Origin of the sequence: Pengzhenrongella phosphoraccumulans (assembly GCF_045689905.1) — a bacterium.
Classification (GTDB): domain Bacteria; phylum Actinomycetota; class Actinomycetes; order Actinomycetales; family Cellulomonadaceae; genus Pengzhenrongella; species Pengzhenrongella phosphoraccumulans.
This window is the reverse complement of the sequence record NZ_CP144210.1, coordinates 1765938-1996623: the sequence shown is the minus strand read 5'-3', so window position 1 is coordinate 1996623 and position 230686 is coordinate 1765938. Positions and strand designations below refer to the sequence as shown.

At 70.2% G+C, this 230686-nt stretch carries 205 protein-coding genes, 3 tRNA genes, 4 pseudogenes and 2 riboswitches (2 of these 214 only partly in view); of the genes and pseudogenes, 129 read left to right on the top strand and 83 right to left on the bottom strand.

What is annotated here, in order from left to right:
- The 4 genes in view from yidC to rpmH are tightly spaced (at most 56 nt apart) and all read right to left on the bottom strand, a layout consistent with a single transcriptional unit that may run on beyond the window.
- Positions 1-1167, bottom strand: the 5' portion of a protein-coding gene (gene yidC / locus VTA80_RS09260; protein ID WP_407345146.1) for a membrane protein insertase YidC. 111 nt of this gene lie to the left of the window's left edge; the window shows 1167 of its 1278 coding nt (coding positions 1-1167); the start codon lies at positions 1165-1167; the stop codon falls past the left edge of the window.
- Positions 1168-1223: 56 nt separating this feature from the next.
- Positions 1224-1493 carry a membrane protein insertion efficiency factor YidD gene (yidD, locus tag VTA80_RS09255; RefSeq protein ID WP_407345144.1) on the bottom strand — a complete coding sequence of 90 codons (270 nt, stop codon included), beginning with the start codon at positions 1491-1493 and terminating at the stop codon, positions 1224-1226.
- A 47-nt stretch (positions 1494-1540) separates the two neighbouring features.
- Positions 1541-1906, bottom strand: coding sequence for a ribonuclease P protein component (gene rnpA / locus VTA80_RS09250; RefSeq protein ID WP_407345142.1), 366 nt, complete (start codon positions 1904-1906; stop codon positions 1541-1543).
- Positions 1907-1916: 10 nt separating this feature from the next.
- Positions 1917-2054 carry a 50S ribosomal protein L34 gene (gene rpmH, locus VTA80_RS09245; protein ID WP_130101797.1) on the bottom strand — a complete coding sequence of 46 codons (138 nt, stop codon included), beginning with the start codon at positions 2052-2054 and terminating at the stop codon, positions 1917-1919.
- Between the two features lie 359 nt (positions 2055-2413).
- Between rpmH and dnaA the strand changes: the two genes are divergently transcribed.
- From dnaA to gyrA, 7 genes are all read left to right on the top strand, one after another.
- Positions 2414-3877 (top strand): chromosomal replication initiator protein DnaA, encoded by a 1464-nt coding sequence (dnaA, locus tag VTA80_RS09240; RefSeq protein WP_407345140.1) that lies wholly within the window; start codon positions 2414-2416, stop codon positions 3875-3877.
- A 491-nt stretch (positions 3878-4368) separates the two neighbouring features.
- On the top strand, positions 4369-5499 hold the full coding sequence (dnaN, locus tag VTA80_RS09235) for a DNA polymerase III subunit beta (RefSeq protein WP_407345138.1): 1131 nt from the start codon (positions 4369-4371) through the stop codon (positions 5497-5499).
- 17 nt (positions 5500-5516) lie between these two features.
- On the top strand, positions 5517-6413 hold the full coding sequence (gene gnd / locus VTA80_RS09230; RefSeq protein WP_407345136.1) for a phosphogluconate dehydrogenase (NAD(+)-dependent, decarboxylating): 897 nt from the start codon (positions 5517-5519) through the stop codon (positions 6411-6413).
- 57 nt (positions 6414-6470) lie between these two features.
- Entirely contained in the window at positions 6471-7730 is a 1260-nt protein-coding gene (gene recF, locus VTA80_RS09225; protein WP_407345134.1) for a DNA replication/repair protein RecF, read from the top strand.
- Complete coding sequence (locus tag VTA80_RS09220; RefSeq protein WP_407345133.1) at positions 7720-8418, top strand: DUF721 domain-containing protein; 699 nt, start codon at positions 7720-7722, stop codon at positions 8416-8418. The genes recF and VTA80_RS09220 overlap by 11 nt, the downstream gene beginning before the upstream one ends.
- Positions 8419-8571: 153 nt before the next feature.
- Positions 8572-10605: a DNA topoisomerase (ATP-hydrolyzing) subunit B gene (gene gyrB, locus VTA80_RS09215; protein ID WP_407345131.1), complete on the top strand. Its 2034-nt coding sequence runs from the start codon at positions 8572-8574 to the stop codon at positions 10603-10605.
- A 116-nt stretch (positions 10606-10721) separates the two neighbouring features.
- Positions 10722-13379, top strand: a complete 2658-nt coding sequence (gene gyrA / locus VTA80_RS09210; RefSeq protein ID WP_407345129.1) for a DNA gyrase subunit A — start codon at positions 10722-10724, stop codon at positions 13377-13379.
- On the opposite strand, the gene VTA80_RS09205 is transcribed toward gyrA, so the two are convergent.
- Positions 13357-14157 carry a hypothetical protein gene (locus VTA80_RS09205; RefSeq protein WP_407345128.1) on the bottom strand — a complete coding sequence of 267 codons (801 nt, stop codon included), beginning with the start codon at positions 14155-14157 and terminating at the stop codon, positions 13357-13359. The two genes, gyrA and VTA80_RS09205, sit on opposite strands and share 23 nt — an antisense overlap.
- Between VTA80_RS09205 and VTA80_RS09200 the strand changes: the two genes are divergently transcribed.
- The 5 genes from VTA80_RS09200 (at position 14156) to VTA80_RS09180 (ending at position 15318) form a co-directional block, all read left to right on the top strand.
- Positions 14156-14467, top strand: coding sequence for a DUF3566 domain-containing protein (locus VTA80_RS09200; protein ID WP_407345126.1), 312 nt, complete (start codon positions 14156-14158; stop codon positions 14465-14467). The genes VTA80_RS09205 and VTA80_RS09200 overlap by 2 nt on opposite strands.
- Positions 14468-14567: 100 nt before the next feature.
- Positions 14568-14641 (top strand) — tRNA-Ile (locus VTA80_RS09195).
- Positions 14642-14669: 28 nt separating this feature from the next.
- The gene (locus tag VTA80_RS09190; protein ID WP_407345124.1) at positions 14670-14789 is read left to right on the top strand and encodes a DLW-39 family protein; all 120 of its coding nucleotides are present in this window, start codon (positions 14670-14672) and stop codon (positions 14787-14789) included.
- A 35-nt stretch (positions 14790-14824) separates the two neighbouring features.
- Positions 14825-14895: transfer RNA gene (locus tag VTA80_RS09185), tRNA-Ala, on the top strand.
- A gap of 99 nt (positions 14896-14994) precedes the next feature.
- A complete protein-coding gene (locus VTA80_RS09180; protein WP_407345123.1) occupies positions 14995-15318 on the top strand; it encodes a hypothetical protein in 324 nt (107 codons plus the stop codon).
- 101 nt (positions 15319-15419) lie between these two features.
- Here VTA80_RS09180 and VTA80_RS09175 read toward each other — a convergent pair whose 3' ends face one another.
- Positions 15420-16427, bottom strand: a complete 1008-nt coding sequence (locus VTA80_RS09175) for a hypothetical protein (RefSeq protein ID WP_407345121.1) — start codon at positions 16425-16427, stop codon at positions 15420-15422.
- Between the two features lie 183 nt (positions 16428-16610).
- Here VTA80_RS09175 and VTA80_RS09170 point away from each other — a divergent pair, with 183 nt between their 5' ends.
- Positions 16611-17150, top strand: coding sequence for a peptidylprolyl isomerase (locus VTA80_RS09170; RefSeq protein ID WP_407345119.1), 540 nt, complete (start codon positions 16611-16613; stop codon positions 17148-17150).
- An 86-nt stretch (positions 17151-17236) separates the two neighbouring features.
- Positions 17237-18031: a rhomboid family intramembrane serine protease gene (locus VTA80_RS09165; protein ID WP_407345117.1), complete on the top strand. Its 795-nt coding sequence runs from the start codon at positions 17237-17239 to the stop codon at positions 18029-18031.
- 162 nt (positions 18032-18193) lie between these two features.
- Here VTA80_RS09165 and VTA80_RS09160 read toward each other — a convergent pair whose 3' ends face one another.
- A complete protein-coding gene (locus tag VTA80_RS09160) occupies positions 18194-18439 on the bottom strand; it encodes a cell division protein CrgA (protein ID WP_407345115.1) in 246 nt (81 codons plus the stop codon).
- A gap of 100 nt (positions 18440-18539) precedes the next feature.
- Between VTA80_RS09160 and VTA80_RS09155 the strand changes: the two genes are divergently transcribed.
- The 4 genes from VTA80_RS09155 to VTA80_RS09140 are packed head-to-tail and all read left to right on the top strand — an operon-like array spanning position 18540 to position 20855.
- The gene (locus VTA80_RS09155; RefSeq protein WP_407345113.1) at positions 18540-19295 is read left to right on the top strand and encodes a DUF881 domain-containing protein; all 756 of its coding nucleotides are present in this window, start codon (positions 18540-18542) and stop codon (positions 19293-19295) included.
- Positions 19292-20059, top strand: coding sequence for a class E sortase (locus tag VTA80_RS09150; protein WP_407345111.1), 768 nt, complete (start codon positions 19292-19294; stop codon positions 20057-20059). The genes VTA80_RS09155 and VTA80_RS09150 overlap by 4 nt, the downstream gene beginning before the upstream one ends.
- Positions 20059-20223: a hypothetical protein gene (locus tag VTA80_RS09145; protein ID WP_407345110.1), complete on the top strand. Its 165-nt coding sequence runs from the start codon at positions 20059-20061 to the stop codon at positions 20221-20223. The genes VTA80_RS09150 and VTA80_RS09145 overlap by 1 nt, the downstream gene beginning before the upstream one ends.
- Complete coding sequence (locus VTA80_RS09140) at positions 20220-20855, top strand: aminodeoxychorismate/anthranilate synthase component II (protein WP_407345108.1); 636 nt, start codon at positions 20220-20222, stop codon at positions 20853-20855. Before VTA80_RS09145 ends, VTA80_RS09140 begins: the two co-directional genes overlap by 4 nt.
- Positions 20856-20916: 61 nt before the next feature.
- Here VTA80_RS09140 and pknB read toward each other — a convergent pair whose 3' ends face one another.
- The 8 genes from pknB to VTA80_RS09100 are packed head-to-tail and all read right to left on the bottom strand — an operon-like array spanning position 20917 to position 29656.
- Positions 20917-22896: a Stk1 family PASTA domain-containing Ser/Thr kinase gene (gene pknB / locus VTA80_RS09135; RefSeq protein ID WP_407345106.1), complete on the bottom strand. Its 1980-nt coding sequence runs from the start codon at positions 22894-22896 to the stop codon at positions 20917-20919.
- Positions 22896-23378 carry a hypothetical protein gene (locus VTA80_RS09130; protein ID WP_407345104.1) on the bottom strand — a complete coding sequence of 161 codons (483 nt, stop codon included), beginning with the start codon at positions 23376-23378 and terminating at the stop codon, positions 22896-22898. The genes pknB and VTA80_RS09130 overlap by 1 nt, the downstream gene beginning before the upstream one ends.
- Complete coding sequence (locus VTA80_RS09125; protein WP_407345102.1) at positions 23375-24181, bottom strand: protein kinase domain-containing protein; 807 nt, start codon at positions 24179-24181, stop codon at positions 23375-23377. The genes VTA80_RS09130 and VTA80_RS09125 overlap by 4 nt, the downstream gene beginning before the upstream one ends.
- A complete protein-coding gene (locus VTA80_RS09120; RefSeq protein WP_407345100.1) occupies positions 24178-25632 on the bottom strand; it encodes a peptidoglycan D,D-transpeptidase FtsI family protein in 1455 nt (484 codons plus the stop codon). Before VTA80_RS09120 ends, VTA80_RS09125 begins: the two co-directional genes overlap by 4 nt.
- Entirely contained in the window at positions 25629-27056 is a 1428-nt protein-coding gene (locus tag VTA80_RS09115) for an FtsW/RodA/SpoVE family cell cycle protein (protein ID WP_407345098.1), read from the bottom strand. Before VTA80_RS09115 ends, VTA80_RS09120 begins: the two co-directional genes overlap by 4 nt.
- Before the next feature lie 25 nt (positions 27057-27081).
- On the bottom strand, positions 27082-28407 hold the full coding sequence (locus VTA80_RS09110) for a Stp1/IreP family PP2C-type Ser/Thr phosphatase (RefSeq protein WP_407345096.1): 1326 nt from the start codon (positions 28405-28407) through the stop codon (positions 27082-27084).
- Between the two features lie 16 nt (positions 28408-28423).
- Positions 28424-28930 carry an FHA domain-containing protein gene (locus VTA80_RS09105; protein WP_407345094.1) on the bottom strand — a complete coding sequence of 169 codons (507 nt, stop codon included), beginning with the start codon at positions 28928-28930 and terminating at the stop codon, positions 28424-28426.
- A 9-nt stretch (positions 28931-28939) separates the two neighbouring features.
- A complete protein-coding gene (locus VTA80_RS09100; protein WP_407345093.1) occupies positions 28940-29656 on the bottom strand; it encodes an FhaA domain-containing protein in 717 nt (238 codons plus the stop codon).
- Positions 29657-29890: 234 nt separating this feature from the next.
- On the opposite strand from VTA80_RS09100, the gene VTA80_RS09095 reads away from it, so the two are divergent.
- Both VTA80_RS09095 and VTA80_RS09090 read left to right on the top strand, forming a co-directional pair.
- Positions 29891-29973: transfer RNA gene (locus VTA80_RS09095), tRNA-Leu, on the top strand.
- A 106-nt stretch (positions 29974-30079) separates the two neighbouring features.
- Positions 30080-31381 carry a tyrosine-type recombinase/integrase gene (locus VTA80_RS09090; RefSeq protein WP_407345091.1) on the top strand — a complete coding sequence of 434 codons (1302 nt, stop codon included), beginning with the start codon at positions 30080-30082 and terminating at the stop codon, positions 31379-31381.
- Here VTA80_RS09090 and VTA80_RS09085 read toward each other — a convergent pair.
- The 11 genes from VTA80_RS09085 to VTA80_RS09035 form a co-directional block, all read right to left on the bottom strand.
- Positions 31378-31611 carry a helix-turn-helix domain-containing protein gene (locus tag VTA80_RS09085; protein WP_407345089.1) on the bottom strand — a complete coding sequence of 78 codons (234 nt, stop codon included), beginning with the start codon at positions 31609-31611 and terminating at the stop codon, positions 31378-31380. The genes VTA80_RS09090 and VTA80_RS09085 overlap by 4 nt on opposite strands.
- Positions 31612-31983: 372 nt before the next feature.
- Positions 31984-32337, bottom strand: coding sequence for a hypothetical protein (locus VTA80_RS09080; RefSeq protein ID WP_407345087.1), 354 nt, complete (start codon positions 32335-32337; stop codon positions 31984-31986).
- A gap of 568 nt (positions 32338-32905) precedes the next feature.
- A complete protein-coding gene (locus VTA80_RS09075) occupies positions 32906-33445 on the bottom strand; it encodes a DUF2127 domain-containing protein (protein WP_407345085.1) in 540 nt (179 codons plus the stop codon).
- Positions 33439-33654, bottom strand: coding sequence for a hypothetical protein (locus tag VTA80_RS09070; RefSeq protein WP_407345083.1), 216 nt, complete (start codon positions 33652-33654; stop codon positions 33439-33441). Before VTA80_RS09070 ends, VTA80_RS09075 begins: the two co-directional genes overlap by 7 nt.
- A gap of 147 nt (positions 33655-33801) precedes the next feature.
- Positions 33802-34800: a sensor histidine kinase gene (locus VTA80_RS09065; protein WP_407345082.1), complete on the bottom strand. Its 999-nt coding sequence runs from the start codon at positions 34798-34800 to the stop codon at positions 33802-33804.
- Positions 34797-35477, bottom strand: a complete 681-nt coding sequence (locus VTA80_RS09060) for a response regulator transcription factor (RefSeq protein ID WP_407345080.1) — start codon at positions 35475-35477, stop codon at positions 34797-34799. The genes VTA80_RS09065 and VTA80_RS09060 overlap by 4 nt, the downstream gene beginning before the upstream one ends.
- A 50-nt stretch (positions 35478-35527) precedes the next feature.
- On the bottom strand, positions 35528-36103 hold the full coding sequence (locus tag VTA80_RS09055) for a hypothetical protein (protein WP_407345078.1): 576 nt from the start codon (positions 36101-36103) through the stop codon (positions 35528-35530).
- Complete coding sequence (locus VTA80_RS09050; RefSeq protein WP_407345076.1) at positions 36100-37071, bottom strand: ABC transporter permease; 972 nt, start codon at positions 37069-37071, stop codon at positions 36100-36102. The genes VTA80_RS09055 and VTA80_RS09050 overlap by 4 nt, the downstream gene beginning before the upstream one ends.
- Positions 37064-37963: an ABC transporter permease gene (locus VTA80_RS09045; protein ID WP_407345075.1), complete on the bottom strand. Its 900-nt coding sequence runs from the start codon at positions 37961-37963 to the stop codon at positions 37064-37066. Before VTA80_RS09045 ends, VTA80_RS09050 begins: the two co-directional genes overlap by 8 nt.
- Positions 37960-38697 carry an ABC transporter ATP-binding protein gene (locus VTA80_RS09040; protein ID WP_407345073.1) on the bottom strand — a complete coding sequence of 246 codons (738 nt, stop codon included), beginning with the start codon at positions 38695-38697 and terminating at the stop codon, positions 37960-37962. Before VTA80_RS09040 ends, VTA80_RS09045 begins: the two co-directional genes overlap by 4 nt.
- 64 nt (positions 38698-38761) lie before the next feature.
- A complete protein-coding gene (locus tag VTA80_RS09035) occupies positions 38762-39544 on the bottom strand; it encodes a phosphatase PAP2 family protein (RefSeq protein WP_407345071.1) in 783 nt (260 codons plus the stop codon).
- Between the two features lie 91 nt (positions 39545-39635).
- Between VTA80_RS09035 and VTA80_RS09030 the strand changes: the two genes are divergently transcribed.
- The 7 genes from VTA80_RS09030 to VTA80_RS09000 all read left to right on the top strand — a co-directional run bounded on the left by VTA80_RS09030 (position 39636) and on the right by VTA80_RS09000 (position 46810).
- On the top strand, positions 39636-40310 hold the full coding sequence (locus VTA80_RS09030; RefSeq protein WP_407345069.1) for a response regulator transcription factor: 675 nt from the start codon (positions 39636-39638) through the stop codon (positions 40308-40310).
- Positions 40310-41620: a sensor histidine kinase gene (locus VTA80_RS09025; RefSeq protein WP_407345067.1), complete on the top strand. Its 1311-nt coding sequence runs from the start codon at positions 40310-40312 to the stop codon at positions 41618-41620. Before VTA80_RS09030 ends, VTA80_RS09025 begins: the two co-directional genes overlap by 1 nt.
- Before the next feature lie 86 nt (positions 41621-41706).
- Positions 41707-42558: a hypothetical protein gene (locus tag VTA80_RS09020; protein WP_407345065.1), complete on the top strand. Its 852-nt coding sequence runs from the start codon at positions 41707-41709 to the stop codon at positions 42556-42558.
- Between the two features lie 94 nt (positions 42559-42652).
- Positions 42653-43489, top strand: a complete 837-nt coding sequence (locus VTA80_RS09015) for an undecaprenyl-diphosphate phosphatase (RefSeq protein ID WP_407345063.1) — start codon at positions 42653-42655, stop codon at positions 43487-43489.
- Positions 43490-43680: 191 nt separating this feature from the next.
- Positions 43681-44982, top strand: a complete 1302-nt coding sequence (locus VTA80_RS09010) for an MFS transporter (RefSeq protein WP_407345061.1) — start codon at positions 43681-43683, stop codon at positions 44980-44982.
- 548 nt (positions 44983-45530) lie between these two features.
- Complete coding sequence (locus VTA80_RS09005) at positions 45531-45767, top strand: hypothetical protein (RefSeq protein ID WP_407345059.1); 237 nt, start codon at positions 45531-45533, stop codon at positions 45765-45767.
- Positions 45764-46810, top strand: coding sequence for an NAD-dependent epimerase/dehydratase family protein (locus tag VTA80_RS09000; RefSeq protein ID WP_407345057.1), 1047 nt, complete (start codon positions 45764-45766; stop codon positions 46808-46810). The genes VTA80_RS09005 and VTA80_RS09000 overlap by 4 nt, the downstream gene beginning before the upstream one ends.
- A gap of 3 nt (positions 46811-46813) precedes the next feature.
- Here the strand turns inward: VTA80_RS09000 and VTA80_RS08995 are convergent, their stop codons facing one another.
- Positions 46814-48130, bottom strand: coding sequence for a hypothetical protein (locus VTA80_RS08995; protein WP_407345055.1), 1317 nt, complete (start codon positions 48128-48130; stop codon positions 46814-46816).
- Between the two features lie 108 nt (positions 48131-48238).
- On the opposite strand from VTA80_RS08995, the gene VTA80_RS08990 reads away from it, so the two are divergent.
- From VTA80_RS08990 to VTA80_RS08950, 9 genes are all read left to right on the top strand, one after another.
- Positions 48239-48847 carry a glycosyltransferase family 2 protein gene (locus tag VTA80_RS08990; RefSeq protein ID WP_407345053.1) on the top strand — a complete coding sequence of 203 codons (609 nt, stop codon included), beginning with the start codon at positions 48239-48241 and terminating at the stop codon, positions 48845-48847.
- Positions 48848-48849: 2 nt separating this feature from the next.
- Positions 48850-49512, top strand: a complete 663-nt coding sequence (locus tag VTA80_RS08985) for a DUF2064 domain-containing protein (RefSeq protein ID WP_407345740.1) — start codon at positions 48850-48852, stop codon at positions 49510-49512.
- A gap of 486 nt (positions 49513-49998) precedes the next feature.
- Entirely contained in the window at positions 49999-51228 is a 1230-nt protein-coding gene (gene mtnK / locus VTA80_RS08980; protein ID WP_407345051.1) for an S-methyl-5-thioribose kinase, read from the top strand.
- A gap of 461 nt (positions 51229-51689) precedes the next feature.
- Positions 51690-52619, top strand: coding sequence for a hypothetical protein (locus VTA80_RS08975; protein ID WP_407345049.1), 930 nt, complete (start codon positions 51690-51692; stop codon positions 52617-52619).
- Positions 52612-52989 (top strand): sulfurtransferase TusA family protein, encoded by a 378-nt coding sequence (locus tag VTA80_RS08970; RefSeq protein ID WP_407345047.1) that lies wholly within the window; start codon positions 52612-52614, stop codon positions 52987-52989. Before VTA80_RS08975 ends, VTA80_RS08970 begins: the two co-directional genes overlap by 8 nt.
- On the top strand, positions 52986-53345 hold the full coding sequence (locus VTA80_RS08965) for a DsrE family protein (protein ID WP_407345045.1): 360 nt from the start codon (positions 52986-52988) through the stop codon (positions 53343-53345). Before VTA80_RS08970 ends, VTA80_RS08965 begins: the two co-directional genes overlap by 4 nt.
- Before the next feature lie 4 nt (positions 53346-53349).
- Positions 53350-54462, top strand: a complete 1113-nt coding sequence (locus VTA80_RS08960) for a radical SAM protein (RefSeq protein ID WP_407345043.1) — start codon at positions 53350-53352, stop codon at positions 54460-54462.
- Positions 54463-54894: 432 nt separating this feature from the next.
- Positions 54895-55257, top strand: a complete 363-nt coding sequence (locus VTA80_RS08955; protein WP_407345041.1) for a YciI family protein — start codon at positions 54895-54897, stop codon at positions 55255-55257.
- Between the two features lie 32 nt (positions 55258-55289).
- Positions 55290-56540, top strand: coding sequence for an RNA polymerase sigma factor (locus tag VTA80_RS08950; protein WP_407345039.1), 1251 nt, complete (start codon positions 55290-55292; stop codon positions 56538-56540).
- Here VTA80_RS08950 and VTA80_RS08945 read toward each other — a convergent pair.
- A protein-coding gene (locus VTA80_RS08945; RefSeq protein WP_407341942.1) for an IS5 family transposase occupies positions 56537-57440 on the bottom strand; the annotation gives its coding sequence in 2 pieces (ribosomal slippage) (positions 56537-57082 and positions 57084-57440; 903 coding nt in all). The genes VTA80_RS08950 and VTA80_RS08945 overlap by 4 nt on opposite strands.
- 652 nt (positions 57441-58092) lie before the next feature.
- Between VTA80_RS08945 and VTA80_RS08940 the strand changes: the two genes are divergently transcribed.
- The 3 genes from VTA80_RS08940 (at position 58093) to VTA80_RS08930 (ending at position 60945) form a co-directional block, all read left to right on the top strand.
- Entirely contained in the window at positions 58093-58866 is a 774-nt protein-coding gene (locus tag VTA80_RS08940; protein ID WP_407345037.1) for a DUF427 domain-containing protein, read from the top strand.
- 452 nt (positions 58867-59318) lie between these two features.
- Entirely contained in the window at positions 59319-60512 is a 1194-nt protein-coding gene (locus VTA80_RS08935) for a molybdopterin-dependent oxidoreductase (RefSeq protein WP_407345035.1), read from the top strand.
- 1 nt (position 60513) lies between these two features.
- Positions 60514-60945, top strand: a complete 432-nt coding sequence (locus VTA80_RS08930) for a hypothetical protein (protein ID WP_407345033.1) — start codon at positions 60514-60516, stop codon at positions 60943-60945.
- Between the two features lie 47 nt (positions 60946-60992).
- Here VTA80_RS08930 and VTA80_RS08925 read toward each other — a convergent pair whose 3' ends face one another.
- A complete protein-coding gene (locus VTA80_RS08925) occupies positions 60993-61235 on the bottom strand; it encodes an ATP-binding protein (RefSeq protein ID WP_407345032.1) in 243 nt (80 codons plus the stop codon).
- 258 nt (positions 61236-61493) lie between these two features.
- Here VTA80_RS08925 and VTA80_RS08920 point away from each other — a divergent pair, with 258 nt between their 5' ends.
- The 14 genes from VTA80_RS08920 (at position 61494) to VTA80_RS08855 (ending at position 75315) form a co-directional block, all read left to right on the top strand.
- Positions 61494-61916, top strand: coding sequence for a helix-turn-helix domain-containing protein (locus VTA80_RS08920; RefSeq protein ID WP_407345030.1), 423 nt, complete (start codon positions 61494-61496; stop codon positions 61914-61916).
- Between the two features lie 442 nt (positions 61917-62358).
- The gene (locus tag VTA80_RS08915) at positions 62359-62787 is read left to right on the top strand and encodes a hypothetical protein (protein ID WP_130101726.1); all 429 of its coding nucleotides are present in this window, start codon (positions 62359-62361) and stop codon (positions 62785-62787) included.
- The gene (locus VTA80_RS08910; RefSeq protein ID WP_407345028.1) at positions 62775-63659 is read left to right on the top strand and encodes a hypothetical protein; all 885 of its coding nucleotides are present in this window, start codon (positions 62775-62777) and stop codon (positions 63657-63659) included. The genes VTA80_RS08915 and VTA80_RS08910 overlap by 13 nt, the downstream gene beginning before the upstream one ends.
- Positions 63660-63681: 22 nt before the next feature.
- On the top strand, positions 63682-64398 hold the full coding sequence (locus tag VTA80_RS08905; protein WP_407345026.1) for an SAF domain-containing protein: 717 nt from the start codon (positions 63682-63684) through the stop codon (positions 64396-64398).
- A 4-nt stretch (positions 64399-64402) separates the two neighbouring features.
- Complete coding sequence (locus tag VTA80_RS08900; protein WP_407345025.1) at positions 64403-65227, top strand: hypothetical protein; 825 nt, start codon at positions 64403-64405, stop codon at positions 65225-65227.
- Entirely contained in the window at positions 65224-66834 is a 1611-nt protein-coding gene (locus tag VTA80_RS08895; protein ID WP_407345024.1) for a CpaF family protein, read from the top strand. The genes VTA80_RS08900 and VTA80_RS08895 overlap by 4 nt, the downstream gene beginning before the upstream one ends.
- Positions 66831-67700: a type II secretion system F family protein gene (locus VTA80_RS08890; protein ID WP_407345023.1), complete on the top strand. Its 870-nt coding sequence runs from the start codon at positions 66831-66833 to the stop codon at positions 67698-67700. Before VTA80_RS08895 ends, VTA80_RS08890 begins: the two co-directional genes overlap by 4 nt.
- Positions 67697-68599, top strand: a complete 903-nt coding sequence (locus tag VTA80_RS08885) for a hypothetical protein (RefSeq protein WP_407345022.1) — start codon at positions 67697-67699, stop codon at positions 68597-68599. Before VTA80_RS08890 ends, VTA80_RS08885 begins: the two co-directional genes overlap by 4 nt.
- Positions 68600-68633: 34 nt before the next feature.
- Entirely contained in the window at positions 68634-68837 is a 204-nt protein-coding gene (locus tag VTA80_RS08880) for a hypothetical protein (protein WP_407345021.1), read from the top strand.
- Between the two features lie 89 nt (positions 68838-68926).
- A complete protein-coding gene (locus VTA80_RS08875; protein ID WP_407345020.1) occupies positions 68927-69268 on the top strand; it encodes a TadE family protein in 342 nt (113 codons plus the stop codon).
- Positions 69265-69720, top strand: coding sequence for a TadE/TadG family type IV pilus assembly protein (locus VTA80_RS08870; protein ID WP_407345019.1), 456 nt, complete (start codon positions 69265-69267; stop codon positions 69718-69720). The genes VTA80_RS08875 and VTA80_RS08870 overlap by 4 nt, the downstream gene beginning before the upstream one ends.
- Before the next feature lie 62 nt (positions 69721-69782).
- The gene (locus VTA80_RS08865; RefSeq protein WP_407345018.1) at positions 69783-70175 is read left to right on the top strand and encodes a pilus assembly protein; all 393 of its coding nucleotides are present in this window, start codon (positions 69783-69785) and stop codon (positions 70173-70175) included.
- On the top strand, positions 70172-73378 hold the full coding sequence (locus tag VTA80_RS08860) for a LysM peptidoglycan-binding domain-containing protein (RefSeq protein ID WP_407345017.1): 3207 nt from the start codon (positions 70172-70174) through the stop codon (positions 73376-73378). Before VTA80_RS08865 ends, VTA80_RS08860 begins: the two co-directional genes overlap by 4 nt.
- Before the next feature lie 434 nt (positions 73379-73812).
- Entirely contained in the window at positions 73813-75315 is a 1503-nt protein-coding gene (locus VTA80_RS08855) for a protein kinase domain-containing protein (RefSeq protein ID WP_407345016.1), read from the top strand.
- 20 nt (positions 75316-75335) lie between these two features.
- On the opposite strand, the gene VTA80_RS08850 is transcribed toward VTA80_RS08855, so the two are convergent.
- Complete coding sequence (locus VTA80_RS08850; RefSeq protein ID WP_407345015.1) at positions 75336-76088, bottom strand: hypothetical protein; 753 nt, start codon at positions 76086-76088, stop codon at positions 75336-75338.
- Positions 76089-76239: 151 nt separating this feature from the next.
- Here VTA80_RS08850 and VTA80_RS08845 point away from each other — a divergent pair, with 151 nt between their 5' ends.
- The 5 genes and pseudogenes from VTA80_RS08845 to VTA80_RS08825 all read left to right on the top strand — a co-directional run.
- The gene (locus VTA80_RS08845) at positions 76240-77115 is read left to right on the top strand and encodes an FhaA domain-containing protein (RefSeq protein ID WP_407345738.1); all 876 of its coding nucleotides are present in this window, start codon (positions 76240-76242) and stop codon (positions 77113-77115) included.
- A 5-nt stretch (positions 77116-77120) separates the two neighbouring features.
- Positions 77121-77804, top strand: a complete 684-nt coding sequence (locus tag VTA80_RS08840; protein ID WP_407345014.1) for a protein phosphatase 2C domain-containing protein — start codon at positions 77121-77123, stop codon at positions 77802-77804.
- 169 nt (positions 77805-77973) lie between these two features.
- Positions 77974-79749 (top strand): protein kinase domain-containing protein, encoded by a 1776-nt coding sequence (locus tag VTA80_RS08835; RefSeq protein WP_407345013.1) that lies wholly within the window; start codon positions 77974-77976, stop codon positions 79747-79749.
- Positions 79750-80175: 426 nt separating this feature from the next.
- Complete coding sequence (locus tag VTA80_RS08830) at positions 80176-81873, top strand: protein kinase domain-containing protein (RefSeq protein ID WP_407345012.1); 1698 nt, start codon at positions 80176-80178, stop codon at positions 81871-81873.
- A gap of 338 nt (positions 81874-82211) precedes the next feature.
- Positions 82212-83239 (top strand): annotated as a pseudogene (locus VTA80_RS08825) (DDE-type integrase/transposase/recombinase); the annotation flags it as partial.
- A gap of 35 nt (positions 83240-83274) precedes the next feature.
- On the opposite strand, the gene VTA80_RS08820 reads toward VTA80_RS08825, so the two are convergent.
- Positions 83275-84665 (bottom strand): IS3 family transposase gene (locus tag VTA80_RS08820; RefSeq protein WP_407345011.1). Its coding sequence is split into 2 segments (ribosomal slippage): positions 83275-84314 and positions 84314-84665, totalling 1392 coding nucleotides; the frame shifts between segments, so codons are not numbered across the junction.
- 119 nt (positions 84666-84784) lie between these two features.
- Here VTA80_RS08820 and VTA80_RS08815 point away from each other — a divergent pair.
- The 10 genes and pseudogenes from VTA80_RS08815 to VTA80_RS08770 all read left to right on the top strand — a co-directional run.
- Positions 84785-85150: pseudogene (locus VTA80_RS08815) on the top strand (integrase core domain-containing protein); the annotation flags it as partial.
- A gap of 428 nt (positions 85151-85578) precedes the next feature.
- Positions 85579-86391, top strand: coding sequence for a hypothetical protein (locus VTA80_RS08810; RefSeq protein WP_407345010.1), 813 nt, complete (start codon positions 85579-85581; stop codon positions 86389-86391).
- Positions 86392-86395: 4 nt separating this feature from the next.
- On the top strand, positions 86396-86641 hold the full coding sequence (locus VTA80_RS08805) for a hypothetical protein (RefSeq protein WP_407345009.1): 246 nt from the start codon (positions 86396-86398) through the stop codon (positions 86639-86641).
- Complete coding sequence (locus VTA80_RS08800; RefSeq protein ID WP_407345008.1) at positions 86638-87474, top strand: hypothetical protein; 837 nt, start codon at positions 86638-86640, stop codon at positions 87472-87474. Before VTA80_RS08805 ends, VTA80_RS08800 begins: the two co-directional genes overlap by 4 nt.
- On the top strand, positions 87471-87770 hold the full coding sequence (locus tag VTA80_RS08795; protein WP_407345007.1) for a hypothetical protein: 300 nt from the start codon (positions 87471-87473) through the stop codon (positions 87768-87770). Before VTA80_RS08800 ends, VTA80_RS08795 begins: the two co-directional genes overlap by 4 nt.
- Positions 87770-88582, top strand: a complete 813-nt coding sequence (locus VTA80_RS08790; protein ID WP_407345006.1) for a hypothetical protein — start codon at positions 87770-87772, stop codon at positions 88580-88582. The genes VTA80_RS08795 and VTA80_RS08790 overlap by 1 nt, the downstream gene beginning before the upstream one ends.
- Before the next feature lies 1 nt (position 88583).
- Positions 88584-89999 carry a hypothetical protein gene (locus VTA80_RS08785; RefSeq protein WP_407345005.1) on the top strand — a complete coding sequence of 472 codons (1416 nt, stop codon included), beginning with the start codon at positions 88584-88586 and terminating at the stop codon, positions 89997-89999.
- Between the two features lie 16 nt (positions 90000-90015).
- Complete coding sequence (locus VTA80_RS08780; protein ID WP_407345004.1) at positions 90016-91527, top strand: SCO6880 family protein; 1512 nt, start codon at positions 90016-90018, stop codon at positions 91525-91527.
- Positions 91524-93050 (top strand): ATP-binding protein, encoded by a 1527-nt coding sequence (locus tag VTA80_RS08775; protein ID WP_407345003.1) that lies wholly within the window; start codon positions 91524-91526, stop codon positions 93048-93050. The genes VTA80_RS08780 and VTA80_RS08775 overlap by 4 nt, the downstream gene beginning before the upstream one ends.
- A 3-nt stretch (positions 93051-93053) precedes the next feature.
- On the top strand, positions 93054-94145 hold the full coding sequence (locus tag VTA80_RS08770) for a lytic murein transglycosylase (protein WP_407345002.1): 1092 nt from the start codon (positions 93054-93056) through the stop codon (positions 94143-94145).
- A gap of 135 nt (positions 94146-94280) precedes the next feature.
- On the opposite strand, the gene VTA80_RS08765 is transcribed toward VTA80_RS08770, so the two are convergent.
- The 7 genes from VTA80_RS08765 to VTA80_RS08735 form a co-directional block, all read right to left on the bottom strand.
- Positions 94281-94451, bottom strand: a complete 171-nt coding sequence (locus VTA80_RS08765) for a hypothetical protein (RefSeq protein ID WP_407345001.1) — start codon at positions 94449-94451, stop codon at positions 94281-94283.
- A gap of 41 nt (positions 94452-94492) precedes the next feature.
- Complete coding sequence (locus VTA80_RS08760) at positions 94493-95068, bottom strand: ISAs1 family transposase (RefSeq protein ID WP_407345737.1); 576 nt, start codon at positions 95066-95068, stop codon at positions 94493-94495.
- A gap of 13 nt (positions 95069-95081) precedes the next feature.
- Positions 95082-95243 carry a hypothetical protein gene (locus VTA80_RS08755; protein WP_407344997.1) on the bottom strand — a complete coding sequence of 54 codons (162 nt, stop codon included), beginning with the start codon at positions 95241-95243 and terminating at the stop codon, positions 95082-95084.
- 320 nt (positions 95244-95563) lie between these two features.
- Positions 95564-95842, bottom strand: coding sequence for an AAA family ATPase (locus VTA80_RS08750; RefSeq protein ID WP_407345736.1), 279 nt, complete (start codon positions 95840-95842; stop codon positions 95564-95566).
- Positions 95839-98820: a DEAD/DEAH box helicase family protein gene (locus VTA80_RS08745; RefSeq protein WP_407345000.1), complete on the bottom strand. Its 2982-nt coding sequence runs from the start codon at positions 98818-98820 to the stop codon at positions 95839-95841. Before VTA80_RS08745 ends, VTA80_RS08750 begins: the two co-directional genes overlap by 4 nt.
- Positions 98821-98823: 3 nt before the next feature.
- Entirely contained in the window at positions 98824-100746 is a 1923-nt protein-coding gene (locus VTA80_RS08740; RefSeq protein WP_407344999.1) for a site-specific DNA-methyltransferase, read from the bottom strand.
- A 67-nt stretch (positions 100747-100813) separates the two neighbouring features.
- Entirely contained in the window at positions 100814-103705 is a 2892-nt protein-coding gene (locus tag VTA80_RS08735; RefSeq protein WP_407344998.1) for an SNF2-related protein, read from the bottom strand.
- A gap of 463 nt (positions 103706-104168) precedes the next feature.
- On the opposite strand from VTA80_RS08735, the gene VTA80_RS08730 reads away from it, so the two are divergent.
- From VTA80_RS08730 to VTA80_RS08710, 5 genes are all read left to right on the top strand, one after another.
- Positions 104169-104330, top strand: a complete 162-nt coding sequence (locus VTA80_RS08730) for a hypothetical protein (protein WP_407344997.1) — start codon at positions 104169-104171, stop codon at positions 104328-104330.
- A 28-nt stretch (positions 104331-104358) separates the two neighbouring features.
- Positions 104359-104640 carry a hypothetical protein gene (locus tag VTA80_RS08725; protein ID WP_407344996.1) on the top strand — a complete coding sequence of 94 codons (282 nt, stop codon included), beginning with the start codon at positions 104359-104361 and terminating at the stop codon, positions 104638-104640.
- A gap of 931 nt (positions 104641-105571) precedes the next feature.
- Entirely contained in the window at positions 105572-106030 is a 459-nt protein-coding gene (locus VTA80_RS08720) for a hypothetical protein (protein WP_407344995.1), read from the top strand.
- Positions 106027-107493, top strand: coding sequence for a type IV secretory system conjugative DNA transfer family protein (locus tag VTA80_RS08715; protein ID WP_407344994.1), 1467 nt, complete (start codon positions 106027-106029; stop codon positions 107491-107493). The genes VTA80_RS08720 and VTA80_RS08715 overlap by 4 nt, the downstream gene beginning before the upstream one ends.
- Positions 107490-108188 (top strand): hypothetical protein, encoded by a 699-nt coding sequence (locus VTA80_RS08710; RefSeq protein WP_407344993.1) that lies wholly within the window; start codon positions 107490-107492, stop codon positions 108186-108188. Before VTA80_RS08715 ends, VTA80_RS08710 begins: the two co-directional genes overlap by 4 nt.
- A 114-nt stretch (positions 108189-108302) precedes the next feature.
- On the opposite strand, the gene VTA80_RS08705 is transcribed toward VTA80_RS08710, so the two are convergent.
- Positions 108303-108914: a hypothetical protein gene (locus tag VTA80_RS08705; protein WP_407344992.1), complete on the bottom strand. Its 612-nt coding sequence runs from the start codon at positions 108912-108914 to the stop codon at positions 108303-108305.
- Between the two features lie 63 nt (positions 108915-108977).
- Positions 108978-114530 carry a MobF family relaxase gene (gene mobF / locus VTA80_RS08700; RefSeq protein WP_407344991.1) on the bottom strand — a complete coding sequence of 1851 codons (5553 nt, stop codon included), beginning with the start codon at positions 114528-114530 and terminating at the stop codon, positions 108978-108980.
- Between the two features lie 253 nt (positions 114531-114783).
- Between mobF and VTA80_RS08695 the strand changes: the two genes are divergently transcribed.
- Positions 114784-115200 (top strand): hypothetical protein, encoded by a 417-nt coding sequence (locus tag VTA80_RS08695; protein WP_407344990.1) that lies wholly within the window; start codon positions 114784-114786, stop codon positions 115198-115200.
- A complete protein-coding gene (locus tag VTA80_RS08690) occupies positions 115181-115678 on the top strand; it encodes a hypothetical protein (protein WP_407344989.1) in 498 nt (165 codons plus the stop codon). Before VTA80_RS08695 ends, VTA80_RS08690 begins: the two co-directional genes overlap by 20 nt.
- 52 nt (positions 115679-115730) lie before the next feature.
- Here VTA80_RS08690 and VTA80_RS08685 read toward each other — a convergent pair whose 3' ends face one another.
- Both VTA80_RS08685 and VTA80_RS08680 read right to left on the bottom strand, forming a co-directional pair.
- Positions 115731-116735 (bottom strand): DUF932 domain-containing protein, encoded by a 1005-nt coding sequence (locus VTA80_RS08685; protein ID WP_407344988.1) that lies wholly within the window; start codon positions 116733-116735, stop codon positions 115731-115733.
- Positions 116736-116851: 116 nt separating this feature from the next.
- Positions 116852-117706, bottom strand: coding sequence for a hypothetical protein (locus VTA80_RS08680; RefSeq protein WP_407344987.1), 855 nt, complete (start codon positions 117704-117706; stop codon positions 116852-116854).
- 175 nt (positions 117707-117881) lie between these two features.
- Here VTA80_RS08680 and VTA80_RS08675 point away from each other — a divergent pair, with 175 nt between their 5' ends.
- Positions 117882-119588: a transposase gene (locus tag VTA80_RS08675; protein ID WP_407344986.1), complete on the top strand. Its 1707-nt coding sequence runs from the start codon at positions 117882-117884 to the stop codon at positions 119586-119588.
- 166 nt (positions 119589-119754) lie between these two features.
- Here the strand turns inward: VTA80_RS08675 and VTA80_RS08670 are convergent, their stop codons facing one another.
- Positions 119755-120477, bottom strand: a complete 723-nt coding sequence (locus VTA80_RS08670; protein WP_407344985.1) for a ParB/RepB/Spo0J family partition protein — start codon at positions 120475-120477, stop codon at positions 119755-119757.
- 207 nt (positions 120478-120684) lie between these two features.
- Between VTA80_RS08670 and VTA80_RS08665 the strand changes: the two genes are divergently transcribed.
- On the top strand, positions 120685-121122 hold the full coding sequence (locus VTA80_RS08665) for a hypothetical protein (protein WP_407344984.1): 438 nt from the start codon (positions 120685-120687) through the stop codon (positions 121120-121122).
- Between the two features lie 239 nt (positions 121123-121361).
- Here the strand turns inward: VTA80_RS08665 and VTA80_RS08660 are convergent, their stop codons facing one another.
- A complete protein-coding gene (locus VTA80_RS08660; protein WP_407344983.1) occupies positions 121362-122030 on the bottom strand; it encodes a GAP family protein in 669 nt (222 codons plus the stop codon).
- A gap of 55 nt (positions 122031-122085) precedes the next feature.
- Between VTA80_RS08660 and VTA80_RS08655 the strand changes: the two genes are divergently transcribed.
- The 9 genes and pseudogenes from VTA80_RS08655 to VTA80_RS08615 all read left to right on the top strand — a co-directional run bounded on the left by VTA80_RS08655 (position 122086) and on the right by VTA80_RS08615 (position 132092).
- Positions 122086-122709: a TetR/AcrR family transcriptional regulator gene (locus VTA80_RS08655; protein ID WP_407344982.1), complete on the top strand. Its 624-nt coding sequence runs from the start codon at positions 122086-122088 to the stop codon at positions 122707-122709.
- A 1089-nt stretch (positions 122710-123798) separates the two neighbouring features.
- Positions 123799-124086: pseudogene (locus tag VTA80_RS08650) on the top strand (transposase); the annotation flags it as partial.
- A 576-nt stretch (positions 124087-124662) separates the two neighbouring features.
- Positions 124663-125709: a LacI family DNA-binding transcriptional regulator gene (locus tag VTA80_RS08645; protein ID WP_407344981.1), complete on the top strand. Its 1047-nt coding sequence runs from the start codon at positions 124663-124665 to the stop codon at positions 125707-125709.
- Positions 125710-125718: 9 nt separating this feature from the next.
- Positions 125719-127017, top strand: coding sequence for an ADP-ribosylglycohydrolase family protein (locus VTA80_RS08640; protein WP_407344980.1), 1299 nt, complete (start codon positions 125719-125721; stop codon positions 127015-127017).
- Positions 127014-128009 carry a nucleoside hydrolase gene (locus tag VTA80_RS08635; RefSeq protein ID WP_407344979.1) on the top strand — a complete coding sequence of 332 codons (996 nt, stop codon included), beginning with the start codon at positions 127014-127016 and terminating at the stop codon, positions 128007-128009. Before VTA80_RS08640 ends, VTA80_RS08635 begins: the two co-directional genes overlap by 4 nt.
- 31 nt (positions 128010-128040) lie before the next feature.
- A complete protein-coding gene (locus tag VTA80_RS08630; RefSeq protein ID WP_407344978.1) occupies positions 128041-129396 on the top strand; it encodes an ABC transporter substrate-binding protein in 1356 nt (451 codons plus the stop codon).
- A 158-nt stretch (positions 129397-129554) separates the two neighbouring features.
- A complete protein-coding gene (locus VTA80_RS08625; protein ID WP_407344977.1) occupies positions 129555-130400 on the top strand; it encodes a carbohydrate ABC transporter permease in 846 nt (281 codons plus the stop codon).
- A 1-nt stretch (position 130401) separates the two neighbouring features.
- Entirely contained in the window at positions 130402-131238 is an 837-nt protein-coding gene (locus VTA80_RS08620; protein WP_407344976.1) for a carbohydrate ABC transporter permease, read from the top strand.
- A complete protein-coding gene (locus tag VTA80_RS08615; RefSeq protein ID WP_407344975.1) occupies positions 131235-132092 on the top strand; it encodes a PfkB family carbohydrate kinase in 858 nt (285 codons plus the stop codon). The genes VTA80_RS08620 and VTA80_RS08615 overlap by 4 nt, the downstream gene beginning before the upstream one ends.
- Positions 132093-132432: 340 nt before the next feature.
- Here the strand turns inward: VTA80_RS08615 and VTA80_RS08610 are convergent, their stop codons facing one another.
- Positions 132433-133215, bottom strand: coding sequence for a hypothetical protein (locus VTA80_RS08610; RefSeq protein ID WP_407344974.1), 783 nt, complete (start codon positions 133213-133215; stop codon positions 132433-132435).
- A 282-nt stretch (positions 133216-133497) separates the two neighbouring features.
- Here VTA80_RS08610 and VTA80_RS08605 point away from each other — a divergent pair, with 282 nt between their 5' ends.
- The 4 genes from VTA80_RS08605 (at position 133498) to VTA80_RS08590 (ending at position 136388) form a co-directional block, all read left to right on the top strand.
- On the top strand, positions 133498-133851 hold the full coding sequence (locus VTA80_RS08605; RefSeq protein ID WP_407344973.1) for a hypothetical protein: 354 nt from the start codon (positions 133498-133500) through the stop codon (positions 133849-133851).
- A gap of 29 nt (positions 133852-133880) precedes the next feature.
- The gene (locus tag VTA80_RS08600) at positions 133881-135293 is read left to right on the top strand and encodes a hypothetical protein (RefSeq protein ID WP_407344972.1); all 1413 of its coding nucleotides are present in this window, start codon (positions 133881-133883) and stop codon (positions 135291-135293) included.
- Between the two features lie 34 nt (positions 135294-135327).
- Entirely contained in the window at positions 135328-135750 is a 423-nt protein-coding gene (locus VTA80_RS08595; protein WP_407344971.1) for a hypothetical protein, read from the top strand.
- A gap of 206 nt (positions 135751-135956) precedes the next feature.
- Positions 135957-136388 carry a hypothetical protein gene (locus VTA80_RS08590; RefSeq protein ID WP_407344970.1) on the top strand — a complete coding sequence of 144 codons (432 nt, stop codon included), beginning with the start codon at positions 135957-135959 and terminating at the stop codon, positions 136386-136388.
- Positions 136389-136814: 426 nt separating this feature from the next.
- On the opposite strand, the gene VTA80_RS08585 is transcribed toward VTA80_RS08590, so the two are convergent.
- The 4 genes from VTA80_RS08585 to VTA80_RS08570 form a co-directional block, all read right to left on the bottom strand.
- Positions 136815-137612 carry a C1 family peptidase gene (locus tag VTA80_RS08585; RefSeq protein WP_407344969.1) on the bottom strand — a complete coding sequence of 266 codons (798 nt, stop codon included), beginning with the start codon at positions 137610-137612 and terminating at the stop codon, positions 136815-136817.
- A 21-nt stretch (positions 137613-137633) separates the two neighbouring features.
- Positions 137634-137942: a protease inhibitor I42 family protein gene (locus VTA80_RS08580; protein ID WP_407344968.1), complete on the bottom strand. Its 309-nt coding sequence runs from the start codon at positions 137940-137942 to the stop codon at positions 137634-137636.
- Between the two features lie 104 nt (positions 137943-138046).
- Positions 138047-140338 (bottom strand): putative bifunctional diguanylate cyclase/phosphodiesterase, encoded by a 2292-nt coding sequence (locus VTA80_RS08575; RefSeq protein ID WP_407344967.1) that lies wholly within the window; start codon positions 140336-140338, stop codon positions 138047-138049.
- 151 nt (positions 140339-140489) lie between these two features.
- Positions 140490-141011, bottom strand: a complete 522-nt coding sequence (locus tag VTA80_RS08570; protein WP_407344966.1) for a hypothetical protein — start codon at positions 141009-141011, stop codon at positions 140490-140492.
- A gap of 258 nt (positions 141012-141269) precedes the next feature.
- On the opposite strand from VTA80_RS08570, the gene VTA80_RS08565 reads away from it, so the two are divergent.
- From VTA80_RS08565 to VTA80_RS08555, 3 genes are all read left to right on the top strand, one after another.
- Entirely contained in the window at positions 141270-142964 is a 1695-nt protein-coding gene (locus VTA80_RS08565) for an HAD hydrolase family protein (protein ID WP_407344965.1), read from the top strand.
- Positions 142965-143059: 95 nt separating this feature from the next.
- Entirely contained in the window at positions 143060-143350 is a 291-nt protein-coding gene (locus tag VTA80_RS08560) for a hypothetical protein (protein WP_407344964.1), read from the top strand.
- Positions 143347-143949 (top strand): hypothetical protein, encoded by a 603-nt coding sequence (locus VTA80_RS08555; protein ID WP_407344963.1) that lies wholly within the window; start codon positions 143347-143349, stop codon positions 143947-143949. The genes VTA80_RS08560 and VTA80_RS08555 overlap by 4 nt, the downstream gene beginning before the upstream one ends.
- Before the next feature lie 52 nt (positions 143950-144001).
- Here VTA80_RS08555 and VTA80_RS08550 read toward each other — a convergent pair whose 3' ends face one another.
- Together VTA80_RS08550 and VTA80_RS08545 are read right to left on the bottom strand one after the other, a co-directional pair.
- On the bottom strand, positions 144002-144652 hold the full coding sequence (locus VTA80_RS08550) for an NADPH-dependent F420 reductase (RefSeq protein WP_407344962.1): 651 nt from the start codon (positions 144650-144652) through the stop codon (positions 144002-144004).
- A 71-nt stretch (positions 144653-144723) separates the two neighbouring features.
- Positions 144724-146205, bottom strand: a complete 1482-nt coding sequence (locus VTA80_RS08545; protein WP_407344961.1) for a helix-turn-helix domain-containing protein — start codon at positions 146203-146205, stop codon at positions 144724-144726.
- Between the two features lie 149 nt (positions 146206-146354).
- Between VTA80_RS08545 and aceA the strand changes: the two genes are divergently transcribed.
- The 3 genes from aceA (at position 146355) to map (ending at position 150692) form a co-directional block, all read left to right on the top strand.
- Entirely contained in the window at positions 146355-147674 is a 1320-nt protein-coding gene (gene aceA, locus VTA80_RS08540; RefSeq protein ID WP_407344960.1) for an isocitrate lyase, read from the top strand.
- Positions 147675-147753: 79 nt separating this feature from the next.
- Entirely contained in the window at positions 147754-149442 is a 1689-nt protein-coding gene (aceB, locus tag VTA80_RS08535) for a malate synthase A (protein ID WP_407345734.1), read from the top strand.
- 470 nt (positions 149443-149912) lie between these two features.
- The gene (gene map / locus VTA80_RS08530; protein WP_407344959.1) at positions 149913-150692 is read left to right on the top strand and encodes a type I methionyl aminopeptidase; all 780 of its coding nucleotides are present in this window, start codon (positions 149913-149915) and stop codon (positions 150690-150692) included.
- A gap of 21 nt (positions 150693-150713) precedes the next feature.
- Here map and VTA80_RS08525 read toward each other — a convergent pair whose 3' ends face one another.
- The 3 genes from VTA80_RS08525 to VTA80_RS08515 form a co-directional block, all read right to left on the bottom strand.
- Entirely contained in the window at positions 150714-152189 is a 1476-nt protein-coding gene (locus VTA80_RS08525; RefSeq protein WP_407344958.1) for a DUF222 domain-containing protein, read from the bottom strand.
- Positions 152190-152371: 182 nt separating this feature from the next.
- The gene (locus VTA80_RS08520; protein WP_407344957.1) at positions 152372-153391 is read right to left on the bottom strand and encodes an ImmA/IrrE family metallo-endopeptidase; all 1020 of its coding nucleotides are present in this window, start codon (positions 153389-153391) and stop codon (positions 152372-152374) included.
- A gap of 34 nt (positions 153392-153425) precedes the next feature.
- Entirely contained in the window at positions 153426-154304 is an 879-nt protein-coding gene (locus VTA80_RS08515) for an SDR family oxidoreductase (RefSeq protein ID WP_407344956.1), read from the bottom strand.
- Between the two features lie 29 nt (positions 154305-154333).
- Here VTA80_RS08515 and VTA80_RS08510 point away from each other — a divergent pair, with 29 nt between their 5' ends.
- Entirely contained in the window at positions 154334-154867 is a 534-nt protein-coding gene (locus VTA80_RS08510; RefSeq protein WP_407344955.1) for a low molecular weight protein-tyrosine-phosphatase, read from the top strand.
- Between the two features lie 61 nt (positions 154868-154928).
- Here the strand turns inward: VTA80_RS08510 and VTA80_RS08505 are convergent, their stop codons facing one another.
- Positions 154929-155921, bottom strand: coding sequence for a magnesium and cobalt transport protein CorA (locus tag VTA80_RS08505; RefSeq protein WP_407344954.1), 993 nt, complete (start codon positions 155919-155921; stop codon positions 154929-154931).
- 40 nt (positions 155922-155961) lie between these two features.
- Here VTA80_RS08505 and VTA80_RS08500 point away from each other — a divergent pair, with 40 nt between their 5' ends.
- The 7 genes from VTA80_RS08500 (at position 155962) to VTA80_RS08470 (ending at position 163933) form a co-directional block, all read left to right on the top strand.
- Complete coding sequence (locus VTA80_RS08500) at positions 155962-157173, top strand: pyridoxal phosphate-dependent aminotransferase (RefSeq protein ID WP_407344953.1); 1212 nt, start codon at positions 155962-155964, stop codon at positions 157171-157173.
- Between the two features lie 156 nt (positions 157174-157329).
- A complete protein-coding gene (locus VTA80_RS08495) occupies positions 157330-157731 on the top strand; it encodes a zf-TFIIB domain-containing protein (protein ID WP_407344952.1) in 402 nt (133 codons plus the stop codon).
- A gap of 84 nt (positions 157732-157815) precedes the next feature.
- Positions 157816-157951, top strand: a riboswitch (glycine riboswitch).
- A 317-nt stretch (positions 157952-158268) separates the two neighbouring features.
- A complete protein-coding gene (gcvP, locus tag VTA80_RS08490; RefSeq protein WP_407345733.1) occupies positions 158269-161121 on the top strand; it encodes an aminomethyl-transferring glycine dehydrogenase in 2853 nt (950 codons plus the stop codon).
- A gap of 136 nt (positions 161122-161257) precedes the next feature.
- On the top strand, positions 161258-162397 hold the full coding sequence (gene gcvT, locus VTA80_RS08485; RefSeq protein ID WP_407344951.1) for a glycine cleavage system aminomethyltransferase GcvT: 1140 nt from the start codon (positions 161258-161260) through the stop codon (positions 162395-162397).
- A 60-nt stretch (positions 162398-162457) separates the two neighbouring features.
- Positions 162458-162829: a glycine cleavage system protein GcvH gene (gcvH, locus tag VTA80_RS08480; protein ID WP_407344950.1), complete on the top strand. Its 372-nt coding sequence runs from the start codon at positions 162458-162460 to the stop codon at positions 162827-162829.
- Positions 162830-163056: 227 nt separating this feature from the next.
- Complete coding sequence (locus VTA80_RS08475; RefSeq protein ID WP_407344949.1) at positions 163057-163326, top strand: LuxR C-terminal-related transcriptional regulator; 270 nt, start codon at positions 163057-163059, stop codon at positions 163324-163326.
- 166 nt (positions 163327-163492) lie between these two features.
- Positions 163493-163933 (top strand): (deoxy)nucleoside triphosphate pyrophosphohydrolase, encoded by a 441-nt coding sequence (locus VTA80_RS08470; RefSeq protein ID WP_407344948.1) that lies wholly within the window; start codon positions 163493-163495, stop codon positions 163931-163933.
- A gap of 96 nt (positions 163934-164029) precedes the next feature.
- Here VTA80_RS08470 and metE read toward each other — a convergent pair whose 3' ends face one another.
- Positions 164030-166390, bottom strand: a complete 2361-nt coding sequence (metE, locus tag VTA80_RS08465; protein ID WP_407344947.1) for a 5-methyltetrahydropteroyltriglutamate--homocysteine S-methyltransferase — start codon at positions 166388-166390, stop codon at positions 164030-164032.
- Positions 166391-166401: 11 nt separating this feature from the next.
- Positions 166402-167451, bottom strand: coding sequence for a methylenetetrahydrofolate reductase (locus VTA80_RS08460; protein ID WP_407344946.1), 1050 nt, complete (start codon positions 167449-167451; stop codon positions 166402-166404).
- A 4-nt stretch (positions 167452-167455) separates the two neighbouring features.
- A riboswitch (SAM riboswitch) is annotated at positions 167456-167548 on the bottom strand.
- Positions 167549-167712: 164 nt separating this feature from the next.
- On the opposite strand from VTA80_RS08460, the gene VTA80_RS08455 reads away from it, so the two are divergent.
- Positions 167713-170022 carry a heavy metal translocating P-type ATPase gene (locus tag VTA80_RS08455; protein WP_407344945.1) on the top strand — a complete coding sequence of 770 codons (2310 nt, stop codon included), beginning with the start codon at positions 167713-167715 and terminating at the stop codon, positions 170020-170022.
- On the opposite strand, the gene VTA80_RS08450 is transcribed toward VTA80_RS08455, so the two are convergent.
- The 4 genes from VTA80_RS08450 to VTA80_RS08435 all read right to left on the bottom strand — a co-directional run bounded on the left by VTA80_RS08450 (position 169982) and on the right by VTA80_RS08435 (position 176683).
- The gene (locus VTA80_RS08450) at positions 169982-170590 is read right to left on the bottom strand and encodes a DNA-3-methyladenine glycosylase I (protein WP_407344944.1); all 609 of its coding nucleotides are present in this window, start codon (positions 170588-170590) and stop codon (positions 169982-169984) included. The two genes, VTA80_RS08455 and VTA80_RS08450, sit on opposite strands and share 41 nt — an antisense overlap.
- Before the next feature lie 112 nt (positions 170591-170702).
- Positions 170703-170942, bottom strand: a complete 240-nt coding sequence (locus VTA80_RS08445; RefSeq protein ID WP_407344943.1) for a hypothetical protein — start codon at positions 170940-170942, stop codon at positions 170703-170705.
- Positions 170943-171148: 206 nt separating this feature from the next.
- Complete coding sequence (locus VTA80_RS08440) at positions 171149-176122, bottom strand: DUF3418 domain-containing protein (RefSeq protein ID WP_407344942.1); 4974 nt, start codon at positions 176120-176122, stop codon at positions 171149-171151.
- Positions 176123-176251: 129 nt separating this feature from the next.
- Entirely contained in the window at positions 176252-176683 is a 432-nt protein-coding gene (locus VTA80_RS08435) for a MarR family winged helix-turn-helix transcriptional regulator (protein WP_407344941.1), read from the bottom strand.
- Between the two features lie 160 nt (positions 176684-176843).
- Between VTA80_RS08435 and VTA80_RS08430 the strand changes: the two genes are divergently transcribed.
- Both VTA80_RS08430 and VTA80_RS08425 read left to right on the top strand, forming a co-directional pair.
- The gene (locus VTA80_RS08430; protein ID WP_407344940.1) at positions 176844-178046 is read left to right on the top strand and encodes an exonuclease SbcCD subunit D; all 1203 of its coding nucleotides are present in this window, start codon (positions 176844-176846) and stop codon (positions 178044-178046) included.
- Positions 178046-181180, top strand: coding sequence for an AAA family ATPase (locus VTA80_RS08425; RefSeq protein WP_407344939.1), 3135 nt, complete (start codon positions 178046-178048; stop codon positions 181178-181180). The genes VTA80_RS08430 and VTA80_RS08425 overlap by 1 nt, the downstream gene beginning before the upstream one ends.
- 41 nt (positions 181181-181221) lie before the next feature.
- On the opposite strand, the gene VTA80_RS08420 is transcribed toward VTA80_RS08425, so the two are convergent.
- Positions 181222-181926, bottom strand: coding sequence for an exonuclease domain-containing protein (locus VTA80_RS08420; RefSeq protein ID WP_407344938.1), 705 nt, complete (start codon positions 181924-181926; stop codon positions 181222-181224).
- 165 nt (positions 181927-182091) lie between these two features.
- Complete coding sequence (locus VTA80_RS08415) at positions 182092-182526, bottom strand: hypothetical protein (protein WP_407344937.1); 435 nt, start codon at positions 182524-182526, stop codon at positions 182092-182094.
- Positions 182527-182705: 179 nt separating this feature from the next.
- Between VTA80_RS08415 and VTA80_RS08410 the strand changes: the two genes are divergently transcribed.
- Together VTA80_RS08410 and VTA80_RS08405 are read left to right on the top strand one after the other, a co-directional pair.
- Positions 182706-183407 carry a DUF2993 domain-containing protein gene (locus VTA80_RS08410; protein WP_407344936.1) on the top strand — a complete coding sequence of 234 codons (702 nt, stop codon included), beginning with the start codon at positions 182706-182708 and terminating at the stop codon, positions 183405-183407.
- Between the two features lie 39 nt (positions 183408-183446).
- A complete protein-coding gene (locus VTA80_RS08405) occupies positions 183447-183824 on the top strand; it encodes a VOC family protein (RefSeq protein WP_407344935.1) in 378 nt (125 codons plus the stop codon).
- Between the two features lie 92 nt (positions 183825-183916).
- Here VTA80_RS08405 and VTA80_RS08400 read toward each other — a convergent pair whose 3' ends face one another.
- Complete coding sequence (locus VTA80_RS08400; protein WP_407344934.1) at positions 183917-184714, bottom strand: HNH endonuclease family protein; 798 nt, start codon at positions 184712-184714, stop codon at positions 183917-183919.
- 114 nt (positions 184715-184828) lie between these two features.
- Between VTA80_RS08400 and VTA80_RS08395 the strand changes: the two genes are divergently transcribed.
- The 4 genes from VTA80_RS08395 to VTA80_RS08380 all read left to right on the top strand — a co-directional run bounded on the left by VTA80_RS08395 (position 184829) and on the right by VTA80_RS08380 (position 188730).
- Complete coding sequence (locus VTA80_RS08395) at positions 184829-185551, top strand: purine-nucleoside phosphorylase (RefSeq protein ID WP_407344933.1); 723 nt, start codon at positions 184829-184831, stop codon at positions 185549-185551.
- A 40-nt stretch (positions 185552-185591) separates the two neighbouring features.
- On the top strand, positions 185592-186803 hold the full coding sequence (locus VTA80_RS08390; RefSeq protein WP_407344932.1) for an NAD(P)/FAD-dependent oxidoreductase: 1212 nt from the start codon (positions 185592-185594) through the stop codon (positions 186801-186803).
- Positions 186804-186991: 188 nt separating this feature from the next.
- Entirely contained in the window at positions 186992-188578 is a 1587-nt protein-coding gene (locus VTA80_RS08385) for a sodium-dependent transporter (protein ID WP_407344931.1), read from the top strand.
- Positions 188575-188730 (top strand): methionine/alanine import family NSS transporter small subunit, encoded by a 156-nt coding sequence (locus tag VTA80_RS08380; RefSeq protein WP_407344930.1) that lies wholly within the window; start codon positions 188575-188577, stop codon positions 188728-188730. The genes VTA80_RS08385 and VTA80_RS08380 overlap by 4 nt, the downstream gene beginning before the upstream one ends.
- On the opposite strand, the gene VTA80_RS08375 is transcribed toward VTA80_RS08380, so the two are convergent.
- Entirely contained in the window at positions 188699-189457 is a 759-nt protein-coding gene (locus VTA80_RS08375) for a TetR/AcrR family transcriptional regulator (protein ID WP_407344929.1), read from the bottom strand. The genes VTA80_RS08380 and VTA80_RS08375 overlap by 32 nt on opposite strands.
- A 165-nt stretch (positions 189458-189622) precedes the next feature.
- Here VTA80_RS08375 and VTA80_RS08370 point away from each other — a divergent pair, with 165 nt between their 5' ends.
- Positions 189623-190546: an NAD-dependent epimerase/dehydratase family protein gene (locus tag VTA80_RS08370; RefSeq protein WP_407344928.1), complete on the top strand. Its 924-nt coding sequence runs from the start codon at positions 189623-189625 to the stop codon at positions 190544-190546.
- 31 nt (positions 190547-190577) lie between these two features.
- Here the strand turns inward: VTA80_RS08370 and VTA80_RS08365 are convergent, their stop codons facing one another.
- Together VTA80_RS08365 and VTA80_RS08360 are read right to left on the bottom strand one after the other, a co-directional pair.
- Positions 190578-191192 (bottom strand): GyrI-like domain-containing protein, encoded by a 615-nt coding sequence (locus VTA80_RS08365; RefSeq protein WP_407344927.1) that lies wholly within the window; start codon positions 191190-191192, stop codon positions 190578-190580.
- Positions 191189-194887: a TM0106 family RecB-like putative nuclease gene (locus tag VTA80_RS08360; protein WP_407344926.1), complete on the bottom strand. Its 3699-nt coding sequence runs from the start codon at positions 194885-194887 to the stop codon at positions 191189-191191. The genes VTA80_RS08365 and VTA80_RS08360 overlap by 4 nt, the downstream gene beginning before the upstream one ends.
- 149 nt (positions 194888-195036) lie before the next feature.
- Between VTA80_RS08360 and VTA80_RS08355 the strand changes: the two genes are divergently transcribed.
- The 3 genes from VTA80_RS08355 (at position 195037) to VTA80_RS08345 (ending at position 198710) form a co-directional block, all read left to right on the top strand.
- Positions 195037-195735 carry a hypothetical protein gene (locus tag VTA80_RS08355; RefSeq protein WP_407344925.1) on the top strand — a complete coding sequence of 233 codons (699 nt, stop codon included), beginning with the start codon at positions 195037-195039 and terminating at the stop codon, positions 195733-195735.
- A 194-nt stretch (positions 195736-195929) separates the two neighbouring features.
- Positions 195930-197126 carry a methyl-accepting chemotaxis protein gene (locus VTA80_RS08350; RefSeq protein WP_407344924.1) on the top strand — a complete coding sequence of 399 codons (1197 nt, stop codon included), beginning with the start codon at positions 195930-195932 and terminating at the stop codon, positions 197124-197126.
- Between the two features lie 93 nt (positions 197127-197219).
- Complete coding sequence (locus VTA80_RS08345; RefSeq protein ID WP_407344923.1) at positions 197220-198710, top strand: plasmid pRiA4b ORF-3 family protein; 1491 nt, start codon at positions 197220-197222, stop codon at positions 198708-198710.
- Positions 198711-198755: 45 nt separating this feature from the next.
- Here VTA80_RS08345 and VTA80_RS08340 read toward each other — a convergent pair whose 3' ends face one another.
- The 5 genes from VTA80_RS08340 to VTA80_RS08320 form a co-directional block, all read right to left on the bottom strand.
- Positions 198756-199367, bottom strand: coding sequence for a class I SAM-dependent methyltransferase (locus VTA80_RS08340; protein WP_407344922.1), 612 nt, complete (start codon positions 199365-199367; stop codon positions 198756-198758).
- A gap of 15 nt (positions 199368-199382) precedes the next feature.
- On the bottom strand, positions 199383-201215 hold the full coding sequence (locus VTA80_RS08335) for an AAA family ATPase (protein WP_407344921.1): 1833 nt from the start codon (positions 201213-201215) through the stop codon (positions 199383-199385).
- Between the two features lie 136 nt (positions 201216-201351).
- Positions 201352-202785, bottom strand: a complete 1434-nt coding sequence (locus VTA80_RS08330; protein ID WP_407344920.1) for a TIGR02679 family protein — start codon at positions 202783-202785, stop codon at positions 201352-201354.
- 28 nt (positions 202786-202813) lie between these two features.
- The gene (locus VTA80_RS08325) at positions 202814-204262 is read right to left on the bottom strand and encodes a flotillin family protein (RefSeq protein ID WP_407344919.1); all 1449 of its coding nucleotides are present in this window, start codon (positions 204260-204262) and stop codon (positions 202814-202816) included.
- Positions 204263-204316: 54 nt separating this feature from the next.
- Positions 204317-204820 carry a hypothetical protein gene (locus VTA80_RS08320; RefSeq protein WP_407344918.1) on the bottom strand — a complete coding sequence of 168 codons (504 nt, stop codon included), beginning with the start codon at positions 204818-204820 and terminating at the stop codon, positions 204317-204319.
- A gap of 360 nt (positions 204821-205180) precedes the next feature.
- Here VTA80_RS08320 and VTA80_RS08315 point away from each other — a divergent pair, with 360 nt between their 5' ends.
- Both VTA80_RS08315 and VTA80_RS08310 read left to right on the top strand, forming a co-directional pair.
- Positions 205181-205918: a hypothetical protein gene (locus VTA80_RS08315; RefSeq protein ID WP_407344917.1), complete on the top strand. Its 738-nt coding sequence runs from the start codon at positions 205181-205183 to the stop codon at positions 205916-205918.
- A gap of 272 nt (positions 205919-206190) precedes the next feature.
- Entirely contained in the window at positions 206191-207744 is a 1554-nt protein-coding gene (locus VTA80_RS08310; protein ID WP_407344916.1) for a DUF222 domain-containing protein, read from the top strand.
- 111 nt (positions 207745-207855) lie between these two features.
- Here the strand turns inward: VTA80_RS08310 and VTA80_RS08305 are convergent.
- Positions 207856-208553, bottom strand: a pseudogene (locus VTA80_RS08305) (uracil-DNA glycosylase).
- A gap of 109 nt (positions 208554-208662) precedes the next feature.
- Positions 208663-209283 (bottom strand): L-threonylcarbamoyladenylate synthase, encoded by a 621-nt coding sequence (locus tag VTA80_RS08300; protein WP_407344915.1) that lies wholly within the window; start codon positions 209281-209283, stop codon positions 208663-208665.
- Between the two features lie 83 nt (positions 209284-209366).
- Here VTA80_RS08300 and VTA80_RS08295 point away from each other — a divergent pair, with 83 nt between their 5' ends.
- Positions 209367-210395 (top strand): aldo/keto reductase, encoded by a 1029-nt coding sequence (locus VTA80_RS08295; RefSeq protein ID WP_407344914.1) that lies wholly within the window; start codon positions 209367-209369, stop codon positions 210393-210395.
- Positions 210396-210424: 29 nt separating this feature from the next.
- Here VTA80_RS08295 and VTA80_RS08290 read toward each other — a convergent pair whose 3' ends face one another.
- The 6 genes from VTA80_RS08290 to VTA80_RS08265 form a co-directional block, all read right to left on the bottom strand.
- On the bottom strand, positions 210425-211360 hold the full coding sequence (locus VTA80_RS08290; protein ID WP_407344913.1) for a hypothetical protein: 936 nt from the start codon (positions 211358-211360) through the stop codon (positions 210425-210427).
- Positions 211361-211476: 116 nt separating this feature from the next.
- Complete coding sequence (locus VTA80_RS08285; RefSeq protein WP_407345731.1) at positions 211477-213471, bottom strand: elongation factor G; 1995 nt, start codon at positions 213469-213471, stop codon at positions 211477-211479.
- A gap of 186 nt (positions 213472-213657) precedes the next feature.
- On the bottom strand, positions 213658-215343 hold the full coding sequence (locus tag VTA80_RS08280; RefSeq protein WP_407344912.1) for a S8 family peptidase: 1686 nt from the start codon (positions 215341-215343) through the stop codon (positions 213658-213660).
- 218 nt (positions 215344-215561) lie between these two features.
- Positions 215562-216236 (bottom strand): nucleoside/nucleotide kinase family protein, encoded by a 675-nt coding sequence (locus VTA80_RS08275; RefSeq protein ID WP_407344911.1) that lies wholly within the window; start codon positions 216234-216236, stop codon positions 215562-215564.
- Positions 216233-217153: a PfkB family carbohydrate kinase gene (locus VTA80_RS08270; protein ID WP_407344910.1), complete on the bottom strand. Its 921-nt coding sequence runs from the start codon at positions 217151-217153 to the stop codon at positions 216233-216235. Before VTA80_RS08270 ends, VTA80_RS08275 begins: the two co-directional genes overlap by 4 nt.
- A 150-nt stretch (positions 217154-217303) precedes the next feature.
- Positions 217304-218269 (bottom strand): FKBP-type peptidyl-prolyl cis-trans isomerase, encoded by a 966-nt coding sequence (locus VTA80_RS08265; protein WP_407344909.1) that lies wholly within the window; start codon positions 218267-218269, stop codon positions 217304-217306.
- Between the two features lie 145 nt (positions 218270-218414).
- Here VTA80_RS08265 and VTA80_RS08260 point away from each other — a divergent pair, with 145 nt between their 5' ends.
- From VTA80_RS08260 to VTA80_RS08250, 3 genes are all read left to right on the top strand, one after another.
- Positions 218415-219791 carry an amino acid permease gene (locus VTA80_RS08260; protein WP_407344908.1) on the top strand — a complete coding sequence of 459 codons (1377 nt, stop codon included), beginning with the start codon at positions 218415-218417 and terminating at the stop codon, positions 219789-219791.
- A gap of 55 nt (positions 219792-219846) precedes the next feature.
- Positions 219847-220152 (top strand): hypothetical protein, encoded by a 306-nt coding sequence (locus VTA80_RS08255; protein WP_407344907.1) that lies wholly within the window; start codon positions 219847-219849, stop codon positions 220150-220152.
- A 160-nt stretch (positions 220153-220312) separates the two neighbouring features.
- Positions 220313-221008, top strand: coding sequence for a FadR/GntR family transcriptional regulator (locus VTA80_RS08250; RefSeq protein ID WP_407344906.1), 696 nt, complete (start codon positions 220313-220315; stop codon positions 221006-221008).
- Here VTA80_RS08250 and VTA80_RS08245 read toward each other — a convergent pair.
- The gene (locus tag VTA80_RS08245) at positions 221005-222285 is read right to left on the bottom strand and encodes an MFS transporter (RefSeq protein ID WP_407344905.1); all 1281 of its coding nucleotides are present in this window, start codon (positions 222283-222285) and stop codon (positions 221005-221007) included. The two genes, VTA80_RS08250 and VTA80_RS08245, sit on opposite strands and share 4 nt — an antisense overlap.
- 78 nt (positions 222286-222363) lie before the next feature.
- Entirely contained in the window at positions 222364-224049 is a 1686-nt protein-coding gene (gene pgm / locus VTA80_RS08240; RefSeq protein ID WP_407345730.1) for a phosphoglucomutase (alpha-D-glucose-1,6-bisphosphate-dependent), read from the bottom strand.
- 62 nt (positions 224050-224111) lie between these two features.
- Here pgm and VTA80_RS08235 point away from each other — a divergent pair, with 62 nt between their 5' ends.
- The 5 genes from VTA80_RS08235 (at position 224112) to VTA80_RS08215 (ending at position 227411) form a co-directional block, all read left to right on the top strand.
- Positions 224112-224429: a rhodanese-like domain-containing protein gene (locus tag VTA80_RS08235; RefSeq protein ID WP_407344904.1), complete on the top strand. Its 318-nt coding sequence runs from the start codon at positions 224112-224114 to the stop codon at positions 224427-224429.
- A 54-nt stretch (positions 224430-224483) separates the two neighbouring features.
- Positions 224484-225311, top strand: coding sequence for a DUF5926 family protein (locus VTA80_RS08230; RefSeq protein WP_407344903.1), 828 nt, complete (start codon positions 224484-224486; stop codon positions 225309-225311).
- Between the two features lie 342 nt (positions 225312-225653).
- On the top strand, positions 225654-226442 hold the full coding sequence (locus tag VTA80_RS08225; RefSeq protein WP_407345728.1) for a glycosyltransferase family 2 protein: 789 nt from the start codon (positions 225654-225656) through the stop codon (positions 226440-226442).
- Between the two features lie 191 nt (positions 226443-226633).
- Positions 226634-226870 carry a helix-turn-helix domain-containing protein gene (locus VTA80_RS08220; RefSeq protein ID WP_407344902.1) on the top strand — a complete coding sequence of 79 codons (237 nt, stop codon included), beginning with the start codon at positions 226634-226636 and terminating at the stop codon, positions 226868-226870.
- The gene (locus VTA80_RS08215; protein ID WP_407344901.1) at positions 226863-227411 is read left to right on the top strand and encodes a Clp protease N-terminal domain-containing protein; all 549 of its coding nucleotides are present in this window, start codon (positions 226863-226865) and stop codon (positions 227409-227411) included. The genes VTA80_RS08220 and VTA80_RS08215 overlap by 8 nt, the downstream gene beginning before the upstream one ends.
- 48 nt (positions 227412-227459) lie before the next feature.
- On the opposite strand, the gene VTA80_RS08210 is transcribed toward VTA80_RS08215, so the two are convergent.
- The gene (locus VTA80_RS08210; protein WP_407344900.1) at positions 227460-229907 is read right to left on the bottom strand and encodes a hypothetical protein; all 2448 of its coding nucleotides are present in this window, start codon (positions 229905-229907) and stop codon (positions 227460-227462) included.
- Between the two features lie 105 nt (positions 229908-230012).
- On the opposite strand from VTA80_RS08210, the gene pheA reads away from it, so the two are divergent.
- Positions 230013-230686: the 5' portion of a prephenate dehydratase gene (pheA, locus tag VTA80_RS08205; RefSeq protein WP_407344899.1), read on the top strand. The gene runs 280 nt beyond the window's last position; only the first 674 of its 954 coding nucleotides appear in the window; the start codon lies at positions 230013-230015; its stop codon lies off the right edge, out of view.

The following is a 230686-nucleotide window of genomic DNA, read 5'->3' as shown; positions in this document are numbered from 1 at the left end:
GGTCCCCGTCTTGGCGGTCCCTGTTTTCGGGGTGCCCGTCTTCGGGGTGCCCGACGGCGGCTTGGAGGTGCCGGTCGTCCGCGGTGCCCCAGGAGTACGCGCGGCCCCGGACGTCCGGGGTGCACCGGCGGCCTTCCCGCTGCCCGCGGCCCGCGGGGCGCGGTCCTTCGGGGTGTCGACCGCGGCGGCCGTGCCGTCCGTCAGGCTCGGCTTGGCCCGGGCGCGATCCTTGCGGACCGGCTGCACCCGCTGACCCTTGACCGGCCCGTCGATCACGTCGGTACCGCCACCACCCTCGGGACCCGAGTCGCTGACGATGCCCTTGCGCGCCTGGCGAGCCTTCATGGCGCGTTCCGCCTGGGACCCCGGTGCCGGCATCCGGCGGATCGTGTAGAACTGCTGGCCCATGGACCAGATGTTCGTGGTGGTCCAGTAGATCAGCACACCGATCGGGAAGTTCACGCCCGAGAAGGCGAAGACAAGCGGAAGGACGTAGAGAAGCACCTTCTGCTGCTGAGCCATCTGGCCCTGAAGTGCCGCGGGGGGCATGTTCTTCATCGTCAGCTGTCGCTGCGTGAGGAAGGTCGTCGCAGACATCGCCACGATGAGCGCGATGGTCACGATGCGCGTCGCCATCGGGTCGGCCGACGTCGCGGCCGTCATGAACGTCGAGGACAGCGGCGCGCCGAAGATCGTCGACTGCTCCGCCTGTGCGGCCACCGCGGGGGTCATCGGGCCGATGGGTGCCTGCGTGCCCGCCGCAATGTTGTCCAGGGAGTTGAGCACCCGGAAGAGCGCGAAGAAGATCGGCGACTGAGCCAAGATGGGCAGGCAGGACGAGAACGGGTTCGTCCCGTGCTTCTTGTACAGCGCCATGGTCTCGCGACTCATGGCCTCACGAGATGCCGCGTCGCCCTTGCCCTTGTACTTCTTCTGGATCGCCTGCATCTCGGGCGCCAGCATCTGCATACCGCGCGAAGCCCTGATCTGCTTGAAGAACAGCGGGATCAAGATGATCCGCATCACGATCACGAGAGCGACGATCGACAATCCCCAGGCCAGCCCGGAGGCCGGGTTCAGCCCGATCCAGGTGAGGGCCTGGTGTGCCAGGTACATGAGCCAGGCAACCACCCACTCGATCGGGTAGAGGATTTTGAAGAAGTCCATCGAAGCTGTCCCTCGCGTCGGTCAAAAAATCGTGGCGCCCACTGGCGGGCAGAACCTCAGTGGTCGTGGGCGGCGTGCGGTGATTCCTTGCCCGGCGGAACATCATCGACGCCGCCCGGGTTCCACGGGTTGCAGCGCAGCAACCTCCACGCGGCCAACCTGGCCCCGCGAATAACACCGTGCCGCTGCACCGAGAGCAACGCGTACTGCGAGCACGACGGGTAGAACCTGCAGGTGGAGCCGTACAGCGGCGACACGACGAGTTGATACAGCCGCAACAACGCCACAACGGCGCGGGACGGCAGGGTGATCAGTAGTCGCGACACCTGCGAGAGCCTCGTCGAGGCGCTCGAATTCATGGGATGAATCGCACTCATGCGCGTGCTCGTTGCCGGTCAAGCCTGCGCCGTGCGCCCAACAGAGCCGACTCGAAGTCGCGCGCCAGACCCTCGGAGTCGAGCTCCGACGACCGCGGCAACGCACGAACGACCAGCTGCCCACCCTCGGGAAGCTGGTCGATCCGATGACTCACCACGGCGCGCAGCCTCCGCTTGACGCGGTTTCGCACGACGGCGTTACCTACCGCCTTCGACACGACGAAGCCGACCACGACGGGGCTGTGATCGAACCGGTCGCCTGCGAGGTGCACGACGAGCGAGTCCTTCCCGCTCCGTGCACCACGACGCACCGCCCGCTCGAAATCGGCGGGACGGCGCATCCGGTACGCGGCGGGAAGCACCCGCGCCGGGTCAGGCAGACAGCTCGGCGCGGCCCTTGCGGCGGCGACCCGCAAGGATCGCCCGTCCCGCACGGGTACGCATCCGCAGCCGAAAGCCGTGGGTCTTCGCTCGGCGCCGCACGTTCGGCTGGAAGGTCCGCTTGGTCACGATGTTCTCCAACTAATTCGGGGAAGCGCACCGTCCGAAACGAACGATGCAGGTCTGCTGCCGACCGAGACGACTCGGTGCACACACCGGGCACCTGCGCGACGTGGGGGCACGACGCAGGAGCCGTCAACAGCGGCCGTGCCACGTTACGCCGGACGCGGCCGGTCGGTCAAACCCGCCCGAACGTCGTTCCGAGTCCTCATCCTTCCACTTTCCTGGTCAGCCCTGTGGACATCGGACCGGTTCAGCCCCACGACCTGCTCCTCGCCTGTCACGACCTGTGGAGAAGTATGTGGATCAGATCGAATCGTGGGAGACTGCGGGCCGAACGCGAGATCATCGTCAGCGAGGAAACCACCGTGTCAGGACCAGACGAGAGCGTCACCCAAGTCTGGGACCGGACGGTCGCGGAGATCGAGCAGAGCCCCGACGTCACCCCCCGTCAGTTCGCCTTCGTCAAGCTGGCCCGCCCGCTGGGACTGCTCAACGACACGCTGCTGCTCGCGGTCGGCAACGACCTCACCAAGGACTACCTCGAGTCGCGCGTGCGCACCGAGGTGACCGAGGCCCTGTCCCACGCGCTGGGGCGTGAGGCGCGGTTCGCGATCACGGTCGACTCCGACCTGGAGACCGCGGAGCACACGAGCCTGCGGCCGGCCGCCACGGTGAGCGCGCCGGTCGGCGAGACGACCCACTCCGACGAGGACGACGACGACTACGACGACGAGCCGCTGCAGCCGGCCTACACGCGGCAGCGGTCCAACCACGGCAAGAAGGCGCCCGTCGAGCCGGTCCGCCTCAACCCGAAGTACCTGTTCGAGACCTTTGTCATCGGGGCATCCAACCGCTTCGCTCACGCCGCGGCGGTCGCGGTGGCCGAGGCTCCGGCCAAGGCGTACAACCCGCTTTTCATCTACGGCGACTCGGGGCTCGGCAAGACCCACCTGCTGCACGCCATCGGCCACTACGCGCACAACCTCTACCCGAGCGTGCGCGTGCGGTACGTGAACTCCGAGGAGTTCACCAACGACTTCATCAACTCGATCCGGGACGACAAGGCCGGGGCCTTCCAGCGCCGGTACCGGGACGTCGACGTGCTCCTGGTCGACGATATTCAGTTCCTGCAGGGCAAGGAACAGACGATGGAGGAGTTCTTCCATACGTTCAACACCCTGCACAACGCGAACAAGCAGGTCGTGATCACCTCCGACCTCCCCCCCAAGCAGCTCAACGGGTTTGAGGACCGGATGCGGTCCCGGTTCGAGTGGGGCCTGATCACCGACGTCCAGCCGCCCGACCTCGAGACCCGCATCGCGATCCTGCGCAAGAAGGCCGGCAGCGAACGGCTCCAGGCCCCGGACGACGTGCTCGAGTACATCGCCACCAAGATCTCCGCCAACATCCGCGAGCTCGAGGGCGCGCTGATCCGGGTCACCGCGTTCGCGAACCTCAACCGGCAGCAGGTCGACCGGTCGCTCGCAGAGATCGTGCTCAAGGACCTCATCAGCGACGAGAACGCCGAACAGATCACCTCGTCCACCGTGATAGGTCAGACCGCCTCCTACTTCGGGCTCGCCATCGAGGATCTCTGCGGCCCGTCCCGGTCGAGGGTGCTCGTCACCGCACGCCAGATCGCGATGTACCTGTGCCGCGAGCTCACCGACATGTCTCTGCCGAAGATCGGCCAGGCATTCGGGAACCGCGACCACACGACCGTCATGCACGCCAACCGCAAGATCCGCGAGCAGATGGCTGAGCGTCGATCGACCTACAACCAAGTCACCGAGCTCACCAGCAGGATCAAGCAGCAGCGCCGCGGCTGAGGCCGCCCAGACCGCCTTCCAGCTCGTGGGACCCGACCTGTGCGCGGGTCCGCAGTCATGCCCAAATCCCTCGCCTGAGGCGATTTTGCACACCTGTGCATATCTCTGTGGACGACGGTGGACGACACCCCAGAACCATGTGGACGAACAACAAGAATCCGTGGACGCCCGTCAGTGCCTCCGCCGTCATCCACCGGACCGAACGACAAGACCCCCGCCGGTCCCCCGTGACTTCCACATCCTTCAACCGGCGGTGACCTGCAATTTTGTAGTTCGTCCACACAGTGCACAGAGGCGATGACAACGACGAACTTGTTCTTCAGCAGCAATCCACAACGCCTTCATCACGCCAAACGACAGCCTCGACCCTCTGACCTCCTGGCTCCGAACTATCGGTACCCGACGACCGGAACACTCGCGTACTGTTCACACGAAACTCACGAAATCTCAACGAGGCATGACGTCGCGAGACGCGACAAAAGGGGCGAGTGATGAAGTTCAGGGTCGAACGTGATGTCCTGGCAGAGGCCGTCACCTGGACTGCACGGTCCCTGCCGACCAGACCGCCCGTGCCGGTACTTGCCGGTGTGCGGATCGAGGCGGACGCCAGCGGCGTGCTGCACCTGTCGAGCTTCGACTACGAGGTCTCGGCCCGCTCTGAGATCCCCGCGGACGTGTCCGAGCCCGGGGTCGTGCTCGTCTCGGGTCGTCTGCTCGCCGAGATCTCCCGGGCCTTGCCCGCCAAGCCCGTCGATGTCGTCCTCGAGGGCACCAAAGTGACCGTGACCTGCGGCGCGAGCCGCTTCACGCTGCTCACGATGCCGGTTGAGGACTACCCCGCGCTCCCCGTCATGCCCGAGATCACGGGCTCGATCGACGGCGACCAGCTCACGCAGGCCGTCGCCCAGGTCACCGTCGCGGCGAGCCGTGACGACACGCTTCCGCTGCTCACCGCGGTGCGGATGGAGATCGAGGGCGAGAAGATCACGCTCCTCGCGACCGACCGCTACCGGCTCGCCCTGCGGGAGCTCACCTGGAAGCCGGCATCCCCGGACGTCTCGACGGTCGCGCTCGTTCGCGCCAAGACCCTCTCTGACGCTGCCAAGTCGCTCGGCGGAGCGGCTCAGGTCAACGTCGCACTGGCCACCGGCGTCGGGGTCGATCTCATCGGGTTCGAGGCCGGCGGACGCCACACGACCTCGCTCCTGGTCGACGGCGACTACCCGGCCGTGCGTCGGCTCTTCCCGGACGAGACGCCCATCCACGCCGTCGTCGAGACCCAGGCCCTGTCCGACGCCGCCAAGCGCGTCGCCCTCGTGGCAGAGCGCAACACGCCCATCCGGTTGTCGTTCTCGGCCGGTCAGGTCGTCCTGGACGCTGGTCAGGGTGATGACGCTCAGGCGTCCGAGGCCCTCGAGGCCGCCCTGGTGGGCGATGACATCTCTGTCGCGTTCAACCCTCAGTTCCTGCTCGACGGTCTCGGGGCGCTCAACACGCCGTTCGTGCGCCTGTCGTTCACGCATCCGAACAAGCCGGTCGAGTTCACCGGTCAGCGCGCGCTGGATGGTGACGACAGCCGGGAGTATCGGTACCTGCTCGTCCCGATCCGTTTTGCCAGCTGACGAAGGAGCACCGCACCATGCAGATCGGGCTCGTAGGGCTGGGCAAGATGGGCGCGAACATGGGGTTGCGCCTGCGCACCGCGGGGATCGCCGTCACGGGGTACGACCGCAACCCGGCCGTCTCCGACGTCCCGTCCCTCGCCGGGCTGGTCGACGCGCTCCCCGCGGGCGAGCGGATCGTCTGGGTCATGGTCCCCGCCGGCGCGGTGACGCACGCGGTGGTCGAGGAGCTGGCCGGGCTGCTCGTCGCCGGTGACATCGTCATCGACGGCGGCAACTCGCACTTCACCGACGACGCCGGCCATGCCGAGACCCTCGCGGCGCACGGCATCGGCTACCTCGACGTCGGCGTCTCCGGCGGGGTGTGGGGGTTGGCGAACGGGTACGGCCTGATGGTCGGCGGCGACGTCGCGCACGTCGAGGCCGTCATGCCCGTGTTCGACGCCCTCCGGCCGCCCGGTCCGCGGGACGAGGGCTTCGTGCATGCGGGGGGCGTCGGCGCCGGGCACTACGCGAAGATGGTCCACAACGGCATCGAGTACGGGCTGATGCAGGCCTACGCCGAGGGCTACGAGCTTCTCGGCGCGAATGGCCTGGTCACGGATGTGACCGGCACCCTCAAGGCATGGACCCGCGGCACCGTGGTGCGGTCCTGGCTGCTCGACCTGCTCGTCAAGGCGCTCGAGGAAGACCCGGCCCTCGGGGACATCAGCGACTGGGTCGAGGACTCGGGTGAGGGTCGCTGGACCGTGGACGCGGCCATCGACGCCGCCGTCCCGCTCCCGGTGATCTCCGCCGCGTTGTTCGCGCGATTCGCCTCCCGCCAGGACGACTCCCCCGCGATGAAGGTCGTGGCTGCCCTGCGTCAGCAGTTCGGTGGTCACGCGGTGAAGTCGTCCACGCAGCCTTCCTGAGCTGCGTCCTTCCGCTCTTGGTCTGATCGACCGCGATCCCAGAGAGGGGCCGAGCACATGTACGTCTCGCACCTCTCCCTCACGGATTTCCGGTCGTATGAGTCGGTTGACCTCGAGCTCGACCGGGGAGTGACCGCACTCGTCGGACCGAACGGCCAGGGCAAGACCAACCTGGCCGAGGCGCTCAACTACGTCGCCACCCTGGGCAGCCACCGCGTCCCGTCCGACGTGGCGCTGATCCGGTCCGGTGCAGCGCGGGCGGTCGTCCGGGCCCGCGTGGTGCGCGACGACCGGGCGCGGCTCGTCGAGATCGAGATCACCACGGGCAAGGCGAACCGCGCCCGGATCAACCGCTCCCCCGTCCCTCGGGTGCGCGACGTGCTCGGGATCCTGCGCACCGTGATGTTCGCGCCGGAGGACCTCGCCCTGGTCAAGGGCGATCCCGATGGCCGACGGCGTTTTCTCGACGAGCTCGCGGTGCTCGTCACCCCGCGGATGGCGGGCGTCCTGAGCGACTACGACCGTGTCCTGCGGCAACGCAGCGCGCTGCTCAAGACCGCCGGCGCGGCCATGCGCGGGTCCCGTGGCGGAGCCGACCTGCGGACGTTGGACATCTGGGACGCCAAGCTCGCGGAGGCCGGTGCGCAGATCATGGCCACCCGCCAGGCGCTGGTCGGGGCGTTGCACCCGCACGTCTGTCAGGCATACGAGCAGGTCAGCGGTGGTCAGGGTGCCGCTCGCGTCACCTACCGCTCCTCGCTCGACGCGGCCTTCCCGGTCGAGACCGACGGGATCGGCTCGGGCAAGGACGGTGCCGGAACCGGGGACGTCACCGCGGGGGATGATACCGCGGGCGCGGCGGGCAGGGCGGTCATGCCGGGTGTCCACCTGCTCGAGGCGCGGCTCGTGGATGCGATGGGACGGCTGCGCAGCAAGGAGATCGAGCGCGGGGTCTGCCTGGTCGGGCCGCACAGGGACGACCTCGTGCTCGAGCTCGGCGACCTGCCGGCGAAGGGGTACGCGAGCCACGGCGAGTCGTGGTCGCTCGCGCTGGCGCTGCGGCTCGCGTCCTACCGCCTGCTCACCGAGGCCGACGGCCCCGACTGGGTGACCGACTGGGGCGCCGACGGCGAGCCCGTCCTCGTGCTCGACGACGTCTTCGCCGAGCTGGACGGCCGCCGTCGCGATCGGCTCGCCACCCTCGTGTCCGGGGCAGGTCAGGTGATCGTGACGGCCGCCGTCCCCAGCGACGTCCCCGAACAGCTCGCGGGGGCGCGGATCGACGTGCTGGGTGGGCAGGTGACCCGTGTCCGCTGAGAAGCACGCTCCGCGGAAGAGGTCGGTCGCGAAGAAGTCCGCCGACAAGCGGTCCACGGAGCAGCAGCACGCGCCCGGGGCACCGGACGGGTCCGAGACGAACTCCGCACCGGGCGAGGTTCCCGCGGTGGAGACGGCCGCCGGCACGCCGGCCACCCCGCCGGAAGGCGCCCCCGTCGGTGATCGGGTCGCTCTCACGCCGCCGGCCGAGATGGCCCGCGCCGCACTCAACCGGGCCAAGGCAGGCGCGGCTGCGCGCGGTATCCGCCCAGGTCAGCAGCCTCGCCGACGCTCGCCGATCGAACCGCTGCGCGGCGCTCCGGGCAAGGACGGCCGCGACCCGCGCCTCGTCGCGGACACGCTGGCGGCGCTCGTGCGCGACCGCGGCTGGTCGCAGGACGTGTCCGTCGGCGGAGTGATCGGCCGGTGGCGGGACGTCGTCGGCGACCAGGTGGCGGACCACTGCACCCCCGAGACGTTCGAGGACGGCGTCCTGCTGGTCCGGACGGACTCGACGAGCTGGGCGACGAACCTCAAGATGCTCGCGCCGCAGCTGCTCCGTCGCCTGGCCGACGACGTCGGCGACGACGTCGTGCGTGAGGTCCGGGTCCTGGGACCGGCCGGGCCGGGGTTCAAACGAGGTCCGCGATCGGTTCCTGGGCGCGGTCCGCGAGACACCTTCGGCTGAGCCGGCTAGAAGCGGGGTCTCGGCATGCGGCACAGGTAGACTGGGAAGGTCATTCCTGGTGCGCCTGTGCCTGGAACTTCAGCACCCGGGAGTGATCCGGCCCATCGGCTCGGTCCGTCCGCGTGTGCGAGAACTTGAGGAGTACCCCCGCCCGTGGCCGACCAGAGCCCCACCAACGGTGCCAGCGCGACGACGGATGGTAGCTACAACGCCAGTGCCATCACCGTGCTCGAAGGTCTCGAGGCCGTTCGCAAGCGTCCCGGAATGTACATCGGTTCGACCGGCGAGCGGGGCCTGCACCACCTGGTGTACGAGGTCGTCGACAACTCCGTCGACGAGGCGCTGGCCGGCTACTGCGACCACATCGAGGTGACCCTGCTCGCCGACGGTGGCGTGCGGGTCGTCGACAACGGCCGCGGGATCCCCGTCGGCATCGTCGCGAGCGAGGGCAAGTCGGCCGTCGAGGTCGTGCTCACCGTGCTGCACGCGGGCGGGAAGTTCGGCGGGACCGGCTACGCGGTGTCGGGTGGGCTGCACGGCGTCGGCGTCTCGGTCGTCAACGCGCTCAGCTCCACCCTCGAGGTCGAGGTGCGCCGGCAGGGTTCGGTCTGGCGCCAAGCCTTCGCCGACGGCGTCCCGCAGGCGTCGCTCGCGCAGGGTGAGGACTCGGACGACACCGGCACGACCGTGACGTTCTGGGCCAGCGACGTGATCTTCGAGACCACGACCTATGACTTCGAGACGCTCCGCACGCGCTTCCAGCAGATGGCCTTCCTCAACAAGGGCCTGCAGATCTCCCTCACGGACGAGCGTCCGAGCCACACGGGCACCGATGATGAGGTCGTCGGGGCGACCGAGGCCGACGCCGCCGAGCCGGTGGCCTACCGCACGGTGACCTACAAGTACGACGGCGGCCTCGTCGACTACGTGCGGCACCTCAACTCGGCGAAGAAGGTCGAGCTGATCCACCCGGAGATCATCGACTTCGAGTCGGAGGACACCGAGCGCCGGCTGTCGCTCGAGATCGCGCTGCAGTGGACGGGTGCGTACACCGAGTCGGTGCACACGTACGCGAACACGATCGCCACGACCGAGGGCGGCACGCACGAAGAGGGCTTCCGTGCCGCGATGACCTCCCTGATCAACCGCTACGCGCGCGAGAAGGGCATCATCAAGGACAAGGACGACAACCTCACCGGGGACGACATCCGGGAGGGCCTGACCGCCGTCATCTCGATCAAGCTCGGCGAGCCGCAGTTCGAGGGCCAGACCAAGACGAAGCTCGGCAACACCGAGGCCAAGACGTTCGTCCAGCGGGTCGTCAACGACCAGCTCGGCGACTGGCTCGGCAGCCACCCGAACGAGGCGCGCGACGTCATCCGCAAGTCGATCCAGGCCTCGCAGGCTCGGATGGCAGCCCGCAAGGCGCGCGAGGCGACCCGACGCAAGGGCCTGCTCGAGTCCGGCGGCATGCCCGGCAAGCTGCGGGACTGCCAGTCGAACAAGCCCGAAGAGTGCGAGGTCTTCATCGTCGAGGGTGACTCAGCCGGTGGTTCCGCGGTCCGCGGGCGCAACCCGCGCACGCAGGCGATCCTCCCCATCCGCGGGAAGATCCTCAACGTCGAGCGCGCCCGGCTCGACCGCGCGCTGGGCAACCAGGAGGTCCAGGCGCTGATCACGGCGTTCGGTACCGGCATCGGCGAGGACTTCGACCTGGCCAAGCTGCGCTACCACAAGATCGTGCTGATGGCCGATGCGGACGTCGACGGCCAGCACATCTGCACGCTGCTGCTCACGCTGCTCTTCCGGTACATGCGCCCGCTGATCGAGCACGGTCACGTGTTCCTCGCGCAGCCCCCGCTGTACCGGATCAAGTGGACCAACGCCGAGGACGACTACGTCTACTCGGACCGCGAGAAGGAAGCCTTCCTCGTCGCGGGCCAGGCAGCCGGCAAGCGCATCCCCAAGGACGCCGGCATCCAGCGGTACAAGGGCCTCGGTGAGATGGACTACTCCGAGCTGTGGTCCACGACCATGGACCCCGAGCAGCGCACGCTGCTCCAGGTCACCATGGACGACGCCGCGGCCGCCGACGAGATCTTCGCGATCCTCATGGGCGAGGACGTCGAGTCCCGCCGGTCGTTCATCCAGCGCAACGCCAAGGATGTGCGGTTCCTCGACATCTGACCCAGCTGCAGGGCGCTTTCACACCTGCAGATCAGCACGGAAACACCCCAGCGGTGGCACGCCGGCGGCGCGAGAGCGTCGTCCATGCGGGTCCCGCCCGAAAGACGAGGTAGACGGTGACCGATCAGACTCCCGAGCACGACGCGGCCGAGATTGCGGCAGACGAGGCCGAGGTGGCCGCGGCCCTCGCCATGCACGGCCGCATCGAGCAGGTGGACCTGCAGCTCGAGATGCAGCGGTCCTACCTCGACTACGCGATGAGCGTGATCGTCGGGCGCGCGCTGCCCGACGTGCGCGACGGGCTCAAGCCCGTGCACAAGCGCGTGCTCTACGCGATGTACGACGGCGGCTACCGCCCCGACCGCGGTTTCAACAAGTGCTCGCGCGTCGTCGGCGACGTCATGGGCAAGTACCACCCCCACGGTGACTCCTCGATCTACGACGCCCTCGTCCGGCTCGTCCAGGACTGGTCGATGCGCTACCCGCTGGTGGCGGGCCAGGGCAACTTCGGCTCCCCCGGCAACGACCCGGCCGCCGCGCCGCGGTACACCGAGTGCCGCATGGCCCCGCTCGCCATGGAGATGGTGCGTGACATCGACGAGGGCACCGTCGACTTCCGCGACAACTACGACGGCAAGAACCAGGAGCCGGTCGTCCTGCCGTCGCGCTTCCCCAACCTGCTCGCGAACGGCAGCGCCGGGATCGCCGTCGGCATGGCCACGAACATCCCGCCGCACAACCTCCGCGAGATCGCCGAGGGTGTGATGTGGCACCTCGAGAACCCGGACGCGACCAAGGAGGAGCTGCTCACCGCCCTCATCGCGCGGATCAAGGGCCCTGACTTCCCCACCGGCGCGACGATCCTCGGCCACCAAGGCATCGAGGACGCGTACCGCACGGGCCGCGGCTCGATCACGATGCGCGCCGTCGTCAACGTCGAGGAGATCCAGAACCGGATCTGCCTGGTCATCACCGAGCTGCCGTACCAGGTCAACCCCGACAACCTCGCGCTGAAGATCGCCGAGCTGGTCAAGGACGGCCGCATGCAGGGCATCGCGGACATCCGCGACGAGACGTCGGGCCGCACCGGCCAGCGGCTCGTGATCGTGCTCAAGCGCGACGCCGTCGCCAAGGTCGTGCTGAACAACCTCTACAAGCACACCCAGCTGCAGGACAACTTCTCGGCGAACATGCTGGCCCTCGTCGACGACGTCCCCCGCACACTCAGCCTCGACGCGTTCATCCGGCACTGGGTCACCCACCAGCTCGACGTCATCGTGCGCCGCACGAAGTTCCGGCTGCGCAAGGCGCAGGAGCAGGCGCACATCCTGCTCGGCTACCTCAAGGCCCTCGACCAGCTCGACGCAGTGATCGCGCTGATCCGGAGCTCGCCGAACGTGGATGCGGCCCGCATCGGCCTGATGGGGCTGCTCGACGTCGACGAGGACCAGGCCACGGCCATCCTCAACCTCCAGCTGCGTCGCCTCGCGGCGATGGAGCGCCAGAAGATCACCGACGACTACGACGAGCTGCAGCGCAAGATCACCGACTACGAGTCGATCCTCGCCTCACCCCAGCGGCAGCGGGACATCGTCGGCTCGGAGCTCATGGAGATCGTCGACAAGCACGGCGACGACCGCCGCACCGTCATCCTGCCGTTCGGCGGCGAGGTCTCCATGGAGGACCTCATCGCCGAGGAGGAGATGGTCGTCACCATCACCCGCGGCGGGTACGCCAAGCGCACCCGGAGCGACAACTACCGCCAGCAGAAGCGCGGCGGCAAGGGCGTGCGTGGGGCGCAGCTGCGCGAGGACGACATCGTCGACCACTTCTTCGTCACCACGACGCACCACTGGCTGTTGTTCTTCACGAACCTCGGCCGGGTCTACCGCGCCAAGGCGTACGAGCTGCCCGAGGCCGGCCGCGACGCCAAGGGTCAGCACGTGGCGAACTTGCTCGCGTTCCAGCCGGACGAGAAGATCGCCCAGGTGCTCGACCTGCGCGACTACGACCACGCCGAGTACCTGGTGCTGGCCACCCGGCGCGGGTTGGTCAAGAAGACGCGCCTGAGCGAGTACGACTCGAACCGCACGGGCGGGGTCATCGCGATCAACCTGCGCGAGAACGACGAGGGGGTCCATGACGAGCTCGTGTCGGCCCGTCTCGTGGACTCGACGGACGACCTGATCCTCGTCTCGCGCAAGGGGCAGTCGATCCGGTTCACCGCGAGCGACGAGGCGATGCGCCCGCTCGGTCGGGCGACGTCGGGCGTCACGGGCATGAAGTTCCGTGCCCACGACGAGCTGCTGTCGATGGACGTCGTCCGTCCGGGGTCCGACCTGTTCGTGGTCACCGAGGGTGGCTTCGCCAAGCGCACCTCGGTCGACGAGTACCGGGTGCAGGGCCGCGGTGGGCTCGGGATCAAGGTCGCCAACCTGGTCGAGGCGCGCGGTGACCTGGTCGGCGCGTTGATCTCTGACGAGGACGACGAGGTGCTGGTGATCATGGAGCGGGGCAAGATCGTTCGCTCCGCCGTGAACGAGGTCACATCGACGGGTCGCAACACCCAGGGTGTGACCTTCGCGAGGCCCGACAAGGGTGACCGCATCATCGGGATCGCCCGCAACAACGAGCGACAGTTGAGCGATGATGCCGCTACCGTGGTCGGCGAGCAGGGAACGGCCGACGATGACCTCGACGCTGATGGTGTCAGCGACATCTCCGAGGTGACCGCAGGCGAGTCGGCAGCCGTCACGAGCGAGGGAGAGGAATGAGCAGCGATCGACCGATCCCGCCCTCGATCCCCCCGCGCAAGGGTCCGGGCCGGTCTGGCCCGCGGCCCTCGACGGCGCCCCCGCGCGTCGTGACGCCGTCGCAGCACGAGCCGTCCCAGTTCGAGCCGTCTCGGCACGAGCCCTCGACGTCGACGCCCGCGTCGGTTCCCGTGGTGGAGTCGGCAGCGGTCTTCGAGCCGCGGCCGGCCGAGCCGCGGCCGGTTGCCCCTAAGCCGGCGTCCTCGACGCCGACGCCTCCGAAGGCGTCGCCCTCGAAGCCGGCCCCCGGGACGCAGGCGGAGCCGAAGCGTGACTCCGGGAGGCCGACGGTCGCGCCGTCACCAGGTCCCGTGGTGCCACCCGCCCTGGCGCACCTGGCAGCCCCCACAGCGCCCGCGGCCCCCCTCCCGGTCGACGGGGAGGCGTCCGCGGTTCCGGTCGCCTCAGTGGTCACGGAGGCCTTGTCGAAGGCTTTCCGGCGTGCCTCGACGGCTGTGGCGGGTGCCACCGCCGCCGTGGGCGCCGAGTTCACCCGCATCACCAAGCCCAGCACGGACACCGACGGTTCACCGTCGCTCTCACCGAAGGCGGATCCGACCATCGCTGCTACCGAAACCCACGCCGCGGCGGGTTCCCCCCGAACGTCCGCGGCGTCGTCCCCGACCCCCTCGGTCCGGACCACCGCGAGCTCAGGGATGCCGACGCCGTCGGCCGCGCGGGACGGTGCGCCGCGTCGGGTTCGGCTCGCGGTCTCCCGGATCGACCCGTGGTCCGTCATGAAGCTGGCGTTCCTGCTCTCGGTCGCGATCGGCATCATGATCGTGGTCGCGGCCGCGGTGGTGTGGTTCATCCTGGACGGCCTCGCCGTGTTCACCAAGGCGAACGACATGATCACCGAGATCGCCGGGGCGGAGTCGTCCCTCAACATCCTCAAGTACGTCGAGTTCAGCCGGGTCGTCTCCGGCGCGACCGTGATCGCCGTGGTCGACGTCGTCCTGCTCACGGCCCTGTCGACGATCGGCGCGTTCCTGTACAACATCACGGCCGCGCTCGTCGGTGGCGTGAACCTCACGCTCACCGACGACTGACAACACGCACGGCCACGGCGTGGTGCGGCGAGGGTTTGGGTGCCGCGCCACGCTGGGGTAGTCTCAACGGCGCCTCGGGTACCACCCGAGACACGAGTGCGGGCCTATAGCTCAGACGGTTAGAGCGCTTCCCTGATAAGGAAGAGGTCAGAGGTTCAAGTCCTCTTAGGCCCACTCCTTGCAGTTCGACGTAGGGGGTTCGATGAAGAAGTTGCTGCTGCTGCTCGGTGTCGCGACCGCGAGCTACCTGGTGTGGCGTCGGTTCGACGAGGACCGCGACGAGCGCGACCTCTGGGCAGAGGTCACCGACACCTTCGAATGATCGTCGTGGTGGAGTTCTCCGCCGCGAGTAGTAATGGGGCGGTAGTCCAACGGTAGAACAGGGCCTTTGCAAGGCTCAGATCGGGGTTCGATTCCCCGTCGCTCCACCCATTCCAGCCTGACCCGGTCGATCGGTCGAGCCGTCTGCGGGCGTCGACCCCGCCGGTGGACGCGAGGCAGGTCCTCGGGCATTTATGCCCGTGCGCGTGGGATCGCGCAGCGCGACGATGGAAGCGGAAGCGTCGTTGGACGCGGGCCTCGGCCCGTTGACGATCGGACTGCCACCCGAGACCAACCCGGGCGCCGCGATGATCGTCCACCACCCCGACGAGTGCGCCGGCCTGAGTGACATCAACGGGCGAGGGCCGGGCCGGTGGGTCGCGACCTACCCGCCGTTCGTGGACGCCGAGGGCAACGCGCACCCGCAGTTCTGGGTCGACGCCAACGACGTCGACCATGTCCAGGGTCCCGGCACGAACCCCGACTGGACGTCCGCCAACACGGACCTCGTGGCCGGCGGCTGCTTGTGATCCGCACCGGGTGAAACAACGACGTGAGCTGGCCGACCCCTCGGGGCCGGCCAGCTCACGTCGGTTCGGTCAGGCTGTTCGGTCAGGCCTGTTCGGTCGGGTCAGTCGTTGTCCGTGGCCTTCTCGACTGCGTCCTTGGCTTCGTCCACGGCGTCGCCGACTGCGTCCTTGGCCTCGTCGGCCGCGTCGCCGACGGCGTCCTTGGCGTCCTCGATCGCGGCGTCTGCCGTGCTCGATGCGGACCGGCGGCGGGTGGTGACCTTCTTGGTCGCCTCCCGGGCCTCTGCCATCCGTTCGGTGACGTCCTCGCGGACCTCGGCGACCTTGTCGGCTGCCTTCTTCGAGGCCTCCCGGCTCTTGGCAACCGTGACCCCGGCCGCCTCGCCGACGGCCTCGGCCGCGTCGCCGACGGCACCTTGCAGGTCGTGCCGGGGGTCGTGACCCGTCTCGGGGCTCCGGCTCGGCATGCTGGCCGGCTCCCACGGGTCGGCCCACGGGTCGGTGGTCGGCTTCGTCCGGCGCCACGCCACGAAGGCGCCGGCGATCGCGGAGAGGCCGGCGAACAGCCAGAAGTACTTGGCGCCAGTGTGCTTCTTGGCAGGCTTGTTCACCTGGGCCGCGGCGGCGGCCACGATGGCCGGTGCGTCGGCGGCACGGTCGGCTGCCTGCTCGATCGCCGCGCCGGCCCGCTCGGCGGCGTCGTTCACCGCGGCGACGATCCGGGGGAGCAGCTCGTCGACGAGCTTGTCGTGCGCGGTGCCGATCACCGGCGCGGCCTTCTCTGCGGCGAGCTCGACCTTGGGTGCGGCGGCCTTCACTCCTTCGGCCCAGGCGTGCTCGATGCGCGGCGTGAGCCAGTCCTTGGTCGCCTCGAGCCGAGGAGCCGACCAGTCCTTGGCCAGGACGGCGGCCTCTTTGGCCTGGATGGCGGCCTCGGTCGCCGCCACACGGGCGTGCCCGGCAGCCACCTTCGCCTGCTCGGCGAGGTGCGCGGCGGTCTGGCTCGCGTGCCCGTCGGAGTCGACGAAAGAAGCGCCGGCGTCCCGCAGGCGGCTGACGTCGATGCCCTCGATGGTCGAGTTGGCTGAACGGCGGATCCGGTCGAACATGTCCACTCCCCTACGGTTGGCAAATTCCTGTCGATGAACCCACTCTGCCACCCGCGGACTCGGCATGCCGTGCCACTGACGTTCCCACTACGCGCACTTGGAGCCGCTCGGCCGCTGCCGGGAGTGGTTTCGTCGTGGTCCGAGGTGACCCCGATGTCCGTTCGGCCATGGAATAGTGGCCTCATGTTCGCGACCATGCACACCACGTCCGGCGACATCCGCATCGAGCTCTACCCGAATCACGCGCCCAAGACGGTGAAGAACTTCACCGGGCTCGCGACGGGTACCCAGACCTGGACCGACCCCCGCACGGGTGCAGAGCGCACCGATCCGCTGTACGCGGGTGTGGTGTTCCACCGGGTCATCAAGGGCTTCATGATCCAGGGTGGCGACCCCCTGGGCACCGGTACCGGTGGCCCCGGCTACTCGTTCAACGACGAGATCCACCCCGAGCTCGCCTTCACCGAGCCCTACCTCCTCGCGATGGCCAACTCGGGCCAGCGGCGCGACCCGGTCACGGGCAAGAACGGTGGCACCAACGGGTCGCAGTTCTTCATCTCGGTCGCCCCCACCGCCTGGCTCACCGGCAAGCACACGATCTTCGGCAAGGTGGCCGACGACGCCAGCCGCGCCGTCGTCGACGCGATCGCGAACGCGACCACGCGCCCGGGGGACCGTCCCGTCGAGGACATCGTCCTGACGTCCATCACGGTCGAGGACTGAGCTCGACCGACACGATGTCGACCGAGCCCGCGGGGGGCCCCGCAGCCCCCGAGCAGCCACCGGTGTGCCCGCGCCACCCTGACCGCGTGTCCTACGTGCGCTGTCAGCGGTGCGGGCGTCCGGTGTGCCCGGAGTGCCAGCGTCCCGCCGCCGTCGGCGTCCACTGCGTCGACTGCGTGCGCAACGCCGCACGCGCCGTGCCGGCGACGCGCACGGCGCTCGGCGGGCGCGTGCGTGACGGTCGGCCGGTCGTCACCCTGACGATCATCGGGCTGTGCGTCGCGAGCTTCATCGCGCAGCAGGTGCTCCCGGGGTGGACCGCGCAGTGGGCCTTCTCACCGGCGGCCGGTCGGACGGAGCCCGTGCGGTTCCTCACCACGGCCTTCCTGCACTCCAGCAGCATCTTCCACATCCTGTTCAACATGTACGCGCTCTGGCTGGTGGGGCCGTACCTCGAGGCGACCCTGGGCCGGTGGCGGTTCGCGTCGCTGTACCTGCTCTCGGCCCTCGGTGGGTCGGTCGGGGTGCTGCTCATGGCGTCACCGGTCGTCTCCGTGACGGACGTGTCCTGGATCCAGCTCGTCGTCGGTGCCTCGGGTGCGGTGTTCGGCCTGTTCGGCGCGATCCTCGTGGTGCTGCGGCGGCTCGGCCGCGACGCCCGCCAGATCCTCGTCTTCATCGCGATCAACGCCGTGATCGGCTTCGTCGTCCCGAACATCGCCTGGCAGGCGCACCTGGGTGGGCTGGTCACCGGCGTCGCGCTCGGGGCTGCCTACGCCTACGCGCCACGCGACCGTCGGCTGCTCGTCTCGGTCGCCGCCACCGTCGGGATCGGGGTCCTGCTCGTGGTCCTCGCGATGGCCAAGTACGCCTCCGCGTGAGCCTTGCCGGGCCTCGCCCGGGACGTGAGAGGGGCGAGGACCAGCAGAGTTGTCCCCAGAGTTGCTCACACCTGTGGAACTACAACGGTGTAGTTATCCACAGGTTTCGCAGGTCCCTGGGGACGGCGCTGGGCACGACCCGGCGCCTCGAACGGCGTGGGCTCAGCGCCAGCGCGTCGTGAGACCGAACCCGGTGATGATCAGCACGAATCCGATGAGCAGGTTCCACTGGCTGATGCCGGGGATCGGGAACTTCGACTGCGTGATGTAGGTGATGACGATCCACGCCAGGCCCAGCACCATGAGGGTGAGCATGACCGGGACCAGCCAGACGGGGTTCGTCTGGGGCGCAGCCTTCGCTGGCGGCGGTATGTACGCGGGCTTCTTCCGCGACCTCGACTCGGGCACGTCGGCTGGCTCCCATCTGAGCGGACAGTCGGGCGGGAACGAAGTTCTCCCGCCACACGTGAACTAGCGTAGTGCCGACAGCCACCGGGGAGGAGCGCTCGTGACGGACCGCATGCGTCATCGGACGCTGCGCGCCCTGCGGGGGCCCGCCGCGGTGGGCATGGTGCTGGCCCTGGCGGGGCTGCTCTTCACCGCGAACGCGCGCCTGGCCCGCGGCCAGGAGGAGCGCCACCCGCAGAACCTGGGCGAGCTCGCCCAGGTCGAGTCGACCAGGGTCGAATCCCTCACCGGCGATGTCGAGAACCTGCGCGCCGAGGTCGACAAGCTCACCAAGGACCAGGTGAGCACCATCGACGTGGGCGACCCCGCAGCGGCCGAGCTGGTGAGCGTGGTCTCCGGCCAGACCGCCATGAGCGGCCCGGGCGTCACCGTCGAGATGACCGATGCGCCGGCCGGCCGGACCCAGCCCGAGCTGGCCAAGCCGGACGACCTCGTCGTCCACCAGCAGGACCTCCAGGCGGTCATCAATGCGCTCTGGGCGGGAGGTGCCGAGGCCATGACGCTGCAGGACCAGCGCGTCGTCGCGACGACCGTCGTCCTGTGCAACGGGAACGTGCTCCAGCTGGGTGGCCGGCTGTACTCGCCGCCCTACGTGATCCGCGCGATCGGGGACCCGAAGGCCCTCAAGGCGGCTTTGTTCCACTCCGACGCGATCCTCACCTTCCTCGACTACGTCGACTGGGTCGGGCTCGGCTGGTCGCTCACCACGGAGGACAACCTCGACCTCCCCGCCGCCGCAGGAACCACCGAGCTGAAGTACGCGACCGTCCCGCGCGGGACGAAGGTCTTCCCGTGACCGGCACGGTGGGGACCACGCACGGCCACGTTGCTTCTGGGTCTGGCGACCCGGGTGGGCGCCGGCTCGGGCTGACCATCACCGGCGTCGTGGGCGAGCTCATGATCACCCTCGGCGTCTTCCTGCTCGCGTTCGTCGTGTGGCAGCTCTGGTGGACCGACGTCGAGGGCAACCGCGCCCAGGCCGCCATCGTGGGCGAGCTCGGTTGGGCTCCGATGCCCGCGCCGACGGCGGCTCCCGTCGCGCAGCCGCGCCGGGACGCGTCCCCCGCCATGACCGAACCTGACCACGCGGTGACCTTCGCGACGCTGTACGTGCCGCGCTGGGGCGCCGAGTACGTGCGCCCAGTGAGCCAGGGGGTCGACCGCGCGGGCGTGCTCGACCCGCTCGGGATCGGGCACTACCCCGGCACGGCGATGCCGGGCGACGTCGGCAACTTCGCGATCTCCGGGCACCGCACCACCTACGGCAAGCCGTTCAACCGGGTTGCGGAGCTCGTGGTGGGCGACCCGATCGTCGTGCGGACCGCCGACAACTGGTTCGTCTACCGCGTGACCAGCACCGAGATCGTCAAGCCCAGCCACGTCGAGGTCATCGCGCCCGTGCCGGGAGACCCCGCCGCGGTGCCGACCGAGCGGATGATCACGCTGACCACGTGCAACCCGATGTACTCGGCGCGCGAGCGGTTCGTCGTGCACGGGGTGCTCGACTACTGGCTCGCGGGCCAGGACAGCTTCCCGACCGAGATCACCGGAGGCGTGTGATGTACGGCTGGCTCTGGCGCCACCTTCCGGGCCCCGCAGCGGTGCGGGTGGCCCTGCTGGTCATCGGTGCGCTCGTCGTCCTCGCAGCGTGCTTCCTGTGGGTGTTCCCGGCCATCGCGCCGCTGATGCCGTTCAACAACACCACCGTCGGAGGAAATGCGTGAGCCGGATCCTCGTGGTCGACAACTACGACTCGTTCGTCTACACGATCGTGGGGTACCTCAACCAGCTCGGGGCCCAGACGGTCGTGGTGCGCAACGACGCCGTCCCGCCGGCCGCCGACCGCGGCGGCTTCGACGGCGTGCTCGTCTCGCCGGGCCCCGGGACCCCGGCCGACGCCGGCGCGAGCATCCAGGTGATCCGGGACTGCGCGTCGTCGGGCACCCCGATGCTCGGGGTCTGCCTCGGGCACCAGGCGCTCGGCGAGGTGTACGGCGGGACCGTCACCCACGCACCGGAGCTCATGCACGGCAAGACCAGCCAGATCGTGCATGACGGCGCGGGGGTGCTCGCCGGGCTGCCCGATCCGTTCACCGCGACGCGCTACCACTCGCTCGCGGTGGTGACCGGGACGGTGTCCGACGAGCTCGAGGTCACCGCGCATGTCGAAAGCGCGTTCGGGCCGATCATCATGGGCCTGCAGCACCGCACGCTCCCGCTGTACGGCGTGCAGTTCCACCCGGAGTCGGTGCTCACCGAGGGTGGCCACCGCCTGCTGGCCAACTGGCTCGAGATCTGCGGAGATCCGGGCGCGGTCGCGCGGTCAGCAGGGCTGCACCCGCTGGTGCGGACCTAGCGCCACCCGGACCTGTTGCCCGATTGAATCAGCGTCCCTGAACCCGCGTCCCGAACCAGCGTCAGGGGGCGGCCGTCGTCGGTTCGACGAAAGTGGGTCCCCCGGACACGTTGAGCGTCACGGTCGAGCCGATCGCCACCGTCGCGCCCTTGTTCGGGTCGGAGTACAGGACCACGTCGACGGCCTTCGTGCTCGTCCGCTGGACCTTGGCCGGCACCAGGCCGAGCGCGGTCAGCTGGGCGGACGCGTCGGCGTAGGTCTTGTCGACGAGGTCGGACGGAACGACCACGTTCGTCGGCGCCACCGCGATGTCCAGCGTGACAGTGGTGCCCTGGGCGACCAGCCCTGAACGGTCCTGGGAGAGCACGGTGTCGGGGGCCTTGTCGGCGATCTCGACCGGGTTCGTGCTCGAGTTCAGCTTGAGCGACGCGAGGATGTCGGTCGCCTCCTGCCTCGTCTTGCCGGTGAGATCGGGCAGGTCGACCTGACCTGAGGCGACGAAGATCGCCACGGTGCTTCCCTTGGCCACCGGGGTCTTGCCGACCGGTTCGGTCTTGGTGACCTTGTCGGCATCGACCGGGACGTTCTCCCGCTGGACGTTGCCCGGGACGAGCCCGGCGGCGGTGATCGCCGCACGGGCCTGATCCTGGGTGAGACCCACGACGTCGGGCACGGCGACCTGGTTGGGTCCGGTGGAGACGTACACCTTGACGGTCGAGCCGGGCGCGACCATCGCGTCGGCGGCCGGATCGGAGTGCGTCACGAGGTCGGCCTCCACGGTGTCGCTCGGCTCCGCCTGTCGCTCCGGCTTGAGCCCGAGCTCGGTGAGGATCGTCAAGGCGGCGTCGTAGGTCTGGCCCGTCAGGCTGGGCACCTTGACCTGGGTGTCTGCCTTGTCGGCGTTGTCGCCGTTCGAGAGCAGCAGCCAGGCGATGCCCGCCACCGCGGCGACCGCGATGGCGATGAGGGTCCAGAGCAGCCACTTGCGCGGCCCCGGCTCGTCCTCGCCGGGGGCGACCGGTGCGGAGTGCTTGCCCGCCTCGGTCGGCGCCCAACCGGAACCGGGGGGAACGATCGCGGTCTGCGACGTCATCGGCGGGAGGATCTGGGTCGGGTCTGCGGCGGCGGACTCCGCGATCGCGGCGGCGGCGAGCACGCCCACGGCCGGAGCGGACACGTGCCCACCACGGATCGCAGCCTCGAGGTCCGCGCGGAACTCCGCGGCGGTCGAGTACCGGGAGTCGCGCTCCTTGGCGAGCGCCTTGAGTGTGATGCGGTCGAGGGCCTCGGGCACGTCGGACGCGAACGTGCTCGGCGCGGGGGCCGGCTCGCGGACGTGCTGGTATGCGACGGCGACCGGCGAGTCACCCGTGAACGGGGGCCGGCCGGTGAGGAGTTCGAACAGCAGGCAGCCGGTGGAGTACAGGTCGCTGCGGGCGTCGACCTGCTCGCCGCGCGCCTGCTCGGGGGAGAGGTACTGCGCGGTGCCGATGACGGCCTGGGTCTGGGTCATCGTGGCGGCGGAGTCGGCCAGGGCCCGGGCGATCCCGAAGTCCATGACCTTGACGGCACCGGTCGGTGTGAGCATCACGTTCGCGGGCTTGATGTCGCGGTGCACGATGCCGGCGTGGTGCGAGTAGCCGAGCGCCGAGAGGACGCCCGCCGTGATCTCGACGGCCTCCTCGATCGGCACGGCCTGGCCGTCGCGCAGGATGTCGCGGACCGTGTGGCCCTCGACGTACTCCATCACGATGAACGGCGCGTGCGAGACGGTGCCGTTCGCGTCCGTGATGAGGTCCTCGCCGGTGTCGTACACCGCGACGATCGACGGGTGGTTGAGCGAGGCCGAGGCCTGGGCCTCACGCCGGAACCGGGCCTGGAAGGACGGGTCGCGCGCCAGGTCGGAGCGCAGGATCTTGATCGCCACGGTTCGACCGAGGCGGGTGTCGTGACCGATGTGAACCTCGGCCATGCCACCACGCCCGATGAGATCGCCGACCTCGTAACGGTTCGCGAGGATCCGGGGTGCGTCGTCCGCCACTACGCGTCCTTAGCTGTCGTTGAGAGCGCACCGGCCGTCAGAGCGGCTGGCGCGCGTTGGGAGATCATCCCACCGATTGGTGCAGGTCCGGGTTCGCCGGCTTGGGCGTGCGGGCTCGTCGCGTGAGTCGCGGGGGCGGCCGCGCCCGGGTCCGACCCCCACAGGCTATCGGCCAACGCGGCCCCCAACAGTGCAAGCACGAGGATCCCGAGCGCGAGGAGGGGCCAGGTCAGGGATCCGATGCGGCGGCCGGTCGTCGTCGAGGTCCGGGTCGGGAGGGCGCCGGTGTCGCGCAGCTCGCGCCGCGGCGGGTACGACGGCGGCCCGGTGGGTCTGGGTGCAGGGCGTTCGAACGACACCGGCGGGACCGACGGCGGCACTGCCGACGGAGGCACGGTCAACGGAGGCACGGTCAACGGCGGGACCGACGGTGGCGCGACCGCGGCGGGACCCGCACCGCGAGCCGGGGTCCGGGCGATCATGTCGTCGAGCGTCCGGGCGGCCGCGCTCGCCGTCCGCGGCCGGTCGGCCGGCTCCTTGGACAGCAGCTGCAGGACGAAGGCCGCGAGCCCCGGGTCGACCGTGGCGGGCAGCGGGGGACCGGGGTGTTGACGTGCGCCACGGCGATGTCGACCGCCGTCGGCCCGGTGAAGGGGCGGTGCCCGACGAGCGCCTCGTAGGCGATGATCCCGAGCGAGTACAGGTCCGAGGCGGCGGTCGCGGGGCGGCCCACGGCCTGCTCGGGGGAGAGGTACTGGGCGGTGCCCATGACCATCCCGGTCGCGGTCATCGGCGCCTGGTTCACCGCGCGCGACACCCCGAAGTCCGTGATCTTCACGCGCCCGGAGTGCCCGAGCAGGATGTTGCCGGGCTTCACGTCGCGGTGCACGACGCCGGCGACGTGCGCCGCGTGCAGCGCGCGCGCCGTCTGGGCCAGGATCGGCAGCAGCTGCCGCGCCGACAGAACGGGCTGACGCTCGAGCAGGTCGCTCATCGGCTCACCGACCACGAGCTCCATCACGAGGTAGGCGGAGCCGTCCTGCTCGCCGTAGTCGTAGACCGCCGCGATGTTCGGGTGCTGCAGGGACGCGGAGTTGCGGGCCTCGGTGCGGAACCGTTCGAGGAAGCCGGCGTCGCCGGCGAACTCGTCGCGCAGCACCTTGACCGCCACGTCGCGTGCGAGCGCGACGTCGTGCGCCGACCAGACCTCGCCCATGCCGCCGACGGCGATCCGGTGGTCGAGGCGGTAGCGCTCGCCGAGGGCGAGGCCGGTGACGGGCTTCATCGGGCCAGCACCGCCTCGATGACGGCGCGCGCGATCGGCGCGGCGACCTGACCACCTGTCGCCTCGTTGCCGAGGCTCCCGCCGTTCTCGACGACGACGGCGACCGCGACGCGCGGCGCGTCGGCCGGGGCGAACGCGGTGAACCAGGCGTGCGGGGCCGCGTCGGTGGTCGTCTGGGCGGTGCCGGTCTTGCCGGCGACCTGCACGCCGGAGATCCTGGCGCTCTTGCCCGACCCGTTCTCGACGACGCCGATCATCATGTCGCGCAGGGCGGCGGCCGTCGTTGCCGAGACCGACGTGCGCAGCTCGCGCGGCGACGCCTCCTCGACGACCTCGAGGTCGGGGTTACGGACCGTCTGGACGAGGTACGGCGCCATCTGCTTGCCGCCGTTGGCGATCGCCGCCGACACGAGGGCCATCTGCAACGGGGTGGCGCGCACGTCGTACTGGCCGATGGCCGACAGTGCGGTCTGAGCCGCGTCCGGCCCGGGGGGTGCGGGGAACCGGCTGGGCGTGACCGTGAGCGGGATCTGGAGCGGGTCGTCGAAGCCGAACGCCTCGGCCTGGCTGCGCAGCGTGTCGGCCCCCAGGTCCATCCCGAGCTGGGCGAACGCGGTGTTGCAGGAGACCCGCAGCGCCTCGGCGAGCGAGACGGTGGCGCCGGGGCCGCACGACTCGCCGCCGAAGTTCGAGATGGACTTGCTCGAGCCGGGCAGCGGCAGGGTCAGCGGGGCGGCGAGCTGGGTCTCCGGGGTCATGCCGCCCTCGAGCGCGGCGGCCGCGTCGATCAGCTTGAACGTGGAGCCCGGGGGATAGGTCTCGTTGATCGCCCGGTTGAGCAGCGGCGCGGCCGGGTCGTCGTTGAGCACGCGGTAGGCCTCGTTGACGGCCGAGGTCGAGTGCCCGGCGAGGACGTTCGGATCGAACGTCGGCTTGGACACCATGGCGAGGATCGCCCCGGTTGCCGGGTCGATCGCGACCACGGCGCCGCGCTGGTCGCCCAGCGCGTCCCACGCGGCCTGCTGCACGGCGGGGTCGATCGTCAGCTCGACCGACGACCCCTGCGGCTGGCGGCCGGTGAACAGGTCCTGGACCCGGGACAGGAACAGCGAGTCCGCGGTACCGGTCAGGACGTCGTTCTCGGCGCGCTCGATCCCCGTGCGGCTGTAGACGACCGAGTAGAAGCCGGTGACCGGGGCGAACAGCGGGCCGTTGGTGTAGGTGCGCTGGTACTTGAACGCGTCGTCGACCTTGGTCGAGGACGCGACCTGCTCGCCCGCGATGATGATCGGCCCGCGCGAGTTGTTGAACTCGCGGTACAGCGTGCGCACGTTGCGGGGGTCGTCGTTGAGCTTGGCGGCCTGGACGAACTGGACCGACGTCGCCGCGGCCATGAGGGACACGAACATCGCGACGACGACGATCGCGAGCCGGCGCAGGGGGGTGTTCACGCGCGATCCTCCCCCAGTCCGGTCAGCATCTGGGTGTCCTGCCGGTCCGCCGGGGTGGGCGGCGGCTGGACGAACCCGGTGATGAGCGGGGCGGGGCGGCGCGCGCTGTCCGAGATGCGCAGGAGGAGCGCGACGACGACCCAGTTGGCGAGCAGGGACGAGCCGCCGTAGGCCATGAACGGCATCGTCAGGCCGGTCAGCGGGATCAGTCGGGTCACCCCGCCGGCGACGACGAAGCACTGGAACGCCACCACGAAAGCGAGCCCGCCGGCGAGCAGCTTGCCGAACCCGTCCCGGACGCCGATCGCGGTCCGGAGGCCACGTTCGGTCAGCACGAGGTAGGCCACGAGGATGGCGAGCAGGCCGGTGAGCCCGAGCTCCTCCCCGAGCGAGGCCACGATGAAGTCCGACTCGGCGTACGGCACGAGGTCCGGGCGACCCGCACCCCAGCCGGTACCGAAGAGCCCGCCGCTGGCCATGCCGTACAGGCCGCGCACCAGCTGCCCGGACCCGCCCGGAGACTGCGTGAAGACGTCGTTGTCGAACGCGTTCAACCAGGCGTCGAAACGGGCCCCGACGTGGGAGAACGTCGTGGCAGCAAGGGCCGCTCCGCCGAGGAAGAGGAGCAGGCCCAGGAAGATCCAGCTCTTGCGCTCGGTCGCGAGGTAGAGCATCGCGACGAACAGGCCGAAGAAGAGCAGGGACGTGCCGAGGTCGCGCTCGAGGACCAGGACCGCGAGCGACACGGCCCACACGAGGATGATCGGACCGAGGTCACGGACCCGCGGGAGCTGCATCCCGAGGACCTTGTTGCCGGCCAGCGCGAGCGTGTCCCGGTTGGTCACGAGGTATCCGGCGAAGAAGATCGCGAGGGCGATCTTCGCGAACTCGGCGGGCTGAAGCGACTGGCTGCCCACGTGGATCCAGATGCGCGCGCCGTTGATCGTGGTGCCCAGCCCGGGCACGAGCGGCAGCAGGACGAGTCCGAGACCGACGACCATCGCCGTGTAGGTGTACCGCCGTAGCGTGCGGTGGTCGCGGAGCACGACGAGCACCACGGCCGCAAGGATGATGCCGATCGCGGTCCAGCCGAGCTGCCGCGTCGCGAACGAGGTCGGGTTCTCCCGGGCCGCGTGCGCGAGGTCGATCCGGTAGATCATCGCGAGCCCGATGCCGTTCAGCGCGATGGCCACCGGCAGGATCACCTGGTCCGCATACGGCGCGCGCAGGCGCAGCACGATGTGGAGCCCGACCCCGAGCACGATCATCCCTGCGCTGTAGCCCCAGATGTTCGCGGGCAGCGCACCGGTGACGTTCAGGCCGACGAGCGCGTACGCGGCCACGCCGAGCGAGAGGGCGAGGCCGAGCAGGCCCAGCTCGACGCTGCGGCCGGGGCGCACCCGATGGGGAGTGACCGTCGCCATCAGCGGGCGACCTTCCGCACAGCCATCAGGCCGTGACCGCCGGGGCGGCAGGCACGACGGCGGCTGTCGGCGTGGGGGTGGGAGCGGGGCTGGGCGACTCGGGCGTCGTCGGCCCGGCGGCGTCCCGGGAGAGCCGGGTGACGCGCTCGCGCGCATCGCCGAGCGAGGTGGCGGGGATGGTCTCGGTAAGGCGTGCACGCACATAGCCAGGCAGCTCGGCGGAGGTCACGGTCGTCCGCTCCACCACGGTCGAGAGCACGAGCGGTCCGAGGGTCTGCGGGATGCCGCGGAAGATCGCGACGTCGCCGTCCGCCACCCCGACGTAGTACTGCGTCTGGGTCCAGCGGTAGGCCGACACCCCGGCGAACCCGATCGCGGCGACCAGCACGAGGGCCCCGGCGAGGGCCGCGAGGCGCCGGCGTCGTCGATGGCGGCGGGTGTCGTCGTCCTCCGCGTCGTCCTCGGCGGCGGTCGCCTCGTCGGACTGGGCCGGGACGGTCTGCGCGAGGGTCGCGGCGCGCGCCGCCGGGCCGTCCGCGGCCGAGCTCGGGCGGTGGCGCGAGGTGGCAGCCGACCCGACGATCGTCGACGTCGTGGCCGGGGCCGCGCCGTCGGGCAGGGTGTCGAGGTCGACGACGTCGGCGACGATGACCGTGATGTTGTCGGGACCGCCGGCCCGCAGCGCGAGCTGGATGAGGCGCTCGGCGCACTCGTCGACATCAGCGAGGCCGCGCAGCGTGTCGGCGAGCGTGTCGGCGCTCACGACGCCGGACAGGCCGTCCGAGCAGAGCAGCCAGCGGTCGCCCGCACGGGCCTCCCGGACCGACAGGTCGGGCACGATCTCCATGTCGAAGTCGCCGAGCACGCGCATCACGACCGAGCGCTGGGGGTGGTGCTCCGCCTCCTCGGCGGTGATCTTGCCGGTGTTGACCAGGTACTGCACGAAGGTGTGGTCGGCGGTGACCTGGGTCATCTCGCCGTCGCGCAGCAGGTACGCGCGGGAGTCGCCGATGTGGGCCATCGCCAGCTTGCTGCCGGCGCGCAGCAGCGCGGTGACGGTCGTGCCGAGGCCGGCGAGCGCCGGGTCCTGGCTCGCGCGGGCGAGGAGCTCCTCCTGCGCGGCGTGCAGCGCGCGGTCGAGCTGCTCGAGCGCGTCGTCCGGACCGTGGGCCTCGTCGTCGAGCGGGGCGAGCGTGGCCACGGCGAGCGAGGAGGCGACGTCGCCGCCCGCGTGCCCGCCCATGCCGTCCGCGACGACGAGCAGGTGGGGGCCCGCATAGGCCGAGTCCTGGTTGTTGGCACGAACCAGCCCGACGTCGGAGCGGGCGGCGTACCGCAGCGCGATGGTCACAGTGTTGATCCGGCCCTTACTTCTGCAGCTCGACGACGCTCTGGCCGATGCGCACGTGGGCGCCCGGGGGGATGAGGGTGGGCCGCTCCACCTTGGCGGCGTCGAGGAAGGTGCCGTTGGTCGACCCGAGGTCCTCGACGAACCACTGCGCCCCTTGCGGGAAGATCCGCGCGTGCCGCGACGACGAGTAGTCGTCGTCGAGCACGAGCGTGCAGGACGGGGCGCGGCCGATGAGGATCGCGGAGGTCGTCAGTGGCAGGGTCGTGCCGCGCAGGGGACCCTCGGTCACCACGAGCCGGGTCGGTCCGGAGTCCCGCCGGGCGGCGGGCGGGTTCGGCGCGAGCGCGGCCGTGCCGCCGCTGGGCGTCGGGGTGGACCCGCGGCGCGTCTTCGCGGCTCCGCCGCGGGGGGTGATCTTGGTGCCGTACAGATCGCGGCGCAGCACGCCGATCGTGGACAGGACGAAGACCCACAGCAGCACGAGGTACCCGAGCCGGAGCAGGGTGATCGCAAGTTCACTCATTCGGGTGCGTCACTGGTCGTCCTCGGCCGCGCTGTCCTGGCCGGTCCAGAACATGATGCGCGTACGCCCGATGGTCAGGGTGTTGCCGTCGAGGAGGGTGGCGGCCGGCACCTGGTGCCCCTCGACGAACAGCCCGTTGGTCGAGCCGAGGTCGGAGGCGACCACGCCGTCGGGCGTCACGCGGATCTCCAGGTGGCGCCGGGAGACGCCCGGGTCGTCGACGATGATGTCGGCCTCGGAGCCGCGCCCGATCACCGTGACCGGGCCCGTGAGCAGGTAGCGCTGGCCGTCGATGTCGACCAGCGGGTGGCGAGCGCTGGGGATCGCGGCCGCGGTCGCCGGTGCGACGGCACCACGCAGGGTGGCGCTGCGCACCCGGAACCGGCCGGTCTCGAGGTCTTCGTGCTCGGCGAAGGTGACCGTGACAGGCCCGACGAACGCGTAGCGCTGCGTCGAGGCGTGCTCGGTGACGTTCGCCGCCAGCTCGTCGGCCAGGGGTTCGGCGCCCCAGCTGGCCACCTGCTCGTAGTCGGCCGGGGAGAGCTCGATGGTGAACTCGTTGGGGACCACGGTGCGCTCGCGGTCGACGACGGCGGCCCGGTCGTCGACCTCACGGCGCAGGGCACTGGCGAGCTCGACGGGTTTGACCTCGCTGCGGAACGCCTTGGCGAAGGCGGTGTTGACGGCGCGTTCCACGCCCTGCTCGAACTTGTCGAGGATGCCCATGACCACCTCCTTGCGTCTCGTCGTGCGACCGTGGGGACCGGATCCCGGGCAGCGCCGCATGACGGGAGCGCGCCCATTCATCCCTGATCGTAACGATCGAAGGTGAGGGTTGACGCTCATCTCGGCGCTCGGCGCCCCGTGGCGTGCTCTCGGGGGCTTCGGTGGGGCTTCCGTGAGGCCCTCGAACCGGTGATGCGAGGTGCCCGGTCACCCCGTGTTAATGTGCTCCGGCGCGCGCGAGTGGCGGAATGGCAGACGCGCTGGCTTCAGGTGCCAGTGTCCGAAAGGGCGTGGGGGTTCAAGTCCCCCCTCGCGCACAAATGTGAAGGGCCTCTGAACTGCGAAGGTGGCAGATCAGAGGCCCTTTGCTTTACCCTGTGGGATCACCTGTGGGATCACAGCGGGCTGTGAGGGGGAGCAGCGATGCCCAAACCGCTCGAGCGACGACGTGGCGATGGGGGCGCGTCGTGGCAGGTCAAGTGGCGTTTGGGAGGCCGCCGAGGCGCCCCGTGGGCCGGTGAAACGTTCAGTCTCGAGGCGACCGCGCAGAGTTTCTGCGACGACGTCGACGCCGCCGGTGGCTACTGGCCCGAGGGTTGGGTCAAGGGCGTTGGCTTCGTCGATGCCGAGCCCGAGCCCGAGCCGGTGCCCGTGGTGACCGTAACCGACGTCTACGAGGCGTATCTAGAGGTGGTCCGCCGTCGCATGCGACGCAGCAAGCTTCAGGCGGACCAGCTTCAGCGCTACGAGGGCTACTGGCGAAACCGTCTGAGCCCGAGTTTCGCCGAGCTCGCGTTTGTCGACGTCGACGACACCCATGTTGAGGAGTGGGTCGACGACATGCTCGATGAGGGCTGGGCACCCAAGAGCGTCCTCAACTGGCATGGGTTCCTGTTCTCGGTTATGGACCACGGCCGCGGCCGGATGAAGCTGCGCCCCGACAACCCCTGCACATTGACTGACCTGCCCGAGCCTGATGCAGGCACCGAGGTCCGGCAGGTGAGGTTCTTCACGCATGGTGAGTGGAGCCTGCTTCGGGCCTGCATGAAGTCGGACGTCCATCTACTGGTAGACGTGATGCTCGCGAGTGGCGTCCGGTGGGGCGAAGCGTCGGCGCTGCGCCGGGACGTGATCGACTTCCGAGGTACGGACGAAGCCGTCGTGCGCATCGTGCGAGCGTGGCGGCAGCGCGGAAAAGATGATCAGTCGAAGATCATCACGGACCAGGGTGAGACGAAGCGCTGGAAGCTCGGCCCACCGAAGTCGAAGCGGGCGCGCTCAGTCGTGCTGAGTGGCGACGTCGTCCATCGCCTCCGGGTCGCAGTGGAGGATCTGCCACCTGACGCGTACGTGTTCCGCACCAAGCACGACCACCCGTGGCGGTACCCGGACTTCCACTACCACCGGTGGTCCCCCGCAGTTAAGCGGGCGCAGGCGTGCGGGCTAACGAAAGCGGCCCGGCCCCACATGCTGCGGCACTCGACTGTTGTGTGGGCGCTTGCCGAGGGAGTGCCGATTCACGCGATCTCCGAGATGCTCGGGCATGCGAGCATCCAGATCACGTTCGACATCTACGGCGGGCTGCTCGACCTGACGGACCCCGGCGCCGCACGGTCGATGGCGAAGGCGATGCTTGATGCGACGACAGTCATCATCGGAACGCCGCCGCCCCGCGACGTGGTCGACGCGTATCGGCGCCCAGCCCGGAAACCGGTTGAGCCCTAAAGCTTCGTCCGCGCGGTGCTGCGCTTCGTTGTCGGCACCCTGGAAGCCGCGGGACGTCGCTCACCGGCGAGGATGATTTCGCCGAGGTGTCCTGGCGTGAACTTGGGGTGCTTCCCGAGCCAGATGCACGGGACTTCCCCGGACCTGACCCAGTTCTTGACCGTCGTGATCGGGATACCAAGGATGCGCGCCATCTCCTCGGCGCCAAGAAGCGCACTGCGCACGACCATGCCAGGGACGCCCCGGGACGGGGACCACCGGCAGGTCGGCCTCAGCGAGCAGCGGGACTCGGTTCGTGACGCGGGCGGGTGCTGACTCAGAGGCAGGCAGGTGAGGCAGGGTATGGGCAGCCGACGACGCAGGCAGACGCCCGTCTTTCGCTCCCCGCCGCCCGTGGTCCACAGATTCAATGATCCGGACTGGATATACGCCCTTTTCGTCGACCACCTCACCCCACGAACGCGCCGTCGCCTTGGCCGTGTCCGGCGGTGCGTCCCACAGCAGTTCGCGCGCGGCAATGTCCGCGTCCAGCAGCAGATCCCCGACGGTCCGCCCGCCGACAGGCTCCGGCGGTCCCGAGGCGTTCGAGCCCGGCATCGCCGTCACGAGTGGGCCTCGGCCTCGGTGACCAAGTCGTCGAGTTCGGCGATCACCGCGGTGGCACCGGCGGGGAACGCCTCGACTGGGTGCCGGCGCACGGCGCGTCCGGCCGCCCGGATGGCGTCAACCACAGTCAAGGACGCGCCGAGTTCCAGGGCGAGGTCTTCGAGCTCGCCGTCGACGTCGACGGGCAGCAGCGCAAGGGCCCTCGATGCGACGATTCGTGCGCCCAGGGCCAGGGAGAGCAGGTCGGCCTCGACCGCGCCTCTCGTCTGCGGGCTGCTGGCTGCGGCCGACAGGATCGCGACGATCTGCATCCACGTGGTCGTCGGACCGGTGGCCTTCAGCTCGTTCATCGTCCTGCTCCCTTCCTCTGGTTGGGTCTCTTCCCATGGGGCGGCGCGCGGCCGTACGTGCGGGGGCGACGGTGACTGGTTGTGGATGACGCGGTCGATTGGGTGGCTCGGTGAACAGTTCCTTCAAGGCCGAAGGCAAGCCGAAGGCGCCTGGGTGGTCACCTGGATCGACGGGCGTCGTCTCGCACCACTGCGGATGGAGGTGGCGACGATGCCGGTGTGGACGGTGAAGGCCCAACACCCAAGAGCGTCCTCAACTGGTACGGGTTCCTCTACCCCGTCATGGATCACGGCCGCGATGGGATTCGAACCCACGAGAACGGGGTTACCCGTGGTCCTGGCAACCGTGCGTACTCGACTCCGCGCAGGAACACCGAGCCCCGTCTCATGCGCGTCATCGCCGCCGTCGGGCAGGCCGCCGAAGACTCGCCGCTAAGCGACAGGTAGCGCGCGGGTCGGGCGGACCCAGCACTTGGCGCCAACTATGCCGCGATACGACTATTTAGTGAAAGTAACTGAAGACACAGGTGTCAGCGCCACGCGTCGGCCTGACATCGACTGGTCGCAGTCAGATGCGGTCAGCCGCCAGGGGTGGCTGCCGACGATCTCTGACCTTCGAGTATTCGCGCCAGATCAGACCAAGGATCAGCCCGTCGAACACGGTCAGCAGCAGCATCCCGGCCGAGAACTTCACCGCGATGCTGTAGATCTGAAAGATCATCAGCAGGCCGAGTGTGATGAGGGAGAACGGGTAGGCCCAGAGCTGGTTTCGTAGGATGCCGATCACGGCGATCAGCTTGACTGCCGCATGGACCCAGAGGTAGGCGACGGCGTAGGTCTTGGCGCCGGAGTTGAAGTGATCGGCCGAATGGAGAATGAAGGACGCGAGCTTGTCGTGCGGGTCTTCGGCAATCTCGCGTTGGGTGATGAACGCAAGGAAGCCATTGATCGCTGCCGGGCTGGCGAGTAGGAGAAGCAGGCCAGCCACGAATTCTGATGCACCGGACATCCCTTTCAGGATGATGCCGCCTTCGAAGATCCTGTCGAGGAGCGAGGTGGGATGAAACCACGGCTCAAGTGGCCTCTCGGTGGGTGCGCGACCTAGCACGTCACGTCCTTCTGCTGAGCTGACGCAGACCAGACTGCGGCGCCCTGGTCCTTGTCCTCGGGGTTGAAGAACCCTTCCGGCACATGGGTGTTGAGGAGGGTCAGGAAGCGGGTCGTGCGAAGCCGATCGACGTCATGGTCGGTCGGGGTCCGATCGCTGATCAGCATCGAGTCATCGAGCCGCCGGTCTTGCAACTGCGCGCCAGTCACGCCTCCGATCATCTCAGCGGAACGCCATCACGCGGGCCCAGTCGGGGCGCGACATGTCCGGGCGAGCATTCCCGCCCACACCCCGCGCAACCCAGCGACAGCCAAGAGGCGTCGGGCCATGGCCGGGTGATTGCCTGGGGTGCGAGATCATTGGGCAGGGTCGGTGCTCGCAGTGTGCCGGGACCTGCTGGAAGCGAGCGGGAATGTGAGGGTGAGGGTCGTGCCGCGCCCTTCACGTGAGGCGACGGTTGCTTTGCCCTGGTGCGCGAGGCAGATCTGCTGGACCAGGGCCAAACCGAGTCCGTGCCCGCCTTGGGTGCGTGCGTTGTCGCCGCGCCAGAACCGGTCGAACGCGTGGCTGATCGCGTTGGCGCTCATGCCGGTGCCGGTGTCGGTGACTTGGATGGTGGCGCGGGAGGAATCAGCCCGGACGCTGACAGTGATCGTCTCGTCGGGCGGGGTGAACTTCAGGGCGTTGTCCAGGACGTTGAGCAGCGCCCGGCTGATCAGCTCGGGTGATCCCACGATCACGGCGCCGACGCCGACGCCGACGCTGGCGTCGACGGTGATGGTGGGCGCAGGCCCGTCGGGGGTGCGTTGGGCGGCGCAGGTACGAGCGATCTCGGCGAGGTCGACGTCTTCGAAGGTGTCGGCGAGGTCGGTCGCGGTGCCGCGCGCGAGTAGCAGGAGCGCGTCGGTGAGGCTGGTCAGGCCCTCGACGACATCGAGGGACCCGCCCAGGACGCGCTCGTACTCGGCTGGGGTGCGTTGCCGGCTCAGGGCGAGCTCGATCTCGCCCTGCAGGATGGCCAGCGGGGTGCGGAACTCGTGGGAGGCATCGTCGACGAATCGTTGCTGGGCTTCGTAGCTGATCTTGACCGGGCGCAGGGTCGCGCGGGCCATCAGGTATCCGGTCAGGGGTGCGATGAGCATCAGGGCGCCGTAGCACCACAGCAGTCCCGTGCGCAGGGTGTCGAAGCCGCGTTCGGCGGCGTTGATCGCCGGTTCGCCGTCGCTGGCGATCGCGTCGAAGTCGAAGGTGCGGCTCACGAACGTGTAAATGCCCAGGGCGAACGCGCCGAGGAGCAGCAGTTGGATGAGGGTGTAGGTCAACGTCAGGCGTCGGGTCGCGTGGGTGAAGATCATTGGTCGGCGGCGATCAGGTAGCCGTGGCCGCGGCGGGTCTGGATGACGTCGGGCAGTCCGGGTTGGGTGAGCTTGGCGCGTAGGTAGCGGATGTAGGTCGGTACGACGTTGGAGTAGCCCTCGAAGTTGGAGTCCCAGGCGTGGTCGATGAGCTGACTGGTGGTCACCACGGTCCCGGCGTTGCGCAACAGGTACTCCAGCACGGCGTACTCCTTGGCGGTCAGACCGATCGCGTGGCCGGCGCGTTCGGCGGTGCGGGTTGCGGGGTCAAGGGTGACGCCTTGGGCGTGGAGCAGGGGCGGGTCGGCGTGCGGGGCGCGCCGCAGCAGCGCGCGCACGCGGGCGAGGAGTTCGGTGAGGTGGAACGGTTTGACGAGGTAGTCGTCGGCGCCGGCGTCCAGGCCGTCGACCTTGCGCCGGGGGGAGTCCAGTGCGGTGAGCATCAAGATGGGCACGTCGGAGTTCGTGGCGCGCATGCGCCGGCACACGTCCATGCCGCCGCCGGGCAGGCCGGGCAGCAGCAGGTCCAGGATCACCAGGTCGTAGGTCTCGATGTCGAATGCGTACAGCGCGGCGGTGGTGTCGTGGGCGACGTCCACCGCGTAGCCGGCTTCGGCCAACGAGGCGCGCACCACCTCAGCGATGCGCACCTCGTCCTCGACGACCAGAACCTTCACGTCACAACCCTTGTCCCGAGATCAGATCCGCGTGCGGGACGCGCGCCGTCTCAGTCTGCCTTCTCGCCGGTGGCGGAGCCCTTCTTCGCGGTCGCGGTGGCGATCTTCGCGCCGGGCGCGCTGACCTGGATCGTCATGTTCACTTCGTTGGCCGAGCTGCGGTACAGGCTGAACGTGTTCTCGGGGTAGTGCCCTGGGCCGGTCTCGTTGTCGAAGTAGATCGTGGACTCGGCGCCGGCCGCGACGTTGAGGCCGTCGAGGGTGGAGTAGTACGCCTCTGTGGCGTGGGTGGTGACGTCGGTCATCTCGTAGTAGATCTCGAACCCGGTCAGCGCCGTCGTGCCGGTGTTCTTCAGCGTCACCTCGAGGCGGTCCTTGATGGCCTTGTTGGTGGCCGGGTCGACGTTGTCCTCGAGCGCGGCGTAGGTGACCTCCAGGATGGGTGCGGTGGCAGTGTTGGTGATCGGGTTGGTGTCCACGGGCAGCACCGGCCCGGACGCGCTCGTGGACTGCCCGCTGGTCGCGGCGCCCGCGCTGGCGGTGCCTCCGGCTGACTGGCACCCGGTCAGGGCGATGGCCGCCAGGATCGCGGCGATGGCTGCGGTGGTGATCTTGGTGGGTTTCATGATTGCCTCCTGAGCAAGGTCTTTCGGGTGGTGGAGCCGATGGCGAAGGTCACGGCTGCGAGGGTTCCCGCCGCCAGGGCGAGGGAGTTGTTGAGGGTCTTGGCCCAGACCAGGGCGATGGGTGCCTGGTTGAAGGCGTCCTTGATGCCCAGGAACGCGAAGGTCGCGCGTTCGAAGTGCTTGGTGATCGAGGACAGCTCGAACAGGTTGCGCACGGTGTCGAAACCGGCGAAGTTCGCCAGGACCGCTTTTTCGTCGGGCTTGGCGATCGCGAGGGTTTTGAACAACCCGCCGGGAACCTGGTTGTCGGGGTCCATGGTGTCGCCGATCTGGGGGACGATCAGGACGATCACGAGCCAGGCCACCAGGGCGACGATCAGCCCGGTGCTGAGCTTTTTGCTCATCGAGGCCAGGCCCATCGCGAGCGTGCTCCAGAACAGCAGGAATGCCCACGCCAGGAAGGCGCTGATGAGCAGTCGCCCGTAGTCGACGCCGGTCAGGGGTGCGTTGCCGACCAGGAGCAGGGTCGCGGTGGCGGCGGTGAAGATGACGCCGACGGCGATCAGCCAGGTGATCGCCAGGGCGCCGACCTTGCCGGCCGCCAGGGAGTACCGGCTCAGGGGGCGGCTGAACAGCAGCTCGATGGTGGCGCGTTGGCGTTCCTTGGCGACCATGCCGTACCCGGTGATGATCGCGAACAGGGCCCCGATCAGCTCGACGTACTCGATCCCGCTACGCAGCAGCTGCAGCGGGAACAGCTGGGGCCTGGTGGGGGTGGTGGTGGAGCCGCTGGCCTGCAGGGCTTGGACGTAGGTGTTGTAGGCGTCGAGCTTGACCCGGAAGTCGGTGGAGGCCACCACGACCGACAACGTCACCGCGACGACCACAAAGCCGAGCAGCAGGAGCAGGAACTTGTTGCGGCGAAGGTCGAGGAGCTCCTTGCGGGCGACAACCAGGGCGCTATTCATCGAGGTCCTTCCTGACCTGGTCGCGCCTGGTGCCCAGAAGCACCGCGATCCCAACCGTGATGGCTGCGAGGATCCACAGCAGGCTCGCGGTGAGGTTGCCGGTGATCTGGTCGTCGCGCAGCAGGATCCCGCTGGCGGTCTTGAACTGCTCGCTGATCGACAAGGGTCCGACGATCGACTGGATCAGCGGGAAGCTGCCGCCCTGGTTCGCGATCGCTGGTACGGGGTTGAGCAGGGACACGGGGTGCGCCGCGGTGCCCAGCTGCGGCAGGACGAACGTCACCACCGACCACACCACGATCGGCACCAGCAGGGCCGTGGTCTCGCGGCGGGCGTACAAGGCGCTGACCATGCCCAGGAGCACGAACGCGACCACGAACGCCCACGCCAGGGCGAAGAACCCGACCAGCCGCGCCGAGTCCGACCACGCGGGGGGGTGGCGGGCGATGATCGTCAGGCTGATCCAGCTGATCACCCCGGCCACGGCCACCACGGCCGCCAACCAGGTCGCCATCCCAGTCAGACGGGCCGCGAGGTAGGTGCGCGTGCTGATCGGCCGGCTCAGGATCAGGTCCACGGTGTGCGAGGCGCGCCCGCGCAGCACCGAGCTGACGCCGAGCACGATCGCGAGCAGCGACCCGATCATCACGATGTAGATGACGGTGTTGCGCGCGTAGTACAGCGCGGAAACGTCCGTGAACGGGTTCGGGGCAGTGGTGAGGCCCGCCGCGCGGGTCTTCTCCCAGACCCCGGTCACGGTGTGGTTGGTGATCCATCCGATGCCGGCTGAGACGCTCACCATCGCCAGGAACACCACGAGCAGCACCTGGGGTAGGCGTTCGCGGCGCGAGCTGAGGAGCTCGTGGCGCACCGTGGTGACGAAGCCCGTCATCGGGCCGGCTCGGATTCGATCTGCAGGTAGATGTCCTCCAAGGACCCCTCATCGGGGAACGCGGCCAGGGTCGCGGCCAAGGAATCCTGGTAGGCGAGCTCACCACCGCGCAGGATCCCGATGCTGGTGCACGTCTTGGTGACCTCGGACAGCAGGTGGGTGTTCATGAAGATCGTCATGCCCAGGTCCCGATTCAGGCCCACGATGATCTCGCGCAGCTTGCGCACCCCTTGGGGGTCCAAGCCCGACGTCGGCTCGTCCAAGAACAAGATCTCCGGCTCGTGCAAGATCGCCTGCGCGATCCCCACACGCTGGCGCATCCCCTTGCTGAACGTGCCCACCCGCTCATGGTCATGCCCGGTGAAGTCCAGGTACGCGAGCACGTCCGCGATCCGTTTGTCCGGCTTGCGCAACCCGGACAGGCGACCGAAGAACCGCAGGTTCTCCATCGTGGTGAGGTTGTCGTAGAACGCGACATTCTCCGGCAGATACCCGATCCGCCGTCGGACCAGATCCGGGTACGTCAAGCTGTCCAGACCCCCGATCACCATTCGCCCGGCGGTCGGGCGAAGCAGGGTCGTGAGCAAGTTCACCGTCGTCGTCTTCCCCGCGCCGTTGTGGCCCAGAAGCCCGAAGATCTCCCCGGTCCGCACAGAGAGATTCAGATTCCTCAGCGCGGGCTTGTCGCCGTACGACTTCGACAGATTGGTGGTGTGGATCGCGACATCGTTCATGTTCCAGACGTTAGAGACGGGTACGTGGGAACAACGTGAGACAGCGAGAACCTCGCTCAGACGGTCAGGGTCCTGCGCACGCGGCACCCGGGCTCAACGGGTTCACAGGGTGGTCGTCGCTGTGGGCAACCGGTCCCGGCACCGGTGGGCCGAACAGTGGTTGTCGGGCCCGTTCGGGCAGCAGCGGGTCGACCAGGATCACGATCCCGAGGATCGCTACCGCCAGAGTCATCGACGCGGTGACGTCGGTGAACCAGTGGTAGCCCAGATACAGCCGGCTCGTCGCGACGGCCACCGTCCCGAATCCGCTCACGACGACCCCCACCAGGGCGACCGGCAGGGTCGGGCGCCAGGTCCAGCACAGGTAGGTGCCCACGAGCAGGAACACCGCGGCCCCGAGCGTATGCCCGGACGGGAACGCGAAGTTGAGTTCCGCCGGGGTGATCATCTCGGCCACCGGGGGACGCGGCCGCGCGACGAGCACCTTGATCGTCGACGACGTCGCCAGCGCGAGTCCCATCGCAGCGCCGAGGAGAAGCCCGGGCCTGGCCAGGCGGGTTCGCCACACCAGCACGAGCACGATGGCGGCGACCACGGTGGCGAGCACCGGCGGGTCGGCGAGCCAGGAGATGCGGGCGAAGGCGGCTGTGGCGACGGGTGTGCGGTGCGCCAGGAGCCAGCTGAGCAGTGGGGAGTCCCACGCACTGAGGTCCGCCTGCTCGCGCACCCCGTCGAGCAGCACCGCGAACAACGCAAGACCGGCAAGGGCCAGCCCTGCGCCCACGACGGCCAAGAGCCGTCGAGGGGTTCGGATGCCCCACCAGGAGGTGATGGGGGTCGCGGACATCCATTAATCATCCCCCCAGAACCTGACGATGACCTGAACAGCGCCTCCTCCCGGCGTCGTCGGACGGGCCGGGTCACCTACGCTGACGGCCGTGGTGACAACGGTGGCGATCGTCGAGGACGACGCCCGGCTGCGCGACCTCCTGCGACGCGGCCTGACCGACGCAGGATTCACGGTCGTGCTGTCCGTCGGGACCGGCAGGGAGTTGCTCGCGGGCCTGGCTGGCTCGGGCGCGAGGTTGCTCGTGGCCGACATCGGCCTGCCGGACGCGGACGGGCGCGACGTCGTGGCCGCGCTGCGGGCGGCCGGGTCGGGGGTCGGGGTCCTCATGCTCACCGCGCGCGAGGGTCTGACCGACCGGTTGTCGGGGTTTCATGCCGGGGTTGATGACTACCTCGCCAAGCCGTTCGCGTTCGCTGAGCTCGTGGTCCGACTCCAGGCGCTGGCTCGGCGCGCGAGCGACCTCCGCCCTGTGGCGCCGACGGTCGACGGTCTGCGCCTGGACCCGGGCGTCCACGCGGCCGCGTTCGGCGAACGCCGCGTGGCGCTGACCCCGACCGAGTTCCGGCTCCTGGCCCGGCTCGTGGGCGACCCAGGGCAGGTCGTGCGCCGCCACGCCCTGATCGCAGCCGGGTGGCCCGACGGTGCGATCGTGCAGGACAACACCCTGGACGCCTACGTCGCGCGGTTGCGCCGCAAGCTGGCCGAGCTGGACGCCGGGATCGAGCTGGCCACCGTGCGCGGCGTCGGGTACCAGGTCCGCTGATGCGCCGCCGCCTGACGCTCACCATGGTCGTGGCGCTACTTGTGGCGCTGCTGGTGGTCACGGTCGGGTTCTACCTGCTGCTGTCGTCCTCGCTCGAACGGGATGCCGACGCGGCCCTACGGGCACGAGCCGACGCGGCGGTCGCCACGGTCGAGGTCACCGGCGCCAAGGTTAGTGTCGCCGAGAGCGCCGGCGACGTCACCCTGGACGCCATCACCTGGGTGCTCGGCCCGGGCGGCGAGGTCATCCTCGCCCCCCAGGCCACCAACATCGCGGTGGCGGACGTCGTGGCGCTCGCCGGGGTCGCCGCCCCCACGTTCGCCAACGTCTCCCCCCAGACCCGACTGCTCGCCACGCCCCTGAGCGCTACGGCTCCCGCGGACGCAACCGTCGTGGTCTCACTGTCCCTGACTCCGTACGAGCGCAGCGAGCGAATCGCGCTGGGCTCGGCGATCGCCCTGGACGTGGCGATCATTGTGGTCCTGGCGGCCGTGACGCGCTGGCTCATCGGCGCCGCGTTGCGCCCGGTCGACCAGATGACCCGTCAAGCCCAGGACTGGGTCGCCCACGACGTCGATCGCCGTTTCGACATCACGACCCCTGCGCCCGACGAGATCGGCCGGCTCGGGTCGACCCTCAACGACCTCCTGGCGCGCCTGGGCTCGAGCCTGCGCCACGAACGACGCCTGACCGACGAGATCGCCCACGAGCTACGCACCCCGCTGGCCCGCGCACGCGCCGAGGCCGAGGTGTCCGCGACCGGCACCGACCCCGCCGAGCTCCGCGCGGCCCTGGCCGCGATCGTCGTGGACATCGACGAGCTCAGCGCCACCGTGGACACCCTGCTGCGCTCGACCCGGGCGCCCGCCACCCAAGGCGCTCGCGCCCGCGTGTCAGACGCCGTGCGGGCCGCGGCCGGATCGGTCGATCCGCCGGTCCCGATCCTGATCGCCGACGCCGGGCCGGCGTCAGGCGACCTCATCGTGGCGTGCGAGGAGTCCCTGCTCTGCCGCATCCTGGCCCCGCAGCTCGAGAACGCCGCACGCCACGCCGCAACCCAGATCCGCGTGTCCTGGCACCTGGCCGGGGAGCGGGTCGCCATCGACGTGGACGACGACGGCCCGGGCCTGGACCCCGACGAGACCGGACGCGTCTTCGAACCCGGCGTGCGCGGTCGCGCGGCGACCGGATCTGCCGGCTTCGGCCTCGGCCTGGCGCTCGCACGCCGACTGGCCTTGTCGTGCGGCGGGGACGTGACCGCGCAACCCGGGCCAGGAGGGCACTTCACCACCTGGCTGCCCCTCATCTGAAGGTCCGCCCGGCGCCGTGGCGGCGAGCGGCAGTGGCGCACACGTGGTCAGGTTGAATTCAGGTGGCCCGTGTCAAGGTCGCGCCCATGACAATCGACGCGCGCAAGCAGACCCCGCCTACGGTGGCCACGACCGGGCGAACCCTGGGGCCCCGTGAGCTGCTCAACAAGGTCCCCGAAGTCACCGTGTACTTCTGGGTCATCAAGGTCCTGGCCACCACCGTCGGGGAGACGGCCGCGGACTTCCTCGGCGTGAACCTCAACCTGGGCCTGACGACCACGACCTGGATCATGGGCGCCCTGCTCGTCGTCGCCCTCGTCTTCCAGCTGCGAACCCGCCGCTACGTAGCGGGGATCTACTGGCTCACGGTCGTCCTGATCAGCATCGTGGGCACCCTGATCACCGACAACCTCGTGGACAACCTCGGGGTCGCCCTGCAGACCACCACGATCGTGTTCGCCGTCGCCCTCGCGGCGACCTTCGCCGCCTGGTTCGCCAGCGAGAAGACCCTGTCCATCCACTCCATCGTCACCACCCGCCGCGAAGGCTTCTACTGGGCCGCGATCTTGTTCACCTTCGCCCTGGGCACCGCCGCCGGCGACCTCGCCGCCGAGGGCCTGGACATCGGCTACTGGCGCTCGGCGCTGCTGTTCGCCGGCCTCATCGCCGCGATCGCCGTCGCGCACTACCGGTTCGGGCTCAACGCGGTCCTGGCGTTCTGGATGGCCTACATCCTCACCCGCCCCCTGGGCGCTTCCCTCGGAGACTTCCTGTCCCAGCCGCGCCCCGACGGCGGCCTGGGCCTGGGCACCGTCGCCACCAGCGCACTGTTCCTGGTGACGATCCTCGCGCTCGTGGTCTACCTCACCCTGACCCGCAAAGACGCCACACCCGAGCCGTCGCCGGACAAGAGCTCGGTCGTCGTGCCGGGCCGTTGACCCCGGGGCGTGAAGGTGCACTCATCGCCGCCCGAAACAGCGTGAGAATGCACCGACGAGCTGAGCACCGCACCGACGACAGGAGCATCAGGACGTGGACCTAGTTCAAGCGGTGATCCTCGGGCTGGTCGAAGGGATCACCGAGTTCCTGCCGATCTCCAGCACTGGCCACCTCACAATCGCGGAGAAGATGCTCGGCCTGCAGGTCGACGATCCCGGGGTCACCGCGTTCACCGCGATCATCCAGGTCGGCGCGATCATCGCCGTGATCATCTACTTCCGCACCGACATCGCCCGCCTGGCCGTGGCCTGGGGTCGCGGTCTGGTGAGCCCGGCCGCCCGCCAGGACTTCGACTACCGGTTCGCCTGGTACATCATCGCCGGGTCCATCCCGATCGGAATCGTAGGCTTCGCGTTAAAAGACGTCATCTCGGGACCGCTGCGCAACCTGTGGGTCGTGGCCGGCGCCCTGATCGTGTGGAGCGCGGTGATGTACCTGGCCGAGCGGACCGCGACCCAGCAGCGCGCAGAACGTGACCTCACCCTGCAGGACGCCCTATGGGTCGGCCTGATCCAATGCGTCGCCCTCATCCCCGGCGTGTCGCGCTCGGGCGCGACCATCAGCGGCGGACTGTTCCGCGGCCTGGACCGGGTGACCGCGACCCGGTTGTCATTCTTCCTGTCGATCCCGGCGCTCGTCGCTGCCGGCACGTACGAGGCCCTGTCCGCCGCGGGCGACATCTCCGCGACCGTCGGGTGGGTGCCCACGATCGTCGCCACCGCCGTCTCGCTCGTCGTGGCCTACGCGACGATCGCCTGGCTGCTTCACCTCGTCGCGCACCACCCCATCACCGTGTTCATTCCCTACCGCATCGGCCTGGGCGTCGTCATCATCGGCGCCCTCGCCTCCGGCGCCCTCGCCGCCACGTGACACAACCCCCTCTTTATCGACAGTCCAAGTGCGCCAGCCCGGTGAACCAACCACGCCGACAGGCCGCTCGCGGTCTGCTCGCGGCCGGCCTGGTCCAGCAAGCCCATCGCTCACTCGTTAGTGGTGGCCTGCTGGGACGGGACGGGACGGGGACGGGAGGGTCGCGGCGCACCTGAGTAGAGTCCGGCATCGTGCCTGACCCCCGAGTGTCGCCAGAGAAAACCCCTGAGAAGTGGCTCACCCGCGGGGTCGCCAGCATCGGAGCGGCGTCCTTCTTCAGCGATGCGGGCCACGAGATCACGACCAGCGTGCTACCAACCTTCCTCAGCACGACCCTGCACACCGGACCCGGCGTTCTCGGCGCGATCGAGGGCGTCTCAAACGGGCTGATCGGGCTGAGCAAACTCGCCGGCGGGCCACTGTCCAACGACCCGACCCGCCGGGCCCGCCTGGCCTCGGGCGGGTACCTGGTCACCGCGCTGGCGACCGGGGCCATCGGCTTAGCCACCGCGGTCTGGCAGGTGGCAGGGCTGCGCGCCCTGGCGTGGATGTCCCGCGGGATCCGGTCCCCGGCGCGCGACACCCTGCTGATGTCCCTGGTGCCCCGGGCCGCATACGGGCGAGCGTCCGGCGTCGAGCGCGCCGGCGACAACGCCGGTGCCATCCTCGGCCCTCTACTCGCCGCCGCGCTGGTCGGGGTGGTCGGGATCCGGCACACCATGCTGCTCGCGTCCATCCCCGGCATGTTCGCCGCGGCCGCGATCACCATCGCGGCACGTGAGGCCCGCCGCACAGTGCTGCCCGCCGAGGGACGCCGCACCCTGTCGTTCAACCTGCGCGAGCTGCGCGAGGCCGGGATGGTCCGGGCGTTCGCACCGGTGGCGCTGTTCGAGGTCGGCAACATCGCCACGACCCTGCTGATCTTGCGCGCCACCGACCTGCTGACCGTCGACGGCCGCAGCCTCGCCGCGGCAACCAGCATCGCGATCCTGCTCTATGCGACTCACAACGTGGCCGCGACCATCGCAGCGATCGCCGGCGGACACCTGGCAGACCGGTTCAACCCACGAATGGTCTTCGCCGCCGGGTGCGCGGCCTACGTAGCGGGGTACGCAGTGTTCGCGCTCGACCAGCACTCCTGGCCGGTGCTCCTGATCGGATTCCTCCTCGCGGGGATGGGGATCGGGTTCGCCGAGACCGCCGAGTCCACCGTGGTGGCCCTGATGCTCCCCGACCACCTGCGCGGCAACGGGTACGGCGTCCTAGGTCTGGTCCAATCCATGGGTGCGCTCGCCGCGTCCCTGATCGTGGGGCTGCTCTGGGCCACGTCCACCCCCACGATCGCGTTCGGGTACGCCGCGGCGTGGATGCTCGCCGCGGCGCTGGCTGCACGACTGATCACCACCACCGCGACGCCAACGCCCGCGGAAAGTGATCACGCGGACGACCGAGGCGCCAACGACGAACGGCCCCCCAGCACCCCGGCCCAGTAGGCGAAGGCCGCTGGTCAGCAGCGGACTCCAACCAAACCCTCGGGCGCCAACGGCCTCCCGGGCTCCATGCCGGCGCCGCACGAGCGGTACGTGGTGGCATATCCAGCCTTCACAACCCGTGGCGCCAACTGGCGCCAACCAAGCGATGTTCTGTCCAGCTGATCTCCCTGCCAAGAAGGAGTGTTCCGGTCGACTGTCTCGCAATCAGGACACTGTGCATGCTGGCAGGTGTCAGACTCCAGACGTGTCCCCCTCCCTGAGGCCGTCCCTGGCCGTCATCGGCAGTCCCGGTTTCGATTCCTTTCTCGACGGCGTCGAGCAGGTCGAGGTGACCACGCCGTATGGACCGCCGCCCGCACCCGTTGCGATCGGATCGGTCGGAGAGCGGACGGTTGCGTTCTTGCCCCGGCGCGGGCTGCAGCACGAGCTCCCGCCGCATCTGATCAACTCCCGGGCGGACATCTGGGCGTCGTGCCCCCTAGGGGTGCGGCGCATCTTGGCTCCGTGCGCGGTCGGTGCCCTGTCCGCAGTCCTCACCCCGAGGAGGCATGGTCGTGCCTGATCAGCTTGTCGACCGGACCACCTTGCGTATGCGGAACGACCTGGATGCCGGGGTCAACGCCCACGGTGCGGTGCACCAGGGCGCGGTGCTCGCGCCGTTCTCGCAGCACATCGGCCCTACGACGGAGTTGCCCTCCGGTGTGATCGTCGACTTTGACGATCAATTGGACTGCTCGTGCTCTGCCTGGCTGCGAGACGTCACTGTCCCGTTGGTGCTGCCGTGAGGGTTCTCTTGACGGGCGCCGCCGGTTTCATCGGATCGGCGATCTGGACCGAGCTGGCCGCTCGCGGGCATGAGGTGATCGCAGTGGATGCCTTGATCCCGCAGGCGCACCCGATCGACGCGGACGCGGGGCCGGAGGTGCACCGGCTCGATGTCCGTCGTGCCATGGAGTGGGTGGATCTCTTGCGGGGCGTCGATGTGGTGTGCCACCAGGCCGCCATGGTGGGTGCGGGCGTGACGGTCTCGGACCTGCCCGCCTATGCAGGTCACAACGATCTCGGGACCGCGGCTTTGTTGGCGGCGATGCACGCGGCGGGCGTGGGCCGGATCGTCCTCGCGTCGTCGATGGTGGTCTACGGCGAGGGGCGCTACGTCTGTCCGACGCACGGCGTACAGCGGCCACCGCCACGAAGTCTCGCCGCGCTCGACGCCGGGGACTTCGAGAACCACTGCCCGGGGTGCGGGGGAGCGCTGGCGTGGGAGACGGTCCCGGAGTCGGCCCGGCTCGATCCGCGTAGCAGTTACGCGGCCAGCAAGCTCGCCCAGGAGCACTACGTGGCAGCCTGGACGCGCCAGGCGCCGGGCGCCGCGATCGCGCTGCGCTACCACAACGTGTACGGCCCCGGGATGCCGCGCAACACCCCATATTCGGGGGTTGCGGCCCTGTTCAGGTCGGCGATCGAGGCCGGGCGTGTCCCTGAGGTGTATGAGGACGGTGCGCAGATGCGCGACTTCGTGCACGTGGCCGACGTCGCTCGAGGCAACGCGATCGCGGTCGAGGCCGTCGCGGTGGCGCAGCCGGGACATGGTGGCGTCTATAACGTGTGCTCGGGTCAGCCGGTCTCGATCCTGGACGTCGCGCGCAGCGTCGCGTCGGGGGCCGGATCGGGTCGCGAGCCGGCGGTGACGGGTCGCTACCGCGTCGGAGACGTGCGCCACATCGTGGCGTCGCCGGATCGGGCCGCACGCGAGCTCGGGTTCACCGCCGAGGTCGGGCCAAGCGACGGCCTGCCACGGTTCGCCACGGAGCCGCTGCGGGCGTGATGGTCACCAGGGGGTCTTCAGAAGGTGCTGGGCGACGATCGCGAACCCCACCTGGAGGGCGAGGCCGCCGCGCCGCCAGCGTTCGGGTAGGAACGCGCAGGACAGCATCAGCCAGGGCACAAACGGAAGCCAGATCCGCTCGACCTCGGCCTTGCTCATCAGCGTGAGGTTGGCGACGGCGACCATGATCACGCCTGCCGCAGCCAACGCACCGAGGACGTGGCGGCTTGGGCGTCTGATCGCCGCAACCATTTCTTTCCCCGCGGACGCGAGCGCCGCTGCCAGCAGGGGACCCGCGCTGAACAGCAGCGCGGCGATGTTGCCCCAGAGCCAGTAGCTCGCCGGGCGGCGGCTGGCGAGGCCGCTCCAGTACCTGTCCTGGAGCACCGGGAAGGCCTCCCACCACACGAATCCGAGGGCAGCGAAGATCAGTACGACGGCGATCGCGGCCGTGAGGGCGAAGGGCAGCGGAAACCAGGACCGGGCCACCAGCAGGACCGTAAGCGCGAGCACGCCCAGCAGCGGAAGGCCGTACGACATCAGGGTGCAGTACCCCAGGAGCGCTCCTGCGAGCAGCGACCATGCCATCGATCGGCGGGTGGCTCCGAGCGCCAGCGCGGCCACCCCCCAGGCGGCCACGGCGGCGAACAGCGCGTCGGCGGACACCGCCTGCCAGATCGCGACGGGTCCCAGGACCAGGAAGGGCAGTGCGCGGCGTGCGGGCAGTTCGCCTCCGAGCGCGCGAGCGGTCACGAGCACGGCCACCGGTGTCGTCGCGGCCACCACGGTGACGATCAGTGCGGCTGCCAGGCCCGAGCCGAGCCCGAGTCGGACGAGCAGGATGAAGAACAGCAACGCGCCGGGCGGGTGCCCCGCAACATGGACCGGCCAACCGTTCGGACCGTCCGGGATCCGGGTGACGAACTCTTGTAGCAGGGCCGGCACATCGGTGGTGGCGCGGGCGGTGTTGAGGTATTCGTACCGGCCGTCAAGGACGTTCCAGATTCCGGGCACGCCGTCGACGAGCGCGAGCGCGAGCATCCATGCCCAGCCCGTCAACCACGTGACGGCGAGCAGCGTCCGCCAGGGCAGGAATCGGGCGGCGTCGAGCGCTACGAGGACCCCTGCGACGCCGATCACGAGAGCTGGCACCGTTCCTGGGCCCACGCGCGGTGACCAGGAGGCGATGACGGGATGGAAGGACGCGGGGTCCACCTTCCAGCCCGTGACGATCGGCACCGTCATCGCGAGCACCATGACGAGTGCGGCCGCCGCGAGACCCCGCGCGGGCACGGATGCCTGGCGAAGGCGGTTGGTCACGGCTCGATGATAGGCAGTCGGCCACAACTGAGGAGGACATTGTCTATCGTCGGGCTCATGGTCTTACGGTGCGATGTGATCTTTCCCTGCAAGGACGAAGCGGCCGCCTTGCCCGCTTTGCTCGCCCTGGTCCCTGCGGGTTTCGGCGTCATCGTGGTGGACAACGGTTCGGTCGACGACACGGCCGAGGTCGCGAGGAGCTGCGGGGCCCGGGTCGTGTACGAGTCCGTGGCTGGCTACGGCGCTGCCGTGCAGGCCGGTGTCGAGGCGTCGGGGGCCGACTACATCGCCATCCTGGACGGAGACGGGTCGATGGATCCGCGTGAGATCACCGGGTTGCTCGCCGCCGTCGTCGGGGGTGGGGCCACGATGGCGACGGGCCGCCGGCGACCGGTCCGGGCGGGGGTCTGGCCGTGGCACGCCCGGGCGGGCAACGCGCTCGTGCTTTGGTGGTTGCGCCGTCGAACCGGGCTGATGGTGCGGGACATCGCCCCGATGCGCGTGTGCAGCCGGGAGGACCTGCTCGCCCTGGACGTGCGCGACCGTCGGTTCGGCTACCCCGTGGAGCTGCTCGTCAAGGCGCAGGCGGCGGGCTGGGTGCTGGCCGAGCTCGACATCAGCTACCACCCGCGGGCCAGCGGGACTAGGTCGAAGGTGTCTGGCACCGTCCGGGGCACGGTTCGCACCGCCCGCGACTTCGCCCGCGTGCTGCCGTGAGCATGCCCGTGGTGCTCGTGATGGCGAAGGTCCCGATTCCCGGTCAGGTGAAGACGCGCCTCGCAGCAACGCAGGGGGCTGTGCGGGCTGCGCAGCTGGCGACCGCGGCCCTGCTCGACACCTTCGACGTGTGCGAGCGAACCTTCGGTCTCGGCCGGTGCCACGTGTCCCTCGGAGGGGACCTGGGTCAGCTGGACGACGTGGAGCTGCTGTCCCGTCTGCGCAGCTGGACCGTCCATCCGCAGTGGGGCGCCGGGTTGGGTGAGCGGATCGCGAACGCCCACCGTGAGCTGTGTCCGACCTCCCGCGCGCCCGTCGTCCAGATCGGCATCGACACCCCTCAGGTCACGTCGGCGGTGCTTCGGTCGGTCGCCGCGATGGCGGTGCACCAACCGGTGCTGGGGCTCGCGGACGACGGCGGGTGGTGGGTGCTGGCGACGAACGACCCCGCGCAGGTCGACGGTCTCGAGGATGTCCCCATGTCGACCGCGAGGACAGGTCAGATGACCTGGGAGCTCCTGCGGTCGCGAGGATCGAGCGTGGGCGTCGCGCCGGTGATGCGCGACGTGGACGAAGCGGCCGACGCCGAACTCGTGGCAACCCTCGCGCCGACGACCCGGTTCGCGCGGGCATGGCGTTCTGGCCGTGCCGGAACTGGCGGCTGAACTGGGCTGCGGTACCAGCCTCTGCACGCAATACTCGCCTCATGCTTCGGTACCTTCTGGGCGCCGAAGAGCCCGACCGTCGCGTCGTCGGGCGGGCGCTGGCCGGTGTGCGGATCGTCGCGGGTCTCCTGCGGCACTTCAACGGGGACTGGAAGCGACCGCCCGCCTTCCGCCGCGGGCGAGCGGCTCTTCGATGGCTACGTCCAGGCAGCCATCGACCACCCCGTGTTCTCACCGTTCAATTGGGTCATCGAGAACGTGGCCCAGCCGGCGTTCAGCTCACTTTTGGGGCCGAACGATGTACACGATCGGGTCCAGCCCGGGGGCGTCTTGCGTGGCGGGTGTGCGCGTTGGTTCCTACCCGGGCCAGGCCTATGTCACGTGCGGTGCCTTCGCCTCGATCGGCGGGCTCATCTTGGCCACGAGGATCGGGCACGTAGCAGCCTCATCACCGAAGAATCCACGACAAATTGAAGGGCGTGTGGCGTGTTCAAGAAGTATGAGTTCCTCACCGTGGAGTCGATTCCGAGCTACATCCAGTCCAAACCCATGCTCGCTTCCCGCGTCGATGCCCACCACATCGTCTCGGTCGAGGAGATCGGTGACGGCAACCTCAACCTGGTGTTCATCGCGCGGGACGAGGCCGGGCGCGGCCTCGTGCTGAAGCAGGCCCTGCCGTACGTGCGCATGGTGGGCGAGGGCTGGCCCCTGACGCCCGAACGGGCGCGCTCGGAGGCCACGTCGCTTCTCGCGCATCGCGCGCTCGTACCCGAGCTGGTCGTGGAGGTCTTCGACTACAACCCGGACCGTTTCATCATCGCGATGGAAGACCTGGGCGACCACGCCGTGTGGCGCGGTGCGCTGAACACCGGTGCCATCCACGACGGAGCAGCCGACGCGGTCGGGGTGTACATCGGCGCCGTGGCCTTCGGGACCTCGGTCTTCGGGATGGATCGGGACGATCTCGCCGCGCGCCAGGCGGAATCCACCAACCCGCAGCTGTGCACGATCACCGAAGACCTCGTGTTCACCGAGCCGTACGTCGACGCCGGGCGCAACAGCGTGCTTCCCGCCAACGAGCCAGACGCGGCCGAGCTCGCCGCCGACGTCGCGATGATCCGCGCGATGGGCGAAGCCAAGTGGCTCTTCATGACCAGCTCCGAGGCACTGATCCACGGTGACCTGCACACCGGCTCAGTCATGGTCCGGGCCAAGCACGGCTCCACGCTCTGCGACAGCGTCAAGGTATTCGACTCCGAGTTCGCGTTCTACGGCCCCGTGGCGTTCGACCTCGGCGCCGTGTGGGCCAACTATGTGATCGCCGCCGCCCGCGCCTACGCGCTCGGCGAGGATGAGCGAGGCGACTGGGCCCTCGGGCTCATCGCGTCCACCTGGATCGCTTTCGAGTCCGAGTTCCGCCGGCGCTGGCCGCAGCGCGTCGACCCGCGCCTGTGGGGCGAGGGCTTCCTGGACGACCGGATCTCGCAATGGCGTTCACAGGCCTGGCTTTTCGCGGCCGCGAAGATGGCGCGGCGCATCGTCGGCGTGGCGAAGACCAAGGACATCGAGACCCTGCCCGAAAACCTGCGCGCAGGTGCCGCCCGCGGCGTCCTGCACGTGTCCAGGCGACTCGTCGTGGAGCGCGCCACCGACAGCTCACCCAAGGCCCTGGCGGAGATCGCTCGCGCAATCCTCTTGGCCGACCGCACGAGCTAGTTCGAGACGCGCTCAAGAACCTCGACCCGCTGTTGACCCCGGACCTGTCGCGAGCCCTCGCTCAGATGGGACTCGGTGACCGCCACCCAGATGAGATTGCAACGCGCTGAGTGACGGTTGTGCGGCCCTTCGTGTCGCTGTTGCTGGTTTGAAGAGGGGGACCTGATCGCGATCGGTCCCCGCGCGCCCGTCCAAGCCTCAGGTATGGCTGTGGGTGGAGACGGCATCAAAGATCTCGCGGGCATTGCTGATTGCGGCGATCGCGTCCTGCACCGTGTCTTCCCCTCCACGACCTGCGCGTGCCACGCAGGTCGTGGCCCTGGCGCCGGGACCCGGTTGGCGCGTGCCTGGCGTGCGGGGGGATCAGCGGGGGGCCGCCGGGACGTTCCGGCGGATAGTCTCGCCGCGCGATTTTCCTCAATCGCCGCGCGAACTGTCCCCAGCGTCGGCATACTCGAGGCGTGCTGCCATACCTGTTGGGGACCGACGAGCCGGACCGTCGCAGCGTTGCGCGGGCGCTGGCGGGTTTGCGGATCGTTGCTGGGCTGCTGTGGTTGTTCAACGCGAACTGGAAGCGACCACCGGACTTCGGCCGTGAGAGCGGGCGGCTGCTTTATGGCTACGTGCAGGCCGCGATCGACCATCCCGTGCTCGCCCCGTTCAGTTGGGTCATGCAGAACGTGGTCCAGCCGGCGTTCATCCCGTTCGGGTGGGGCGTCCTGGTGGTCGAGACGCTGCTCGCGGGCCTATTGCTGACCGGGACCTTCACGCGGCTCGCGGCCCTGCTCGGCATCGCGCAGGGCAGCGCGATCGCCCTGTCGGTGCTGCAGGCGCCCGGCGAGTGGCCCTGGTCGTACTACCTGTTGCTCGCGGTCCACGTCGTGCTCTTCTTCGGATCGGCCGGGTTGGCGTGGGGCGTTGACGGTGTTCGCGCGGCCGCGTCCGCGGGGGCTGGCGCCCGACCGGCGGCCCGCCTGGTGCTTACGTGGGGCTCCCTGCTGGCGGCGGTGGGTCTGGTGGCCGCGGCCGTCGCGGTCGCCTCGTCGCCCGCGACACTGGGGTCCAGCTCGTTCGAGGTGTCCCTGGGGGCGTACAACGTCGCCGGCGGTGTGCTGCTCGTAGTCGTCGGTGCGCTGATGGTCGCCGCCGGGCGCACCGCGCGCGCGTCGTTCGCGTTCGCTGCGGCCGCCGTGGGCCTGGTGTGCACCGCAACGATCTGGACCCAGACCGCCACCGGGTCCTCGATCTGGCTGGGGGCGAACCTGACCGCGGCCGCGCTGTTCGTCACCGGCGCGGTCGCCGCGGTCGGCTGCGGGGCCGTGCTGCGGGCCGCGAGCGGGCACGTCGCACGCCCGGCCTCCGCGGTACAGGCGGGGACCGCAGATGGGTGAGGTGGACACCGCCCGCCTACCCGACCTCGTGGTGGACGGCGAGGACCGTGCGTGCGGGGAGTTGCTGCTCCGGCTTGCACTGCAGCTCCCTGGCCAACCCGTGGGCGCGCTCGTGCGGCTCATTGCCACTGATCCGGTCGCCGCGATCGACCTGCCGTACTGGTGCCACCTGACAGGCAACGGCTACCTCGGCGTCGGCCACGGTTCGGACGGGCGGGCGCACTACGACATCGCGGTCCGCCGCGTCTTGACCCATGCGCCCCGCCACGCCCTTTCGAGCGGACCCCCACCGGGCGAGCTTGCGCGTACCGACGACGCCCCGGGATCCTCCCGGGGTGTGGCCAACCCGAGAGGAACCTCCCTGCCATGAGCAGCATCGTGATCAACCTGACCCAGGGCTCCAACGACGTCGACCGCGCGAGCGTGGCGATGGTCGTGGCCGGTGCCTCGATCGCCTCCGCCCAGGAAACCACGGTCTTCTTGTCCTCCGAGGGCGCGCGGCTGGCCGCCAAGGGTTTCGCCGACGACCTGCATGAGGAGGGCTTCGCCCCGATGGCCGAGCTGATCTCGAACTATGTCCTGGCGGGGGGAACCTTCCTGGTCTGCAGCCCGTGCGCGAAGAAGCGTGGCATCGGCGAGGAGGACCTCATCGAGGGCGCGAAGATCGTGGGTGGGGCGACCCTGGTGGCGCTCCTTGCCGGTGGCGCCGCGGCGCTGTCGTTCTGAGTCGATGACGGACCAGCTGATCGACCTCGACGCCGTCGTGCGTGCCGGTGGCGCTGATGCGGCGCTGGACGGCGGGGACCAGGACTGCGGCAGCGGGCTGCTGCTGTCGCTGACCTCGGCCATGCGCCGCCTCGAGCCGGGTCAGGTCCTGGCGGTGGGCACCCGGGAGCGGTCGGTGCTGGTGGACCTGCCCGCGTGGGCGGGCCTGGCCGGTCACGACGTGCTCGAGGTTGTCGACGGCACGGAGAAAAGCGGCGGCGGTCGGTCGGAATGGCTCCTGCGCATCCGCAGGGGCGGGCTCGCGCCCAGCGCGCAGTTCACGACCGGCAACGCTGTCCCGCTCGGGGAGCGGCTGTGGCTGCAGACCAACTTTCACTGCAACCTCGCCTGCACCTACTGCTGTGCGCAGTCCTCACCGAAGGCCTCGGCTCGGATGATGCCGCCCGAGCTGGCTCGGGTCGCGGTCGAGGAGTTCGTGGCCGGCGGTGGGCGTGAGCTGCTGCTGACCGGCGGGGAGCCGTTCCTGCATCCGGGGCTGGGCCAGATCGTGGCGCATGCCGCGAGGTTGGTGCCGGTGACGATCCTGACCAACGCCATGGTGTTCGACCGGGGCGCTCGGCGAGCGATGCTCGAGGAGATGGATCGCGACCGGGTCGCGCTCCAGGTCAGCCTCGACTCGGCCACCGCGGACCTGCACGATCGGATCCGGGGCGCGGGTTCGCACGCCCGGGCGGTCCAGGGCATCAGGCAGGCGAGCGGGCTCGGGTTCCGCGTCCGGGTCGCGGCCACGCTCGGACCCGACGACGTCACGCAGGTCCATGCCCTGGACGCACTGCTGGACGACCTCGGGATCGCGGCCGATGATCGCCTCGTGCGGCCCGTCGCCCAAGAGGGAGCCGCCGAGCTCGGCGTGCACATCTCCCTGGAGACGATCGAGCCCGAGCTGACCCTGACTGTCGACGGTGCGTGGTGGCATCCGGTCGGGATCACCAACCCGCACCTGAAGATCTCCAACGAGCCCGTGCCGATCGCACCGATCCTGGCCGTCATCAAAGACGTCCTAGCCGTCCAAGCAGCCGGCACCGCCCAAGGACGGAACGTCTTCCGATGCACCTGAGCCCCGCGCCCACCGCAGGGTCTCGTATCGACGCCATCCGGCCCGCCGTCGCCCGCTACTTGGCGACAGCTGACGCGCGGGTCGGGCGGGCCCGCACTTTGGCACCAACTATCGGACGTTGCTTCGATCGTCCGCCTGCTCCGAGTCACGGCACTTGAGTCACATCCAGTTCTCCCTACCGCTCCTTGCCGGGCAAGGTCTAGGCGTCGGTGGGCGGCGTCCCGTCGCGCCGATCACCCGCGAGACGGGGCGTTAGGTGGGGCCGCTGGAGTGGACTTCAGCACGCAAAGCGGACTCCGGCACGCACGGCGGCGGCGGCGCAAAGATCTTGAAGAAATCCTGGCCTAGCTGTCGATCCGGCGGCAGGGTGTTCGTCGTAGTTAGTGACGGCGCCGGACAGGCCGGCCCGCAACCCAAGCAGGAGGCAGCACCATGGCCAAGTACGCGATCCTCATCTACGAAGACCCGGCCTTCTACGCGAACATCTCGCCCGAGGCGTGGCCCGCGGTGGTCGACGCCCACAGCAAGTTCGTCGAGCAGGTCTTCGCGCTCGGTGGGTCCCTGGCGGGCGGGGAGGCGCTGGCGCCCCCGACGACGGCCACCACGATCAAGGGTGGCGGCACGGTGACGGACGGCCCGTTCGTCGAGACCAAGGAGGCCCTCAACGGCATCTACGTCGTCGAGGCGCGCGACCTCGACCACGCCGTCGAGATCGCCAAGCTATGCCCGGCCCCCGCCCCCGGCGGCGGCGTCGAGGTCCGCCCGGTCGTGGACCCGACGACGAACCCGTTCTGATCGCTCCCAGCGACGAAGCGACCGCGTCCGCCGTGCAGGCGGACGCGGTCGCTGCCGCGCTGGCGCAGGCCCACCGCTCCGAGTGGGCCTTCGTGCTGTCCGCCACGGTGCGCGTCGCGGGCGACCTGGACGTCGCGGAGGAGTGCGCGCAGGAGGCGTACGTCAGCGCGCTGCAGGCCTGGACCCGGGACGGCGTCCCGGAGCGGCCCGGCGCATGGCTGACCACGGCGGCGCGGAACCATGCGCTGGACCGGTTGCGTCGCGAGGTCACCCTCCGGCGCAAGCTCCCGCTGCTCGTGGAGCCGGCGACCGTCGATGCGCACGACCCGGCCGACCTGGACTGGCCCGACGCCGCGGTGCCGGACGACCGGCTCCGGCTGGTGTTCACCTGTTGCCACCCCACCCTCGCCCCCGAGGCCCGCGTCGCCCTCACCCTGCGCCTGGTCTGCGGCGTTCCCACGCCCGACGTCGCCCGGGCCTTCCTGGTGTCCGAGCCGACAATGGCGGCACGGATCACCCGGGCCAAGAAGAAGATCTCCGACGCGCGGATCCCCTACCGGGTTCCGGGCCGGGCGGAGCTGCCCGAGCGCCTGGACAGCGTGCTCACCGCCGTCCACCTGCTCTTCAGCACCGGCCACACGGCCGGCGAGGGGGACGCGCTCGTCCGTGGGGAGCTCTGCGACCGGGCCCTGCACCTCGCGCGCACCCTCGCCTCGCTGCTCCCCGAGCAGGCCGAGACCCGCGGCCTGCTGGGCCTGCTGCTCCTCACCGACGCGCGCCGGGCCGCCCGGACCGCCGAGCAGGGCCGGTTGCTCCTGCTCGCCGACCAGGACCGGACGCGCTGGGACCAGCGCGCGATTCTGGAAGGGCTCACGGTGACGGCCGGGGCGCTGGCGTCCGGCCCACCGGGGCGGTTCACCCTTCAGGCGGCGATCGCCGGCGTGCACGCGATGGCGCCGTCCCTGGAGCAGACCGACTGGCCGCGCGTCGTGCACCTCTACGACCGGCTGCTGGCGGTGTGGAACACCCCGGTGGTCGCGCTCAACCGGGCCGCCGCCGTGGCGTTCGCCGACGGTCCGGCCGCCGCCCTGCCGCTCCTCGACGAGCTGGCGACCGATCCCCGGCTCGCCGACTACCCCTACCTTCCCGCCACCCGCGCCGACCTGCTGCGCCGCCTCGGCGACGCCGCCGGCGCGGCTCAGTCGTACCGGCGCGCGATGGAGCTCACGGCGAACGCCGCGGAGCGCGCCTTCCTGGAGCAGCGCCTAGGGCATGTCTCCTAATCCTGTAGCCAGGTGATGACAGCTGCCAGGAGTGCTGCGGCGCGGTAGACGATGGCGAGCTTGTCGTAGCGGGTGGCCAAGCCGCGCCATTGCTTGAGGCGGGCGAAGGAACGTTCGACGACGTTGCGGCCTTTGTAGGTGACCCGGTCGTAGGTCACTGGTCGTCCGCCGCGTGAGCCACGGCGCGCCCGGTTGGCGCGTTGGTCACGCGGCTCGGGGATGACCGAGACGATCCCACGCCTTCGCAGCAGGGTGCGGATCGCCCGCGAGGAGTACGCCTTGTCGCCCAGGACCTTGACCGGTTTGGTCCTGGGGCGGCCGGCCCCGGAGTGCGCGACCCGGATCTCGGCGAGCAGGTCCGCGAGCATCGACCCGTCGTGTCCTTGCCCGGGAGCGACTATCACCGCGAGCGGTCGCCCGCGCCCGTCGACGGCGTGGTGGATCTTCGTGGACAGCCCGCCACGAGAGCGCCCGATCCCGTGACCTGCAGGTTCACTGAGCTCGCCGGTCCGATTCCTGTGATTCGATCGTGCCCCCTGTGGCGTTCTCGGGGCGCTTGGTGTTCGTGGCGTGCTGGTGGGCCCGGTTGATCGTGGAGTCCACCGAGACAGTCCAGTCCAGGTCCCCGGCCTCGTCGGCCTGCGTCAGCAGCGCGCCCAGGACCCGGTCCCAGGTCCCGTCCCCGGCGAACCGGCGGTGCCGCTTCCACACCGTCTGCCATGGTCCGAACTGCTCACGTGGCAGGTCCCGCCACGCGATCCCGGTCCGGTACCGGTAGACGATCCCCTCCACCACCTGACGATGGTTGCGAAACGGGCGCGACTGCTTGCCCTCCGACGACGGGAGCAACGGCTCGACTCGAGCCCATTGCTCATCTGACAACACGGCGTAGCGACTCACCCGGACAGCATGCCAACGAGCACCAAACGGAGATTAGGAGACATGCCCTAGCCGAGGTCAGCCGCGCCGCCGGCGCCGAGCCCGCGCCCGGCTGAGGACGGCGGGCTCGGCGGTCACCCCTCCGAGGCCTCGCCCCGGGGCTCCCGCGCCGCGCCCCTGGCTCGGGCTCAGCCCCCGCGTTCCGGTCGTCGCCCGACGGCTCGAAGGTGCCGTGCTGGTCCGTCTCACTGTGGCGCAGGCCCAGGCCCTCGTAGGTCGACGCCTTCGTCCTCACCGCCACCCAGTACGACAACCCCCGCATCGAATGGCTCGCGCAGGAGCGCATCCCATATCAAGCTGGTGGCCGATTCCGACCGCGGGGTCCTGGTCGGGGCCACCTCGATAGGGCCGGCCGGTGGGGGGGTCTCGCCGCGCTTACGCTTGCCGTGCACGCCCAGGGTCGGTTGGGCACGCTGCGGTCGATGATCTACGCCTACCCCACCTTCCACCGCGGCATCGAAGATGCACTCGGGACCTGGCCTGACCCGACCGCCACTGGCCCGAGGTCCCCTGAGCGACGGTCGACAGGTCCCATCACCCAGGGGAGCCAGCGAGGGGAGATCGGACCCCTCGCTGGTGGAATGTTCCAGGATGCCCACGTGGTTCTTGCTGCATGACTGACCTGATGGCTGGCATCGTCGAGGACCCGTTCGCCATCACGCCCGGCACAGTGCAACGCGGCAGCAAACGGGTGCGCGCCTTCAGCGCGGGTGAGCTCGTAGCAGATGCGCGGTCCCCGCTGCTGGTCTGGGAGCACCCCTACTATCCGCAGTACTTCTTCGCCGCGAGCGATCTGGAGGTCGAACTGCGCGCAGGCGGGCACGGGCCCCGCTCGAAGGTCCTGGGAGTCAGCGAAGTCTTCGACGTGATCATCGGCGAGCGGATCGTGCCGAACGCCGCCCGGCGGTATCCGCAAGCCGGCGTCGAGGAACTCCGGGAGGCGTTCGGGCTGACCTGGGCGGCATTCGACACCTGGATGGAGGAGGACGAGATCGTCTACACCCACCCGCGCAGCCCGTACGTGCGCATCGACGCGCTCGCCAGCAGTCGGCATGTCGTCGTCGCGTTCAACGGGGTCACGGTGGCCGAGTCCCGTCGCCCGGTCGTCCTCTTCGAGACGGGCCTCACCGCGCGGTACTACCTCCCCCAGGCGGACGTGCGCATGGACCTGCTGGCCCCGAGCGCCACGACCAGTCACTGCCCCTACAAGGGCACCGCGACGTACTGGGCCCTGGACACCGGTGATGCGAGCCTGGCGGACGTCGCCTGGGCGTACCGCACGCCGCTGCCGGAGTCCGCCAAGATCGCCGGGCTGGTCGCGTTCTGGCCCGAGAGAAACCCGACGCTGCAGGTCACCGTCGACGGTCAACCGCTCGGCGCGCCATGAGGCTGGGTCGCCCGGCATCCGCGCGGGGACCCGTCCCCCGGCACGATCTGGGAAGTCAGAGCCCCGTGAGCTCGGAGGTGCTGCCGTGGCAGGCGCGGGGGGACGAGATGCTGGGACGGACGATGTTCGGGGGAGTCTTGGCCCCAGCCTGGTTGGATCGTGTGCTCGCGATCGAGGTGATGCGTGACAAGCGTCATCACTGGAGAACAGCCGCGTACTCGATCTAAGTGACTTAGCGCAGAGAAGGCGGGCAGCCAAAGTCAGAAGGCAGTTGTGGCCACGGCCCGCTTTCGCAAGATCTCGAGAACCGAGCGCACCGAACATCGTTCCACAGGGAGCCGGCTTCGTTTGCGTGCCTCCGACGAGCGACTCCTCGCCCACCACTCCCGATGTCACGAACTCGTAAGGTTTCGCGGAGGTGGGATTGGCCGCAGGTCGGGCACGCTTGACGAATGCCGAAGTTGAGCAAACCACGACTCTGGCCCCGCTTCATCAGCCCGGTACGCTCGACGGCTCTCACCGCGAGGCTCGGCTCGATGGTCGGGATCTGCTTCGCGGTGTGCTTCTTGACGGGATTGCTCAGTCACTACCAGTACCACCCGTGGTCATGGCTGCCCGAGCCGGCCAGCCCGGTCTTCCTCTACCGGGTCACCCAGGGCACCCACGTGACCACGGGCATCGCGACGATCCCGCTGCTGCTCGTCAAGCTCTGGTCGGTGTATCCGAACCTGTTCCGCTGGCCGCCGGCGCGTTCTGTCAAGCACGCCGTCGAGCGCGCGTCGGTGTTCGTGCTCGTCGCAGCCAGCCTCATCCAGTTGACGACCGGCTTCCTCAACGTCCTGGGTTGGTATCCGTGGCCATGGGGCTTCGTCAAGGTGCACTTCCTGCTGTCCTTCGTCGTCATCGGCTCGATCCTCATCCACATCGGGGTGAAGCTGCCCGACATCAAGTACGGGCTGCAGGCCCGTCTCGTTGACGCGGACGTGCTCACCGAGATCCCGTGGAGCGAGAACCCGGCCGCACACAGCAACGCCGGAGACGTCCCAGCGCCCGCGACGCCGGCTCTGAGTCGTCGTGGCCTCCTCGCCGCGACCGGTGTCGGTGTCGCGGTGGTGGTCGCCACGACCGTCGGGCAGACCCTGACGCCGCTGGGTCCGATCGGTCTGCTCGCGCCCAGGCTGTCGAGAGGGGCCCCCCAAGGTGTCCCGGTGAACCGGACCGCCGATCGAGCCGGTGTGATGGCGCTGGCGACGGCGATCGACTGGCAGCTGCAGGTCGACGGCCCGCGACCGTTCGTCTTGAGCCTCGCCGACATCGAAGAGCTCGCAGAATTCGAGGCGCGGCTGCCGATCACCTGCGTCGAGGGCTGGAGCGTCGGCGCCGACTGGCGAGGTCTGCGGCTTCTCGACGTCGTGCGGCGGGCGGGTGGTGACGCCGACTCCCACGTGCACGTCATCTCGCTGGAGACGCGAGGCGCCTACCACGACAGCGTCGTCGAAGGCCCCCAGGTCGCCCGGGCTCTGCTCGCCACCCATCTCAACGGTCAGCGGCTCAACCTCGACCACGGCTACCCCCTTCGCCTGATCGCGCCCAACCGAGCGGGAGTGCTCAACACCAAATGGCTCGGCCGAATCGAGGTGAGCTGAGATGGGGCGGTGGCGGTACGCGCTGGTCGCGGCCGGGGTCCTCCTCCTTCTCTACGGAGGGGGGCGGCTGGTCACCGAGGTCCCGGACGCCCTGCCCGGCCTGCTGCTGTGGATGGTCGGGATCGTCGTCATCCACGACGGCCTCCTGTCGCCGCTGGTCGTGGGGGTCGGCTGGCTCCTAGCGCGGACCGTGCCGCCCCGCGGCCGCCGGTACTTGCAAGCAGCACTGCTTGTAGGCGGCCTCATCACCATCATCGCCATTCCGCTCATCGCGCGTCGGGGCACCCAGCCACCAGCGAAATCGCTCCTGCTCCAGAACTACGGCGCCAACCTCGCCATCTTGCTCGGGTTGGTCGTGACACTGAACCTGGCGGCGTACGTGGTGACCGCTGCCCGAGACCGAAGCTCCCACACCGCGACCCCAGCGGACTGAACCCGAACGAAGACGTCCAGGACGGCAAGGGCGCGTCGGCCCCGGACTTACGCGGGGATCCGCACGACGAATCTGCAGCCGGGCGAATGATTGCTGACGGCCACCGTGCCTCGGTGCGCTTCGACGACTCCCTTGACGATCGCGAGCCTGAGGCCTGCGCCGATGTCTGCGCCGGGGGTCCGCGTGTGGCTCCCACGCCAGGCCACGTCGAAAACCCGGTCGAGGTAGCCGTCGGGGATCCCTCCGCAGGCATCGGTGCCGGCTCGACCCGTCGCCGGAAGAGCGCGCACTGATCTCTCCGAAACTCCTCCGAGATACCGTCGGAAACGCACGTTAGTGCCACCTAAGCTGCGTTGGGTCCGAAGTCATTGGCGGCAGCGCAAGAGACGGCCTGCGGCTTTCGGGCGAGCACCCGGGACTCCATCGGGCGGTGCTTCGCTGTTCGGTGAGATGGGCAGATAGGTGACAGTCCAGAGGCTCCGATTTCCTGGAGAGCTCGGCGACCCGCGGGTGCCGCCGCCCGCCACGCCTCTAGGGTTGGTGCTGCCATGGAGACCGCACCCTCGATCGACGGCGCTGCGCTCCGCGCGGCGCGGATACGCGCTGGGCTGACGCAGCACGAGCTGGCGCATGAGGTCGGCGTGGTGGGCGGGGAGCGCGTCTCGATGTGGGAGCGCGGCGAGGCGCGGCCTCGGAGTCCGCAACTGCTGCACGCAGTGGCGCGCGCCCTGGGCGTACCGGCGGACGCTCTGCTCATCGCGCCCGACGGTGGACCCGGCCTGCGGTGGCTCCGGTTTGCCGCAGGACTCAGTGTTGAGGAGTTGGCGCAGGCGGTTCATCTGTCCGCCGCCTCGCTCAAACGTTGGGAGGCGCACGGGTGTCGACGACTTCCGTCGTCGGCGACCCTCGACTCCATCGCCGTGGCGCTTGGAGTCGACACAACTGAGGTCAAGGACGCACTGCATCGGTAGAAATGCGTCGTTTGCACCCCAGTAAGCGTCGCTTTCCCTAGCATGACTGGCGTCCCGTCCTGCGGGGAGGACGGCTGCAAGCTTGCTGGTCCGAGTGTCATCCGTCGTTCAGCCGGCTCGGTCATCCACAACCGTCGGACGACGACGTAGCCAATATGCACCATAGGCACTAGTGTTTAAGGATCAACTTGAGTTGAGAGTGAGCACGCCGGCTTCATCAGCCGCCTGAGGGCGACGAAGCGTAGGGGGGCAGATGACAAGACCCGATCGACGGGCGCTGAGCGTCGTGTTTGCCGTGCTCGTCGTCATGTCCGCCGCAGGTTGCACCGGCGACCCGACTCCGCCGTCCCCCGTTGAGACGGGCGCGCCGTCAACACCCCCGGCAACGTCGCCCACACCCTCATCTTCGCCTGAAGGCGACGCGGAGCTCAGGGCAGAGGAAGTGGTCCGCGCCTACCTCCGGGCGCAGACGGACTGCCTGTCGGATCCGCCCACGACCGAGCCCACCTGCTTCGACACCGTCGCGATCGGGACCGAGCTGGTCAACCTCAAGAACGCCCTGACCAGCGCCCAGGCGATGGAGACTCGTGTCGTCGGTGAGATCGCCCCCGCCTCGATACAGATGCAGGGCGTCGACCTGGCGAGCGACCCTGCGGCGTCGCCGCCGGTCGTGCCGACCGTCGTGCTCGTTGTCTGCGCCGACGTGAGCGGCTACAACGTGGTGGACAAGGCCGGGCAGTCGATCGTGCCGCCCGACCGGGCAGCGACGAGCCCCCTCGAGGTCTCCGTCTACAACTACGAGTACCCGAACCAGGCGCAGTGGCGAGTCGGCTATGTCGTCCCGGCAGAGGACTCGGCGTGCAGTGGCTGACGCGCCGACTGCTGGTGGCCATCGCCATCAGCGGGGCGCTAGTCGGGGCGGGCGCGCCGACGGCGTTGGCCGCCGACGGCGCGACGTGCACGTCCTACAACTTGTTCGGCGTCTGCATGGTCTGGGCGGGGACTCCCGCCACCCCCGGCACCGGCGGGGGATCGGGCTCAGGCTCGGGAGGTGGTTCAGGCGGCACCCCGACCATCCCGATCATTCAGATCGACGGCCAGGGCTGCTTGCCCGTCGGCCTTGCAGATCCGCAGCCACCGCAGACTGAGGCGGTCTGGGCGGGGCATACGGATGGCGCGATCTACCACTGCGAGGTCCCGACAGGGCTCGGCGGCATGTTCGTCGCCGGCTACCTGATTCCGTACTGGTCGCTCGCCGCGCCTGCCGCACCGCCGGACCCGGCGGCCCTTGCCCAGCAGGCTGTCGCGTCGATGCAGCTCCAGGCCGTCCGGGTCGGGATCGTTCCCGAGGCGCGGGCCGGGTCGGTCGGTCTGGTGGGGATGCCGAACTGGATGTGGGTCTCGGCTCCGGACGCGCAGACCTTTGGGCCCATCACGCGCACCGCTTCCGCGGGCGGCTGGGATGTCTCCGCCACGGCGCAGGTCGCCGGGGTGTCCTGGGACATGGGTGATGGGCAGGTCGTCACATGTGCGGGTCCAGGGACTCCCTACGAAGCGTCGTATGGAGCGTCGTCGTCGCCGGACTGCGGCCACACCTATACCCGGCAGGGCACCCATGTGGTGCGAGCGACGTCGCACTGGGTCGTGGCCTGGTCGGGCATCGGTCAGGCCGGGACGATCACGCTCGATCTGACCCAGGCGACGGACGTGACGATCGGCGAAGCGCAGGTGCTCACCCAATGAGCTGCGACGAAAGGCCTCAGACATGACGACGAGCGCGGTCAACTCACCGGCGCGGACGGGGCGTGGCACGGCCGCCGCCACTCGCCCCTTGAATGGCTCGGCGCCCTCGACCGAGGTGCCCACCCCGCCGCGTGCCCGCCGGCGCTGGGGGTTGTTCGCCGCGATGGTCCTGGTCGTCGCGTTGGGGGCGCTGGGCAATGTCTGGTTGCTGGCCTCGACGACGACGGCCCAGGAGGTCGTCGCGGCCCGTTCGACCATCGAGCGCGGCTCCGTGATCGCACGCGAGGACCTGATGACGGTCCGGGTCGAGCTCGACCCCGCCCTGCACACCCTGCCCGGCGGGGATCTGGCGAGCCTGGTCGGGCAACGGGCCGCCCTCGACGTCGCGGCGGGCTCGCTGGTGACGACCGAGTCGGTCACCGAGACCACTGTCCCGCCGGACGGTGCCTCGCTGGTCGGGATCGGCGTGGCCCAGGCGCGGATGCCGGGCGTCACCCTCGTGGCCGGCGACAAGGTCCGCGTGGTGGCTACCCCGCAACTGGCGGCCGGGACCGCTACAGATGTCACGCCCGCTTCGATCAGCGCGGCCGTCGTTGGTACCCAGATGGGAACCGACGCCACGGGGGCGGGCGCGCAAACGATCGTCACGGTCCAGGTGCCCACCGCCGACGCTGCTGCCCTGGCCGCGATGGCTGCGACCGGGAATGTCGTCCTCGTCCTCGACTCCCGGGAGCGGTGAGCCGATGAGCCTCATCGTCCTGACCTCCGCGAGCGGGTCCCCCGGCGTGACGACCGCTGCGCTTGGCTTGGCCCTGACGTGGAACCGGCCATGCCTGCTCGTCGAGGCGGACCCCACTGGTGGTTCCGCTGTCGCCGCCGGGTACCTGCGGGGGTCGATTAAGCCGCCCGAGGCGATGATCGAGCTGGCCCTGGCGCAGCAGGACGGCCAGCCCCTGCTCGACACCCTCGCCCAGGTCTCTCTTGAGCTGGCGGGCTCGGTCATGCGATATGTCCCGGGCACCCGGTCCCATGAGCAGGCGCGCAGCCTCGTTGGCCTGTGGGCGCCACTCGCCGTGGCGCTGCGCTCGCTCGATGACACCGGGCAGGACGTCGTGGTCGATGCCGGTCGACTGGGGCTGTTCGGCAGCCCGGTGCCGCTGATCGAGGCCGCCGATCTCGCGCTCCTCGTCGTGCGGACTGACCTCGTCGCCCTCTCGGCGGCCAGGTCGTGGGCGGAGACGCTCCGCGAGCGGTTCGACCGGGCGGGTGCCAGCGGTTCGCTCGGCGTGCTGCTCGTCGGCGAGCGCGCACCGTTCAGTGCTCGCGAGGTCTCCCAGGTCCTGTCCCTCCCGGTGGTGGCAACAGTTGCCTGGGACACGGAGTACGCCGCCGTGCTGTCGCACGGCGCGCAACGGCCGCGCCCCGGGTCGCTGCACCGGCTCGCGGGTCGGTCGGGCTGGGAGGACTCCTCGCTCTTGCGCAGCATCCGCGCGGCAGGCAGCACGATCACCGGAACGATCCGCGCCGCATCCGCCCGCCTGGAAGCCACGAGTGGGGGGCCACGATGAGCAGTGAACTGAGCATCGAGCCGTTGCCGCCGACGGACCCGTCCGCGCTTCCGCTTTTCGCAGCACCGCCCGCCCGGCCCGGTCGCGTCCGCGGTGACTTCTCGATTCAGCCCGCGGTCGTCGGGCCCGCCGCGCTCGAGGACGCGCGCCGGAGGCGGGTGGCGCTGCACCACCCGCCGACAACCACCGCAGCGAGCGGCGTCAGCGCCGAGACACCGATCGACTGGGAGCTCGTGCGCGCATTCCGCACCGTTGTGGCGGGCCGCTTGACCGCAGCCCTGGGCGGGGACTGGCGCCAGGGCACCGCCGACGACGCCCAGGCCACGCCCCGCCGAGCGGTCGACCTGGACCGCAACGACCAGGAGCGGTACGGATGGGCGGTCATCCACGATGTGCTCAAGGAGCACACTGCCGATGTCGTCAATGCTGGCTCTGGCGACGCCTGGACTAGCGCCGAGCAGACGCAGATGGCGCAGGCGGTCTTCGATGCCGTCTTCCGCCTGGGTCGGCTCCAGCCGCTGATCGACGACGACCGCGCTGAGAACATCTTCATCCTCGGCCACGACCGGGTGCTGCTCCAGCTCGTGGACGGCTCCCGGATCCAGGTCGATCCGGTGGCCGACAGCGATGACGAGTTGATCGACTTCCTGCGGTTCCTGGCCAACAGGTCCGAGTCGAACCCGCGCCCGTTCTCCGAGAGCACCCCGCGGCTGCACCTCAAGCTCGACGGCGGCGCACGGTTGGCGGCGACGGCGTGGGTGACGAGCAGTCCAACCGTCGTCATCCGCCGCCACCGGCACAAGGTCGACACGCTGGCGGCCTGGGTGGACCGCGGTTGCATGACCCCTGCCTGCGCGGACTTCCTCGCCGCAGCCGTGCGGGGCAAGTGGAGCATCGTCGTGGCCGGGCCGATGTCTGCCGGCAAGACGACACTCATGCGCGCACTGTGCGCGGAGATCCCGCGCGATGAGGTGTTGGGCACCTTCGAGACCGAGTACGAGCTGTTCCTGCGCGAGACGGGCCGACACGACATCGTCGTGGACTGGGAAGCCCGACCCGGCATGGGCGAGATCGGCGCGGACGGTCGGGCCGCCGGTGCGTTCGACCTCGACGAGGCGCTCAACGACAGCTTCCGGTTCGCCCTCGACCGGCAGATCGTCGGCGAGATCCGAGGCCGCGAGGTCTGGACGATGATCAAGGCGATGGAGAGCGGCACCGGGTCGCTGTCCACCACACACGCCGCCGGCGCCGAGGTCGCCATCCGCAAGCTCGTCACCTGCGCGATGGAGGCCGGCGGGCACGTGACCCGGGAACTGGCCCTGGAGAAGCTCGCCGGGTGCCTCGAGGTGATCGTGCAGCTCAATCGGCGGGTCGTCGCGATGCCCGACGGCTCCCAGCAGCTACGCCGCTGGGTGAGTGAAGTCGTCGTCGTCGAGGCCGGTGAGCGTGAGAAGGGCTACGCCCTCACGCACCTGTTCGGTCCCTCCAGCACCGGACCCGCGCGAGCGAGCGGCCTGATGAGCGAGCGGTGCAAGGACCTCACGGTCGACGGGTTCGACCTCGGCCTCTACCAAGGCGAGGCAGACGGTCGGGGGTGGCCCACATGAACGTCTGGGTGTGGTCGGTACTGTTCGGCGCCCTCGTCGTCGCCGGCCTGGTCGGGGCGGTGCTCGCGCTGCGACCCCGGCCGGTCCGCGAACCGGTGGCGCGCCGCCCCGCGGCCCTCGCACGCCGATTGGCGGGCGTGTCCCGCCGGACCCGGCTGGTGCTGGCCGTCTCGGTCGGCAGCGGACTGCTGATCGCCCTGCTGACCGGGTGGGTGGCCGCAGTGGTGATCCTCCCCGCCGCTGCGCTGGGCGTGCCCTACCTCCTGGCCGCCCCGCCCACAGCCACCACGATTCGCAGGCTGGAGGCGATGGAGGAGTGGACCCGCAACCTCGCGGGCGTGCTGAGCTCGGGAGTCGGCCTCGAGCAGGCCGTGACCGCGACACTGCGGTCGACACCCGACGCGATCAAGCCTGAGGTCACCCTGCTCGTCGCTCGACTCCGCGCGCGATGGGACACCGAGCAGGCGCTGCGAGCCTTCGCCGACGACCTGGACGACGTCACCGGCGACCTCATCGTCGCCAACCTCATCCTCGCCGCGCAGCGTCGGAACCGGAGCCTGGCGAACGCCCTGCAGGGAGTGGCCGAGTCGGTCGCCGAGGACGTGACCTCCCGCCGCAAGGTGGAGGCGGGGCGCGCGAAGCCGCGCGGCAGCGCCCGGCTCGTCACGACCTTCTCCGCCGGTGTTCTCGTCTGGCTTGCCTTCACGGGTGACTACGTGGCGCCGTACGGCACTCCGGTCGGGCAAGTGCTGCTGGTCGTGCTGCTCACCGCCTACGCCGGCGGGCTCCTGTGGATGCGAAAGATGACCGAGGGCAAGCCGCTGCCCAGGTTCGTCGGTCCGGCCGCGAAGGCTGGCGTCCGATGACCGCCCTGCAGCTGGCCCTCGTGCTCGGCGTCGTCGTCGGTGCCGGTGTGGCCGGGGCTCTGTATGCGCTCGTACCGGCCCAGCCGGACCTTGGCGACGTCCTCGCCCGCTTGACTCCAGCGTCCCGGCGTCGCGTGGCCACCGCCTCGGCGTCGGCGACCCCGGACGCCGAGGAACGCCTGGGAATCTGGGCCGAACGGACCTTGCCAGCCCGGCTGCTCGGTGCGGCCCCTACCCGCGATCTCGCTGTCCTTCGCCGTACCCCGGCGCAGTTCTACGGCCGCAAGGTCGCCTACGGACTGCTCGGCGTGGCCCTGCCCTCCCTCCTCACCGGGTTCTTCGCCCTGCTGGGCATCCACGTGCCGGGCGTCGTCCCGGTCGGCGGCACCGCGCTGCTGGGCGCGCTGATGTTCATGGCGCCGTCGCGAGACATCGCCGAGGAGGCCAGGCGGGCGCGAGCCGAATGCGCCCGAGCGCTCAGCGCCTACATCGAGCTGTGCGCCCTGGAGCGCAACAGCGGCGCCGGGGCGACCGTCGCGCTGGCCAATGCCGCCGCGATTGGCGACTCCTGGATGTTCAGCCGCATCCGCGAGGAACTGGCCCGGGCCCGGTACAACGGCCAACCGCCCTGGGACGCACTGACCGAGCTATCCGACACCCTCGGCCTTCCCGAGCTGGCCGACGTCGCCCACATCATGCAGCTCGCCGGCGACGAGAACTCCGAGGTCTACCGATCCCTGCGCGCCCGCAGCGCCACCGTGCGCAGCAGCCTGCTCTCCGACGAGCTCGCCGAAGCCAACGTCGTCGAAGAGCAGATGTACGTGCCCGGATCACTCCTCGGCCTGGTGTTCCTCGCCCTACTGATGGCCCCCTCCCTGCTGCGTCTGTTCGACATGTAGCCCACGCACTGCCCGCCACCAGGAAGGAAGAACGATGCCGCATCACCTGATCGCCACCCTGCTCACCTTCGGGCTGACCCTGCGCGACCGCGCCCGGACCGCCCTGACCCGCGCCGGCGACGAGGGGGCCAGCACGATCGAGATCGTGTTCTGGTCCGTCGGTCTGCTCGTCCTGGCCGGGCTCGTCTACGCCGCGATCCTGGCGTTCGTGAACAGCAAGATCCCTGGGATCAGCTGAGCGCCGTGCGGCACCGTCGAGCCGAAGTCAGGCGCAAACGGGGGCGCGCGGCTCCGGCGCGCCCGCTGAACGACCGCGGTTCGGCGACCGTGCAGATCGTCGTGCTGATGCCGGCGCTCTTCCTGCTCATGTTCACCGGCATGCAGGCCGCGTTGATCTACCACGCCCGGACGGTGGCGATCGCGGCCGCGCAGGAGGGTGCGCGGACCGCCGCCGCGCAGTACTCATCGGCCGCAGCGGGAGACACCGCGGCGAAGCAGTTCATCGTCTCCGCCGGAGGTCAGGACGTGCTGCGTGGTGTCACGGTGACCGCGACCAGAGACGCGACAACCGCCTCGGTCGCCGTGGTGGGCGAGGCCATGAGCGTGGTTCCGGGCTGGACGCCGCGAATCGTCCAGAGCGCGTCGGCCCCCGTCGAGCGGGTGACATGAGCGCCCTGCTCGCTCGCGCCCGACGACGCCTCGGCGGCCGAACCTCGGAGCAGGGATCGACCGTCATCGAGGTCGTCATCCTTGCCCCGGCGCTCGCCTTGTTCCTCGGGCTCATCGTCGCCGGCGGGCGGCTCGCCGTCGCCCACCAAGCGGTGGAGGCAGCCGCCGCCCAGGCCGCACGCGCGGCATCCATCGCCCGCACCCAGGACGAGGCGTTGACCGCGGCCCGGTCGGCAGCCACCTCCGCGCTGGGTGCTCAGGGACTGAACTGTGTCGTCAGTGAGGTGAGCGTCGACGTCGCCGGCTTCGCGACACCCGTCGGGCTGCCGGCTTCGGTCGGCGCGACGGTGACGTGCGAGGTGTCCCTCGCTGACACATTGCCCGGTCTTCCTGGGTCGCTTCGCGTCGTTTCGACCGTCCGCTCGGCCCTTGACACATACCGGGAACGGTGATTTCTATGCCCGCCACCTTTGTGCGACGCCGTCTCGTCCAGGACGATTCCGAGCGTGGCTCGGTGACGATTTGGATGATCACGACCGCGCTGACGATGGTCCTGCTGCTCGGTCTCGCGGTCGACTTGGGCGGCCAGGTGCTCGCGAAGCAGCATGCCCAGGTCGTCGCGTTCGAGGCAGCGCGCGCGGGCGGGCAGCAGCTCCAGGGCGCCGCCGCGATGCTCGGCCAAGCGGCAATAGTGGACCCGGCCGGCGCGGTCGCTGCGGCCTCGAACTACCTCGCGGGAACGCCCGACGTCACCGGTACCGCCAGCGCCCTCGGGGCTCGCGTCGTGGTGGATACCACCACGAGCTACCAGACCCAGTTTCTGTCGATCATCGGCATCCGGGAACTGACTGTCACCGGCCACGCCGAGGTGCAGACCGTCCGCGCCGTAGGGGGAGTGGTCCGATGAGACTGCGCGCTCGCCTGGTCGGCCTCCTCGCCAGCATCCTGCTGATCGGCGTCGTGGTCGCAGTCCCGGCAGCCCTCGTTCGGGTCGGCGTCGACCTGATCCCGAGCGGCCTGCCGATTCTCGGGCAGGTCTGGACCGCCCTGCGGTCGCCCGACGACGGCACCCTCGTGCTTCAGGCCGTCACGCTCGTCGCGTGGCTCGCTTGGCTGGTCCTGAGCGTGAGCATCCTCCTCGAGGTCGTCGCTCGCCTGCGAGGGGTGCGCGCGCCGAACATCCCGGGCCTGCAGATCCCGCAGCTCGCGGCGCTGCAACTCGTGAGCGCTGCGGCACTGCTGTTCGTGGCTATCCCCTCGATCGGCACCAGCGTCGCTGAGGCTGCCCCGGCCCATGCGGCCATGGCGCACGACGTCATCGACGCGCCAGTCCTGGTCGAGTCTCACCCCGTCGACACCGGCCCCGCGTCGCCGGGCGAGTGGTCCACCTACACGATCCGGCCCGGCGACAGCCTGTGGGCCATCGCCCGAGATCAACTCGGCGATGCAGAGCGGTGGTCGGAGCTCGTCGACCTCAACCCGGTCGTGGCCGACGACCCGGATCTGATCTTCGCCGGCACCGTGCTGCGGCTGCCCGTGCTCGTCGCGCCCACAGCGCCGGTGAACTCGCGCACCTACACCGTGCAATCGGGCGACAGTCTCTCGAGCATCGCCGCCCGCGAGCTTGGTAACGCCGAGCGGTACCCGGAGATCTTCGAGGCCAGCAAGAGCACCGTCCAGCCCGACGGGCGACAGGTCACCGACCCGGACGTGATCGACGTCGGCCAGGTGCTGACCCTCCCCCGCGCGGTAGCGCCGACCGCTGCGACAGCCGCCCCGGCGCCTGTCGCAGCAACTCCCGAGCTCAAGGCAGATCCGGTACCGGACGTCGCAATACCCGGGCCCAGCGAGGGGCTGACGAACACCTACCGGGCACCCGAGTCGATTCCGGCCGGCGCCGCGCAGGTCGACGCACCGGAGCAGGACGACGAGGAGGCCGCCACCGCAGCGCCGTGGCTTCTCGCCGGACTCACTGGGGGCGGTGCGGTGCTCGCGGGGGCGCTCTTTCTTCTGCGCGCTCGTCGCCGACGTACCCAGTCCCGCGCCCGACGACCGGGGCACACCCTTCCCACTCCCGACGCCGCCCTCGCGCCGGTCGAAAAGAGCATCAGCGCCGTCGGCGCGGTCACGGCCCCGACCGTCGAGCACATGGACGCGGTCCTTCGGCGGTTGGCCGCGTCGGTCGCCCAGGACGGCGCGACCATGCCGGACCTGGCGGCCGTCGAGCTGACGGCGACTCACGTCGTTCTACACCTGGGGACGCCGACCACGTTCGGCGAGCCCTGGCTTGGCAGTTCCGACGGGTATCACTGGCGCATTCCGGCCGCCTTGCCGCTGGACGACGTCGGCCCCGATGTGACCGATCAGCCGGCGCCCTACCCGTTGCTGGTCACCATCGGGGTCGGTGACGACGAGGGGGTGTGGCTGCTCAACGTCGAAGACCTCGACGTGTCCATCACGGGCGACCCCACCTACGCACTGGACTTCGCGCGCTACCTCGTCGCCGAGGTCGCGTGCAACCCGTGGTCGGCCGGCGCCAGGGTCCACTGCGTCGGCGTCGGCACCGAGCTCGCCGGGCTCAACCCCGATCGGGTCCGGGTCCACGAGGGGCCCGCGGACGGGGACGACCCGGTCGACGAGGCCCTGGCGGAGGCTGTGCGCACCCTCGACAACGCGACCGATGTCGGCGTCGACGTCGTCACCGCGCGGGCCACCCAGGCGGGAGCCGAGGCCTGGACCGCCCGACTGCTCCTGCTCGACGCCTCGACAGCCCACCCCGCGCTGGACGCGCTGCTCGAGCTCGTCCACGCCAACCCCGGGCGTACAGGCACCTGCGTCGTGCTCAACGGCACGCGACCGGACGCACCCGGCGTCGTGCTGGACGTGACCGCCTACGGGCGGATCACCCTCGCCAGTGCGGGCCTCGACCTCGTCGCCGTCGGACTGACCAGCGACGAGGCCCAGGGGTGCGCGGCCCTACTGGCCCAGAGCGAGCAGATTGACGCCGTCGCCGTACCCGTCGATGACCAAGCCACCGAAGGCTGGCGGTCCTTCGTCGACCAGGCCGGCGCACTCCGGGACGAGCACACCCTGCCGCGGGAACCCCCGCTCGACGGCGACCCGGACGAGGGCGGACCAGCCGAGCCGCAGGAGAGCAGTGTTCTGAGTGAACCCGACGAGGTCTACCTAAATGCAGCGGCCACCACGACCGAGGACCTACAAGCACTCGCCCCCCGGGTCGCGGCGTCGGTGCATCGCGAGGTCGAGGACGCCGACCCACTTCTCGACGAGGATGTCTCCGCCTGGTTCGCCGAGTCCAGCCGCCTGCCGAAACTGCGCCTGCTCGGCCCGGTGCGCGCCACCACCCGTGGCAAGCCCCTACTCAAACGCAAGCCCTACATGACCGAGCTCCTGACGTTCATCGCGCTGCATCCGCACGGCGCCACCCCGGGCGAGGTCTCCGAAGCGTTCGGGCTCACGGGGGCCAAGGTCCGCGAGTACGTCCGGCTCGTGCGCGAGTGGCTTGGCACCGACCCCCGCACGGGTGAGCCGCACGTTCCCGACGCCCGCCTCGCACGCGGGGCGCTGCACCGCGGAACGCCGGTGTACGAAGTGGTCGACCTGCTCGTCGACCTCGACTTGTTTCGCCGCCTGCGCGCCCGAGGGCAAGCGCGGGGGGCCGAAGGCATCAAAGACCTGCGCACCGCCCTGCGCCTGGTCGAGGGACGCCCCTTCGACTCCCCAGTTCAGCGACGAGCCGGCGGTGGGTGGACCTGGCTCGTCGACGGCGACCGGATCGATGAGCACGCGGTGGTGGCTGTCGTCGACGTGGCCCACTTGGTCGTCACGCACTCCCTCGCCGCGGGAGACGCCGCCGCAGCGCGCATGGCCGCCGAGACAGCGGCCATGGCGGCACCCTTCGAGGAGATCCCGCGGCTGGACCTTGCCGCGGTGGCCACGGCCGAGGGACGCCACGCCGAGGCGAAGCGGATCATCCGCGACGAGATCGCCAACCGCACCGACGATGAGGGTGCGCCGCCCGAACTCGTCGGCCGCACCGAGGAGATCCTGCAGGGCCGGGTCGGCTCGCTGGGGAGCAGGGCGTCGTGACAGCGTCCCCTTGACGGCGCGATGCCGTTGGCCTGCGGCGGGCGAACCATCCTGAGGCGAGCGGGATGCTGGTGCTAGCGCGCGGCCGCCATGCCTGCTCGGGCGCCGGTCGCGGCTCGGGTGATGGCTCGCCAGCCCTTTGGCAGTGTCAATGGTTTGCCCTTGGCGATTCTCTGCTGGCTGCTCTTCACGTGCGCCGGGCGTCAGGGACTTGGAACTGATCGGGGGTCGCGCGTGGGACCATGCTCGAGGGGTGGATCTTGGTTCGCGCGAGCGGTCCAAGGAACTCGACTACGAGCAGAGAGCAGGGGCAAGTGAGTCGCCAAGAGCGCGGGAATCAAGCGAATCACGACAACGCGGAAACCGTCCTGCAAGCACGCCACTCCGAGTCGCTCACCAGACTTGGGGTCCGCGACGGTCTGACCCGCGCTTTCGTGAGCGACGCGTTTGTATCACGTGCGGGCTGGGCGGTTCCAGGCACGCTCCTGAAGGTGGCAGCCTCTGGTTACGCCATGTACACCCATTGCCACCCCGATGGAACCGTGACAGAACGCAGCGTGCGCAACTGGGACGAGGTCTGGGTTGGCCACTGGGTGCAGGATGCCGTCGCACTAACGATCGCGATCGGCCCGTACGAGCTCCGTGTGCCGTCCGGGTCCAACCGGGGGATCGAGAGCGAACCGGGGAACCCATCTGCGCTGCCGACGGACTTTTACGTCCTACCGGTCGTCCCCACGCCGCACGCGCCGGTGGCGCCCGGGGAATGCGTGGCATTGGTGAAACTCCCGCCCCGCAACGTGAACGTAGCTGAGCTTCTGCCGGACGGCAGTCTCCAGGAGTACCCGCTGCTGGACGGGTGGGACGCGGACCAGTGGGGTGGCACTTGGGAGGCAGGCGACGGCGGACTGACCATCTCGGTGGGTGGCTACAGGTGGCAGGACGAACTTCGCGACGCGCGTGGGTTCTTCCACGGACGGGAGACGTTCGAGGGCCAGCCGGACAGCGTCTTCGGGGCAGTCTGCGTCAGGTTGGTACGTAGCCAGACTCGCTTCCCGCTCCTTGGCGCGCCTGACCGGGAGCGACTGTTTGATGCGGGTGGCTACAGCTTCTACGCACTCCCCGGCGCTCCGCGCGGGTACTTCGCCCAACTGCTTGAGGCTCGCAAGCCCGGGATGACCCCTGGTCTGCCACAGCGGTTCGCCGCGAAATGTGTGCGGGCCGGCCGCTTCGACGAGATCTCGCGCCGAGAAATCGCCTTCGCACGCGAGTTCTCAGCGACAGACGGTCTGATCGCGGCCTTCGAGAGTTTCGCGCTTCCCTCCGGCCCGGAGTTCGGCGAATTCGCCGATTGCACGGTACAGATTATGGAACTCGGAGAGACTGACCTGAGTCACTTCACAAGGGGGACTGGCCCGATGGGGATAGGAGCGGTGCTCACCATTGCCCGCGATCTGGCTGGCGCATTGGCGGCGATGCACGGGAAGTTCAGGTGCGTGCACTCCGACGTGCGTTCGGCGAACGTGATCGGCATTCGCACCGGCGACCAGCTCAGCTGGCGCCTGGCGGACTTCAACGTCACCACCAGGTTGTCTGCGAAGACCGACTGGGCACCGTATGTGGGCGGCACTGCAATCTGCACATCTCCTAGCATGGTCCAACGCCTTGCTGCGGCAGGCGTGCAGCCGCGAACTAAGCCTTCGGACGACGTTTGGGCACTGGGTGTTCTGCTCGCCCAGTGCGCCCTCGGGTCGGAGTTCCACCTAGGCATGAGCGTCACTGTCGACGTGGCGAACGACCTGATCGACAGCGCTCCGGGCGCTCTGAGTGAGATCCTGAGAATTTGCCTGACCGAGGGCGGTCAAGAGCGCGCAACTGCGGAGGACGTGCACACTCTCGCTGTAGCGGCGCTCGCGCAGTTCCTGGTTGCTGCCCGCTGACGCCGCCGTGTTCGAGTGCGCTAGGCGCGCCGTATGCGCGACACGTCGAGCGACTTGAGTCGTTCACGGATTAGGGCGTACACCTGCGGATCCACGGGTCGCGAGTCGACCATCCACCGGGCTATGGCCGGCACCTTTTCGCTGTCGTTGGCGAGCTTGATTCCGAGCATTTCAACGCTCCGGTCCAGGCGCGTAGAGAGCCACCCGGCCGTAACGATCCGGTCGAACCAAAGGCCGGCGTAGCCCTTGACCCGGGTGTTCGCCCCGGAGGTCGTCGCCACGCTGCGCAAGTCCCGACCGACTGCGACCACGCACATGGCCGCGATCGTGCGCCATTCATCCTTTGGACCGGGGTCGAGCACGTCGGCCGACGGCCAGCGCCCAACGGTGACCTGCTCGTCGCGATCAGGGTGCCGCGACCGCGGCGCTACTCCGGGGTCGTCGTCAACCACGAGGAAAGTCCCGACGGGTCTGGGGTTGTGTACCTCCACCACATACCGCCCCCGTCCGCACATGACACCCTCGCCGGGTCGCAGGTGAGCGAACTCTGTGCCGTCCGGTCGCAATACGAGCACGATCCCGGTGGTCTGAGTGCTGCGTAGCTGCACCCGGCCCGAGGTGAGCTGCCGGATCGAGACTGCGTGCCGCGACAGCCACTCGCTCGTACCGATGATCAGGTCGGCAGAATCCGATCGCCCCGCGGTCACTTCCACCCCAGCGGTCAGCGTCAGTGCGCGCTCGCTCGCGCTCGCACTCGCCTGTATCTGCGCCATGTGACATGGATAGCGCACGCGTCGGACCGGGGCAGCCGCAAAGGGCCTACGCGAGCGTAATCAGAACGTGTTCTCATTCGACCCAAGATCGGCGAGATCGGTCGCCCGCGGGTGTCACTGTTTGCGAACACGAACAAGGAGGCCCGCCGTGATGGGCAAGGTCATCGCCGTAGTGATTGTGCTTGCTGTGCCGACAGCCGGTCTGTACTGGCTTCGCAGCCGGTGGCAGCTGGAGACCGTCAGAGCCGTTGCGTTCGAGATCGTCGCCCGGGCGCTACCGGGCCCTGCGCGCAACGTGGCCGGCCTGCGCCGCACGCTTGCGCGCCGGGTTACCGCAGTAGCGGTTGCGATGCCGTCGGGAAAGGTCAGGGTCCCCGCCGCCATCGAGCTGCGCCTCGCGCCGGAGGACTACGACACGTTAGACGCAGTCCTGGGCTGCGTCGCCATCGAGGGCGACCTCGAGGCGATGCTCCGCGACCGGGCCCGCCGCGAGAGGTGGGACCTGCCCAACCACGGCCCGACGATCACGTTGATGCCCGACCAGGTCCTGCACCCCGGGTGGATCCCCTCCGCGCGGGTGAGCGCCACACCGCACGTCACGTATGCGAGCAACGATGCTGGCCCGACCGCCGCGCATCGCACTGACCGCACCCAGGCACGGACCGTGTTCGAAGGCGAAGGCCGCACCGTCGTGCTTCCCGAGCCGGCCGGTGCCAGGCTCGTCCTGGTCGACCCCGACGGGGAAGCGCTTGAGTTCTGCACCGACCACGTCTCCATCGGCAGGGCATCAACCTCACACCTGTACGTCGACGACGAACGCGCAAGCCGCCGCCACGCGGAGATGCGCCGTGACGAACGCGGCTGGACCGTGGCAGACCTGGGCAGCACGAACGGGACGTATGTCGACAGCCACCGAGTCGACGGGCACCCGATGCGCGTCCAGGTCGGCAATGCCATCCACATCGGCGAGGACGGCCCAGCGTTCACCGTGCGCAGCGTCGGGCCCGCCAAGCCCGCAGGGTGGTGACCGCGATGCCGGACGAGCAGCGGCACGTCTTCTACGAGACGGCGGCAGACGGGTACGCCAACTCTCGTGCTCACCCGTGGCAGGACCGGTGGATCGCAGGGCAAAGCCCCAACGGATGTTGGCTCGTCGTCGCCGACGGGATCACCGGCGGCGTCAACGGGCACTGGGCCGCACAATCTGCCGTGAGCGTGGCCGCCTCCGCCCTCGCCTCGACCGACCTGCTCGAGCCCGCGGTGATGAACGCTGTCATGGCCGCGCAGGCCGCGGTCGCACCGTGGTTCGTCGACGCGGTCGGCGGCACGACGTTGTCCATCGCGACGCTCACGTTCCGCCGCCTCGTGGCGTGCACCGTGGGCGACTCGCCCGTCCTTGCCGACGACGACGGCCAGCTGCGTCAGCTGTCACCCGTGCTTCCCACCGGTGGACTGCGGCAGTGGATAGGAATGCAGGGCGTCGTGGACCCGTGGCTCGACTCATGGGCGGTCAGCGGCCCTCGCGTCGTTGCCGTCACCTCTGACGGTGCCGATGGCGCAGGGGTCCTGTGCGGTCAGCGGTCAGCGTCCGCCTTGGTGGAGGAGATATTGACGCTGCACCGCTCAGCCAACGGAGATGACTCCACCGCCGCCGTCGCCCGCCTGGTGCTTCCCTCTGCTTCTGAGTCCTCTCGTGGCGGATCCCATGCCTACTGACGACGCCCCAACCCGGTTCCCCGAAGATCCACGGCCCGAGCGGCAGCAACCCGCGGATCGGCTCGCGCGCTGGCTGACCAGCTTGCTGGGTGGCACGATCTCGTTCTCCGAGACCTGGGAACGGGGTCCGTCTGGACCAGGGGACCGCATCCGACAGATCCCCGTCGAAATGACCACGCTGCACGTGCTCGGCCCCGTACTCGCAGGCGGGCAAGCGGCCGTGGCCCAGGTGCACACGCTCCAGCCCGACGGAACTCCGGACGACTACGCCCCCCTCGCGCTGCGGGTGGAGTTCGCGGACGGTAACGACCCCCGCGTCAGCGGGCGCCGCGACGCGATGCTCGTGGCGGCGTACCTTTCCCGAACGGCACCAGAGCGTTACCCGGCGCTCGCAGAGGTCGACTGCAGCTTCCAGCTCAGAGTTCCCGCCACCAGCATCCCCGGTGGCGCCGACTGGCAGGGACCCGGGGAGATCACACCCCTGTGGTGCGACCTAATCGAGTGGGGGACCCCGTTGAAGAACTGGGTCGACAAGGCCGGAGACGAAGGTGCGTTTACAGCGCGGCATGCCGCGTCCTTGATGCTTCCGGTCCTGGTCACAGTGGGGCGCTTGTGGGAGGACCTGCGCATGGTGCATCGCGACCTTGACGAGAAGAACATCCTGGTCGCCCAGGACGGCGGCGTCTTGAAGATCATCGACTGGGGAATCGCGACAACCGTCGCCCACGTCGAAGCAGGCACCTTCACCGCGTTCGCTGGCAAGGACGGCCTGCTCCCACCCGAACTGCTCTCCCGCTCGGGACCCGTCGGGCACTTCACCGACGCGTGGCTCCTTGGCCGGCTGCTGCTGCGCCTGATCACCGGAGCGAAGAGCCCGTACGTCGACCACGCGCAGTTTCGCTTCTCGCCGCGCATCGCCCGTGACCTGCCGGGACCAGTCGCCGCCGTAGTCACGGGCCTCTGCGACCCCGAGCCCACCACGCGAATGTCGACGGCGGCCGCTGCGGAACTCCTGGATACGTGGCTCACCCAGCCAGAGCCCGCACCGGAACCCGTCATCTCCGCTGCGCAAGACGGCGTCGAGTTGACCCGCAAATCACGGCTCGAGGCGACGTTCGGACCCGGTGGACTGCTCGAAAACGACGGCCTTCTCAAGGGAAGCTTCCTGGTGGCAGCGCTTCTGCTCGCCACAACCCTTTTAGCGAACGGGACCGTCGCAGTCGTGCCGGGAACCGACGCCAACCTGGGCCCCGACGCCTGGGTGTACTCCCACGTTCAATCGGCGTCGGACGCTCGCGACGGAGCGGACGCTCGCGTACTTGCGGCCAGCACCGCGAAGCTGCACCTCAGCAGGTTGGCGGACCTTGCGGCGAGTCAGACGAAGACCTGGGATTCGTTGACCAGCACCGAACCTGCCTCCGCGTTGGGCGCGATGACCGCCATCGAGTCCCACTGGGTGGACAAAGGACTGGTATTCGACGTCAAGGTCTCCCAGATCACGAACAACACCGCCACGGACCAGACGTTCTCCTGGGCTTGTGCCCGCCCCGCTGGTGAAGACCTGGGAGACCACCAGCCCGCGCCCGGGCCGTACCTCGCTGTTCGAGCAGCGATCCCCGCCGGTGTGCGGGCGACCATGGACGCGCCCACCTCGTGGACGAGCGGGGCCGGCGATGAGACGACTTCTATGGTGCCGCCGGCCTGCCAGGTGCTCGGTGTCGGCGGCTCAAGCACCAGACTCGGAACCTTCTGGCCAACGGTCGCAGTTGCTGCACACACCACTGTCGACCTCCCAGACGGCTCGAACTTGCTCGAGTTCATCGTGCCGCCGGGCACTTTGAACTCCGGCGACCGGGCGAAGTACGCCTTCGACATCGACGGCGTCTTCCTGCTCTCCGACGACCTGACGGCCGTCTCTCTGCTTCCTGCGCCGGCCGCAGACTGACAACGGAAGACGATCGCGTGAACGCGGACCAAATCCAGAACGTGTTCTGCCCGCACCGCAGATCGACGCGATCGGTCTCCGGCAGATGCCACTGTGTGCGAACACGAGCAAGGAGAACACACATGGGCACAGCCGACGACCCGCCGGGCTGCCCCACGGCGCCTACCGGCACCTCGTGCCAGACCGGGAATGGACGCACGCGCGCTCGCACCCGGGTTCTCGGACCTGTAGCGAAGGCCGGTGCCGAACATGCCATCTGAGAGTGCACCGACCCGCAACCAGCCAGTTCCCGCGCACTCCGAGGCCGGGCGCCTGGCGGCATGGCTAAACGGACAACAGGGCGGCACCATCTCAAGCCGCGACGTGTGGGAGCGAAGGGGTGGACGCGGCGACCGTCTGCGTCAGCGTGGCGACCAGCATGTGCTCTTGCGCGTAGAGGGGCTCGCGACCTCGGGCGGGCAAGCGGCCGTGGTCCCGGTGCGCCAAGTCGACGACGACGAGCAGGCCTACGGCCACAAGCGCGCCCTGCGGGTCGAGTTCGCGAACGGCCATGACCCCCGTGCGAACAACCGCCGGGACGCGATGCTCCTGGCGGCCTACCTCTCCCGCGAAAAGCGGGACAGGTACCCGGCGCTACTTCGCGTCGGAGCCACGTTTCAGCTCAGGGTGCCCTCGGTCTCCATTCCTGGTGGCGCGTTGTGGCAGGGACCGGGCGAGACCACGCCGCTGTGGTGCGACATCATGGAGTGGGCAACACCCCTGGCCGCCGCAGTCGCCGCAGCGGCGCCCGCTGGCGCCTATACCCCGCAGCGCGCAGTGGCCAAGATGCTGCCCGTTCTGGTGACCATGGCTCACATGTGGGCAGACCTGCAGATCGTTCACCGCGACATCGACGAGCAAAACGTCCTGTTGACCGAAAGCGGAAAGCTCCGCATCGGAGATTGGGGTATCGCGACCGCGGTCGCTCACGTCGAGGATGGCACCCTCACCGCCTTCGCAGGCAAGGACGGCCTGCTCCCGCCCGAACTGGTGCGCTCCCGCTCGGGGCCGGTCGGGCACTTCACCGACGCGTGGCTTCTTGGTCGGCTGCTGCTGCGCCTCATCACGGGGGAGAAGAGCCCGTACATCGACCAGGTGCAGTTCCGCTTCTCGCCACGGATTGCCCGAGACCTACCCAAGCCGGTCGCCGCGGTGATCACCGGGCTGTGCCACCCCGACCATACCCAGCGCATGTCCGCCGCCACGGCCGCACGGCAGCTCGACGCGTGGCTGCGCCCTCCTAAGGTCGTCGACAGCGTTACCAGAAAGGCCACAAATCTCCCACGACCTACGAACCGGCGGGACGACATGATCAACCGCATCACAGCCACCACCGCCACCATCCTCGTCTTCGGGGCACTGACCGGTGCCCTCCTCGTTGTCAGCGGCACTGTCGCCATCACCCCCACGCCGAGCACCCCCGCAGCGATTGCCGCCCCGCTCACTCGCTTTGCCGACTGGAACGAGATGGAGCGCCGCCAGTCTCTCCTCACAAGGGCAGCGAACCTCAACTTCTCGGACTGGTGGAGAGTGAGTAGCGACAAGGCCGCGGGCGCGGGAGTGATGACCGCACCTGCCACTCGCTGGGTGGGAAACGAGCTCGTGCTCAGCTTGAGGATCACCGAAATCACCAATGCCTCGAAGCAGGACCAGACATTCTCGTGGGACTGCGCTCGCCCCCTGGACCTCGATGAAGCTGGCGATTCAACAGGCTATGAAGCAGGGCCCTTCCTTGTCGTGGAAGCACGCAGAGTCGGCTCCGAGTCGCGCGCTGCAGTGGCACCCTCCGACTGGTGGTTCACCCCGGTGTTCCCTCGGGGCAAGGTGATCTCCGCGCTCTCTGCGGCGTGCGGGCTGAGGGACGCAGCCCTCACACCCTTGGCGACACTCTGGCCCGCTGTGACCGTTCCTGCGAAGTCGACCGTCACTCTTCCCGACAGTTCGAACGTGCTCGAGTTCGTGCTCCCGCATGCAGGCCTTCCTGTCGGGTCGCTGGCGGCGTACCCCGCCGCTATCGATGGAGTGTTCTTTGTCTCCGACGACAGGACCTCGGCTGTCATAATCCGCACGCCGATCTCGGATTGACGACGCACGCCAGGACTTCGTGCCGCGTCCGGTGAGCCCCGAAACGTACAGCCGAACCTGCCATCTCCCGCAGACGATGCACCCGGCACAACGCTGCGGCCAAAACGATCCGGCCGGAGTGGGCCGCGTAGGCCAGCCAGCGGACCACCAGTCGCGGGGCAGTGAGAATCGCTGGTGGCACGCGGCTCCTGGAGTTCAGGGAGATCAGGATCAGCGTGGCCCTACGGGTCAGGCTGAGTTGAGGCCGGTGGTTCACAGCAAGTCCACCAGCGTGGGGCGTGATCCAGGAGTCCATCAGCATGAGTTCGTCTTTGATCGCGGTACGCGACGATGGCCGTATGAGCACCAGCCCCGGACCTCGCTCGGGGGGTCCGACCTCGAGGAGGTCGTTCACCGCCGCGCAGAAGCTTGACCACCTGGCCGCGTACGAGGCGGCACTGGCGAACGGCCAGGGCGGTGCGTACTTGCGTCAGCACGGGTTGTACTCGTCGCTGATCAGTGAGTGGCGCCGATTGCGGGACGCGGGGGTCCTGGCGGGCAAGGCACCCGGGGAGAAGATCGGGCGACTGTCGGCCGAGCAGGCGGAGATCGCGCGGTTGCGCCGCCAGCTCGACAAGGCCGAGCGGAGGTTGGCGACCACGGAAGTGGCGCTCGACATCATGGGAAAAGCACGCGAGCTCTTGGAGGAGATATCCAGGAGCTCGCGGGACGAGCGCGGGCCCAGCGCGCGCTGATGGCCACCTACCGTGGACTGACAGCCCATGGTCTGCCCACCAGGGCCGCAGCGGTCCTGGTCGGGGTGGCGCGGGCGACCGCGACCCGCCGACCCCGCACCCCGGTGGTGACTAGCACGAGGGCGCCGGCGAACAAGCTGACCGACGTCGAGCGGGCCGAGGTCCTGGCGGTGGTGAACTCGGCCCGGTTCGTGGACCTGCCCCCGATCCAGATCTACGCCCAGCTCCTGGACGAGGGCGTGTACTTGGGGTCGATCTCCACGATCTACCGGATCCTGACCGCGAACGCGCAGGTCAAGGAGCGTCGCCGCCTCGCGCGGCACCCGGCCCGGGCCATCCCCGAGCTCGTCGCGACGGGTCCGGGGCAGGTGTACTCCTGGGACATCACCAAGCTCGCTGGACCGGTCAAGGGCAAGTACTTCGACGCCTACGTGATGATCGACATCTACTCCCGCTACATCGTCGGCGCGCACGTGCACGCCCACGAGTCCGCCGTCCTGGCGGCCGAGATGATGCGGGAGATCTTCGGGGTCCACGGCATCCCGAACGTGGTGCACGCTGACCGGGGCACGTCCATGACGTCTAAGACCGTCGCGACGCTGCTCGCGGATCTGGAGGTCACCAGGTCCCACCGGAATTTGTCAAGGTAGTTGAGGCCGGTGGGTGTTTAAGCGGCTAGCTCGATGCCGGTGTTGTTGGCGGGCTGGTTGATCCACGCGGTGGTCGGGATGGCCAGGATCTTGGGGTCCTGGGTGGTCGCGAATCGTTCGGGGTTCCGGCTGCGTGCGCCGGCCAGGACGACGGCCCGGTCGGCAGCCTTGGCCGCGGCGTGGCCGTAGTGGACGTCGGCGGGCGTGTTCAGCCCGATGCCGGTGTGGCGGTGGTGATGGTTGTAGCCGTCGACGAAGTCGGCCATGAAGCTCTTGGCGTCGCCCAGCGAGCCGAACCGTTCGGGGAACACCGGGGCGAACTTCAACGTCTTGAACCACGACTCCGAGTACGGGTTGTCGTTGCTCACCCGGGGCCGGGAGTGGGACCTGGTGACCTCCAGATCCGCGAGCAGCGTCGCGACGGTCTTAGACGTCATGGACGTGCCCCGGTCAGCGTGCACCACGTTCGGGATGCCGTGGACCCCGAAGATCTCCCGCATCATCTCGGCCGCCAGGACGGCGGACTCGTGGGCGTGCACGTGCGCGCCGACGATGTAGCGGGAGTAGATGTCGATCATCACGTAGGCGTCGAAGTACTTGCCCTTGACCGGTCCAGCGAGCTTGGTGATGTCCCAGGAGTACACCTGCCCCGGACCCGTCGCGACGAGCTCGGGGATGGCCCGGGCCGGGTGCCGCGCGAGGCGGCGACGCTCCTTGACCTGCGCGTTCGCGGTCAGGATCCGGTAGATCGTGGAGATCGACCCCAAGTACACGCCCTCGTCCAGGAGCTGGGCGTAGATCTGGATCGGGGGCAGGTCCACGAACCGGGCCGAGTTCACCACCGCCAGGACCTCGGCCCGCTCGACGTCGGTCAGCTTGTTCGCCGGCGCCCTCGTGCTAGTCACCACCGGGGTGCGGGGTCGGCGGGTCGCGGTCGCCCGCGCCACCCCGACCAGGACCGCTGCGGCCCTGGTGGGCAGACCATGGGCTGTCAGTCCACGGTAGGTGGCCATCAGCGCGCGCTGGGCCCGCGCTCGTCCCGCGAGCTCCTGGATATCTCCTCCAAGAGCTCGCGTGCTTTTCCCATGATGTCGAGCGCCACTTCCGTGGTCGCCAACCTCCGCTCGGCCTTGTCGAGCTGGCGGCGCAACCGCGCGATCTCCGCCTGCTCGGCCGACAGTCGCCCGATCTTCTCCCCGGGTGCCTTGCCCGCCAGGACCCCCGCGTCCCGCAATCGGCGCCACTCACTGATCAGCGACGAGTACAACCCGTGCTGACGCAAGTACGCACCGCCCTGGCCGTTCGCCAGTGCCGCCTCGTACGCGGCCAGGTGGTCAAGCTTCTGCGCGGCGGTGAACGACCTCCTCGAGGTCGGACCCCCCGAGCGAGGTCCGGGGCTGGTGCTCATACGGCCATCGTCGCGTACCGCGATCAAAGACGAACTCATGCTGATGGACTCCTGGATCACGCCCCACGCTGGTGGACTTGCTGTGAACCACCGGCCTCAACTCAGCCTGACCCGTAGGGCACTCCCGGCCCCGGGTGAGCAACGACAACCCGTACTCGGAGTCGTGGTTCAAGACGTTGAAGTTCGCCCCGGTGTTCCCCGAACGGTTCGGCTCGCTGGGCGACGCCAAGAGCTTCATGGCCGACTTCGTCGACGGCTACAACCATCACCACCGCCACACCGGCATCGGGCTGAACACGCCCGCCGACGTCCACTACGGCCACGCCGCGGCCAAGGCTGCCGACCGGGCCGTCGTCCTGGCCGGCGCACGCAGCCGGAACCCCGAACGATTCGCGACCACCCAGGACCCCAAGATCCTGGCCATCCCGACCACCGCGTGGATCAACCAGCCCGCCAACAACACCGGCATCGAGCTAGCCGCTTAAACACCCACCGGCCTCAACTACCTTGACAAATTCCGTGGCCGCAAGGGCAATCAAGTTCGTTGTTGCGAGCTCGCGATTCGAGAGCCATGGGTGAGTCTCGCAGCCTGCTCCGAAGTGTCATGGTGCTTTCCGGTGCGTCACTCACCCGGCCGCTTCTGGCGGTAGTCGCACCGTCTCGATTCGGGGAGTCGAGAAGCCGAAGGCGAGGGCGCCGCGCCATTGGGCGACGCATCCCGTCTGCCACTCGTTTGGGGGACAAAGGGGGACGCGCGACAACCACATATTCCCGCAGGTCACACGGTTGCGCGCTGGAAGGGGGACGAAGGAACGGTGCTGGCGCTGGGAGCCGGACTCCTTTCCGGGGACGAGTCAGGGGACCACCGAGCGAGACCTTTCACGCCGTATCCCAACGGCGGAAGGAACTCGCGATGAGTGTCGCAGCGCAACTCGAACTGAACGACCCGGCCCGGGGCTTGCTGGCCCAGGCCCGCACAGATTGGGCGGGCTGGAGCGGGCGCGAAACCCGGCTGGCCGTGGTGGACGACCTCCTCGACCTGCCCGACTGGATCGACGCGGCCGACCGCAACGACGTCGACGACGTCCTGCACGTTCTCGCCCGCCTCGGCAGCCCCACCGGGGGCGACGACATCGCGGCGGCCAGTGCGTTGGCCTGGGTGCTGCTGCCCGGGGCAACCCTGGTGGCCCACCGACTGCGGGACATGACGCCTCGAATCGACGAGTGCGTTGCTGCTCAGCTGTGGATCGAGGTGCGCAGCTTCGCCTGGGAGCGACGCCGGAAGGTGGCGGCCAACATCGTGATGAACCTGCGCCGAGGCGTGCTGCGTGACCTCGGCGCACATGAGCAGTTGCGGGCGGTCGATGCGACATGGGCACACGCGGTGCTGCTGGCTCCCGAGGCTGACCTGTGGCGGGTCCTCGATGCGAAGGCGGCTGAGCCCCTCGCGGTGACGGCGGAGGTAGAGCTGGCTGAGTTCCTCTCGTGGGCGATGGCCCACCGTGTAATCGGCGAACACGATCGGCAGCTGCTCGTCGGCCTTGCCGAAGCTGCTTGCCAGGTGGAGGTGCCCCGCAGTCGACAAGGGCGTGGCGGGTTGTGCTCCCGGGCCGGGTCGAGCGTGGTCGCGGCGCAGCATGGGATCTCGGCGGTGACGGTGCGTCGTCGCGCCCGACTGAGCATGCTGGCGCTGGCCGAGGCGTACGCGCGACAGATGTCGGCGTGAGCCGGTGAGCGCCCAGGAGGTGCGGTCGGCCTTCGGTTGCGAGGTGATGGACGTGACCGATGACCTGGAGCTGCAGCGGCTGCTGCGCGAGGCGCACGACGAGAGCGCCGCCGTGGCTGGCCTTGAGGACAGCCTGGAGCGTTTGCGCCGGGCCCGCGCCGCGCAGACCGCGTTGGCAGGCCTGCCCGCCGAACAGCTGCGGGAGGCGCTGCGGATGCGTCGCACGGCGCTGGCTGGTGGTCGGCCATGACGATCGCGACCCGAGCGGTGGGTGTCGAGGAGTTGCGGCGCGCCTGGTGCGCGGTCCGGGATGGACAGTTCCTCGTGCCGCGCCCCGTGGACCGCGAGGCCGTGCCTCGACCGACAGAGTCAGCCGTCGGGGACGACCGCACCTGGACTCCGGGCGAGAGGGTCTTGCCCGTGGTCGGCTGCTTGCCTCAGGCCGGTGCGACGAGCCTTGCTCTGGCGATCGCCACCTACGAAGCGCCGGCCCGCCTGATCGAATGCAGCCCGCCGACCGCGTCGGGCTTGGCCGGAGCGGCAACCGCCGAGCTGGGGACAACCTCATCGGGATGGATCGTCGGACGCCGCGACCAGGTCCACCTCGCCCGTCCGAGCGCACTCCACCTGGGCGCCGGCGAGCTGCCGTTGCCCGATGACTCGGCCGTCGGCACGGCCTTGAGCGTGCTCGACGTCGGTTGGGAGCTAGGGCGGCTCATGGCGCTGGGTGGGTGGTTGAGCGCGACCGTGGACGCCGCGCCGCAGGTCGTGCTCGTCGGCACGGCGACCGTGCCCGGGCTCCGTCGGCTGGAGACCACCCTGAACCTGCTCGACCCCGCGCGCCCGATCGTCGCGGTGCGCGGCTCGGACCCGCGCCGGTGGCCACGCGAGCTCACGGCGGCGATCGGCCCCGCTACGCGCGAGCAGCAACGCGCCGGGCGGTGGGTCGTCGTCCCGCACGACAAGCGCCTCGCCCTGCGCGGCATCGACTCCAAGCCGCTACCACCCGCGCTGGTCGCGGCCGCACGCGAGGTCCTGCGCCACGTGAGCGCGGCTGGACATCCACGGAAGGGAACCTCATGAGAGACCTCGTCGCGCGCCATCTCGGCACACTCCTGCCGACCGTCTGCCCCGTGGCACCGCCAGGCGCCCAGGCCTACGCGGACCAGATGACCGGCTACGTCATGTGGGGCGTGCTGATCCTGCTCGGCATCGGCGTGATCGTCGGACTCGGTGCCATCGTCGGCGGCCGGGTGTTCTCGATGCCGCACGCCAGCAAGGGCGGCATCGTCTCGCTGACCATGATGTTCATCGCCGGCATCGCCTACATGGTGGTCCCGCCGATGGTCGCGGGCATCACCGGCTCAGGCTGCGTGTGATGGCGGTGCCTGGTAACGAGGCTCCGGGCTGGAACAGGCGCCGGCTTCTGGCCGTCGTCGCAGCCATGGCGCTCGTCGTCCTGAGCGGCCTGGTCGGGCTGGTCTACGCCGTGCACGGCGCCGTCGCGTCCAGCGGCACTTCACGCGACGACGACGGCGCCGCGGCGGCCGTCGATTCGTTGCCGAGCGGTCAGGCCCGCCGGGACGCCATCGCCACTGCGCCGATGCTGCGGGTGACCCCGCAGGACTCCCGCGGCGGCACCCCGGCCGCCAGCCCCGCGCCGACGATCGTCGTGCCTGCCGCGACGAGGCTTGGCCCCGCGGAGGTCCCGACGGGGTTCGATCACACGACCGAGGGCGCGGTCGGCCAGCTCGCCGCCATCGCCACCACGGTCCTGCAGAGCATGTCGATCCAGCAGGTACGGACGGTCCACGAGCAGTGGTCCGCCCCGGGTGCGCCCGCGGTCGACGAGTGGGCACTGATGGCCGCGGTCCAGGCCCTCCTTGGCAGCGATGCCGGTCCGCACATGGATGAGCCCGGCACCGCAGTCATCACAGTCCCCAGCGCTGCGCAGCTCAAAGGCAGCGACGGCGACGGCTGGGTCGTGGCCTGCGTCCTGCTGGACGTCACCGTCACCGTCGTCACCGAGGCGCGCGCCGCCTACGGGTACTGCGAACGCCTGCAATGGGCCGACGACCGGTGGGTTATCGCGCCCGGCGCGGCACCGGCGTCCGCGCCGTCGACCTGGCCCGGCACCGACCTGGCGGCCGCCGCCGGGTGGCGCACCTGGACGACGAGCACGGAGGAGTGAGATGGACTGGTCCGAGTACCTCAACCCCTTCAACGCCCTGGGGAATGCCGCCGCGAGCGTCGTCGCCGACGGGTGGACCGCCGCGATGCTGGGGATCTGGAACGCCGGGCTCTGGCTGCTCAAGCTTGCCCTGACGATCGAGGACGCGTTCCTCGTGCCCGATCTGAGCGCCAGCGGCCCGATGCGAGACCTCTACAGCGCGACGTTTTGGATCGCCGGCGCCATGGTGCTGGTGCTCTTCCTGGTGCAGCTCGGCATCGCCGGGGTGCGCCGCGACGGGCAGAGCATGGGCCGGGTGCTGCTCGGCGTCGGCCAGTTCGGAGCGGTGTGGGTGATGTGGATCGTGTTCGCGATCGCGATCCTTGCCGCCGCCGGGGGGCTCACGAGGGCGCTGACGCAGTCGTTGCTTGGCGTCGACTCCCTGTCGGCGTGGCAGCCGTGGGCGGGGTTCTCGACCGCAGACCTGACAGACGGCACCGTCGCCACGGTCCTGGGTGTCCTGGGGATCTTCGTGGTGTTCGCGGCCGTGGCGCACCTGCTGGTCATGCTCGCTCGCGCGGCCGCGCTCATGGTGCTCGCCGCCACCAACCCGATCTCCGCGGCCGGCCTCGTCTGGGACGGCGGACGATCGTGGTTCTGGAAGACCTTCCGCTGGTTCCTGGCAGCCGCGTTCACGCCCGTCGTGATGGTCCTGCTGCTCGGGCTGGGCGTGAAAGCGACCAGCGGCGTGGCCCTGTCGATGACCGACTCGCTGCAGACGGCGATCGGTACCGCCGTCCCGGGCGTCGTGCTGATCTTCGTCGGCAGCTTCGCGCCGCTGGCCCTGTTCAAGCTGCTCGCGTTCGTCGACCCCGGCACGAGCTCGGGCTCGGCGATGCGCGCCGGGCTCGCCGCCCAGGGCGGCCTGCAAGGCCTGATGAACGGTCGGACCGACGCCGGCGCCAGCACGTCCGGCGCGGCCTCCAGCAGCGAGGCCTCCGGGCAGTCCGGCGGTGAAGCCGACACGGAGGCAGCCACCAACGACAGATTCGCCCGCTCGGCGGGCGGCTTCCTCGGCGCCACCCTCGGGGCGGGCGGTCAAGCCCTGGCGCAGGGCTGGGGCATGGCACAGGGCCTCGGGAGTCAGGCGGCGGCCGTCGGCGCGGACCTGACCAACCAGATGGGCGTCGGCCACAACACCTACATCCCGGACTTCTCCGGCAGCCGGTCCCGGCCCGGTCAACGGGGCCGCTCGCGCGACGACGACACCCCGGACATCAACGGCTCGGGGCCCGACGACGACGCCGGCTTCGGTCCCAGCCCGAGCGCCGTCGGGAAGCCACCAGTCGGCGGATCCCCTGCGGGCGGCACCGCCGGTGCCACCGGTGGCGGCGCAGCCGCAGCACCCGAGGTCGCGGCCGCCGCGGTCGTCGTCTGAGAGAAGGAGATCGACCGTGAGTCAGGTCTACAGCGAGTACTCCCGAGCCCGGATCGGCTGGTTCCCCTTTGGGCTCACGGGTTGGCAGGCGGCCGTTCTGGCCGTCTGTGTCCTGCCCGTGCTCTGGGCGTTGAGCCGACAAGCGTGGGCGTCGGCCGCCGTCCTTTTCCTGATCGCCGGCGTGGTCGCCGTGGTGACCGTCGTCCCGGTGCGCGGCCGCTCGGCACTGGGCTGGCTGCTGGCCAGCACTGCCTTCGCGATCGGCGCGCTCGCGGGCTGGACTCGGTTTCGCTCCAACGCCTCGAGTGGGCAGGCTGACGACCTCGCAACCATCGACCTGCCCGGATCGCTGGCGGGCATTGAGATCCACGAGGGGCCGCCCGTCGGGCTGAACGCCACGCGGGTGGCCCTGATCCAGAATCATGTCGCGCGCACCTGGGCGGCGACGGCGGCGATCGTCCACCCGGGCATCGGGATGCGCGGGGTCGAGGACCGGGCGCGGATGGCCAAGGGCCTGACTGACCTCATCGACCAGGCTGGGCGCACCGAGCTGATCGACGAGGTCGTGCTCCTGGTGCGCACCGTTCCCGAGGACGGTGCCGAGCGCGACGAGTGGATCCGCCGGCACCGCCGCCCCGATGGCCCGGTGCAGGTGCGCGCGATCAACGACGACCTGCAGCGCGTCCTGACCCAGGCGTCGGTCCGCACTGAGGCGTTCGTGACGATCGTCGTGCCCGAGGCCCGGATCGCTAAGGCGGCCCGCGAAGCCGGCCGGGGGGTCGAGGGACGCGCCCAGGTCATGTACGGGCTCATGGCCGAGGTGGAGTCCCAGCTCAAGGGTGGCCTCGGCGCGGTTGCCGTGACCTGGCTGACGAGCCCCGAGCTCGCCGTGGCGTGCCGCACCGGGTTCGCCCCCGGTGATCGAGTCGGGATCGTCGATGCGCTCCTCGCTGCGGCAAACGGTGAGGACGTCACTGCGGACGTTCCGTGGGCCATGGCCGGCCCGTCCGGCGCCGACGTCGTGGCCCGGCACTACAGCCACGACGCGTGGAACTCGATCAGTGCCACCATCAAGCTCCCGGTCAAGGGCGCCGTCCTGGGTGCGCTCGCTCCTGTCCTGACCCCGACCGAGCCCGGGGAGCGGCGCAGCGTCCTGGTCGCGTTTCCGATCCTGAGCCAGTCCAAGGCCGCACGGCAGACGGCGTCGAAGGAGTGGGCCGCAGACATGGGTCAGGGATTGCGGGAGCGGGCCCGGATGCGCTCGACGACAAAGGTTCGCGACGCCGCAGCGCAGGTTCGAGCGCTGGAGGCCAAGCAGGCACGGGGGAGCGCGCTCACCCGCCCCTACGCGGTGTGCACCGTCACCGTGCCCAAGACGGTGCGCGTCGCCGAGTACGGGCGCCGCCTGGACGCGGCGATCCGCCGCGCCGGGTTCGCCCCGCTCCGCCTGGACATCAGTCATGACGTCGCGTTCGCCGCTTCGGTCGTGCCGCTCGGCGTGAGCCTGACCCGGATGGGGGACGCATGAGCCCGCGGCCGGCAACGACGGGCCGGGACGTCTCCCGGCTGCTTGCCGACTTCGGCCACGAGCTACCGACCGCCCTTGCAACGCCGCCCGCCGCCCCGCCCGAGAAGCTGTTCCGGCACGCCCCGGCGCGCGGCGACCGACGACGAGGTCGGGGCTGGGCGCCCGCGTCGGCGCCGGTGGTCTCCTACCAGATGACCTCCGACCAGGCCGGAGCTTTCTGGCCGTTCGTCGCCGGCCCCGGGCTGCCGCAGACCGGTGCGCAGATGGGCGCCGACACGATGTCGGGCACCGCGTTTTACGCCGATCCGATCGGCTGGGTGCTGCGCGACGACATCCCCGTCACGAACGCCAACGTCATCACCATGGGCAAGCCCGGCACCGGCAAGTCCGCCACGACGAAGGCGTTCGCGTTGCGGATGACCGATTTCGGCTACCGCATCCTCATCCTGGGCGACCCGAAGGACGAGTACGAGCCTCTGTGTCGGTTCTTCGGCGTCGACCCCATCGCTCTCGGCCCGGGTATGCCGGCTCGGGTCAACCCGCTCGCGTTCGGACCCCTTGGCGACGGGTGGGACCGCCTGGACGCCCGGCAGGCGCAGCAGCGCGCCGCGATCGTGTTCTCCCGCTGGCTGACTCTCGTGCGCGGCCTGGTCGGCAGCCAAAGGATCGGCGAGCAACGCGTCCCGTTCGGGCCGTCGGAGGAGGTGATCGTCAAGACCGCGCTGCGCGACCTCACCGGCTACACCCGCGCCGCCTCGACCCTGACCGAGACGACGATCCCGAGGCTGTGGCACCACCTCGACGAGCCTAGCGACGCCCTCGTGGAGCAGTGCCGCTTCGCCACCCGCCAGCAGTTCCTCGACGAGAGCCGCCTGCTGCGCGACGCTCTGGGCCAGCTCGTCTCGGGGGCGCTGGCCGGCCTGTTCGACGACCACACGAACATTGCAGTCGACTGGGCCGCCCCGATCCAGTCGCTGTCGCTGTCGCGGTTGAGTCCGCTGGGCGACGAAGCGGTCGGGATCGCCCTGCTCGCGCTCAACTCCTGGGGCCGCGGCATGCGCGAGATCGCCCCGCCAGGAGACCTGCGCGTCGTCGTGCGCGACGAGGTGTGGAAGATCATGCGCCTCGGCGTCGACGCGGTGAAGTCGCTCGACGAGGACTTCCGCCTCTCCCGCGGGGTGGCTGGCAAGGGCGGGGACATCCAGTGGGCCAACGCGCACAAGCCCTCGGACATGCTCACCGTCGGCGACGCCGGCTCCCAGGCCGCGAACATCGCCCGGGACCTCATGCACCTGGCAGACATCAAGATCCTGCACGGGCAGAAGCCCGAGATCGCCGGCGAACTCGACGCGATGCTCGGGCTCGGCCCGCAAGCCACCGCAGCGATCACCGGCTGGGCGATGCAGCGCAAGGGCAGGGCGCTGTGGATGGTCGGCGAGCACCCGTACAAGGTCGAGACCCGGCTGCACCCGGTCGAACAGAAGCTGACGTGGACCAACGAGGCCATCGCCGGGGCGGCATAGGGCATGAAGGCAGTCGCGATCTGGGCCGCGGCGGTGCTCGTCCTGCCGGCCGTGCTGATGCTGATGGGCGCGGCGGCGATCGTGGCCACCGTCTCCGGCGGGGCCGTCCAGGCGGTCTGCGTGGTCCCCGACGAAACGTCGGCCGAGGCGGTGGTCATCGCCGACGGCGATCCGGCCGGCGAGGGTGGGCTCGGCTTCGAGCTACCGGCACCGGCCGCGCCACGCCTCGCGTCGTTGCACAACCCGGCCGCGACCATCCCCGACGACGTCAAGGCGCTCTACCTCGCTGCCGCCGGCCGATACCAGTTGCCCTGGACCCTGCTGGCGGGAATTGGGATGGAGGAGACCGGCCATGGGCGAACCCGGGCAACGAGCTCGGCCGGGGCGCAGGGCCTCATGCAGTTCATGCCGGCCACCTGGGCCCGGTACGGCGTTGACGGCTCCGGCGACGGGCGCGCCGACATTCGAGACGACGCCGACTCGGTGATGAGCGCCGCGAACTACCTCACCGCCTCAGGAGTCACCGCCGGTATCGACGGCGTGCGACGAGCGCTCTTCGCCTACAACCACGCCGACTGGTACGTGAACGACGTCCTGCACTACGCCGCCGCGTACGGGGGAGGAGTGTTCGCAGGCGACCCGTCCGACTGCGGCATCGGCGGGCAGGGGAACCCGGCCCTGCCCCCGCTCCCGAACCAGCAGGTCGCCACCGTGCTGGCGTTCGCCACCGCGCAGCTCGGCGAGCCCTACGTCTACGGGGCCAACGGCCCGACCTCCTGGGACTGCTCGTCGTTCACCCGGACCGCCTTCGCTGAGATCGGCGTGACCTTGCCTCGCACCGCTGCGGCCCAGCAGAACTGGGTCGCCCAAGGGAACGGCTACCAGGTCCCGCTCGGCCAGGAGCGGCCCGGCGACCTGATCTTCACGGACAGCTACCTCGGCCCGAACCGGGTGGGCCACGTGATGATCGTCTTCGACCCGGCCGGGCAACTCACGATCGAGGCTGGCGGATCACGGGTCGGCCACTACGACTACGGCCACTGGATCGACCACAAGCTGTTCTCGATCTGGCGGGTCGGGGTAGGCGGGGCATGACGGTTCATCCAAGGGCAACACCGAGCGGCCTCGTCCACGGTCGACTGGTGCACGACGGAGCGATCAGTCTCATCCTCTTGTCGTCGCCGACCTCCTCACCCCGGCCCCCAGGGCCCTGTCATAGTGAACTTTTGCCTAGTTTCGGCCTGGGCTGAAGAGTTGGATGGTGGAGCTGGGGTTGAGGGTGGCGGCGCGTCGTGCGGCGGCGATGTTGCCCGCTCCGGCCAGGCGTAGTGCTGTGGTGACGATGTTGTGGATGGCGGCCAGGACGGCGGGGGGCGTTGCCGGTTCGGACCCTGCTGGCATCCTTGACGAAGGTCATATCGCGGACCCAGTGGATGGAGTTCTCAATTGCCACAGTGCCCTCGGATCAGGGCCGCGAGCTGCGCGTCGCTGGCCTGGTCGGTTGTCAGGTTCGTGACGCCGTAGACGACTTCCTTGGTGGTGCGTTGAGCGTCGAGCCCACCGGTGTAGCGCACGATGTGAAAGATCCGGGTGGCGCCGGGGAAGTCGATCCCGGTCGCGGGCGCGACCTGGATGAGGCGTTCAGCGGTCCGGGCGTGGCCTCGTGATAGCGCCCTGGCTGGGGGCCGTTTCGCGGCACTGAACTGGGACGACACAGCGGCTAGGAGCCTGGGTTGGTTCCCTTTGACTGTCATCACGTGCCCGGCGCCGGCCTCGTGCAGCAGTCTCGCTGTGGCGTGCTGGGTGTGTAGTGCATCGAGGGTGAAGATCATGCGGGACGGGTCGTGCCCGGCGGTACGCAGGTCGTCCAGGAGCGTGGTGACCATGGGGATCTCGTTGGTCTTGCCGGGGATCTCGCGTTGGGCGAGCACGACGGGCGTGTGGTGGGTCGCGGCGGACAGCAGGTGCGGGGCGGTGCAGCCAGCGATCCGGGCACCGCGCACCGCCTTGCCGTCGATCGCTACGGCCAGTTCAGGGCCAGTCCCTCTCGGCGGTCACGAGGCTCGCGGTCCAGGTGGCGAGCACGGCCTCGAACGCCCCGTTGTCCATCCGGGTCGCGATCCGGCGCAGCGTGGCTTCGCTCGGCGCCCCGACCGCCCCGGTCAGCGGGTCCGGGACCGCTCCCAGCCTCATCAGCAGGCACGCCGAGGCCGCCGAGGCCCACTGCGCCGCGGCCCGAACGACCCGAATCCCGCGCAGGTGAACGACATCACGAGCACGCCGAGCACGTAGGCCATCGGGTGGCGGCGGCCACCGTCGCGGCGTGGATCAGGAACCGAGCGCAGCGCGTGGAGCAGATCACCAGCCTGATCGGCTGATACCTCCCGAGGGCGCACCGGGGTAAGGGAAGATAAATACACGGGCGCCGCTCCTGCCGACGATGCTTGGCCTTGACACCGTCATCATCGGTGGAGTCGCGTCCGCCCTCCCGAATGCCGCTAAACCGGGAGCGTCTATAACAGTTCAGTCAAACCGAGCATGCCCCCACATATCGCCGATGTGACAGGCCCCTGCTCGTCGGTCTTGTCCGCATTGCTCATGCGGATCGACACCTTAGTGAAGCCCTCTCCATCTCCCGCAAGGTCATCCAGCGCTCGCGACAGCGAAGTCTTGCCCGCGCCGTTCGTGCCGTAAATCAGATTGATTCGCTCGAAGCCGGGGACATTCGTTTTCCAGCGGAAGTCTTCGAAGATGCCGCAGTTCTTGATCGACTCGAGGCGCCTCAGCATCACAAGTTCCAATTGCCAGGGGTACTGACGGCGTAGGCCGGGACCGTCTCGGAGCCGATGCCGAGCTGCTTGAAGTGCTCGGTGGCAGCCTTGATCTTGGCGTTCTCGGTCGGGCGGCGCTTGGACTCGTCGAGCGTGCTCTTAGTCTCGCGGATCATGTAGATGCGATTGGTGCCGTCCGCGTCCTGCTTGATGATCGCCCAGTCCGGGTTGTACGGGCCGACCGGCGTTTCGATCTTGAACTTGTCCGGCAACTTCATGAAGAACTTCACGTCTTCACGGGTATCCAGTTTCTCGGCGAACACTCGTTCAGGCGCCTCCGCGCCGTCGGAGTCGATCTGAATGTAGTTGAAGTCGGTCTTGCCCTCGGCGAACGACTTCGTCTCGTAGACGCGATCTATAAACAGGTCGCGTGCCTCGGCTCCATCGGCCTGCAGCTCGCGGAGTTCGTAGACGTAGCCGCTGATCTTTTCGTACTGGACCCCGTCCTGCACCGACGCGGCAACGACGTTGAGCAGGTTCCGCTTCACCATCGCGATGAAGTCGTTCGGGTTACCGATGAACTCAGCCAGTTTGCCCGAGCGAGTCAGCACGTCGACCAGCGTCTTTCGGGTGAGCGAGGTGGCTTCTTGCAGTTCGCTGATGATGTCCGGCAGCTGGTAGGCACCGGCCAGTTCGGCAGATCGCGTCGCCTTCTCCTCAGTCTTCGTACCGCCGCGCACGAGCTTCAGGCCCGCCTTGGTGACCTGGACTCGAAGCGGTTGGATCGGCTGTTCGGTCTTGATCTTGTTGACGGCGTTGTCGATGACCTGGTCGCGGTCAAGCGACACCCGATAGGTGGTGCGCTGGGAGATCGCCCGCCAGAAATCCTCGAACCACGGCGATGAGTAGATCTCCTTGTTGAGCTTGCGAGTCACACGCTTACGTTGAGTCTTGACCATCCGCTCGATGCGGCAGTTCAGCATCACTTGGATTATGTCGTCTTGCGGCCAGGAGAAGTTCGGAACCGGCCCAAGCCCAAAACCGAGAGTCTCCGGACGGAAATTCGCGGTGACCTTGCCCTCCTTGTCCAGGAAACTGCGCTCGAGGAGCTCGTCCCAGATCAGCTTGGAACCAGCAAAGCCAAGACGCTTTTCCTCGCCCGATTCCTCGTCAACATTTGGGATCTTGGCAAACTCGCCAACCCGAACAAGGCCGATACTCACGCCGGAGTCGCGGTATTCCTTCTGCAAGCTATCGGCGAATTCGCGGTAGGACTCGTTGGCGACGACGGTCAGTTGGGCGATGCCGCGATCGGGCACACGCTCACCGGTCTGGTTGACGGGCAGCCGCAGTCCACGACCGATCGTCTGGCGACGCTCCGCTGATTCGCCCATCTCACGCAGGGCGCAGATCTGGAAGATGTTCGGGTTGTCCCAGCCCTCCCGCAGTGCGGAGTGGCTGAAGATGAACCGCACCGGTTCAGCCTCATCGAGGAGTTGCGCCTTGTTGCGCATGATCAGCTCATAGGCATCATCATCGCCAGCTGTGGTGCCGCTGGTGTCTTTGAAAGTGTCTTTCTGGCTTTTCTTGCCCTTAAGGACAGAGAAGTACGCGCGCCGGTAGTCGACTGGGTCACCGGGTAAAAGTGCCGCCCACTGCTGGCTCTTGGTGCGCTCTTCACGCAGGAGCTCATCGAACCACTTCACAAAGTCGCCATCGGCAGTGTTGTTGTCGTAGCCCTCGCCGAGGAAGCTGGCGACCTTGTCGACGAAGAAGAGGCTGAGGACCTTGATGCCGTGCGGGCGCAGCATTGTTTCCTTGCGCAAATGCTCTCGAATCGTCTCTCGGATCATTTCGCGGTAGATCGAGTCGTTCGATCCGCCGATCGTCGCCCCTGCCTGCAGCCAACCGTGCGGAAACAGCTCGACCGATTCGGGTTCGATGCTGAGCTCGTTGAGGCGCCACCCCTCGTATGCGGAGTTGCGAGTGATGACGGCGAGGTCTTGACCGTTCTTGACGTTGAGGGTTTTTCGTTCGATCGAGCCGTCGGACTCCTTGCGAACCGCGAGCTCCATGCGGGCAACGAAGCCTTTGTCGTTACGAACGGACTCGAGCTTCACGTACGGCGCAGCATCGGCACCTTGCTGCACGGCTTCTGCTACGACGATCTGCTTGACCAAGCCCAGGTCGTGAGCATCAACGGGGTCAAGGCGGTAGACGACGTTGCGAGTCTTGCGGTGTGTTGCCGAGTACCGGAGTGTGCAGAGCGGGTCGAGTTCACCCAGTGCCGACTGGCTGAGCAGGGACTCCATGTTCTGCGGCTCGTCCATGATCACGACCGGGCGAGTGGCTTTCAGGTAGTCGATCGGGCGCAGACCGTTGAGCTTGTCGCTGGTCTGGTGGATCACGCGCGAGTTCTTGTCACCACGCAGCGCGTGAATACTCATCACCATGATTTGGACGCTGGTGCTGGTGGAGAACGACTGGACTCCCTCCGCGGTCTGACCGCTATAGACAGTCGTGTCGAACGGCTCCGCGTAGAGGTCTTGGAAGTGCTTGGCCATCAGCTTGATGCTGGTGGTCACGCCCTCCTTGATGGGAGTGCTCGGCACCAGGATGACGAACTTGCGAAAGTTGTACTTCTGCGCGAGCTCGAAGATCGTGCGCAGGTAGACATAGGTCTTACCCGTGCCGGTCTCCATCTCGATGTCGAAGTCGAGCGCACCACCGGCGAGCTCGGCCACCACCTCGAGGCCGTTCCGGTCCTGAACTGCCTGCAGGTTCTGAAGCAATGCTTCGTCATCGAGCAACAGGTTGTTGCCGACTGCACCCACCTCGGCGGCTATGTCGAACGACTGCTGTCCGTTGGGCACAGACAAAGAGCCTTGGAGCTTCGTCTCCAGCGCATCGGCATCAGCAGGCTGGCCCTCGAACAGGTCAACCACCGAGGCGATGGCTTCCTGCTGATACGGCTGCTTAGGGTCAAACTTGAACTCCATCGCCTACGCCGTCCACAGTTCTACATTGCGCGACTTCGCTTCCTGCACGAGGTTCGTCTTGAGCTCGTCGTCACCCTTGAACGCGTCCTCGAGAATGATGAACCTCGCCAGGTCAGGGCTATCGAGCACGGCCCGAAGCTGCTGCAGTGTCGGCTTCGTATGCTCATCGAGGTAGGCGAGCACGAGGCCGTCGCCCACGGACTTCAGCGGCAAGCCATCGACCTCGGCATCGCCAATCTGCTCGGTCAACGAGTAGCCCTGTTTGAGCAGCAACTCAGTGAGCAAAGACTCTGGAGTGGCCTCGTCATCAGCACTGTCGCGCAGGTCGAGCAGATGTTGCTCTAGCGCGGTCGCCTCAACATCGCTGGTCACGTGCCACTTGCTGAAGTTGGTGTCAGCGAGCTTGTATGCGCGATAGCCAGTGTCAAGAGGTTGATCCCTCGTTTCCAACTTGTCCTCAAGATCACGTCGAATCGAGGACCCGGCGACGGCTATCCGGCGCCGGGAGATCTCGGCGATGTTGCGATAGCCGGCCTTATGGGCACTTGACTGCTCGTCAAGGGGTTCCGGTAGCTGCACTTGAATGCACGACCGATTCCCGCCGTCGTCCGCATTTAACTGCATCACCGCGTGGCCCGTTGTCCCGGAGCCCGCAAAAAAATCGAGGACCGTCGCCGACGTGTCATTGTATGTAACCATTTTTACAAGGTATGAAATCAGGCTGACCGGCTTCGGATTGGTGAACGGAATCCCCATCGCCTCCAATTGCGCGGAAGCGACTGTATTGTTCTCGACACCCGACTCCTCCTTGGAAATTAGATCAGAAGGCGCGATGAAATTCCCGCCATCCTGGTTCAGTGAGGCGTACAGCGTTCCAATGCTCTTCTTGAATTGGAACAGATTCCCGGCCGCAACGTACTGGTCAATCTTGGCTTGACCCCATGCGGAACAGGCGCGGATCCGGGCAGGGAACTTGTTGACTCCGCCTTCATCGACCAGTGCGTCGAGCAGCTCAACCCGGTATTTCTCCGAGGTGAGCCCTTGTTCGAACGTATGCGGAATCTGAATCGACCCAGCCGGAAAAAGCAGTTCCTGCTGCTTGTTTGGGTTGTGCCATACGGGAGCTTGGGCGTTGTAACTTTCCTTACCGAAGAAGTTGGGAGCGATTCTACGCCTGTAGCACATGACGTACTCGTACTTAGTCCGGATCGTCTTCGACAGGCTCGGGGCTTTTGCGACACGGTTCCATTTAAACTGACCGACGAAATTATCTTCCCCGAAGGTCTCATCGGCGATGCGGCGCAAGTTGGCCTGCTCGTTGTCATCGATGGACATGAATATTACGCCGTCTTCGGTCAACAAATTCCGTGCGAGCTTGAGGCGCGGATACATCATGTTGAGCCAGTTGGAGTGGTAGCGCCCCTCAGACTCTGAATTGGTGCTGACCTTCTTGCCCTCTTCATTGACCTGTCGGGTCCACTCGAGGTAGGTGTCGAGACCTTCCTTGAAGTTGTCGGGGTAAACGAAGTCCTTCCCTGTGTTGTACGGAGGATCGATGTATATCATCTTGATTTTGCCGTGGTAGTGCTTCTGCAAGATCTTGAGCACCTCGAGGTTGTCGCCCTCGACGAACACGTTCTTGGTCGTGTCCCAGTCCTTGCTGTTCTCAAAGTCGGGCTTGAGCGTCGCCGTGGTCGGCTCCTGCGCGGCTCGGAGGGCGCGCTTCTTGCCAGCCCAGAACAGGCCGAAGCGTTCGCGTTCGTCGCCTGCGTCGTCCCCGAGGAGTTCCTTGAGTTTCTCGACATCGACCTTGCCGTCGGCAATGGCCTCGGGAATCAGCTCCGAGAGCTGCGCGGCAAGCTCCGTCTTGAAATCGGGCGTTCCGCTCAGCGTTTCGTAGATGTCCTGTAGTTCGTCGTTGCTCATTGGTTTGGTCCTCGGGTTATCCTTGATGGGTTGATAGTCAGTGTGGTCGCGGCGGCGGCGGTGCTCATCAAGTGACCACCTTCCAACGGATGCTGAATAGGTGCTCGACGGCCTGCGTTCCCTTGAGTGCCTGCTCAATCAACTCGAGGTAGTGGTCAGCTTCTTCGCGCATCTTCTTGCGCGCCACGCGAGCCTCTTCGTCCTCTTCCTCAGCTCGATCTGCCCACTTGCGGGCTTCTTTCTTGAACTTGAGCTGCTGCATGGGATCGTCGATGCCCCGCGCGCCCTTGCGGGCTTCCTTCTCTTTGGCCTTGTACTCGCGAATCTTGCCCTCAGACTCGGCTCGTCGGTCCTGCTGATTGCGGTACAGCAGCTCTTCCTGCTGGTCGTAGTAGCGGGAATTGCGGCCTTGGACTTCGCGCTCCAGGTGGGAGCGGCGCTCGGCGAGGTGCCGATCGAACTTCACGTCTTCGACCGTGACCTCAGCACCTTCGTCGGTGCAGACCAAGTCGAGGATGTCGGCTGCGTATTCGTGATCAAGCCATTGGCCGTCGTCGGTTAGGCCACCGGCGAGCATGTAGGACTCGCTGATGTCGTCGTTCTTCGCCTTCATGCTGAAGGTGACGACCTTGACCGTGAGTTCGCCCGACTGGCCTGCAAGCTCCTTGACTGCGGTGGTGGCACGCTCCGACCGGCCCAGGCTAAACGTGAGCTCTTTCGCCGGAGTGTCGCCGGTCTTGGCGGATGCGACGACGTGGCCCGCCAGCGGCCCGGAGAACCGGTACTGGTGAGCGTTATCGAGCGGCTCGGACTTGAAGTAGTAGCGGCCCGTCGGTGCGTCGTTAACAGGTGAGTCACGGAGCACAAAGTGGCGCCCATCGCCCTCGAAGTCGGCGTGATCAGCCAGTTGGCGCTTGGTGATGGCGAGCAGCAGGCGTTCGAACTTGTTGAGCACCTCGCCGGACTGCGCGTCGTAGGACTTAAGGCGGTCTTGGACGTTGGGGTCGAGGTTGTCAAAGACTTTGGCCTTGGCCGCTGCCATCCCCGAGCTGATCTCGGTGGCGTAGGTCTTCTCTAGGTCCTCGAACGCGCGGTTGATGTCGGCGTCGCTGCGGGAGTCGCTGAGGATGCGGTTGATGGTCTTCTCGAAGTCGAAGCCGTCCTCGATGGAGCCGAGGACCTCGTCAGAGGCACCGAACACGCCCTTGAACAGGTGGAACTTGTTGGCGAGCAGTTCGAGGATGCGGGCCTCGGCAGCGTTGCCCTTGTTTGAGAAGTTGGCAACGACCACGTCAAACTTCTGGCCGAAGCGGTGAATGCGACCGATCCGCTGCTCGACGCGTTGCGGGTTCCACGGGAGGTCGTAGTTGACGAGCATCGAGCAGAACTGGAGGTTGATACCTTCGGCAGCGGCTTCGGTAGCGATCATGACCTTGCCGCGGTCGCGGAAGTAGTCCACGAGTGCCTTGCGGCGATCGGCGGATGGAATGCCGGTGATGACGTCGCCGTCCTTGTTGGCTTCGAGCCAATCGCGGTAGATTTCGTTGGCCGCTGGCGAGCTGTTGTTGCCGTTGAACAGCACGAGGCCCTCACCTCGTCCGCCCTCAGTGAGCGTGCGGGCGATGTACTCCTGCGTCTTGGTGGAGTCGGTGAAGATGATCGCCTTCTGCGGAGCCCCGAGTTCTTTCAAGCGGTCGAAGCCCTTGTCCAGCGCTTCACCGAGCTTCACAGCCTTCTGGTTAACCGTGATCGACCGGGCCAGATCGGCGTAGCTGCGGAGTTCGTCGACCTCGGCGCGCATCGCTTCACGGGTTTCGTTGCCGAGCTTCTCGCCGGCGCCAGGACCGAACTCGGTGGCCGGCGCTACCCCCTCCTCGAGCGATTCGAGCTCTTCGTCGGTCAGTTCATCTTCGGCGAAGTCAGCAAGAATGAAGCCGCCACGGCTGTCACGGCGGGTGCCCGCTCCGACCTCAGCCTCAAGGCGGTCTGCGATCCGTCCAAGTGTGCTGGAGACCGCGTAGGTACTGGAGCCGAGGCGCTTGCGCAGAATCAGTGCGGTGAGGTGACGCTGGGAGTTGGAGAATGCATAGAGTTCGTCGCGCTGCAGGTAGTCGTTGACCTTGTCGTAGAGCTCGATCTCTGCCGGGCTCGGCATGAACTCGACGGTCAGAGGCATGCGCTTGGTGAAGTGGATGTACTTCTCGGCATCGCGTCGGAGCGTGCGCTTGCTGATGCCTGCGACCCGCTCGACTAGGTCGTCGTTGTCGCCGAGACCCTTAGCCTTGACGTAGCGCTCGCGGAAGGCGTCGAGCGAGTAGAAGTAGTCGGGCTGGAACACGCTGACGAGGCCGTAGAGCTCTTCGAGGCGGTTCTGCAGCGGAGTAGCGGTGAGCAGGATCGTCTTGTGCGCTTCGCGGACGATGTGGCTGATGGCCTCGGGGGCTTTGTTGCGCCCCGTGTAGAAGTTGCGCAGCCGATGGGCTTCGTCGCAGATGACGAGATCCCACTGGCGCAGCAGGCTAGTCTCGTGGCGCAGCGCGAACTCGTAGGAGCAGATCAACACCTCGGCGCCCTGCTGCGCCGTGCGTGCGAGCTGCTCGTCCTTGAGCTTCGGGTCGAGCAACTGGCTCGGGATCAGGAACTTCTCGTGGAGTTCCTGCTGCCACTGCTGCCGGAGGCTCGACGGCGCGATGATCAGGACCCGGCGCTTGCGCTCCGCCCAGTACTGCGTGATGACGATGCCTGCTTCGATCGTCTTCCCCAGCCCGACCTCGTCGGCGAGGATGACTCCGTTCAAGTATGGCGTCTGGAGGGCAAAGAGAGCCGCATCGATCTGATGCGGCTTTGGTTCAACCTGGGCATCGAAGAGAAGGCCCGCAAGTTTGCCGACGTGGTCGTTCGCGTAAGAACGCTGAAGCTCGTGGGCGTAATACTTCGCCTGGTGTGCGGTAAGACCCATCTGCGTCCAATTATAGCAATAATCGACATTTCGGTGAAGGTATCGCAGCCTGAGTACCGCGCTGCATAAGTCTGTCAGGGAGTCAGGGGCCTGTCACATCGGCGATATGTGGGGGCATGCTCGGTTTGACTGAACTGTTATAGACGCTCCCGGTTTAGCGGCATTCGGGAGGGCGGACGCGACTCCACCGATGATGACGGTGTCAAGGCCAAGCATCGTCGGCAGGAGCGGCGCCCGTGTATCTATCTTCCCTTACCCCGGTGCGCCCTCGGGAGGTATCAGCCGATCAGGCTGGTGATCTGCTCCACGCGCTGCGCTCGGTTCCTGATCCACGCCGCGACGGTGGCCGCCGCCACCCGATGGCCTACGTGCTCGGCGTGCTCGTGATGTCGTTCACCTGCGCGGGATTCGGGTCGTTCGGGCCGCGGCGCAGTGGGCCTCGGCGGCCTCGGCGTGCCTGCTGATGAGGCTGGGAGCGGTCCCGGACCCGCTGACCGGGGCGGTCGGGGCGCCGAGCGAAGCCACGCTGCGCCGGATCGCGACCCGGATGGACAACGGGGCGTTCGAGGCCGTGCTCGCCACCTGGACCGCGAGCCTCGTGACCGCCGAGAGGGACTGGCCCTGAACTGGCCGTAGCGATCGACGGCAAGGCGGTGCGCGGTGCCCGGATCGCTGGCTGCACCGCCCCGCACCTGCTGTCCGCCGCGACCCACCACACGCCCGTCGTGCTCGCCCAACGCGAGATCCCCGGCAAGACCAACGAGATCCCCATGGTCACCACGCTCCTGGACGACCTGCGTACCGCCGGGCACGACCCGTCCCGCATGATCTTCACCCTCGATGCACTACACACCCAGCACGCCACAGCGAGACTGCTGCACGAGGCCGGCGCCGGGCACGTGATGTCGAGGCCAGCGCCCTCAACGTGGCCGTGATCGGTCTCGCACGCCTGCAGCGTCGCAACTGGGGCAGTTCTTCGCGAGGAATCCGATTCACCCAGTATCAGCACCGGCACTACCAAGACCTCACGACATACCTCGCCCGCGCGGCAACTAACGAGAGCGTGCGCCGGGCTGCAGCCGTGTTCGCCACACGGATCTGAGAATCCTGCGTCGCCACTGACGACACTCGCCGACCGAGCCACTAGGGCAGGGACACACGGGTGCGACGTCGATCGTGGTGAGACCCTCCGAACGTCCACCGGCACCTCCAAGCGCATCCACGCGCCCATCCCGCAAGTCAGACGCGTTGTGTAGTCGTCCGGGGAGTCGGCACCGAACGACTCGGCCGGCGATCAGGAAGGCGGTGCGCGAGCGGGTGCTGTCGGTTCAGTACGCGAACGAGAGCGAGGTCGTACGACGGTACGCGCGCGCCGTTCGCCCGGGACCCAGCCGTCGAGACGTGGCTGTAGGGCGAGGTCGTCTCGATCCATGACGCGAAGCAGGCCAACCCGGAGGATGTGAGCGAGGTCGCCGATGTGCGGGCTCACCTGGCGGCCCAGCGCAAGGCGTGAGTTCCTCGCAGTGCCGGGTAGCTTCCCGACCCGAGGCGCTCGCGCAACTCGATGAGCAATACGACATCGAGGCTGCGTCCGGCTCACCGTCGGGCACCGACCGGGTGGACGTGATCGTCGCATTTTGCGAAGACCTGGCGCCGTTCCGGCTGTGTGGCCTGACTTGAGATGACATCGGTCCCGGGCTGCGCGTAATCGGTTTCTGTCGCCGGGTCGTCGTCGTCGTGGTCCTCGAGGCACCGGTCCCGGGTGACAAGGACTGGTGCGTCGGATCGTGCAATACGGGAAGCCCACCCCGGCGCCTCGTGAGCACCGACCACCCCCGTGCAGCCTTCGGGAGGCGGAGGTGACAGATGCAGAGATCACGTCGCACGACGCCGTACCCGTTCACCTGGGAGATTCCGGTCGGGACCTTGCTGGCAGTACTACTGGCCCTCGTCCTGGGCTTGCAGGCGGGGCGGTCGCTCGCGAACCTCGTAGCCGGAAACGGGTGGGTCTTCGTCGACCGCGTGGCGTTGTTCACCACGTTGGGCCCGCTGCTCAGCGGGCAGGCCGACGCGGGCTTGCCTGCCGTGATTCACCCGGCACCAGTAGGGCTCTTGTGGACGTCTGTCGGGATTGTGCAACTGCTCGTCATCTCAGTGATCGGATGGGCCGTGAAGTTCGGGCTCGACCGCTGGGGACCCGCCCGCCTGCGCGGCATGGCGACCGCCGCGCAGGCCGAGGCGCTGCTCGGCCGGACGCGCTTGCGTCGGCACGCCAAGGTGATCCGCCCAGACCTCTATGGCGCTCCTCACGGCGGTCGGCGATGACCCGTCGCCTGCGGCACATGCGGCCGGCCGACGTCGGCTGGAAACTCGGCCGGGCGATCGAGCCTCGCGGCGGCGAGCTGTGGGTGCCGTGGGACCGCACCGCTGGCGTGATCGGCCCGCAAGGTTCGGGCAAGACCTTGGACCTGCTCGTTCCGGCGCTACTCGACGCTCCCGGCGCCGCGATGGTGACCCTCACGAAGGTCGACGACCTCTTGCTGTCGTTCGGTCCGCGGTCCACCGGCAGCCGCCCCTGCGTGGTCCTTGACCCGTTCGGCCTTGTACCCGGTCTACCAGAGGTGGTGTGGGACCCGATTCGCGGCTGCGTCGACCCGCTCGTGGCCGAGCGCCGCGCCAAGGCATTTACTGCAGGGACGGTCAAGGGCGCGGTGGCAGGCGGCCACGGCGACGCCGCCGCCCGGTTCTACGCCGCCGAGGCAGCGAAGGTCCTCCAGGGCTTCTTCCACGCCGCGGCGCTCACCGGGGGCAGCCTCGACGACGTGTTGCGCTGGGTAGCCCGGCCCATGGCGGCCACCCAGGCGATCGAGATTCTGCGCGAGCATCCCCATGCGGCGTCCTTCTGGGACGGCCTGATGCACGGCGCCCTGCACGGCGATGACCGCACCGCAGGCAATACCGTCACCACCGTCCAGCAGGCAATGTCTCTGTTCTTCCAGGACGAGATCCGTCGCCGGTGCGTGCCGGGCCCCGGTCGCCCATCCACCGCGATCGCAGACGTCATCGCCGCGCGCGGCACGATCTACTTGCTGGGTCGCGAAGACCCCTACGCCTCCGCATCCCCGCTGATGACCGCCTTTGCCGAGCATGTTCTCGACACTGCCCTGGAGGTGGCCAACGCCAGTCTGTGGGGGCGCCTGTGCCCACCGTTCCACGCCGTGCTGGACGAGTTGCCCTCGACCGCACCGCTGCCGAGCTTGCGCACCCGCATGGCCAACGAACGCGCCCTCGGCATCAGCTTCATCTGGGCAGCCCAAGCCTGGCCACAACTGGCCGCCGTCTTCGGTGAACAGGAGGCCCGCACCCTGCTCGGGTTGACCAACAACCTGATCGTCTTCGGCGGATCCAAGGACGTCGCGTTCAATAAGGAGGTCTCCGACCTGCTCGGCCAGGTACGGGTCGCGCGCACGAGCTGGAATAGCGGACGCATGGGCGGACGGCAGACGTCCGGTGAGGACATCGCCATCCTGGCCCCGGCCGAGATCCGTCAACTTAAGGAGCGCCACGCTCTGGTGCTGGCGGAGAACGGCGCGCCGATCATCGCTCAGCTGCACCGATGCATCGACGGCAAGGCAGGCAGGCAACTGCTCGCAGGCAAGGACGCCCTGCGCGCGGAGGTAGCCGGCCGCCACCGGGACCAGATCACCCCTCAGGCGCGCGCCCTGGAAGCACTCGCCGCGGCGCGGCGCAGCGGCCTCGTCGATGGGGCCGGGGACACTCGACCGTGAGTGACGAGGCGACCATTCCTGTGTCGAACCGTGCGGCCCAAGCAATGATCAGTGCCTTCCCGCGGGCTGGCCGTCGGGTGGAGCATGCCTACTCCGAACTCGAGTTGGCCGCAGGCGGAGGGACGCTCCAGCAGCAGAACGCACTGGGAGATCCGCGCCTCCTCGCCCGCCCGTGGGACCCGGCCACCTGCGTCGACCCTCAATTGCGTGCCGAGATCTGGCAGTGGCTCGAGCAGGTCGTCACCTGGCTCAACCACGAGTACGTGTGGGACGCCGACGTGATGGTTCCGTCGTGCTGGCCTCGCCACCCGCACCTGGTTCACGAGCTCGCCGTCCTTGCGGACCTGCGCCGACGAGCCGGTCTCGCCCTGACCGCCGACGTCCTTGAGGAGTGGCACCGGTACGCGGTGCCAGCCTTCACCGACCGGATGCGGCAGCGTGTTCGCCAGCACTGCCAAGACGGTGGCCACCAGCCCTGGCCGGGCGCCGGCCGGCACACCAGGTATGTCGCCGACGAGGCGAGCGTCGGCCGAGCAGCGACCTACCTTTCCGACATTGACGATCTCGCGCCGCCGTCTGAGGACTCGACCGCGGGCCCTCTCAATGACATTCGGGTGCGGGAGCGCGCGACGACCCGTCCAGACCTCCACCTGGTCGACGGCGGGGGCCTGGACACCGGCGAGCTCCTCGATTGACGGACGCGTGGGCCCGACGCCGATCGGGTTGGCGTGCGGGGCCTAGCGGCAGGGGAGTTGCGGGTTACTTCTTGTTCCAAACGCCGCAGGAGTTCTCGAAGTCCTGCCCGGCGCTCAGAGTGACCGACGGGAACCCTCCCTTGGGGAGGTCGTTCTCACGATGTCGCCACCGTTGGTGCCGGTGCGCAGGATTGCCCAGTAGCACATCGAGGTGACCGCCTCTGCGGTCCGGTAGGTGCCTGGCTCGATGTCAGTCCCGACGGTCCACGTCCCGTTGTTGATCTGGCGGGCGGCGATGGCCTGCTCGGTCGATGTGACGGCCCCTTCGCGGGTCTCAAGACCGGCCTGACGCGTGTCGAGCTCGGCAGACCGAGTGTCGAGGTCCTTTCCGCGGGTGTCGAGCGCCGCGGCGTTCTTGACCGCGGTGGCCTCTGCGGCATCTGCGCGGTCGTTGGCAGTACCCGTCGCGCTCTCAGCTACCTTCAGTTTCGCGGAGAGATCCGTGTACTCCGTCGATGCCGTGGGGTCGGCGGCGCCGCCCCCGGCAGCGAGCCCGAACACGAACCCACCGATAATCGCGACCGGAATCCACCAACGGCGCTTGCGTCGAGTGGTGGGCGCGGGAGCCAACGGTTCGCCACCGGATGGCGACACGGGCGTCCCGCCGACCAGTGCCGGTCCGACCAGGGAGTCCGTCGTCGGGATGCTGAACTTGGGAGCGGTCATGTCGGTTCCTCTGGTACCTCCCGCTCAAGCGCATCTGGACGCTCGTGGAGGAACCGGGCTGATCTAGCGGCGAGGCGCACCGGAGCCTGGGTATGTCGACGACGGCACCGGTGCGATCCTCGGGGACTGAGTTGGCCGTGTGAGAACCTCTTCACCTTCATTTGTGCCGGCTACGCGAGCCCGGACAACGCTCAGTTCGCCGACACGCGCAGCGACGACCGCGCGCGGATCGCGGTCCCAGCTCTGTATCGCTCGTGCGAGCGTTCGACGCACGGTCACCATGGGCACGCCGGTCCACTCGCTGATGATTGCCATTCCTTCGTCCCACGTCGCCGGTGCAGCAGCGGCAAGAACCGGCGCGACCTCGCGCGCTACGTCCAGCCCGGACAGGTGGTCCAGTCGCTCGCGCACGAGAGTGTCGGCCAGGGGCACGTCGTCGAGAAGTATTGCTAGAAGACCATTTGGGCCGACGTCTTCCAGAATGCTGGCTGGGTCGCTTCCCGGACGCAGGCAGATGGTCGTGGGTGTGAGGGCGTGCTGGGCGAGGAGCCAGTAGTGACGCTGCGCGGCGACCTGCCCGGCAAGGTCTGCGTCAGTCGCGACGATCGGCGAGGCGCCTGTGCGGACTGTTGTCGCGGCGAGATGTGCGGCCTGGTCCTCGGTGAGCGAGGTGCCCAGGGGTGCCATCCCGACGTAGCGTCCTTGACCGGCCAGAGTGACGGCCAGTGCATCCAGGGGACCCTCGACAAGGATCGGCGTGGCGCCGGGAGACAGGTCGCTTCTGGCCGTGAACAGCTGCGCGCCTTTTTGGAACAGCACCGTATTCGGGGTGTTCAGGTACTTGGGCCCGCCGGTCTGGTCGTTCGCGTCGGGGTGGCGGCGGGCGACGAAGCCGAGGGGTTCGAGCTGGCCGTCGGCGGCGAGGCGGGTGATCGGGAAGACCAGGCGGTCGCGGAAGCGGTCGATGAGGCGACCGGTTCGAGCGACGCTTGCCAGGCCGGACTCGGTGAGCTCCAAGTCGGTGACGCCCTGGCGGCGCAGGTGGTCGACAAGTCGGGTCCAACCCGCGGATGCGTACCCGGGCAGCACGTACCGGTCGCCGGTGAGGTCGGTGCGCAGCCGTTCGAGCAGGTAGCGCTGCGCCCAGGAGTCGGGGAATTGGCGCACGTAGAAGTCGGTGGCCAGCCGGTTGAGCTCGAGGATGCGGGCCGGGCTCACGGGTGCCATGGCGGCGTCGAACTCGCGCGCAGCCTGCGCGTCGACCATTTGGTCGGTAGGCGGCAAGGTAGTGGCGTGGGCCCGCGCGGCCGCCGCGAGGGTGAGGAAGGCCTCGACGAAAGCAGGGTCATCGAAGGGATCCGTCGCCGCGGGTTCGTCCGGCTCGGGCGTGAATGGGTCCTCGTGGGTTTGGTCGACTGCGGGGAACAGGTGTTGCCATTCGTCGTCGGTGGGGGCGCCGAGCTGGTGCTGCGGGTCGTCCTGCCCGAACGGGTCAACCTCGTCGCCACCAGTTGCGAAGCCGTGCGTGTATCGCTCGGGGTCGTCTGCGGCGGAGTCGGTCAGGATGGAGATCCGCCAGACGAGTGCCTGGCACGGGTCGTCGTCGTAGGCGATCGGAGAGGCGAGCAGGCTCTCGATGGTGGAGCCGCGGGCGATGGCGTGGTCGACGGTGGTGATCAGCGCTGGCCACCACGGGCTGGCCTGAAGCATGTCGGCGGTGTCCTGGCCGACGAGGTTGGCGAGGCGGGGAGTCCACGCGGTGGTGAGGTGGTGGTCGGACTCGGCCTGTGTGGCGACCGCGGGGGACAGGCGCCCGGTGATGCGCCACCAGAGGGCCGCTGCTGCGTGGTCGTCGGGAAGGTCGCCGTCGGCCAGGGCGTTGCGCAGGACCTGCGGCGCGTCGAGGCCGGCACGTGACAGCGCCGAAAGTCGCTCGGCGAGCACGGGCACGAACGGGTCCCGCGTGGCGAGAGTGAGGGCACGGTCGAGTAGGGGCTGCCACTCGGCGAGGGCCGGGGTGTGGTTGCGGTCGAGGCGGGTGTCGAGCGCCTGCTGGTATCGGGCGGCGGCCTTGCCGAGCTGGGGAGCGCCGGTGGGGCGCCGGTCGCTGTCCGGCACCCCGGTGGCCGCGCGCCATACGGAGACTTGAACGAGTAGTTCGTTGTCGGGGCGGCGCTGGCCGGTGCGGGCCCACTGCGGCATCGATTCGTCAGATTGCACCTGCTCGGTGACTTGCTGGGTGAGGTCGCGTACCTGTGCGGCGCGGGCTGCCAGGTACGGGCCCCACTGGGGGTCCTCGCCCAGTGCTGCGGGGATGCCGGGTAGCCAGGGCAGTGGTCCGGTGCCGGCGTTGCGCAGGCCGGTGTCGTCCAGTCGCCAGTCGAGCACGGCGGCGACGTCGTCGGCGGTGTCCAGTTCGCGCGCACCTGCGGCGGCGCGCAGGTGCGCGACGGGGTCGCCCTCTTTTGCGGCAAGCAGGAGCAGGTGGGCTCGCAGGGTCGGCCACGCGGGGGCCTGGGTCAGCTCGGGCACGACGAGATCTGCGGCGCGGTCGAGGCGGGCGACTTGCTGGGGTCCGAGCAGTTGCTCGGCGCCGACGTACAGGGAGTCGACGTACCGGGCCGCCGCCTGGCCGAGCAGGGTCGTGGGGTCGTCGGCGACGCTGCGGGTGGTGTGCGCGGACTGGGCGGACTCGTCGCGGGCCAGGATCCGCTCGAGAAGGTCGGTCGCGGTGAGCGGGTGGACGTACTCGGGGCGGATGACGTTGTGCTCGTCGCCGTCGCCGACGACCTCCAGGTAGAGGTGGTTGGCGGCCTTGCCGCGCGTGACCGCGGTGTAGGCGAGCTGCCGGGACTCGGTCCCGGTCAGCAGGGTGTGGCTGGTGTCCGCTGTGACGCCCTGAGCGGTGTGGATCGTGGTGGCGTAGCCGAGGCCGACCGAGGTGCGCACGTAGTCGGCCGGCAGGTCGACGCTGCAGCCGCTGGTGGTGTGCCGGACGGTCAGTGCCCCGGTGGGGTGGACGGTGGTGACGGACCACCGGTCGCCGTTCTTGACCCAGTCGGTGCCGGTGACGCGCAGCTGGCGGTTGTTGGCCCGGGTGATGACGGTGTCGCCGGACGAGGCGGTCGACCCGTCGGCCAGGGCCGCGGTGCGCTGCGGGGTTTGGCCGTCGAGCCGGTGGGCGCGGGCGCGGTCGTTGAGCTCGCCGACGAGCTCGCGGGTTGGGGCGAGCATGAGCGCGTCGCGGCCGTTGGCGAGGTCGGTGCGCCAGGCGTCGAAGACGTCGTCGGTCAGGGTGGTGAGGTCACCGACGTGGATCCGGTGGGCGTCGAGGTAGTAGCCGAGGGACTCGGGCAGTCCGTCGCGCAGGGCCAGGGAGGCGGCGCCCTCGGCCGAGTCGGCGAAGCGCATCAGTTCGGTCAGGTGTAGGGCGCCGTGGGTGGCGCGTACGTCGCGCAGCACCCCGCCCGCGCCGATGGCGGACAGTTGTTGGTCGTCGCCGACCAGGCGCACCGACCCGCCGCGTGCGGTGACGAACTCGATCAGGCGGTCCAGGGAGAGGGTGTCGGCCATGCCTGCCTCGTCCACGACGACCAGGCTCGCCGGGCCGATGCGCCGCGCCCAGCCGGGCAGGTGCTCCGGGTCGTGGTCCAGGTGCCACAGGAGTTTGGCCATGGTGTCGGTGCGGGCGGCGATGGCCTCGCCCAGGACCGTGGCGGCGGTGGCGGACGGCGCCAGACCGACGACGTCGCCTCCGCCGGCCGTCCACGCGGCGGTCAGGGCGCGCATCGCGGTCGTCTTGCCCGCTCCGGCCGGGGCTATCGCGAGCTGTACCCGAGCGCCGGAGGTGGCCATCTGTGTGACCAGGGCCGCCTGCCCGGCGTTGAGGGGCAGGCCGTCCGCGGCTGACTGGCTGAGTGCCTGCCCGACGGCGATGGTGGTGGCGCGGGTGCCGTCGTGCTGGCCTGCGTGGGCGACGATGCGCGCCTCTGCCGCGAGCAGGTCGGGGGAGGTGAACAGGGTCGATCCGGCGACCGTGTACACGCTCGCGCCGTCGCTGCGGCGCAGCGGGTCCGGGGTGTCTATGTCCCGCTCGGAGCGGGTGAGTGGCACCGACCTGCGGGTCAGGACTTCGTCGACCAGAAGCCCCACGACCCGCTCGACGTCGCGCGTGCGCACGTCGACGCCGCGGACCCGGCGCTGGGCCTCGGCCTCGACGTGCCACCGCTGCCAGTAGGAGCGGTGCGCCTGGAGCGTGTTCTGGATGACGGCGGCGGTCTCGCGCACCCACGCCGCGTCGACCCGACGGGCCGGGACATCGGCCGGGCGCAGGACCCGGCGCAGCATCGCCTGCAGCCCACGCTCGCCGCCCAGGACACCCCGCGCCTGGGCCGCCCAGGTGGCGTGCTGCTCGGCGAGACTGCGCGGTTCATGCTTGCCCTGCCGGGTCTCCAACGTCGCCTGCTGGGCCAGCTGCACGGACTCCACCGGTGTTGGCGGGCGCCCGTGGGTGGCCTGGAAGGTGCCGGCCAACTCCGCGCGGCGGACCTCGATGCTGGCTCGTCGGGCGGACCACCGGGAAGCCAGCGCGGGGTCGACGCCGACGATCTCGCGGACCGGGCGCTTGCGTGGGTCGTCGCCTGCGCGGGCCTCGAATCGCACGCCGAGGGTGTCGGTGAGGTGCCGCTCGAGCGCGGTGTTGTAGGTCTCGGACGCCGTGACGGTAGCGGCGAAGATCAGTCGCCCATCGATGGCCAGCCATCGACCCTTGTCGCGGGTCTGGACCTTGTTCGCGACCGCGACGTGGGTGTGCAGGTCGGGGTCACCGGCACGGCTATCACGGTGCGTGAACGCGGTCGCGATCAGGCCGCGGGTCTCGACCTGCCGCACACCGTTGGTGCCCTCACGGGTAAACAGCGCCGTGTTCTCCAGGAACGCCAGCGCGTCCTTGACCGCCGCCGCGTGGGCCCGCTCGATCGCGGCGGCGATCGGTCGGTCGGCGATCGCCCACAGCGTGCTCACGCTCTTGACCGGGGAGAACGTCAAGTCGTACCCGGCCACGGCGTTGGTGCGCGGGCGGGAGTGCTTGGCGATCGTGGCCGCAAGCTCCCGGGCGTCGGCGGGCTCGCGGCCGTGCTCCTCGCGGAACAGTTCGGCCGCGACCTGGGTCCGGATGCGCGCCCGGTCGACCAGTGGCACCGGGTCCGCGGACCGCTGCCCGCGGCTGGCATTGAGCGCGGCGACCTCCTTCGCCACCCGGATGCGGAACGCCGACGTGTCGTTCGCGTAGACCCGAAACGGGGTGCCCAGCCACGTGGCGGTTTCCTGCTCCCGCTCGCTGAGCCCCGCCTCGGCGGCGGCGGCGCGCAGTTGCTCTGCCAGGGGGTGCTTGCCCGAGCCGAACAGGTTGCGCATCTGCTCGGCGGTGACCTCATTTCCCTCATTCAGCTCGTCGATGCCGACCAGGCCCGACCCGATCCACGTGCCCGGGGTCTCGCCCTTGGCTGCGTAGTAGGACGCCAGACTGGTGTGGCCCTTCTCGGTCGCATCCTGGGCCGCGACCTGGCGAGTCAGGTAGTCGTACCCGCTCCCGGCCGTCAGCTTGTGGATCGACATCGTCACACCTCCCGAAGGCGACCGCACCGGCCCCGGCGGTCGGTCAACTTCAAGTGGATTGACCGCTTTCGATCCGGCAATGCAAGAGGTGTGTGGGGCAGTGCTTGGGGGTTTTTGGGGCGTGTCGAAGCGGCGCTGTGGTCGGTCGTCGTCGTGGAGGGGGACGACGTCGGCATTGCGTGGGCTGCGTGGTGAGCGCGTGGGGGTTCGGGTCGGCCTTCGGAGGTGAGGTCAAACGAGAAGGGGAGCTGCGATGGCGGATCAGACGGCGAGGCAGCGGGCGCGGCGCACGGCGCTCGACGCGCAGGCGCGGATGCGAGCGAGGCGGGCGGAGCAGGAGCGTCGACGCGACGCGCTGGGAGTGGAAGTCATCACGGCGCTGGCCGAGCGCGACGCGGTCGTCTCGGTGTGCGAGGCACGAGCCGGGGCGGCGCTCGTCAAGCTGACCGAGCGGGAAGGACTGAACCTGACGGAGGCGGTCGAGTGGTGCGGCGGCGCGGAACTGCTGACCGTGCGCGAGGCAGCGCGACTTCGGCAGGTGTCGCAGCCGGCGGCCGTCCCAGCGCCCGTGCGGGGGACTCGGACGACGAGCGCGGACGCGACCACCGAGGGTGCTCGGGACGCTGTGGCGGGCGACGGTGGTTCGGGTGGTGACCGTGCGGCTCGGTGAGGCCGGATCGGCGGCGCTCGCGGTCGGGTGCGCGTCACCTGAGGTCGTCGCGCGGTACCGGGCGAAGGTGGTTCAGGTCGACGGAAGCGGGTGCCAGTGGTGGACCGGCGCGGTGAGCGGGCGGGGGCACGGCCGGTTCTGGCTGGCGCGGGGGTGGGTACTCGTGGCGCATCGGTTCGCGTTCGCGCTGGCGAACGGTGTGGCGGCGCTGGCGGCGGTCGAGGTGCTCGGGCACCGGTGCGACAACCCGTTGTGCCAGCGGGTGGGGCCGGGGCACGTGGTCGCCTCGTCGTACGTGGAGAACCGCCGGGAGTGGGCGGCGCGTCGAGACGTGACCGGCTCGCCACTGGGTGACGTGCGCGGGTCTCGTCGTCGGGCGCGCGAACTGCGGGACCTGGCCCGCACAGATCCGGCGCTGGTGGCGGCCGACCTGGTGCGGCTGCGGCGGGTGTTCGGTGAGCAGCCGTCGCTGTGGTGACGCGCGACCGCGCCCGGCACCGGGGAAGTGTGCCGGGCGCGGTCGGGGTCGATCAGGCTGGGGAGAGCGCGGCCCAGGCGCGGGCCTTGAGTCGGGCGGGCTCCTCGGTGGTCAGCAGCCGCACCGCGCGTGCGGCGGCGGGGTCGTGCCGGGTGCGCACCGGGGCGAAGTGGTCGACGTACTCGGCCACTGCTTGGTAGGCGCCCCACGCCGTGCCACGGATGCCGGTCTGGGTGTCGGCGTCGTGCCACAGGTGGGCCAGGGTCTGCTGGCGCTGAGTGTGGGTGTGTCGCACGCGGGTGGGTGCGTCGGCGGCCGGGGCGGGGAACAGGTCTGCGACCAGGTCGAAGAACTGCGAGTCCGTCGTCGTGGTGTTGATCAACCGTTCGGCCTCGGCCTGGAAGGCCTCGACGTACGCGAACGTCAGACCGAGCGAGTCGCGGGCAGCTTGCACGGCGGCCTTGGCATTGCGGGTGTGGCGGATCGACCAGGACGACACATGGTCGCGCAGGGCGGCGCTCTGGGTGTTCGCGCACACGACGCGGACCGGGGTCACCAGGACGCGGAAGGCGCTGGTGCCGTCGTGGCTGTTGAGGGCGGCGATGTTGAGGTCGACGCGGTCGGTGCCGCCGATGGTCAGGTGCTGCGGCAAGCGCATGGTGACGAAGACCTGACGGCCGCCGCGCAGCGATCCGGCGGTGTCGAAGACCGCGCCGGACGCGTCGGCCAGGGTGTTGAGGAACTCCGCGTGCTCCTCGTTCTGCAGCGGGGTGTACCCGGCGCCGACGACGCCGAGCGCTTCGGGGGCGCCGGTGAACGGGTTGGTCCGCACGGTGGCGAAGCCGGGCACGTCCAGGGTGGTCACGCCATCGGCGCCGACCTCGGCGGCGGTCAGCGGGACCTTGCGAACCTGCCACCCGCCCAGGTGTCCGAGGGTCATCGCGTCCTCGGCGGTGAATGCCTCGCCGGCGACGGTGGTGCCGAGGCGGTGCCACGGGTCGGTGCGGGCGAACAGGGCGGCGGCCTGGCGGCCGTGGGTCTCGATCTCGTGGGCCATGACGGTGTCCCTTCCTGGGTGGTTGCCCTGACGAGATCAATCTATTTGATCTATTCGACTGGTGGGAGTTGTCCACCGGGGCAACTCCCACCAGTCGTGATCTGTGGGGCTGTGGATTAGCCGGCCGCGACGTCGTCCGTCTCGACGGCGTCGTCGGCCTCGTCATTCTCGGCGGGTGCGGTCAGCAGCTGCTCGACGTCGCTGGCGGGGTAGCCCCAGCTGATGAGCGCGGCCATGATCGCTGCGTCGTACGCGCCGGGGTTGCGCCAGGTGTGCACGCCGCTGCGCGACTCCCATGCGGCCAGGACGGCGGCGAGGGTGCGCATCGTCGCGGCTGCGGGCGTGGTGGCCTGGGCCAGGACGCGGGCTGCGACCTGTGCGCCGGACTGGTAGCCGCCGTCGGCGGGGCGCAGGCCGAGCAGGTCGCCGAGCAGGTCGTGCCCGTTGCTCAGGGCGTGCGTCAGGCTGTACTGCCGCTCGGGCACGGCGCGGGCGATGAGGATCTCGGCACCCTTGGGGACCTGGCGACGGGCCAGGAGCGAGGCTAGCCACTGGCGGCGCACGACCTCGGCGGAGCGCCACGCGGCGTTGTTGGCCAGCACCCGGCGCCGCTCGGCGGACTCGGCCTCGCGGCGAACCTGCTCGGCCTGCTCCCGGGCGGCGCGCTCGTCGTCGCTGTCGGCGCCGGGCAGAGCGTCTCGTGGGGGTGCGCCGTCCCAGTAGTGATGCAGCCCGGCGCCTGCGGGGTCGGTGCATACCCACACTGGCACATAGACCTTGCGGGGCTCGGTCGAGTCCTGGTCGTCGTCCTCCCCGTCGTCGGGGCTGGCGTCGTCGGGGTCGTCGTGCCGCCACTCGACGGTGACGACGACGGCCGCGCCGGGCGTGCCTGCCCACGCCTCGGCGGGGACCGCTTGGCCGTTCTGGTCGCGCAGATCCTCGAAAGCCAGCCGCCGGAAGCCGGAGGGCACGTCGGCGGGGTCTAGGTGACTGGTGTCTTTCGTTCGTGGGCGGGCGGTTGTGTGGTCGGGGTTTTGGCGTGGCGGTGCCGGGCCCGGTGTGAGGCGGTTGGGATGATTGTGGTGGTTGGTCCGCCGCGGTCGGGAGTGGTTGATGACGTTAGGTCTTGCACCTCGACAGGGTGACTTGCTGAGCACGACGGTCGAGTTCTGCGAGGGGCGGGTCGGGGCGGACTCGATCTACGCGGTGCTGCACCGGGAGTGCTTCAACTTGTTCCCGGATGAGGCGTTCGCGGATCTGTTCACCGATGTCGGGCGGCGCAGCGTGCCGCCGATGATCGTGGCGGTCGTGATGGTGCTGCAACGGGTGGAGGGCTGCTCGGACCGGGAGGCGGTGGACCGGTTCGCGTTCGACGCCCGGTGGAAGTACGCCGCGGGCGGTCTGGTGTTCGACTACCCGTCGTTCTCCCACACGGTGCTGGTGGATATGCGGGCCCGGTTGGCGGCCTCGAAAGACCCGGACCGGATCTTCAAGGCCACCCTGGGTGCGGCGAGGTCGGCGGGCCTGGTGGGGCGCAAGCGGGTGCTGGACTCGACCCCGTTGTATGACGCGGTCGCCACGATGGATACGGTCACGTTGGTCCGGGCCGGGATCCGGGCCCTGCTCAAAGCGGCGGGCGCGGACCTGGAGATCGAGTTACGGGCGGTGTCGACCAGGGACGACGACTACGCGTCGGCGGGTAAGCCGGTGTGCGCGTGGGACGACAAGGTCGCCCGGGCTGAGCTGGTGGACACGTTGGCGAAGGACGCGATGGCCATGCTGGGGGTACTGCAAGGACGCAAACTCGAAGAGGCGCTCACGCAGGCGGGTGCGTTGCTGGCGACCTTGGTCGGTCAGGACCTTGAAGAATCTCCCGACGGGGTGTTCGCGATCGCGCGGCGGGTCGCGAAGGGCCGGGTCATCTCCACCGTGGACCCCCAGGCCCGGCACGGGCACGAGACCGCGGCCCGCGGATTCGACGGGTACAAGGGTCACCTCGCGATCGACCCCGACACCGAGATCATCACCGCTACCACCGTCACGGCCGGCAACACCGGCGACGCCGAACCGGCCACCGACCTGCTCACGACCGAACTGAGCCCACCCGCGACCGAGGGGCAGGACAACGCCGAGGTGCCGATCGATGCTGGTGGCGCCCGAGTCGAGGATGACGATCCGGTCGAGGGCGTCAGTCAGGTCGTCGTCCCAGGTCACGTCCACGACGACCGCAACGACAACGACCGTGACGACGACGACGACACCAGCGATGACGATAGCGGTGACGTGTTGGTGGTCTACGGGGATGCGGCCTATGGGGCCGGGGCGTTGTTGGCGGAGCTGGAACGGGCTGGGGCGGTGGTGATGGTCAAGGTGCAACCGCCGGTGGCTCCGGCCGGGCGGTTCCCGAAGGACCAGTTCGTCATCGACACCGCCGCGGCCACGGTCACCTGCCCGGCGGGGGCGGTCGCCCCATTGCGGGAGGTCAAGGGTGGTGGGGCGGTCGCGTCGTTCGGGACCGTTTGCGGGTCGTGCCCGTTGGTCGCCCAGTGCACCGTCTCAGCGTCAGGTCGCACGATTCGCACCACCCGCTACGAACAAGAACTGGTCCGGGCCCGCACCACCCAACGAGACCCGGCCTGGAAGGACGAGTACCGGGCGACCCGCCCGAAGGTCGAACGCAAGATCGCGCACCTGATGGCCCGTAAACACGGCGGACGTCGAGCCCGGGTCCGGGGCACCACGAAAGTCGGAGCTGACTTCTCGTTGCTGGCCGCCGCCGTCAACCTCAAACGACTCGCCATCCTCGGCCTGACCCACACCACCAGCGCAGGATGGACCGCCGCGATCGCCTGAACGGGGAAGGGAACCCCACCAGGTCGCTGAGCGGCCACCTGACGGGCCCAGATCGAGGCCACCCGACCCCGAACCGCCTCCAACCCGACCCGACCCGAGCGAATCCGACCATCACCCGAGCCCCGCTCCGCGGCGCTCACGACCACCCGCGGCCGCCAAAGCCGCCTCAGACAGCCAATGAACACCAGTCACCTAGGACCGGCACGCCGTCGGCGCGCAAGCGCTCGACCTCGGCGCGCAGTGCGATGCGTTCGGTGTGCTCGTCGCGCAGTCGCTGGGCGATGTGTGCCAGCCGGGGCCGCTCCCACTGGCTCTCCCACGCGCTCTCCAGCGCGGCGACGGAGTCGGGGTCGTCCTCGAACTCGGCGAAGATCGCGGCTTGCTCCAGGGTCATGCCGTGGGCGTCCATCCGTTCCTTGCTGGCTTGGTGCTCGGCGACGCTCAACGCGTTGTCCACGACCAGGCGGGGCAAGGAGGTGCGCTTGACGATCTGCGCGACCGACACACCCAGCAGTGCGAGCTGCTCGACGCCGTCGCGGGCCTCGCGCTCGTGCATGTCGGCGCGGTGAAGGTTCTCCACCAACTGATCGGTGATGCGGTCCGCGTCGTCCGGGGTCGCGACGACCCGGACCGGGACCGTGCCGGACGGGGTGCCCACCAGCGCGGCGACCAGCGCCCGTCGCTGACCGCGCAGGACACGCAGGCCACCCTGCTCGTCGACGTGGGCGTCGATCGCGACGATCACGCCGCGTGCCCGGACCGAGGCGGCGAAGTCCTTCGCGTCAGGTCGGGTGTCCTTGCGCACGTTCGTCCCGATCCGCAGGTCGCCCGGCGTGACCTCGTACACGCGCCCGACCTCGTAGACCGGCGCTTCTGCAGTAGTGCTCATCGCTGCTCCTCGGTATCGAATAGATCAAACTGACATGACCTATGCTTCCGAAATGAGTCGTTCCGTGGTGTCGCTCAGCCGTCGTTGTGGACGGCCTTGGCTGCGCGCGGGCGCTGTGGACAGACAAGGCCCCGGCCGCTCCTTCCGGCGCTCGGCCGTCGCAACCAACCGTCAATGCAGCTGGGTGTTAGCGAAGGCCGATCACTGATGAGCGAATCTCGAGTAGCGACCGGGGCGTGGTGGGACCCGCAGATGTGGGCGCGCGCACGGGCCGCCTACGTGTACGACCTCGACCATCACCCCGACGCGCCGGCCGGCTTCATCCGGTGGCTGCACTGGGTTCTCGAGGCCCACGTGGCGCGCGGCACTCAGGGACGCGCGGCGCTCGCCGTACCACCGCGAGCCGTCATCACCGCGACCGCCGGCCTCAACCGGCACCATTCGCTGCGCGCATCGACGCGGGCCGCGATGGAGCAGGCCATCATCGACGACCGCCAAGCAGGTCGAATGATGAGTCGGTCATCGTGGATCCACGAAGCCATCGCCGTTGCGGTCTCGGACGCCGAGAAGCGCGCCGGCGGCACCCTCGCTCCCGTGCCAGACGGTCAGCGACTGCCGAACCAGCCGGCCAAACCGTCCTGCTGAGCTAGCCGACATGGCATTCGCTCGGCCCTGCGGGTATCTCCGCGTCGATCTCGTCGGTGATTGGGTTCACGGACTCGTCGATGGAGTCCAGTGACCTCGCGGCGATGATGCCACCGTCGGTACGGGCAGAAGGCGACGCTCACCGTCCGCCGCATAACGCCAATCAAGCCGCGGGTCCGCAACCAGCGCTTGCCGTCCGACTGCGCGGCCCGCTCTTCGGGGGCGAACTCTGCCCGGAACTACTGGGTGAGCGCCAGGACAGCCAACACGACGGCGAGCGCGAGCAGTCCGATCGCGGCGGGCAGGGATCGTCGTTGGACGCGTTCGGCACCGAGACGTTGGTACACGCGCTGTAGCGGGGCGGTGATGTGTTCGCGCCAGACCAGCCCCGCAACGAGGAGCAGCAGGCATGGCAGGCAGTACACGAGGGCGTACAGAGTCAGGACAGTGACGCCGGCGCCGGTGGGCACGTCAGCGGCATTCAGTCGTTCGATGGCAATCAGGTAGGGGAACGCGTTGGGTAGATCCGCGCCGGTGGCCAGCACGCCCAGGGGAAGGGCGGTCCACGGTCCGAACCAGCGGGGCAGGACCACGGCCGCACGCGTGCTGGTTCGCAGTCGCCGACCGGCGCTGACGAGAAGGATGAGCGCGGCTAGCAGCAGCGCTCCGCGGCGCACCCACACGGCCGCACCCTGGACCGCCTGACCCAGTTGGTCGCTGCCGATGAACAGCCCGGTCCCCACCGCGAGCACCACCAGGTAGGCGCCGGCCACGTAGGCCAGCGCGGTGATCCCGGGGCGGCGCAACGGGGCCAGCAAGATCAGCGCCACCCCGGCGATCGTGGCCGGATTCAGGGAGTCGAGCGCCGCCAACCCGGCGATCGTAGCGAGAAGGGCGGTCGTCAGCATGCTACAACGGTACTTCACATGGGACACAAACGTCTCACTCGGCTACGCTCGAGTGGTGACCAACACCCCGTCCACACCTGAATCTCCCCGTTCAGAGCCCCCCAATGTTGTATTTGTCGATGACATCGCGGCGTCGGTCGCGCGCCACCTGGCCCTGGCGCCGGCAGCGTCGATGCAGGAATTGGCCCAGGCCGCCGGCATTAGCAGAGCGACGCTGTTTCGACGGTTCCCCTCCCGCGCCGCACTCATCGGCGAACTGTGCCAGGCGGCAGCACAGGCCTACGTGCGAGCGGTGGACGCGGCCGCCCCTGAATATGGGACGCCGACGCAGGCGCTGAACCGGGTCGTGGAGACCCTGGCCCGCCTCGCATCAGTGGCCGGCTTGCTTGGCTTGCAGCCGCTGGATGAGCACGTGGAAGCCTCGCTGCTGATCCAGACCGCGCAGGCAGACGAGAAGCTGCGCCACCTCGTTCGCCGCGGGCAGGAGTGCGGGCTCTTTCGTGTCGAGGTGGACCCCGAGTGGTTCCTGGCGATGCTGACCTGGCTGATGGTGGGCGCCGCCGACAGCGTTCGCCTTGGACGGCTCACCGCCGCCGCCGCGCAACGTCACCTCGCCGCCACTCTGAGTACAGCCCTACTTCGTCCGACCGAGATGTGGAAGCTCTCCCAGGAGATGTGACCAGGCTCAGGAATTCGATGAACGCCGCAATTCAGGTGCGAAAAACGCACTGGACGACCCCAGTCCGAACGCGGGCGAGACCGCTTTGTCACACCACGCCTGCCGCACTACCTTGGCTATCGAGCGATCGATGGCCTACTCGCCCGGCGCGACCGCCAACGAAGCGACAGCCGGCGCCGCGCTCTATCGCCAAAAGACCGAGGCGTGACATCACGTAGTCGCAGACGAGTCGATTCCTGCCGCCAGTTGACGCGCGGATCGGGCAGCAGCACTTCGCGCCAAATATCGAGCGGTGCCAAGGGCTGGTGTGCGCGCCAGCGGCCCGACGGCCGCGCCGGGAAGGGCGGCGGGGGGCAGGAGCGCACCGATCGTGATCGATGGTCGCTGCGTGGCAGCCGGCGAGGATCGGCGGAATGGCGATAAAGAGGGCGAAGTAGGCAGCGGGGATGGTGGCGGCCGCAACCCACGCCTGCCAGTGATGGGGCGCCGCAGCACGCTCGTCGGCAGAAACGGCGGTCCACCGCAGCGGCCGATTAGGACGAGCGCCGTCCCCAGGAGGAGAAGGACGAGCCCGACCTCTCCTGTGGCGGTTCGCGGGAGCGAGATCAGTTCGTGGCGCGCCAGTCTCGAAGTTGACGTAGGCGCTCGGAGTCCCCGCCTGGATTCTGCAACGAGGCCACTCTCTGCGAGAGCCGCCAGCCGACGACTGACAAACACTCCGACGAGCAGCCCGACGAGCAAACCCGACCCACGTTTACGGCTTCGGCGATGGCGACCACGACGACGACGGTGCGGACCCAGCCGGCCCATCGCTCCCGGGCAAGCACCAGCATCACCGCTGCTCTTCGGCGTGGCGGGGCGCTCCGGGCTGCGTGTCTGCGTCCCGGACACGACTGGGCGGATCTCCCAGGTCCTAGCGGCGCCACGTCAGCACAGCGGCAACAACCGCCAGGGCGCACGTGGTGGCGGCTGGGGCTGCGCCCGCAAGGTCGCCGGCTCTCGCGTGCATATCGATCGCACCGACCATGAGCGCCGTCATGCCGACAGCCGCTGCGACCCCGAGCAGCGTCCATTCCGGGTGGATCTTGCGCGCTCATGGTCGACGGGGTGCACTTCGCCGAGTCGTGCTGCGTGGTGGCCCTGGGCATCGACATCCACGGTGTCAAGCACCCGTTGGCGCTGGTGGAGGGCTCCACGGAGAACACGACCCTGGTCACCGAGCTGTGCGTGGGCTTGCGGGAGCGGGGCCTGGACGGGTCGAACGCGCTGCACCGGGCGGTGGTGGACGTCTTCGACCACCCCGTGATGGCCCGCTGTCAGCCGCACAAGATCCGTAACGTCCGCGATCATCTGCCCGAGCGGCTACGCGGCCCGGTCGCGCTCATCGGCATGAGCGGACGGTTGCGAGTTGAGTCCGGCAAGCACCGCATAGCGCCTAATACGCGCTGTGCTCGACCATCGGGTTGAGCGCGACGTCTGCAATGGCGTTCCGTGCACGGGTACCGCTGCGGTGGCCCGGACCGACAGGCAGGCTGGTTCAGGCGCTCGTGCTCGAGGCGGCCGGGCAGGCTAGGCATCGATTCGATGCGTCGGGACCTGGGCCCTGTGCCGTGAACGACAGCGCAGTTCATCCGTCTCGGCGCCGTGAGCAGCGTGGCGCGCGCTGCGGCGCAGATCACCAACGGTGCACCTCGCAACGGAGGCGAGGCTCATTCATCGTGAGCGTGATCGCCCGGGATGTTCATCCCATCTGACTTCGGCGTCACCGATCACCTGGACGCTGCCATGTGCCGGCGCGGCGGCCGCGTGGGCGCACGAAGGCGAGATCGGAACTGCCACTTGACTCCGCAGATCTCTCAGTCTATGTTGATCTTACGCAAACTAGTTTGCACGCCGGGCAGCGCTGAGATACGGGGTTCGGGGACGCAACGAGCAAGAACCAGGTGAACCAGTTTGGACCTCAATGTCGAGACCGCACAGACTCCAGTTCGGGAAGTCGCACGCAGCGCGCCGCTGAACATCCAGGCGGTCGCTGACGCTGCTGGGGTGAGTAAGACGACGGTTTCTCATGTGCTGTCAGGGAACCGTCCTGTGTCGGCTGCGACCCGGCGAAAGGTCGAACGTGTCATCGGTGAACTTGGCTTCCGGCCGAACTTCTTCGCTCAAGCGCTGAACTCCAAGACCAGCGGGACGATCGCCCTGATCGCCCAGGACATCACGAACCCGTTCTACCCCGCGCTGGCGCGCGGTCTGCAGCACTGGGTGCTCGAAGCTAACCAGGTCGTGATGCTCTTTGATGCGGGCGCTGGCGAGAACCTGACTCACGCCTTCATCGAGGACGTCATCCAACGCCGCGTTGACGGGGTCGTTGTCGCGGTGAGCGATGTCGACGCGGAGATCGTCCAGCTGCAGCGCGCCGGTATCGCGGTCGTGGCGGTCGGCTCGGGTCTGAGCGGGCTGCCGATCGACTGGGTCTCCGCAGACGACCAGCGCATCGCCTACGACGCAACGAAGCACCTTCACCACCGGGGCCACCGCCGGATCGCCACGATCAGCGGGCCCACCAAGACCGAACCCGGCGCTGGTCGGTTGGCCGGGTACCGAAAGGCGTTGCTGGAGCTCGGCCTCGCTGACGATCTGGCACTTCGCAGCGTCGCGGACTGGACCCGCGATGGTGGCAGCGCAGCCCTGCGCCACCTTCTCGCCCAGCCAGAACCGCCCACGGCCGTGTTCTGCGCCAACGACTTGATGGCGATCGGGGCGATGGACGCCGCGCTGGAGTCAGGCCTTTCCGTCCCGCAGGACCTGGCCATCGTCGGCGTCGACGACATCGACGCAGCCGGACTAGTGCGCCCGGCACTGAGCACCGTGCGGGTGCCCGCTGAAGAGATCGGGCGCGCCGCAGGCGAGCTGCTCCAGCACCGCATCGCCGATGGCACGAGCAGTCCGCTGCGCCACGTGCTCGTGCAACACACCCTCATCAACCGTCAATCCGCGTAAGGACACCCCATGCACGACGTACTCGACAATCGGGACCTCGTCCCCGACGAAGCAGAACAACTCCTGCACAGCGGTCATCCCGTCGCCGCGCTGCTCTCCGAGTCCCGCACCGCGGCCGCCGCATCGAACTACCCCCGCCTGGCCGCACTCTCGCTCGAACTCGCCGCCGTGCCCAGGTCGTCCGACTGGGGATTCGACGAGCCCGACGACGACGACACGCTCACCTCGCTAGCAGACGGCCTGCCGATCCTGGACGTGGACCACGGTCAACTTCCATCACGCCTGCACGGGGCCTGGCTCGGACGATGCGTCGCGAACACCATGGGCAAACCCGTCGAGGGCCTGACCCGCACCGAGGTCACGCTCTACCTCAAAGCCGCTGGCCAGTGGCCCCAGACCGGCTACCTCCCACTGCTGCCCTCACTGCCTCTCGGTGTCAGCCACCTGCACGAATCCGCGCCCTTCGCCACTGCTGGGACGTTCACCGACGTGCCCCGCGACGACGACCTGGACTGGACCATCCTCGGTCTGGCCATGCTCGAAGAGCACGGTGCCGCGCTATCGACCGAGGACATCGCTCGAACATGGCTGGACCGACTGCCCTTTACCCAGACTTTCACCGCCGAACGGGCCGCCTACCGCAACCTCGTGCGTGGCGTTGCCCCCATGGGCTGCGCACTCGTGGACAACCCGTACCGCGAGTGGATCGGCGCCCTGATTCGCGCCGACATCTTCGGGTTCGTCTACCCGGGTCGACCCGGAGCCGCCGCACGACTCGCGCTCGTCGACGCGCGGCTGTCCCACGTGGGAAACGGCATCTACGGAGAGCTGTGGGCCGCCGCGCTCGTGTCTGCAGCCCTGGCGAGCGTCACCGCGAAGCAAGCCCTGCAAATCTCGCTCGGTGCAGTTCCGCGGAACTCACGCCTTGCACGCTGCGTGCGAACCGTCCTGGAACTGCACGCCGCAGGCGCGACCTCCACCGAAGCGTTGGCGTGGGTCGACTCCGAGCTCGGGCACTACAACTGGGTCCACACCGTCAACAACGCCGCGCTGATCACGATCGGGTTGCTCTGGGGTACCGACTTCACCACCTGCGTCGCGCTGACCATCTCCGGGGGAAGGGACACCGACTCCACAGCGGCCACCGTCGGGAGCGTCTTCGGCGCACTCCACGGCGCGAAGTCGATCCCCGAGGACCTCGTCAGCACCACCCACGTCCGGGTTCGCAGCTCGGTGCGTGACTTCGACCGGGTCACGATCGCCGAACTCGCGTCGCGGACGCTGGCCCTGGCAGGGGCGTTCTCATGACGCGGATCCCGGTAGTCATCGACACCGACCCCGGACTCGGCCAGCCCGGCAGCGACATCGACGACGGACTCGCTATCGCCCTGGCACTGAGGTCACCAGAGCTCGAGGTGCTCGCATTGACGATCGTCAATGGCAACGTCGACGCGGTCACCGGAACGGACGTCGCACGGCGCCTGGTCCGCCGTCTCGGGCACGCCGACCTGCCCGTCCTGCGCGGCGCCACACAACCGCTCATGCGCGACATGGCGCCGGTACGAGCGCTCTTCGACGCAGTACTTGCCGGAGCCGTTCAAACACCGCCCGGTGATCTCCTCGGCCCGAGCACGACCGAGGACGCCGCGGACTACCTAATTCGCATCGTCGCCGAACGGCCCCATCAGATCGTCGTCATCGCCATCGGACCAATGACCAACCTCGCGCTGGCCGTGCAGCGTGACTCGAACTTCGCCAGCAATGTTCGCGAGCTCGTGCTCATGGCCGGCAGCGCGACCGGTTACGCGCAGAACATGACCGTCGTGGGTGACTTCAACACCTACGTCGACCCCGAGGCTTTGGACATCGTCATGCGCAGCGGGGCCGCGATCCGCATGGTCGGCCTGGACCAAACATCCAAGGTCATGCTCACCCGCCACGACGCCGAAGAGCTCCGGGCCGCGCCAGACCCGTTCAGCCAATGGGCCGCACAGTGCGCTGAGGCGTGGATCGAATTCCTGGGCCGTGCCTTCCCGAACCGTGTCGAGCACCGCACCGCGTGCTTCCTGCACGACCCGCTCGTGATCGCGGCAGTCACCCACCCACACCTGCTCACCTGGACGCCAGCCGACGTCCAAGTCGAGACCCGCAGCGAGCTCGCCCGCGGACTCGTCGTAGCAAACAGGGGCCTCGCACTGCAACAGCCCGGCCCTGCCAACGCCACCGTCGCCGTCGAGACAGACGTCAACGGATTTCGCGATCTCTTCCTGGACCGCATCAGCACCCCGACCCGCGACTAACCCAACACCCCACCCCTAAAGGAGAAACCCCATGGCCGTTCACAACGGCGTGAGCCGCTGGCTCGTCGCCGGCGCGATCGTCTCGACCGCGTCTCTTGCCCTAGCCGGCTGCGCCAGCTCGACGGGCAGCAGCGCCAACTCGTCGGCATCCGCCACAGGTTCCGCGAAGGAACTTGTCGAACCGACCTCACCCATCACGATCACCTACGCAGGCGCCGCCTACGCCGCCGACCAGATGGAACCCATCATCACCGCGTTCCAGAAGGCGCACCCGAACATCACCGTGACGTACGAGTCGGTGCCGTTCGACGACTTCAACAGCGTCCTGGCCGCACGCCTGACGAACTCCAGTGACGCCATCGACGTCTTCGACGTGGACATGCCTCGCACCGCGGCGTACGTCGCTCGAGGTTGGCTCCCTGACCTGAGCAACACCTTCGGTGACATCAGCGGCGCCGTCGACCCCGGCAGCCTGGAAGCCGCCACCGTGGACGGCAAGCTCGTCGCGATGCCCTACCAAACCTCGACCAACCTCATGTACTACAACAAGACGCTCCTGACTGCCGCCGGAATCGCCGCACCCTCGGCCGACCCGGCCGCCCGACTCACCTGGGAGACCGTGACCCAGGACGCGAAGAAGGCGCAAGCCGCAGGCGCCCAGTACGGTCTGCTGTTCGATCAGATCGACCGCTACTACCAGCTGGAACCTCTCGCGATCAGCGCCGACGGCGGCCCGGGAGCAAAGGGCGACGGCAACCTCGAACCCGACATCACCAACCCCGGCTGGGTGAAAGCGTTCAACTGGTACGGCAGCCTGTTCGCCGACGGGATCTCACCGCGCGGCATCACCGTGGCCGAGACTCCCGACATGTTCGCAGCCGGACAGACCGCGTACTTCGTGGCCGGACCGTGGTGGGCGGAAAAGTTCAACGCCAAGACCGACCTCGACTTCGGCGTCACCGCATTCCCCACCTTCGACGGCGGCACCCCGGCCACCCCCACGGGCGGCTGGGCGCTGGGAATGAACCCCAAGGCCAGCGCCGAGACAGCCAACGCCGCCGGGATCTTCATGAAGTTCATGGGCCTGGACGACGGTGGATACGCCCAGTACCTGACGGCCCTCGCTGTGCCGCCGTCAAACCTTGACGGCAGCGCGAAGTTCTACGACGCACCCGCGTTCCAGGACCCGCGGTTCGCCGGCGTCGTGGACCTGATGAAGTCCGAACTGGCGAACACCGCAACCCTGCGGCTCCAGAGCGTGGGCTACGTCGAGTTCGAAGACGTGATGACCAAGACCTTCAGCGACATCATCAACGGCACCGACGCGACGAAGGCCCTCGAAGCCGCGACGACCGACCTGACCGACGCCTGGGCGAAGTTCAAGTAGTCAACACCTGGTGGCGGGACGAGTGCGTCGTCCCGCCACCGACCACGCGGGAGACAAACATGACCACCACGACAAGTGCGCGAGCGAGTCTGCGCACACCGGCCGCAGGCCGAGCATCAAAGCGTTCCAACGTGCGCCGCCGAAACACGATCGCTGCTGTGGTGTTCCTCGCCCCGACCGTGCTGTTGATCCTCGTGCTGCGAGTTGTACCGACGATCGCGGCCATCAGTGGCTCGATGCGGTCCGGGCTACCCGGAAGCCTCGCCGCGCCGGAGTTCGTCGGCTTTGACGTCTTCGCCAAGCTGTTCGCCAGCGAGTCGTTCTGGCAGTCCGTTCGCCAAACCCTGATCTTCAACATCCTGGTCAACCCGATCCAGATCCTGGTCGCACTCGCACTGGCGGTCCTGCTCACACGCAACCTTCCCGGCAGCGGACTGTGGCGCACCCTGATCTTCTTGCCCTCCGCCGTCCCCCTGGCCGGATCAACCATCGTCTGGGGCATAGCACTTCGCCCCGACGGACCCGTCAACGGGCTCCTGGGCCTCGCCGGAATTCCCGCGCAGCCGTGGTTCACCAGCCCCGACCAGGTCATCGTCTCGCTCATCGTGCTCGCCAGCTGGATCGGGATCGGCTACTGGATGATGTTTCTCATCGCCGGCCTCAATGACATCCCCAACGTCTACTACGAAGCCGCCAGAATCGACGGCGCCGGCGCCTTGCGGACCTTCTTCGCCATCACGCTACCCATGCTGCGCCGGCCCCTGCTCTTCGTCCTCGTCGCCGACACCGTCGCCAACTTCGTGCTGTTCGCGCCCGTGCAAATCCTCACCAGCGGCGGACCGGAAAAACAGTCCAACTTCCTGATGTACGACATCTTCCACAAGAGCTATGAACTCTCGGACCCGTACTCCGCCTCCGCTGAACTCGTCGTCCTGCTGGCGATCATGCTCGTGATCGTCGCAGTCCAGTTCCGGCTACTCGGCTCAAGCGACGGGGAGGAATGACATGCTCACCAAGACGCTCCGCAAGGCGCTCCTGACGACCTTCGCCATCGTCGTCTCCCTGATGTTCCTCCTCCCGGTCGTGTGGCTTATCGCGAGCACTTTCAGGACAAGCAGCGAAACCTTCGCGAGCAGCTCACCCCTGAGCTGGAACGTGCTTTGGCCGAAAGACTTCACACTCGTCAACCTCCAGTCCGCCGTCGACGCGGGCTTCCTCACCGCCCTCGGCAACAGCCTCTTCGTCGCCGCCGCGACCGTCGTCGTCGGACTCGCCATCAGCGCCGCCGCCGCGTTCGCACTCGCAGTGGTCCCCTTTCGAGGGCGAAGCGTCATGTTCTCGATCATCGTGCTCAGCTTCCTCGTCCCGTTCGAGGCAATCGCGATCCCACTCTCGAGAAACTTCAGCGACTGGGGCCTGACGAACACCCTGCCCGCGCTGATCCTGCCCGGTCTGGGCAACGGACTCGCGGTCTTCACCCTGCGGCAATTCTTCCTCGGCATCCCCCAGACCCTGTCGGAAGCCGCACACGTCGACGGCGCCAGTTGGTTCCGGATCTTCTGGTCGATCTACCTCCCGCTCACCCGACCGGCACTCATCGGCGCCGGCCTGATCCTGTTCCTCTTCCAATGGCAGGCATACCTCTGGCCAATCCTGGTCACCTCAAAAGCCGAACTCGACCTCGCGCCCGTCGCGATCGCCAAAGCATTCGGAGCATTCACCACCGACTACGGACGCGTCTTCGCCGAGACCGCGATCCTCGCGATCATCCCGGCAATCGTCCTGCTCGCACTACAGCGCTACTTCGTCACATCGGTCGCAAGCACAGGGAGCAAGGAATGACCGCACGTGTCGCAGTCGTCGGATCAGCGAACCTCGATATCGTCCTGGCCGTGCCACGCCGACCCGTTGCCGGCGAGACGCTCACCGGTACCGGCCTGACCGAGACCGCCGGCGGCAAAGGTCTCAACCAAGCGATTGGTGCGGCCAAAGTCGCGCCGTGCGCCTTCGTCGGCTGCGTCGGTAGAGACTTAGATGCCGCCGAGCTTGAAGCCGCGCTCATCGGCGCGGGAGTTGACACGCACCACCTTGAGCGGGTCGCACTCCCCACCGGCAGGGCATTCATCTCGCTCACGCCAGACGGCGAGAACAGCATCATCGTGCTGCCGCTCGCCAATCACGAACTCGATCCAGACTACGTATGCCACTCCTTGGACGAACTGGCACCGACTGCGGTTCTCAGCCAGCTCGAAGTTCCATCCTCCGTGACGACGGCAATCGCCGCTTGGTGCGCACGATCCGACGTCCGATTCATGCTCAACGCGAGCCCCGTTTCAGGACTACCCCAGTTTGTCGTGGAGCTCTCCGATCCACTCATCGTGAACGCAGGCGAAGCCCGCGCGATCCTTGGAACACTCGACGTCGACGACGAACGAGCCCTCGCTGCCAGCCTCGCAAAACTCGCACGCTCAGTCGTACTCACCGCGGGGCCGCGCGGAGCATTCATCGCCCAACACGACGTGGTCCATCACATCGAAGGCATCCCCGCAACGGTCCGAGACACCACCGGCGCAGGCGACGCTTTCGCCGGAACGCTCGCAGGACACCTCGCCAAAGGCGTGGAACTCCTGGATGCCGCAATCCTCGCGAACACCGAAGCCGCGCGCCTCGTCCAAATCGAAAGATGCGACCGCTAACTGCTGCTCCGGCACGAGCTTCGAAAAGCTTCGATATCGGCCTTCAGATCTAGCCGCGCAGGCGGCCGACGCGGAGAGAACGCTACTCAGCGCCGACCGGCTCGACCTACCGGGTAGCCGCGGGCACCCGGTCCATAACAGGCGGGCAGCAGACCTGTAAGTGCCACGTAAGTTGCGGGTTGGCGGGTTCACCTGCGGGGCACGGATCGAAGTGCTCGAACCCGTGTGGCAGATTCTGCTCGGGGGCATTCTCGAGGCTGGCGATGTCGACAGTCCGATCGGTGCGATCGGTCTGCCACGCTGATCGTCGTCGCAGTGTTGGTCGACTGCTCGACCATCGTCAGTGGGTCACGATTCCCAACGCCGGTCGCCGCGTGCCGGATTGAAGCAGTGTTCGAAGGCGTTTCCTCGTGTCGTCGGTTCTTGGGCAGGTGTGCAGGAACGCGACGAGGTCGTCACCGAAGCCGACACGCGCTACTCCTGCGTCGCCGACTCCCACGAGCAGTTGGTACCACCGGCGCTCCCACCCCGGAAGCCCGTAGCTGAACGTTCCGATCGCGGCGATCGCGACCGCGAGATCTACTCGCCCAACCTGGACCGCCTGCACGACAGCCACGGCCACCACGACAACTCGCAGCCGCCACGCGGCCTGCGTCAACGGCAACCAGCGCAGCGAACCGCAGATGCCGTGGATCGCCGCCCGCATCGCTCGCCATGGCGCCGACACGCAACCGATGAGCAGATCCGCGCGTGTAAGTCCCTCGCGGACCAGTACGGCAGAGTGCGCGACCACGGCGGCTGCCTGATGGCTCGGCAGGTCGCCGCGAACGACGGCCTCGATCAGTCCCGTGGACACGATGACGGTGCGTCGACCGGAGCCCATGGCCCCGATCGCCCGAGATCGCTTCACGCGGACGTCCACCAGCGGCGGACCCAGCCCGGCCCGACACAACTGGGTCAACACCGCCGCCAGGTCGTCGCGTTCAGACGGCCGCAGCCGACGCGCGCCCAGAAGAATCGCCGCTACCGGCCCTTCCCACGCGCGGTGGCCGGCCGCCGCGACGATCCCGGCCAGCACCAGTGCCGCGCCCGCGGCAATCGGCCCCGGTGCGGCCGCGAGCAAGAGCGCAACCACGACAGCGCTGACCACCACCCCCGGCCCGACCGCCAGGGTCTTCACTACCCACACCGGCATCGTCGCTACCTCCATTCGCACTGCTGCGCGACGACGCCCGTCGATCCCAAGCTGACCACCACACGTCGTCGGTCGGCCTTTGGCCTGTGAGTGAACTGTCCACCGCGTCACCCACACGACCGCTCTATCCACAACCAGCCGCAGTCGCCTCCGCCCAGGCAGCCGATCGTGGCCCCATGGGAGAACGCCCCACAGGAAGGGAGCAGGACGATGAACGAGTTCAATGCCGTCGACCCGACGGCCACGTGGATGCAGATCATCGCGATCCTGACGGCCGCAGCCGACAGCCCACACACGACGGCTGCGGGCGGGCCGGACCTGCACTCCCTGGCCCTGGGCGCGCAGATCGTCGCGTCGAGGGCGGTGGCGTTGCTGCCCATCGACTCCGACGGTGACCTCGAGGACGTCGTTCTGGAGGTCGCTGCTTCGTCCACTGTGGGGGACCTCATCCGGGCGGCGGCTAAGGCTGCCCATCGGTACCCGGTCGACAAGTTCCCCGCCGGTGCCGCCGCAGTGATCTCGGAATTAGGCGACCTGCTTGCCGACGCCGAGGCTGCATCGTGATGGCGGCGAGAGGCTCGTCGTCCGCCACGGTGCCGCCGGCGCCGCCCGACGAGCGGACGGTGGGAGATCTCCTGCATGACGCAGACTTCGCCGCGCGTGAGCTCTTGTGGGAGGCGCCGCCACATACGGCCAAGGCCCGGGCGCGTTCGTGGGGCGAGGTCGTCGAGGCGGCGGCCGGGTTGTGGGCGTCGATCCCGGATCGCACCGGCGACCTGAGCATGGGGCGGATTCACAAGCTGGCTCTGGGGATGCACCGCACCCAGCTGCGGACCGGTTGGCCAGGCGTCGGTGCGGGCGACCCGCTCCTGGAACGGGTTGTGGAGAATCTCTGGTTGGCCGCTGAGTTGGTCGCCGCCCGCCGACACCCCACCGCGCCGCTCAGCGAGCCGGGGCACCTGGACTCCGAGGCCGCCCGAACTCGGATCATGCACGTGGTCTACGTCGCCTCGCACGGTGTGGGCCAGGCGCTGGGGCAGTACAACCTCGACCTGCGGCGCGTGCTCGACGCGAAGAACCGCGTCGAGCAGGGAGACTCGGCAGACCACTCGCACGACCTCCTGGTGCGGGTGGGAACCGCCGAGCAGTTGGCGGCGTCCTATCTGTCCGGCCGCTGGCCCGCCGCGCTGACCGGGCAACACCTGGACCCCGTCGAGCCGGCCCGCCTCGAACGCGCCGTCGCACGCTGGGATGTCCAAGCTCGTCGGACGCTGGCGGCATCGCCGACCGCAACGGACGTCCTGTTCACGGTCAAGGTCGAACGGGACCTGACCGTGAATGGCGCCAGGATTTTCACCGCCGCCGCTGACCTCCATGCCATCGATGCCGACCAGCACGCGAACCGTCTGCAGCCGGCGCTCGGTTCGCTCGACGACGCCTGGGCGCAGCTGGGTGTCGACCTCCAGCAGATCGCCGGACGCGCCCGCAGAATCGACCCCGACCTCCTGCACGCTGGCGCCGAGCTGCGCGCTTCTCTGCGGGAGATCACCGCAGACCTCGGCGGCCACGCCGGACCGGAAACGATGGCGCGGCGCGTCGACCTGGGCGCGGCGAGCCTGGAGGTGCAGCGAGGGCTGGTCGCCGCAGTCGACTTTGGCTACGTCCTGCGCGAGGCGGTCACCGACCCGGAATTCTTCGCCCCGGCCCGCGGTGTGGAGGCCGCGTGCACGGTTCTTTTCGTCCGGTCCGACGACGCGGCCTGGGTCGAGCTAGGGGACCTGTACGCCAACCGCTTGATACCCATTCCTCGAGCCCTGCGCGAGTCGCTGGCCGAGCGCAGCGCCGACGTCGTGGAAGCGGCGGTCAAGGTCGACTCGGCCAGCACGTTCCTGGGTGCGAACCGTGACATCAGCCCGGCCGGCCCGCGGCTGAACGGGCGCGGCCACGAGGAGCGCGCGATCGGTGTGCCGCCGGGCCTGGGCCCGGCCTATGGCTGCGAGCGGTGACAGACCGGTGACGAGACGATCGAGAGGAAACGCCATGCGAAGCAAAGACCCGGTTGGCGAAGCGATCGCTGCTCTGACCGAGGCGGCACTGGGTACCCGGACCATTGGCGCGGGTAGCCCGCACGAACATCGCGAGCGAGTCGACTTCGGAGAGATCGCCTGTCACGTCCTGACTGCTGTGGCGGCCAACGTCGGCGGCGTGGAGAGGCTGCTCTCCGGTCGACCCGGATCATGGGAGGCCGACTACGTCCGGCAGATCGTCCTGAGCACCGCCGGCGACTCCGCCGAAGAGCTGGCGCGTTGGCGCACCGAGTCCGTTGCGCCAGCGTCCGACGCGGGGCCAGAGCGGAGAGCCACACCCGGCGTCGGCGCGGACCTCACGGGCCGCGCTCGCGCAGAGAGAGCAGGTCGTGATGTCGAGGGCGGGAGCGGTGAAGTCGTCGGACCGCCGAGATGACCACCCCAGGCGTTGTGATCTCCCGACGGCCGCGGCGCGCCTTCGGAGATGAAGACCGTACAAGCAGGACCGGAGGAGGGACACGGTGAGCATTCACGAGTCGTACGTGTGAAGGTAACGGACTGCGGCCGTCGTCGTGGAGTGTCCCGCTCGAGCCTGCAGCTCCTCAATTCCGGCACCCCAGCGGCCGCAATGCTCTGCCCGGTGTGGCGCAGGTCGTGCCACCGGAGATCGTCGCGACCGGCCGCCGCGCTCGCTCGGGTCCGGTGTTTGCCGATCCGGTCGGGATGGACGATGCCGCCGTCGAGGTGGTGAAGATCAACGACCCACGCGCCTTCGCGGTGAACTTCTCCAGGTGCTCCTCCAGCGCCGCTGCGGCGAGCTTTGGCACAACGACTGGTGCGCAACGACGCAGACGCCTTGACTTGGCCTTCGGAGTCGTCGGCAGCCCGAATGCGCTGCGCGTGCTGGTCGGCGTCGAGTGCGCCCTTTCGAGCGGCCGCGGCGAGGATCCTGGCGCCGGTCACGGTGAGGTCTTGTGCGACTTTGACCGTGAACAGCACCGTCCGCTGCGGTCGGCGACGCCGCCAGCGTCCGACGAGCCTGGACGTCCCAAGCCTGGCAACGGCCTGCTCTAGCTAGGGCCTGACCGATCGACGCCGACCTCTTTCGGGCCACCGAACGTGGAATGGCGATCTACGACGCGGGTCACCACGGCCCCCGCCCATCCTGGCGAGCTGATCAAGAGGACGCTCCTCCGGTCCCAGCCAGTCGGGTGACAGGGAACTGATGGACCGGAGCAGCGCGAGGCGGGCTCGCCATCGCGGGTAGATCGCGTGATCCCGTGGGATCACGGAGTGCCGTGAACTGCAGTCAACTTCGGTCAACTGCGGCCGAATCGGACTGGGATCACCCCATTTTGAGCGTCCAACCAGGTCAGACACCAGTTTCGAGGTGGTTCAAGTCCCCCCTCGCGCACCACCACTTGGGACTGCCTCCCAAGAAGAACGAAGAGCCGGGAACCCTCAGGGTTCCCGGCTCTTCGTGCGTCCGACGCGCTCACCTCACTTCGTCGGTGGCTTCTCGACGGCGTCGATGGCCCAGAAGTCGCGGGCCAACGAAGGGTCCGTGAGGTAGGCGTACGGCATCGTGAAGTAGCCGTTCAGGCCCCAGCCGGTTCCCCACGAGTTCCGGACGATGAACCGCTGCGTCTTGTCGTCGTACCCCACCGCGAGGACGGCGTGCCCGCCGAGCAGCCGCTCCTTGCGCAGCGGCATCGGCACCTTGCCCGTCTTCGCCACCTCCCGGCTCTCGAAGCTCTCGTACACGGAGAACCCGAAGACGAAGGGGGTCCAGGACGCCAGGGCGCCCTGCATCTGGTGCAGCACGGGGAGCACGCGCTGGTAGACGGTCGCCTGGTGCCGCGACGCCTCGGTGTACGCCGGCTTCGGGGGCTGCTCCGTGAACCGGGCGATGTCGTAGGCCCACATCTCCTCGGGGCACACCCCCAGCTTGTTGACCGACTTGATGCCGTCACGGATCATCGCTCCGCTGTCCTGCCCGATGGTGCCCTCGATCTTGCGCTCGTTGTAGTAGATGAACAGGCGCGACGGCGTGAGCGGCTCGAGCTCCTCGCGCATCTGGACGAACTCGAAGGCCGCGCCGATGGCGTTCGCCGTGCAGCTGCCCAGCTGACCCTGGTCGTACACGGGCGGGCACTTCGCCCGCAGGTCGATCTTGAGCGGCAGGTCCGCCAGAGTCGCCTGGGGCGCTGCGAACAGGTAGTCACGCGCATCGGGCAGATCGGGCACCCACCCGTACCGCTTCACGCTGCGTGACTTGACGTCGACGGTCTTTGGCATGGTCTACTCCCTCTCGTGTGATTACCTGACCTGCACTTCGATTCGATGCGTCGTGGTGACGAGCGACTCCCAGGACCTGCCTTCCTGCAGGACGACGGCGGCGACACCCGGTCGAACGGCCACGATCGCCAGGACCTGGGAGACGCTCCGGACGGGGGCGGGCAGGTCTTCTCGGGGGAAGGTGTCTTCGAAGTCCACGCTGACCTCAACACTGTCGCCGTCCACGCCTGCCTGCCACCGGTAGCCGCCGCCACCGTGGCTCGGGAGCATGATCCGGCGCTCCTCACCCGGCCGGAGCGTCAGCTGCTCCGGGAGGTCTGCCTCGCTCATGTCAGCACCCCCCCAGGCGTCCAGGCCGGTGCGAGGGTCGTGATCCACAGCATCACCATCCTGCTCGCGGACCCGGGGACCGGTCAACGGTCAATGGGGAACGCCTATTCTCGAGCGTCCACGGCGAGTCGTCGTCCGGCACCGACCAGCCAGCGGCCCAGCTCCTCGGCCGGCAGCGGGCGCGAGAGGTAGTAGCCCTGGGCCTCGTCGCAGCCGAGCCGCGCCAGCTCGGCGTAGGCGAGCGCGGTCTCCACACCTTCGGCGACCATGCGGAGGCCCAAGCTGTGGGCGAGATCGATGGTGGACGCGACGAGCGCGGCGGCCCGGGTGTCGTCATCCATGGGCTGGACGAACGAGCGGTCGAGCTTGAGCTCGTCGACCGGCAGCTCGCGCAGGTACGCCAGCGAGCTGTAACCCGTGCCGAAGTCGTCGACCGCGATCTGGATGCCGCCGTCGCGCAGCTGCCCCAGGATGGCGCGGGCCCGATCGCGATCGGCCATGAGGAACTCCTCCGTGATCTCGAGCTGGAGGGCGCACGGCGGGATCCCCCGGTCGGCCAGCATCCCGGCGACCTCGTCGGGAAGGCCGCTGTCGACGAGCGAGCTCGCCGAGAGGTTGACCGCCACGGTGAGGTCGTGGTCGAGGGCGCGCCAGGCGACCACCTGATCGAGGGCCTGGGCCAGCACGATCCGGGTCATGTCGCCCATGAGGCCCGCCTCTTCGACCAGGCTGATGAAGTCGTCGGGGTAGAGCAGTCCTCGTGCGGGGTGCTGCCAGCGGACCAGGGCCTCCACCCCGCGGACGTCCCCGCTCTCGAGATCGACCTTGGGCTGGTAGTGCAGCACCAGCTCGTGGGAGGTCATCGCCGTCCGGAGCTCTTCCACCGTCCGGAGCCGGTCGGCGCGGTGGGTGTCGTCGGCCGAGCTGTACGCGTGATGGCCGTGGCCCGACGCCTTGGCCTTGTACATCGCGATGTCGGCCTTGCGCAGCAGGGTGCTCAGGTCCGGACCGTCGTCGGGGAACACGGCGATCCCGATGCTCGCGCTCGAGTGCAGCGCCAGGCCGGCCAGCTCGAACGGCTCGGCGAGCGTGTCGTGGAGCACGACGGCGACCTTCACGGCGCGGTCCTGGTCGGCGTCCTCGAGCAGGACGGCGTACTCGTCACCGCCCAGGCGCGCCAGCAGGTCCCCGGGACGCAGCTGTCGGCGGAGCCGGATGCCGACCTCGATGAGCAGCAGGTCCCCGATCTGGTGCCCCAGGCTGTCGTTGACCTCTTTGAACTTGTCGAGATCCAGCAGGAGCAGCGCCCGGTTCGTGGGCGTGCAGTCCCCCAGGAGCGCCCGTGCCTCGGTCGCCAGCGCGCGTCGGTTCGCGAGCCCGGTCAGGGGGTCGGTCACGGAGTCCTCGCGGCGCCTGCGCGCCATCTCGGCCAGCTGACCGAACGCCAGCTGGGTTCGGGCCGTCACGGCGAGCAGCGTCAGCGCCGCGAGCACGACGGCCAGCGTCGACAGGTCGGCCCGGGTACCGACCACGAGCACGGTCACCGCCGCGACGGACGCCACCGTGGACACCGCCAGGGCCGACTTCCGGGCCGGGCTGTCCATCAGCGGTCCCGGCACTCTCTCCGCGCGCCGCTCCTGGTGATCGACACTCATCGCGATCAGGGCCAGCCCGACCGCCCAACCGCCGTCGAGCGGGGTGCCGAGGGTGAACGAGCCGGTGTCGCGCTGGAGGGCGTACACGACGTCCGTTGCCGCGAAGACGGAGAAACCCAGGGCCAGCAGGACCCACTGACCCCCGGCCTGTCGCCCGCGCACGGTGGCGATACCCGTGACGGCCGCGACCAGGAGCAGGTCACCCAACGGGTAGCTGAACGTGATGGCGCGCGCAGGCGTGGGCGAACCGGCCAGCACCGGGGCCAGGACGGGGCTGAGAACGACCGCGAGCACGGCGGCCGCGGCGAGCGCGCCCACGATGCTGTCGAGCCAGACCGCCGAGGCGAGCCCGCGCGGGTCGTTGCGCACGGCGACCACGAGGCCGATCAGCATCAACGCGTTGAACGCGACGAAACCGAGGTCGGCCGGGGAGGGGAGCGGGTTCGATCCCTGGACGAGGGTCACGACCCCGACGTAGGTGAGCCCGAGGACCTGGCAGGTCACCGCCGCCGCGAACCAGGCCTCCGGATGTCGGATCCTCGCCCGCCGGACGGACAGCCAGCACACCGCGACGCACGTCCACAGTCCGGCCATCCCGGGCCAGCCGTACACGGTCGGTCTCGACTCGAGCGTGGTGAGCTCCGGCAGGGTCAGGCCGACGAGGTAGACCGCGATCAGCACCCACATCGCCCAGATCAGGCCGGTGCGCAGCGTCCTGGGAGTCGGCGCTCGCACACTCACCCCCGGTGTCGACAACGATGCCAGTAATGGTGCTATCGGCACCCGTCTACCTTTCGGCATCCCGCCTGCGGTCGTGAAGGTTTGGTGAGATCAAAACGGTTCGGACCTGCCGCTCGCCCCGAGCCCCTGCGGGGTCGAGGCGAGCGCCGGGTCAGGAGTGGGAGCCCGTGCCGCTGTGGTCCTGAGCGGCCTGGTCGTTGCCGACGTCATGCGAGGCGGGATCGTCGGTGCCGCCACTGGCGTGCGAGTCGCGGGCATCGCCGCCGTCGTGCGTGGCCGAGTCGTCGACCCCGTTGCGGAGGTCGGAACCGTCGCTGTCGTCGTCTGCGTCGCCGTCCGAGTCGTCCGTGACCGAGTCGTCGAGCCGGTCGTCGCCGACATCATGGGTCGTGGGGTCGTCGGATCCGTTCGAGCTGAGCTCGAGACCGTCATCGCCGGCATCGTGCGTGCTCGCGTCAGGGGATCCCGGCACGACGGCGCCGTCGTCGGCCCGGTGGGAATCGGTCCCGTGGTCGTCGAGGACGGTCGAGGTCGCGCTGGGGATCGCGATCGGGGTCGGGTCCGGGGAGGACGACCGGCCGGCCTCGGCGGCGTTCGCGGCGACGGCGAAGCCGGCCCCGGTCAGCACGGTCGCGGCAGCAAGAGCGATGGACGAGCGGTGGTTCCACTTCATGGTGACTCCTTGGGTTGAACGGCGTTCGCACAGTGAGGCGGCGACCAGCGTCGGGGCGGCATCTGCGTCGAGTCCCACCGTGGTGTCGACCACGTCAACGGCACGGCAAACCTGGGCTAAGGCTCGGCTAAGCCCCATCGCCGCCCTTTCTGGGGCCTTTGACCCTTTTGATCCCAGGCGCGCCCGGGCACGATGGCTGGACGGGTGGTCCGATGATGTGCGCGGCACTCGCCCTTCGCCGTGGGAGGTGAGCGCGCCATGTCGGAGTACTTCCGGGCGATCGCGACGGACCTGGACGGCACCCTGACCCACGACGGGGTGCTCAACCAGGACTCGATGACAGCACTCGACGAGCTGCGCGCGGAGGGTGTGGCCGCCCTGCTGGTCACCGGCCGGGTCGCCGACGAGCTCGACCAGGACTTCCCGGGGCTCACCGCGCGCTTCGACGCCGTCGTGAGCGAGAACGGCGCGGTGGTCACGACTCGCGCGGGCACTCAGCTGCTGGCGCCGCCCATCGAGCTCGAGCTCGAGAGCGCGCTCGTGGAGCGGGGCGTGCCCTGCCGCCGCGGTCGGGTGCTGCTCGCCTGCGACGGCGCGCACACGCCGATCGTGTCCAAGCAGGTCGAGCGCCTCGGTCTCGACTGCCAGCTCGTGCACAACCGCGCGGCCCTGATGGTGCTGCCCTCAGGGGTCTCCAAGGGCCGCGGACTGTTCGTCGCGCTCGGGGGGATGGGCGTTTCGTACCACAACACGGTCGCGGTGGGGGATGCCGAGAACGACCTCTCCTTGCTGCGGACAGCAGAGGTCGGCGTGGCCGTCGCGGACGCGGTCCAGTCGCTGCGCGACCACGCGGACATCCACCTCGACGTGCCGTCGGGGGCGGCCGTCGGGGCGATCGCCCGGGGGGCGCTCTTCCGCGGGCAGCAGCGCCTGTGCCCGCCGCGCCACTGGGTCCGCGTCGGGGAGTTCGACGACGGCGCGCCAGCCCTGCTCCCGGGGTCGCAGGCCACGATCCTGGTGAGCGGCGACAGCGGGACCGGGAAGAGCTACCTGGCCGGGATGCTCGTCGAGCGGTGGACCGACGCCGGCTACACCGTCCTGGTCATCGACCCCGAGGGGGACCACAGCGGGCTGGCGGTCCTGCCGGGCGTGATGAAGGTGGACGCCCGCCTGCATCTGCCGAGCCCGGTCGAGCTCATCAGCCTGCTTCGCCAGCGGTTCTCCAGCGTGGTGCTCGATCTCACCGCGCTGACCGACAGGGCGAAGACCGACTACGTGCGCCAGCTGCCCGCGCTCATCGAGGCCGAGCGGCTCGCCCACGGCGTGCCGCACTGGGTGGTCGTCGACGAGGCGCACCTGTCCACAGAGCTGGCGACGACGAGCTCCACGGCGCCGCTGCTGCAGGCCCTGGGTCGGGGGCTCTGCCTGATCACCTACCGACCGGAGCTGTTGTCGGAGCACCTGCGGCTCTCGGTGGACCTGACGGTCACCGTCCTCGGGCCCCCGCAGGACACCCCGGGAGGCGTCGGGCTGGGGCATGCGATCCTCACCGACACGACCGGGTCCCGGCTGTTCGCCGTCGAGCAGCGGCGCAGCGAGCACGTGCGCCACCTGCACAAGTACACCGAGGCCCAGCTGCCCGAGGGGCGCCGGTTCGTCTTCCGGGCGGCGTCGGTGCCGCCGGCCGGGAACCTCGCGGAGTTCGAGCGGGCCATCCATCGGGTGCCGCACGAGGCGCTCAACTTCCACGCCGCGCGCGGCGACTTCTCCCGCTGGATCGCGGGCGCACTCCAGGACGCGACCCTGGCCGACGTCGTCGCGGGCGTCGAGCGCGACCTCGTGGCGCGCAACGCGACCTCGGTCGAGCGGGCCCGGGCTGCGCTGGCGGCCGCGGTGAACTCGCGGTACGGGATCGAGGAGCTGGCGGCGCAGGAGGCCATCGCTGCTGACTGAGCTCGGCGGGGCGACCGCCAGGAGTTGCGACGTCGATGAGACGGGACGTCAATCAGAGATTGACAGAGGACCTTGCGTCAATGAACAATTGACAGATGATTCGAACCGGTCTCGTCCGACGACTGACGCCGCTCCAACGCATCGCCACCCTGATCGCCCCGATCGCCCTCGTCGTCGTCGCGGTCTACGGGTCCCCCACCCACGGCTTCGTCGGTGGCCTGGTGCTGGGAGCGTGCATCGCCCTGGCCGTGACGTCCGGCGTCGTGCTCGCTCTCGGCGCCCCCCGGAGCGCCTACGTGCGCACCGTCCCGGTGGACGACGCCGACCTCGCCGTTCTCGACGCGCTCGAGCCCCTGCACGTCGACCGTCCCCAGGACCCTCGATGAGCGCCGAGCCCGAGGCGCTCACGCCCGCCGAGGAGTCGGCGCTGCGCGAGGCGATCGCCGCTGCGGTGCTCTCCGTCCCCGCGGGGTTGAGTTCCGCGCTCCAGAACGATCCGCGCGCCTACCTCCGCCTCGTCGCGGCGACCCGCACCGCAGCCGAGGAGACCAGTCGGCTGCTGCGCGAGTCCGTCGACGGCGCGCGCCACGCCGGGCACAGCTGGGACGCCGTCGGCCGGGTGCTCGGGGTGAGCCGTCAGGCGGCCCAGCAACGTTTCGGCGCCCCCGCGACCGCCGCAGGTGACGTCTCCGCTGCGCCCGGCGCGCCCGCGCGTCGTGTGCTGAGCCCGCTCACGGCGTTCGACGAGATGGCCGTGCTGGCCGAGGAGGGCCTGCACGGCTGGCACAGCGTCGACTACGGCACGCTCTTCCACGTGGTCGAGGCCTCACCGTGGCAGTGGGAGCACCGCCGGGTCCTCGTCTCGATCGGCTCGCGCCGCAGCCGGATGCGGGACGAGGGCTGGCGGCTCATCAAGACGATGTGGTTCCCGTGGGCGTACTACGCGCGCCGGCTCGACCTCCCGGCCGAGCCGGAGCTGCGGTAGTCCCACTGCCCCGCCGGGGTCGAGCCGACCTGGCGACGAGACCGAGCAGCGCTTAGACCGATGCCGAGGCCCGCGTCGCGCCGGCGAGCGCGGAGGCGAGCCCGGCGAGATCGAGCCGCGGCCCGTACCCGGGCGTGTTGGGCTGGATCCGCCAGCCCTCGGCGAGCGGACCGGCGTCGCCGACGTCGTACCCGAGGTGGTCGATGAGGCGCGTGACCCGCTCCTTGGCCGCCGCGTCGTTCCCGGCGATGGCCAGCGCGCGGCGCCCCGCGGTGCCCGACGGCGTCCCCTGCGAGCCGAGGTCGGCGGACGTGATGTGGTTGAACGCCTTGACGACCTTCGAGGTCGGCAGGTGCGCCTGGAGCAGCTCGGCGGACGTCGTCGCCTCGGAGTCGAGCTCGGCGATCTGCCCGTCGCGCTGCGGGTAGTAGTTGTTGGTGTCGATGACGACCTTGCCCGCGAGCGGCTCCACGGGGATGTCGCGGTAGTTGCGCAGCGGGATCGTGACAATCGCAACGTCACCGGCATCGGCGGCCTCCTGAGCGGTCCCGGCACGTGCGCTGTCGCCGAGCTCCGCGACGAGATCGACGAGCGTCTCCGGTCCGCGGGAGTTGCTCACGACGACCTCATATCCAGCGGCGACGGCGAGGCGGGCGAGGGTGCCGCCGATGTGTCCTGCTCCGATGATTCCGATCGTTGTCATGTGCCAGAGAACCAAGAAAGCCTCCTGGGTGTTCCCCTTGTCCCCACTGTGAGACGGCATACCGGGACAGATCAGGTCAGCGGCGCGTGCCGTTCAAGGAAGGTGAAGACCTCGGTCTGGTCGACGCCCGGGAACGCCCCGGTCGGCAGGGCCGCGAGCAGGCTCGCGTGCGGCCGCGCGCTCGGCCAGGAGTTCCCCGACCACCTGCGCGCGAGGTCAGCGGGGGCTCGCCGGCAGCAATCCGGGTCGGGGCAGGACGACACCGCGCGCTCGGTGGTCTCGCGCCCCAGGAACCAGCGCACGTTGGCGAACGGCACGCCCACGCTCACCGAGAACTCCCCCTCCGCCGAGCCGTGCACGCGGGAGGTGCACCAGTACGTCCCGGTCGGGGTGTCCGTGTACTGGTAGTACGGGCTGAAGCGGTCGGGGATGGAGAACACGACCCGTGCGGTCCAGTGCCGGCACACGGGCTGACCCTCCATCGAGCCGAGCGGGTCGGTCGGGAACCGGACGCCGTCGTTCTCGTAGGCCTTGTGCAGGGTCCCGCTCTCGTGCGCCTTCATGAAGTGCACCGGGATGTCGAGGTGCTTGGTGGCGAGGTTGGTGAACCGGTGGGCCGCGGTCTCGTAGGGGACCGCGTAGGCGTCCCGAAGGTCCTCGACGGACAGACGCCGCTCGACCTTGGCCGCCCGCAGCAGGGCGACCGCGCTGTGCTCGGGCACCATCAGGGCGGCCGCGAGGTAGTTGTTCTCGACCCGCTGGCGCAGGAAGTCGCCATATCCGTCCGGCTCGGTGTGCCCGAGCACGTGGCTCGCGAGCGCCTGCAGCAGCGCCGACCGGGGGTCGCTCGTCGCCGTGAGGGCGTACGGGAGGTAGATCCGGCCGTTCTCGAGATCGGTGACCGAGCGCGTCGAGTGCGGCAGGTCGTGCACGTAGTGCAGCGTGAACCCGAGGTGCGCGGCGATGTCCGCGGTCCCCCGCTGCGACAGCGGTCCGCCGGGGTGGTCGATCGCGGCCAGCAGCGTGCGGGCGTGCGCCTCGAGCTCGGGGAAGTAGTTGTCCTGCGCGCGCATCGTGACGCGGAGCTCGGAGTTGGCGCGGCGGGCCTCCTCGGGCGTCGCCGCGTTCTCGGTGAGCAGACGCTGGACCTCGGCCTGGAGCCCGAGGATCGTCTCGAGCGCCTCGGTGGGCAGCGACTTGCCGACCTTGACGGACGGCAGCTTGAGCGCGGCGAACAGCGGTCCGCGCTGTGCCCGCTCGAGCTCGACCTCGAGCGCGACCCGCCTGCTCGGCGCCTCGCCCGCGAGCAGCTCCGCCAGCGGGACGCTGAGCGCCGCGGCGACGGCGTGCAGCAGCGAGAGCTTGGGTTCGCGGTGGCCGTTCTCGAGCATCGAGACCTGGGAGGCAGCCCGGCCGACGGCGGCGCCGAGCTCGTCGAGCGTCATCCCGGCGGCCGTGCGCAGGTGCCGGATGCGGCGACCGAGCAACAGGGTGTCGACCTCGCCCACGGGCAACGGGGTCGGCGTAGGGGCCTGGCTGGGCGTCAAGGTCATGCCTCACCTTCCCCTAGGAACGACCCGCTGAGGATGTTTCTCGGGGCAGAAGAATCGCAGTTCTTCTGCTCAGATTCCCGGGTAAGAACCCTTGACCTTCCACCAAAGTGATGCCACCAGGACGAACACGAACCCAACGGAGGCCCATCGTGAGCAACGCCACCACCCCCATCCACGCCGGCGACGAGCGACAGACGCCTGCCGAGCTCACCGAGCTGTGGGCCACCGACCCGCGCTGGGCCGGGGTCAGCCGCGACTACACGGCCGAGGACGTCGTCGCCCTGCGTGGTTCCGTCCGCGAGGCGCACACCCTGGCCCAGCGCGGTGCCGACAAGCTCTGGGAGCTGCTCCACTCGCAGGAGTGGGTGCCCGCCCTGGGTGCGCTGACCGGGAACCAGGCGGTCCAGCAGGTCCGCGCCGGCCTCAAGGCCATCTACCTCTCGGGCTGGCAGGTCGCCGCCGACGCGAACCTCTCGGGGCAGACCTACCCCGACCAGAGCCTGTACCCCGCGAACTCGGTGCCCGCCGTCGTGCGCCGGATCAACAACGCGCTGCTGCGCGCCGACCAGATCGAGTGCAGCGAGGCGAACGGCGGCCCGGTCCGGGACTGGTTCGCGCCCATCGTCGCCGACGCCGAGGCCGGCTTCGGTGGCCCGCTCAACGCCTACGAGCTGATGACCTCGATGATCGCGGCCGGCGCGGCCGGCGTGCACTGGGAGGACCAGCTCGCGTCGGAGAAGAAGTGCGGCCACCTCGGCGGCAAGGTGCTCGTGCCGACCTCGGTGCACGTGCGCACGCTCAACGCGGCCCGCCTCGCGGCCGACGTCGCCGGGGTGCCGACGATCGTCATCGCCCGCACCGACGCGCTCGGCGCCGATCTCATGACGTCCGACATCGATCCCCGCGACGCCGAGTTCCTCACCGGTGAGCGCACGCCGGAGGGCTACTTCCGGGTGCGCCCGGGCCTGGACGCCGTCGTCGCACGCGCATCGGCGTACGCCGAGTACGCCGATCTCATCTGGGTCGAGACGGGTGAGCCCGACCTCGAGCTGGCGCGCGAGTTCGCCGAGCGGATCCACGCGCTGTACCCGGGCAAGATGCTCGCGTACAACTGCTCGCCGTCGTTCAACTGGAAGGCGGCGCTCGACGACGACGCGATCGCGCGCTTCCAGAAGGAGTTGGCCTCCTACGGCTACGCATTCCAGTTCATCACCCTGGCCGGGTTCCACGCGCTCAACCACTCGATGTTCAACCTCGCCAAGGGCTACGCCGAGCGCGGCATGAGCGCCTACGTGGAGCTCCAGGAGGCCGAGTTCGCCTCTGAGGTCGACGGCTACACCGCCACGCGCCACCAGCGCGAGGTCGGCACGGGGTACTTCGACAAGGTGGCCACTGCGCTCAACCCGCAGAGCAGCACCCTGGCCCTGGCGGGCTCCACGGAGACCGCCCAGTTCACGTCTCAGCACTGACCGAACCACCACCTGCTTGCGAGCGGAGATCGCCATGACCAGCACCGCCATGCCCAGCACCGCACGGACCATCGCCCCGATGTCAGGTACCTCGAGCACCATTAGTTCGAGCACCGGCACCTCGATGACCGTGACCGCACCGCACCTCGAGATCACCGGCCACGTCGTGGTCGGCTCTGCGGAGATCCTCACGCCGGAGGCCCTCGCCTTCGTCACCGAGCTGCACACCCGGTTCCTGGGCCGGCGCCACGACCTGCTGCTCGCGCGGCAGCGGCGCCGGGCGCGCTTCGCCAACGGGGCCGACCCCGACTTCCTGGTCGAGACCCAGCCCGTCCGGGCTGACCCGACGTGGCAGGTCGCCGGGGCCGGTCCCGCCCTGGAGGACCGTCGGGTCGAGATCACCGGTCCCACCGACCGCAAGATGACCGTCAACGCGCTGAACTCCGGCGCGCTGGTCTGGCTCGCCGACCTGGAGGACGCCACCTCGCCCACCTGGGAGAACATCATCGGCGGCCAGCTCAACCTGGTCGACGCGCTGCGCGGGCGCATCGACTTCACGGCCGACGACGGCAAGGAGTACCGGCTCAAGGGCTTGCTGTCCGAGCTGCCCACGATCGTCATGCGACCGCGGGGCTGGCACCTGGCCGAGAAGCACCTGCGGTTCACGGACCGTGCGGGCCAGCGGACGGCGGCGTCGGCCAGCCTGGTCGACTTCGGGCTGTACGCGTTCCACAACGCCCAGCACCTGATCGACTCGGGGCGCGGGCCGTACTTCTACCTGGCCAAGCTCGAGGGCCACCTCGAGGCGCGGCTGTGGAACGACATCTTCCTGTTCACGCAGGAGTACCTCGGCATCCGCCGGGGCACGATCCGCGCGACCGTCCTGATCGAGACGATCACGGCGGCGTTCGAGATGGAGGAGATCCTCTACGAGCTGCGCGAGCACTGCGCGGGGCTCAACGCGGGGCGGTGGGACTACATCTTCAGCATCATCAAGAACTTCCGCACCCGTGGGCCGCGGTTCGTCCTGCCGGACCGCTCCGAGGTGACCATGACGGTGCCGTTCATGCGGGCGTACACGGAGCTGCTCGTGTCGACCTGCCACCGGCGCGGGGCGCACGCCATCGGCGGCATGGCGGCGTTCATCCCCAACCGGCGTGACCCGGAGGTCACCGAGGTCGCACTGGCCAAGGTCAAGGCGGACAAGGAGCGCGAGGCGAACGCCGGCTTCGACGGATCGTGGGTCGCGCACCCCGACCTCATCGGGGTCGCACGCGAGGTGTTCGACGGCGTGCTGGGTGAGCGGCCGAACCAGGTCGACCGCCTGCGCGACGACGTGCACGTCACGTCCGCCGAGCTGCTCGACTTCGCGTCGGCGGGGGGGCGGGTGACCGACTCGGGGGTGCGCGGCAACGTGCAGATCGCCGTGCGGTACATCGAGTCCTGGTTGCGGGGAGTGGGTGCCGCGGCGATCGACAACCTGATGGAGGACGCCGCCACCGCGGAGATCTCCCGCTCCCAGATCTGGCAGTGGATCCACCAGGGGACGGTCACCGTCGAGGGGAACCGCATCACGCACGACAGCGTCGAGCAGAGCCTCACCGAGGTGCTCGCTGGACTGCCGCGCACCGCGGACGACCGCTTCGACGACGCCGAGAAGGTGTTCCGCGACGTGGCACTCGCGGAGGCCTTCCCGACATTCCTCACGATCACCGCCTACACGCGGTTCCTGGTGCACACCTCGAGCCCGCGCACCCGCGTGGTCTGAGTGGTCTGAGTGGTCTGAGTGGCCTGCGTGGCCTGACAGGTTCCGGACCGCGGCGGGACCAACGATGTTCCCGCCGCGGACAAACCGGGCACGAAAAAGCCTTGGCGCCGCCCGGATCGGGACGTACCGTCGAGGCATCGAGAAGGGAGGTGGTCCAAGGGTGAGAACTTTTAGGACGCGAGAGGTGACTGTCCGCTAGTCGCCGCGCCTGTTGATGCAGACGCACTGGACGGACTGCTTTGCCGTTCTGTAGGCCGCGCGCGGCCTGCGAGTCCCAGGCAGTCACCGCAGCCCGTGGGAGCCGTGATCTCGTCCGTCACGGCAGGGTTCCATCAGGAGCCCAGCCCACGGGCTGTTCACTGCCCGGACTCATTTCTCGGTGCCTGCCGACGCCTGCCCGGGACGTGCCGTTCGACTCACTCGGCCGGTGAGTTACGACCCGATTCGCACCCGGATGAGAGAGTGCAGGCATGGTCGAACTGAAGAGTCGTGAACAGATCGAGCGCATCCGGACCACCGGGCGCTTCGTTGCCGAGGTCCTGGCCTCCCTGCGCCAGACCGCTGCCGTCGGCATGAGCCTGAACGACCTGGACGCCCATGCCCACGCCATGATCAAGGCGGCCGGGGCCCGCTCGGTGTACCTCGGCTACCACCCGTCGTTCGGCGCGATGCCCTACCCGGGCGTGCTGTGCACCTCCGTCAACGACGCCGCCCTGCACGGCCTGCCCTCGGACTATCGGCTGGTCGACGGCGACCTGCTGAGCGTCGACTTCGCCGTCGAGCTGGGCGGCTGGGTAGCCGATTCCGCGATCTCCTTCCAGGTCGGCACCCAGGATCCTGAGAGCCAGCGCCTGATCAAGGTCACCGAGCGTGCGCTCGCGGCGGGGATTGCGGCCGCCCGTCCCGGCGCGAAGATGGGCGACATCTCGGCTGCGATCGGCAAGGTCGGCCGGGACGCCGGTCTGGGAATCAACGCGGACTTCGGCGGCCACGGCGTCGGTCGGACGATGCACGAGGATCCGCACGTGCCCAACCTCGGCCGGGCCGGCCGCGGGCTCACCCTGCGTCCCGGGCTCGTGATCGCCATCGAGCCGTGGTTCATGGCGGGCAGCGACGACTACGTCATCGACGCCGACGGCTGGACCATTCGCTCGGCGGACGGAGCGCGCACCGCTCACGCCGAGCACACGATCGCCGTGACCGAGTCGGGTCCGGACATCCTCACCGCCCCCGTCTCACCGTCGGCGTAGTCGGACCGCCCGGCTATCCGTTCAGTCGGGATTCAGGGGTCGTCCGGTCCGGTCGGTGAACTGCCAGCCGGTGGCCGGTCGCCAGTGGATCTCGATGCCGAGGTCGTGCACGACGGTGTGGTGGTGGTAGCACAGCAGGATGCCGGTGCGGGCGTCGGTCCGGCCGTGGTCGCGGGTCCAGTGCTGGCAGTGGTGGCACTGGCACAGCCGGGGTGGGGCGTGGCAGCCGGGGTACTGGCAGTGCTTGTCGCGGGCAATGATCGCGCGCCGTAGGTGGGCGGGGTAGGTGCGGTGGGTGCGCCCGACGTCCAGGAGCTGGGAGTCGGGGCCGAACACGATGCGGGTGATGTCGGCGTCGCACAGCATCCGGTCCAGGACGGCGCGGGGCAGGGGCTGCCCGTCGTCGAACACGGCGGGGTTGAGCGCGTCGGGGTTGAGCGCCGCCCTAGGCGGGGTGGACAGGAGAGGGAAGATCCCGGTCGGGCACGAGCTCCCGGTCGTGCTGGTGCCGGTGCCCGTGGTGAGGATGAGGTTGAGCAGGGTGGGGTAGTCGACCAGGACGGACAGGTGGGGACGGGCGGCGCCGCCGGGGCCGGTCAGGTCGTGGTCCAGGGTGAGGCGGGCCAGGTCGGCCAGGGCACCGGCGCGTCGTTGGCTCGTGGTCCGGGGGTCGTCCTTGGCGGGGATGCCAGCCAGTGCGGTGAGCGCGACCAGGAGGCTCTGGCCGTGCTCGGTGGTCAGCCAACCGGACAGGTGGGCGCCGCCGGTGGTCTGGGCGATGTCGAAGAACTCGCGTTCGTTGGCGTCTCGGTAGCCGCGTTCGTCGGTGGTCGGGTCGGCGGCCACGGCCCAGCGGCGCGTCAGGGTGCGCAGCTGGTCGGGGGAGACCAGGCGAGCCTGAGCCAGCAGGAACTGCTCGTTGCAGGGGGCGTCGGGGTCGGCCAGCACGGTGCGGCGGGCGTCGCTGGTCGCGGCGACGGTGGTGAGGATCTCGGCCATCTCGACGCTGACGCGGTCGGGGCCGGCGGTGACCAGGGCGGCCGCAGTGGCAGGCAACTCGTCGCGCAGGGCGCGGCCCAGGCGGGTCAGGCGGCTCGCGCGCGCGTGGGTGATCCGGGCTCGACGCGCGAGCCAGGTCGGGAAGGTGCGTGCCCCCTTCACGGCCCACAGGCCGTCGTTCTCGATGACGGGCAGCACCCGAACGGCCAGGGCGGTGAGGCGGTCCCCGAGCTCGAAAAGGTCGTCGAACAGCCCGAGCGCGTCGGTGGAGCCCAGATCCCGGGGCTTGACCTCCGTCAGCGCGTCGACCTGCGCGCGCAGCACCGCGACCCGCTGCGAGAGCGAGAGCACACCCGACCCGTGCGTCGCCGACTCGTGCGTGGCCGACTCCTCAGTAGCCGGCCCAGGCACAGCCGACTCCTCAGTAGCCGGCCCAGGCACACCCGACTCGCGCGGGGCGGCGGCGTGAGGTGCCCGGTCGTCGTCCAGGAATGCCATCTCGCCCCACCTCCCCCGCCCGCACCATCGTGAACCATCGCGAATTTCCGATGCCACCACGATAGCGAGACCCACTGACATTCATGCGTCCGAGAGAGTTATCCACAACGCGGCACACAAATGTGGAAAAGTAATGTGGAAAGAAGAGCGGAATGAATGTCCGTGGGTGGCTCGGCCGCCACTTAGCCGATCGCTGTGCGGACCACGGGGGTGCGCGGTTGCTGGCGGGGACGGCGCGGTGCGTGGCCGTAGGCCATCTCGACGACGCGGCCGGCCGCGGTGAGCACGCGCTCGAGGTCGAGACCCGCCAGGTCCGGGACCACGGTGAAGTACTGCGCGAGGTGCGGGGGCAGCTCGATCTCGGGGGCGAGCGAGCGGAACACCAGGCGCGCGACCGACTCGGCCTCGAGCTCGTCGTCCTCGTGGCCGAGGTCCGACCGGTCTGCCCAGAGGCTTTCGGCCGGCAAGAGCTGGCTGACGTGGGTCCCCAGGTGTCCGCAGTACAGGTGCCCGAGCTCGTGGGCCAGGGTCGCGAGCTGCTCGGTCGGGCTGTACGCACGGTTGAGCATCAGGTCGTACTGGACCTCGACCGCGGCCTCGGTGAGCGGGCGCAGCCCCACGACGACTCGCTGCGCGGCGGCGCCGGCCGTCCGTCGGATGCACCCGGCGAACTCCAGCCCCCGGCCCGCCGGCAGGACGCGCACGCCATCCTGCTTCGCATTCTGGATCACCCATTCCAGCGCACTCGCCGCCTCCGGGATCTCTTTCATCCCGTAGGGGTTTCGCAGATGCAGCGGGAGCGGCCGGGAATCCTTACCTTCCTCGGTCTGGGAGACGTCGAAAAGGAACATCACCGGCCCGCCGGGCTGCAGCATCACCAACGGCTGCTGGTCGGGAAGAACGACGCGGCCATACTTTTCGCCCCACACGTGGGCGGGCAGCACAAAAGACGCGCCGGGGCGCTGGAGCAGTACGAGCAGGGCGTTGTACGGCTTGTACTGGCGAAAGCCGGCGACACGATCGAGCAACTCGGCGAGCCCATGGAAGTTCCCGAACTCCAGGGCGGCGTCGACCATGTAGTGGATCGACCGCTTGGCCTCGTTCGTCCCGCCGCCGTGGACGCGCGCACCCCGGCTCGGTGCCCTCGTCTCGGGAACGGCGTCAAAAAGGGTCTGCACCTCGCCGATACCCGCATGATCCATGGCGTCTGTGCCCCCGTTTCCCGCTGACATTCTGTCAGCCGCGCAGGTGCGTCCATTCCTGGGGGTTGAGGTCGAGCCAGGTGGCGAACGACTCGGGCTCGCGGCCGGTCAGGATGCGCACGGTGGGGGAGACCTCCGCCATCTCACCGGTGCCGATCGACGTGTACGACGTCACCCAGCCGTCGACCTCGAACGCCGGAGCGCCGTAGTGGGCGCGCGAGGCGTAGGCCTGCTCGACGGTCTCGGGCAGGTAGGTGATCGAGCGCCCGGTCACGCGGGACAGCTGCGCCGCGGCGTCTGCCATCGTCAGGGCCTCGGGACCTGTCACGTCATAGGTCAGCCCGTCGTGCGCGGTGGTGCGCTCGTCGAGCAGGACGGCGGTCGCGACGTCGGCGATGTCGTCGTGGGCGACGGCGCTCACCCGGCCATCTCCCGCGGGGCCGCGGATGACGCCGTCGGCGCCGACCAGGTGGGGAAACATCGCAAGGTAGAAGTTGTCGCGCAAGAAGGTGAAGCGCAGGCCGGTCGACCGGATGTACGCCTCGGTCGCGGCGTGGTCGCGCCCGAACGTGAACGTCGCATCGGGTGCGGCCCCCAGGAACGAGATGTAGACGATCCGGCTGACGCCGGCATCGACGGCCGCATCGACAGCGGACAGGTGCTCGGCGACCCGGTCGGCCGATTCGCGGCCAGACACCAGGAACAGCGTGTCGACGCCCTCGAGCGCGGCCCGCATCCCCGCGCGGTCGGTGTACCCCTGCGCGACGGCGACCGACGCGCCGACCAGGTCAGGCGCTCGGGCGGCGTCGCGCACCACGAGGCGCTGGTGGGCGCCCTCGGCGGCGAGGCGCAGCGCGAGCCGTCCACCGAGCTGTCCGGTCGCGCCGGTGACGGCGATGAGAGGAGTGGTCACGTCTTCGAACCTAGAGCAGAGAATGAGCCATGGCTGATCCGTATCGCGTCATGACCGTGTGCACCGGCAACATCTGTCGCTCGCCGATGGCCGAGGTGGTGCTCCGGGACCGGTTCGTGGCCGCGGGGCTCGCCGGGCGCGTCGTCGTCGACTCGACCGGGATCAGCTCCGAGGAGCACGGCAACCCCATCGACCCGCGGGCTGGGGCCGCGCTCGCCGCGCGCGGGTACGACGTGCCGGTGCGCTCGGCCCGGCGGGTCCGGGCGGGCGACCTGGTCGCGGCCGACCTCGTCCTGGCGATGACGGAGGTGCACGCGCAGGCCCTGCGGCGCATCGCGGGGGCCGACGACGCCGCCGTCCGCCGGGTGGTCATGCTCCGCTCGTTCGATCCCGCGGCGCCGCACGTCGCGCCGGGGGCGCGCGAGCACGTGCTCGACGTCGACGACCCCTGGTACGGCGGTCCGGACGACTTCGAGGTGTGCCTCACGCAGCTCGAGGCGGCGGCGGACGGCGTCGTCGCCCGGGTGCGGGCCGACCTGGCCGGGCGGCCCGCGGGGACCTGAGCCGCGCCGTCGGGCAGGCGAAGAGTCAGACGATCGGAGCCGGCGGTTCAGAGCGAGCTGGTCACAGCCAGTCGTTGTGCCGGAAGAGCGCGTGCAGGCCGACGCAGATGCCCGCGATCACCGCGAGGACCACGAAGTAGCCGTACCGCATGGTCAGCTCGGGCATGTACTGGAAGTTCATCCCGTAGATCCCGGCGATGGCCGTGGGCACGAGTGCGATCGCCGCCCAGGCCGAGATCTTGCGCATGTCCTCGTTCTGGCGGACCGTCACGCGGCTCTGCTCGATGGTCACCTGGGCGAGGTTGGCCGCGAGCACGTTGGTCAGGAGATGGTCGTAGCCCTCGATCGCGTCTCCGGCTCGAAGCAGGTGGTCGTGCACGTCGCGGAAGTACGGCTGGGCGGCCTCACCGACCCACGGCACCTCGCCGGCGACGAGGCGCTGCAGCGGCACGGTGAGCGGGATGACCGCGCGGCGGAACTCCAGGACCTCGCTCTTGAGCTTGTAGATGCGCTCGGAGTGCTCGCCGCCGTCGCCGCCGAAGACCTGCTCCTCGATCTCGTCGATGTCGACGCCGATCGCCTCGACCACCTCGAGGTAGCCGTCCACCACGAGGTCCAGCGCGCGGTACAGGACGGCGGCCGGGCCGTGCGCGAGCAGTGCCGGGCTCGCCTCGAGCTCGGCGCGCACCGTGGCGGGCACGTCCGAGATCCCGTGGCGGACCGTGATGACGAAGTGCTTGCCGAGGAAGACCGCCAGCTCGCTGAGCTGGACGACCTCCTCGTGGTCGACGTACCGCGCGGGCTTGACCACGGCGAACGTGACGTCGCCGTAGCGCTCGAGCTTGGGGCGCTGGTGGGCGCGGACGGCGTCGTCGATCGCGAGCATCGGCAAAGTGAAGTCGATCGAGATCTCCTCGAACTCCGCGGCGGTGGGCTCGAACAGCCCGATCCACACGAAGCCGCCACCGGCTGTCGCCTGGCGCAGCGCTCCGGCGATGTCGGCGACGCCGTGCTGGCTGCGGCCGTCGAGGTACAGGGCGCTGTCGACGATCATCTGGCGAGGCTATCCCGCGGGAACGACGAGGATGACGGGCATGAAGGTCTCGCGCCGCGCCCAGGTCCCCCCGTTCGCCGTCATGGAGATCATCGCGGCGGCGAACGCCCGCCAGGCCGCCGGGCAGTCGGTGCTCAACCTGTGCGCGGGCGAGCCGTCGAACGGCGCGTCCGACGCGGTGCGGGAGCTCGCCACCTCGCTCCTCGCGACCGCCCACCTGGGGTACACCGAGTCGCTCGGCGCCCCGCCGATCCGGCGCGCGATCGCGGAGCACTACCGGCGTTGGTACGGCCTCGAGGTCGACCCGGCGCAGGTGGCCGTCACGACCGGGTCGTCGGGCGCGTTCATGCTCGCGTTCCTGGCCGCGTTCGACGTCGGTGACCGGGTCGCGCTCGCCCGCCCCGGGTACCCGGCCTACAAGAACATCCTCACCGCGCTCGGCTGCGAGGTCGTCGAGCTCGCATGCGGCCCTCAGACCCGGTACCAGCCGACCGTCGCGCAGCTCGAGGCGATGGATCCCCCGCCCGTCGGCCTGATGATCGCCAGCCCGGCGAACCCGACCGGCACGATGATCAGCCCGACCGAGCTGGCCGCGCTGGCGCAGTGGTGCACGGCGCACGGGGTGCGGCTGATCAGCGACGAGATCTACCACGGCATCACGTACGGCACGGAGCTCGGCACCGACTCCGGCGCCCGCTCGGGCGCTGTCCCGGGGCAAGGCGCCGGGGCGACGACGGCGGCCCGGTACCTCGGCGAGGGCGCCGTCGTCGTGAGCTCGTTCTCGAAGTACTGGGCGATGACCGGGTGGCGCCTGGGCTGGCTGCTGCTGCCCACCGACCTGGTCGCGCCGGTGGACGCGCTCGCGGGCAACGTCGCGCTGTGCCCCCCGGCGCTCGCGCAGCATGCCGGCGTGGCCGCGTTCAGCCCGGCCGGGTATGCCGCCGCGGCGGACAACGTCGCGCGGTACGCCGCCTGTCGCGAGCTCCTGCTCGCGCGGCTGCCCGAGCTGGGCTGGGACCGGGTGGCCCCGGCCGACGGCGCCTTCTACCTGTACGCCGACATCTCCGCCTCCGGCCTGGACTCGATCACCTGGTGCGCGCGTCTGCTCGACGAGGCCGGCGTCGCGCTGACGCCCGGGACCGACTTCGACACGGTCGACGGCGCGTCCTGGGTGCGGCTGTCGTTCGCGTCGTCGATCGAGGTGGTCTCCGCGGCGGTGGACCGGATCGTGGCGTGGCAGCGGACGCTGTGATCGCCGTCGGGCAGCGGACGCTGTGATCGCCGTCGGGCAGCGGCCCCGACCTGGTCGGGGGCCGCGGCGCCCGGACGAGCGGCACCGAACCGGGTCCCCGCGCGTTGGACGGGCAACAGGTCGGGCTCTTCGCCCGTCCGTCGAGGAGGATTCACCGTGAAGTGTCCCGTGGACGTCGACGTCGAGCTGGTGATGTCCGAGCGCCAGGGCGTCGAGATCGACTACTGCCCCCAGTGCCGGGGGATCTGGCTCGACCGCGGTGAGCTCGACAAGATCCTCGACCGCGCGATGCCCGTTCCGTCCGCGGCCGTCCCCGCGGCACCCGTGCCCGTCGCGGCTGTGCCGACCCGGCGGGAGGACCCGCGCTACGACCCACGGTTCCGCGACGATCGCGATCGTGACAGCCACGACAGCCACGACAGCCACGACAGCCACGACAGCCACGACAGCCACGACCGGCACGACAGCCATGACAGCCATGACAGCCACGACAGCCGCGCCTACGGCGACAAGAAGAAGCGCAAGGGCTCCTGGCTCGGGGACATCCTGGACTTCTGACCGGGTCCACGAGGCGGAAGGGCTACGTCGAACCCCGCCGCACGCCGTACCCTGGCGCCACCACACAATCGAATACTTGCTGCTCGAGCTGCGGCGGGAGAGTCCTCCCGTGCGCCGCCGGAATCGCTCGGCCCCGGCCGATCACCCGACGGCTGCGGCGAGGCGCCGAAGGAGCAACCCTCCCCGGGAATCTCTCAGGCCCCCGTACCGCCGTGGCGAGGCAACTCTGGAAAGCGGCCCCGCATCCAACGGGGCCCACCGACGGTGCAAGCCGGCGCGCCCCGAGCCTGGTCACCCAGGCGCTGGCGGACCGGCAAAACTCTCAGGTCGACGGCTGACGCCGCCGGATGACAGAGCGGGGAGGCCACCCGTCTGCTTTCCGGCGCCCGCCGGACGTCCATCCGGAGCCGCACCGTGACCGAGACCACCGACGCACCCCAGACCCGCCCGACCGGCGCGACGCTCACCGGCCCGACGGCGGCCGCCCCCGAGTTCGCCGACCGGCACATCGGACCGCGCGGCGCCGAGACCGCGCACATGCTCGCGCAGCTCGGCTACGACTCGCTCGACGCGCTCGTCGACGCCGCGGTACCCGCGTCCATCCGCTCCGCGCGCCCGCTCGATCTGCCGGCGGCCCGCAGCGAGGAGGAGGTCCTCGCCGACCTCCGTGCGATCGCCGCGAAGAACACCGTGATGACGCAGATGATCGGCCTCGGGTACTCCGACACGTTCACCCCCGCCGTCATCCGCCGCAACGTGCTCGAGTCGCCCGCCTGGTACACCGCCTACACGCCCTACCAGCCGGAGATCTCGCAGGGTCGGCTCGAAGCGATGCTCAACTTCCAGACCATGATCGGCGACCTCACCGCGCTGCCGATCGCGAACGCGTCGCTGCTCGACGAGGCCACGGCCGTCGCCGAGGCCGCGCTCCTGATGCGCCGCGCGGTCAAGGGTCGCCCGGACGGCGTCGTCGTGCTCGACGCCGAGTGCCTGCCGCAGACGATCGCCGTCACGATGGGCCGGGCCGAGGCGATCGGGCTCACCGTCGTGGTCGCCGACCTGTCCGACGGCCTCCCGGCCGGGATCGGCGGGGCCGACGGCGTGATCGGCGTCGTGCTCCAGCAGCCCGGGGTGTCGGGCGTCGTGCGCGACCTGCGGGGCGTCGTCGGGCAGGCGAAAGAGGCCGGCGCGCTGGTCACCGTCGCGGCGGACCTGCTCTCGCTCACGCTGCTCACCCCGCCCGGCGAGCTCGGCGCGGACGTCGCGGTCGGCAGCAGCCAGCGCTTCGGGGTGCCGCTGTTCTACGGCGGCCCGCACGCCGCGTACATGGCCGTCCGGACCGGGCTCGAACGGATGATCCCGGGGCGGCTCGTGGGCGTCTCGATCGACGCCGACGGCGACCGGGCGTACCGGCTCGCGCTGCAGACCCGCGAGCAGCACATCCGTCGCGAGAAGGCGACGAGCAACATCTGCACCGCGCAGGCGCTGCTCGCGATCGTCGCGTCGATGTACGCCGTCTATCACGGGCCCGACGGCCTGCGGGCGATCGCGGAGCGTGTGCACGCCCGCGCGGTCGAGGTGGCCGACCGCCTGCAGGCGGCCGGCGTCGCCATCGACCACGGTGTCTACTTCGACACCGTGCGCGCGGTCGTGCCGGGCCGGGCGCAGGTGGTGGTCGCCGCCGCGGCCGCGCGCGGGATCAACCTGTGGGCGCCCGACGACGACCACGTCCAGATCGCGTGCGACGAGACCACGACGTCGGCGCACGTGCTGACCGTGGTCGAGGCGTTCGGCGGCGCCGGTGCGGCCGTACCGCCGGGCACCGCCTGGGCGCCGACGGCGTCCGGGGCACCCGCGACGTCGGACCTGCCGGCCTGGACCCTGCGCACGAGCGAGTACCTCACCCACCCGGTGTTCCACGCGCACCGCTCCGAGACGTCGATGCTGCGGTACCTGCGCCGGCTGTCGGACCTGGACCTCGCGCTGGACCGTTCGATGATCCCGCTGGGCTCGTGCACCATGAAGCTCAACGCGACGACCGAGATGGAACCCATCTCCTGGCCCGAGTTCGCCTCGATCCACCCGTATGCGCCGCGGGAGCAGGCCGCCGGGTACACCGAGCTGATCGACACCCTGACGACCTGGCTCGCCGAGATCACCGGGTATGCCGCGGTGTCGGTGCAGCCGAACGCCGGCTCGCAGGGCGAGTTCGCCGGGCTGCTGGCCATCCGCGGGTACCTGCGGGCGACCGCGGCGCCGGGCGACGTCGACCGGGACGTGTGCCTGATCCCGGCGTCGGCGCACGGCACGAACGCGGCTTCGGCGGCGCTCGCGGGTCTGCGGGTCGTGGTCGTCGCGACGGCCGCGGACGGGTCGGTCGAGCTCGACGACCTGCGCGCCAAGCTGGCCGAGCACGGCCCCCGCGTCGCCGCGATCATGATCACCTACCCGTCCACGCACGGGGTGTTCGAGGAGCACGTCGGGGAGGCCTGCGCCCTTGTACATGCAGCGGGTGGTCAGGTGTACATCGATGGCGCGAACCTGAACGCGCTCGTCGGGCTGGCCCGGCCGGGCGAGTTCGGCGGCGACGTGTCGCACCTGAACCTGCACAAGACGTTCTGCATCCCGCACGGCGGCGGCGGCCCCGGCGTCGGGCCCATCGCGGTCGGGGCGCACCTCGCGCCCTACCTGCCGGGGGACCTGACGCTGCGGGCCGACGCCGGCCTGGGCACCTCCAGCGCTGCCGCCGGCTGGCGGGCGCCGGTCTCCGCAGCGCCGTTCGGCTCGGCGGGCATCCTGCCGATCTCGTTCGCGTACGTCGCGATGATGGGCGGCGAGGGGCTGCGGCGCGCGACCGAGGTCGCCATCCTCGGCGCGAACTACATCGCCTCGCGGCTGACCGAGCACTACCCGGTGCTGTACACGGGTCCGGCCGGGCTGGTCGCGCACGAGTGCATCCTCGACCTGCGCGCGATCACCAAGGAGACCGGCGTGACCGCCGAGGACGTCGCCAAGCGGCTGATGGACTACGGCTTCCACGCCCCGACGCTGTCGTTCCCGGTCTCGGGCACGCTCATGGTCGAGCCGACCGAGAGCGAGGACCTCGCCGAGGTCGACCGGTTCATCGACGCGATGATCGCGATCCGTGGCGAGATCGACGCCGTCGGCGCCGGTCGTTGGCCGCTGTCCGACTCACCGCTGCGCGGCGCACCGCACACGGCCGAGTCGTTGACGGTCGACGAGTGGACCAAGCCGTACAGCCGCGAGCAGGCCGCCTACCCGGTGGCGACGTTGCGCGGCGCGAAGTACTGGCCCCCGGTTCGCCGCATCGACAACGCCCACGGCGACCGCCACCTGATCTGCAGCTGCCCCCCTCTGGACTCCTACTAACCCCCACTCCTACAAAAACCCGGCCACAACGGCCCGCCGAACTCGGAGGTTTGCCTCGAACTCGCACAGTGCAGTGTCCTAGTTCGACGTAAACCTCCGAGTTCGGCGGGGGTGTGGTGGTGGAGAGAGAGATGTGATGGCTGAGATTCTTAGTCCGTTGGATTCCGTGCATGTCGCGCTCGGGGGCGTGATGGTGCCGTTCGCCGGCTGGAGCATGCCGCTGCGGTACACGTCCGACCTCGCCGAGCACGTCGCCGTGCGGGCGGCCGCCGGGATCTTCGACCTGTCCCACATGGGCGAGATCCGGGTGTCGGGTCCGCAGGCTGCCACCGCGCTGGACTACGCGCTGGTCGGCAACCTCTCCGCGGTGTCGGTCGGCAAGGCCCGCTACACGATGATCTGCGCGGCCGACGGCGCCGTCGTCGACGACCTGGTCGTCTATCGCACGGCCGACGACGAGTACCTCGTCGTCGCGAACGCGTCCAACCACGACGTCGTGCTGGCCGAGCTCGAGCAGCGGTGCACCGCGTTCGACGCGACGGTCACCGACGAGTCGGCCCAGACCGCGCTGATCGCCGTGCAGGGGCCGCGCGCTCAGGAGATCGTCACGGCCGTCACCGCGCCGCAGGACGCCACCGCAGTCGCCGAGCTGAAGTACTACACCGGCCTGCCCGCGACGGTCGCGGGGATCCCCGCGCTGGTCGCCCGCACCGGGTACACCGGCGAGGACGGCTTCGAGCTGTTCGTGCCGGCCGAGCAGGCCGTCGCGCTGTGGGCGGCCCTGACCAGCGCCGGCGAGCCGTTCGGCCTCGTGCCGGCCGGGCTCTCGGCCCGCGACAGCCTGCGCCTCGAGGCCGGGATGCCGCTGTACGGCAACGAGCTGGACCGCACCACCACGCCGTACGACGCCGGCCTGGGCCGCGTGGTCAAGCTCGACAAGACCGACGCCGACGGCGCACCGCTCGACTTCGTCGGTCGCGGACCGCTCTACGCGCGCAAGCACTCGGCGCCGTCCCGGGTGCTGGTGGGCCTGCAGGGTCTGGGACGGCGCGCCGCCCGTCACGGCTACTCGGTGCTGCGGTCGGCGGAGGCGGCCGACGTCGTCGTCGGGCACGTGACGTCGGGTGCGCCGTCCCCCACGCTCGGCTACCCGATCGCGATGGCCTACGTGACTCCCGAGGTCAGTGCGGTGGGCACCGAGCTCGCGGTCGACGTGCGCGGGCGCGCCGAGCCCGTGCGCGTGGTGGCCCTGCCGTTCTACCGTCGTGCGCAATAGCCCCGCGCCCGCAGCCACTCGCATCGCAGCCACTCGCATCCCCGACCTGAGGAGAACCCCATGAGCACCTTTCCCGAAGACCGGCTTTACACCGCCGAGCACGAGTGGCTGGCCGCCGGCGACCCCGTGACGTTCGGCATCACCGACACCGCCTCCGAGGCGCTCGGCGACATCGTCTACCTCGAGCTTCCGGCCGTCGGCTCTCAGATCGTGGCGGGTGCCGTCTGCGGCGAGATCGAGTCGACGAAGTCCGTCTCCGAGCTGTACTCCCCGGTGTCGGGGACGGTGACGGAGGTCAACCAGGCGGCGATCGACGACCCTGCGCTGGTCAACTCCGACCCGTACGGCATGGGCTGGCTCGTGCAGGCGACCGTGAGCGCGACCGGCGACCTCATCTCAGCGGCCGAGTACGAGGCTCTGGTTGCGGGCTAGCCTGTTCGGGTGATCTCATCGGCGAGCATCGATGGCTACGGCTCGCTCTGTGACCTGCGCAAACGTTCACAATGCCCCGAATTCCTCCCGACGTTGGAAGGCTGCCGCCGAGACTGCGGGTGAAATCCGCGTCATACCCTCCAGCCCTCGGCATCTCTCAAGGTGTTAGGTCACAGCGGAGTTTTCGAGCAGGACGTCGAAGCACCCGTGAGCATCCGGAGGGCATCATGAGCACACTCGAACTGGTCAGGCTCCCCGAGCCTGTCGCGCCTGTCCCGACCGCCTCCCCGGTGGCGACCGTTCTCGAGCCGCTGACCCGGCGCGAGCTCGTCGTCCTGGGCAACCTCTCGGAAGATGTGACCCTCGAGGAGATCGCGTCCAAGCTCTTCGTCACGCGCAACACGGTCAAGTCGCAGGTCCGCAGCCTGTATCGCAAGATCGGCGTCTCGACTCGTGCTGATGCGGTCGCTTGGGCGACGTCCGCTGGGCTCCGCTGACCTCACCCTGCACAACCGGCGGGTCTGGCACGACGCCGACCCGCCCCTCATACCCCCGCGCCCCGTGGCTCGTCGAGGTACGGCTGACCCTTGACGGCGGGTCGGTCGACCTTGGCGGGCCACGGTCATGCTCGGGCAGGTCCGGCGCGCTGGCACACTCTCGGGCATGACCTCCGTGCGACCGCCGGTGCTCGTCGTCGCCGCCGCGATCGTCGATGACCTCGCCTCACCGCGGCACCTTCTTGCTGCCCGACGGCGCATCCCCGCTCAGCTCGCCGGTCGCTGGGAGTTCCCGGGCGGGAAGGTCGAGCCGGGGGAGGCTCCGCTCGACGCGCTGCACCGCGAGCTGCTCGAGGAGCTCGGCGTCGAGGTCCACCTCGGGATCGAGCTGCCCGGTCCGGCCGACGGCGTCTGGCCGCTCAACGGGCCGTACGTCCTGCGGTTGTGGCTGGCCACGGTCACCTCAGGTCACCCGGAGCCGCTGGTCGAGCACGACGAGCTGCGCTGGCTCCCCCGGGGTGGGTGGCGTTGCGTCCCGTGGCTGGATGCGGACCTCCCCATCGTCGCCGCGCTCGAGGCCGCCACGAGGCCGACCGGCGCGAGCTGAGAGGCCGCCGTCGGCCACCTGGAGACAGGGCAAGGACCGCCCGCCCAGTCTCAGCTGGGCGGGCGGTCCTGTGGCTTGGCCCGCAGAGTGTGGCTGTCAGGCGGTGGGGTGGAGCGTGGCCCGGACCGTCTTGGTGGCGGCCACCATGTGCTCCAGGCTCGGGGTGACTTCCTGGTAGCGGCGGGTCTTGAGTCCGCAGTCCGGGTTGACCCACAGCTCGTGGGCGTCGATCGAACCGACCGCGGCGCCGAGCAGCTCGGTCACCTCGGCCTCGCTGGGCACGCGCGGGGAGTGGATGTCCCACACCCCCGGGCCGATGCCGCGCGGGTAGCCGACCTCGGCGATCGGCTCGAGGATCTCCATCTTCGACCGGGCCGCCTCGATGCTCGTGACGTCGGCATCGAGGCCGTCGATCGCGCCGATGATCTCGCCGAACTCGGAGTAGCACAGGTGGGTGTGGATCTGGGTGTCCGCGCGCACGCCCGACGTCGCCAGCCGGAACGAGGCCACCGACCAGTCGAGGTAGGCGCTCTGGTCGGCCGCGCGCAGGGGGAGGAGCTCGCGCAGCGCGGGCTCGTCGACCTGGACGATCGGGATCCCGGCCGCCTCGAGGTCCGCGATCTCGTCGCGCAGGGCGAGCGCGACCTGGTTGGCCGTGTCGCCGAGCGGCTGGTCGTTGCGGACGAACGACCAGGCCAGGATCGTGACCGGCCCGGTGAGCATGCCCTTGACCGGCTTGGTGGTGAGCGACGCGGTGTAGGTCGACCACGCCACGGTGATGGGGGCCGGGCGCGCGACGTCGCCCCACAGGATCGGCGGCCGCACGCAGCGCGAGCCGTACGACTGCACCCACCCGTTCTGCGTGGCCGCGAACCCGTCGAGGTTCTCGGCGAAGTACTGCACCATGTCGTTGCGCTCGGGCTCGCCGTGCACCAGCACGTCCAGACCGATCTGCTCCTGGAGCGTGACGACGCGCTGGATCTCGGCGCGCATCTCGGCCTCGTACTGCTCGGTGCTCAGCTCGCCCTTGGCGTGCGCGGCGCGCGACTTGCGGATCTCGGGGGTCTGCGGGAAGGACCCGATGGTCGTGGTCGGCAGAGGAGGCAGGTGCAGCCGGGCGGCCTGCGCGGCCTTGCGTGCGGCGTAGTCCCCGCGGTGGAACGCCTCGCTGGTCAGGCCGGCCAGGCGGGCACGGACCTCCGGACGCACGACGCCGGGTGCGGTGCTGCGGTTGGCCAGCGCGGCGGTGGACGCGGCGAGGTGGTCGGCGATGGCGGCGCGGCCCTCGTCCAGCCCGACGGCGAGGGTCGCGACCTCACCGACCTTCTGATCGGCGAAGGCCAGCCACTCACGCAGGGTGGGGTCGAGCGCGGGCTCGTCGTCGACGTCGTGCGGCACGTGCAGCAGCGAGGTCGAGGTGCCGACCGAGACGGTCGCGGCGCCCAGGGTGCCGACCGCGTCGAGCCGGTCCAGCGCGGCGGACAGGTCGGCGCGCCAGATGTTGTGGCCGTCGATGACGCCGGCGACCAGAGCCTTCGACTCGAGCCCCGCGACCGGACCGGCCGGCAGCGTGCCGCGGACCAGGTCGAGCGCGATGCCGTCGACAGCCGTCGCGGCCAGCGCCGGCAGGGCCGCACCGAGGTCTCCGTACGGGGCGGCGACGAGGATCGCGGGCCGGGTCGGCCGGGCAAGGTCGCCGGCGAGCACGGTGTACGCCTCGACGAGGGCGGCGATGGCTCGCTCGGGGGTGACGTCGATCGAGTCGGACACCAGCGCGGGCTCGTCGAGCTGCACCCAGGTCGCGCCGGCCGCGGCGAGCGCGGTGAGCAGCTCGACGTACACGGGCAGGAGGTCCGCGAGCCGGTCGATCGGCGCGAAGCCCTCGGGGGCGCCGTCGGCCGCCTTCGCCAGGAGCAGGAACGTCACCGGACCGACCAGGACGGGACGTGTCAGCACGCCCTCGGCCAGGCCCTCGGCGAACTCACGCACGGGTCGGTCGTCCGCGAACCGGAAGACGGTGTCCGGGCCGATCTCGGGCACGAGGTAGTGATAGTTCGTGTCGAACCACTTCGTCATCTCGGCCGGCAGGTCGTCGCCCGCGCCGCGCGCGATCGTCGAGTAGCCCGCGAGGTCGAGGCGACCGGTGGCCGGGTCCACGAGGTGCGCGAACCGCGCCGGGACGGCCCCGACCACCACGGCAGCGTCGAGCACCTGGTCGTAGAACGAGAAGTTGGACGGGATCGAGGCGTCGGTCGGGTCGAGGCCGAGCTCGATCAGGCGCGTGCGCGTGCGGCTGCGCAGCGCGGCGGCCGCCTGCTCGACGTCGTCCGCGGTAGTCTTGCCTGCCCAGAACGACTCGATCGCCTTCTTGAGCTCGCGGCGCGGGCCGACGCGGGGGTACCCGAGGACGGTGCCGCCGGGGAAGCCCGGCGCGTGGGACGTGGGAGCTGCAGTCATGTCGTCGACCCCTAGATCGTGAGGTAGTTCGGGTGGGGTGCCGTGACCCGCGGCTCAATGGCCGGGTTCGGAGCCATCGGGGCTCCCCCGCCGAGGTGTACACCCTCGAGCAGGTCAAGTGCGGCTTCGTGCTGGTTGAACGTGTAGATGTGCAGGCCGGGAGCGCCGCCGTCGAGCACCTCGTTGGCCAGCGCGACGCTGGCCCGGATGCCGACGCGGTGGCGCTCGGCCGGGTCGTCGGCCGCCGCCAGGTTCGCCAGCAGCTCGGTCGGGACCTGCACCCCGGTGAGCTGCTCGAGGCGGATGAGCCGCGCGGGGTCGGTGGTCGGGATGACGCCGGCCACGATCGGGATCGTGATCCCGATCGCGCGCGCATCGCGGATCAGGTTGAGGTAGCTGCGCGCCTCGAAGAACACCTGGGTGATGGCGAAGTCGGCGCCGGCCTCCTGCTTGGCGAGCAGCGCGCGCAGGTCTTGCTCGCGCGAGCTGCCGGCGCTGGGGTTCCCGGCCGGGAACGCGGCGACCGCGACGCTCAGCTTGTGGGCGGCGCCACGCAGCGCCTGGCTCGCCGAGGTGACGCAGCGCGCCGCCTCGACCTCGCGCAGCAGCTCGACGAGCTCGCTCGCGCGAACCAGCTCTCCCAGTGGCGGCTCGAAGTTCGGTCGATCCTTCGGCGGGTCACCGCGCAGCGCGAGGAAGTTCCGCACGCCCTCGTCGAGGAACTCCTCGATCACCGCGACGACGTCCGCGCGCGAGACGCCGACGCAGGTCAGATGGGCGATCGGGAGGACGGACGTGTGTGCCAGCAGGTGTCGCACGAGCTCGCGGGTGGTCTGCCGGGTGGAGCCCGACGCGCCGTAGGTGACCGAGATGAAGTCCGGTCGCGCGGCGGCCAGCGCCTGAATCGTCGTCGTGAGGGCCCCGAACGACTTCGGGGAGCGGGGCGGGAAGAGCTCGAACGAGACGGTCGGCCGGTCGGTCGCGGCGCGCGCGGGGGCACCCGAATCAGCGGGGTACGGCTCGGGCGGGCTCGGGCGGTCACCTGGGTGGTCGATCGGCATGTCAACTCCATCGGTCCTGGCGGAAGCACCCACACCCTTTGCAGGGGGGTTGCTGCGGCGTCATCGAGCCAGGTCTCTCAGCCGCTCTGGATGGTGTTGGGAGCATAGACCGACAGACGTCCACGCAACAGAGATCGATCGACTGGTGAGACGCCAGTCTCACTCTGCGAGCATGTACGCGCGGGTGGGCCACCTGTCGGCGCAGGTGAGGCGGGCCTTTCGTCTCGCGCTGCACGGGGCCTGCGGGCTGACAATGGGCCGATGACGCGATTGCGTGAGAACAAGGAAATGCTCCTGTTCGCGACCTCGACGGCCCTGCTGCTGATCGGGGGCCTGGCCTGGCTGCTCTCCGCGGACACGTGGGCCAGCGCGGCGTGGATCGCCGGCACGGTGCTCGGGCTCGTCTTCTCCGTCTGGTGGACCGCGGCAGCGATCCGCCGGCGCCAGCCCAGCGTCGACATCATCGCCGTGCTCGCGCTGGGTGGCGCCATCGTCGTGAACGAGCCGTTCGCGGGCGCGATGATCACGGTCATGCTGGCGAGCGGCCAGCTGCTCGAGGCGCGCGCTGCGGCGCGGGCCCGCCGCGAGCTCAGCCTCCTGGCCGAGCGCGCACCGCGCACCGCCCGCCGTCGCGTCGAGGGCGCCGTCGTCGAGGTCGGCGTGGACGAGGTGGTCGTGGGCGACCAGCTGCTGGTCGGTACCGGCCAGATCGTGCCGGTCGACGGCCGGCTCCTCACGACCGCCACCCTGGACGAGTCCGCCCTCACCGGGGAACCGCTGCCGGTCGAGCGGCTCGCCGGCGACGACCTTCGCAGCGGGGTGGTCAACTCCGGTCCGCCGATCGACTTCGTCGCGACCGCGGTGGCCGCCGAGTCGACCTACGCCGGCGTCGTGCGCATGGTCGAGCAGGCACAGGCGTCCTCCGCGCCGTTCGTGCGTGCCGCCGACCGGTTCGCCGTGCTGTTCGTCCCGTTCACGCTCGTCCTCGCGGGCGCCGCCTGGGCCCTGAGCGGCGATGCCGTCCGGGCCGTGGCCGTGCTCGTCGTGGCCACCCCGTGCCCGCTGCTGCTCGCCGCACCGATCGCGATCATGTCCGGGCTGTCGCGTGCCGCCAGCATCGGGGTCGTGATCAAGGGCGGTGGAGCGCTCGAGCGCCTGGCGGGCGGTCAGGTGATGCTCTTCGACAAGACCGGCACGCTCACCCAGGGCCACCCCGTCCTGGCCGACGTCGTGACCGCGAGCGACCGGATGGATGCCGACGAGGTGCTGCGGCTCGCGGCCTCGCTCGACCAGGTCTCCGCGCACGTCCTGGCGAGCGCCATCGTGACGGGGGGCACCCGGCGCGGGCTCACGCTCGAGATGCCGGAGGACGTCGAGGAGGTCCACGGCTACGGGCTGCAGGGGACCGTCGGTACGCATCAGGTGAAGCTCGGCAAGGCCTCCTGGATCGTCGGTGACACCACCCCGCCGTGGGTCCGCCAGGTGCGTCGGCGCGCCGACCTCGAGGGCTCGCTCACCGTCTTCGTCGCCGTGGACGGCGAGCCGGCGGGCGCGTTCCTGCTCGAGGACGCGATCCGCCCCGACGCGCCCCGGATGGTCCGCGCGCTGCGCGAGGCCGGGATCTCGCGGGTCGTGCTGGTCACCGGTGACCGTGCCGACATCGCCGACATGGTCGGACGCATCGTCGGCGTCGACTCGGTCCTGGCCGACTGCGACCCCGCGGACAAGCTGCTCGCCATCGAGCACGAGTCCACCCGCGGCGCCACGATCATGGTCGGCGACGGGATCAACGACGCGCCCGCGCTCGCGGCGGCCGGCGTCGGGGTCGCGCTCGCCTCGCGGGGGGCGACCGCGTCGTCCGAGGCGGCCGACGTCGTCCTCACGGTCGACCGCATCGACGCCCTCGCCGACGCGATCCTCATCTCCCGGCGCTCGAAGCGGATCGCGTTGCAGGCCGTGCTCATCGGGATGGGCCTGTCGGTCGTCGCGATGGTCGTGGCGTCGGTCGGGCTGCTCCCGCCGGCCGCCGGGGCGATCCTGCAGGAGGTCATCGACGTGATGGCGATCGGCATCGCCCTGCGGGCCGTGCTGCCCGGCAAGGTCCACTCGATCGTCATGCCGCCCGCGGACATCGCGACGGCCTTGAAGCTGCGCGCCGAGCACGACGCGGTGCTGCCGGTGATCGAGCAGATCCGGTCGGTGGCCGACGCGTTGTCGACCCATGACTGCGATCTGGTGCCCGTCCGCACGCTGCTGGACCGGCTCGAGGGTGAGCTGCTCCCGCACGAACGCGCCGACGAGGAGCTGCTCGTGCCGCTCGTGGGTCGGGCGCTCGGGGGAACCGACGCGACCGCCGCGATGAGCCGTACGCACGCAGAGATCGAGCACCAGGTGAGCAAGCTGCGGAGGTTGCTCCTCGGGCTCGATGCCGACACCGTCCAGCCCGAGGACGTCATCGAGCTGCGCCGGTTGCTCTACGGGCTGTACGCCGTGCTGCGGCTGCACAACGCGCAGGAGGAAGAAGGCGCGTTCAGCCTGGTGCCGAGCCGGCCGGCGAGCGCGTCGAAGTAGCCCCGAGGACCACCGGGCAGGTCGCCAGGTGGTCGTCGACCAGGCCGCACGCCTGCATGGTGGCGTAGGCCGTGGTCGGGCCGACGAACCGGAAGCCCACCGCCTTGAGCTCGCGGGCCAGGGCGCGGGACTCGTCGGTCTGGGTCGGTACGTCGGTCCAGGTCGCGGGCCGTTCCCTGCCTGTCCCCGCACCCGCCGGGGCGTGCGACCAGATGAGCTCGGACAGCGTCCGGCCCTGGTCCCAGAGCGCGACGACGGCTCGGGCGTTCGCGACGGTGGCGGTGATCTTGGCGCGGTTCCGCACGATGCCGGCGTCGGCGAGCAGGCGGTCGACGTCGTCCTGGCCGAAGGCCGCGACGGTGCGCGGGTCGAAGTCGGCGAACGCCGCGCGGAACGCCGGGCGTTTGCGTAGCACCGTGATCCAGGAGAGGCCCGACTGGAACGCCTCGAGGGTCACGCGCTCGAACAGCTCGCGCTCGCCGCGCACCTGGTGGCCCCACTCGTCGTCGTGGTACGCCTCGTAGAGGGGATCGCCGTCACCGAAGCAGCGGGGGTCAGCTGTGGTCATGGGAGTCACTCTCCCTCATCGCGTCCACGCCATGACCGCCGCAGACGACGGAGCGGAGGCGGAGCACAGCGATCGACCCGCCTGGGGTCGGGCGGCCGCGCGGCCGGATGCGTCAGGACCAGCTCTGACGCCGGGGGAGCAGGGCGAGGGCCAGGCCGGACGAGGACGCCCGGGCGGAGACCAGCAGCGACTCGGCCGGTGCCGGGTGCTGCGTCGGGATCCCGTACCACTCGGCCCACGGGTCGATGGGGACGCCGGAGAGACCTGCGGCCACGGCTGCGAGGGTGTCTGCGTCGGGAACGCTTCCTACCGCGGCGAGTACCGCGAGGGTGCCGTACAGGTCTGTCGTCATGCATATGACTATCAGTCATGCCTGTGGTGACTGTCTATGACCTCGCGACCCGTCACAGCATCGACGCAGGTGGCGGTGGTGGAGGAGAAGCAGGTTCACCCGTCAGGGGTCCGCCGTTCGGCAGCAGGGTGAGAACCGCTGTCACAGTCAGCGAGCTCTGTGACACGTGGCTGTCACAGGTCAGGCCGTCGGCTCACATCGCCGGGTCAGCCCGCGAGGACCGTGCGGATCCGCTTCTCCGAGATGGGCCCGGGCGTGCCCAGCTGCTGCGCGAACAGGCTGACCCGGAGCTCCTCGAGCATCCAGCGCACCTCTGCGAGAGCGGCTGCCCGGGCCGCGTCCGGGGCCGAGCGCGCGGCTCGCGCGCGGGCGTCCGCGTACGCGTCCTCGAGCTCGCGGATGCGCCAGGCGGTCTCGGCGTCGCGGTGCGGGTCGTCGGCCGCCTTGGACAGGCGGTGGCGCGCGGCCTTGAGATACCGCACGAGGTGCGGCAGCCGGGCGGCACCGGTCTCGGTCACGAAGCCGTCGTGCACGAGCGCGGCGGCCTGGTCCCGGATGTCCTGGAGCGTGTTGAGCAGCGCCAGGCTCGTGGCGCTGCGGATCGCGCCGTCGAGCTCGCGCGCGGCGGTGAGGACCGCGACGAGGTCGGCGACGAGGCGGAAGACCGTGTCCTCGAGGTCGCGCCGGACGGCCTCGCGCAGCGCGGCGTAGGCCACCGCGTCCCGGACCGCCGAGCCGGCGGCGGGCGGGCGCGCATCGAGCAGCGCGTCGACCGCGGCCAGCTGGACGTCCGCGACGAGCGCGTCGGTGCTGCGGTACGGGCTCGCGGCGAGCGTGAGCGCCTGGGTGCCGGACCACCGCGTCGTGATCCGCGCGGTCGCCAGCCCGGTCTCGAGCACGAGCAGCCGTCGCAGGCCGCGTCGGTGCTCGGCGCCCTGCAGGGCCGGGTCAGCGAGCACGCGCAGGGCCACCTGGAGCGCGCGGGCGGGTCCCGGCTCCTCGACCAGCGCGGGGTACCCGCGCACGACGATGCCGGCGACGGGCGTCTCCACCACGAGCGGGATCACGCCGCCGGTCAGGTCGGTCGGCCACGTGGTGAGCCCGAGCCGCTCCGCGATCGCGGGTGCCGCGGCCGGTTGCGCCGGGGTGGGTGCCCGGCTGGGCGCCGCACCAGAATCAGTCCCGGATGATGCGGTGGCGTTCGTCGTGGTCGACGGTGCGGCAGCCGACGTTGAGGCAGCCGACGCCGCGGCGCCCACCCGGCCGCCGGGCGTCGTCGGGCCCGGCTTCGACCCGTCGCCCTTCTGCACGGGCTTGGACGCTTTGTTCGAGGCCCGCACCGCGTCCCGGACGGCCGAGCGCACCGCGACGCGGACCGCGTCCTGCGTGTGGGCCGCGAGACGCCGCTGGAGCGCGACGAGATCCTTGCTCTCGTCGACCATGAGGTTCTCGCCGGCGCGCTCCTCGTGCACGCGGAACGTCATCCGCAGGTGCGCGGGCAGGCGCTCGTCGTCCCACGCGTCGTCGGGGATCTCGACCCCGCGCAGCGCGCGGACCGCGCTGGCGACGGCGTCGTGCAGGGAACCGGCCATGTCGCCGGCGCGGACCGTGTCGATCCACGACGGCAGGTGTTCGTCGATCCAGCCGACGACGTCGCGGGCGACGTCGGGCGCGGGCACCAGCTGGACCCGCACGGGCTTGGCGAGCGAGCGGATCAGCGCGACGACCAGCTCCTCGCGGACCCCCGGGACCATCCAGTCGAAGCCCTCGGGCCGCACGCGGTTGAGCACGACGACGGGGATGTGCACGGTCACGCCGTCGGCGTCGGTGCCGGGCTCGAACTGATAGGTCAGGGGCAGCTCGAAGTCGCCCTGGGGCCAGGTCGACGGGAAGTCGGCCTCGCTGACGGCGCCGAGCTCGGCGTCCGGCACGAGCATGGCGAGCGTGAAGGTGAGCAGGTCCGGCTCGGTGCGCCCGGCGGTCTTCCACCACGTGTCGAAGTGGCGCGCAGAGACGACGTCGGCCGGGATGCGCTCGTCGTAGAAGGCATACATCGCGTCGTCGTCGACCACGAGGTCACGGCGCCGGGCACGGTGCTCGAGGCTCTCCGCCTGGTCGAGCAGGGCGCGGTTGGCGTGGAAGAACTCATGGTGCGTGGTCCACTCGCCCTCGACCAGCGCGTGCCGGATGAACAGCTCGCGGGCGTACTCGGGGTCGACCTTGGAGAAGAGCACGCGGCGCTGCGCGACGATCGGCACCCCGTAGAGCAGCACCTTCTCGGACGCCATCGCCGCGCCCTGCTTGGTCGACCAGGCCGGCTCGGAGTAGGTGCGCTTGACCAGGTGGCCGGCGAGGTCCTCGGCCCACTCGGGCTGGATCCGGGCGGCGTCGCGCCCCCAGAGCCGCGAGGTCTCGACGAGCTCGCCGACCATGATCCAGGCCGGGGGCTTCCGCGACAGCGGCGAGCCGGGGAAGATCGCGAACCGCGCCCCGCGCGCGCCGAGGTACTCGTTGCGGGCGCCCTTGCGGACCGACGACGCCGACTTCTTCGCGCGGTGCGCGGGCGCGGCCTTGACCTCGGTGGCCTCCTGCATGCCGATCTGCGAGAGCAGCCCGGACAGCAGCGAGACGTGGATGCGGTCGGCGTCCCACTCGAGCCGGAGGTTCGACTCGTCGGGGGCGGTGTCGCTCGCGAGGAGGGTCTGGGCGGCGCCCGGCGCGGTCCGACGACGGGGCGGGGTGCTGACTGCGGCCGTGCTCGTCCCGGCGCCGGCCGACGCGCCCTTCGCGGCGCTCGTGGACGTGTGCAGCGCGTCCGGGTGACCGCCGTCCGCGGCCAGGCCGCCCGACCCGGCGAGCGCCTGGTCGCCGTCGGGCAGGGGACGCGGGCGGGCGGGCTCGACGCGGATGCCGAGCGGCTTGGCCATCTCGCGCAGCTGGGTGACGACGTCCTGCCACTCGCGCAGACGCATGTAGTTGAGGTGCTCGTGCTTGCACATGCGGCGGAAGGCCGAGCTCCCGAGCTCGCGCTGCGAGTACTTCACGTGCTCCCAGAGGTTGAGGTACGTGAGGAAGTCCGACGTGGGGTCGGCGAACCGGGCGTGCAGCTGGTCGGCCTGCTGGCGCTGCTCCAGCGGGCGCTCGCGCGGGTCCTGGATCGACAGCGCGGCGGCGATGATCATGACCTCGCGCGCGACGCTGCGGCGGCCGCCCTCGACGATCATCCGGCCCAGGCGCGGGTCCATGGGCAGCTGCGCGAGGGCGCGGCCGACGTCGGTCAGCTGCGCGCCGACCTTCCGCGCGTCCGACGCGGTCGGGTGGGTGCCGTCGGGGTGGTCGCCGGCGGTCGTCGGGATCGTCTCGAGGGCGCCGAGCTCGGTGAGGAGCTGGACGCCGTCGCGGATCGAGCGGGTGTCGGGCGGCTCGACGAACGGGAAGTGCGCGACGTCGTCGGGCGTGGAGGCGACCCCGACCGCGACCATCTGCAGGATCACAGCGGCGAGGGAGGTGCGCAGGATCTCCGGCTCGGTGAACTCGGGGCGCGAGTCGAAATCGCTTTCCGAATACAGCCGGATCGCGATGCCGTCCGCGACGCGGCCGCACCGACCCGCGCGCTGGTTGGCGGAGGCCTGCGAGATCGGCTCGATCGGCAGCCGCTGGACCTTGGTCGCCTTGGAGAACCGAGAGATCCGGGCGGTGCCGGGGTCGATGACGTAGCGGATCCCGGGGACGGTCAGCGAGGTCTCGGCGACGTTGGTCGCGAGCACGAGACGGCGGGTGGTGTGCCGCTCGAAGACCCGGTGCTGCTCGGCCGACGACAGCCGCGAGTACAGCGGGATGATCTCGACCGCGTCGGTGCGGCGCTGGTCGGCGACCCGCGGGCCGAGGTGCCCGGCGAGCGCGTCGGCGGCGTCGCGGATCTCCCGCTCGCCCGAGAAGAACACCAGGATGTCGCCGGGACCCTCGGCGCACAGCTCGTCGACGGCCTCGCAGATCGCGGTCAGCGGGTCGCGGTCCTCGGCCTCCTTCTTCGCGCCGGGGTGCCGTCGGTCCGAGCCCGCGCGCGACCTCCCGCGCGACTGGTCGGACGCGCCCGCACCCGCGGACGGGTCGACGTCGGCGGGGTCGGGCTCGTCGGGAGACAGCGGGCGGTACCGGAGCTCGACCGGGTAGGTGCGTCCGGTGACCTCGACGACGGGGGCCGGCACGCCGTCGGGCCCGGCGAAGTGCTCCGCGAACCGCGTCGAGTCGATCGTGGCCGAGGTGATGATCACCTTGAGGTCCGGGCGCTGCGGCAGCAGCCGGGTGAGGTACCCGAGGATGAAGTCGATGTTGAGCGATCGCTCGTGCGCCTCGTCGATGATCAGGGTGTCGTAGGCGCGCAGCATCGGGTCGCGCTGGATCTGCGCGAGCAGGATGCCGTCGGTCATGACGCGCACGAGCGTGCCGTCCGACGACGTGTCGGTGAACCGCACCTGGTAGCCGACGATCTCGCCGAGCGGGGTCCCGATCTCCTCGCTGATGCGCTCGGCGACGGTGCGCGCCGCGATCCGCCGGGGCTGGGTGTGGCCGATCTGGCCGGCGCGGCCCCGCCCGAGCTCGAGCAGGATCTTCGGCAGCTGGGTCGTCTTGCCGGACCCGGTCTCGCCCGAGACGATCACCACCTGGTGGTCGCGGATCGTCGCGGAGATGTCCTCGCGGCGCGCCGAGACCGGCAGGTCGGGCGGGTACGTGATCGGCGGGACGACGACGGCGCGTCGGACCGTCGCCTTGCGGCTCGCGCGGGGAGCCTGGCGGGCGTCGAGCGCCGCCGGGGTCTCGTGGGAGCCCGGACGACGGTTGCGCGGCGGCCGGTTGGCCCGCGCGGTCCGGTCGGCGCGCTCAGGTCGGTTGGTGCGCTCAGGTCGGCCGTTGCGCGCGGGCCGGTCGGTGGTGGGGGGCGCCGAGTCGGTGGTGGCAGGCGCCGGGTCGGTGAGAGAGGGCGCCGAGTCGGTGGTGGCGGGCGGCCCCTCGGTCGTGGGCAGCGGCCCGCCGGTCACGTCCTTGGCTGGCGTCGTGGTTCGGCCGCCGCGGCCACGCGAGGCCCCGCCGCGACGTCGTCGGCCACGGGAGGGTGAGGAGCCGTTGCCGGACTGCGGTGTCGACTGCCCACCGTCCGGTCCCGCCGCGATCTGCTCCACGACCGTCCATTCTCCCCGACCGGAGCCGCTACCCCTTCCAACCGCCCAGTTTTCCGAGGAATCGGTGCGTCCGGCGCGCACATCTCCCTGAGAAGCGGGGGGTGGGGACGGGTGAGCGGGGGGAGGTGGTCAGCGGGGGGTCGGGTCGCGGAGCTTGGTGCACAGCCGGGCGAGCTCGGCCTGCTCCTCGGGCGACAGCGCCGTGCCGACGCGCGCGACGATCGATCGCGCGTGCCGCCGGCCGGTCTCCTGCTGCACCTCGCGGCCCAGGTCGGTGAGGACGACTCGCGTGCCGCGCCCGTCCTGCGGGTCGCGCGCGCGGTGGACCAGCCCGTCCGACTCCATCCGCTCGACGAGCCGGCTGAGGCCCGGCTGGCTGAGCCGCACGTGCTCCGCGAGCTCGTGCAGCCGGACGCCGGTGGGCGCGCAGTCGGTCAACGTGTAGAGCACGTCGTACTCGGGCATCGTCACCGGTCCGCCGCGGAAGTCCTCGGCGAACTCCTTGATCAGGGTGATCTGGGCGCGCAGGAGCGACTCCCAGGCTTCGACGGCCGAATGCATCGAGGACCTCCTTGAAGACCCATGCGCTGGCATCGACTGTATCGGCACGCCGGTCGGCCGCTCGGGTCGCCAGGTCTCGCGACCGTCATCGGCCGCACCGATCCACCGGTGCCCGGCGAGGAGCGTCGGGGATGTGGGTGGGGGCGGCTACCTTCGGGGCATGCGACTCCTGCACACGTCCGACTGGCACCTGGGCCGGACCCTGCACGGGGTCGACCTGCTCGAGCACCAGGCCGCGTTCCTCGACCACCTCGTGGAGCTCACGCGCTCCGAGGGGGTCGACGCCGTCCTGGTCGCGGGCGACGTCTACGACCGCGCGGTGCCGCCGGTCGAGGCCGTCACGCTGCTCTCCGAGACCCTCGCGCGCCTGTCGGAGCACGCCGTCGTGGTGGTGACGTCGGGCAACCACGACTCCGCGATCCGGCTCGGCTTCGGTGCGGGCCTCATGCGGGCGGGCGTCCACCTGCGCACGCGCGTGGCCGACGTCGCGTCGCCCGTCACCCTGGCTTCTCGCGCCGGCACCGGGGACGCTCCGGTGCTCGTGTACGGCCTGCCGTACCTCGACCCGGACGTGGTGCGCCGGGCGCTGGCGCCCGTCCCGGCCGAGCCGCTCGCCCGGTCGCACGAGGCCGTCACGGGCGCGGCGTTGGACCGCGTGCGCGCGGACCTGGCCGGCCGGACGGCGGCCGCCGCGGCCGCGGGGACCCTCGCGCCGCGCGCCGTCGTGATCGCGCACGCGTTCGTGCTCGGGGGTGAGGCCTCGGAGTCCGAGCGGGACATCCGGGTCGGTGGCGTCGACCACGTGCCCGCCGGGCTGTTCGCGGGGTTCGACTACGTCGCGCTCGGGCACCTGCACGGGCCGCAGCGGATCGCGGGCCCGGTCGGCACCGTGCTGCGGTACTCGGGCTCGCCGCTGGCCTACTCGTTCTCCGAGCTGCACCAGGTGAAGTCGAGCGTGCTGATCGACGTCGGCCCGGACGGCGTCGTCGGCGCCCCGCGACTGGTCCCCGCGCCGGTCCCGCGGCGGATCGCGGAGGTGACCGGGACGCTCGAGGAGCTCCTCGGGGCTGCCGGGGAGCCGTACGTCGCCGACTGGTTGCGCGTGATCGTGACCGACGTCGCCCGGCCGCCCGAGCTGTACGCGCGTCTCAAGGTGCGGTTCCCGCACGCCCTGGTGGTCCAGCACCGACCGCCGACGGCGGCAGGCGAGCGCGAGCACGTGGCGGTGACCTCGGCGCGCGACCCGCTCGAGGTGGCCGCGGAGTTCGTCCAGCACATCACCGCCGCCGGACCCACCGTCGCCGAGGCGGACGCGCTGCGCGCCGCGCTCGAGCACGTCCTCGCGCTCGATCGCAGCGCCTGATGCACCTGCGCTCGCTCACGCTGCAGGCGCTCGGGCCGTTCACCGGGACCTACACGATCGACTTCGAGCAGCTCGGCGCATCCGGGCTGTACCTGCTCGAGGGCCCGACCGGCTCGGGCAAGTCCACGATCATCGACGCGATCGTGTTCGCCCTGTACGGCAAGGTCGCCTCGGCGGACTCGAGCGACGACCGGCTGCGGTCGGGCTACGCCGACCCTGACACCGAGACGTTCGTCGACCTGGTGTTCGAGACCGGCTCGGGCGAGTACCGCGTGCTGCGCAGCCCCGAGTGGCAGCGCGCCAAGAAGCGCGGCGCGGGCACCACCAAGCAGCAGGCGTCGGTCAAGCTGTGGCGCCTCGCCGGACCCGACGGCGCGTTGGAGCCGGGGACGGTGGACCCCGCAGGCGGCGAGCTGATCTCGACGCGGCTGGACGAGGCGGGCGCGGAGATCCAGCGGGCGATCGGGCTCGACCGTGCCCAGTTCGTGCAGACGATCGTGCTGCCGCAGGGGGAGTTCGCCAGCTTCCTGCGCGCGGACCCCGAGCACCGCCGCAGCCTGCTGCAGAAGGTTTTCGGTACCGCCGTGTACGAGCGGGTCCAGGACCAGCTCGCCGTGATGCGTCAGGACGCCCAGCGCGCCGTCGGCGCGGCCCGCACGGACGTCGGCGCAGCCGTGGCCCACTTCCTCGGGGCCGCGGAGATCGCTGATGGCGCTCAGATCACTCATGACGCGCAGATCACCCATGGCGCGCAGATCACCGACGTCGCGGAGATCACCGACGACGCCGTCGGGGGCGCGGCCGGGCACGGGTCGCTGGCCTCGGCGAGCGAGTTGCGCGCGTTCGCGGACACGGCCTCCGCCGAGGTGCTGCCGGCGGTGCGGGCGCACGTCGACGCACTTGCGGCCGCCGCGGCGGAGGCGGCCGCCTCCGCCGCGATCGCCCGGGACGGGCTGGCCGGGGCACGGTCGGGTTTCGACACGGCTCGGGCGCTGGCAGACGCCATCGCGCAGCGCGACGCCCTGCGCGCCGAGCGCGACCGGCTCGCCCAGGACGCGCCCGCCCGGGCCGCCGACGTCGAGCGCCGCGACCTGGCCCGGCGCGCGGCGGTCGTCACCTCCGTCCTCACCGCCGCCGAGGTCGCCGCCGCGGCCGCGGAGCAGGCCCGGGATCGGCTCACCCGCGCCCGGGCACAGGTGCCCGCCGAGCTCGCCCTGCTCGATCGCGTCGGCCTGACCGCGGCCCGCGACGACTACGCCGCCCAGGCCGCGACCCTTGCTCGGCTCGCCGACCTCGAGCGCGACCTGCCCGACCGCCGTCGCCATCTGGCGGCCGACCAGGCGACCCTCGCGCGCGCCCTGGCCGAGCAGGAGAGCCTGGCGGCGGACGCCGCGACCCGGCCGGCCGTGCGCGCCGAGATCCTCAGGGCGACCGCCGCCGCCCGGGAGGTTGCCGCGGACCTGCCCGCCCGCCGCCAGCAGGAAGCCGCCGCCCGCGCCGCAGCGGAGGCCGCGCGGTCGGCCGAGACTCTCGCGGTGACGCTCTCCGCCGCCATCGCGGCCGCCGCTGAGGCGCTCGCGACGGCCCGCGAGGCGATTGCGGGCGAGGCGTACCTGCGCAGTCGCCGGCTCGCGGGGATCGCCGGTGAGCTGGCCGCCGGCCTCGCCGCGGATGCGCCGTGCCCGGTGTGCGGCGCGCTCGAGCACCCGCACCCCGCGGGGATCGCCGTCGACCATGCCACGGCCGAGCAGGTCGAGGCCGCCGAGGCGGTCCGCGCTGCCGCGGAGCAGGCGTCCACCCGAGCGTCCGGCATCGTGGCGACGCTGACCGAGCGGCTCGCCGGACAGCGCGCGCTCGCCGGCCCGAAGACCGCGGCCGAGCACGACGCCGACGCGGCCGACCTGGCCGTGCTCGTCGCGATGGCCGTCTCCGCCCGCACCGAGCTCGACGTGCTCCGGGCGGCGCTCGCCGACCACGACGCCGCCACCGAGGAGGCGCTCCTGCGCGCTCGCGCGCTCGACACGGCGATCGCGACCGCGCGGGCCGCGATCGCGGCGCTGACGTCCGACCTCGCCGCCGACATCCACGAGATCGACGCCGCACGTGGTTCCGCGCCGACCGTCGCTGCTGTGGTCGCGGAGCTGCGCGAGAAGGTCGTGGCGTGCGGCGCGCTCGCGACGGCGCTCGAGGCTGCCGACCGGGCCGAGCAGGACCTCACCACCCGGTCGAGGGAGCTCGCCGACGCTCTCGCGGCCAACGGGTTCGCCGATGCCGCGACAGCCCGGGCCGCCCTGCTGCCCCCCGCCGACCTCGTCCGGCTGGAGGCGACGGTCGACGTGCACGCCGCCGCGGTCGCCCGGGTCGCAGACGGCCTGGCCGCCCCCGCGATCGCCCGGCTGACGGACGACGTCGTCGTCGATCTGGACGCGGCGCAGGCGGAGCTGGACGGTGCGGAGGCGGCCGCAGGTGCCGCCAGCGGTGCGGCCGCGCTCGCGACCCGGGCCGCGACGTCGGCCGCGGGGGCGATGGGTGCGGTCGAGGCGGCGCTCGAGTTCCTGCAGACGGCGCGCGACCTGGCCCGGCCGGTGGTGCGGATGGCCGACCTGGCCGCGGCGTCGGGCGGCGACAACACCAAACGGCTGACCCTCGCCACGTACGTGCTGGTCAAGCGCTTCGAGGACGTGGTCGCGGCGGCGAACGACCGGCTGCTGTCGATGTCGGACGGGCGGTTCGAGCTCGTGCGCAGCGACGAGCGCGAGGACGTGCGCAGCCGGCGAACCGGACTGTCGATGAAGGTCATCGACCACCGGATGGAGGCCGCGCGCGATCCGCGCACGCTGTCGGGCGGCGAGACCTTCTACGTCTCGCTCTGCCTGGCGCTGGGGATGGCCGACGTCGTGACCGCCGAGGCGGGCGGGATCGAGCTCGGGACGCTGTTCGTCGACGAGGGCTTCGGCTCGCTCGACCCGGAGACGCTCGAGGCCGTGCTGGTCGAGCTCGGCAAGCTGCGGGCGGGCGGGCGAGTGGTGGGGGTCGTCTCCCACGTCGAGGCGCTCAAGCAGTCGATCGCGGAACGGATCGAGGTCCGCCGGCTGCCCGACGGCTCGAGCACCCTGACGGTTCGGGCCGGCTGACGGTCGGGTTGGCTGACGCGCGAGGCTGACGTCGGCCGTCCTCAGCGCGCGGAAGCCTCGCGGTAGCCGTGCCGCACCAAAGTGCGGACGGGCGCGGCGGCCGGCGTCACGCTGACGCTGTCGAGGTCGAGCATCCCCTCGGCCGGTCCGCCACTACCGAACCCGGTGCCGCCGAGCGAGACGCCCGGCCAGGGCGCACGGGCGGCGGCGTCGTGCAGCGCTCGCCAGGGCGGCGGGACGGGGCCGCGCCGCAGGAAGTACTGCAGCAGCTCCGCGGTGGCGCGGGTGTCCCCGATCGCCGAGTGCGCGCCGGAGTGGATCACGCCGGCCTGCTCGCAGCTGATCGCGAGCGTGCGCCGCGGTCCGGGCAGGTGCTGCCGTGCGAGCGCCTGCGTGCACAGGCACTGGCCGGGCTCCAACGGGACGGTCATCCCCGCGGCGGCGAACTCGGCGGCGAGGAAACGCGCGTCGAACGCGATGTTGTGCCCGACGACGAGGCGACCCGCGAACAGGGAGGCGAGGTACCGCGCGACCTCGGGAAAACGGGGCGCGCGCGCGACCTCGGCTGCGGTGATCCCGTGCACGTGGGTCGGGCCGACGCCGCGGTCCGGGTTGAGGAGGGTCTCCCACTCCCGCTCGACGCGCCCCTGTGCGTCGAGCAGCACGACGGCCACCTCGAGCACCCGGTCGCCGTGTGCGGGTGAGAACCCGGTGGTCTCGGTGTCGACGACCGCATACCCGCTCATGGTCGCCAACCCTCGCACCCCAACCCGGAGTCCCCCGCCCCCACGCCGCCCAACCCCCGCGAACTCGGAGGTTTGCGTCGAACTCGTACACCGGGGTGTCCGAGTTCGCGTGAAACCTCCGAGTTCGCGAGTAGGCGGGGGGAGGGAGGAGGGGGGAAGGAGGGGTTACCAGGACCAGCCGCGGGAGGTGAGCTCTACCTCTTCGCGGAAGCGTTCGGACTCGTCGCCCGGATCGGTGGCGTGGGTGGCCACGCCGGCCAGGACGCAGGCTTCGGCGAGCAGGGCGTCGTACGCGCGCTGGGTCGCCTCGAGGTGGTGGGCGCGCGCGAACGCGGTCTCGTCACGCTCGAGCGCTCGGACCTCATCGGCCACCGCGCTCAGCCGGGTCTGCACGCGCAGGACCTCGAACGGGTTCGGTGGCGTGCCGCGACGCCGGTGCAGCAGTCGGACGATGCGACGGGGACGGCGCCGTCTCCCCGGCTCGGGCGCGGCATCCGGACCGCGCGGCCTAGTGCGCGACGGCGACCGCAGGCGTCGCCACAGCGGTCGTAGCGCCCACAGTGCGACCGCCGCCAACAGGATCAGCGGAATCCAGCGCATCGGTTCGTCCCGTTCGGCGAGATCTGCTTCCAGATTAGGGCGCCGATCGGCGCGTCGCTAGTACGGCTGGGGGCTCAGTTCTGGTGCTCCCGCCATGCCTGCGCGACGCCTGCGCCACGACTGGAGTTTGCGTGCCTCCTACCCGTGTCCTGCGCGGGTCGCCTCGTACAGTGGCCTGCATGGGAGCTCGCGGCGTGGCCATCGGCACGACCGTCTTCGTGCTGCTCGCGGGCGGCGCGGTGGTGGTCGACCGGGTCGCCGTCGGCCGGGCGCAGGACCGTGCGGTCACCGAGATCCAGGCCAACGTCGAGGGGGTGTCCGGTGAGCCGGACGTCACGATCGGCGGTTTCCCGTTCCTCACCCAGCTCGCGGCCGGCAAGCTCAGCCACGTCACCGCCCACGCGGAGGGGCTCACGCTCGACGGGGTCGAGGTGACCGACGTCGAGGTCGACGCCGATGGAGTCACCACCACCGAGCCGTACTCCGTCGACAACGCTGCGCTCACCGGCACCCTCTCGGCGGCCGAGCTCAACAAGCTCGTCGCGGCGAACTCGGACCTCGACGTCGACCTCCAGATCGCCGACGACCAGCTCACGGCCGCCACGAAGGTGCTCGGCCTCGACGTGACGGCGGCCCTGGTGCCGCGGGTCGACAACGGTGAGATCCGGGTGGACGTCGCGTCGGTCACCTTCGGTGGCTTCACCGTCGCCGTCGCCGATCTGCCGGGGGTGCTCGCCGGGCAGCTGAGCGACCTCACGGTTCCGATCGCCGGCCTGCCCGCCGGCTTCACGCTGTCGGACGTCGCGGTCCAGGGCGGCGGCGTGCGGATCACCGCCACGGGCCTCGACGTGGTGCTGCCGGCCGCGAGCCCGACCCCCTGACCTGCAGCATCCCGGTTGGCGTGCTGCCAGAGTGGAGCGATGACCTCCGGGATCCGGCACGTGACCGTCGACTGCGCCCACCCGTACGAGCTGGCGCTGTTCTGGGCGCGCGTGCTCGGCTCGGCGGTCGACGAGCAGGACCGGCCGGACGACGAGGTCGTGCTGGTCCCGACGGGCGACATCGGGATGCTGTTCGGCCGGGTGCCCGAGGGCAAGACGGTGAAGAACCGGTTGCACGTCGACCTGCAGCCCAGCGACCGCACCCGCGACGAGGAGGTCGCGCGGCTCCTCGACCTGGGCGCCGTCCACGTCGACGACCAGCGCACGCCCGACGGCCGCGGCTGGGTCGTCCTCGCGGACCCGGAGGGCAACGAGTTCTGCGTCGAGCGCGGCGAGTCCGAGCGCGGGCTGGACTGACCCGAGCACCGAGCACCGAGCACCGAGCACCGAGCACCGAGCACCGAGCACCGAGCACCGAGCACAGCCGTCCTCGTGCCACTCGTCGGCCGTCAGCCGGACCCAGCCGCGACGACCTCGCACCGCCCGAGCTCGCGCGCGATCGCGTCGCGTTCGGCCGCCGTGACCCACAGCCCGTAGGCGGCCTTGACCCGGACCTGCCGGATCACGTAGCGGCAGCGGAACGGCTTGTGCGGCGGCAGCCAGGTCGCGGCGTCGCCGGCACCCTTCTCCTGGTTGAGCGGGCCGTCGACGGCCAGGAGGTTCGCCGGGTCGTTCGCGAACGCCTCCCGAACCTCGGGGCTCCACCCCTGCGCGCCCTTCTGCCACGCCTCGGCGAGGGCGACGACGTGGTCGATCTGCACGTCCGCGCTCGTCTCGGGCCCCCGGGCGAACGCGATGGCCGTGCCGCTGTACGGGTCCGCGAGCGTGCCCGAGCGCACCTGGCAGTCCCTCGTCCCGGGGGTGAACGTCACCGCGGTGAGGTCGCGGCCGAGGATGTCGTTGCGGGTGTCGCACCCGTTGCGGTCGACGTCTGCCCAGGCGGGCCCGAACTGGTCGCGGTCGTACCCGGTGCTCGGGGCCCGGCCCTTGACCTCGAGCGCGTCCAGCGCAGCGCGCGCGGACGCGACGTCGTCGGCGGTGACCGGGTAGCGCAGCCCGGCGGCCGCCGTCGTGATCCCCCCGGCCGCCAGGGCGAGCCCGACGGCGACTGCGAGCCCGGACGCGACGTAAGCGGCGAGCACCACCGTCCGCGGGGCGCGCGGCCCGCGCCGGGTGCCCGCCCGAGGGCGCCGCGCAAGCCATGGCGGGTCGACGGACGGTGCGGAGCGGTGCGAGTGGGAGGGCACATCGGCGAGCGTGCCACGAGGTGCCGACGTCGGGCCGGGGCGTCCTGAGCCGTGTGGAGAGCACGGCTCAGGCGCCGCCCGAGGTCGGTCCGCCCGGGCACTACCCTGCGAACCATGGCTACTCCGCACATCTCCGCCGCGCCCGGTGACTTCGCCCCCGACGTGCTCATGCCCGGCGACCCGCGCCGCGCGCGCCACATCGCCGAGACCGTGCTCGACGACGCCCGGCTGGTCACCGAGGTACGCGGCATCCTGGGGTACACCGGCACGCACCAGGGCCGGCCGGTGTCGGTGCTCGCGTCCGGCATGGGCATGCCGTCGATCGCCATCTACGCCACGGAGCTGTTCCGCTTCTTCGGCGTGCGCCGGATCATCCGGATCGGTACAGCCGGGGGCATGGCGCCGATCCTCGAGGTGGGCGACGTCGTCATCGCGACCGCCGCGCACACCGACTCCTCGATGAGCGCGAACCGGATCCCGGGCATCCACTACAGCCACGCGCCGAGCTTTGCGCTCGCGGCGGCGGCGGTCGCGGCCGCGACGACGGCGCCCGGAACGCGGGCCGGCGCGGTGCACGCCGGGGCCGTCCTCTCGAGCGACGCCTTCTACGCGGACCGCCCGGAGACGAACGCGCTGCTCGTCGCCAGCGGCACCCTCGCGGTCGAGATGGAGGCGGCGGCGCTCTACGCGGTGGCCGACGCCGAGGGCGGCCAGGCGCTCGCGATCTGCACGATCTCCGACCTGCTGTTCCGGGACGCGTCGCTGTCCGCCGACGAGCGCGAGCTGCTGTTCGACCGGTCGGTGCAGCTCGGTCTGGCCGCGTTCGCGAACGCGTGAGGGCTTGACGCTCCCGCGCGCGCAGGAGTAACGACGGGGTATGGCATCCGAGGAGACCTTCGTCATCGTCGGCGCGAGCCTGGCCGGCGCGACCGCTGTGCAGGTGCTGCGGGAGGAAGGGTTCACCGGGCGCCTCGTGCTCCTCGGGGCCGAGCCGAACCGCCCGTACGAGCGTCCGCCGCTGTCGAAGGGTCTGCTCCAGGGCACGTCGGCGCGCGAGGACGTCTTCGTGCACCCGAGCGACTGGTACGCCTGGAACGACGTCGACCTGCGGCTCGGCACGACCGTGACCTCGATCGATCGCGCGGCGAAGACGGTCACCTGCGACGACGGCCAGACGATGGGCTACGACCGGCTACTGCTGGCGACCGGCTCCGAGCCGCGCCGCCTGCGGCTGCCGGGCGCCGACAGGGACCAGGTGGTCTACCTGCGCCAGCTCGAGGACTGCGACCGCCTCCGGATCGCGTTCGGCGAGTCGTCGCGCCTCGCGATCATCGGCGCCGGCTGGATCGGGCTCGAGGTAGCCGCGGCCGCGCGCGCCCGAGGCCTCGAGGTCACGGTGCTCGAGACCGCTGACCTGCCGCTGCTGCGGGTGCTCGGGCCGGAGGTCGCCCAGGTGTTCGCGGACCTGCACCGGGCCCACGGGGTCCACCTGCTGACCGGGGTGCAGGTCGCAGGCCTGACGGAGGAAGGCGTCGAGCTCGCCGACGGGACCACCGTGCCCGCCGACCTCGTCGTCGTCGGCGTCGGGATCGCGCCCGTGGTGACGCTCGCGGCCGACGCCGGGCTCGCGGTGTCCGACGGCGTCGACGTCGACGAGCACCTGCGAACCGCGGACCCGGCCGTGTTCGCCGCCGGGGATGTCGCGAACGCCCTGCACCCGACCCTGGGGCGCCGCCTGCGGGTCGAGCACTGGGAGAACGCGCGCCGCCAGGGAGCGCTCGCGGCGCGCTCCATGCTGGGGCAGGACGTCGTCTTCGACCGGCTGCCGTACTTCTTCTCCGACCAGTACGAGCTGGGGATGGAGTACGTCGGCTACGTCGCCCCCGGCGCGAGTGACCGCGTGGTGTTCCGAGGTGACGTCGCGCGGCACGAGTTCATCGCGTTCTGGCTCGGCGGCGGTCGGGTGCTCGCGGCGATGACGGTCAACCGCTGGGATCTCGTCGGTGACCTCGAGGCTCTCATCGTGAGTGCACGCGAGGTGGACCCGGCGCGGCTGTCGGATCCGGCGATCGGCCTCAGCGAGGTCTGACCGACCCCCAAACCGGGGCAGACCCGGACGCCGGGCGGCGACGGCGAGACGGAAGCCCGTCATCCGAGTGTCCGGCGTAGCGTGCATATCGTCTTGCCCCTTGGACACGCCGTGACTGTGCGACGCCGTCGGCCCGCGTCGACCCTCTCTCGTGGGCTTGCGCCCACCTGCCGAACAGAGGGACTGCCATGGCTCATGCAACACATCCGAGACGCGAGCAGTGGTCCGGTCAGCGCGGCTTCATCCTGGCGGCCATCGGCTCGGCGATCGGGCTCGGCAACATCTGGCGCTTCCCGGGCGTCGCGTACGAGAACGGGGGCGGCGCGTTCCTCATCCCGTACCTCATCGCCCTGCTGACGGCCGGCATCCCCGTGCTGCTGTTCGACTACGCGATCGGGCACCGGTTCCGCGGCTCGGCCCCCACCGCGTTCCGCCGGCTGGCCCAGCGCGCCGAGCTGCTCGGCTGGTTCCAGGTCGCGATCTGCTTCGTGATCATCCTGTACTACACGGTGATCATCGCCTGGTCGGCGAGCTACCTCGGGTTCTCGTTCACCAAGGCGTGGGGCGACGATCCGGCCGGGTTCTTCACCGGCGGCTTCCTGCACGTCGCGTCGACCCCCGGCGTGAGCCTCGACGTCGTCCCCGGGGTGCTGTGGCCGCTGCTCGCCGTGTGGGTGCTGGTGCTCGCGGTGCTCGCACTCGGCGTGCAGAAGGGCCTCGAGCGCGCGAACGTCGTCGGCCTGCCGGTCCTGGTGGTGCTCTTCGTCGCGATGGTGATCCGCGCGCTGTTCCTGCCTGGGGCGATGGACGGCCTGAACGCGTTCTTCACGCCCGACTGGTCCGCGCTCACCGACCCGGGGGTGTGGATCGCGGCGTACAGCCAGATCTTCTTCTCGCTGTCGGTCGCGTTCGGGATCATGGTCACGTACTCCTCGTACCTCAAGCGCAAGACCAACCTCACCGCGACCGGCCTCGTCGTCGGCTTCGCGAACTCGTCGTTCGAGCTGCTCGCCGGCGTCGGGGTGTTCGCGGCCCTGGGGTTCATGGCCAACCAGAACGGCACGACGATCGCCGAGCTCGACGGGATCAGCGGGGTCTCGCTCGCGTTCGTCGCGTTCCCGCAGATCATCTCGATGATGCCGGGCGGGCCGATCTTCGGGGTGCTGTTCTTCGCCTCGCTCACCCTCGCGGGCCTGACGTCGCTGCTCTCGCTCCTGCAGGTCGTGTCCGCGGCGTTCCAGGAGAAGTTCGGGCTGAGCATCCGCCAGGGTGCGATCCGCGTCGGGGGAGCGGCGGCGGTCGTCTCGCTCGTGCTGTTCTCGACGACGACAGCGCTCCCGGTGCTCGACACCGTGGACAAGTACATCAACGAGGTCGGGATCGTCGCCTCGGCGATCCTCGCGACCGTGCTCGTCGCGTGGGTCCTGGGTCGGCTGCCCGAGCTGCAGCGGCACCTCAACGCCGTCTCGACGCTGCAGCTCGGCGGGTGGTGGCGCTGGCTGGTCGGCGTCGTGGTCCCGGTCGTGCTGCTGATCATGTTCGTCTCGGGCGTGATCGACCTCGTGGCCAACGGCTACGGGGACTACCCGCGCTGGTTCTCGAACACCCTCGGCTGGGGCATGCTCGCGGCCGTGGTCGCCGGGGCGCTCGTGCTCGACGCGCTGCGTTGGCGCCGCAGCCCCGACGAGTTCGTGCCCGACGCGCTGCCCGACGTCGTCCCGTCCGCGACGGCCGCGCCGCGCTCGCCCCAGACCCGAGAGGAGCTCGTGCGATGACCGCGACAGCCCTGATGGTGCTCATCGTGTCGCTCAGCGTGGTGTGGGGAGGCCTCGTCGCGAGCGCGCTCTACCTGCGCCGGCACCCCGAGGAGGAGGACGCCGGCGATCCCGGCGACGTCATCGGCCCGTTCGTGTTCTACGACCTGTAGGTTCCGTGAGCCCGAGCAGCACCGCCAGGCGCCCGATCTCATGGTCGAAGAACGCCGCGTAGTCACCGATGACGTTGTGGCGGTGCCCGAACAGCTCGAACGACACCGCGCCGAACAGGTAGGTCCAGGCCATCAGGCCGCGCACGAGCAGGTCGGCGGGGATCTCGGGCGGCACGGTGGTGCGCACGGGCTCGAGTGCGCGCTCGACGGCGGCCGGTAGCTCTGGATGGTCGGCCGGGTCGTAGCCGCCGCTCGCCATCAGGTCGCCGAGCAGCGACCCGAGCAGCAGCGGCACGCGAGACGCCGGCCCGATCGTGTCCTGCGGCGCGGCGTAGCCAGGGATCGGCGACCCGAAGATGAGCGTGTACTGCGCCGGGTGCGTGACCGCCCACTCGCGCACGCCGTGGCAGATCGCCAGCCAGCGGTCCTCGACCGACCCCGCGTGCACGGCCGCCTCGGCGGACTCCGCGGCGACAGCCAGGGCGGTGTAGCCGTCGATGATCAGCGCGGTGAGCAGGGCGTCGCGGTTGCGGAAATAGCGGAACAGGGCCGACGACGCCATCCCCATCTCGCGCGCGATGCCGCGCAGCGAGAGCGCTGGCGCGCCGCCGTCGGCGAGCTGGGCGAGAGCGATCACCTTGATCTCGCTCGTGAGCTCGGTGCGCACGCGTTCGCGCGCGTTGCCGGGGGCCGGGTGGGGGGCCGACGGCGCTGGGGGCTCGGTCATGCGTCCCAGTATCGGCCAAACCGAGAGCGATGGCAACAAACGAGAGCGGTGCTCTTGACAGGGTCGCGTGCGCCTGGCACCGTCGATGTCGAAAGCACCGCTCGTGCGCCGTACCGTGCCTCGGCACCGCGCCCGGCGGTGGACTCGTTGCCGAGGGAGAACCAGATGTCCAAGCACGTCGTCGTCGGCGCCGGCCCGGTCGGAACCGCCACCGCGCACCTCCTGGTCGACCGCGGTGAGGAGGTCGTCCTCGTCACTCGGTCGGGGTCCGGTCCTGAGCACCCGGCCGTGACGCGGGTCGCCGCGGATGCGTCGTCGTCTCCCCGGATGGTGGAGCTCGCGGACGGGGCGGTCGCCCTCTACAACTGCGCCAACCCGCCGTACCACCGGTGGCCGACCGACTGGCCGCCGATCGCGAGCTCGCTGCTCACCGCGGCCGAGCGCTCCGGTGCCGTGCTCGTGACCGTGAGCAACCTCTATGGCTACGGACCGGTGAGCGCCCCGATGACGGAGGACCTACCGCTCGCCGCGACGGGCTCGAAGGGCCGGGTCCGGGTGCAGATGTGGCGCGACGCACTCGCAGCGCACACCGCCGGCCGGGTGCGAGCGACCGAGGTTCGCAGCGCGGACTATGTCGGTCGAGGTTCGGAGAGTCATCTTGGCCGCGCGGTCCCGAAGCTGCTGCGCGGCCGCAACGTCACGGTGATGCGGAGCGCGGACACCTTGCACACCTGGACCGCGGTCGACGACGTCGCGCGCCTCCTGGTCACCGTCGCCGGTGATGAGCGTGCGTGGGGTCGCCCGTGGCACACGCCGAGCAACCCGCCGCGCACGCAGCGCGAGGCTCTCGATGACCTCGCCCGCATCGCCGGCCTGCACCCGGTGAAGGTCAGCGAGTACTCGCCGACGCTCATCCGCGCGATGGGCCTGTTCAACCCGATGATGCGCGAGCTCCCGGAGGTCGCCTACCAGCTCGAGCAGCCGTTCGTGCTCGACTCGACGGCCGCCCAGAAGACGTTCGACCTAGCCCCCACCGACTGGGAAACAATCCTGAAAGAGGTCATCGATCATTACCGCAGCCGAACCTGACCCCGCCCCCGGCCTGTCCGGCGCGCCCCTGTCAGGCGGGCCCGACCGGCTGGCGCAGGATCGTGCGGAACTTTGCCGGCTCGACGCGGCGGAAGTCGCTGAAGTAGATCTCGTGGTGCTTGCCGGTCATCGTCAGGCCGTGGGCCGGGATGAAATCGTGGTGCATCGCGTCCAGCGTCGGCCCCTCGTAATCGAACGAACCGAGGTGCAGGGTCTGCACGCATCGGCCCTCGTCGAGCGTCTCCAACCGCGCCCTGGCCGGGCTCGACAGGTCGCTCTTCGCCGCGACCTGCGCCTGGACGTCGGCGAACAGCTCCGTGGTGATCCAGTCGGGCGCCAGGATCATCAGGGTCCAGGACCACGCTGACTTGTCCCGTTCGGCGGTGAAGGCCAGCTCGCTCTCGGCCCACCACAGTCCCTCGAGCGGCGGGACGACGTAGTCGCGGTCCAACTCGCGCTTGCTCGCGAACTTCAGCCCGTACGAGAGGGGGTAGAGCCCCTCGACGGCTTCGGCGAAGTCGCTGGACGCGTTCGGGTCGCCGTGCCCGTCGAGCATCACGTACTGCAGCACGGGTACCTCGAGGATCCGAAAGACGCCGTGCTTGGCCTGGAAGGAGTCGAGGGACTTCTTGAGGTCGACCTTCACCCCGAGACCTCCGCATCACGCCGGCGCACCGCTCGCCCGTCAAGCCTGGCACCGCCTGCGTCGTCGCGCAGCCCGAGGAACGCACCGAGCTCGGCGAGACCGTCGGGCCGGGTCGGCAGGTAGTCGGTCAGCGCCGGCGATCGCACGACGATCGCGCACCACATCCCGCGGGAGATCGCGACGTTGATCCGGTTGCGCGACAGCAGGAACTCCATGCCGCGGGGTACGTCCTCGGCCGAGGACGCCGCCATCGACACGATCACGACCGGTGCCTGCTGCCCCTGGAACTTGTCGACCGTGCCGACACGTACCGCGGCGAGCCCGGCCTGGTCCAGCGCGCGCCGGATGGTCCACCGCTGCGCGTTGTAGGCGGCCACGACGACGACGTCCGCCGGCGCGAGCGGGCGCTCCTCGCCGTCCCGCCACGGTCGGCCGACGACGGCGGTCACCTGCCGCACGACCTCGTCGGCCTCCTCGATCGAGGCCACCGCGTTGCCGGCGTGCTCGACAAGAACGGTCCGCACCCCGGGGAGCACGCCCTCCAGCGCGCGCTCGGCAGTGACCGGCATGGAGGTGAGACGTCCCTCGTAGGAGAGGCGCGACACCGCCCGGCACAGGTCCGGGTGCATTCGCCAGGTCTGCGCGAGGAAGTAGCCGAGCGTGTCCGGGAGGGTCTCGTGACCGTCAGCCAGCCAGCCGAGCGCGGAGCCGTCCACGGGCTCGGGGTGCTTGCCCTGGCTGACCTGCGGCAGCTGCTGCGGATCGCCGAGCAGCAGGAGGTTGCGGGCCGCCGCCGAGACCGCGACGGTGTTGGCCAGGCAGAACTGCCCCGCCTCGTCGATCACGAGCAGGTCGAAACCCTCGGCGGGCAGCCGCTGGGCGTTCGTGAAGTCCCAGGCCGTGCCGCCGACCACGAACCCCTCGGCCTGCGCCGCGTAGAACGCGTCGAACGCGCGGTTGTCCTTGAGCGGTTGCCAGGGCGCGATCCCGAGGGGGGCGACCGCACCCTGCGCCGGCTTCTTGCCGACCTGCACGGCCGGGACGCCCGCGGCGCGCACGGCCGCCAGCATGTTCTCCACGACCGCGTGCGACTGCGCCACGACGCCGATGCGCCAGCCGCGCGAGACGAGCCCGGCGATCACGTGCGAGCCGGCATACGTCTTGCCCGTCCCGGGCGGGCCCTGCACCGCGAGATACGAGTGGTCGAGGTCGAGCAGGGCTGTGGTGATCGCCTCGATCGCGGCGTGACCTCCGTCGCCGACGGCGGGCAGCGGTCGCCCGCTGAGCGTGCGCGGCGGCACCCGGCGCAGGAGGTCGAGGGCGCTCTGGTCAGGCAGCGTGATCTCTCCGGGCGTTGCGGCCAGCGTGGCGACCACTCCGTCGGCCAGGTCTCGGATCGCCTGGCGCACCGACGCCGAGTTGGGCGGCGCGGACGGTCCGAGGCCCATCGGTGTCTCGGTGTGCCGGGCGAACGAGGCCGGCAGTGACTCGTCGACGATCAGCACGTCCTGCTCGGCGGCGCCGCGGTCGATCGCACCCGCGGTCACCCGGACGACCTTGCCCCCCGTCATCCAGCCCCGGCTCGCACCGGTGGCGACCTTCGCGGCCTCGGGGAGCGGGGCGTCGAACAGCGTCACGACCTCGGCCCCGGCCCGCAGCTCGCTGCCCGGTTCGAGCCTGCCCGTCAGGCGCAGGCGGCGTCGGGCATTGCGCTTGCCCGGGGGGACGGCCCAGTCCTCGAGCACCTCGGCGTGATCCACGACCAGCGTGCCGCGCGGCTCGGTCCAGTCCTGGGGATCGGAACGCAACCGGTCGAAGTGCCCCCACCAGAACGGCGTCTCCTCGCGCCAGTGGTACCCGAGCGACGCGGCGAGCATCGCGATCGCCTGCTGGTCGTCGGTCCGCTCGGCGGCCGGTCCGTCGCCGACGAGGGCGAGCAGCGCCTCGGCGGTCTCGTCGCGTTCGGGCGGCAGGGCATCGACGACGACGGCCTCCGCAGCGTCCGGCGTTCCCGCGGGAACGTCACTCGCCGCGGCCGGCGGCAGGCCGGCCGCCGTGGCGAGGAGCCAGTCGCGCAGGCGCAGGGTCGAGACGCAGTCGTCCTCGTTGTAGTCGGCGATGCGCTGCATCCTGGCGGTGAACCCGTCCGGACCGTCCAGGTCCCCGTCGTCCCGCACGGCGCACGCGTCGGCGTACTCGACGATCGACGCCGCCGCGTTGGTGACGTCACCCGTGCGCGGTGGCATGTACAGGGGCTCGAGCTTCTTGATGGAGTACGACTCCTGACCCACGCGCAGGCTCGCGCGCACGGTCGTGTACAGGTCGACCAGCACGCCCTCGCGCAGCAGGTCGGCCACCGCCTCTTCCCCGACGCCGTGCCGCCCGGCCAGGCGCTGCAGCGCGGTCTTCTCGTAGGCGGCGTAGTGGTAGATGTGCAGGTCCGGGTAGCTGGCCCGGCGTGCGGTCACGTAGGCGAGAAAGTCGAGCAGTGCCTTCTTCTCCTGTGCGCGGTCGTGCGCCCAGAACGTCCGGAAGACCGGCTCGGTGCCCGGTGAGGTCGGTTGCTCGACGACGCCGAACAGGTACTCCAGGCCCCAGTCCGTCGATCCGGCTTCCGCCCAGAGCGGGTCGCCCTCGAAGTCGAAGAACAGATCGCCCGGGTCGGCCGGCGGCAGGGCGCGCACCACCTCGGGGGCGAACAGGTCATGCTCCACCGCGCCGTCCGCCCGTTCCCGCTGGCGCACCTGGAGCGCGGCCTGGGCCCGGAGCCTGGCCAATGTCGCCGCCCCGATCTTGACCGTTGCGCTCGTGCTCACCTCGGTGTCCGTCTGGTTACCCGTCGCGTCCGCGCCCGCGGCGAGCTCGTCGATCGTGGTGATGCCGACCTCGCGCAGCCGGGTCCGCTGCGTGCTGCGCATCCCCGCGACGAGCAGCAGGTCGTGGGTGCGGACGATCTCCGGGGTGCACACCTCGCAGCGCCCGCACGCGCGCAGGTGCGGGTAGTGCGGATCGGCCCAGGTGACGGCCGCGCCGGCGGCATGGTGGGTGTCGAGCAGGGCCTGCAGGCGGGCGCGGCGGTCGCGGTACACCGGCAGCAGGTCGGCGAGGCGATGGCTCGTCGTGCTGCGGTCGCCGAGCACCAGGTGGACCTGGTCGGCGGGCGTGACGCCGGCGGTGATCAGCTGGTCGGCGTAGGCCGCGAGCTGGAGCAGGGCCGTGACCTTCGCGTGCCGGGCGAGCTTCGTGTCGTAGACGGCGTAGACCGGCGCGGCCCCAGAGCGGTCGGGCTCGCGGACCAGGAAGTCGGCCCAGCCCCCGAACCGGCCGTCGAAGAACCCGGCCTGGTAGACGACGTCGGCGCCCGTGCGCAGCGCGGCGAGGGTCTCGGCGTGCTTGGCCTCGAGGGCGCTCCGATCCGTCGCCAGGCCGTCACCGGGCCGCGCGATCTCGACGACGCCCGTCCCGGCTACCGGGTCCCACAGCCCGAACGTGTCGCGGTACCCCTGCAGAACCGACTTCTCGTGCGCGTCACCGAGGGTCGCGGCGCGCGCCAGCATCGCGTCGGCCGTGAGCTCGAGCGGCGCGATGCGCCCGAGCTTGGCGTCGAGCGCGCGCAGGAGGGCGAACTCGCACGTCGCGGCGTTCGCGAGGTCGCTCGCGCTGTACACGAGGTCGCCGTCGCTCAGAAGGAACATGAGGCGAGGGTAGTGACAGGCTCCGACACTCCTCGGCGAGCGGGCGAAATCGGTGCCGGATCGCTCATGCCGCCACCGTTTGCCCCGATAGGCACCACGATAGAGACCTGCCCGCGCTCGGATCGCGGTCCACCCCGGAGAAGGATTCCATGCACGACACGACCGCCGTTCCGGCCACCAATCGCCGCACGAGCGCGTGGAAGTGGCGCTTCGTCGCTGTTGTGATCGGCCTCGGAGTGCTCGCGGTCCTGGTGCCCGACGGCGCGTCGTCCCGCTGGGCGGCGCTCTCCGGGCTGGCCGTCCTCGCCTCGGCCGTCGCCTCGGTGGCGCTGGTCCGGCGCGCGGGGCGCCACGTCCGACCGTCGTCGGGCCCGGAAGTCGACGTCGTGGTCGCTGATGCGGCTGTCGATCGCACGGCCGAGGCGGTCCCGGTGGACGGTGCTGCCGCCCCCGCGCCCGTGGCGCCTGCGGGTGCTGTCCCTGCTGTCCTTGCCTTCACCGCCGTCGCTGCCGTCGCTGCCGTCGCTGCCGTCCCCGCTGGTCCGCAGGGGCGGGATCGAGCCGAGCTCCTGGCGGCGGGCGGTGATGCCCTGCACGAGTTCCAGGCGGAGGCCACGTGGGCCCGTCAGCAGCGGCCCGCCACGCCGTCTCTCGACCCCGCAGAGGGCGATCTTCCGTCCCAGCGAGGGACCGTGACGCCCTCCACCGCTGCGGCGGACTCGCCTCCCCCCGTCACGCACTGGGTCCCGCTCGACGACGACGCCATGCCGAGCCTGCGCTCCGGGTGGCCGTTCGGGTCGAGGACCGGCGAGCACGCACCGACCGAACGACCGACGGTCGGTCGCTGACGCCTCCGCCGGCAGGTCGAGCGAGCCACGCTCGGACGACACTGCGGAGGATTTCCTTGAGAAGGCTCGCGCGCGCCCTCTGTTGACACACGTCTCGAAGCCATCCTCCGGCGTCGCCGAGATTCCCTCACATGCCCTCCCGCACGGCCGAAGTGGACGGCAGATCCGCACGTGCACCGTCTCAGGGGGAAACCATGGCCGGACAGCTCGACATCGATGCGCGACGGGCGACGGAGGCCGGGGTTCGCCCCGCGGCGGAGCCGCGCGGTCGCGGCGGCCGGCTGGCGAACCTGTCGTCCCTGACGAAGATCATGGGCGCGGTCGTCTGGTCTGTCCTCGCGCTCGTCGTGCTCGCGATCCAGGCCGGCCCGGACCCGCTCGTCCTCTCGGTGGCAGCAGTCGGTGCGGTGCTCTCCCTTGCCGCGGGGATGTCCCTCGCCCGTCGGGAGCGGGCGGTGCTGGCGCGGATCGAGTTCGTCGCCGAGGGCCTCGCCACAGGGGACCTCACCCGGAGCACCGGGTTGGCCTCGCGCGACGAGCTCGGTCGAGCTGCCGCGGCGATCGATCGCGCCGCGGCCCAGCTGCGCGGATCGACCACGTCCATGCAGGCAGCGGCTCAGCTCATCGCCGCCGAGGCGGCCGGCTTCGCGCTCGCCAACGCCAAGGTCTCGGCGGGATCGCAGGAGACCAGCGCGCACGCCGGGTTCGTGGCGGCCGCGGCGGAGGAGGTGTCGGTCCACGTGCAGACGGTGGCGGCCGGCACGGAGCAGATGGGCGCCTCGATCCGGGAGATCGCCGACAATGCGCACGAGGCGGCAAAGGTCGCGAACCTGGCGACGGAAGCGGCCGCAGCGACGAACGCGTCCGTCGGGCGGCTCGGGGTGTCGTCGCAGGAGATCGGTGACGTCGTCAAGACGGTCTCCTCCATCGCCGAGCAGACGAACCTGCTGGCGCTCAACGCCACGATCGAGGCAGCCCGGGCCGGCGAGGCCGGCAAGGGGTTCGCCGTCGTCGCCGGCGAGGTCAAGGAGCTGGCCCGGGAGACCGCTCGGGCGACCGAGGAGATCACCCGACGGGTCGAGGCGATCCAGGTCGACACCGCCGACGCGATGTCCGCGATCAGCGAGATCTCGGCGATCATCGCGTCGATCAAGGACTTCCAGCTGACCATCGCGTCCGCGGTGGAGGAGCAGACCGCCACGACCAACGAGATGTCGCGTTCGGTGAGCGACGCGGCGGCGGGGTCGGGGAAGATCGCGGCGATGATCACAGCCGGGGCGACTTCGTCGGCCGGGCTGGCGGGCATCCGGGTTCAGATGGGCAACTCCGTGGCCGAGCTCTCCCGGCTCTCGGTCGACCTGCAGGCCACGGCGGGCGCGTTCATCGTCTGATCTGGCTGGGACGCGGGCGCAAGCGGCGCGCGCAGCACGGGCGTCATCTGCTGAGATGGGTCGATGACGCCCCGCGAGGACGAGCCTGGTGACTTGAGCGACCTGGAGTCGAAGTTCAACGCGGTCATCGCGGGCCTCGGGCTCAACGAGCTGCGCGACCTTGCCGCTCAGGTGGTCGGCCTGGGGCGTGACGGAGCCGCCCAAGAGCCGACGACACGTCGTCGGCCACCCCGCGCGGAGCCGGCGACCTTCGTGCTCACGATCGACCTGGACGACGCCGACCCGCGCATCTGGCGCCAGCTCGAGGTCGCCAGCGACCTCCGCCTGGACGCGCTGCACACCGTGCTGCAGGTGGCCATGGGCTGGACCGACTCGCACCTGCACCAGTTCGCGTCCGGCGACTCGTACCAGGACCCGATGCTCGAGCGGTTCCTCACAGCCGCGGACCTCGAGGAGGGCGAGTCCGGGGTGCCCGAGGCTGACGTCCGGTTGGACGAGCTGGTCCAGGACGTCGGCGACTGCGTGCTGTACACCTACGACTTCGGCGACGGCTGGGATCACACGGTCCGGCTGGACGCTGTGCGTCCCCTGCCCGACGGCGATTCCCCGTCGCGCTATGCGGTGGGCGCGCCCGCGCGCTGCCTCGACGGGGCCGGCGCCTGCCCGCCCGAGGACTGCGGCGGGGTGTGGAACTACCAGGAGCTCGTGGCCGCCGCGGCGACGCCCACGACGCTCGACCCGGACGAGCGTGCGGCGCAGGACCGACTCCTGGAGCACTACTTCCCCGGTGTCCCCCGGTCGCGGATCGCCGACGCCGCCGCGCGATTCGACCTCGACGAGGTGAATGCCGAGCTCGCGCGCCCGCCGCTGCCGAAGCCGATCGCGGACCTCGTGCGCCGGGCCCACGGTCCCGGCGAGCTCGACCTGGCCGACATGCTGGCGCGGGCCCGGCTCGACGGCCCCGTGCTGATCGACACGGCGGTGGCCGAGCGGATGGTCGCGCCGTTCGCGTGGCTGGTGCGGCACGTGGGCGCCCGAGGCCTGCCGCTGACGGACGCCGGGTACCTGCGCCCGGCGGACGTCGTGGCGGTCGCCGACGCGATCGGGATCACCGACGAGTGGTTCGGCGCCCCGAGCCGCGAGAGCCAGACCTATCCGGTGCTCGAGTTCCGCCGGGCGGCGCAGAAGCTGGGCCTGCTGCGGGTCGCCCGGGGTCGCGTGCACGCCACGAAGGCGGGCGTGAAGCTGGCGGACGACCCGGTCGGCCTGTGGTGGCACCTCGCGACGCGGCTGCCGCTCAGCGGTGCGCCCTACGGGCACGACGCCTGCCTCGTCGCGCTGCTGGCCATCGCCGCCGGTGCCGGTCCCGCGGCTCAGGCCGCGGTCATGACGGCGATCGGTTGGGAGCGGTTCGACGGCGAGCCGATGACCGTGGCCGACGTGCGCGGGGACGCGCGCGAGACGATCGGCGTGCTGGAGCGGCTCGGGGCGTTCGCGCCGCGGGCCGTGGGGGACGGGTGGAACGGGCCGACGACGCGCGACGGTGCGACGTTCGCCCGCGCCGCGCTGCGCGCGTGGCCGTGAGGTGGCTCGCGGCGGCTCGCGGGCCGTCGCGACCCGGTCCTGCCGTCAGCCGCCCGCCCGGATCAGCACCGCGACCACGAAGTCGGACGCGTCCGTGAACGGCCGCAGGTCCCACGTCGAGAAGACCCCGTCCAGACCGAGGGCGGCCTGCTCGATGTCGGCGAAGAACTCCTCGAACGCGTAGCCGCGCCCGGCGCCGAACCCGACCACGACGCGCCCGTCCGCGTGGACGTGCGAGCCCAGGCGGCGCAGGACCTCGACCTCCGTCCCGGGGGCGAGGAACGTCATGACGTTGCCCGCGCAGATGGCGATGTCGAACTGTTCCGGCACGCCCCGCGTCGGCAGGTCGAGCTCGGCCAGGTCGCCGACCAGCCAGGCGGACCCGGGGTGGTCCGCCTGGGCCGCCTCGATGAGCACCGGGTCGACGTCGACGCCGACCACGGTGTGCCCGCGCGCGGCCAGCTCCGACCCGACGCGGCCCGGGCCGCAACCGGCGTCGAGCACGCGGGAGCCGCGGGGGATCATCGCGTCGATCGTGCGCGCCTCGCCGGCGAGGTCGGCCCCGTCGGCGGCCATGCGGCGGAACCGCTCGATGTACCACTGCGAGTGGTTCGGGTCGGCGTTGGCTCGGTCTTCCCAGCGGGTGGCGTTGCGCATGAGGAGCAGTGTGCGCTACCGGGTGGTCGGCAGGCTGTCGCGGGCCACCGCGCTCGCGTTCTCGAGCACGTCCGTGATCTGGGTGCCGATCAGCTCGTGCCGCTCGAGCAGCGCGTCCCGCAGCGCCTCGACGAGGTGCCGGTTGCGCGCGAGCAGGAGCCGCACGCTGTCGCGGGCGGTGTCGAGCAGCCCCTCGAGCTGGGCGCGCGCCGCCCGGTCCCCGAGGACGGCGGCGACCAGGTCCTGACCGGTCGCCATGAACGACACCAGCGACCCGGTCATGCCCGCGGCCCCGACCATCTGGGCGGCGGTCCGGGTGGCGGCGGCGAGGTCGCTCGCGGGCCCGGTGGAGGTCTGGCCGAAGAAGAGCTCCTCCGCGACGAGCCCGCCCATGGCGATCTGCACGAGCGCCCGCAGGTCGTCGGAGGAGCGGGTGTAGACCTCCTCGCCGTCGCCGTGTGCGAGCAGCCCGAGGGCCGCGCCCCGTTTGACGATGGTGAGCACCTCGAGGGTCCGGGTCGGCGCGACGAGCCAGGCGACGACGGCGTGACCGGCCTCATGCGTCGCGATCAGCGTCTGCTCGGCGCTCGAGTACCGCACCGGCTGCCCCAGGCCGACCATCTCGGTGATCCGCGCCCGCTCGACGTCGACGAACGACATCGCGCTGGCACCGCGGCGCACCGCGTTGACCAGGCCCTCGTCGAGCAGGTGCTCGATCATCACCGGCGTCCAGCCGTTCGTCGACGCGGCGAGCCGGTCACGCAGGTCGTGCCCGTCGAGCTCGACGTCGTGCGCGCGTCGGGCCAGGAAGTGGTCGACCAGCGCGCGCCGACCGTGCACGTCCGGGGCGGCGAAGGTGAGCAGCCGGTCGAACCGGCCCGGACGCAGCAGGGCGGGGTCGAGCGAGTCGGCGCGGTTGGTCGCGGCGATCAGCAGGATCGGGGCGCGCACGGGCTTGCTCTGCTTGAGCTGACGGTCGGCCGGGAGCAGCAGGTTGAGCTGCGCGAGGAAGCTGTTGGCGAGCCGGGCCAGCCCGGTCGGCTCGTCGAAGGACTGCATCTGGACGAGCAGCTCGTTGACCACGCCGCCGGTGCCCTCGCTGACCACCGCGTTGCGGACCAGACCCGGGAAACGGCCGTGCCGGAGCGACGACCCGAATCCGGACCCGACGCCCGAGCCGTCGTCGGCCGCGAGGACGCCCCCGCGCCGCGTGGCGATCGCGTCGATCTCCTCGATGAACCCGATCGCGCCGCCCTCGGCCCGCGCGGCCTTGCGCAGGGCCGCGAAGTACGACCGGATCTTCTTCGCGGTCGCGCCGTAGTACATGGACTGGAAGGACGTCGCGGAGACGAACAGGAACGGCACACCGGCCTCGGCGGCCATGGCCTTGGCGGTCATCGTCTTGCCCGTGCCGGGCAGGCCCTCGAACAGCAGGCCGCGGCGTGGTGTGCCGCCCATCTGGTCGGCGAACCGGCGGTGGGTCTGGAAGAGGTCGATCGACCGCTGCACGTCCTCCTTGATCGGGTCGATGCCGATGACGTCGTCGAGCGTCACGTCCATCTGCTCGGGGCGGTAGGTCAGGTGCGGCGAACGCCCGGCCATGACCTGCGTGCCCACGAGCAGCGCGATCAGCGCGACGAAGAACGCGACCGGCGCGATGACCAGCGGGTCGATCGTCGGCATCGGCGGGATCGGCTGGCGGCCGGTGAGCGGCATGACGATGAGGTAGGCCTCGACCACGATCACGACGGCGGCCAGCCGGTAGACCCGGCGGCGGCGGATGCGCTCGCGGTCGAGGGCGATGTCGTGCGATCTGGCGCGGACCGGCGGTGCTGGGGGGTGTGGCACGCGCGTTCTCCTTCGTGCGGAGCACGGGCGTCAGGATCGACGCATCGCGGGAGATCGCGATGATGGACTGTACGTCACAAACGGACAAGTAGGACGATTGCCGCAGGAGGCCGGGTCGGGCGGGGCTCGCGCCGGCTCAGTCGAGCGGGTCTTGGTCGAGCGGGACGTCGTCGAACCCGCTGGCGTCGAGCAGGTCGGCCACGAGCCAGCCGGCCACGTCGTCCTCCTCGATCACCGCGCCCCGGGCTGCCATCGTGGTGGCGAGAGCGGGGTCCCACGGTGACGTCGCGGTCGCGCCGCGCAGGGTCAGCTGCTCGCGGTCCGTCGTCGCCTCGGCCAGCTCGCCCACGACGAGAGCCGCCACGGCCTGGGCGTAGTCCATGGCGCTGAACCGCCACGGCGTCCACGCGACGCGCTCCGCCAGAGCCGAGCCGGCCCGCAGCCCTTCCCAGTCGAAGTCGCCATGGAACCGCACCTCGGCGCCGGCGCCTGAGAGTCGTTCGAGCAGCTCGAAGACCGCGGCCCCCGGCGGGCCGTCGGTGCACACGAGGATCGGGTTTGTGTCGGCCGGCGAGGGCGTGGTGCCGGGACCGACCCGGCGGGACGCCTCGGCCGCGACGGCGCCGACGATGCTCGGGCTGGTGCAGACGTGCACGACGCCCCCGGCGGGCACCACACCGACACCACCGGAGCGGACCTGGTCGAGGGTGAGGACGACCGGCATCCGGGCGGCGCGACCGGCGTCGAGGGCTGTGGCCGTCGCGCTGGCCTCGACGACCCCCCGGTTCCGGGCGAACGTATCCCCTGGGATGCCGAGGCCCAGGACCGTCGCCGACACGGTCGACGGGAGCAGGCCGACGCTCGCCCAGGTCTCGCGCCGTGAGGAGATCCCGGTCGCGCCGGGGGCGAGCGCGCGGACGGCCTCGAGCAGCAGGTTGCTCAGGGGGCGCGTGCGATCGAGCGCGTGCGCGTCGCCCGTGATGCGGCGCGCGAAGACCGCGAGCGGTTCGCGACAAGTCGGCAGGGCGCACAGGCAGGCGGCGGCGTCGGCGGCGAGCCGTCGGGCCGCGACCGGGTCGGACCCGGCGGCCCGCTTGAGCCGACCGTCCGCGCACCACGTCCGCCACCACGTCTCCAGCGCCGGGAACGCCAGGAGCGCGGGGGTGAGCCCCGCGGCGGCCCGCACCCAGGCGGCGTCCACGACGTCGTTCTCCCGTGGCCAGGTCGCGACCGGGCCGGTGAGCGCCAGGACGGCGTCGGCCAGGCCATGGGTCCAGGTGCCCCGGCCGAGCAGGTCCTCCAGCGCGCCGAGGTCGACGCGCAGGATCTCGCTCGTGCGGCGCGGGGGCCCCACCAGGCGGAGCGCCCCCGCGCGCTGGGCATCGGTCGGCTTGCGCAGCTGGACCGTGCCCGACAGCGGGCTCGTGTGGCCCGTCGCGATCTGGCCACGCACCCGCAGCACGAGCCATTCGACGTCGGCCCCGCCGAGCAGGCGGCGCAGGCCGGTGAGGTCGCCGCCCGACGACGTCGTCGCGATCCTCGTGACTGTCTGCTCGGCCGCGGGGATCACGACGATCAGCCTTCCATGCCCGGACCCGCTAGTTGAGCACCGGCGCGGGCGCGATCGGTGCGCTCGGCGTTTCGGGGTGCGCGGCGCCGTTGACCCCGGTGGGCAGACCGGCCAGTCCGGCGAGGCCGCTGTTCCCGGCGACCAGGCCCTGGATGATCTTCGGGACGTCGAGCCCGGTGAGCGCGGAGAGCTGCGCAAAGTTGTTCACGGCCGCCTTCGGGAGCGCGGAAGCCCCGTCGGTCGAGATCACCGTGAGGGTGTCGATCGCCGACATCGGCGCGGCCAGCTCGTGCGCGACCTGCGGCAGCGTGCCCATGACCAGGGACAGGATGGCCGCGGTGGAGTACTTCCCGTACGCCTGCGCGCTCGCGTCGAGGGCGGACGCGTCGGCGGCACCCATCGCCTCGCGGGCGGAGGCCGAGGCCTCACCCTCGAGCCGGACGGCCTGCGCCTCGGCGGTACGACGGGCGAGCTCGCCCTCACCCCGCAACCGCGCCTCGGCGCTCGCGGCCTCGGCGGCGAGGATCGCGGTGGTCTTGTTCGCCTCGGCGATCTTCTCCAGGCGGTAGCGCTCGGCGTCGGCCGGACGGCGCACCGTGGTGTCCAGCTGGCGCTCCGTCAGCGCGGCCTGGCGCTCGGCGACCTTCTCCTGTGCGGTCAGGACGTCCTGCTGGCGTGCGGCGGCCTCCAGCGGGCCGGCGGCATTCGCGGCGGACTTGGCCTTGTCGGTGATGGCCTGGATCTCGGCGGCGCGGACGTCGACGATCTGCTGGGCGTTCTGGATCTCGTTCTCGGCCGCCAGGCGACGCTGCTCGGAGATCTGGCGGGCCTCGGCCTCGGCGATCATGGCGCGCTGGCGGACGGCGGCGGCCTCGGGCCGGGCCATGTCGGCGATGTACGTGCCGGTGCCGGTGTCGGCGACCTCGGCGATCTGGAAGGTGTCGAGCGCGAGACCCTGGCTGGCCAGGGTCTGCGTGACGGCGTCGGCCACCTGCTGGGCGAACTTCTGGCGGTCGCCGATGATGTCCTCGACCGTCATGTTGCCGATGATCGCGCGCAGCGCGCCCTCGAGCTGGTCCTTCGTGTACGGGTCGATCTGGTCCTGCTGGTTGCCGAAGCGCTGCGCTGCGGCCCGGATGGACTCGGCGGAGCTGGCGACCTTCACGACGGCGACTGCGGTCACGTTCAGCTTGATGCCCTGGATGGACGGCGCGCCCGCGACGGTGAGCGAGATGCGGCGGCTGGACAGGTCGATCACGGTCAGCTGCTGGACGAACGGGAGCGTGAACACCCCGCCGGCGGTCACGACGCGCTGACCGGAGAGGTCCTCGACGTTCTTCGCGCTGCGGCCCGTGATGACGAACGCCTCGGACGGCTTGGCGACGCGGTACCGCTTGATGATGGCTGCGACGAGCACGACGAGCACGACGGACATGCCGACGATGCTCAGCGCCACGGGCGAGAGGTTGGAGAACACGAGCGGTCGAGCTCCTTGGGTTGGGCGGATGAGTCCGGGGCTTCGGGGGTCAGGTCAGGGCGCGACGGCGACAGCGACCATGACCGTGGCTTCGTTCAGAACCGCTGTGACGACGACCTGCTCGCCGACGTCGACCGGCGTCTTCGACCGGGCGGCGAACTTCAGGGGGTGTCCCGACAGGGTCATGGTGACCTCGCCGTAGCCGTCGTCCGGGATCGCGGTGACGACTGTCGCGTGCGCGCCGACGTAGTCGGCCGACGTGATCTGGTGCCCGGTCGGGGAGCGCACGAGCGCGCGCGTGAGCAGCCCCGCCCCGGCCCCGACGACGAGTCCGCAGCCCAGGCCGATCCCCGCCGCGGCGAAGACGGAGAGCCCGGCGTACATCGACACCCAGCCGGCGAACCCGACCGTGCCGGTGAACGCGAGCAGCGACGCGCTCGACAGGTACCCGCCGGTGAAGTCGATCGAGTCGAGCACGCCGTCGAGCACGTCCCCGAGGAAGGCGGTCACCACGAGCAGCACGAGGCTGATGACGGCGATCCAGGCGAAGACGACCATGGGGACGGGCTCTCTTTTCGGTGGGTGGACCGGGCGTGGTCGAAGCGTCCCATGCCTGCTGCCGGCCGAGTCGCGCGTGATGCCCGATTGCGGTAAATGCGCAGATAGAGAGCCCCTTCGGGTCAGCACGTGGACCTCGAGCAGGCCCGAGGGGCGAGTGCTGGTGCTGTCGCCCGCGCCGAGACCGCGTACGCTCTGTCGCGGTTCGTGGTCTCGTCCTGCCGGGTGTCTTCTCAACATCCATCACAGGTCAGGGCCACGAACTTTTTTCGTCCCCCCGCTGCCCCGCCGACACGAGGGCGTCGTTGACGGCACGGCGCTGACGGGCCGCGCTAGCGTGGCGACCGTGGACCGACGGCGATGACGACCGACACCCCGATCGTCGTCGCGCCACGCGACACCTCGAAGGCATGGACCTCACTGCGGCTCGCCCTGGCGGGGTTGTGGCTGGTGGCCGCGGTGTCGGGGTACGTGCTGCACGAAAGACCCTCGACCCTCGAGGACCTGTACGCGTCGGTGGCTGCCGGTGAGGTCGCCAGCGTGCACCTGGTCGGCGGGTTGCCGCCGGGCTCGACCGGCTACGCCGAGCTCGAGGTGCACTGGCGGTCCGGCCACGTGCCGCGGATCGCCACCGTCCAGGTCGTGCGTTCGAGCGGCGTGGGTTCGAATGGCGAGGGTTCGAGCGGTGCGGATGAGATGGTCAGCCCGCCCCCCTCGGACGAGGCCGTCACCACGGACGACGTCGCGCACGAGGTCGCCATCCGCGACCCCGCGGTCCACGTCGTCCAGTCGGGCTTCCCCTCCGGCTTCAGCTTCACTCCGGCCATCTTCGGGTGGTCCGTGCCGACGTGGGTCTCCTCCCTGATGTTCGTCGTGTGGCTCGGCTCGCTGTACGTGCTGATCGCCGGCCCCGAACCCTGGCGAGCGACCCGGTGGGCCTGGTTCTGGCTCGGCGGGGTCTCCGTCGGGTCGTTGTTGTTCCTCGTGCTCTCCGGACCCACCCCCGCCCTGCCCGCCCCGCGGGACCCCGCGCGCCGGCTCACCGGTGGTTGGGCCTTCCTGCTCAGCCTCGTCCTGCCCCACACGCCGGCGATCTAGGCGTCGGCCGGACCTCCCACCGAGCTTCCGGATCAACGGCGGCGCGCCTTTCTGCATCGATTCACGTGGCTGCCGAACCGCCCCCAGCCGGCCCGCACGAATGCTAATCCACAGATTTTGGTGCGTTGTTCTTAGTCCACACCCGCTGCCCGACGACGCAACGGGGAATGTCAGTGCCCCCGGTTAGTGTGGGTTGCATCGGAAATGGTGAGGGTTCACCGGTTCTGAGGCAGCAGGGGTATTCCTGACGAGCGGCGAGGTGGGGGTGTGAGATGACCTTTGAAGAGGACGAGCGTGCGTCGTCGCAGCCGGCTGCACCCACCCCGCCGGCCGTCGCGCAGCGGCCCGCGTCGACGCCGCCATCCCCGCAGTCGACGCCCGCGCCTACATCGTCGCTTGGCGAAGGTCCGTCGCAGCCGCCCGCACCCACGCCCACGGCGCCAGCCTCGTTGTCGTTGTCGTTGGCGGATCGAGCGGCGGCGATCCGGGAGCACGTGGACGCGTTGGCAGACGTGTCTCCGCGGGATCTGGACGGGGCCGGGGCCTTGGAGTTGTTCGACCGGGTGTTTGAGCTGTCGGACCGGTTGCAGGCCATCGCCACCCGCGCACTACCCGTGGTGGAGTCCGACGTGCCGTGGAACGTCAACGGGGCGCGCACGTTCCCGACCTGGCTGGCCCGCCGGGCGCACCTGACCTACGCGAAGGCCAAGCGGATGACGCGCCTGGCTCACGCGTTGCGGGACGAGCTGCCGTTGACTGCCGCGGCGGTCGTCACCGGGGGTGAGGGGCGGGTCAGTGTGGAGCAGGCCGAGATCCTGACCACGGCCGCCGCGACCAGCGACGTGCGCCGGGCGGTGTTGGCCGACCCGCACGCGCCGGTGGGGGAACGGTTCCTGCTGGACCAGGCCGCGCAGGTCAGCGCGGACATGTTGCGCATGCTCGCCCGCCGCTGGGCGGCCGCGGCGGACCCGGAAGCGGACGAGCGGGGATACAAAGATGCCACCGAGCGGGAGTTCTTCGACGTGTCCGCCACCACGGGTGGGTGCCACCTGTCGGGGTTCCTGACCACTGAGCACGGCCAAGGACTGCTGGTCGCGTTGCAGGCCGTGCAGGGCGTGCCGGCGGCCGGGGATGACCGGACCGCGTCGCAGCGTCGGGCGGGTGCGTTGTCGGACCTGGCCCGGTTGACGTTGGACCAGGGCCTGACCGGCAAGCACGCGTCGGTGCGTCCGCACATCTCTGTGCTGGTGGACTACCCGACCCTGATCGCGATGACCACCCGCGCCGGAGTGACCCACCTGCTCGACCCGTCCCTGCACCCCACCGACTGCGACCAGGTGGACCCGGCCCTGCTGTTCCCGCCACCGGCACCAGGTGGTCTGCACGAGCAGGGGCTGCTCAACCGGACGGTGCCGGTGGCGGCGGAGGTGCTTCGCCCGGCAGTGTTCGAGGACGGGCAGCTGGTCTCACGCGCGGTGCTGGACCGACTGTTGTGCGATGCGGAGATCAGCCGGTTCATGTTCAGCCCGGACTCGCAACTCATCAATATCGGCCGATCCAAACGCACGTTTACCGGTCAATTACGTCGCGCGATCATCGCGCGTGACAAACATTGTCAGTACCCGGGTTGCACCGCGCCCCCGCGCATGTGCGAATGCCACCACTCCATCCAATGGTTCCGTGATCACGGTGACACTGATGCGACCACGGGGGTGTTGTTGTGCTGGCACCACCACGACCACACCCACGACCACGGCATCGAGATCACCTGGACACCTCACGGCTGGCAATTCACCGACCGCCACGGCGTCGTGATCCGCCGCTGAACCGACTCGCTGCGGCGCTACTCACCGCTGAACCGAATCGCTGCGCCGCTGCCCCGCTGACCTCATCACCGCCGGTCTGCTCCTCGGTGGGTTGTGCCCGTGGTCCGCGGCTCAGGCGCCGGCGAGCTCTCGTGCTCGGAGCAGCACAGCATCGAGCATCGGCTCGGTGAGCCGCCCGGTGAATGTGTTGTGTGGGCTGACGTGGAAGCAGCCGAGCAGCACGACCCGGCGGTCGAGCTGGCTATCTGTCTGGTTGTCGGGCTGGCGCTCGGTCGGCCCGTCGAGCCGCACCTCGACGCCGTGCCCGAAGCGGGGCCGTGGTCGGGGGATCTGCCATCCCTGCTCGCCGAGGGTTGCGAGCATCGCCTGCCACCCGAACCCGCCGAGCACGACCACCACCCGCGGCGCGACGAGCTCGAGCTCGCGGCCGAGCCAGGGTCCGCATGCCTGCCGCTCCGCGGGGTGGGGGCGTTCTCGGGCGGAGCGCAGCGGACGGGGGCGGTCAGCCGCAGGCCAGTGAGCACCATCCCGTCGTCGGCGCCGGTCGACGTCGACTGCGACGCGAACCCGGTGCGGTGCAGGGCGGCGAACAGGAAGTCGCCGCTGCGATCGCCAGTGAACATCCGGCCCGTGCGGTTGGCGCCGTGCGCGGCCGGTGCGAGCCCGACGACGAGGACGCTCGCGCCGGGATCCCCGAATCCCGGTGCGGGGCGGCCCCAGTAGGTCTCGTCCTGGAAGGCGGCGCGTCTGACCTCGGCGACCTGCTCGCGCCACGCGACGAGTCGGGGGCAGGCGCGGCAGTCGATCACCAGCCGGTCGAGCTCCGCGACCGTTCGGGCGCCGTGCGCGCGCAGGGGATACGCGGCGTCATCTGTCACTTGAGCTGCGCCTCCTTCGTGGGGGTCAGCCGCAGGCTGCCTATTCGAACCGGGAGGGGTCCCCCGCGCCGACCCGCACGACCTCAGGGTCGCCGTCGGACCAGTCGACGACGGTCGACGGCTCGTTCCCGGTGTCCCCGGCGTCGATCACGGCGTCGATGACGTGGTCGAGCTCGTCTTTTATCAGCCAGCCTTGGGTCATCGGAGCGTCCTCGCCGGGAAGCAGGAGCGTGCTCGAGAGCAGTGGCTCACCGAGCTCGCGCAGGAGCGCCTGCACGACGACGTGGTCCGGGATCCGCACGCCGACCGTCTTCTTCTTGGCGTGGGCGAGCCGCCTGGGCACCTCCTTCGTCGCGGGCAGGATGAAGGTGTAGGGCCCCGGGGTCGATGCCTTGATCGCGCGGAACGCCACGTTGTCCAGCTGCACGAGCTGGCCGAGCTGGGCGAAGTCAGCGCACACCAGCGTGAAGTGGTGCTTGTCGTCGAGGTGCCGGATCGCGCGGATCCGATCGGCGCCGGTGTGGCTGTCCATCAGGCAGCCGAGCGCGTAGCCCGAGTCCGTCGGGTAGGCGATCAGTGCGTCGTCGCGCAGCATCGCGACCACCTGCGCGATGGACCGCGGCTGGGGGTCGTGCGGGTGGACGTCGAAGTACTTCGCCATGTCCTAAGAATAGGCGCGGCGATCACCGTCGCCCGTCCTGTGAAATCCCCACAAAACGTCGTGCGGAAGAGCAGGCTAGCGCCATGAGCACCACGCACCTTCCCGTCCGGACCCTCGGCAGTGCAGCGAACGGCACGGCCCTGCTGGTCTCGGCCCTCGGCCTCGGCTGCATGGGTATGTCGGACTTCTACGGCCACACGTCTCCCGTCGGTTCGCAGGCCGAGGTCGATGCGCTCGCGACGATCCGGCGCGCGCTCGACCTCGGGGTGACCTTGCTCGACACGGCCGACATGTACGGCCCGTTCACGAACGAGCGCCTGGTCGGTACCGCGATCGGGCGACGCCGGGACGACGTCGTCGTGGCCACGAAGTTCGGCATCGACCGCAACCCGGCCGACGGCGCCCGGCGCGGCGTGAACGGTCGTCCCGAGTACGTGCACCAGGCCGCGGATGCGAGCCTGCGGCGCCTCGGGATCGACCACATCGACCTCTACTACCAGCACCGGGTGGACCCGGACGTCCCGATCGAGGAGACCGTCGGCGCGATGGGTGAGCTGGTCGCCGCCGGCAAGGTTCGTCACCTCGGGCTGTCAGAGGCGAGTGCAGCGACGATCCGTCGCGCGCACGCCGTGCACCCGATCACCGCCCTGCAGACCGAGTACTCGCTGTTCACCCGCGACATCGAGAACGAGATCCTGCCCGTGCTCCGTGAGCTGGGCATCGGGCTCGTGCCGTACTCCCCGCTCGGTCGAGGCCTCCTCACGGGCACGCTGGCCTCACCGGATCAGCTTGCCGCGGATGACTTCCGCCGCTCCAACCCGCGCTTCCAGCCGGGCGCCTTCGAGGCGAACCTCGAGCTCGTGGCCAGGGTCCGGGCGCTGGCCGAGGCGAAGGGCGTCACGCCGGCGCAGCTTGCGCTCGCGTGGGTGCTGGCCCAGGGCGACGACATCGTCCCGATCCCCGGGACCAAGCGCGTGTCGTTCCTCGAGGAGAACGTCGCCGCGATCGGCGTGCGCCTGACGGAGAAGGACCTCGCCGCGCTGAGATCAGCGGTTCCGCCGAGCGCCGTCGTCGGCGACCGGTATGTCGACATGAGTCCCGTCAACCGCTGACCGGATCACCGGCAGCGCAGCCCCGGTGACTACCAGGACGAGGCTGTCGCTCCGACGAGCCCCAGCGTGATCCGCGGGTCCAGCCACAGGGGCAGGTCGATGACTCCCCGCAGCTCCCAGCGGATCCGGAAGCCGGGCAGCTGCATCGACGGCGCGGGCAGCGGTACCGGAACCTCGAGGGAGAATGGCACGTCCAGCCGCTGACCCGGGGAGAACATCCGGCAGGAGACGACCGTGCGGGCGATCACCGTCTGGCTCTCCGTGCCGTCGTCCGTCGGGCTGCGGTCGGGATCCCCCGAGGCTCCGGGCCCGTGCTCGACGACCTCGCGGACCACCAGCTCGATCCGCACCATGCGAGCCGGGACGGGGCGCGTCGCTTCGATGTGCAGGATCCCCGTGAGCGGGATCCCGGGCAGGATCGTGCGGGCGGACAGCCCCTCGAACGACATGGTGACGCCGCGGCGGGCGGCCTCCTGCGGCGGGGTCGTGGCGTCGGCCGCGCACTGCAGCGCGCGTGAGCGCACCGTGATGGCCCGCTCGACGATCGTGTCCGGACGGCCCGGCACCTGGATGCGCGCGCGGACGGACCACTGCACCTGGATGATCCTCCCGGCCGTCGTCCCGGGGCCCTGCGTCGGGATCGTGAGCTTGACCTCGCGTTCGAGGATCTCGCCCGGGATGAGCCCGCCGATCCCGTCCAACGGGGATCGGTCCTCGACCGTCTCGACCCGCTCGATCCCGGTGTTCATCGACCCGTACGCGTTGCCCCGCCGGTAGGCGTACGTGAGGGTCCGGACCAGTTCAACGGTCGCCTGCTCGACGATCACGACGACGTCGTCGGTCTCGGTGAGACGTAGGGAGACGGCCAGCACCGCGCCCTCCGACACGAGATCGTCCGGCGCGTCGAGCGAGATCAGGAGCCGGAGGCCGGACATGCCGCTCGATCCGGACGGGCTCGTGGACACGGTCGCACTCTCCTGCCGTCGGGATGACCTGCGTCCTTGACGATAGTGGCGCTTGTCGTCGCGGCCTGGGCATTTCGCCCCTCGTTCGGGGCGCGGTCGGCGTGCGGTGGTTGCGGCTAGTGGCTGGCCGTTTGCGGCTGACCGTTCGACGACAGCCTGGTGACCTTCGCGACGAGGGGCTCCGGGAGGATGTCGTAGTGGTCGTGCACGGCCTCGAACGAGCCGCGCCCGCCCGTCAGGGACCGCAGGTCGAGCACGTACCGCGTCAGCTCCGCCTCGGGGACCATGGCGACGATCGCCTGGCGGCCGTCGTCGAGCACGGTGGTGCTGCTGATGCGGCCGCGGCGGGTCGACAAGTCGCCCAGCACGTCGCCCTGGAGCTCGGCGGGCACCGTCACGGTGAGCCGCGAGATCGGCTCGAGCACCACAGTGCCGGCCTGCTTGAGCGCCTCGCGCAGCCCGTGGGCCGCCGCGTTGCGGAAGGCCATGTCGGACGAGTCGACCGAGTGGTACTTGCCCTCGTAGCACTCGACGCGCACGTCGACGACGGGGAAGCCGTGCAGCCCTCCGGCGGCCATGGCCTCGGTGACCCCGCGCTCGACAGCCGGGATGTAGTTGCGGGGGATCGATCCACCGACGATCGAGTCCACGAACTCGCTGCCGGCGCCGCGCTCGGTGGGACTGATCCGCAGCTGCGCGACGGCGTACTGCCCGTGCCCGCCCGACTGCTTCTTGATCTTGCCCTCGACGTCGGCCGAACGCGCGATCGTCTCCCGGAACGGGATCTTGATCGGCTCCGTCTCGACGTTCACGCCGAACTTGCGCGCGAGCCGCTCGAGCGCGACGGCGACGTGCGTGTCGCCGACACCGCGCAGCACGGTCTGCGCGTACTGACCCGACCGCTCGACGACGAGCGACGGATCCTCCCCGCACAAGCGCTGCAGCGCGCCGGAGAGCTTGTCGTCGTCGGCCTGGGTGAGCGGCTTGAGCGCGAGGGCGTAGGGCGTCGGGCGCGGGACGGGGCCGACGATGTGCACGGGGGTGGTCCGGCGCGCGAGCGCCGTACCGGTCGGGCTCGCCGCGAGTTTCGCGACCGCGCCGATGTCGCCGGCCACGACGCGGTCCACCGCCAGGTGGTCTTTGCCGCGCAGGTGGAACAGCCCGTGCAGGCGCTCCTCCGTCTTGGTCGAGGTGTTCACGAGCCGGTCCTCGTTGGCGATGGTGCCGGAGAGCACCTTGAACAACGAGACCTGGCCGACGAACGGGTCCACGACGGTCCGGAACACGTACGCGAGCGGGTCGGCGGCGGCGTCGGCCGGCACGGCGATCGACTCGGAGCCCATGACGACCGTCGTCGGGCGATCGGCGGGCGACGGCCCGATCTCGCACAGGAAGTCGGCGAGGCGGTCGATGCCGACCCCCGTGGCCGCGGAACCGACCAGGACAGGAAACACGCTCGAGTCGAGGACCTCGCGCGCCAGGGTGCGCTCGAGCTCGGCGACGCTCGGCACGTCGCCGGCCAGGTAGCGCTCGAGCTGGTCGTCATCGCCGGAGACGATCTCTTCGGCGAGTTCGTCGTGCAGGCGGCGTTCTTCGTCCGCGACCGCGGTCGGGATCTTCTCGGTGTGGTGGTCGCCGTCGGCGTCGTAGGCCAGGCCGCGTTCGGAGAGCACATCGGCAACCCCGCGGAACGCGTCCTCCTCGCCGAGCGGCAGCTCGAGGGGGGCGAAACCGGTCCCGAACGAGCTGCGCAGGTCGTCGAGGACCCGGTGGAAGTCGGCGCGTGCCTTGTCTTCCTTGGTGACGAAGACCATCCGCGGGATGCCCGCGCCCGCGCACTGCGCCCACACCTGCTCGGTCCCGACCTCGACGCCGTCGACGGCGCTGACGACGAGCACGGCGAGGTCCGCGACCGACAGGGCAGCGTCCACCCCGCCCGCGAAGTCGGCGTATCCGGGGGTGTCGATGAGGTTGACCTTGTAGACCTCACCGTCTGACGCCGTCCAGGTGAACGGCAGCACCGCGAGCGAGAGCGAGATGCCGTGCTTGATCTCCTCGGCCTCGAAATCGCTCGCGGTGGTGCCGTCCTCGACCCGGCCCGCGCGGGGGATCCCCCCGCGCGGACCAAGAGCGCCTCGGCGAGAGTCGTCTTGCCGCTGCCGCTGTGGCCCACCAGAGCAACGTTTCGGATCCTGGGCGTCGGTGCCGTGTCCATCGGGTCTCCCTCGTCGGAGGTGTCACTGCTCGTCATGCTAGTAAGGCGAGCACCTTCGCGAAGGTTGAATCATCTGCCGGGGTCAGTCGACGGCCCGTTTGGCGTTGATGATGCCGTCGCCGTAGATCGAGTTGCGCTTCGCGTTGCCGATGCACGCGGCGTCATACGCGGAGCTGCGTCCCTCGGCGGTGTACGTGATGACCGGTGCCGGGCAGGCGACGTCCGTCGCTGACCTGCGCAGGACCTGCTCGACCTTCGCCGGATCCATCGTGAGGCCACCCTTGCGCCAGTCGCGCCGACCCTCCTCGCTGACGATGAGCGCCGCGACTCCGACGGCGTGCGGCGCCGCCATCGAGGTGCCCTGGATCAGCTGGTAGTAGGCGCAGTTGTCGATGCCTGTCGCCGAGCACTCGGCGATCACGAACGGCGAGAGCGACTCACCGGTCGTCGCGTCGACGTCCCCGTTGGCCAGCGCGACGTTCTTCGGGTACGGCCCGAGGATCAGGTTCTCCGGCTGCCGGCTCTGCGGCGTGCCTGCGAAGTCCCGGTAGAAGCCGCCAGGTGCGGCGACGTCGTTCTGCTCGAGACCGTAGTTGGAGAAGTCCGACTTCTTGCCGCTCGGGCCGACCGACGAGACCGCGATGACGCCCTTGGCCTCGGTGGGCATGTCGAGGCAGTCGTTGGTCACCGTGCGGACCTTCTCCGTGCCCGGGGGGAAGTCCGGGCTCGTCCCGTCGGTCTTCAGGGCGGCGCCGAGGTCGGTGTTCTCGTTCCCGAGGGCCGCGATGAGCGTGACGCCGCGCTTGCGCGCGTAGTCGAGAGCCCGCTGCGTCGCGTCGATGATCGTGGCCTGCTCCTGCTGCTCCGCAGGGGTGTCCGCGGCGTTGCTGCGGCAGTTGTAGAGCCACGGGTCGATGTAGAAGCTCATGTTCACGACGTCGATGCCGTTGTCACCGGCGTAGGTGAGCGCGTCGACCGTCGCACCGAGGAAGAAGTAGCCCGAGTCCTGGCCGGCCCGCAGGTTGACCAGCGAGACGTTCGGCGCAACCCCGGCCATGCCGAGGCCGTTGATCGGCGACGCGATCGTGCCGGCGACGTGCGTGCCGTGACCGTCCTCGTCGACGTCGGCGGCGTCCTCGCACGACTGGTCCGGCTCGTCCGCGCACGGCCCGTCGATGAGGGGGATGTCATGCGTGAAGTTGCGGCTCAGCGTCCGGTTGAAGTTCGGCGCGATGTCCGGGTGGCTGCCGTCGATCCCGGTGTCGATGATGCCGACGAGGACGTCCTTGCTCCCCGGCTGCTCCTTGTAGGACCCCTGCGGCGTCGCGCCGATCATGCGCATGTCCCACTGGTAGCTCGCGAGGGGCTCGGCCGCGACGGGCTTGTCGTGCGAACCCTTCTTCGCGTTCGCCTGGTCGCGCCCTTCCTGCTCGACGGCGTCCCGGTGCTGGGCCGCGTCGTTCGGCACCGAGCCGATCGGGGTGTCCCTCGCGACACCAGCGACGTCGGTCTTGCTCGCCACGGCGGCGACGAAGGACTCGTCGGGTGCCGAGACGGTGATGAGCCCGATGGCCCGGTTGACGCGCTCGACCTGGCCGCCGGCGGCCTCGACGGACGCGATGGCGCCGTCGACCGAGGCGGCGTCATCCGCGAGCACGACGAAGGTCGGGGAGTCCGACGATGCGGTCGCCGCGCCCTGGATGGTGAGGAGCGAGAAGGCGACGGTGGCAGCGGCGATGAGCGCCACGGATTTCCGGGGTGTTTTCACGGTTCTCCACTTCTGCGATGCATGCGGCCGCCGAGACCGACGTGAGTCGAGTCATGCGCACCTTTGACCCGGGTCAGTGTGTCCTAAGTCACGCGCAAACGGGTGAATCGAAGCGGGCTTTCTCCCGATGTGGGGCAAATCGTTACCCAGTGGTAACACTCGGGGACGGCCAGGACCGCCGCCGGACCTCAGCACAGGCAGGCTCAGCACAGGCAGGCTCAGCTCAGCCGGATCACCAGGTCGGCGCGCCCGGCCGTCGCGGCGATGAGCTCGGCGTTGCGCTCGTCGGTGCCCAGCGCCCAGTCACGAGCCTGCTGCGGTGACTTCCCGAAGGTCTCGTGCCGCCGCACGAGTCGTTCGCGGCGCAGGCCGTCCCCCGGCGCGAGGTACCAGACGGCGTCGAGCAGGGCGCGCGCTCGCGGCCACGCGCCGGTCTCGAGGAGGAGGTAGTTGCCCTCGGTGATCACGAGCGGGACCTCGGGCGGCACGGCGATCGCCGACCCGATCGGCTCGGAGATCCCGCGCCGGAACTCGGGCGCGTAGACGGTCTGGTCCGGGTCGGCGTCGTGCAGGCGACGCAGCAGGGCCGCGTAGCCGGCGTCGTCGAACGTGTCGGGCGCGCCCTTGCGGTCGCGGCGCCCCAGCCGCTCGAGCACCGTGCCCGCGAGGTGGAAGCCGTCCATCGCCACGAGCACCGCGGCTCCCGGTTCCAGCCGTTCGACCAGCTGCTCGGCGACGGTCGACTTGCCGGCGCCGGGTGCGCCCGTGAGCCCGAGGAGGTGCCGTTCGCCGGGGATCGCCAGCGCCCGGGCACGGTCGACCAGGTCATCCAGCGTGCACTCGAGGATCACCGGCTCCGGATCCCGCCCGCTCGCGGACCGCAGCCCCGTCATCGGGCGGTCGCGGGTGACGTGAGGGCCTCGAGCCAGTCTCGTGGGCCAGCGACCGTGCACCGCAGCGTGGCGACGCGCGCGGCGGAATCGAGCGCGCGGCGCACATCCGCCCCGTCCGGGTCGAGCGGGCGTTGCACGACGAACCAGGCGAACGCGCCATGGAACGCATCGCCCGCCCCGAGCGTGTCCACGACCCGGACGCTCGGCACCGCGACGGTCCCGGTGGTGGTCCGGCCCGACGACGTCGGCTGCCACCACTGCACGGGCGCGGCGCCGTGGGTGGTGGCGACGCTTCCCACCCCGCGCTCGAGCAGCGCGACGGCGCTCGCCTCGGGATCGGCGGTGCCCGGGACACGGAATTCGGCCGAACAGATGGCGACGTCGACCAGGTCGAGCAGGTCCGCCATGACCGGCCGCCAGCGCCCGGCGTCGAGCACGACCAGAGGCTGCCCCGGAGCGACACGAGCCGCCCCAGCCGCGGCGACCGCCAGCCGCGGGTGGTGCCCGTCGAGCAGCACGACCTGCGCTCCCGCGAGGTGCTGGGCCAGGTCACCCGGTGCCGCGACGTCGTGCGCGGTCGCATCGATCGAGGTCACGGCGCGGTCGCCGGTGGCGTCGGTGATCGCGACGGCGGAGACGGCGGGCGGCGTCGTGGCCGTGGGGGTGACGTCGATGACCTCGACGCCCCGCGACTCGAGCTCGGCCCGGATCAGCAGGGCGACCGGGTCGGTGCCGAGCGCCGTCACGAGCCGGGCATGCCCGCCGAGCGCCGCGAAGACGACGGCCGCATTGGCCGCCGGCCCGCCGGCGGCCACGTCCTGGCGCAGTGCGGTGACCTTCTCGTTCGCGCCGGGCAGGTGCGTGACCCGGTGGACCACGTCGAGCGTGGCCAGTCCGACGAATACCCCGACGTCCACGCTGCCGCCCCTCGCCTGCCGAGTCAGTCAGACGCCGAGAGCGACGTCCCGAGCCCATTGTCGTGCGTGGGGCGGGACGTCGCTCTCGGGTGACGCGGTCGTGCTCAGTTCAGACGTGCTCAGTGCGGTCCTGCAGCAGTGCAGCAGTGCTCAGTTGGCGTCGAGGATGTCCACGACGAAGACCAGGGTGGACTTCGCGGGGATCGAGCCCTGGGCGGTGTCGCCGTACCCCAGGTCCGGCGGGACCACGAGCAGGACCTGGCTGCCGACGGTCTGCCCGACGAGGCCCTGGTCCCATCCCTTGATGACCTTTCCGGTGCCGATCGTCGTGGTGAACGGCGCGCCGTTCTTCCACGAGGAGTCGAACGGCGTGCCGTCCCAGAGTGCGCCGGCGTACTGGAAGGTCACGGTCTGGCCGGACTCGACGGCCGGGCCGGTGCCCTTGATCAGGGGCTGCACGACGAGCGTGGTCGGCGCATCACCCGTGGCTGCGGTGATGGTCGGCGCGCCGTCGTCGGCGAGCTTGACGGTCGGGAGACCGGCCGGCGGTGTGACGGCCTCGCCCTCGGCGCGGGTCGGGATCGTCTTGGCCTCGGTGACCTCGATGGCCAGGAGCGCCGTGTCCTTCTCGCCCGGGCTCGCGAGCAGGACCCGCACGCCGACCTTCTGACCCTCGAGGGCCTTGGTGAGCGCGGGGATGAGCGACGGGTCGCCCATCGTGATGTGGTCGGGCTCCGCGCCGTAGGTCGTGCTCTGGGTCGTGCCGTCCGCGCCGGCCACCGCGATGTAGTTCATCGACAGGATCTGACCGTCGGCGATGTCCTCGCCCGTGCCGGGCGAGGTGACGCGTGCGACCGGGGCCGTGACCGTGAACGGGGGCGTGAAGGTGACCTTCGGCTCCGCGTTCGGCGCGCCCTCGACCGTGACGGCCTCGAGGGCCGCGATGTCGGCGGCGGTCGGCTCCGGGACGGTGTTCGCGGCGGCGCTGGCGCTGGGGGTGGCTGACGGCGTCGCGGTGTCACCGGACCCGCCGGAGCACCCGGCGAGCAGCAGGAGCGCGGCCACAGAGGCCACCGTCGTCGTACGAGTAAGTCGGCGCAAGATCGGGCCCTTCATCGTCGTGGCGTCCCGTCGGCGGTCGGTGCGCGGCACTGGCTCAGCGCGCACGGCGACGGACGCCGACGAGTTTACGGCCCCAGTCTGGGAGTGTGCTGGGAAGGCGTCCAATCGGGCACCGGGATCCGGTCGGTACCCTCGCCGCGTGCCAGGCAACGAAACCGAGCAGCTCGGGACCGGACTCAAGGTCCGCCACCTCACCATGATGGGCCTCGGGTCCGCGATCGGGGCGGGCCTCTTCCTCGCCACCGGGATCGGCATCCGCACAGCCGGACCGGCGATCCTGGTCTCCTACGTGCTCGCCGGCGTCCTCGTGGCGCTCGTCATGCGGATGCTCGCCGAGATGGCCGCCGCCCTGCCGTCGAGCGGGTCGTTCTCGACCTACGCGGAGGAGGGGATCGGCCGCTGGGCCGGGTTCACCCTCGGCTGGGTCTACTGGTTCACGCTGATCATGGTGCTCGGGGTCGAGCTCACCGGCGCGTCCGCCCTCATCCACGGGTGGGCGCCCGGCGTGCCGCAGTGGGTCGTGGCCCTCGCGCTGATCGGATTCTTCGCCGTGGTCAACCTCGTCGGGGTGCGCAGCTTCGGAGAGTTCGAGTTCTGGTTCGCCGCGCTCAAGGTCGCCGCCATCGTGATCTTCCTCGTGGTCGGCCTGCTGCTCGTCTTCGGCCTGCTGCCGGGCACCACCCCGGTCGGCCTCACGAACCTGCTCGGCGAGGGCGGGTTCGCCCCGAACGGCCTCGGTCAGGTGGCCACCGGCCTGCTCGTCGTGGTCTTCGCGTTCGGCGGCATCGAGATCGTCACGATCGCCGCCGCCGAGTCCGACGATCCGCAGCGCAGCATCGCCGCTGCCGCCCGCAGCGTCGTGTGGCGGATCCTGCTGTTCTACGTCGGCTCGGTCGCGATCATGGTGTTCGTGCTGCCGTGGAACTCGCCCGCGCTGCTCGCGGGGCCGTTCGTGGCCGTCCTCGAGCTCGCCGGCATCCCGGGGCTCGCCCTGATGATGGAGGTCGTCGTCGTCGTGGCTCTCATGTCGGCGTTCAACGCCAACGTCTACGGCACCTCGCGGATGGCCTTCTCACTCGCGCAGCGTGGTGACGGACCGCGCGGGCTCCTGCGGGTCTCCCGGCATGACGTACCGATCGCGGCGGTGCTCGTCTCGGTCGTGTTCGCGCTGATCAGCGTGCTGCTGAACTGGCTGCTCCCGGAGCAGCTGCTCGGGCTCCTGCTCAACGCCGTGGGCTCGTCCCTCATCGTCATCTGGATCGTCATCGCGATCTCCCAGCTGCGGCTGCGCCGCCGGCTCGAGGCCGAGGGGCTCCTCACCGTCCGGATGTGGTGCTTCCCGTACCTGAGCTGGCTCACCCTGGGCCTGCTGGTCGCGCTCGTCGGTCTCATGCTCACGGACGACGGCGCCCGCCCCCAGGTCTTCGCGACCGCGGTGCTGGTCGCCGTCGTCGTCGGGATCTACTTCGCGCGCGAATTCGCACGTCGGTCCGCCGAGCACCGGCGACTGCGATAGGGCCCTACGCTCGCTCGCAGGGCGGGGGATCCCGCGCAGCGAGGAGGGGTCGAGCATGCAGTCGAAGGCAGCGTTCATCATCGGGGCCGGTCTGGGGTACCTCCTGGGGACCCGCAAGGGACGAGAGCAGCTGGACAGGGCCAAGGAGTGGACCCAGGAGGCGTGGGCGGACCCTCGGGTTCAGGCCCAGGTCAACGACCTGAGCACGAAGGCGACGGAGTTCGCCAAGACGGAGGGCTCGGCGCTCAAGGAGCGCGTGGCGGAGTTCGCGAAGACCGAGGGGTCGGCGCTCAAGGAGAAGCTGGCGGGCACGGTCGAGTACGTCGTCGACTCGCGCGAGGACGGTGCCGGGCGCCACTGACCTCACCCGGCAGGCGCATCCGGCCGGGTGAAACGGACAATGGGCTGTCGCGACTCGGTCCCGATTCACGGGCGCTCCACCGGTAAGCGGTGTAGCGTCGCGCGACGAGAACCATATGCATTCGGGTCAGAATGCACAATTGAGACAGCGGAGGCCGGCGATGTCCGAAGGACTGCATACCTCCGTGCTCGACACTCTCGGGCGTGAGATCACCGCCGGTGATCTCAAAGCCGGCAACGTGCTGACGCTCGAGCGTCTCCAGCACCGGTTCGGTGTCTCCCGCACGGTGGCGCGCGAGTGCATGCGCCTGCTCGAGCAGCTCCAGCTCGTGACCTCAGGACGCCGCGTGGGGATCGTGGTGCGTCCGATCGACGACTGGGACCTCCTCGATCCGCGGATCATCCGCTGGCGCCTGGGCGGCCCCGGACGCACCGACCAGCTGCGCTCGCTGAACGAGCTGAGGGTCGCCGTCGAGCCGCTCGCCGCGGGCGCTGCGGCGCGGAACGCCACCGAGGACGAGCGGACCGAGCTCGTCATGATCGCGGACCAGATGCGCGCCGCGAACGAGGCCCACTCGAGCGAGCAGTACCTGGCGCTCGACATCTCTTTCCACACCGCCGTGCTCCGCGCCAGCCGCAACGAGATGTTCTCGGCACTGCGGGACGTGTTCGCCGAGGTGCTCGTGGGTCGCACCCACGAGGGGCTGGCACAGCGCGAGCCCGGGGCGGCGTCGCTCGACGGGCACGACACCGTGGCGAACGCGATCCTGCTCGGCAAGGACGACGAGGCCGAGCGGGTCATGCGCGAGATCATGACGGCGGCGCGCGCCCACATCCGCGACTTCGACGGCTTCTAAGGCGCGGCGTCGTCGCTTCCCTCGACGGTGACGGGGCCGGCGCCCGCCCGCAGGGTGCCGAGCGAGGCCAGGACCGCCACGACGGCGCAGCCGGCGGACGCCGCGACGACCAGGAAGCCGCCGTGCGAGCCCTGCCGGTCGATGAGCATCCCCGCGATCGACGACCCGAGCGAGACGCCGACGCCGAGCGTCGTACCGACCCAGGTGAGCCCCTCGGTGAGCCGGTCGGCCGGGACGAAGTGCTGGACCAGCCCGTTGCCGTTGATGAGCGTGGGCGCGATCGCGAACCCGGTGAGGAACATGACCAGGGCGAGCATCGGGATGCTGTTGACCAGGAAGAACAGCGAGACGCCGAACGCGAGCGCGACCATGCCGATCGCGAACCGCTGCCACAGGGGGGTCCGCCAGTGCCGCGCGCCGTACCCGAGCCCGGAGAGCATCGACCCGAACGCGAACGCGGCAAGGACGAACCCCGCGGACCCCTTCGAGCCCTGCTCCTGCGCGAACGCGACCGTCGCGACGTCGGTAGCCCCGAAGATCCCGCCCATCGCGACGAACACGATGGCCAGCACGGCCATGCCCGGTGACCGCAGGACGCTGCGCGTGCGGACGCGGGGAACCGCTGCGTCAGAGGTCGTCGCAGCTGCGGTGTCGCGCTGCACGCGCGCGGGCGGTTCGGTGCCGCTCAGCGAGAGGAAGAGGTACCCGCCGACGATCAGCGCGACGATCGGCACGATCAGGCCCGCCGACGGCGCGACCGACGTCGCGAGCACGGTCGCGAGCACCGGTCCGACGACGAACACGACCTCGTCGAGAGCGGACTCGAGCGAGTACGCGGTGTGCAGCTGGCGGGCGTCGTCGAGCACGTACGACCAGCGGGCCCGCACGAGCGAACCGAACGAGCCGGCCGGCACCCCCGCGACGATCGCCGTGACGTAGAGCCAGAACGGCGGCGCCTCGACGCTCGCGGCGACGATCAGGGCCGCCAGCCCGACGCAGGCGATCGCGATCGCCGGCCGCATGATCCGCGCCTGGCCGTGCCGGTCCACGTACCGCGCCAGCTGCGGCCCGCAGACCGCGTTGGAGATCACGTAGACGGCGGAGATCCGCCCGGCTAGCCCGTAGGAGTCGTAGATCGCCGACACCATGAGCACGATCCCGATCCCGACCATCGAGATCGGGAGCCGCGCGAGCACGCCGGCGGCTGAGAACGCGAGCGTGCCGGGCGTGCGGAGGATGACGCTGTAGGGCCGCTGCACCCGGACAGTGTCCCTCATGGCCGACCCCGACCGGCGACCCGACCAGGCCAGCGGCTCAGGCCCCTGGCCCGAGCCGCCGACCTGCGTGCGCCCAGGTCAGGCCAGTGCGTCGGAGACGACGGCCTTCGCCTCGACCTGGACCAGCGCGAGGTGCTCGGCCGAGATGAACGACTCGGCGTAGATCTTGTAGACGTTCTCCGTGCCCGACGGACGCGCGGCGAACCAGGCGTTCTCGGTCGTGACCTTGAGGCCGCCGATCGACGCCCCGTTGCCGGGTGCCGTGGTGAGCTTGGCGGTGATCGGCTCGCCGGCGAGCGAGGTCGAGCGGACCTGGTCGGGGGTCAGCTTGCCGAGGGTCGCCTTCTCGGCCAGGGTCGCCGGTGCGTCGACCCGGGCGTACCAGGACTCGCCGAACTGCTCGACGAGGGCCGCGTGGTGCTGCGACGCGGAGCGGCCCGTCGTCGCCTGGATCTCGGCGGCGAGCAGCGCCAGCAGGATGCCGTCCTTGTCCGTGGTCCACACGCTGCCGTCGGTGCGCAGGAAGGAGGCGCCGGCGGACTCCTCGCCACCGAACCCGACCGAGCCGTTGAGCAGGCCCGGCACGAACCACTTGAACCCGACGGGGACCTCGAGCAGCGTGCGCCCGAGCGACCCGGCGACCCGGTCGATGAGGGCCGACGACACGAGGGTCTTGCCGATCGCTGCCTTCGCCGGCCAGCGCGGGCGCGCGCCGGAGAACAGGTACTGGATCGCGACCGCGAGGTAGTGGTTGGGGTTCATCAGCCCCGCGTCCGGGGTGACGATGCCGTGCCGGTCGGAGTCGGCGTCGTTGCCGGTCGCCAGGTCGTACGGTGCGCCACCGCCGGTCCCGTCGCCCGCCATGATCCGCACGAGCGAGGCCATGGCCGACGGCGACGAGCAGTCCATCCGGATCTTGCCGTCCCAGTCGAGCGTCATGAACTCCCAGCGCGGGTCGACCCGCGGGTTGACCACCGTGAGGTCGAGCCCGTGCCGCTCGGCGATCGCGGCCCAGTACTCGACGGACGCGCCCCCGAGCGGATCGGCGCCGATCCGGACACCGGCGGCGCGGATCGCGTCGAGGTCGAGCACATTCGGCAGGTCGTCCACGTAGGCAGCCATGAAGTCGTGCCGCCGGGTCGTGTCGGCCGCGAGGGCCGTCTCGAGGCTCACACGCCGAACCTGTCCGACGCCGGTGCGCAGGATCTCGTTGGCGCGCGCCGCGATCCAGTTGGTGGCGTCCGAGTCCGCCGGACCGCCGTGCGGCGGGTTGTACTTGAAACCGCCGTCGCGCGGCGGGTTGTGCGACGGGGTGACGACGATCCCGTCCGCAAGGCTGGGACCCTGGGTGCGCACGCCGGCGGAGGTGGCCGCACCGTTGTGCAGCAGGATCGCGTGGGAGACGGCCGGCGTCGGCGTGTAGGAGTCGCGCGCGTCGATGTGGACCTCGACGTCGGCGGCGGCCAGCACCTCGAGCGCCGTCTTCCAGGCCGGCAGAGACAGCGCGTGCGTGTCGCGGCCGATGAACAGGGGGCCATCGGTGCCCTGCGCCCGGCGGTACTCGACGATGGCGGCGGTGATCGCGAGGATGTGCGGTTCGTTGAACGCGCCGTCGAGGCTCGCGCCGCGGTGGCCGGAGGTGCCGAACACGACCTGCTGGGCGACGTCGCCCAGATCGGGGCTGCGATCGTAGTAGGCACCGATCACGGCGTCCGTGTCGATGAGGTCGGATGGCTGGGCGGGGGTACCGGCGCGCGGGTCCATGGCGTCGATGCTCTCACTCCTGCGCCAGGGGTGGAGCACGGTCCGCACCGTAGGCTTGCGCCATGTCCCTGTCCGCCCTCCCCACCGTGAACGTCAGCGAGCTCGACCCGACCGCGCCCATCCCGCCCGGGACGACGCTGGTCGACGTGCGCGAGCAGAACGAGTGGGACGCAGGGCACGCGCCGGGTGCGGTGCATCTCCCGCTCGGTGAGCTCATCGCGCGGGTGGGCGAGCTGCCCGCCGGCCGGTTGCTGATCATGTGCCACCTGGGCGGTCGGTCCGCCCGGGCGACCGCGTGGCTCAACGGCGCCGGCTTCGACGCGGTGAACCTCGACGGCGGCATGGTCGACTGGACCCGCGCGGGCCTGCCCGTCGTCTGAGTAAGTCGTCTGAGTAAAGGGGGGCTTCGCGCGGTACCCCGGTACGCTGCGCGCATGGCCAAAAAACCTTCCGTCGAGTTCGTGCTGCGCCCGTTCGAGGGCCTGCCCGGTGAGCCCGACTGGGTCGCGATGCGCGAGGTGGTCCCCGCGGCGACCGCCACCGTCCGCACGACCGCCGAGTACGGCTCGCGCGACGTCGTCATCACCACGGTGCTGCCCATGGCGTGGCCCGCGCTGCACCGCGCCGACGGCGTCGTCCTGGTCGCGCTGCAGACCAGCTCGAGCTTCGGTGACCCGAGCCGCGATGTCGCCGCCGTCCTGCTCGAGGCGCTGGAGCTCGAGCCCGGCACCCCCGTCGCGACGGCGACGGCGCCCGGCCCCGGCCCGCGGCTGCAAGACGTGCTCGACCTGACCCACCCGTTCGACGTGACGGTGCACGACGGCTTCGACTTCTGGCTCGCGCCCGACGCGGACGTCAACGACGAGGTGCGGCTGTCCCTCGAGCAGGCCAACGAGTCGATCATCCCGACCCGCAAGCTCGCGAGTGTCGACTCGGCGTACTGGTGCCGGATGCGTGACCGCGAGTACCTGCGCTGGGCGATGCCGTACGACGAGCAGCAGCTCGTCGACGCGCTCGCCCGCCTGCAGGGCGAGCGGACGTCCGGGATCGCCGGCGGCAAGCTCGTCGGCTACTTCCGTTCGACCGGCGTGGTCGTGCCGGTGTGGGACCTGACCGCCGGCACCGAGGCGGACGACGTCGAGGAGCCCGCCCGCGAGTTCCTCGCCCGGCTCGAGGCGGCGCTCGCCGACACGTCCCCGCTCGACGCGAACGCGCGCCGGGCCCGGGCGGGACTCGTGTCCCGCCAGGTCACGCTGCGCTGACGGGGGCTGACGGGTGCTGACCGCGGGCTCGACGGCGTGGCCGATCCAGGGCGCGTGGCTAGGGTGGAACGCGTGACTGGGCAGATGTCCGACGAGGACGCCACCGACGGGAATCCCCAGGTGCGTGACCGGGCGGTCGACGACGGTGTCGACACGGCCGGAAGCGTCACCGCCGGGGCCGAGGTCGTCGAGCCGGTTGCGAGCGCAGAGCTCGTCGAGAGTACAGAGCCGGTCGCGAGTACAGAGCTGGGCGAGAGTGCCGAGTCGCCGTCGGGCAAGGGCAGCCGCAGCCGTAAGGGTCGCAAGGCCGCGCTGCTCGCCAGTGCGACCGCGGGCTCGCTCTTGTCGCCGACGCACAAGGTCGCCCACTCGGGACGCACCCGGCAGCGGGTCGCCGTGATCATCCCGGCCAAGGACGAGTCGCGGCGGATCGCGGCGACGGTCCGGTCGGCGCGCGCGATCCCCCACGTCGACCTCGTGCTCGTGGTCGACGACGGCAGCGCGGACAACACGCAGCACGTCGCGCGCGAGGCGGGCGCCGTCGTCGTGCGCCACTCGCACAACCGCGGCAAGGCGGCGGCGATGGAGACGGGCGCCGCGATCGTCGCGATGCGCGACACCGAGGACCGCCCGCCGCGGCTCCTGCTGTTCATCGACGGTGACCTGGGCGACAGCGCGGTGAACACCGCACCCCTCGTCCCGCCGGTTCTGGAGCGGGCCGCCGATGTGTCGATCGCGCTCCTGCCGCCGCAGGTCGGCGCGGGCGGGCGCGGGATCGTCGTCGGCGCCGCGCGTCGGGCGATCACCTCGCTGACGGGGTGGACCCCGACCCAGCCGCTGTCCGGGATGCGCTGCCTGACCCGGGCCGCGTTCGAGGCCGCCACCCCGCTCGCGCGCGGGTGGGGGGTCGAGACCGGCATGACGATCGACCTGCTGCGGCAGGGCTTTGTCGCGGTCGAGGTCCCGTGCGAGCTGCGCCACCGCCCGTCCGGCACCGACCTCAAGGGCCAGCTGCACCGCGCCGCCCAGTACCGCGACGTGATGCTCGCGGTGACGAACCGCCGCGTCCGAGGCGCAGCGGGAGCGGTGCGGGCCAAGGTGACCAACCCCACCCCCCCCACCCACCGCTGACCCCACCCCCGCGAACCTCCCCCCGCGACCACCCCGCGAAACCCACCCCCGCGAACTCGGACATTCCCTTCGAACTCGCACACCAGGGTGTGCGAGTTCGAGGCAAACCTCCGAGTTCGGGGTCCGGGACGAACACAATCCAGGTCGTCAAGGACTATTGACAAGTCGTTGTCGTCAATTATTCTTGACGGATGACCACGACACCTGACCTGGCTTCAGCAGCAAGTGGCGCCGACCCTCGCGTGGGACTGAAGGCTGCCTCGGCGCTGCGGCGCCTGGCCGAGACCCTCGAGGCCGCGCAAGTCGCGAACGCCCGCCGCCAGGGGTGGTCCTGGCAGGAGATCGCCGAAGTACTCGGCGTGACCAAGCAAGCAGCGCACCAGAAGCATTCAGCGTCCGAGAAGAAGAGAGGTGGTCGAGATGTTTGAGCGTTTCAGCGAAGGCGCCCGAGCCGTCGTCGTGGTCGCGAGAGAGCAGGCCGTCGCACTCGGTCACGACTCCATCGGCACCCAGCACCTGCTGCTGGGCATGCTCAGTCCCGAAACCGGCGCCGCATCCCAGGTCCTCCACGACGCGGGGCTGGAGACGGATCTGGTGCGTGACGCCGTCCGGCGCCGCACCCCAGCGGATGGCGACCTGACCGCGGACGATGCTGACGCGCTGCGGACCCTCGGCATCGACCTCGACGTCGTGCTCGAGCGTCTGGAGGCTTCGTTCGGTCCGCAGTCCGTGCCGAGAAGCGAGCCGCGCCGCGGCCGGGTAGGGATGTCCCGCACTGCCAAGAAGACGCTCCAGCTGGCCTTGCGTGAAGCAGTCTGGCTCAAGGCCGGGAACATCGGCAGCGAGCACCTTCTGCTCGGGCTGCTCCGGTGCGACGACACCGACATCAACGCGATCCTGGCTGAAACCGGCATCGAGCCCGACGACCTCCGCTCAGCCACCCTCCGGGCCATCGGTCGCGCCGCCTGACCACGACCGGCTCACGCCCACGTGCGTCGAAGCAGTGCGGGTGGAGGTTCAGCGGGGTCGGGGGCGGACGCTCAGCATCCAGGCCGCGCACGCTGCGACCAGCAGGGGGACGATCACCGCGATGCCGACCGCGGGGATGACGATGCCCGAGTCGTTCAGGGCGAAGCCGATGCCGAGGGCGGTCGCGAGGGCGATCAGGCCCGGGCGCAGCATGGGGGCGTCCGTGCCGAGCTGGGTCAGCGGGGCGCCGGCCGAGAGCCAGCCGAACGGACCGCCGTCGGGCGCGTTCGCGATGGCCCGCAGGGGCCGCCCGAGCACCAGCACCACGAGCGCGAGGCCGCCGAGCGCCAGCAGGGTCAGCGCGCTGCCGAACAGGATCTCGAAGTTCGCGGACGCCTTGCGGGTGATGACGGGCAGGATTCCGCCGTCGAGCACGGTCTGCACGAAGCGTCCGAGGTGGGTCTGGGAGTCGGCGGGTCGCAGCCAGTCGATGATCGCGAAGCTGATGACGACGGCGGCTCCCGCGCCCAGCACCCCGATCGCCTTGCCCCACCCGACCCGGATACCCGCGGCGAGCAGTGCGAGCACCGCGAACGCCGGGACGAGCGCGGGCGGACCGCCGAAGTCGGCGCCGAGGCCGGGCAGGCCGTCGAGCGCCGTCGCCACCAGGCCGATGACGGCGACCACCGCGGCCGCCCGGCCACGTTGGCCCCGTCGGACGAGCGGGTTGGCGATCGCGACGGCGAGCAGGATGGACGAGGCAGCGAAGAGCGCGAACGCCTGGTTGTTGAACCCGTAGAACCGCGCCCCCACGAGCGGCTGGACGCCCATCAGGGCCGAGATCTGCAGCCGGGCGCCGGTGGCGATGTCCACCGCGATGACGGTCGCGGTGATCGCCGCGACGACCCCGAGCGGGCCCAGCAGCCACGACTTCCACCGCGGCAGCAGCGCGAGCGTGGTGATGACCGCGACCCACCCGAGGATCAGGGCGCTGAGCGCGTACGACGGCGGCTGGACGCGCCACCACGGCGTGAGGTTGGCGAGGAATGTCGCCACGGGGATGGACGCGACCGCGACCCCGGCTACGCGCAACGCCCCGAGCACCATGCTCGGCTGGCTCGTCATCGTGTTCGCGACGGCGCGCCCGACCCGGCCGGGGAGCGCGCGGTTCAGCCCGCTGCTGAGGCGGGCGAGCACGACGCCGTTCAGCCCCAGGGTCACCAGCGCGTACAGGACGAGGTTGATGACGATGAGGAGCGTGAAGAACGGGCCGACGAGGGGCCGGACCGCCAGGGCGTGCCGGTCCTGGTCGATCATCGCCGCGACGCGCTGGCTCGCGAGCGGTGGCCCCGGAACGGCCACGACGGGCGACCCGACCAGCGCCCCGGGCAGGACCTCGTCGCGGATCCCGAGCGCCGAGATCACCGTGGGGGCGATGTCGGTCGGCATCAGGAAACCGGGCTGCCGGGTCGAGCGCGACTCGAGCAGGGTCTGCGTGTAGCTCGCACCCCCGGGCACCGCGCTCGGTCCCGCGGCGGCGGCGAGCTGCAGGTGCGGCTGGCGTCCGGAGTCGGCGAGCGAGGCGACCAGCACGGTGGTGTCCCGCCCCGTCGCCTCGACGGCCTCGAGCACGGCACGGATCCGCTCGTCGATCGTGCGGACCTGCTCGGCCCGCGTGGGTTCGGTCACGGCGTCCGGCGCCGTGAGGTCGCCGTCGGGCACCTCCCCGGGTTCGGGGACCGGGGTCACCCCGGGGTCCGGCTGGCCGTCCCCGTTGAGATCGATCCCGGACGCCGGCCGGTCCACGGTGAGCTGGCCTGGGTCGCGGACCGTGCCGACGTCGACCACCACCAGCTGGGAGTCGTCGAGCGCCCCCTCGGTCGCGTCGGCGAGCGCGTCGGGGGCGATCGGTCGGCGCAGGTGCGTGCCGACGGGCAGGCCGTCCGAGTCGGAGAGCGCGATGGCGGCGCCGGGGCCGATCCCGGTCGCGACGACGCCCGCCTGGGCGAGGGTGTCGCCGAGGAGGCCGGGCTGGGCGTCGTAGCTGTCCTGGGCGGCCTTCTGGAGGTAGTCGGCCCAGCCGGGCACGAGCCCGTCCGTGGCGGGTTCCCGCAGCCGACGGCACTCGCCGAACGTCGCGCCTTCCAGGTCGCCGGCGCGAGCGCCGGCCGACACGGCCAGCCAACCGTCGGCGGGGCAGGCGAACGAGCGCAGGCTGCGCACGGCCACCGTCCCGACGGATCCAGCGCGCGAGAGGTCCCACAGCGCGGGGGTCGTCAGCGCGCCGACGTCCTCCCAGCGCAGACCGGTCGCGCCGATGAGGACGACCGGGTTCGTGGCCGGTTCGGCCGTCGTCGACGTCGTCGCTGCGTCCGAGGGAGCGGGCGTCGGGCCCGCCGCCGCAGCGGTCGAGGTCCCGCCGAACACGGCCAGTGCTCCGACCGTCAGCACCGCGGCAGCGGAGAAGGCGCGGGCAAGGCGGGCAGGAGCGGGCATCCACCCAGCCTACGGGCGGCGCGTACCCGGCTGCCGTGGTCGATGCCCGACGCCGCTAGGCTCGGCTCCGCGCCCGTGAACCACCCCGCCGAAGGAGCCCTGCCGATGGCCGGTCCGACCCGCCTGCCGCGCTACGCCTACCTCGGCCCGGCGGGCACGTTCACCGAGGCCGCGCTGCGCCAGTTCGCCCGACCGGACGAGGCCGAGTACGTGCCCCTGGTCGACGTCATCTCCGCGCTCGAGGCCGTGCGCACCGGTCGGGCGGACTACGCCGTCGTGCCGATCGAGAACTCGGTCGAGGGCGGGGTGACCGCGACCCTGGACACCTTGGCCACCGGCGACGCGCTCGTGCTGCTGCGCGAGGTGGTCGTGCCGGTCTCGTTCGTGCTGGCCGCCCGGGCCGGCACGGTGCTCGCGGACGTCACCCGCGTGTCCACCCACCCGCACGCGTGGGCGCAGTGCCGGGGCTGGTTCAACGCCAACCTGCCCGCCGCGGTGCACGTCCCCGCGACGTCGACGGCGGCCGCCGGCGCCCTGCTCGCCGACACCGCGCCGGGCCACGACCCGGGGTTCGACGCCGCGCTGGTCTCGCCGTTGAGCGCCGATCTGTACGGGCTCGAGGTGCTGGCCGACCACGTCGCGGACAACGAGTCAGCGGTCACCCGGTTCGTCGTCGTCGGTCTGCCGGGGAAGCTGCCGGCGCCGACAGGGGCGGACAAGACCTCGCTCGTTGTGCACCTGGCGAGCAACGAGTCCGGCGCGCTGCTCGCGATGCTCGA

What these genes read in the sequence shown, in the direction of transcription:
- dnaN (WP_407345138.1), top strand. Translation starts at nt 4,369, where the DNA reads ATGAAGTTCAGGGTCGAACGTGATGTCCTGGCAGAGGCCGTCACCTGG.
- gnd (WP_407345136.1), top strand. Translation starts at nt 5,517, where the DNA reads ATGCAGATCGGGCTCGTAGGGCTGGGCAAGATGGGCGCGAACATGGGG.
- recF (WP_407345134.1), top strand. Translation starts at nt 6,471, where the DNA reads ATGTACGTCTCGCACCTCTCCCTCACGGATTTCCGGTCGTATGAGTCG.
- VTA80_RS09200 (WP_407345126.1), top strand. Translation starts at nt 14,156, where the DNA reads ATGAAGCTGGCGTTCCTGCTCTCGGTCGCGATCGGCATCATGATCGTG.
- VTA80_RS09205 (WP_407345128.1), bottom strand. Translation starts at nt 14,157, where the DNA reads ATGACGGACCACGGGTCGATCCGGGAGACCGCGAGCCGAACCCGACGC.
- VTA80_RS09190 (WP_407345124.1), top strand. Translation starts at nt 14,670, where the DNA reads ATGAAGAAGTTGCTGCTGCTGCTCGGTGTCGCGACCGCGAGCTACCTG.
- VTA80_RS09175 (WP_407345121.1), bottom strand. Translation starts at nt 16,427, where the DNA reads ATGTTCGACCGGATCCGCCGTTCAGCCAACTCGACCATCGAGGGCATC.
- VTA80_RS09170 (WP_407345119.1), top strand. Translation starts at nt 16,611, where the DNA reads ATGTTCGCGACCATGCACACCACGTCCGGCGACATCCGCATCGAGCTC.
- VTA80_RS09145 (WP_407345110.1), top strand. Translation starts at nt 20,059, where the DNA reads ATGTACGGCTGGCTCTGGCGCCACCTTCCGGGCCCCGCAGCGGTGCGG.
- VTA80_RS09130 (WP_407345104.1), bottom strand. Translation starts at nt 23,378, where the DNA reads ATGATCGCCCGGACCCCGGCTCGCGGTGCGGGTCCCGCCGCGGTCGCG.
- VTA80_RS09125 (WP_407345102.1), bottom strand. Translation starts at nt 24,181, where the DNA reads ATGAAGCCCGTCACCGGCCTCGCCCTCGGCGAGCGCTACCGCCTCGAC.
- VTA80_RS09115 (WP_407345098.1), bottom strand. Translation starts at nt 27,056, where the DNA reads ATGGCGACGGTCACTCCCCATCGGGTGCGCCCCGGCCGCAGCGTCGAG.
- VTA80_RS09105 (WP_407345094.1), bottom strand. Translation starts at nt 28,930, where the DNA reads ATGAGTGAACTTGCGATCACCCTGCTCCGGCTCGGGTACCTCGTGCTG.
- VTA80_RS09100 (WP_407345093.1), bottom strand. Translation starts at nt 29,656, where the DNA reads ATGGGCATCCTCGACAAGTTCGAGCAGGGCGTGGAACGCGCCGTCAAC.
- VTA80_RS09090 (WP_407345091.1), top strand. Translation starts at nt 30,080, where the DNA reads ATGCCCAAACCGCTCGAGCGACGACGTGGCGATGGGGGCGCGTCGTGG.
- VTA80_RS09085 (WP_407345089.1), bottom strand. Translation starts at nt 31,611, where the DNA reads ATGGTCGTGCGCAGTGCGCTTCTTGGCGCCGAGGAGATGGCGCGCATC.
- VTA80_RS09080 (WP_407345087.1), bottom strand. Translation starts at nt 32,337, where the DNA reads ATGAACGAGCTGAAGGCCACCGGTCCGACGACCACGTGGATGCAGATC.
- VTA80_RS09065 (WP_407345082.1), bottom strand. Translation starts at nt 34,800, where the DNA reads ATGATCTTCACCCACGCGACCCGACGCCTGACGTTGACCTACACCCTC.
- VTA80_RS09055 (WP_407345078.1), bottom strand. Translation starts at nt 36,103, where the DNA reads ATGAAACCCACCAAGATCACCACCGCAGCCATCGCCGCGATCCTGGCG.
- VTA80_RS09050 (WP_407345076.1), bottom strand. Translation starts at nt 37,071, where the DNA reads ATGAATAGCGCCCTGGTTGTCGCCCGCAAGGAGCTCCTCGACCTTCGC.
- VTA80_RS09045 (WP_407345075.1), bottom strand. Translation starts at nt 37,963, where the DNA reads ATGACGGGCTTCGTCACCACGGTGCGCCACGAGCTCCTCAGCTCGCGC.
- VTA80_RS09040 (WP_407345073.1), bottom strand. Translation starts at nt 38,697, where the DNA reads ATGAACGATGTCGCGATCCACACCACCAATCTGTCGAAGTCGTACGGC.
- VTA80_RS09035 (WP_407345071.1), bottom strand. Translation starts at nt 39,544, where the DNA reads ATGTCCGCGACCCCCATCACCTCCTGGTGGGGCATCCGAACCCCTCGA.
- VTA80_RS09025 (WP_407345067.1), top strand. Translation starts at nt 40,310, where the DNA reads ATGCGCCGCCGCCTGACGCTCACCATGGTCGTGGCGCTACTTGTGGCG.
- VTA80_RS09020 (WP_407345065.1), top strand. Translation starts at nt 41,707, where the DNA reads ATGACAATCGACGCGCGCAAGCAGACCCCGCCTACGGTGGCCACGACC.
- VTA80_RS09005 (WP_407345059.1), top strand. Translation starts at nt 45,531, where the DNA reads ATGGTCGTGCCTGATCAGCTTGTCGACCGGACCACCTTGCGTATGCGG.
- VTA80_RS08985 (WP_407345740.1), top strand. Translation starts at nt 48,850, where the DNA reads ATGCCCGTGGTGCTCGTGATGGCGAAGGTCCCGATTCCCGGTCAGGTG.
- VTA80_RS08970 (WP_407345047.1), top strand. Translation starts at nt 52,612, where the DNA reads ATGGGTGAGGTGGACACCGCCCGCCTACCCGACCTCGTGGTGGACGGC.
- VTA80_RS08965 (WP_407345045.1), top strand. Translation starts at nt 52,986, where the DNA reads ATGAGCAGCATCGTGATCAACCTGACCCAGGGCTCCAACGACGTCGAC.
- VTA80_RS08960 (WP_407345043.1), top strand. Translation starts at nt 53,350, where the DNA reads ATGACGGACCAGCTGATCGACCTCGACGCCGTCGTGCGTGCCGGTGGC.
- VTA80_RS08955 (WP_407345041.1), top strand. Translation starts at nt 54,895, where the DNA reads ATGGCCAAGTACGCGATCCTCATCTACGAAGACCCGGCCTTCTACGCG.
- VTA80_RS08940 (WP_407345037.1), top strand. Translation starts at nt 58,093, where the DNA reads ATGACTGACCTGATGGCTGGCATCGTCGAGGACCCGTTCGCCATCACG.
- VTA80_RS08935 (WP_407345035.1), top strand. Translation starts at nt 59,319, where the DNA reads ATGCCGAAGTTGAGCAAACCACGACTCTGGCCCCGCTTCATCAGCCCG.
- VTA80_RS08930 (WP_407345033.1), top strand. Translation starts at nt 60,514, where the DNA reads ATGGGGCGGTGGCGGTACGCGCTGGTCGCGGCCGGGGTCCTCCTCCTT.
- VTA80_RS08920 (WP_407345030.1), top strand. Translation starts at nt 61,494, where the DNA reads ATGGAGACCGCACCCTCGATCGACGGCGCTGCGCTCCGCGCGGCGCGG.
- VTA80_RS08905 (WP_407345026.1), top strand. Translation starts at nt 63,682, where the DNA reads ATGACGACGAGCGCGGTCAACTCACCGGCGCGGACGGGGCGTGGCACG.
- VTA80_RS08900 (WP_407345025.1), top strand. Translation starts at nt 64,403, where the DNA reads ATGAGCCTCATCGTCCTGACCTCCGCGAGCGGGTCCCCCGGCGTGACG.
- VTA80_RS08895 (WP_407345024.1), top strand. Translation starts at nt 65,224, where the DNA reads ATGAGCAGTGAACTGAGCATCGAGCCGTTGCCGCCGACGGACCCGTCC.
- VTA80_RS08890 (WP_407345023.1), top strand. Translation starts at nt 66,831, where the DNA reads ATGAACGTCTGGGTGTGGTCGGTACTGTTCGGCGCCCTCGTCGTCGCC.
- VTA80_RS08885 (WP_407345022.1), top strand. Translation starts at nt 67,697, where the DNA reads ATGACCGCCCTGCAGCTGGCCCTCGTGCTCGGCGTCGTCGTCGGTGCC.
- VTA80_RS08880 (WP_407345021.1), top strand. Translation starts at nt 68,634, where the DNA reads ATGCCGCATCACCTGATCGCCACCCTGCTCACCTTCGGGCTGACCCTG.
- VTA80_RS08870 (WP_407345019.1), top strand. Translation starts at nt 69,265, where the DNA reads ATGAGCGCCCTGCTCGCTCGCGCCCGACGACGCCTCGGCGGCCGAACC.
- VTA80_RS08860 (WP_407345017.1), top strand. Translation starts at nt 70,172, where the DNA reads ATGAGACTGCGCGCTCGCCTGGTCGGCCTCCTCGCCAGCATCCTGCTG.
- VTA80_RS08850 (WP_407345015.1), bottom strand. Translation starts at nt 76,088, where the DNA reads ATGGCGCAGATACAGGCGAGTGCGAGCGCGAGCGAGCGCGCACTGACG.
- VTA80_RS08845 (WP_407345738.1), top strand. Translation starts at nt 76,240, where the DNA reads ATGGGCAAGGTCATCGCCGTAGTGATTGTGCTTGCTGTGCCGACAGCC.
- VTA80_RS08840 (WP_407345014.1), top strand. Translation starts at nt 77,121, where the DNA reads ATGCCGGACGAGCAGCGGCACGTCTTCTACGAGACGGCGGCAGACGGG.
- VTA80_RS08835 (WP_407345013.1), top strand. Translation starts at nt 77,974, where the DNA reads ATGACCACGCTGCACGTGCTCGGCCCCGTACTCGCAGGCGGGCAAGCG.
- VTA80_RS08810 (WP_407345010.1), top strand. Translation starts at nt 85,579, where the DNA reads ATGAGTGTCGCAGCGCAACTCGAACTGAACGACCCGGCCCGGGGCTTG.
- VTA80_RS08800 (WP_407345008.1), top strand. Translation starts at nt 86,638, where the DNA reads ATGACGATCGCGACCCGAGCGGTGGGTGTCGAGGAGTTGCGGCGCGCC.
- VTA80_RS08795 (WP_407345007.1), top strand. Translation starts at nt 87,471, where the DNA reads ATGAGAGACCTCGTCGCGCGCCATCTCGGCACACTCCTGCCGACCGTC.
- VTA80_RS08790 (WP_407345006.1), top strand. Translation starts at nt 87,770, where the DNA reads ATGGCGGTGCCTGGTAACGAGGCTCCGGGCTGGAACAGGCGCCGGCTT.
- VTA80_RS08785 (WP_407345005.1), top strand. Translation starts at nt 88,584, where the DNA reads ATGGACTGGTCCGAGTACCTCAACCCCTTCAACGCCCTGGGGAATGCC.
- VTA80_RS08775 (WP_407345003.1), top strand. Translation starts at nt 91,524, where the DNA reads ATGAGCCCGCGGCCGGCAACGACGGGCCGGGACGTCTCCCGGCTGCTT.
- VTA80_RS08770 (WP_407345002.1), top strand. Translation starts at nt 93,054, where the DNA reads ATGAAGGCAGTCGCGATCTGGGCCGCGGCGGTGCTCGTCCTGCCGGCC.
- VTA80_RS08765 (WP_407345001.1), bottom strand. Translation starts at nt 94,451, where the DNA reads ATGCCAGCAGGGTCCGAACCGGCAACGCCCCCCGCCGTCCTGGCCGCC.
- VTA80_RS08755 (WP_407344997.1), bottom strand. Translation starts at nt 95,243, where the DNA reads ATGAGGCTGGGAGCGGTCCCGGACCCGCTGACCGGGGCGGTCGGGGCG.
- VTA80_RS08745 (WP_407345000.1), bottom strand. Translation starts at nt 98,820, where the DNA reads ATGGAGTTCAAGTTTGACCCTAAGCAGCCGTATCAGCAGGAAGCCATC.
- VTA80_RS08740 (WP_407344999.1), bottom strand. Translation starts at nt 100,746, where the DNA reads ATGAGCAACGACGAACTACAGGACATCTACGAAACGCTGAGCGGAACG.
- VTA80_RS08735 (WP_407344998.1), bottom strand. Translation starts at nt 103,705, where the DNA reads ATGGGTCTTACCGCACACCAGGCGAAGTATTACGCCCACGAGCTTCAG.
- VTA80_RS08730 (WP_407344997.1), top strand. Translation starts at nt 104,169, where the DNA reads ATGAGGCTGGGAGCGGTCCCGGACCCGCTGACCGGGGCGGTCGGGGCG.
- VTA80_RS08720 (WP_407344995.1), top strand. Translation starts at nt 105,572, where the DNA reads ATGCAGAGATCACGTCGCACGACGCCGTACCCGTTCACCTGGGAGATT.
- VTA80_RS08715 (WP_407344994.1), top strand. Translation starts at nt 106,027, where the DNA reads ATGACCCGTCGCCTGCGGCACATGCGGCCGGCCGACGTCGGCTGGAAA.
- VTA80_RS08705 (WP_407344992.1), bottom strand. Translation starts at nt 108,914, where the DNA reads ATGACCGCTCCCAAGTTCAGCATCCCGACGACGGACTCCCTGGTCGGA.
- mobF (WP_407344991.1), bottom strand. Translation starts at nt 114,530, where the DNA reads ATGTCGATCCACAAGCTGACGGCCGGGAGCGGGTACGACTACCTGACT.
- VTA80_RS08695 (WP_407344990.1), top strand. Translation starts at nt 114,784, where the DNA reads ATGGCGGATCAGACGGCGAGGCAGCGGGCGCGGCGCACGGCGCTCGAC.
- VTA80_RS08685 (WP_407344988.1), bottom strand. Translation starts at nt 116,735, where the DNA reads ATGGCCCACGAGATCGAGACCCACGGCCGCCAGGCCGCCGCCCTGTTC.
- VTA80_RS08670 (WP_407344985.1), bottom strand. Translation starts at nt 120,477, where the DNA reads ATGAGCACTACTGCAGAAGCGCCGGTCTACGAGGTCGGGCGCGTGTAC.
- VTA80_RS08665 (WP_407344984.1), top strand. Translation starts at nt 120,685, where the DNA reads ATGAGCGAATCTCGAGTAGCGACCGGGGCGTGGTGGGACCCGCAGATG.
- VTA80_RS08660 (WP_407344983.1), bottom strand. Translation starts at nt 122,030, where the DNA reads ATGCTGACGACCGCCCTTCTCGCTACGATCGCCGGGTTGGCGGCGCTC.
- VTA80_RS08640 (WP_407344980.1), top strand. Translation starts at nt 125,719, where the DNA reads ATGCACGACGTACTCGACAATCGGGACCTCGTCCCCGACGAAGCAGAA.
- VTA80_RS08635 (WP_407344979.1), top strand. Translation starts at nt 127,014, where the DNA reads ATGACGCGGATCCCGGTAGTCATCGACACCGACCCCGGACTCGGCCAG.
- VTA80_RS08630 (WP_407344978.1), top strand. Translation starts at nt 128,041, where the DNA reads ATGGCCGTTCACAACGGCGTGAGCCGCTGGCTCGTCGCCGGCGCGATC.
- VTA80_RS08620 (WP_407344976.1), top strand. Translation starts at nt 130,402, where the DNA reads ATGCTCACCAAGACGCTCCGCAAGGCGCTCCTGACGACCTTCGCCATC.
- VTA80_RS08615 (WP_407344975.1), top strand. Translation starts at nt 131,235, where the DNA reads ATGACCGCACGTGTCGCAGTCGTCGGATCAGCGAACCTCGATATCGTC.
- VTA80_RS08605 (WP_407344973.1), top strand. Translation starts at nt 133,498, where the DNA reads ATGAACGAGTTCAATGCCGTCGACCCGACGGCCACGTGGATGCAGATC.
- VTA80_RS08595 (WP_407344971.1), top strand. Translation starts at nt 135,328, where the DNA reads ATGCGAAGCAAAGACCCGGTTGGCGAAGCGATCGCTGCTCTGACCGAG.
- VTA80_RS08585 (WP_407344969.1), bottom strand. Translation starts at nt 137,612, where the DNA reads ATGCCAAAGACCGTCGACGTCAAGTCACGCAGCGTGAAGCGGTACGGG.
- VTA80_RS08580 (WP_407344968.1), bottom strand. Translation starts at nt 137,942, where the DNA reads ATGAGCGAGGCAGACCTCCCGGAGCAGCTGACGCTCCGGCCGGGTGAG.
- VTA80_RS08570 (WP_407344966.1), bottom strand. Translation starts at nt 141,011, where the DNA reads ATGAAGTGGAACCACCGCTCGTCCATCGCTCTTGCTGCCGCGACCGTG.
- VTA80_RS08565 (WP_407344965.1), top strand. Translation starts at nt 141,270, where the DNA reads ATGTCGGAGTACTTCCGGGCGATCGCGACGGACCTGGACGGCACCCTG.
- VTA80_RS08560 (WP_407344964.1), top strand. Translation starts at nt 143,060, where the DNA reads ATGATTCGAACCGGTCTCGTCCGACGACTGACGCCGCTCCAACGCATC.
- VTA80_RS08555 (WP_407344963.1), top strand. Translation starts at nt 143,347, where the DNA reads ATGAGCGCCGAGCCCGAGGCGCTCACGCCCGCCGAGGAGTCGGCGCTG.
- VTA80_RS08550 (WP_407344962.1), bottom strand. Translation starts at nt 144,652, where the DNA reads ATGACAACGATCGGAATCATCGGAGCAGGACACATCGGCGGCACCCTC.
- VTA80_RS08545 (WP_407344961.1), bottom strand. Translation starts at nt 146,205, where the DNA reads ATGACCTTGACGCCCAGCCAGGCCCCTACGCCGACCCCGTTGCCCGTG.
- aceB (WP_407345734.1), top strand. Translation starts at nt 147,754, where the DNA reads ATGTCAGGTACCTCGAGCACCATTAGTTCGAGCACCGGCACCTCGATG.
- map (WP_407344959.1), top strand. Translation starts at nt 149,913, where the DNA reads ATGGTCGAACTGAAGAGTCGTGAACAGATCGAGCGCATCCGGACCACC.
- VTA80_RS08525 (WP_407344958.1), bottom strand. Translation starts at nt 152,189, where the DNA reads ATGGCATTCCTGGACGACGACCGGGCACCTCACGCCGCCGCCCCGCGC.
- VTA80_RS08520 (WP_407344957.1), bottom strand. Translation starts at nt 153,391, where the DNA reads ATGGATCATGCGGGTATCGGCGAGGTGCAGACCCTTTTTGACGCCGTT.
- VTA80_RS08510 (WP_407344955.1), top strand. Translation starts at nt 154,334, where the DNA reads ATGGCTGATCCGTATCGCGTCATGACCGTGTGCACCGGCAACATCTGT.
- VTA80_RS08505 (WP_407344954.1), bottom strand. Translation starts at nt 155,921, where the DNA reads ATGATCGTCGACAGCGCCCTGTACCTCGACGGCCGCAGCCAGCACGGC.
- VTA80_RS08500 (WP_407344953.1), top strand. Translation starts at nt 155,962, where the DNA reads ATGAAGGTCTCGCGCCGCGCCCAGGTCCCCCCGTTCGCCGTCATGGAG.
- gcvP (WP_407345733.1), top strand. Translation starts at nt 158,269, where the DNA reads ATGCTCGCGCAGCTCGGCTACGACTCGCTCGACGCGCTCGTCGACGCC.
- gcvT (WP_407344951.1), top strand. Translation starts at nt 161,258, where the DNA reads ATGGCTGAGATTCTTAGTCCGTTGGATTCCGTGCATGTCGCGCTCGGG.
- gcvH (WP_407344950.1), top strand. Translation starts at nt 162,458, where the DNA reads ATGAGCACCTTTCCCGAAGACCGGCTTTACACCGCCGAGCACGAGTGG.
- VTA80_RS08475 (WP_407344949.1), top strand. Translation starts at nt 163,057, where the DNA reads ATGAGCACACTCGAACTGGTCAGGCTCCCCGAGCCTGTCGCGCCTGTC.
- VTA80_RS08470 (WP_407344948.1), top strand. Translation starts at nt 163,493, where the DNA reads ATGACCTCCGTGCGACCGCCGGTGCTCGTCGTCGCCGCCGCGATCGTC.
- metE (WP_407344947.1), bottom strand. Translation starts at nt 166,390, where the DNA reads ATGACTGCAGCTCCCACGTCCCACGCGCCGGGCTTCCCCGGCGGCACC.
- VTA80_RS08460 (WP_407344946.1), bottom strand. Translation starts at nt 167,451, where the DNA reads ATGCCGATCGACCACCCAGGTGACCGCCCGAGCCCGCCCGAGCCGTAC.
- VTA80_RS08455 (WP_407344945.1), top strand. Translation starts at nt 167,713, where the DNA reads ATGACGCGATTGCGTGAGAACAAGGAAATGCTCCTGTTCGCGACCTCG.
- VTA80_RS08450 (WP_407344944.1), bottom strand. Translation starts at nt 170,590, where the DNA reads ATGACCACAGCTGACCCCCGCTGCTTCGGTGACGGCGATCCCCTCTAC.
- VTA80_RS08445 (WP_407344943.1), bottom strand. Translation starts at nt 170,942, where the DNA reads ATGACGACAGACCTGTACGGCACCCTCGCGGTACTCGCCGCGGTAGGA.
- VTA80_RS08435 (WP_407344941.1), bottom strand. Translation starts at nt 176,683, where the DNA reads ATGCATTCGGCCGTCGAAGCCTGGGAGTCGCTCCTGCGCGCCCAGATC.
- VTA80_RS08430 (WP_407344940.1), top strand. Translation starts at nt 176,844, where the DNA reads ATGCGACTCCTGCACACGTCCGACTGGCACCTGGGCCGGACCCTGCAC.
- VTA80_RS08425 (WP_407344939.1), top strand. Translation starts at nt 178,046, where the DNA reads ATGCACCTGCGCTCGCTCACGCTGCAGGCGCTCGGGCCGTTCACCGGG.
- VTA80_RS08420 (WP_407344938.1), bottom strand. Translation starts at nt 181,926, where the DNA reads ATGAGCGGGTATGCGGTCGTCGACACCGAGACCACCGGGTTCTCACCC.
- VTA80_RS08415 (WP_407344937.1), bottom strand. Translation starts at nt 182,526, where the DNA reads ATGCGCTGGATTCCGCTGATCCTGTTGGCGGCGGTCGCACTGTGGGCG.
- VTA80_RS08410 (WP_407344936.1), top strand. Translation starts at nt 182,706, where the DNA reads ATGGGAGCTCGCGGCGTGGCCATCGGCACGACCGTCTTCGTGCTGCTC.
- VTA80_RS08405 (WP_407344935.1), top strand. Translation starts at nt 183,447, where the DNA reads ATGACCTCCGGGATCCGGCACGTGACCGTCGACTGCGCCCACCCGTAC.
- VTA80_RS08395 (WP_407344933.1), top strand. Translation starts at nt 184,829, where the DNA reads ATGGCTACTCCGCACATCTCCGCCGCGCCCGGTGACTTCGCCCCCGAC.
- VTA80_RS08390 (WP_407344932.1), top strand. Translation starts at nt 185,592, where the DNA reads ATGGCATCCGAGGAGACCTTCGTCATCGTCGGCGCGAGCCTGGCCGGC.
- VTA80_RS08385 (WP_407344931.1), top strand. Translation starts at nt 186,992, where the DNA reads ATGGCTCATGCAACACATCCGAGACGCGAGCAGTGGTCCGGTCAGCGC.
- VTA80_RS08380 (WP_407344930.1), top strand. Translation starts at nt 188,575, where the DNA reads ATGACCGCGACAGCCCTGATGGTGCTCATCGTGTCGCTCAGCGTGGTG.
- VTA80_RS08375 (WP_407344929.1), bottom strand. Translation starts at nt 189,457, where the DNA reads ATGACCGAGCCCCCAGCGCCGTCGGCCCCCCACCCGGCCCCCGGCAAC.
- VTA80_RS08370 (WP_407344928.1), top strand. Translation starts at nt 189,623, where the DNA reads ATGTCCAAGCACGTCGTCGTCGGCGCCGGCCCGGTCGGAACCGCCACC.
- VTA80_RS08360 (WP_407344926.1), bottom strand. Translation starts at nt 194,887, where the DNA reads ATGTTCCTTCTGAGCGACGGCGACCTCGTGTACAGCGCGAGCGACCTC.
- VTA80_RS08355 (WP_407344925.1), top strand. Translation starts at nt 195,037, where the DNA reads ATGCACGACACGACCGCCGTTCCGGCCACCAATCGCCGCACGAGCGCG.
- VTA80_RS08350 (WP_407344924.1), top strand. Translation starts at nt 195,930, where the DNA reads ATGGCCGGACAGCTCGACATCGATGCGCGACGGGCGACGGAGGCCGGG.
- VTA80_RS08340 (WP_407344922.1), bottom strand. Translation starts at nt 199,367, where the DNA reads ATGCGCAACGCCACCCGCTGGGAAGACCGAGCCAACGCCGACCCGAAC.
- VTA80_RS08320 (WP_407344918.1), bottom strand. Translation starts at nt 204,820, where the DNA reads ATGGTCGTCTTCGCCTGGATCGCCGTCATCAGCCTCGTGCTGCTCGTG.
- VTA80_RS08315 (WP_407344917.1), top strand. Translation starts at nt 205,181, where the DNA reads ATGACGACCGACACCCCGATCGTCGTCGCGCCACGCGACACCTCGAAG.
- VTA80_RS08310 (WP_407344916.1), top strand. Translation starts at nt 206,191, where the DNA reads ATGACCTTTGAAGAGGACGAGCGTGCGTCGTCGCAGCCGGCTGCACCC.
- VTA80_RS08300 (WP_407344915.1), bottom strand. Translation starts at nt 209,283, where the DNA reads ATGGCGAAGTACTTCGACGTCCACCCGCACGACCCCCAGCCGCGGTCC.
- VTA80_RS08295 (WP_407344914.1), top strand. Translation starts at nt 209,367, where the DNA reads ATGAGCACCACGCACCTTCCCGTCCGGACCCTCGGCAGTGCAGCGAAC.
- VTA80_RS08275 (WP_407344911.1), bottom strand. Translation starts at nt 216,236, where the DNA reads ATGACGGGGCTGCGGTCCGCGAGCGGGCGGGATCCGGAGCCGGTGATC.
- VTA80_RS08265 (WP_407344909.1), bottom strand. Translation starts at nt 218,269, where the DNA reads ATGAAGGGCCCGATCTTGCGCCGACTTACTCGTACGACGACGGTGGCC.
- VTA80_RS08255 (WP_407344907.1), top strand. Translation starts at nt 219,847, where the DNA reads ATGCAGTCGAAGGCAGCGTTCATCATCGGGGCCGGTCTGGGGTACCTC.
- VTA80_RS08250 (WP_407344906.1), top strand. Translation starts at nt 220,313, where the DNA reads ATGTCCGAAGGACTGCATACCTCCGTGCTCGACACTCTCGGGCGTGAG.
- VTA80_RS08245 (WP_407344905.1), bottom strand. Translation starts at nt 222,285, where the DNA reads ATGAGGGACACTGTCCGGGTGCAGCGGCCCTACAGCGTCATCCTCCGC.
- pgm (WP_407345730.1), bottom strand. Translation starts at nt 224,049, where the DNA reads ATGGACCCGCGCGCCGGTACCCCCGCCCAGCCATCCGACCTCATCGAC.
- VTA80_RS08235 (WP_407344904.1), top strand. Translation starts at nt 224,112, where the DNA reads ATGTCCCTGTCCGCCCTCCCCACCGTGAACGTCAGCGAGCTCGACCCG.
- VTA80_RS08230 (WP_407344903.1), top strand. Translation starts at nt 224,484, where the DNA reads ATGGCCAAAAAACCTTCCGTCGAGTTCGTGCTGCGCCCGTTCGAGGGC.
- VTA80_RS08220 (WP_407344902.1), top strand. Translation starts at nt 226,634, where the DNA reads ATGACCACGACACCTGACCTGGCTTCAGCAGCAAGTGGCGCCGACCCT.
- VTA80_RS08215 (WP_407344901.1), top strand. Translation starts at nt 226,863, where the DNA reads ATGTTTGAGCGTTTCAGCGAAGGCGCCCGAGCCGTCGTCGTGGTCGCG.
- VTA80_RS08210 (WP_407344900.1), bottom strand. Translation starts at nt 229,907, where the DNA reads ATGCCCGCTCCTGCCCGCCTTGCCCGCGCCTTCTCCGCTGCCGCGGTG.